Raw genomic sequence first — 215,855 nt, forward strand, 5'->3', positions numbered from 1 at the left:
CAGGACGCTCGGTCCGGCACCCGAGACGACGGCCGCGTAGCCGTGCGAGCGCAGCAGCGCGATCAGCGCTGAGGTCTCGGGCATGGCGGCCGCGCGGTAGTTCTGGTGCAGCTTGTCCTCGGTCGCCGCGAACAGCAGCTCCGGGCTCTGGATGAGAGCGGCGATCAGGAGCGAGGAGCGCGAGACGTTGAACACCGCGTCCTCGTGCGGCACGCTCTGCGGCTGCAGCGAGCGTGCCAGCCGCGTCGACATGGTGTGCTCGGGCACGAAGACGACCGGGGACACGCCGCGGTGGACCATGAGCTTCTTGGAGCGCGGGCGCAGCGGCGAGTCGTCGGCGCCGGAGGCGTGCGGCTCGACCCATGCGATGGTGAGGCCGCCGAACAGCGCGGGCGCCACGTTGTCGGGGTGCCCCTCCATCTCGGTGGCGATGCGGAGGAGGTCGTCCGAGTCGAGCTCGACGACGCCCTCGAGCAGGCCCTTCGCGGCCATGATGCCGGAGACGATCGCGGCGCCGGACGAGCCCATCCCGCGGCCGTGCGGGATGATGTTGCGCGCGATCACCTCGATGCCGGGCATCTCCTGCCGCTGGTCGGCGAACGTGTACGCGATGGCCTGCACGACGAGGTTCGTCTCGTCGGTCGCCACCTCTCCCTCGCCGACCCCGTGCACGGTGACCCGCGCACCCGTGGCCGCGACGGCCGTCACGTCGAGCTCGTCGTAGAACGAGAGCGCCAGGCCGAGCGTGTCGAAGCCGGGGCCCAGGTTCGCCGAGGTGGCGGGGACCTTGACGTGGACGGTGCGGCCGACGGGAACCGCCGAGGTCATGCGCCGGCCAGCCCCAGCACATCCGCGATCGCGGCGGTGTCGACCGGGACGACGGTCGGCGTGATGTCCGCGCCGTCGGCCGTGCGGAGCGCCCACTGCGGGTCCTTGAGCCCGTGGCCGGTGACCGTCAGGACGACGGTCGCGTCCCTCGGGATCGCTCCGGCCTCGGCGCGCTCGAGGAGCCCCGCGACGCTGATCGCCGACGCCGGCTCGACGAAGACGCCGACCTCGCCCGCGAGGATGCGGTACGCCTCGAGGATCTTCTCGTCGCTGATCGCGCCGAAGTAGCCGTCGCTGACGGTGCGCGCGTTCAGGGCGAGCTCCCACGAGGCCGGGTTGCCGATCCGGATCGCGCTGGCGATCGTCTCGGGGTGGCGGACCGGGGCGCCGTGCACGATCGGAGCGGAGCCCTCGGCCTGGAAGCCGAACATGCGCGGGAGGCGGGTCGACTCGCCGCGCTCCAGCTCCTCCGAGTAGCCGCGGAAGTAGGCGGTGTAGTTGCCCGCGTTGCCGACCGGGACGATGTGGAAGTCCGGCGCGTCGCCCAGCACCTCGACGACCTCGAAGGCCGCGGTCTTCTGGCCGGCGATGCGGTCCGGGTTCACCGAGTTGACCAGGTGGACCGGGTAGTTCTTCGCGAGGTCGCGGGCGATGTCGAGGCAGTCGTCGAAGTTGCCCTGCACCTGCAGCAGCTGCGCGTTGTGCGCGATCGCCTGGCTGAGCTTGCCCAGGGCGATCTTGCCCTCCGGCACCAGGACGGCCGCGGTGATGCCGGCGTGCGTCGCGTAGGCGGCGGCCGACGCGGAGGTGTTGCCGGTCGAAGCGCAGATGACGGCCTTCGCGCCGTGCTCGACGGCCTTCGAGATCGCCATGGTCATGCCGCGGTCCTTGAAGGAGCCGGTCGGGTTCATGCCCTCGTACTTGACCCACACCTTCGCGCCCGTGCGCGCCGAGAGGGCCGCCGCGGGGATGAGCGGCGTGCCGCCCTCGCCGAGAGTGATGACCGGGGTCGCCTCGGTGACATCGAGGCGGTCCGCGTACTCGTGCAGGACTCCGCGCCACTGCTTGGCCATCTCAGGCTCCTTCAACTCGTAGAACGGACGTCACGGCGCCGACGAAACCATGGGAATGGAGGGCGGTGACGGTGGCCGCCAGATCGGATTCCGCCGCGGCGTGCGTGCCGATGACCAGGGTAGCGGTCGGCTCGCGCCGCTCCGCACCGCCCTGCTCCTCCAGCGGGTCGGCGCCGGGCGGGGTCTGCACCAGGGTCTCGACCGAGACGCCGTGGTCGGCGAAGACGCCCGCGATCTGCGCGAGCACGCCGGGGCGGTCGAGCACCTCGAGGGTGACCTGGTACCGGGTGGTGACGTGGCCGATCGGGAGGACCGCGAGCCCGGAGCTCGCGCTGGTCACCAGGCCGGGGCCGCCGACCACGTGGCGGCGGGCGGCCGACACGACGTCGCCGAGGACGGCGGAGGCCGTCTCGATCCCGCCGGCGCCGGCGCCGTAGAACATCAGGTCGCCGGCCGCCTCCGCCTCGACGAAGACCGCGTTGTTGGCCCCGTGCACGGCCGCGAGCGGGTGGGAGCGGTGCACGAGCGCGGGGTAGACCCGCGCGGACACGCCCTCCACGCCGGTCTTGGCGTCGGTCAGCCGCTCGCAGATCGCGAGCAGCTTGATCACGTAGCCGGAGTCGCGGGCCTGGTCGACCTGCGCCTTCGTGATGCCGGTGATGCCCTCGCGGTGCACCAGGGTGACCGGGACGTCGGTGTGGAACGCGAGGCGGGCGAGGATCGCCGCCTTCTGCGCCGCGTCGTAGCCCTCGATGTCGGCGGTCGGGTCGGACTCGGCGTAGCCGAGCTCGGTCGCGCGGGCGAGCGCGTCCTCGAGGCTCGCGTGCTCGGTGTCCATCCGGTCGAGGATGTAGTTGGTCGTGCCGTTGACGATGCCGAGGATGCGGTGGACCCGGTCGCCGGCGAGGCTGTCGCGCAGCGGCCGGATGATCGGGATCGCGCCGGCGACGGCCGCCTCGTAGTTGAGCTGGGCGCCCACCTGGTCGGCGGCCTCGAAGAGCTCGTTGCCGTGGGCGGCGAGCAGCGCCTTGTTGGCCGTGATCACGTCCGCGCCCGACGAGATCGCCGTGAGGATGTGGCTGCGGGCGGGCTCGAGCCCGCCGATCAGCTCGACCACGATGTCGGCGCCCAGGATCAGCGACTCGGCGTCGGTGGTGAGCAGGTGCTTCGGGATGTCGGCGGTGCGGGGCGCGTCCACGTCCCTGACGGCCACGCCTACGAGCTCCAGCGGCGCCCCCACGCGCTGGGCGAGCTCGTCGCCGTGGTCGAGCAGGAGGCGCGCCACCTGGGCACCGACGGACCCGGCGCCCAGCAGGGCGACGCGGAGGCTGCGGTACTCGATCATCGGGAGGTGGCCTTTCGTTCGATGCCGGCGTCGCGGCGGAGGAGGTCCTCCTCGGTCTCGCCGCGCACGAGGACGCGCGAGCGCCCGTCGCGGACGGCGACCACCGGGGGGCGCCCGAGGTAGTTGTAGTTGCTGGCGAGCGACCAGCAGTAGGCGCCGGTCGCGGCGACGGCGAGCAGGTCGCCCGGCCGCACGTCCGCGGGCAGGAAGTCGTCGTGGACGACGATGTCGCCCGACTCGCAGTGCTTCCCGGCCACCCGCACGAGGGCGGGCTCGGCCGAGGAGGAGCGGTCGGCGATCCGCGCCGTGTAGTCGGCGCCGTAGAGCGCCGGACGGGCGTTGTCGCTCATGCCGCCGTCGACGCTGACGTAGCGGCGGACCGCGGTCGAGCCCTCGGAGCCGACCGTCACGTCCTTCACGGTGCCCACCTCGTAGAGGGTGACGCCGGCGGGCCCGATCAGCGAGCGGCCGGGCTCGATCGCGATGTGCGGCACCGGGACGCCGCGGGCGGAGCACTGCTCGGCGACCGCGTCGGCGACGGCGGCCGCGATCTCGGCGATCGGGGTCGGGTCGTCGGCACTGGTGTACGCGATGCCGAAGCCGCCGCCGAGGTTGAGCTCCGGCACGGGGCCGTCCGCGAGCAGTGCCGCGTGGACGTCGAGCAGGCGCGACGCCGACTCCGCGAACCCGGCGGAGCCGAAGATCTGGGATCCGATGTGGCAGTGCAGCCCGAGGAACCGCAGGGAGGAGAAGGAGCGGATGCGGGCGACCGCGGCCGGGCAGTCGGCGAGTGCGAGGCCGAACTTCTGGTCCTCGTGCGCCGTGGCGAGGAACTCGTGGGTGTGCGCGTGCACTCCGCTGTTGACCCGGAGGCGCACCGCCTGCACGCGGCCGTGCCGCTCGGCCGCGGCTGCGACGCGCTCGATCTCGACGAGGCTGTCGAGCACGATCGTGCCCGCGCCCACCTCGACGGCCCTGTCGATCTCGCGGAGCGACTTGTTGTTGCCGTGGAGGCCGAAGCGCTCGGGCTCGATCCCGGCGGCGAGGGCCACTGCCATCTCGCCGCCGCTGGAGAGGTCGAGGTTCAGGCCCTCGTCGCGCATCCAGCGGGCGACCTCGGTCGAGAGGAACGCCTTGCCCGCGTAGTAGACCGTGACGCCGGTGCCGATCCGGCCGAGCTCGCGGGCGAAGACCTCACGCATCTCGACGGCCCTGCGGCGGGCGTCGGCCTCGTCCACCACGTAGAGAGGAGTGCCGTGCTCGCGCACCAGCTCGGCGACGGGCACTCCGGCGATCCGGATCCCGCCGTCCTCGCCGCGCTCGGCGCTGTCCGGCCACACGCCGTCGGCCAGGGCGTTCGGGTCGGCGGGCGTGTGCAGCCACTCAGGCGCGAGCGGATGCCGGGGGGCGCGGGCGCGGGCGTCGACGGTGTCCACGGGTGAGACCTCACAGGAGAGAGTGGGAGCGTCACTGCGGGGCGAGCGGGTCCGGATTGACCCCTGAAGCCAGCGATGTCAGTGTTCGGCCCGCGGAAGACGCCGGCACAGGGCTCCGATCCTACCGGTCCGGGGCGGCGGCGCCGCGCGGGCTCAGGCGCACGTGCCCGGTTCCTGCTCCGCGGGGTCGCTGAGGAACGTCGGAGAGAGCGCGAAGCTCGCGTTCAGCGACTCGTCGGCGACCTCGACCCCGGTCAGCGTCAGTCCGCGCGGCACCGAGTCCGCGATGCACACGGAGGACGGAGCGAGCAGGTCGCCGGAGACGGCGCCGAAGCGGTCGCGGAAGTCGGTCGCCGAGAAGGTCGCACCGGCGGCGGAGACCTCGGCCGGGGTCAGCCGGATGGCGCCGTCCACGGCCGCGAGCTCCATCCCCACGCCCGCGCCGAGCCGGAGGCCCAGCACCTCGACGGAGGCGGTCACGCGCACGAGCGGAGCGTCCAGGGTCACCTCGTCGACGGGAACGGTGCTGCGCTCGGTGACGAGCCGCGAGACCGAGGCCGCGTCGATCGCGACCGTGGTGCTGCCGGACTCGACCGCTCCGACGCCGCTCACCGGCACCCCGATCAGGGTCGCAGCGACGTCGCCGTCGAGCTCGCCGAACGTCACGTCCGAGCTGCGCAGGTCGAGCCGGTCCAGCCGCCCCGAGACGAGCTGCGGGAGCACGGCCCAGCCGGCGACGTCGACGTCCACCGCCCGGTCCGCGGGCAGTGCGAGCGCCTCGCGGAGGCTCGCGGCGGCGCGGTCCGCGACGGCGCGGCGGGCGAGCGAGTCGCCCACCACCGCCGCGACCACGAGCAGCACCAGCACCACGACGACCACCACGGCCGCGCGTCCCCCGCGCCGGCGCCGCGGCGCAGCCCCCGACGCGCTCACATCCGGTCCGGGGCCGTGACGCCCAGCAGGGAGAGCCCGTTGCGGAGCACCTGCCCGGTCGCCTCGTTCAGGCGCAGCCGGGTCGAGTGCACGGCCTCGACCGGGTCCTCGCCCTGCGGCACGACCCGGCAGTTGTCGTACCAGCGGTGGTAGAGGCCGGCGACCTCCTCGAGGTACCGCGCGACGCGGTGCGGCTCGCGCAGCTCCGCGGCGTGCGCCACGATGCGCGGGAACTCCTGCAGGCCGCCGAGCAGCGCCGACTCGGTCGGATGCACCAGCGTCTCGGGCGCGAACGGCTCGACGGGGACGCCCGACGCTGCGGCCTTCGCCGCGACCTGGCGGGTGCGCGCGTGGGCGTACTGCACGTAGTAGACGGGGTTGTCGTTGCTCCGCTTGGTCAGCAGGTCGAGGTCGATGTCGAGGGTCGAGTCGGCCGAGGAGCGCACCAGCGAATAGCGCGCGGCGTCCACGCCGACGGCCTCCGTGAGGTCCTCCATCGTGACGACGGTCCCCGCCCGCTTGGACATCCGGACCGCCTCGCCGTCGCGGAGCAGGTTGACCAGCTGGCCGATCAGGATCTCGAGGTTCACGCCCGGGGTGTCGCCGAACGCCGCGCACATCGCCATCATCCGGCCGATGTAGCCGTGGTGGTCGGCGCCGAGCATGATGATCGCCCGATCGAAGCCGCGCTCGCGCTTGTCGAGGTAGTAGGCGAGGTCGCCCGCGATGTAGGCCGCCTCCCCGTCGCTCTTGATGATGACGCGGTCGCGGTCGTCGCCGAACGAGGTGGTCCGCAGCCAGGTGGCGCCGTCCGCCTCGAAGATGTGCCCGAGCTCGCGGAGGCGCTCGATCGCGCGGTCGACGGCGCGCGACTCGTGCAGGGAGTTCTCGTGGAAGTACACGTCGAAGTCGACGCCGAACTCGTGCAGGCTCTGCTTGATCTCGCCGAACATCAGCTCGACGCCGATCGAGCGGAAGGTCTCGGCGAGCTCCTCCTCGGGCAGGACGGCGAGGTCGCCCGGGTAGGCGGCCGCGACGCGCTCGGCGATGTCGCCGATGTAGGCGCCGCCGTAGCCGTCCTCCGGGGTCGGCTCGCCGCGGTGGGCGGCGAGGAGGCTCCGCGTGAAGCGGTCGATCTGCGCGCCGTGGTCGTTGAAGTAGTACTCGCGGGTCACCTCGGCGCCCTGCGAGAGGAGCATCCGGGCCAGGCTGTCGCCGACCGCCGCCCAGCGCGTCCCGCCGATGTGGATGGGGCCGGTGGGGTTGGCGGAGACGAACTCGAGGTTCATCCGGACGCCGGCGTAGGCGGACCCGGTGCCGTAGGCCTCGCCCGCCTCGACGATCGCGCCGGCCAGGGCACCCGCGGCCGCGGCCTCGAGCCGGACGTTGAGGAAGCCGGGACCGGCGACCTCGACCGTGGCGACGCCCTCGACCGCGCCCAGCCCCTCGGCCAGCTCGGCGGCGAGCTCGCGCGGGTTCGCGCCGACCCGCTTCGCGAGCTTCATCGCGATGTTCGAGGCCCAGTCGCCGTGGTCGCGGTTCTTCGGGCGCTCCAGCACGACGTCCGAGAGCTCGACGCCCGCATCGCTCCCCCGTCGCTGCACGGCGTCGAGGACGAGGGCGTGCAGGGAGGCGGCGAGCTGTTCGGGAGTCACGGGGAGCGATTCTACCGGCCGCCGCGCCCGCGCCCCCCGTCCCTCCTGCACCGCGGGGCCGCTCGGCAGGGCGGCGTTGCTAGGGTGCGACGCATGCGCCGTCCCGCCGCCCTCCTCCTCGTCGCCCTCGCCACGGCGGCCCTCTCCGGCTGCTCCCCCGCGGCCGACCCGGAGCCGAGCGCGAGCGGCGCCGTCAGCGGCACGCCGATCCCCCTCGCCTGCGAGCAGCTGGTCCCGGCCTCGGCGCTCGCGGGCCTGTGGGGCGGATTCTCCCCGGACGACGGCATCGGGACCACTGCCGTCTCCGAGGAGATCGCCCAGTACGACGGCCTGGTCTGCGGATGGTCCGACGATTCGGGCGCCGAGCTGCAGCTGGCCGTGGCCCACCTCGACCCCGCGGTGATCGAGGCGCTCAAGAACGAGTTCTTCACCACCAGCAAGGCCGTCCCCACTTACGGCAAGCCGCCGGAGATCGAGGGCTACTACCAGGTGGCCGAGGGGCGGGGCGTCGCGGACGCCTTCGTCGGCGAGTACTGGATCGAGGCGTCCAGCGCCTCCTTCGTCGAGCCGGGCGACCCCGAGCCGCTCGTGCGGTCGGCGATCGGCGTCCTCGCCGACTGAGCCCCGGCGTCAGCCCAGGCGCACCGGCGAGACGTGGTCGTCGACGAGCGCCGCGTCGCAGTCGGCCTCCACACTCATCCCGGTCAGGCGCAGGTCCGTCAGGTAGCTGCTGAGGAACGCGGTGTCGGCCGTGTCCCGGCCGGACGAGATGCGCAGCATCGACCCGCGCGGAGCCAGCCGGGTCGCGTCCACGACGTGCCAGGCGCCGCCGACCCAGGCCTCCGTGACCGCGTGGAAGTCGCGCGGCTCGAGGCCCGGCGCGTAGACCGCCGTCACCCGGGCGGGGATGTCGAGGGCGCGGAGCAGCCCGGCGACTGTGTGCGCGAAGTCCCGGCACACGCCCTGGCCGCTCTCGATGACCTGCGCCGCTCCCCCGGTGCCGACCGTCGACCCGTAGACGTACGACAGGTGGCCGTGCACCCATTCCTCGACGGCCGTCAGCGCCTCGAAGCCCCGGGCCCGCCCGAACTCGCGCCGGGCGATCCCGCCGAGCACGTCCGCCTCGGCGTACCGGCTCGGCCGCAGGTACTCGACGAGCTCGAGCTCGCTCGGCTCGTCCGGAGCGCCGTGCCCGGCGACCCGCGCCCGGTACTCGACCCGCAGGTCGCCCTCGTTCCCCGCGACGCGGTGCACGCGGGCGCCGTGCCGCGCCGGGAACTCCCGCACCGGCACGTCCTGCCCGTCGAGCCGGACGGTGAAGGAGTCCTCGAACGAGTCGCCCGTGGGCGTCGCCGCCACCAGGAAGATCAGGTCGGTCGGGCCGTTCAGACGCAGATCCAGCGAGGCGGAGACGGTGCGCAGCATGGCTCCATCGTGGCATGCGCGAGGACCGCTCCCGGCGTCGGGGCCCGCCCCGCCCGGGTGCTAATGTGGTCAGGCACTCCTGGCCCCCATAGCTCAGGGGATAGAGCACTGCCCTCCGGAGGCAGGGGCGTAGGTTCGAATCCTACTGGGGGCACACCCGCGGTCCTCCGCTCTCCTTCCTCGTACACGGGCGCTCAGCTCCGGTGCTCGACGCCCCTCGAGGCGCACCCCTCCATCACGGACCGAGCGGCGTCACCCGGTGGGCGACCGAGTCCGACCGTGGCGCTCCTCACCCGGCGCTCCGACACTGCCGAGACAGCACGAAGGCCCGCGATCGTCGATCACGGGCCTTCGAAACGTTCACCACCGGCACTCGGCCGGTCGGGCTCACTCGTAGAGGTGGAAGGTGCCGGCGCAGTCGGCCGAGCAGAAGCCGTCGCGGCGACGGGCCGAGGCCGCTCCGCAGGCTTCGCAGCGGCGGCGTCCGAGCATCCGCGAGATCAGGCTCTGAGGCGCCGACGCGACCACCGAGACCGGGGTGTCGGGGCGCACGGGGGATCCCGTGGTCGAATCGAGCTGGATCCCAGCGGTGTCGCGCGTGGCGCGAAGCATCCGTGTTCCTTCCGATCGGTGAACCATGTGCGAGCGCTGTATTGCCAGTCCCTGAGATTCTGCGAAGGGCTTGACGCGGCTCGCGATCGAGAGGAGCCGATATCGACATCTGTCGGTCAGTCGGGATCGACCCGGGGAACGACGAACAGCCGCGCCCCCTCCTGGCGGAGAGAGGCACGGCTGTTCGGGCGTCGGGGATCGGTGGGCGGACGACGCCGGAGCTCATGGGAGCGGGGCGTCGAGCCCGGAACGACCGGGAAGTGGGCCTAGTACGCGCCGCTGGTGCTCCGGGTGTCGATCGGAACCGTCGGTGCGGGAACCGGCACCGGTCGCAGGGCGGGGAGCGAGGCGCTCCTGCCCGTGCGGAACGGCAGCAGGACGAGCATGACGGGAAGAACGACGATCCACAGGAGGACCGACAGCGCGAGACGCGCCCAGATGGAAAGAATATTGAGCATTTTTGTGCCGCCTTCGGGTGACGGTAGAGGTGAACTTCGCGAACAGGATCATCGGGCCGACGGGGAGAGAAGAGTAGAAATGCGCCACTGATCGCGCCTCTCCCGCCACGCCCCCGAGCGGTCTGTTGCTCCTCATTCGTCGCCCAGCGCCGATCGGATGGGTCGATCCCGCATCCGATCGACACACGGCCCGCCCAGTGCGTCCTCCTGGGAGCCGGGCCGTAGGGTGAGCGCGTGAAGATCCTTGTCGTCGAAGACGATCCAGCCATGGGTGAGGCCCTCGTCGGCGGCCTCGAAGACGCCGGCTACGAGGCCGTGCTGACCACGAACGGCATCGACGCGCTCGTCGCGTTCAGCAACGCCGAGTTCTCGGCCGCCATCGTGGACGTCATGCTGCCGGCGATGTCGGGCTTCGAGATCTGCCGCCGGATCCGCGAGCTCGGCCGGCCCACGCCGATCATGCTGCTGACCGCGCGGGACGCGATCGAGGACCGCGTCTTCGGCCTCGACGCCGGAGCGGACGACTACCTGACCAAGCCGTTCGCGTTCACCGAGCTCAACGCGCGCCTCCGGGCCCTCCTGCGCCGCAGCCCGTCGCTGATGTCCACCTCGATCGACGTCGGACGCATCACCGTGGACGGATCGAGCATCCGGCGCACCGCCGACGGCTCGCGCATCCACGTCAGCCCGAAGGAGCTCGAGCTCCTCAAGCTCCTCATCACTCCCGTCGGCTCCGTCGTGACCCGCCAGCGGATCCTCTCCGAGATCTGGGGCGGCGGCGAGATCGTCGACAACAACATCGTCGACCAGTACGTCAGCTACCTGCGCAAGAAGCTCCCGACCGAGGACACGGGCGTCAGCATCGTTACCGTCCGCGGCAAGGGCTACTTCCTCCGCCCGGTCGAATAGCCCGTGTCGCGGATGAGCACGGCACGCCGCCGGGTCGGCGCGCTCTCGATCCGCGCGAGGATCACCGTGGGAACGGTCGCTGTGGCGACCGCCCTCTTCGCGCTCGCGGCGCTGCTCTTCTACCAGGTGGTCACCGGCATCGTCGACCGCAGCGAGCGGACGATCCTGATGTCGATCGAGGACGAGGTGCGCCGCGACATCTCGGCGGGCAACGTCCCGCGCACGCAGGGCTCGTCGACGGGCCAGCTGTTCCTCGCTCTCGCGCCCGACGGGAGCGTCAGCACCTCGACCATGCCCTCGCGCCTGAGCGGCGAGGTGCTCAGCGCTCTGGCGGAGGAGCCGGCCGACACCTCGCCCCGGTACGCCGACGTGACGACGGCGAACGGCAGCTACCTGGTCCGCTTCACGGCCATCGAGAGCGATCGCGGCGTCTGGCAGGTCGCCTCCGCCCGCGATCAGGCCGCGTCGCAGCTCGTCCTCGACGACTTCGCCCACGTGCTCGTCTACGCCGCGATCTTCCTCGTCGTCACGTTCGGGCTCGCCTCGTGGATCCTGACGGGCGCGGCCCTCGCCCCGGTGCGCCGGATGCGGGCGCGCGCGGATCAGATCGCCGCCGAGCCCGGGCAGGGCGACCAGCTCCCGGTCGTCGGCACGCGCGACGAGATCGACGAGCTCGCGGTGACGCTGAACGCGTTCCTGACCAAGCAGACCGCGTCGCTGGCCCGGGAGAAGCAGATGGTGTCGGATGCGAGCCACGAGCTCCGCACTCCCCTCGCCGCGCTCTCCGCCCAGCTCGAGATCGCCCACCACCGCGTCGACGACCCGGTCGCGGTCGACCGGGTCATCCTCGACGCGCAGAAGAGCGTCGACCGGCTCGTGCGCCTCGCATCCGCCCTCCTCGACATCTCGCGCATCGAGAGCCGCACCGTCCGCCCGACCGCTCCCTTCGCCGAGCTCGTCGACGAGCTGGTGGGCGCCGTCGACCGCACCCGCCTGCTCGCCTCGGAGTCGGGGGTGGAGATCGACTACGAGATCGACGAGCGCGAGCCGGTGCGGCTCTACGCGGTCGCGTCCCAGGACTTCGGCCGGGTGATCGACAACCTCGTGAGGAACGCGATCCAGGCGATGAACGGCGGCGGCATGATCGTCGCCTCCCTCTCGCAGTCGGACGGGCGCCTGATGCTCAGCGTCTCGGACGACGGACCGGGGATGCCCGACGCCTTCATCCCGGTCGCCTTCGACCGCTTCTCCCGCCCGGACGACTCCCGGACCCTCGCCTCCGGCGGCAGCGGTCTGGGGCTGGCCCTGGTGCACACCACCGTGCTCTCGGCCGGCGGGACGGTCGCCCTGGTCAACCGCTCCCCCCGGGGTCTCGCGGTCGACATCGTCCTCCCGCCCGTCGGCTCCGCCTGAGCCGCCCCGCCCCCGGAATGACGAAGGCCCCCGGCGGACCGGGGGCCTTCGTGGAGGATCGTCAGCGCGGGTCGTCCTCGGGGCGGACGGGCTGCGGCTGCGGGTCGCCGACCGCGGCGGGCGGCGGAGCCCAGGCCGTCTGCGGCGCCTCCGCCGGGGAGGTGCCGCCGTCGAGCAGGTTGCGCGCGCGGTTGACCACCTCGGGGTCCACGAGCACGGAGTAGCTTGTCGCGATCACCTGCATGGTCGAGGTGAAGTCGCGACGGCGGCGGTTCACGGCGTAGGAGGCGAGCCCGAAGAGCATCCCGAAGCCGGCGCCGAGGAGGACCGCCGCGATGAGGAAGGAGAACTCCGTCGTCGGCGAGAAGATGATGAGCAGGAGGCCCAGGAAGACACCGAGCCAGGCGCCGGAGGCCGCTCCGGCGAGGGCGACGCGGCCCCAGGTGAGCTTGCCGGTCACCCGCTCGACGCTCTTGAGCTCGTTGCCGATGATGGCGAGCTGGCGCACCGGGAAGTCGGCGCGGGCGAGCACGTCGACGGCGGCCTGCGCCTCCTGGTACGTGTCGAACGTGGCGAGGATCTCCCCGCGCGGGATACTGGGGAAGGCCGGCCCTCGGCCGCTGAACGGCGTCTGCTGAGTCACCCGGACAGAATCGCACAGGCCACTTGAAGGTCTCTGAACGGATTCGGAGAACCGGCCGAGGGCGAGCCGGGAACGCTCGGCGTCCGCCCGGCTGCACGGGACTAGGTTTGTAGCCGTGAGTTCCGCCAGAGTCTTCGTCGCGCGCTTGGCCGGATGCAGTGTCTTCGACCCGGCCGGCGATCGCGTCGGCAAGGTCCGCGACGTGCTCCTGGTCTACCGGCAGAACGACGCCCCGCGGGTGGTCGGCCTGGTGGTCGAGATCCCCGGGCGCCGTCGGGTCTTCGTGTCGATCGGCCGGGTCACCAGCATCGGCAGCGGCCAGATCATCACCACCGGGCTCATCAACGTGCGCCGCTTCGAGCAGCGGGGCGGCGAGGTCCGCGTCATCGCCGAGCTCCTCGGCCGCCGGGTGAGCTTCGTGGACGGCTCCGGTGACGCGGTCGTCGAGGACGTCGCGATCGAGGAGGCCGCTCCCGGCGAGTGGGAGCTCGCGCAGCTCTTCGTCCGCCGGCCCAAGACCAGCCCCTCCCCCTTCGCCAAGGGCGCGACCGCCTTCGCCGGCTGGCGCGAGGTCCGCGAGAGCGTCTCGACCGAGGCGCAGTCCGCCGAGCAGTACGTCGCCAGCCTCTCCGAGCTCAAGCCCGCCGACCTCGCCAGCACGCTCCTCGACCTGCCGCAGCAGCGGATGCTCGAGGTCGCCGGCGAGCTCTCGGACGACCGCCTCGCGGACGTGCTCGAGGAGATGCCCGAGAGCGAGCAGGTCGAGATCCTCGGCCGGCTCGACGACGACCGCGCCGCCGACGTCCTCGACCAGATGCAGCCGGACGACGCGGCCGACCTGATCGCCCAGCTCTCGGAGGAGCGCGGCGAGGCGCTCCTGGAGCTGATGGAGCCGGAGGAGGCGGACGACGTCCGCATGCTCCTCACCTACGCCCCGGAGTCCGCCGGCGGTCTGATGACCACGGAGCCGATCATCGTCTCCTCCGAGGCGACCGTCGCCGAGGGTCTCGCCCTCATCCGCCGCCACGAGCTCGCCCCGGCCCTCGGCGCCGCCGTCTGCGTCACGCTGCCGCCCTACGAGCCGCCGACCGGCCGCTTCCTCGGCATGGTGCACTTCCAGCGGATGCTCCGCTACCCGCCGCACGAGCGCCTCGGCACCCTGCTCGACCAGAGCATGGACCCGATCACGCCCGAGACCTCGGCGGCCGAGGTCGCCCGGATCCTGGCCAGCTACAACCTCGTCTCGGTGCCCGTCGTCGACGCGTCCCACCGCCTCGTCGGCGTCGTGACCATCGACGACGTCCTCGACTACCTCCTCCCCGACGACTGGCGCAGCCACGGCGACGACGACGAACCGAGGAAGCCGGTGACGACGGCGACGCAGGGCGTCCCGCTCGTGCCGCCGGCACCCGCGGCGACAGGCAGGACACGACGGGGACGGAGGGGCGCGCGTGGCTAGGGACACCAAGCAGGACCGGCGCCTGGACGCTCCCAAGGGCTTGCGCACCCGCGTCCTCTCGCGGCGGAACCGCCCGAGCAGCGACCGCTTCGGCCGCCTGACCGAGTCGTTCGCCCGCGGCATGGGCACGCCGTGGTTCCTGGTCGGCATGACGATCTTCTGCGTCTTCTGGCTGATGTTCAACACCTACGGGCCCGCGGACGCGCGCTTCGACTCGCAGGCCCTCGGCTTCACGGTGCTGACGCTGATCCTCTCGCTGCAGGCCTCCTACGCCGCGCCGCTGCTGCTGCTCGCGCAGAACCGCCAGGACGACCGCGACCGCGTCCAGATCGAGCAGGACCGGCAGCGGGCCGAGCGCAACCTCGCGGACACCGAGTACCTCGCGCGCGAGGTCGTGGCCCTGCGCCTGGCGATACGCGACATGGCGAGCAAGGACTTCATCCGCTCGGAGCTGCGCGGCCTCCTCGAGGAGCTCGAGAAGGATCGGGCGCAGGAGCCCGAGCGGCGCGATGCCTGACGTCGCCGCCATCGAGACCGCCGTCAGGACGGCGCTGGCCCGGGTCGTCGATCCGGAGATCCGGAAGCCCATCACCGAGCTCGACATGCTCGAGTCGGTCGAGGCGGCCGTCGACGGAGCGGTCCGCGTCGCGATCCGGCTGACCATCGTCGGCTGCCCGGCCGCCTCCGCGATCGAGCGCGACGTACGCGAGGCCGCGGCCTCGGCTCCCGGAGTCACGGCGGTCGACGTCGTGGTCGGAGTGATGACGCCGGCGCAGCGCACCGCCCTCACCGAGCGCCTCCAGGGCGGCCGCCGGAGCATGCCCTTCGGCCCGGACTCGCTCACCCGCGTGTACGCGGTCACCAGCGGCAAGGGCGGTGTCGGCAAGTCGACCGTCACCGCCAACCTCGCGGTCGCCCTCGCTCAGCGGGGGCTCGCGGTCGGCCTCGTAGACGCCGACGTGCACGGCTTCTCCATCCCCGGCCTGCTCGGCCTGATGCACGACGGGCGCGTCGCGGGGCCCACCCGCGTCGGCGAACTGATGCTGCCGCCGGTGGCGCACGGCGTGAAGGTCATCTCGATCGGGATGTTCCTCGAGGGCGACACCCGGGGGGCGGCCGTCTCCTGGCGCGGACCCATGCTGCACCGCACGATCTCCCAGTTCCTCACCGACGTGTACTTCGGCGACCTCGACGTGCTCCTGCTCGACCTGCCTCCCGGCACGGGGGATGTGGCGATCTCCATCGGGCAGCTGCTCCCGCATGCGGAGGTCCTCATCGTCACCACCCCGCAGCCGGCGGCCGCCGACGTGGCCGAGCGCAGCGGCGCGCTCGCCCGCCAATCGGGCCAGCGCATCGTCGGAGTGGTCGAGAACATGTCGGGGCTTCCGCAGCCCGACGGCTCGGTGCTGGAGCTCTTCGGCAGCGGAGGCGGGGCCGAGGTCGCGCGTCGGCTCACTGCGACGGGCGACGAGGTGCCGCTACTCGCGTCGCTGCCGATCTCCGTCGCGCTGCGGGCGGGGGGCGACGAGGGCGTGCCCGTCGTCGTCGGCGATCCGGAGGATCCTGCCGCCCGGGCGATCGACGCCCTGGCGGCGACGCTCGCCGCGCGGCCGCGGGGACTGACCGGCCGTCGTCTTCCGCTCGCCGTCGGCTGACGCCTCCGCGCGGCTTCGTGCGGGCGGCGTCGGTCGAGACGCCCGCCCGACGCTCCTCGCGGAGCAGGGCTCAGGTGGCCTCGGAGTCGATCGGCGGCGGCGCGACGCTCGAGAGCGTGCCGGACGAGACGGAGCGCTGCATCGTCGTGTAGTAGCTGTCCTGCGCGGAGCCGGTGCCGCCCGGCACGACCGGAGCGGCGACAGCGGTGGGCGGCTTCACGGTGGGGGCCGGATCGTCCTCGAGCAGGGCGTCGCGGATGATGCGGCGGGGATCGTACTGGCGCGGGTCGAGCTTCTTCCAGTCGACGTCGTTGAACTCGTCGCCCATCTCGTCCTTGACGCGCTCCCGGGCCTGCGTGGCGAATCCGCGCACCTTGCGCACGAGCTGCCCGAGCTGGGCGGCGTAGTGCGGGAGGCGGTCGGGACCCAGCACGAAGACAGCGATGACCCCGATGATGAGGAGCTTGTCGAACGTCAGACCGAACACGAGGACAACACTAACCCGCCGCGCCTCCCTCGCGGAGCCCGCGCGCCACCGTACCCTGACGATGCCCGGGCGCGATCCGCTCGGTGCACCGATCAGAGGAGCGCCCCCGTGTCCGACAAGGATGCCAACTGGAAGTACGCCGAGGACGCGGTCGTCGAGTCGGAGGCCATCGCCTCGGCCCGCCGGCTCTCGGTCGAGCTGGGCATCGACGCCGTCTCCCCCTCGATCGGAGCGCAGGCCGCGCTGGTCGCCGCCGCGGCGCGCGCGACCTCCATCATCGAGATCGGCACCGGCACCGGAGTGAGCGGCCTGTGGCTGCTCGACGGCGCCCCCGAGGCCATGCTCACCTCGATCGACTCCGAGGCGGTGCACCAGCAGCACGCGCGCGCCCAGTTCCACGAGGCGGGCATCTCGCCCAACCGGCTCCGGCTCATCCCGGGCCGCGCCCTCGAGGTGCTGCCCCGCATGAACGAGAACTCCTACGACATCGTCTTCGTCGACGGCGATCCGCTGCAGGTCATCGAGAACGTCGAGCACGCGCTGCGGCTCGTCCGTCCGGGCGGGACGGTCCTCGTCCCCCACGCGCTCTGGCGCGGACGCGTGGCCAATCCCGCGCAGCGCGATGAGATCGCGACGGCGTTCCGCACGCTGGTGGCCGAGGTCTGCGCCTCCCCCGCCGTGGTCAGCGTGCTCTCGCCGATCGGCGACGGCCTGCTGCAGGCCAACAAGCGCCGCGCCTGACGAGCGCGGCCGACCGAGGAAAGACGGAACGCCCGCCGCACGGTGTGCGACGGGCGTTCACGACGGTGCGGATCAGGCGGGAGACACCACCGACGCGAGCGCGTCGTGCAGCTCTTTCGCCTCTGCATCGTTGACCGAGACGACGAGGCGTCCGCCTCCTTCGAGCGGAACGCGCACGACGATGAGTCGGCCCTCCTTAACAGCCTCCATCGGTCCGTCTCCGGTCCTCGGCTTCATGGCCGCCATAGAGTTCCCCTTTCGTGACGTATCCCCCTATTATCGTGCATCCGCGGGGGTGTTCCGAACCGCGCCCGGAAGTCGGGCGTCAGCCGATCACGGCGGGGACCAGTCGCCCGGGGTGAACACCCAGCACAGCAGCACCCAGACGATCTGCCCGACGATCGATGCGGCCACCACGAACACCCTCAGGAGGGTCGACCGCGGCACCGCGAGCGCCCCGGCCAGCGGGAACATCGGCATCAGGATGCGGAACGTGCTCGACTGCGGGTAGAAGAACGCGAAGAGGTAGATCGCGTAGCCGCCGACCCAGAGCCGCGAGAAGACGTCGAGGCTGCGCGTGGCCCGCGAGAACAGGATCGCCAGGAATCCGAGCACCACCACGACGGTGATGCCCATGCCCGTGATCGGCGAGCCGAACCAGAGGCCTCCCCACCAGCCCCCGCCGGCGAACCAGGAGGTGAAGGGGATGAGCTCGCCCTCGCCGATGAAGACGCTGCGCCAGGCGAGCTCGGTGTCGGTGTAGGCGGTGAAGGAGCCGGTGACCGCCCAGGCGATAAGCAGCCAGGCGAAGCCCACCGCGAGGGACCAGACCGTGAGGGAGACCGTGAAGGCGAACTCCCGGCGGGCGAACGGCTCGGTGCCGCGCACGTGGCGCCAGACGCGGTAGAGGAAGTAGAGGCCCGTCATCGCCGCGATCGCGAGACCGCTCGGGCGCAGGAGCCCCACGACCAGCACGACGGGGAACGTCCAGACCCACTTGCGGCGCACCAGCAGGAGGAGGAGCACGGCCGTCAGGAGGATGCCGCCGGACTCCGCGTAGCCGATCTGCAGGATCGGGGACGTCGGAGCGACGCAGAAGAAGACGATCCCCATCAGCGCCTGACCCTCGCTGAGCGAGACGCGGAACAGCCGGTAGATCACCAGGCACGCCGCTGCACTGCAGACCAGGGCGACGAGCACCGCCGCGTTCGCCCAGTCGAGCCCGGTGATGTTCATCAGGCCGCGGACGGTGAACGGGTAGACGGGCATGAACGCCCAGGGGTTCTGCTCCACGGCTCCGGACGGCGAGAGCGGCAGCACCGACGGGTACCCCGTCATCCCGATCCGCTCGTACCAGCCGCCGTCCCACGTCGTCGCGAACCGGACGTAGGTGTCGCGGAGTCCCGTCCACTCGACGCCCTGACGCACGGCGCCGACACGGAGCATGATCACGGTCGTGACGACGCGGGACACGGCGAAGACCAGGAGCACCTGGATCCACCACGGGATCCTCCGGAGCAGACCCCAGCGGGAGCGGGACGGAGAAGCGTCCTCCGTCTCCGGCGCGATCGCGGTGGCGCTCACGCGAGAGGCCCGCGGTCCGTCGAGGAGGCGGAGGCGGTCGTCAGCGGGGAGCGGGCGGGTGTCGCCGCGGCTCGCCGGCGGGTCGGCCGGAGGAGGGGCGACGCGTGTCGCGGCTCACCGGCTGGCGTGAGGGGAGACATTCCGACGAGCATACCCGTGCGGGAGTCGGGAGTCCCCGGAGGAGCACCGCGCCGGGCGGGCGCGCGGCACGATCACGGCGGAGTCCAGTCCGATCCGGCGACGGCCCAGCAGATCGAGATCCAGACGATCTGGCCGCCGATCCCGAGCAGGACCAGCGCGACGCGGAAGACCGGCGAGCGCGGCACCGCCAGCGCTCCGACGAGCGGGAACATCGGGCCCAGCAGCCGGAAGGTGCTCGACTGCGGGAAGAAGAACGCCAGCAGGTAGACGCCGTACCCGGCGACCCAGGCCCGGCTGAAGAGATCGAGCCGCCGTGTCCACGGTGCGGCGAGGATCCCGACGAACGCCGCCAGCAGGAGCACCACCAGCACGACGCCGACGGCCGGAGCACCGAACCACCACGAGCCCCACCAGGCGCCGCCCTGGAACCACGGGGTCAGCGGGAGCAGCTCCTGGTAGCCGATGTAGACCGCACGCCACGCCAGCTCGGTGTCGGTGTACGCGGTCATCGACCCGGTGACGGCCCACGCCACGGCGGGCCAGAGGAAGCCGACCACGAGCCCCCACGCCGTCAGGCCCACGGCCGGCAGCCACTCCGACCGCGGGAACGACTCCGTGCGGCGCCGGACGAACCGGTAGACGACGTACAGGCCGAGCGCGGCGGCGAAGGCGAGCCCGCTCGGCCGCGTCAGGCCCAGCAGCAGCACGACGGGCACGACCGCGAGCCAGCGCCGCCGCACCAGGAGGAGGAGCGTGACCGCGGTCAGGAGCATCGCCATCGACTCCGCGTAGGCGAGCTGCATCAGCGGCGAGGTCGGCGCCACGCAGAACAGCAGCACCGCCGTCAGCGACTGCGACTCGCCGAGGGAGTGCCGGAAGAGGCGGTACAGGACGAGGCAGGCTCCGGCTCCGCACAGGACGGAGACGGTCACGGCGGCCGGAGCCCAGGTGAGACCGGTGACCGCCATCAGCGCCTTCACGACCCCCGGGTAGAGCGGCATGAAGGCCCAGGCGTTCTCCCCCACGTGGCCGTCCTGCGTGATCGGCAGGAAGCCGGGGTACCCGGTGGCCGCGATGATCTCGTACCAGCGGCCGTCCCACATCGACGCAAAGGCCGAGTAGGACGGGGAGGGTCCGGTCCACGGGTTCGCGAGCTGGTGCGCGGCGAACTGCAACAGGATCACCGTCGTGACCACGCGGGTCGCGATGTACACCAGGAGGACCCGCGCCCACCACGGGACCAGGCGCAGGCGGAGGCGGAGTCGGACGGGGACGGCCGTGGCGCTCGCGCTCACGAGGACGCGGTCAGCCAGCGGCGGAGGCCCTCGGCGCACTCGGTGATCTCGCGCACCGCCACGCGCTCGTCGTCGGCGTGGGCCCGGAGCGGGTCGCCCGGTCCGTAGTTGACAGCCGGGATGCCCATGGCGGAGAACCGCGCGACGTCGGTCCAGCCGTACTTGGGCTTCGCCTCGGCTCCGACGGCCGCGAGGAAGGCCTGGGCCAGAGGTGCGTCCAGCCCCGGGCGGGCGCCCTCGGCCAGATCGTCCACCGTCACCTCGAACCCCTCGAAGAGCTCCTCGAGGTGGGCGAGCGCCTCCTCCCCGGACCGGTCGGGGGCGAAGCGGTAGTTGACCTGCACCGTGCAGAGGTCCGGGATCACGTTGCCCGCGACCCCGCCGGTGACGCGCACGGCGTTGACGCCCTCGCGGTACACGAGGCCCTCGACCTCGACCTCGCGCGGTACGTAGGCGGCGAGGCGGTCGAGGATCGGCGCCGCCGCGTGGATCGCGTTCTCGCCGACCCAGCTGCGGGCGGAGTGGGCGCGGACGCCGCGGGTGACCACGTCGACCCGGAGCGTCCCGTTGCAGCCGCCCTCCACTGCTCCGCTGGTCGGCTCGCCGAGCACGGCGAAGTCGGCGGAGAAGAGGTCGGGGCGGTGCCGGGAGAGACGGCCGAGGCCGTTGAGGTCCGCTGCGACCTCCTCGTTGTCGTACCACATCCAGGTGATGTCGACGGCCGGATCGGAGAGCTCGGCGGCGAGGACGAGCTGCACCGCCACTCCGGCCTTCATGTCGACGGTCCCGCGGCCGACCAGGTGCTCGACGCCGTCGATCGTCTCGGCGACGACGGGCAGGTTGCCGTTGACCGGCACCGTGTCGAGGTGCCCGGCGATCACGACGCGCTGGGCGAGTCCGAGGTTCGTCCGCGCCACGACGGTGTGGCCGTCGCGGATGACCTCGAGGTGGTCGTACTGCTCGAGCGCCCACTGCACCGCGTCCGCGATCTCGAGCTCGTCGCCCGAGACGGACGGGATGTCGCAGAGGATCCGCGTCAGGGCGACCGGATCGGTGCGCAGATCGAGCGGAGGGGCGGTGGTCGGATCGGCCATGCGCCCCAGGGTAGCGGCCGGACGCTCCGCGCTACCCTGATCGGCATGACCCTCGAGCACTCCGCAGACTCCTCCGCGCCCGCCTCCGCCTGGGGATACGGGCTCGCCACCGTGGCCGCCGACGGCACCGTCCTCGACACCTGGTTCCCGGAGCCGCGCCTCGGCACCATCCCGGCCGGCCGCGACCCCTGGATCGTGCCGGCGGAGTTCGAGGAGCAGGCCGGCGAGGATCCGCGCCGCGAGGTCCGCATCGACGTGGTCACGCTGCAGATCGACGTGCAGGCGCCGCCCGCCTCCACGTCCGACGCCTACCTGCGGCTGCACCTGCTCTCGCACCTCCTGGTCCGCCCGAACGAGGTGAACCTCGACGGCGTCTTCGCCCACCTGCCGAACGTGGTGTGGACGAACGCCGGTCCGGTCTCGCCGGAGTCGTTCACCCGCCTGCGCCCCTCGCTCCGGCGCCACGGCATCCAGGCCACCGGCATCGACAAGTTCCCGCGGCTGACCGACTACGTCACCCCCGCGAAGGTGCGCATCGCAGACACCTCGCGCGTCCGCCTCGGCGCGCACCTGGCACCCGGCACGACGGTGATGCACGAGGGCTTCGTCAACTTCAACGCCGGGACCCTCGGCAGCTCGATGGTCGAGGGGCGCATCTCGCAGGGCGTCGTGGTCGGCGACGGCTCGGACATCGGCGGCGGCGCCTCCATCATGGGCACCCTCTCGGGCGGAGGAGTGCAGCGCGTCTCGATCGGCGCGCGGGCGCTGCTGGGTGCGAACTCGGGCATCGGCATCTCCCTCGGCGACGACACCGTCGTCGAGGCCGGCCTCTACGTGACCGCCGGCACCAAGGTCGTCGTGGTCGGCGGAGCGCCGCGCGCCGACGGCGCCCCGCAGACCGTGAAGGCCGTGCAGCTCTCGGGCGTGCCGAACCTGCTCTTCCGCCGCAACTCCCTCACCGGGGCCGTCGAGGTCCTCCCCCGCACCGGCGCCGGCATCGAGCTGAACGCCGCTCTGCACGCCTGAGGGCGAGCGTCCGGCGCCGCCGGGCCCCGCAGGCGGCACCCCGGGACGACCCGTGCTGATCGAGTCCGCGGCGACCACGCCGCTCTGCGTCCCGCCTCGAAGAAGCGGTTCGAGCCTCGGACGGCTGACGAGAGGCGGGTGCGCCGCACGGCGAGAGCCCGCCCCCGGCGGGGACGGGCTCTCGGGGACCGGTCAGCGGTCGGTCGGCCAGTGGCGCTCGGGTGACCCCATGTAGAGCTGCTGCGGGCGGCCGATCTTGGTCTGCTTGTCGGTGTTCATCTCGCGCCAGTGGGCGATCCAGCCGGGCAGGCGGCCGATCGCGAAGAGCACGGTGAACATCCGGGTCGGGAAGCCCATCGCCTTGTAGATGACGCCCGTGTAGAAGTCGACGTTCGGGTAGAGGCGCCGCTCCTTGAAGTAGTCGTCCTCGAGAGCGAGGGCCTCGAGCTCCATCGCGATGTCGAGCAGCGGGTCCTTCACGCCGAGGGCCTGCAGGACCTCGGAGGCGCTCTCCTTGACCAGCTTCGCGCGCGGGTCGTAGTTCTTGTACACCCGGTGGCCGAAGCCCATCAGGCGCACGCCCTCCTCCTTGCTCTTCACCCGCTCGACGAACGTCGACACGCTCTCGCCCGACTCGCGGATCCGGCCGAGCATGGTGAGCACCGCCTCGTTCGCTCCGCCGTGCAGAGGGCCGAACAGGGCGTTGATGCCGGCCGAGACGGAGGCGTAGAGGTTCGCCTCGGTGGAGCCGACGAGGCGGACGGTCGACGTCGACGCGTTCTGCTCGTGGTCCTCGTGGAGGATCAGGAGGCGGTCGAGCGCCTTCGAGAGCACCGGGTCGACCTGGTACTGCTCGGCCATCGTGCCGAAGTTGAGGCGGAGGAAGTTGTCGACGAAGCTCAGCGAGTTGTCCGGGTAGAGGAACGCCTGGCCGATCGCCTTCTTGTGGGCGTACGCCGCCATCACGGGCAGCTTCGCCAGGAGGCGGATCGTGGTGAGCTCCACAGCCTCCGGATCCTTCGGGTTGGAGCTGTCCTCGTAGTACGTCGACAGGGCCGACACTCCGGCCGAGAGCACCGACATGGGGTGCGCGCTGTGAGGGAGCGCGTCGAAGAAGCGCTTGAGGTCCTCGTGGAGGAGCGTGTGGCGGCGGATGCGCTCGTCGAAGCCCGCGAGCTCGTCGGCCGTCGGCAGCTCGCCGTAGATGAGGAGCCAGGCCACCTCGAGGTAGGTCGCGTTGGTGGCCACCTCCTCGATCGGGTAGCCGCGGTAGCGGAGGATCCCCTGGTCGCCGTCGATGTAGGTGATCTGCGACTTGGTCGCCGCCGTGTTCACGAAGCCGTAGTCGAGCGACATGAAGCCGGTCTGCTTCGACAGGGTCGAGAAGTCGATGCTCGAGGAGCCGTCGACGCTGCGCAGGACCGGGAAGTCCGCGGTGCGGTCGCCGAAGGTGAGCGTGACCTTCTCGGGGAGCTCCTGCTCCGCCGGCGCGGGAGGCGGCGTCGTGGCGCTCCCGGTCGCGGGCTCCGTGGAGCCCACCGTCGCGGTTCCGTCGCTCTGCGTGCCGGATTCGGTCACAACGCCTCCCAGGTCGTCGCGGTCGCACCCCGGAAGCGCTCGCGCGGAGCGGGCGGCGCCGGGTCTGGATCGTGGTGCAGCCGGGGCCTCGTGAGGCGCCGTCGACCGAACCACATACAGCCTATGGGCAAAGCGGGGGCACTGTGACATCGCCCAGCGCTGGGGCCGGGGCCTTGTCGGAACCCGCCAGGATCGGCCGGGTCGAACGCCTCAGAGGCCGCCGGACAGGCGCTCCACGGCCGCGTCGATCCGCTCGTCGGAGGCCGTCAGCGAGAGGCGCACGTGCTCGGGGAAGCCCTCCCCGTAGAAGACGCCGGGGCCCGCGAGGACGCCGAGGCGGGCGAGCCTGTCGATGGACTCCCAGGCCGGGCGGCCCTCGGTCGCCCACAGGTAGAGGCCGGCCTCGCTGCGGTCGATCCGGAAGCCCGCGGACTCGAGGGCGGGCCGGAGGCGGTCGCGGCGGGAGCGGTAGCGCTCCTTCTGCGCGGCGACGTGCTCGTCGTCGGCGAGGGCGACGATCATCGCCTCCTGCAGCGGACCGGGCACGATCATGCCCGCGTGCTTGCGGACGGTCACCAGGCGCGCGACCAGGGCCGCGTCCCCGGCGACGAAGGCGGCGCGGTAGCCGGCGAGGTTCGACTGCTTGCTCAGCGAGTAGACGCCGAGGACCCCGGTGCGGTCCTCCCCCACCACGCGCGGGTCGAGGACGCTCGGGATCGGCTCGTCGACCCAGCGGCCGTCCCAGCCGAGCTCGGCGTAGCACTCGTCCCCCGCGATCACAGCGCCCAGCTCACGGGCACGCGCGACGGCGCGCTGCAGGGCGGGCACGTCGAGCACGGCGCCGTCGGGGTTGCCGGGAGAGTTGAGCCAGACCAGGCGGGTCATCACAGGCCACTCGGCGGGGTCGTCGGAGGCGAGCGCCTCGGCCCCGGCGATCGCCGCGCCCATCGCGTACGTCGGGTACGCGGCGCGCGGATGCACGACCACGTCCCCCTCCCCGAGTCCGAGGAGGAAGGGCAGCCAGGCGACGAGCTCCTTGGAGCCGATCGTCGGCAGGACCTCGTCGATCCCGAGGCCCTCGACTCCGCGCCGCCGCGCGTACCAGGCGGCGATCGCCTCGCGGAGAGCGGGCGTGCCCACGGTCGTGGGGTACGCGTGCGAGTCCGTCGAGCGGGCGAGCGCGTCGCGGATCGGGGCGGGCGTCGGGTCCACCGGCGAGCCGATCGACAGGTCGACGATCCCGCCGGGGTGCTCCGCCGCCGTGCGGGCGAAGGGCGCCATCAGGTCCCAGGGGTAGTCGGGCAGCGCGCCGAGGGCCACGGGAGCGGCCTCAGTGGCTCTGCGGAGGCAGCGCCGCGATGACCGGGTGGTCCTTCGCGATCACGCCGACCTTGGCGGCTCCGCCCGGGGAGCCGATCTCGTCGAAGAACTCGACGTTGGCCTTGTAGTAGTCGGACCACTCCTCGGGGAGGTCGTCCTCGTAGTAGATCGCCTCGACGGGGCAGACCGGCTCGCAGGCACCGCAGTCGACGCACTCGTCCGGGTGGATGTAGAGCGAGCGCTCGCCTTCGTAGATGCAGTCGACCGGGCACTCGTCGATGCAGGCGCGGTCTTTGACATCGACGCACGGAAGTGCGATCACGTAGGTCACGGTGCTCCAGGTCCCTTCGAACAGTGTGTCTATCGTACGGGGGCCGACGGGGCGTCGGCGTCCGCCGGCCGCGGGGCGGCGGCGGGAGCGGCCGCCCGCAGCCGCGGCCAGGCGATCACGACGAGGGCGATGAGGGCGGGGAGGAAGGTCCAGGCCACGCCGAGGCCGTTCGCCGGGACGAGGACGGATCCGCCCGTGCTGCGCAGGGCGAGCAGCCCGATCATCCCGAGCAGGCCCATCGCGGTGCAGAACGCGACGAACCGGTCGATGAGCACGAGGCGCAGCCCGAGCAGGAGCAGCAGCACGCCGGCGAGGGAGGCGGCGAGGCCGACCGGGAGGACGACACCGCCGACCGACACGGTGCTCTGATGGGCGACGGTCGTTATCGCTCCGACCACCGCGCCGACCAGGACTCCGGCGACGCCCGACAGCACCCGCGATCCCAGCGTCGGACGCTCCTCCGGCAGCGGCGCCGGACGCCCCGCCTGCGCGACCGGGCGGAAGCGCTCGATGCGGCCGATGGGGAACGGCGGACCGCTCGAGAGGCGGGCCTCGTCGCCGTCGACCACCAGCTGCGTCGCGTGCGCCTCGAGGGCCGCGCGCTTGCGGGCGTGGTCCTCGGCGGACAGCTCGATCACGACGTCCCCGGGGAGGGGCGGGGCCGCGTCGGGGAGGACGGCGAGGAAGCGCAGGCCCAGCAGCTCGGCGGCGCGCTCGGCGACCCGGGCGGTGCGGACGTGGTCCGGGTGGCCGTAGCCGCCGCCCGCGTCGTAGGACAGCACGACGCCCGCGTCGACCTGCCGGAGGACGGCGACGAGATCCGCCACCTCCTCGTCCTCGGGCGCGGCGGTGAAGGACGCGGGATGCACCGGCTCGAGCGGCACCGGGACGCGGCCGGGCCCCCACTGCATGCCGGAGTCCCGGTAGACGCGCGGAGCGAGGCCGGGTGCGCGGGCACCCGCCTCGCCGAGGAAGCGGTGGTCGGCGACGCCGAGGGCCGTCAGGGCGACGACGAGCTCGGTCGTCCGGTGCGCGGCCAGCTCGGCCGAGCCCTCGAGCGGAGCGAGGTCCTCGGAGATGACCTCGCCGCACTCCCCCCGCGTGGCGGTGACGACGGTGACGGAGGCGCCCTGCGCCACCAGCCGCGCCAGGGTCCCGCCCATGGTGATCGTCTCGTCGTCGGGGTGGGCGTGCACCGCCACCACCCGCTCCGCTGCTGCGTCCCGGCCCGCGTCCACTCTCCGCCTCTCGTCCTGCGCGGCCTCCGCTGCGGGCGCTTCTGGACAGCGACCGGGCAGCGGACTACAGTCGAGCCGGGTTAGGCAAGGCTTACCGAACAACGGAGCCCCGCCGACCGGATCGACTCGGGGCGGGAGTCGCCCCCTCCTCGTCCACCATCGACCAAGAGAACACGCGTGCTCGCAAACTACCTCATCGGCCTCCGCGAAGGCCTCGAAGCCGGCCTCGTCGTCGGCATCCTCGTGGCCTACCTGACCAAGCTCGGCCGGCGCGACGTGCTGCCGCGGCTCTGGACCGGTATCGCCGCCGCGATCGCGATCTCGCTCGTCACCGGTGCGATCCTCACCTGGGGCCCCTCGACCCTGTCGTTCCAGGCCCAGGAGCTCATCGGCGGCGGCCTCTCGATCCTCGCGGTCGGGCTGGTCACCTGGATGATCTTCTGGATGGGCGCGAACGCCCGCAGCCTCAAGGGCGACCTCGAGTCCCGGCTCGACGGCGCCGTGGCGGGGTCGGCCCTCGGCATCGTGGTCCTCGGCTTCATCAGCGTCGGGCGCGAGGGCATCGAGACGGCCCTCTTCGTCTGGGCGAGCGTGTCCTCGAGCAGTGCGGGATCGGGATCCAGTGCGTGGGTCGGCACGGTCGGCGCGCTGCTGGGCATCCTCAGCTCGGTCGTCATCGCGTACCTGATCTTCCGGGGCTTCGTCCGGATCGACCTCGGGCGCTTCTTCACCTGGACGGGCGGCTTCCTCATCCTCGTCGCGGCCGGCGTACTCTCCTACGGCGTCGGCGACCTGCAGGAGGCGTCGCTCCTGCCCGGCTGGGGCACCCCGCTGTTCTCGCTCGGCCCGATCCTCCCGCCGCCCGTGACCGCCGTGGTCGGCGGCCTCTTCAACTACACGCCCGAGCCGACCGCTCTGCAGTTCGCCGCCTGGCTGCTCTACCTCGTCGTCGTCGGTGCCCTGTTCGTCCGCCAGGTCCGCCTGCGCGGTCCGCGACGGGGCAGCGCGGCCCCGGTCGCCGCTCCCGCTCCCACCTCCGTCTGACCCGCTCCGGCACCGCCGGCGCACTCGCCCCGATCCAGGAGAAGCATGTCCTCGCGCGCTCGTCCCACCCTCCCCCGCGTCACCCTCGGCCTCGCCGGCGCCGGCGCCCTGGCGCTGATCCTCACGGGCTGCGTGCCGAACACCCCAGCGTCCTCCTCCTCCGTCGCGCTCGACGTCGCGATGAGGGACGACGCCTGCGAGGTGTCGACGGCGACCGCCGAGGCGGGAGCGGTGACGTTCTCACTGACCAACGGCGGCTCGGACGTCAACGAGTTCGAGATCCTGGCCGAGGACAAGCTGCGGATCGTGGGCGAGAAGGAGAACGTGACCCCGGGCCAGAGCGTCTCCTACGTCGCTCAGCTCGAGCCGGGCACCTACTACACCGCCTGCAAGTTCCAGCAGGTCGGCGCCCCGGTCGGGCTGAGCGAGTTCACCGTGACCGGTGAGGCCACCGCTCAGTCGGCGGACGAGAAGGCGGCGACGGAGGCGGCGGTCACCAACTACGTGGCGTACGTGAAGTCGCAGGTGGGCGAGCTGCTCCCCGCGGTGGCCGAGTTCGCGCAGGCCTACGAAGCCGGCGACGACGAGAAGGCGCGCGGCCTCTTCGCGTCGACCCGCGTCTTCTACGAGCGGATCGAGCCGACCGCGGAGGCGTTCGGCGACCTCGACCCGCGCATCGACTACCGCGAGGTCGACGCCGTCGCCGAGGGCCTGGACTGGACCGGCTTCCACCGCATCGAGAAGGACCTGTGGGCCCCCGCGGAGGGTGCGCTCAACTCCGACGGCACGAGCGCGCTCCTCGACTGGGCGCCCTCCACCCCCGAGCAGCGCGCGCAGTTCGGCCAGGGCCTCGTCGACGACGTGCAGAGCCTGGCCGACCTCGTGAACGCGCCCGGCTTCACCGTGTCGGTGGGCGACATCTCGAACGGCGCCATCGGCCTGCTCGACGAGGTCGCGGCCGGCAAGATCACGGGCGAGGAGGACTGGTGGTCGAGCACCGACCTCACCGACTTCGCCGCTAACGTCCAGGGCGCGGAGGTGGCGTTCGGCAACGTCGAGCCGATCGCGACCGCCAGCGGCGACGAGGGCGCCGACCTCACCGGACGGATCACGCAGCGGTTCTCCGAGCTCGACGCTCTGCTCGCGCAGTACGGCTCGATCGACTCCGGCTTCGCCGCGTACTCCACTCTCACCGCGGAGCAGAAGAAGGAGCTCTCGGACGCGGTCAACGCTCTCTCCGAGCCGCTCTCGCAGCTGACCCACACGGTGCTGGGCGTCGAGGAGCCGACCGCATAGTGGACGCCGAGCAGCACGAGGGAGCCCGGCCGACGGAGTCCGAGCAGCCCGCCGACGAACCCCGCCGCCTCTCGCGGCGCGGGCTGCTCGGCCTCGTCTCGGCGGGGACGGCCGGGCTGGCCGCCGGAGTGGGCGGCACGGTGGCCGTCACATCGTCCGCGAGCGCGACGGCCTCCTCCGACCCGCGCACCGTGCCGTTCTTCGGCGCGAACCAGGCGGGCATCACCACCGCCGCGCAGGACCGGCTGCACTTCGCCGCGTTCGACCTCGCCGCGGGCACCACGCGCGAGGACCTCGTCGAGCTCCTGAAGGACTGGACGCTCGCCGCCTCCCGGATGACCCAGGGCCTCGAGGTCGGCGAGAACGGCGCGGTGGACGGGCCGGACACGGCTCCCCCGGAGGACACCGGAGAGGCGCTCGGGCTCGACGCCGCGTCCCTCACCGTCACGGTCGGCTTCGGACCCACCCTCTTCACGGACGAGTCCGGCGCCGACCGCTTCGGCCTCGCCGACCGCCGGCCTCCTGAGCTGCAGGCCCTGCCCCGCTTCCGCGGCGACGCGCTCGTCCCCTCGGCCGGCGGCGGCGACCTGTGCATCCAGGCCTGCGCCGACGATCCGCAGGTCGCCGTGCATGCCATCCGCAACCTGAGCCGGATCGCGTTCGGCCGGGCCTCGCTCCGCTGGTCTCAGCTCGGCTTCGGCCGCACCTCCTCGACGTCCACCGCCCAGGCGACTCCGCGCAACCTCTTCGGCTTCAAGGACGGCACGGCGAACGTGAAGTCCGAGGAGGCCGACGCCGTCCAGGAGCACGTCTGGGTCCCCTCCTCCGACGGCCCCGCGTGGATGGTCGGCGGCAGCTACCTGGTCGCGCGGAAGATCCGGATGATCATCGAGACGTGGGACCGCAGCCAGCTGGGCGAGCAGGAGCGGGTCATCGGCCGCAGCAAGGGGTCCGGAGCGCCGCTCTCGGGCGGCAAGGAGTCCACCGAGCCGGACTTCGCAGCGGCCGGCGCCACCGGTGCCCCGCTGATCGATCAGGAGTCGCACGTGCGCCTCGCGCATCCGAGCGTGAACAACGGAGTGCGGCTCCTGCGCCGCGGCTACAACTTCGTCGACGGCAACGACGAGCTCGGACGCCTGAACGCGGGGCTGTTCTTCCTCTCGTTCCAGCGCTCCCCGGAGCAGTTCGTCACCGTGCAGCGGAACCTCGCGACGGACGCACTGAACGAATACGTGAAGCACGTCGGCTCGGCCGTGTTCGCGGTGCCGCCCGGTGCTCGCGACGAGACCGACTTCCTCGGCTCCGGCCTCTTCGCCTGATCCCTGAGAGGACCCGCACTCCGTCCCAGGATCCGGCGGGCGCACTCCACGGCGCGCCGAAGCCTGCGCCCGTAGCGTCGTCGGCGATGTCCGGGAACAGTGCGAGAAGCGGCCTGACCAAGCGCGAGCGCCAGGAGCTCGCCCGAGCGCAGGCGCGGGAGCGCCGCGAAGCCGAGAGGCGCCGGCGGCGCCGGAACCGGCTGCTCGGGCAGGGCGGAGCGGTCGTCGGGCTCCTCGCGGTCGTGGCCCTGGTCTGCTGGAACGTCTGGTCGCAGCAGGAGGTCGCGAGCGCCGGCCCGGCGAACATGCTCAGCGACGGCATCGTCCTCGCGGGCGACGGCTCGGCCGTGACGGCGACGACGAGCGCGGCGATCGCTCCGGGAGCATCCCCCGTCCCGACCGACGAGAGCGCCACACGGGCGGGCGGAGTCGTCGCCGTCGACCTCTACGTCGACTACCTCTGCCCGTACTGCGGGCAGTTCGAGAAGGCGAACGCCGAGCAGCTGCAGTCGTGGCTGACGAAGGAGGCGATCACGCTCGAGATCCACCCGGTGGCGATCCTCGACTCCTCCTCGGCCGGCTCCGAGTACTCCAGCCGGGCCGCGAACGCCGCGGCGTGCGTCGCCGACGAGGATCCGGACCGCTTCCTCGCCGTGAACGCGGCGCTCTTCGCGCAGCAGCCGGCGGAGGGGACGACGGGCCTCGACGACGACGCTCTGCGGACGCTGGTGACCGGAGCGGGCGTCACCGACGACGACGTCCTCGCCTGCATGACCGCGGGCGAGTTCCGGCCCTGGGTGAAGGCCGCGACCGAGCGGGCCACCTCGCTCCCCCTCGCGAACTCCTCGCTGCCGAAGCTCGAGTCGACGCCCACCGTGCTGGTGAACGGCGAGCAGTACACGGGGAAGCCGGACGACGCGGCGGCGTTCGTCTCCTTCGTCACCTCGACGCTCGAGGCGGAGTCCGCGACCCCCTCTCCCTCTCCGAGTCCGGCGGGCTGATCCGGACCGCGAGGGACGGGATCGGCGCTGCACGCTGCAGCACCGGGCGGAGACGACGAGACCGGCCGGAGCATCGCTCCGGCCGGTCTCGTCGTGGGCGGGCGCCGAGGCGCCCGGGGCTCAGCCCTGCTTCTTGAGGCGGCTCGTCATGCGCGCGCGGGCGTTCGCATCGAGCTCCACCTTGCGGATGCGGACGACCTCGGGGGTGACCTCGACGCACTCGTCCTCGCGGGCGAACTCGAGGCACTCCTCGAGCGTCAGCTGACGCGACGGCGTCATCGACTCGAAGGTGTCGGAGGTGGACTGACGCATGTTGGTCAGCTTCTTCTCCTTGGTGATGTTCACGTCCATGTCGTCGTTGCGCGAGTTCTCGCCGATCACCATGCCCTCGTAGACCTCCTCGGTGGGGTTCACGAAGAAGGTCATCCGCTCCTGGAGCGCGATGATGGCGAACGGGGTGACGACGCCGTTGCGGTCCGCGACGATCGACCCGTTGTTGCGGGTGACGATCGCGCCGGCCCACGGCTCGTAGCCGTGCAGGATCGCGTTCGCGATGCCGGTGCCGCGCGTGGTGGTGAGGAACTCGGTGCGGAAGCCGATCAGGCCGCGCGACGGGACGATGAACTCCATGCGGACCCAGCCGGTGCCGTGGTTCGACATGCCGTCCATGCGGCCCTTGCGGGCGGCGAGGAGCTGCGTGATCGCGCCGAGGTACTCCTCCGGAGCGTCGATCGTCAGGTGCTCGAAGGGCTCGTGCGTCTTGCCGTCGACCTGGCGGGTGACCACCTGGGGCTTGCCGACGGTCAGCTCGTAGCCCTCGCGGCGCATCTGCTCGACGAGGATGGCCAGCGCGAGCTCGCCGCGGCCCTGGACCTCCCAGGAGTCGGGGCGTCCGATGTCGACGATCTTGAGCGACACGTTTCCGATGAGCTCGCGGTCGAGGCGGTCCTTGACCATCCGCGCCGTGAGCTTGTGGCCCTTCACCTTGCCGACGAGCGGCGAGGTGTTGGTGCCGATCGTCATCGAGATCGCCGGGTCGTCGACCGTGATGGCCGGCAGCGGGCGGATGTCCTCGGGGTCGGCGATGGTCTCGCCGATGGTGATCTCGGGGAAGCCCGCGATCGCGACGATGTCGCCGGGGCCCGCGGACTCGGCCGGGTAGCGGTCGAGCGCCCTGGTGATCAGCAGCTCGGTGATGCGCGCGTTGGTGTGGGTGCCGTCGTGGTGGACCCAGGCGACCGTCTGCCCCTTCTTGATCGTGCCGTTGAAGACGCGGAGGAGGGCGAGGCGGCCGAGGAACGGCGACGCGTCGAGGTTGGTGACGTGGGCCTGGAGGGGCGCGTCGTCGTCGTAGGTCGGCGCGGGGATGTGCTTGAGGATCGCCTCGAACAGCGGCTCCAGGTCCTCGGCGTCCGGCAGCGTGCCGTCCTCGGGCTTGTTCGCCGAGGCGCGGCCGGCCTTGCCGGAGGCGTAGACCACGGGGACGTCGAGGATCGCGTCGAGGTCGAGGTCCGGCACGTCGTCGGCCATGTCGGAGGCGAGGCCGAGGAGCAGGTCCTGGCTCTCGGCGACGACCTCGTCGATGCGCGCGTCGGGGCGGTCGGTCTTGTTGACCAGGAGGATGACGGGGAGCTTCGCCTCGAGCGCCTTGCGCAGCACGAAGCGGGTCTGGGGCAGCGGGCCCTCGGACGCGTCGACGAGGAGGCAGACGCCGTCGACCATCGACAGGCCGCGCTCGACCTCGCCGCCGAAGTCGGCGTGGCCCGGGGTGTCGATGACGTTGATGGTGATGGGACCGTCGCTCGCGTGCTTGCCGCTGTACGAGACAGCGGTGTTCTTCGCGAGGATCGTGATGCCCTTCTCGCGCTCGAGCTCGTTGGAGTCCATCGCGCGCTCGTCCACGTGGGCGTGCGCGTCGAAGGAGTTCGTCTGCTTGAGCATGGCGTCGACCAGCGTGGTCTTGCCATGGTCGACGTGGGCGACGATCGCGACGTTGCGCAGGTCGGAGCGGGTGGCACTTGCCATGGATACGGACTCGTCTCGTGTTCTCGTGCAAAAGGGGGACCATCCATCGTACCGCAGCGAGGCGTCCGCACGGCGAAGGGCCCCGGATCCCCGCTCCGGAGGGCTCCGAGGAGCGCTCCAGGCGGGGCCGGGGCCCAGGTGACGGTCGGTCAGACCGCGAACTCGATGCCGGCGCCGGGGATGGCGTCGAGCAGCTCGCGGGTGTACTCCTGCTGCGGCGAGTCGAACACGGTGTCCGTCGGGGCGTGCTCGACGATCCTGCCCTTCTGCATCACGCAGACGTCGTCGGCGATCACGCGGACCACCGCCAGGTCGTGCGTGATGAACAGGTAGGTCAGCCCGAGCTCGGCCTGCAGGTCGGCGAGGAGGCGGAGGATCTGCGCCTGGACGAGGACGTCCAGAGCCGACACGGCCTCGTCGAGCACCACGATCTCCGGCTTCAGCGCGAGCGCGCGGGCGATCGCCACGCGCTGGCGCTGGCCGCCGGAGAGCTCGTTCGGGTACCGGCTCGCGATCACGCGCGGGAGGGACACCTGGTCGAGCAGCTCGAGGACGCGCTCGCGCTGCGACGTCCGGTCGCCGACCTTGTGCACCCGCAGCGGCTCCGAGATGGTGTTGCCGATGTTGTGCAGCGGGTCGAGCGAGCCGTAAGGGTCCTGGAACACCGGCTGCATGGAGCGCCGGAGCGCCAGCATGTCGCGGCCCTTGAGCTTCTCGGTCCGTCGGCCGGCGATCGAGATCGCTCCGGACGTCGCCGTCTCGAGGCCCAGCACCAGGCGGGCGATCGTCGACTTGCCCGATCCGGACTCGCCCACGAGCGCCGTGGTGGTGCCCTTCGGGATCGAGAACGACACGTTGTCGACGGCGGTGAAGTCCTCGGCCTTCAGGCCGCCGCGGCGGATCTTGAAGACCTTCGTGAGGCCGTCGACCTCGATCATCGGGGCGCCCGAGGCGACCGCGCCGGCGTGGTGCGCGGCGCCCGCGCCGACCAGGTCGACCTCGCGCACGGCCTCCGACTCGCCGGGGACCGACTCCACGGCCCGGCCGGCCGTCGACTGGATGCGGCGCGACGCGAGGCTGGGCGCCGCCGCGATCAGGCGCTGCGTGTAGGGGTGCTGCGGGTTCTGCAGCACCTCCACCGAGGCGCCGGACTCGACGATGCGGCCCTTGTACATGACGATGAGCTTCTCGGCGCGCTCGGCGGCGAGGCCCAGGTCGTGCGTGATGAAGAGCAGCGCGGTGCCGTCGGTCTTCGTCAGAGTCTCGAGGTGGTCGAGGATCCGGCGCTGGACCGTGACGTCGAGCGCCGAGGTGGGCTCGTCGGCGATCAGCAGCTGGGGAGCCGCGGCCAGGCCGATGCCGATCAGCACGCGCTGGCGCATGCCGCCCGAGAACTGGTGCGGGAACTGCTTGAGGCGCTTCTCCGCGTCGGCGAGGCCCGCGTTCTGCAGGACCTCGATCGCCTTGGCGCGCACCTCCTTGCGACCGGTCGCGAGGCCGTTGGCCTTGATGGTCTCCTCGACCTGGAAGCCGACCGACCACACGGGGTTCAGGTTCGACATCGGGTCCTGCGGGACGTAGCCGATCCGGCGGCCGCGGATGTCCTCGAGCTCGGTCCTCGTCGCCTTCGCGAGGTCCTTGCCGTCGAACAGCACGGAGCCGGCGGTGACCTGGCCGGTGCCGGGGAGCAGGCCGATGATCGCGGCGGCGGTCGTCGACTTGCCGGAGCCCGACTCCCCCACGATCGCGACGGTCTGGCCGTGCTCGATCGTGAGGCTCACGCCGCGGAGGGCGGGGACCAGTCCGCTGCCGGTCTGGAAGCCGACCTCGAGGTCGGTGACCTCGAGCAGCGGCCCGTGCGGTGCGTTCGGTGTCGTGGCGGTCATCGGAGGGCCCTCGCCTTCGGGTCGAGCGCGTCGCGGAGCGATTCGCCGAGGAGGATGAAGCTCAGCACCGTGACCGTCAGGGCGATCGACGGGTAGATCAGCGTCTGCGGGTTGGTGCGCAGATCGCGCTGGGCCTGGCTGATGTCGTTGCCCCACGACATGACCGAGCCGGGAAGGCCGACGCCGAGGAACGACAGCGTCGCCTCCGCGGTGATGGCCGCGCCGAGCGAGATCGTCGTGACGACGATGACGGGAGCGATCGAGTTCGGCAGCACGTGCCGGAACAGGATCGCCATGCGGGAGAGGCCGGTCGCGGTGGCGGCGCCGACGAAGTCGGCCTGCTTCACGCGGAGGACCTCGGAGCGCAGGACGCGCGCCGTCGTCGGCCAGGCGAACGCGCCGATCGCCAGGGCGATGACGAACACGTTCCGGTAGGCCGAGAAGACGGACATGATGACGACCGCGGCGAGGATGTAGGGGATCGAGAAGAAGATGTCGCCGAGGCGCATGATCACGGTGTCGACCCAGCCGCCGAAGAAGCCGGCCAGAGCGCCGCCGATGACGCCGGAGACCGTCGTGATCACGATCACGATGAGGCCGACGGTCAGCGACGTGGACGTGCCGTGGATGATCCGCGAGAAGACGTCGCACCCCTGCTTGGTGTAGCCGAGCAGGCTGCCGTCGCCGGGGCCCTGGTTGCTGAACGAGAGCGCGCACTGGCGGGGGTCCACCGAGGTGAACAGGCCCGGGAACAGCGCGACGGCGATGATGACGAGGATCAGGACGCCCGAGATCCAGAACATGGGCCGCTTGCGCAGGTCGCGCCACGCGTCGGTCCAGAGGTTGCTGGGCTTCTCGTCGAGGCTGACGGCGTCGACCGACGCGATCGGCGTCTCCTCGAGCGGGGCCACGAAGTGGTCGATGCGGCGGGCCTTCTGCGCGCCGCCGGTGGACTCATTTGGCATAGCGGATCCTCGGGTCGAGTACGGCGTAGAGCAGGTCGACGAGGATGTTCACCACGAGGTAGAACAGCACCATGACCGTGACGAAGGAGACGACGGTCGGCCGCTCACCTCGGATGATCGCCTGATAGAGCGTGTTCCCGACTCCGGGAACGTTGAAGATGCCCTCGGTCACGGTCGCGCCGACGATCAGGAGGCCGAAGTCGGCTCCGAACTGCGTCGTGACCGGGATGAGCGAGTTGCGCAGGACGTGCACGGGGATGACGCGGCGTCGCGAGAGCCCCTTGCTGTACGCGGTGCGGACGAAGTCCGAGCCGGCCGTCTCGATGACCGAGCCGCGCGTGAGGCGGATGGCCGAGGCGACCACGAAGAGGGCGAGCACGATCGCGGGCAGCAGCAGCCTCTGGAACGACGCGTCGGCTCCGACGGTCGGAGGGAACCATCCCAGCTGGATCGCGAAGAAGGACTGCGCGATGAAGCAGAGCACGAAGATCGGCACCGACACGAGCAGGAGGCTGACGACCAGCGCGCTCGCGTCGAAGAAGCTGCCCTTGCGCAGACCGCTGATGAGACCGATGGTCAGCGCGACGACGATCTCGATGACGATCGCCATCATGGCGAGCGTCAGGGTGACCGGGAAGGTGCGGGCGAGGATCTCGTTGACGGACTGGCCGGAGAACGAGATGCCGAAGTCGCCGCGGACGACGCCTCCCAGGTAGTACAGGTACTGGACGAAGAAGGGCTCGTTCAGGTGGTACTGCTCCTCGAGGCGGGCGAGGAGTGCGGGGCTCGGCGTCTTGTCGCCGAAGAGCGACAGGAGCGGGTTCCCCGGCATGGAGAAGACCATGAAGTAGATGAGGAACGTGGTGCCGATGAGCACGGGGACGGCTTGCAGGATGCGTCGGACGATGTAGGCGAGCATGTCAGCCCAGCCGGTTCCGGAGTCGCATGGATGGGGACCTCATTCGATTGTGACCGAAACAGGGCGCTCCGCCCGTGCCGTGACCTGGTGGCCGACGGCACGGGCGAAGCGCCCCAGTGGTTCGAGCTTAGTTCTTGGTGATCTCGTAGTAGAGCGGCACCGAGTTCCAGCCGAACTCGACGTTCGACACGCCCTCGCCGTAGCCGCCGGTCACGTTCGCGTACCACAGGGGCAGCGACGGGAGGTCCTTCAGGAGGATCTCCTGGGCCTGCTGGAACGTCTTGTTCGCAGCGTCGGCGTCGGCGTCCGACAGGCCCTGCTGGAGCAGGGTGTCGAACTCGGGGTTCGAGTAGTCGCCGTCGTTGGACGAGGCGCCGGTCACGTAGAGCGGTCCGAGGAAGTTGTAGAGGCTCGGGTAGTCGGCCTGCCATCCGGTCCGGAACGCGGTCTCGATCGAGCGGTCGACGATCTTGGTGCGCGCCTCGGCGAAGGTCGGGTACGCGTCGCCCTCGGCGTCGATGCCCAGCGTGTTCTTGATCGAGTTGGTCACCGCGTCGACCCAGCCCTGGTGGCCGCCGTCGGCGTTGTAGGCGATCTTGAAGGTGCCGTCCCAGGGGCTGATCGCGTCGGCCTGAGCCCACAGCGCCTTGGCCTCGTCGGGGTTGTACTCGAGCACGTCGGCGCCGGAGAGGGCGTCGCTGTAGCCGTCGATCACCGGGGAGGTGAAGTCGGAGGCCGGGGTGCGGGTGCCCTCGAAGATCACGTCGGTGATCTCCTTGCGGTCGAAGGACATCGAGATCGCCTGGCGGCGGAGCTGGCCCTCCTCGCCGTCGAAGTGCGGAAGACGGCCCGGGATGGTGAAGGACTGGAACACGGCCGAAGGCTGGTTCACGGCGCGGTCGCCGAGGTCGCTCTCGAAGGTGCCGAAGGCGGAGTCCGGGATCTGGTCGATCACGTCGACGTTGCCGCCGAGGAGGTCGGCGTAGGAGGCGTCCTGGGTGGCGTAGAAGACGATCTTCAGGCCGCCGTTCTGGGCCTCGCGGGGGCCGGTGTACTCGTCGTTCTTGACGAGCTCGATCTGGACGTCGTGCTGCCACGCGTCGTCGCCGTCGAGCTTGTACGGGCCGTTGCCGATCGGGTTCTCACCGAAGGCGGCCATGTCGTCGAACGCGGCGGCGGGCAGCGGGTAGTACGCCGAGTAGCCGAGGCTGATCGGGAAGTCCGACTGCGGGGACTTGAGCGCGACGGTGAAGGTGGTGTCGTCCACGGCCTTGAGGCCGGTGAGCTCGCTGTCCTCGGTGTCGCTGAAGCCCTCGAAGTTCGAGAAGAACGACGCGCTGAGCTGGTTGTTCGACAGCTTGGCGCCGTAGTTCCAGGCGTCGATGAACGAGCTGGAGGTGACCGGGTCGCCGTTCGTGAAGGTCAGGCCCGACTTGATTTTGATCGTGTAGTTCTGCGCGTCGTCCGACTCGATGGACTCGGCGACGTCGTTCTCGGGGGCGCCCTTGGCGTCGTAGTAGACCAGGCCCGCGAAGATCTCGTCGAGGATCTTGCCGCCGCCCACCTCGTTGGTGTTCGTCGGGATCAGCGGGTTCTGCGGCTCGGAGCCGTTCGTGGAGATGATCGCGGCGGCGTCGCCTCCCGATGCACCTCCGCCCGAGTCGTTCGAGCTGCTGCAGCCGGCCAGGACCAGCGTGCTCGCGGCGACGAGCGCCAGAGCCCCGAATCCGTAACGTCTGATGTTCACTATTCCTCCAGTGATGTGGGGGCGCGCGAGAAGTGGTTTCCCTGACGCGTGGAGTGCCGTGCGCGTGGCGACGGCGGCGGCGCACGAGACTGGTGGCCGTCGCGCGGATGCCTTCAACGAGACTATGTATTCGCCCGCTATCTGCACAAAAGCATGTGGCAACCGTTACACAGCGGTAACCGGGAGGTGGAATCCTTGCGCTGTTCTGCACGAAACGTGCGTACCGGGCGGCCGTCGCGCAACACATCGACTTCAGAGGAGACGCACGGAGTGTCCACCGACCTGTCAGGATCCGCGCCCGGACGGCGCCGGATCCGCATCGAGATCCTGCTGGTCCTCGGGCTCTCGCTGGGCGCCTCCGCGGTCTACTCGGTGGTCTCCATCGCCAACCGGCTCACCCGCTCGACCGCACTGGCCGACCAGACCGCGACGATCAACGGCGCCCTCAGCGACCGCCCGGGCTTCGACCTCGTCTACCAGCTGCTCGCGCTCTTCTTCGACCTGGTGCCGGTGGCCCTCTGCGCGTTCCTGCTCTGGCAGAGCTCGGGCCGTCCGCTCGGGCGCCTGGGGCTCGACCTGCGCCGGCCGTTCGCGGACCTGGGGACCGGGACCGTCCTCGCGGTGGCGATCGGCGCGCCGGGCATCGCGCTGTACGCCGTCGGACGCGCGCTGGGCATCACCGTGGCGGTGGTGGCCTCGCCGCTGGACGCGTACTGGTGGACGGTGCCGGTGCTCGTGCTCTCCGCGATCCGGGCGGGAGTGCAGGAGGAGGTCGTCGTGATCGGGTACCTCTTCGCCCGCCTGGGCGATCTGGGCTGGGGGCGGTGGCGGATCCTGGTGACCAGTGCGCTGCTCCGGGGCAGCTACCACCTTTACCAGGGCATCGGGCCCTTCATCGGGAACGTGGTCATGGGCCTGGTGTTCGGACTGTTCTACCAGCGCTTCGGCCGCACCCTGCCTCTGGTGATCGCCCACTCGATCATCGACATCGTCTCGTTCGTCGGGTACCCGCTGGCCGTCGCCCTCTGGCCCGAGCTGTTCGCGCCGCCGGCTCCGCGGACGTGACGTCGGACCGATCGCATCCGAGGAGCCGCAGGACCGCGCCGCGGCTCTCCACTGCCGCGGCGTGACGCCCGCACGGTGGAGCTGCTCGCTCGTCGCGACTCCGTCGAGCCCTGCCGGCACCTCCACCACGCGTTCCACACGGTCGGGCTCCCTCGTGCATCGGAGTCGCCGTGCGCCGTTCCCCCCGGATCGGGAGAACTGCGCCCCACTCCGCGCCTGTGCGGGACCGACGGTGTCCGCAGCCGAGGGTGGGAGATGACAGGACGGGCTCGAGGCTCCGTTCCTGCTCTCTCACCCTCGGTTGCGGACGAGCGCGTGCGGGCGGATCAGGCGAAGGCCTCGATGGGCGGGCAGGCGCAGACGAGGTTGCGGTCGCCGTAGGCCTGATCGATCCGGCGGACCGGCGGCCAGTACTTGCCGCGCACCAGCGAGCGGACCGGGTAGACGGCCTGCTCGCGGCTGTAGGGGTGCGTCCACTCCTCGGCCGTCAGGCACTCGGCGGTGTGCGGGGCGCCGCGCAGCGGGTTGTCGTCCACCGGCCACTCCCCCGCGCCGACGCGGTCGGCCTCCGCCCGGATCCCGATCATCGCGTCGATGAAGCGGTCGATCTCGACGAGGTCCTCGCTCTCCGTCGGCTCGACCATCAGGGTCCCGGCGACGGGGAAGCTCATGGTCGGGGCGTGGAAGCCGTAGTCGACGAGGCGCTTGGCGACGTCGTCCACGGTCACTCCGGTCGCCGCCGTCAGCGGACGGATGTCGAGGATGCACTCGTGGGCGACGAGCCCGTTGTCCCCCGTGTAGAGCACCGGGTAGTGCTCGCGGAGGCGCGCGGCGACGTAGTTGGCCGAGAGGACGGCCGCCCCGGTCGCGGCCCGCAGGCCCTCCTCGCCCATCATCCGGGCGTACGCCCACGAGATCGGCAGGATGCCGGGGCTGCCGTAGGGCGCTGCCGACACCGGTGCGCCGCCGTGGACGATCCGCTCGCCCTGCGTGCCCACGCCGTGCTCGAGCCGCTGCGCGAGCGGGTGACCGGGCAGGAACGGCGCGAGGTGCGCCTTCGCGGCGACGGGACCGACGCCGGGACCGCCTCCGCCGTGCGGGATGCAGAACGTCTTGTGCAGGTTGAGGTGCGAGACGTCGCCGCCGAAGTCTCCGAAGCGGGCGAAGCCCAGAAGCGCGTTGAGGTTCGCGCCGTCCACGTACACCTGTCCGCCGGCCTCGTGGACGAGGCGGCAGATCTCGGCGACCTCGTGCTCGTAGACGCCGTGGGTCGACGGGTAGGTGATCATCAGCGCGGCGAGGGAGCCCGCGTGCTCGGCGATCTTCGCCCGGAGGTCGTCCAGGTCGACGTTGCCGAGCTCGTCGCAGGCCACGACGACGACGCGCATGCCGGCGAGGACCGCGCTCGCGGCGTTGGTGCCGTGGGCGCTCGAGGGGATCAGGCAGACCGTGCGGTCCTCGTCGCCGTTCGACCGGTGCCAGCCGCGGATCGCCAGCAGGCCCGCGAGCTCGCCCTGCGAGCCGGCGTTGGGCTGGAGCGACACGGAGTCGTAGCCGGTGAGGTGGGCGAGCCACCCCTCCAGCTGGTCGATCAGCGCCAGGGAGCCCTGCACGTCCGCCTCGGGGGCGAACGGGTGCAGGTCCGCGAACTGGGGCCAGCTGACCGCCTCCATCTCGGTGGCGGCGTTGAGCTTCATGGTGCAGGAGCCGAGCGGGATCATGCCACGGTCCAGCGCGTAGTCCGAGTCGGCGAGGCGCTTGAGGTAGCGCATCATCGAGGTCTCGCTGTGGTGGCTGCTGAAGACCGGGTGCACGAGGAACGGCGTGCGGCGGTCGAGCTCGGCGGGGATGCTCCGCGCGGAGCCGCTGAGGAAGCCGAACGACGAGTCCAGCTGCCCGACGGCGGTCGCGACGGCGATCACCTCGAGGTCGGTGACCGTCTCGTCGATCGACACCGAGACCGTGTCGGCGTCGACCAGGCGCACGTCGAAGCCTGCCTGGCGGGCGCGGGCGACCGCCGCCTCCGCGCCGCCGGGCACGACGACCGAGACGGTGTCGAAGAAGTCGGCGTGCCGGAGGGAGTGGCCCCGGTCGAGGAGGAGGCGCGCGAGGAGCGCGGCCCGGCCGTGCACGCGCTCGGCGATCGCGGCGAGCCCGTCCGGCCCGTGGTAGACCGCGTACATCGCCGCCATGACCGCCAGGAGGACCTGCGCGGTGCAGATGTTCGAGGTCGCCTTCTCGCGGCGGATGTGCTGCTCGCGGGCCTGGAGGGACAGGCGGTAGGCGGGGTGGCCGTCCGCGTACTGGCTGACGCCGACGAGGCGGCCGGGCAGCTGGCGCTCGAGTCCCTTGCGGACGGCGAGGTAGCCGGCGTGCGGTCCTCCGAAGCCCAGCGGGACGCCGAAGCGCTGCGTGGTGCCGACCGCGACGTCCGCGCCGAGCTCGCCCGGCGAGCGCACCAGGGTCAGCGCGAGCAGGTCGGCGGCGACGACGGCCAGGCCGCCGTGGGCCTTCACCGCGGCGAGCACCGCCGACGGGTCCCAGAGGTGCCCGGACGCGCCGGGGTACTGCACGAGGGCGCCGAAGCACTCCGGCACCTCCTCCGCGGCGGTGCGCGAGAGCGGGAGCTCGACGATGCGGATGCCGACGGCCTCCGCCCGGCCGCGCAGCAGCGCGAGGGTCTGCGGGAGAGCGTCGGAGTCGACGACGAAGACGTCGGTGCGCGCCTTCGAGGCGCGGCGCGCGAGCAGCATCGCCTCGACGACGGCCGTACCCTCGTCGAGCATCGACGCGCCGGCCGTGTCGAGGCCGGTGAGGTCGGAGACCATCGTCTGGAAGTTGATCAGCGCCTCCAGGCGCCCCTGCGAGATCTCGGGCTGGTACGGCGTGTAGGCCGTGTACCAGCTGGGGTTCTCGAGCACGTTGCGCTTGATCACGGCGGGGGTGTGCGTGCCGTAGTAGCCGAGGCCGATCATCGGCCGACGCACCGTGTTCCTCGCGGCGAGGGCGCGCAGCTCGGCGAGCGCCTCCGTCTCGGTGGCCGGAGCGGGCAGCACCTGCGGGAGGTCGCGGACGTGGATCGACTCGGGGACGGCGGCGGTGACGAGCTCCTCCACGGAGTCGTACCCGAGAGCCGCGAGCATGGTGCGCTGCGCGTCGGCGTCGGTCCCGATGTGGCGGGACTCGAAGGCGCCGGGGGTCCTGGTGGCCGCCATCTACTCGCCGACCAGCTCGGTGTAGGCGGCGGAGTCGAGGAGGCCGTCGGGCAGGGCGTCGAAGCGGACCCGGATCAGCCACCCCTCGCCGAACGGGTCGGAGTTGACGAGCTCGGGGCTGTCGACGACGGCCGTGTTGGCCTCGAGGACCTCGCCGTCGACGGGGGCGAACAGCTCGCCCACCGACTTGGTCGACTCGATCTCGCCGACGACGCTGCCGCCCTCGACGCGGGCTCCCGCCTCGGGGAGCTCGACGAAGACGACGTCGCCCAGCTTGTCCGCGGCGTAGGCGGTGATGCCGACGGTCGCGACCTCTCCGTCGACCCGGATCCACTCGTGGTCGGAGGTGTACTGCAGCTCGGTGGGCACGGCCATGTCAGTTCTTCTTTCTCGAGTAGAAGGGGAGCTCGGTGACGGTCATCGGGAGGCGCGTGCCGCGGATGTCGACGGCGAGCGCCGTCCCGGGCTGCGCGGAGGCGGGGGCGACGTAGGCCATCGCGATCGGGACGCCCAGGGTCGGCGAGAGGACGCCGCTGGTGACCACTCCGACCTCGTCGTCGCCGGAGAGGACGGTGTAGTCGGCACGGGCGGCGCGGCGGCCCTCGCCGACGAGCCCGACGAGCACGGGAGCGTCTCCGGAGGGACCCTCCTCGCTGGCCGCGCGGCCGACGAAGTCGATCGGCTTCCCGAAGGCGACGACGCGGCCGAGGCCGGCCTGTGCGGGGAAGACGTCGCGGGAGAGCTCGTGGCCGTAGAGCGGCATGCCCGCCTCGAGGCGGAGGGTGTCGCGGGCGGCGAGGCCGGCGGGGACGAGGCCCGCTCCGGCGCCGGTCTCGGCGAGAGCCTGCCAGAGCGTGGGAGCGGAGTCGGGCGAGACGTAGATCTCGAAGCCGTCCTCGCCTGTGTACCCGGTGCGCGCGATCAGGATCGGGTGCGCCTCGAAGGTCGCGGGCACGGCGCGGTAGTAGCGCAGCTCCGCGAGCAGGCGGGCGGCGTCGTCCGTGTCGAGCACCGACTCCGCTCCCCGCTCGGTCTCGACGGCGAGGCCCTGGACGTTCTGCACGATCTCGAGCGAGCGCGGGCCCTGCAGCGCGATGAGGGCGACGTCGTCGCTCTCGTCGAACAGCTCGCACTCGAACATCGCGGTGCGGTCGCGGAGCGTCTCGACGACGATGTGCCGGTTGGCCGCGTTCGCGACGACCATGAAGCGGTCCTCGCCCGTGCGGTAGACGACGAGGTCGTCGATCACGCCGCCCGTGCGCTCCAGGAGAAGGGTGTACTTCGCGCGGCCGGCGGCGACGGCCGAGATGTCGCTCGCCAGCGCGTAGTCGAGGGCGTCGACCGCCTCGGGGCCGACGACGAGGATCTCGGCCATGTGCGAGAGGTCGAAGAGGCCGGCGGCGGTGCGCACGGCGTGGTGCTCGGCGAGATCGCCGGAGTAGCGGACCGGCATCTGCCACCCGGCGAAGTCGGTGAAGGACGCGCCGGCGGCGACGTGCACCTCGTGCAGGGGCGAGTAGCGGGCTTCGGGGCTGGTCGTCGGGGTCTCGGACATGAGTTCTCCATTTCGTCGCAGTGCTGGACTCGCGCCGCGTTCGCGGCAGAGCACAGCAGTGCCGTGGGAACTCCCCCTCTGTCGTGGAGCCTGAGAGATTCGCGCCGCCCCGAGGGGTCGAGCGCTTTCACCATGGGCGGATCCGAGCGGATCGCTTTCCAGAGTGGCCAGTTCGACGCGGTACAAGACCTGAGAGATTGGCGGGGAGGCTTGCTCCTTCGGTGCCGACCGGAGTCGGCTCTCCCGCGTCGCGTATTGCGGCCCGGTATTCGGTTGTGCGGTCAGCCTAGCGGTGAGGGCGGACCCTGCGCGGCGTGTCGCCTCTTCCGCTAGGTGTTCAGGTGTTCGTGACACTAAGGTGATCTCAGCACTTACAGTCGGTGCGACTCTTAGTAGGGGGCACCGGATGCCGGACGTGCAGCTCGCCGTGTCGACGGTGATCTTCGCCCTGCGGCCGCACCCGGAGACCGGAGCGAGCACAGTCTGGATCCCCGTCGTCCGGCGCATCCGCGAGCCGTTCGAGGGACTCTGGGCACTGCCCGGCGGACCGCTGCATCCGGACGAGGACCTCGCCGAGTCGGCCCGCCGCACTCTCCGCGAGACCACGGGCCTGGCTCCGCGCTACCTCGAGCAGCTCTACGCCGTCGGCGGCACCGACCGCTCCCCCGGCGAGGACCGCGTCGTGTCGATCGTCTACTGGGCGCTCGTGCGCTCCGCCGAGGCCGACGAGGCCATCGTGGGAGAGAACGTCGCCTGGCTCTGCACCGATCTGCCGCTCGAGCTCGCCTTCGACCACGGACTGATCGTCGACTACGCCCTCTGGCGCCTGCGCAACAAGATGGAGTACTCCCGCATCGCGCAGGCCTTCCTCGGCGGCGCCTTCACCCTGTCCCAACTGCGGGAGGTCCACGAGGCCGTCCTGCAGAAGCCCCTCGACCCGGCCAACTTCCGCCGGACGATCGAGAGCTCCGGCACCGTGGTGCCCACCGGGGAGCGCCTGACGGGCACCCGCCACCGTCCCCCGCGCCTCTACCGCTACGACGAGTCGGCGGCGCTCGTCGACAACGGCCCGCTGCCCGTCTGAGCGCGCCGCCCGACTCCCCCACCCGCCTCACGAGGAGAACACCGTGACATCCGTCGACAGCACCATCCGGCTCATCGAGGGCGGCTCCGCGCCCGGCGCCACCTGCGCGCCCGAGCTCGCGGAGGCCCCCTGGTCGTTCGACCTCGGCCTGCCCGCCTACGGGCCCGGCGCCTCCCAGGCCGACCCGATCCCGGCCGACGCCCCGGTCCAGGGACGTCTGCCGGAGGAGTACACGACGGCGAGCGCCGACGAGCTGCACCACCGCATCCTCGCGGCGAAGGAGACGCTCGGCGAGCGGGTCGTCGTGCTCGGGCACTTCTACCAGCGGGACGAGGTGGTGCAGTACGCCGACTACGTGGGCGACTCGTTCCAGCTGGCGAAGGCGGCGACGAGCCGGCCCGACGCCGAGGCGATCGTCTTCTGCGGCGTGCACTTCATGGCGGAGACGGCCGACATCCTCTCCGGTCCGGAGCAGGCCGTGATCCTCCCGAACCTGGCGGCCGGCTGCTCGATGGCGGACATGGCCGACATCGACTCCGTCGAGGACGCCTGGGCCGAGCTCACCGAGCTCTACGGCACCGAGCCGGACGCCGACGGCCGCGTGCCGCTCGTCCCGGTCACGTACATGAACTCCTCCGCCGCGCTGAAGGCGTTCTGCGGCCGCAACGGAGGCGTGGTCTGCACCTCCTCGAACGCGGCGACCGTGCTCGAGGACGCGTTCGCGCGCGGGCAGCGGGTGCTGTTCTTCCCCGACCAGCACCTCGGCCGCAACACCGCCAAGGCGATGGGCGTGCCGCTGGAGCGGATGCCGATGTGGAACCCGCGGAAGCCGCAGGGCGGCTCCGACACCGCGACGCTCCTGGACGCGCAGGTGATCCTCTGGCACGGCTTCTGCTCGGTGCACAAGCGCTTCACGACGGCCCAGATCGCGAAGGCGCGCGCCGAGCACCCGGGCGTGCGCGTGATCGTGCACCCGGAGTGCCCGATGGCGGTCGTCGACGCGGCCGACGAGTACGGCTCGACCGACTACATCGTGAAGGCGATCCAGGCGGCACCCGCGGGATCGACCTTCGCGATCGGCACCGAGATCAACCTGGTGCAGCGCCTCGCCGTCCAGTACCCGCAGCACACGATCTTCTGCCTCGACGACGTGGTCTGCCCCTGCTCGACCATGTACCGCATCCACCCCGGCTACCTCGCCTGGGTGCTCGAGGGACTGGTCGCGGGGACGGTGCTCAACCGGATCGAGGTCGCGGAGTCGGTGCAGGCCGAGGCGCGCATCGCCCTCGAGCGGATGCTCGCGGCCGTTCCGCCCGCCGGGCCGGCGGCGGTCTGACATGGCGCGGGTCGTCGTCGTCGGCAGCGGCATCGCCGGGCTGGTCGCCGCGCTGACGGCGCAGCGCCGCCACGAGGTGCTGCTCGTCACCAAGGGCGCGCTGGCGGAGTCGTCGACGCGCGCCGCGCAGGGCGGGATCGCCGCGGTCACGGCGCCGGGCGACTCCGTGGCGCTGCACGTGGAGGACACGCTCACCGCCGGTGCGGGCCTCGCCGTGCGCTCGGCGGTCGAGGTGCTCTGCGCCGAGGGGCCGGAGGCGGTCGCGGTGCTGCAGGAGTGGGGCGTCGGCTTCGACCGCGAGGGCGGCGAGCTGGCGCGGGGACTCGAGGGCGCCCACTCGCGTCCGCGGATCCTGCACGCCGGCGGCGACGCGACGGGCGCCGCGATCGAGGCCGCTCTCGTGGCGGCGGTGCGGGCCTCGTCGGTCGAGGTGCGCGAGCACGCCGCCCTGGTCGACCTGGTGCGGGAGGGCGGCTCGGTCACGGGCGCCGACGTCCTGCACGACGGCGTGCTCGAGCGCCTGGCGGCCGACGCGGTCGTGCTGGCCACCGGAGGCGCCGGGCAGCTCTACCGGCACACCACCAATCCGTCCGTCGCGACCGGGGACGGGCTCGCCGCCGCCCTGCGGGCAGGAGCGGAGACGGCGGACCTGGAGTTCTACCAGTTCCACCCGACCACGCTCGCGCTGCCGGGCGGCTTCCTCGTCTCGGAGGCGGTGCGCGGCGAGGGCGCGGTGCTGCGCGACGCCGCCGGCGAGCGGTTCCTGGCCGGGGTGCACCCCGAGGCCGAGCTGGCGCCGCGCGACGTCGTGGCGCGCGCGATCGCGGAGCGGATGCGGCTGCAGGGCGGACTGCCCGTGCACCTGGACGCCCGGGCGATCGACTCCGAGGTGCTGGCGAAGAGGTTCCCGACGATCTCGGCGGCCTGCCGCGAGAACGGGCTCTCGCTCGCCGACGACCTGCTGCCCGTGACTCCGGCCGCGCACTACTGGATGGGCGGGATCGCGACCGACCTGGACGGGCGCACCAGCCTCCCCGGGCTGCTCGCGGTCGGCGAGGTCGCCCGCACCGGCGTCCACGGCGCGAACCGCCTCGCCTCCAACAGCCTGCTCGAGGGCGTCGTGTTCGCGCGTCGCGCGGCGCTCGCCCTCGACTCCCTCTCCTGGAGCGGGGGCCCGGTCGCCCCTCCCCGCGCCGTCGTCCCGATGACGCTCGACCGCACCGCTCTCCAGGACGCGATGTGGGCGGGAGCCGGCCTCTCCCGCGACGCGGCGGGGCTCACAGCGGCGCGCGGCACGCTCGTCGCCTCCGCCTCGCCCGCTCCGCTCGGACTGAGGACGCTCGAGGACGCGAACCTGCTGATCTGCGCCCTCGCTCTCATCGACGCCGCGCTCGCGCGCACGCACTCCGTCGGCGCCCACCACCGCACCGACTCCTCCGACCCCGCGACGGCGAGCGCCGCCGCCCCCAACAGAGAGGCGGCCCTTCCGTGCTGACCCGCCAGAGCATCGACCGCGTCGTCACCCTCGCCCTCGAGGAGGACGCGCCCTGGGGCGACCTGACCTCCGACACCCTCCTCCCCGCGGACGCCACCGCGAGCGCCGCCCTCGTGGCCCGCGAGCCCGGCGTCTTCAGCGGCGGCGCGGTCCTCGTCGGCACGATGCGGCAGGTCGACTCCCGGATCCGCTGCTCTGTGCTCGTGGAGGACGGCGCGGTCTTCGAGGCCGGGCAGACCCTCGCCCGGATCGAGGGGCCCGCGGGCGGCGTGCTCCGCGGCGAGCGGGTCGCGCTCAACCTCGTGCAGCGGATGAGCGGCATCGCCACCCTGACGGCGCAGTACGTCGCCGCGGTGGAGGGGACGCGCGCCCGCATCGTCGACACCCGCAAGACCACGCCGGGCCTGCGCGCGCTCGAGAGGCACGCCGTCCGCAGCGGCGGCGGCCGCAACCACCGCTTCTCGCTCTCGGACGCGGTGCTGGCGAAGGACAACCACCTCGCGGTGCTCGCCGCGCGCGGGATCGACCTGACCGCGGCCCTGCGGGCGGCGCGCGCCTCGATCCCGCACACGGCGCACCTCGAGGTCGAGGTCGACCGGCTCGACCAGATCGAGCCCGCGATGGCGGGAGGCGCGGACACGATCATGCTCGACAACTTCACCCCTGAGCTGCTCCGCCAGGGCGTCGCCCTCATCGGCGGGCGGGCCGTGGTCGAGGCGAGCGGCGGCGTCGACCTCACGACCGTGCGCGCGATCGCGGAGGCGGGGGTCGACGTGATCTCCGTCGGCGCGCTCACCCACAGCGTCCGCTCGCTCGACCTCGGCCTGGACATCGCGGTCGAGTGATCTACCTCGACCACGCCGCGACCTCGCCCGTGCGCCGCGAGGTGCTGGAGGCCATGTGGCCGTTCCTCACCGCGGAGTACGGCAACCCGTCGAGCAGCCACTCGCTCGGCGACGCCGCGGCGCGCGCGCTCGAGGCGGCGCGCGCTCACGTGGCCCGCTTCCTCGGCGGCCGCGCCTCCGAGACGCTCTTCACCTCCGGCGGCACGGAGTCGATCAACACGGCGGTCAAGGGCCTCGCGCTGGGATCGCCGCGCGGACGGCACCTGGTGATCTCGGCGCTCGAGCACGAGGCGACCGTCGAGTCGGCCGACCACCTCCGGCGCCTGCACGGCTTCGAGGTGTCGACGGCCCCCGTCGACGCGACCGGCCTGCTCGACCTCGACGCGCTCGCCGCGCTGGTCCGGCCGGACACCGCGCTGGTCTCGGTGCTCGCGGCGAGCAACGAGATCGGGACGGTGCAGGACGTGCCGGCGATCGCGGCGCTCTGCCGATCGCGGGGCGTGCCGCTGCACGTGGACGCCGTCCAGGCCGCCGGCTGGCTGGACGTCGCGGGCTGGGGCGCCGACGCGGTCTCGGTCTCGGGGCACAAGCTCGGGGCGCCGAAGGGCGTGGGGGCGCTGCTGCTGCGCAGCCGGCTCCCGTTCGAGCCCCTGCTGCACGGCGGCGGCCAGGAGCGGGAGCGGCGCTCGGGCACCGAGAACGTGGCCTTCGCGGTCGCGCTCGGCACCGCGGTGCGCCTGCTCGATCCGGACCGCGCGGCGCGGGTCGGAGCGGTCCGGGACGCGTTCGCCGAGCGGGTCACGGCCCTGGCGCCCCGGGCCGTGCCGCTGGGCTCCGCGGCGCACCGGCTCCCCTCGATCGCCGCGTACGCCGTCCCCGGGCGCAGCGGCGAGTCGACGCTCCTCGAGCTGGAGGAGCGCGGCGTCGTCGTCTCGAGCGGCTCGGCGTGCGCCGCCGGGCGCGACGAGCCCTCGCCCGCGCTGCTGGCCCTCGGCCTCGACCCCGACGTCGCCCGGACCGCCGTGCGGTTCAGCTTCGGCGAGGGCGCCACGCTCGAGGAGGCCGACGCCGCGTCCTCCGCGCTCTGCGCGGTCCTCGCCTGAGACCGCTCGCAGCGGATCCCCGTCGATCGGGAATGTCCGGGGCGTCCGCCGCTGTTCTCCCTCCGTACCCCGCATCCGCGCCCGCGAGTCGAGCCGTCGATGCGCCCCTCACACCGATCCCCCTCACGACCGGAGAACACCTGTGACCGAGCGCAGCACCCTTCCCGCCGCGCGGCCCGCCGCACCCGCCGCCGCCACGACCCTCGAACCGCGCAGCCGCCTGGTCATCAGCCTCCTGCTGGTGTCGGCGTTCGTCGTGATCCTCAACGAGACGATCATGAGCGTGGCTCTGCCCGACCTCATGCGCGACTTCGACGTCGAGGCGCACGTGGGCCAGTGGCTCTCGACCGCCTTCATGCTCACGATGGCCGTCGTCATCCCGATCACGGGCTACCTGATCCAGCGGCTGCACACCCGCACGCTCTTCGCCGCCGCGATGATCCTCTTCAGCCTCGGCACCCTCACCGCCGCGCTCGCCCCGACCTTCGCGGTCCTCCTGGCGGCCCGCGTGGTGCAGGCCGGCGGCACGGCCATCATGATGCCGCTGCTGATGACGACCGTGATGACGCTGGTACCCCCGGCGATCCGCGGCCGGATGATGGGCAACATCTCGATCGTCATCTCGGTGGCTCCGGCCGTCGGACCGACGATCTCGGGCGTCATCCTCAACTTCCTCGGCTGGCGCTGGATGTTCTGGATCGTGCTGCCGATCGCGATCGGCGCGCTGCTCCTGGGCCTGCGCAAGGTCGAGAACGTCACCGAGCCCCGCTCCATCCCGATCGACTCGCTCTCGGTCGTCCTCTCGGTCTTCGGCTTCGGCGGCCTCGTCTACGGCCTGTCGAGCCTCGGCGAGGGCGGAGCCGCGGTCGTCGCGCCGTGGATCCCGTTCGTCGTCGCGGGTCTCGGCCTCGCGGGCTTCATCGCGCGCCAGCTGCTGCTGCAGCGCACCGACCGGGCCCTGCTGGACCTCCGGACCTTCTCCTCCGCGAACTTCACCATCGTCATCGCGATGATGGCGGTCAGCATGTCGGCGCTCTTCGGCACGCTGATCCTGCTGCCCCTCTACACGCAGAACGTGCTGGGCCTCACTCCGCTGGAGACCGGGCTGCTCCTGCTCCCCGGCGGCCTGCTGATGGGCCTGCTCGCGCCGTTCGTCGGCCGCGGCTACGACCGCTTCGGCCCGCGCGTGCTGCTCGTGCCCGGCTCGATCGTCGTCGCCGGCGCACTGTGGGGGTACACCCTGCTCGCGGCGGACTCGTCGCCCTGGTTCGTCCTCTCGCTGCACGTCACCCTCAGCCTGGGGCTCGCCTTCGTCTTCACGCCGCTGTTCACCGCCGGCCTCGGCTCGGTGCGCCCCTCGCTCTACTCGCACGGCAGCGCGATCATCGGCACCGTGCAGCAGCTGGGTGGCGCGGCGGGCACGGCGCTGTTCGTCACCGTCCTCTCGATCCGGTCGGCGGAGCTCGCGCAGGGCGGCGCCGACGAGGTCGCCTCCTACGCCGGCGGCATCCACTCCGCGTTCCTGTGGGGCGCGTCGATCGCGACGGTCGCGATCGTGGCCGCGTTCTTCGTCCGCCGCCCGGCGGAGTCGGACGCGCCGCTCCCGATGGCGCACTGAGCCGGGGGGGGCCGACCCCGCCTGTTCACCTCCGCGTCACTCCGCCTCCCTACGGTGTCGCCCCGGCCGCCGCGCTCCCGATCGCGCGGCCGGGACGGAGACGAGACGTGACCGAGACGGCCGGCCCCCAGGACGTGCTCGACGCCGGAGCGGCCACCCCGCCTCCCCGCACGCTGGTCGACGTCCTCCGCGACACCGCGGAGCGCCACCCGGACGCCTCCGCCCTGGAGGACCCGGCCGGCGCGCTCAGCTACCGGGAGCTGCTGGCCCGCACGGTGCAGCTCGCGGGCGAGCTCACCGCCGCCGGGGTCCGACGCGGCGACCGCGTCGGGATCCGCATGCCCAGCGGCTCCCGCGAGCTCTACCTCGCGATCCTGGCCGTCCTCGCCGCGGGAGCCGCGTACGTCCCGGTGGACGCGGACGACCCCGAGGAGCGGGCGCGCCTCGTCTTCGGCGAGGCCGCCGTCCGCGGCGTGATCACCGGCTCCGGCCGCTTCGAGCGCACCGGCGCCGACGAGCCGGCCGCGCGCCTGTTCACCGCGAGCGCGCCGCACCCGAGCACGGCGTCGATCCCGCTGCTGCAGCCGCCCTCGCTCGAGGACGACGCCTGGATCATCTTCACCTCCGGCTCCACCGGAACCCCCAAGGGAGTGGCGGTCAGCCACCGCTCCGCCGCCGCCTTCGTCGACGCCGAGGCGCGCCTGTTCCTCCAGGCAGAGCCGCTCGGCCCCGGGGACCGGGTGCTGGCCGGTCTCTCGGTCGCGTTCGACGCGTCCTGCGAGGAGATGTGGCTCGCCTGGCGGCACGGCGCCTGCCTCGTCCCCGCTCCCCGCTCGCTGGTCCGCAGCGGCATGGACCTCGGCCCCTGGCTGACCACGCACGGCATCACCGTGGTCTCGACCGTGCCGACCCTCGCGGCGCTCTGGCCCGCGGAGTCGCTCGAGAACGTCCGCCTGCTGATCTTCGGCGGCGAGGCGTGCCCGCCGGAGCTCGGCGAGCGCCTGGCCGTCGAGGGCCGCGAGGTCTGGAACACCTACGGGCCGACCGAGGCCACCGTCGTCGCCTGCGCCGCGCCCCTCGGCGGGCCTCCCCCGGTGCGCATCGGGCTGCCGCTGGACGGCTGGCGGCTCGCCGTCGTGGACGCGGACGGGCAGCGGGTCGGCGAGGGCGAGGTCGGCGAGCTGGTCATCGGCGGGGCCGGGCTCGCGCGCTACCTCGACCCGGTCAAGGACGCCGAGAAGTACGCGCCGGCACCGCTCCTGGGCTGGGAGCGGGCCTACCGCTCCGGCGACCTGGTGCGCTTCGAGAGCGCCGGCCTGATCTTCCAGGGGCGCGCGGACGACCAGGTGAAGCTCGGCGGTCGGCGGATCGAGCTCGGCGAGGTCGAGGCGGCGCTGCAGGCGCTCCCCGGAGTCTCGGGGGCGGCGGCCGCGGTCCGCACCACGGCGGCCGGCAACCAGGTCCTCGTCGGCTACCTGGCCCTCGCCGGCGGCCGGGAGCTCGACCGCGACGCGGCGCTCGCCCGCCTGCGTGAGGAGCTGCCCGCATCCCTCGTGCCGCTGCTGGCCGTGGTCGAGGAGCTGCCGACCCGCGTCTCCGGCAAGGTCGACCGCGCCGCACTCCCCTGGCCGCTCGCCGTGGGCACGACCGAGGACGCCTCCCTCGACCCCGAGGAGGCGTGGCTCGCCGCCCTCTGGCGCGACGTGCTCGGCGTGCCGGTCGACGAGCGGGCGAACTTCTTCGACCTCGGCGGCGGCTCCCTCGCCGCCGCCCAGCTGGTCGCGCGGATCCGCGAGCGCGACCCCGAGTTCACGGTCGCCGACGTCTACGCCCACCCGCGTCTCGCGGCGATGGCCGCCGAGATCCAGAGCCGCTCGACCGGCACTGCGGAGGTGTCCGCTCACCGCATCGCGCCGGTCCCCCTCCGGATGCGCGTGCTGCAGACCCTCCTCGGCGCACCGCTGCTCGTGCTCGGCAGCGCCCGCTGGGTCACTGCGATCCTCACCGTCACCGCGGTGCTCGACCTGGTGCCGGGGTTCGGCTGGCTGCCCACCGCTCCGCTCGCCGCGCTGATCCCCGCGTTCGCGCTCTTCCTCACGCCGTTCGGGCGGATGGGGCTCACCGTCCTCGCCGCGCGCACCCTGCTGCGCGGGATCCGAGCCGGAGACCACCCGCGCGGCGGGAGCGTGCACCTCCGGCTCTGGCTGGCCGAGCAGATCGCGTTCCAGCTCAAGGCCGTGAGCCTCGCGGGCGCGCCCTGGGTCGCCTACTACGCCCGCGCGCTCGGCGCCCGCATCGCCGACGACGTCGACCTGCACTCCCTCCCTCCGCTGACCGGGATGCTCACGCTCGGGCGCGGCGCCGCGATCGAGCCGGAGGTCGACCTCTCCGGCTACTGGATCGACGGCGACGTCCTGCGCGTCGGTGCCGTCCGGGTCGGCGCCGGCAGCACGGTGGGCGCGCGCAGCACGCTCCTCCCCGGCGCCCGGATCGGCAAGCACGCGCAGATCGAGCCGGGATCGGCCGTCTTCGGGCGGGTGCCGGCCGGGCAGCGCTGGGGAGGATCCCCCGCCCAGCGGCTCGGCAGGGCGAACGCCGGGTTCCCCTCGGAGCGCCCGGCGCGCCGCCCGGGCTGGGTCTGGGCGTACGGAGCGTCCGCGGTCGGCCTCGCGGCGGTCCCGGTCCTCGCCCTCGCGGCCGGGCTCGCCGTCGTGGCCGCCGCCGTGCGCGGCTCGGCCGGCCTCGGCGCCGCGCTCGGGCCCGCTCTCGCCGCCCTCGTGCCCGCCGTCGCCGTCTCCGGAGTCGTCCTCGCCGCTCTCGTCGTCGTCCTGGTGCGCCTGCTCGGCCGGGGCGTCGAGCCGGGCACCCACCCCGTGCGCGGTCGGATCGGCTGGCAGGTCTGGTCGACGGAGCGGCTGCTCGACTCCGCGCGGGTCCTGCTCTTCCCTCTCTACTCGGGCCTGTTCACCCCGGTCTGGCTGCGGCTCCTCGGCGCGAAGGTCGGACGCGACGTCGAGGCCTCGACGGTGCTGCTCCTGCCCGCGATGACGACCATCCGCGACGGCGCGTTCCTCGCCGACGACACGCTCGTCGCCTCCTACGCGCTCGGCGGCGGCTGGATGCGGCTCGCCCGCGCCGAGATCGGCGAGCGCGCGTTCCTTGGCAACTCCGGCATGGCCGCGCCCGGCCACACCGTGCCCGCCGGCGGACTCGTCGCCGTCCTCTCCTCCGCGCCCCGGAAGTCGAAGGCGGGCTCGTCGTGGCTGGGCTCACCTCCCGTGCGGCTGCGGCGCACCGTCGTCGAGGCGGAGTCGGCGCGCACCTTCCGCCCGGCCCGCCGACTCCGCGCGGCCCGCATCGCGTGGGAGCTCGGCCGCTTCGTCCCGGTGGTCGTCTCGGTCGCGATCGGCCTCGGCGTGGTCGCCGGACTGCTCGCGCTGATCCAGACGCTCGGGGCGGTGCTCGCCGCGCTCGTGGGAGGCGTCGTGCTGCTGGCCGCCGGGGCGGTCGCCGCGGCCGTCTCCACCGCCGCGAAGTGGATCCTGATCCAGCGGGTCGAGCCGAGCGAGCAGCCGCTGTGGTCCTCGTTCGTCTGGCGGAGCGAGCTGGCCGACGCCTTCACCGAGATGGTCGCCGCGCCCTGGTTCGCCCACGCCGCCGCGGGTACTCCGGCGCTGGTCTGGTGGCTGCGGAGCCTCGGCGCCCGGATCGGACGCGGCGTCTGGTGCGAGAGCTACTGGCTCCCCGAGGCCGATCTGATCTCGCTCGGCGACGGAGCGACCGTGAACCGGGGCTGCGTCGTGCAGACGCACCTGTTCCATGATCGAATCATGAGCATGGATCTCGTGAGCCTCGACGCCGGCGCCACCCTGGGCCCGCACAGCGTGATCCTCCCCGCCGCGCGGATCGCCGAGCACGGCACGGTCGGCCCGGCCTCGCTCGTCATGCGGGGGGAGCTCGTGCCCGCGGGCAGCCGCTGGAGCGGCAACCCGATCGGCCCGTGGCGCGAGGTGCGCGTCGCCGACTACCACGCGCCCGTCGCGTGAGCCCCGCGCTGACCGGGCTCGAGACCGCCGGCGACCCCTACGTCCCCGGCATCGGGAACACCGGCTACCGCGTCGAGTCCTACGACCTCGACCTCGACTACCGCGTCGCCTCGAACCGCCTGGCCGGCCGGGCCGTGCTGCGGATCGTCGCGCTGCAGCCGCTCCGGCGGTTCTCCCTCGACCTCTCCCGGCTCCGCGTGGCCCGCGTCCGGATCGAAGGACGCCGCGCCCGCCACGAGCAGGCGCCGCACAAGCTGCGGGTGTCCCCCGCCGAGCCGCTGGCCGCCGGCGAGAGCGTCGACGTCGAGATCGAGTACAGCGGCCACCCCGCCCCCCGCGCCACCCACTGGGGCGAGCTCGGCTGGGAGGAGCTGGAGGACGGGGTGCTCGTCGCCTCGCAGCCCTCCGGCTCCTCCACCTGGTTCCCCTGCAACGACGACGTCGCCGAGAAGGCTCCGTACCGCCTGCGCGTCACCGCCGAGGAGGGCTACGCCGTGCTCGCGAACGGGGTGCTCGTCGACTCGAGCGCCCGCTCCGGCCGCCGCACCTGGCTCTACGAGCAGCGCGAGCCCAGCGCCGCGTACCTCGCCTCGGTGCAGATCGGCCGCTACGCGATCGAGGAGCGCGTGCTCGCCGGCGTCGCGGTGACCCTCGCCCGCCCCGCCGCCCTGGCCGCTCGGGTCGCGCACGACTTCGCTCCGCTCGAGCGCATGCTCGCCCTGTTCACGCGGCTGTTCGGGCCCTACCCCTTCGCCCGCTACTGCGTCGTCGTCACGGCGGACGAGCTGGAGATCCCGCTCGAGGCGCAGGCGATGGCGGTGTTCGGCGCCAACCACGCCGACGGCCGCGGCGGCTCGGAGCGCCTCATCGCGCACGAGCTCGCGCACCAGTGGTTCGGCAACAGCGTGGGCATCGCCCGGTGGCGCCACATCTGGCTCAACGAGGGGTTCGCCTGCTACGCGGAGTGGCTGTGGTCGGAGGAGTCGGGCCGCGCCACCGCCGACGCCTGCGCCCGCCGCCACCACGCGGTGCTGCGGGCTGCGGCGCAGGATCTCGTGCTCGCCGATCCGGGGCCGGTCGCACTCTTCGACGACCGCGTCTACAAGCGCGGCGCGCTCACCCTGCACGCGCTGCGGCTCACCGTCGGCGACGAGCCCTTCCTCCGGCTGCTGCGGGAGTGGACGTCCCGCTACTCCTCCGCCGCCGTCACCGACGAGGAGTTCCGCGAGCTCTGCACCGAGGTCCTCGGCGAGGGCGTGGACGACCTGCTCGACACCTGGCTCCTCGACGAGGAGCTGCCGCCGCTACCGTCCCGGCGCTGACACCAGCGAGTCCGCGAGCGCGTCGCCGTGCTCGCGCCGCCAGCCGATGATGGGCCCGGCGCCCGCGTCCCCCATCGGCCCGAGGGCGACGCTGACCCGCAGCGCGGGGTCCAGCTGCGGCTCGGCCAGCCGGAAGCGGACGCCGTCGATCCGCGCCTCCGCCGCGTGGTGCGACTCGTGCACGTGCACCCGGCGCGGGTCGAGCTCGAGCCCGCGGCCGTCCGCCTTCAGCGCGGCCTCGATCCGGGTCCAGTGCAGGACGGGGTCGGCGGGGCGCATCCCGCCCGTGGCGAAGGGCGCCCCGGCGATGCGCGTGATCCGCTCCCCGCGCTCGGGCGTGCCCAGCGTCGGCTCCACATCGACGCCGACCGCACCGGCGCTGCTCGCCGCGACCACGACGGCGCCCGCGCAGTGCGCGATGCTGACCGACAGCAGCTCGAGCGCGATCCCGCGTCCCTCCAGCCGCGGCCGGCCGTGCGCGCCCCCGCAGCGCGGGCAGCACGCGACGACCCGGACCTCCGACGCGCGCGTCCCCGTGAGCTCGGCCGCGAGCATCCGCAGGAGCACCCGCCCGAAGACGAAGCGCTCGGCCGCCGACGCGGCGACCGTGCCGGCGTAGCGCTCGCGCTCCTCGTCGCTCAGCAGCGGCAGCAGCCGCTCGGCGTCCAGCGTCTGCTCGTCGAGCGCCAGCCAGCGCAGGTGCACCCCCGGCAGCTCCGCGCCGATCCCCGACTCCCCCATGTCCGTCCCCCCGGTCAGCTCGTCGCGGCGTGCTCGCCGCGCTCGTACACGTCCGCGGCCGATCCGACGATCAGCGGGTCCGGACCCAGCGGGCCCACGACCTCCTCGTCGCGTCCGTCGTAGTCGTAGAGGCTCAGGACGTAGCGCATGGCCTCGAGCCGGGCGCGCTTCTTGTCGTTGCTCTTCACGATGGTCCAGGGAGCGTCGGCGGTGTCGGTCGCCGCCATCATCGCCTCCTTGGCCGCGGTGTAGTCGCCCCACTTGTCGAGCGAGGCGAGGTCCATCGGCGAGAGCTTCCACTGGCGCACGGGGTCGATCATGCGGATCGTGAACCTGGTGCGCTGCTCCTCCGCCGAGACCGAGAACCACAGCTTCACCAGGTCGATGCCGTCGCCGACGAGCATCCGCTCGAACAGCGGCGTCTGGCGGATGAACTCCTCGTACTGCGCCGGCGTGCAGAAGCCCATCACGCGCTCCACGCCGGCCCGGTTGTACCAGGAGCGGTCGAAGAGGACGATCTCGCCGGCGGCCGGCAGGTGCGAGACGTAGCGCTGGAAGTACCACTGACCGGCCTCGCGCTCGGTCGGCTTCTCGAGCGCGACCACGCGGGCTCCGCGCGGGTTGAGGTGCTCGGTGAAGCGCTTGATGGTGCCGCCCTTGCCCGCGGCGTCGCGCCCCTCGAAGACGACCACGAGCCGGCGCCCGTGCTTCTTGATCCAGTTCTGCAGCTTCAGCAGCTCGATCTGGAGGAGGCGCTTGCCCGCCTCGTACTCCTCGCGCGACATCCGCTCGTCGTAGGGGTAGCCCTCGCGCCAGGTGTCGATCTGCGTGCCGTCGCGGCGCAGGAGCACCGGATCGTCGTCGTCCTCGTCCAGCACGACGAGGTCCCGCGCGTCGGCGGGTGTGAGCGTGCGGAGCAGCTCGGGAGTGGGACGGAGGGCGTCATCGGCGGTGTCGGGCACGGAGGGACGCTAGTGCGCCCGTGCGACGCTCCGGTGAACGGCGGGTATCCCCGCGTCTGCGAGGAGGACGGTGGGACGGGCTGCCGCGCCGATCGCGGTCCCGGCCGCCGGATGCGCAGGCTGATCACGACGGCTGTGCGCAGCCGAGGCTGCAGTGCTCGATCCGGGGCGTTCCCGCGAGGATCGACCGGCTCCGCCTCGTCTCGGGACGGCGTCAGCCGGTGAACGCCGCAGGAGGCAGGTCGGTCTCGCCGTCCTCGACCGCGTCGAGCAGCCGGTCGACCACGTCCTGCGGCGCCAGACCCGCGCCGAAGCGGGGCGCGTCTCCCGCGAGCGGGTGCCGGGACAGCTCGGTCTCGGTGTGGCCGGGACGCGCGTCGAGCAGGAGGACGCCCGCCCGCTTGTACTCGCGGGCCGAGGCCTTCACGAAGGAGTGCAGTGCCGCCTTCGAGGCGGAGTACGCGGCGAGGCCCGCGGTCGGAGCCTCCGCCACCACGCCGCTGATGGTCAGCGCGAACGGCTCTCGCCCCTCGCCCGCCGACGCGACGAGCGACGGCAGCGCGGCGGTCAGCACCCGGATCGGCGCCAGCGCGTTCACCTCGACGAGCTCCTCCAGAACGGCCGGATCGAGCTCGGCGGAGGGCCCGAAGGCCACGACGCCCGCGGCCACGACGACGCCGTCGAGGCGCCCGTGCCGCTCGAGCACCTCGGCGACCACGCGCCGGGGCTCGTCCTCCCCGCGCAGGTCGGCGACCAGGGGTGCCTCGCCGAGCGCCGCGCAGTCGCGCCCCGACCGCACCGCGACGGCACCGCGCGCCTCCAGCGAATCGGCCAGGAGGCGGCCGAGGCCGCCCGAGGCTCCGAGGACGAGGACGACGGCACCGTCGAGACGAGTCATGTGGCGAGCCTAGACGGGTGCGCTGGCGCGGATCGGCACTACCGTCCGAGCGACCGGGCCCCTACCGTGAGGCCCATGACACGACTGCAGAGCCGTGCCGTGCTGCACCGCCTGCTCGAGGTCCTCGAGGATCCCGCCCCCGTCCCCATCGGCCACGCGCGTCACGTCCGGATGCTCGTCCGCGAGGCTCTGGAGTGGATCGCCGGCCCTCGGGCGCACGAGTCCGGTGCGTGGAGCGGCCCCGCTTCGGGAGAGCCCGCGGCCGCGCTCGCCCCCCAGGATCCCGCCGCCACGGACCCGGGTCTCTGACGCTCCCGCCCTCCTCGTAGACTCGTTCGCCGGAGGAACGGGGGGGGTCGATGGACGAGGGTGCGCCGGCGGGCTGGTACCGCGACGAGGCCGATGCGGCCGAGATGCGCTGGTGGGACGGCAGGCGGTTCACCGGGGCGCGCCGCTCCGCGCAGGACAGTGCCGCGGTGGTGCGGGACGCACCCGTCACCCCCGTCACGGAGCGCGTCGTCTACCGCCTCCCGAACGCCGACGGCGCCCCGAGCGTCGACGCCCTCGCCGAGGCCGAGCGGATCGAGGAGATCGCCGATCTGATCGGCCGCACGCTCGAGCAGGGCGAGATCGACGAGCGGACCCTCGAGGTCGACCTGATCCCCGAGCCCGACCACCCCACCGGCCTCGACGCCGTCTCGGTCCGGGCCGGCGGCCGCGTCCTCGGCTACCTGCCGAACGCCTCCGCCCACCGGGCCGCTCTCGACCGGGTCGTGGCGAGCGGAGCCGTCCCGGTCACGACCGCGCGCCTCCGGGTCGAGCGCGGCGAGGAGGGCCTGCGGGCCGTCCTCCGCGTCGCCCTCGTCGCCCCCGAGCTGCTCGTGCCGCTCAACGAGCCGCCCGTCGAGCGCCACTCGATCCTCCCCTGGTCGCGGGGCCTGCCGGTCCTGCGCGAGGACGAGCACTTCGCCCGCCTCTCGACGGTCGTTCCGGCGAGCGGCCGCGGCCTGCTGCTGGTGACCCTGCACCCGGCCGGCGACCTCGTCGAGCTCCGTCTCGACGGCGAGCGGGTGGGCGGGCTCTCCCCGACCCTCTCGGCGGATTTCGCCCCGACCCTCCGCCACCTCGCGAGCCTCGGCCTCACCGCCGCCGCCTACGCCTCCCTCCGCGGATCCCCGCTGAAGGTCGAGCTCACGCTGCAGGCCGCGAAGGCCGCGGAGCTGCCCGCCGAGTGGGTCGACGGCCGTCCGGTCACTCTCCCCCGACTCCTCCCGCCGGCCCGGACCTACACCGTCCCGCCCTCGTACACGGCGCCGCTGCGTCCCACTCCCCGCAGCTCGGAGGCGGTCTCCCGCTCGGTCCGCCGGACCGTCGCCTGGGTGGTCGTCGGCGTCTGCACCCTCGTCGGGCTGTCGAGCTGGCTGATCGGGGACGTGCTGAACTGACGGGGCGGGGCGGACGTCCGGGGATGTGACCGGCCTCGTGTCGGACTCCCGGGGTCGGCGATCCCGCACCTCCGTGCAGAAGCGCCCGGCTCGCGGATCCGGGGATCCGAGCGAACCGGGCGCCTCGAGCCGAGCGCGGCCGTCCTACACGTTGAAGCGGAACTCCACGACGTCGCCGTCCTGCATGACGTAGTCCTTGCCTTCGATGCGGGCCTTGCCCTTCGCGCGGGCCTCGGCGATCGAGCCGGTCTCGACGAGGTCGTCGAACGAGATGATCTCGGCCTTGATGAAGCCCTTCTGGAAGTCGGTGTGGATGACACCGGCGGCCTGGGGCGCGGTCCAGCCCTTCCCGATGGTCCAGGCGCGCGTCTCCTTCGGGCCGGCCGTGAGGTACGTCTGGAGGCCCAGGGTGTCGAAGCCGATGGTCGCGAGCTGGTTGAGGCCCGACTCCGTCTGGCCGGTCGACTCGAGCATCTCGGCGGCGTCGGCCTCGTCGAGGTCGATCAGCTCGGACTCGATCTTCGCGTCGAGGAAGATCGCCTTCGCCGGCGCGACCAGGGCCGCGAGCTCGGCCTTCCGGGCGTCATCGGTCAGCACGGCCTCGTCGACGTTGAAGACGTAGATGAAGGGCTTGGCGGTCAGCAGGCCCAGCTCGCGGATCGGCTCCAGGTCGATCGAGGAGGCCGACAGCGGCTTGCCCTGGTCGAGGAACTCGCGCGCCTTCTTCGCGGTCTCGACCACGATCGGCTCGATCTTCCTCCCCTTGAGCTCCTTCTCGTAGCGGGCCTCGGCCTTCTCGAGGGTCTGGAGATCGGCGAGGACCAGCTCGGTGTTGATCGTCTCCATGTCGCTGGCGGCGTCGACCTTGCCGTCGACGTGGACGACGTCGGAGTCCTCGAAGCCGCGGATGACCTGCGCGATGGCGTCGGCCTCGCGGATGTTCGCGAGGAACTTGTTGCCCAGGCCCTCGCCCTCGGACGCGCCGCGCACGATGCCGGCGATGTCGACGAAGGAGACGGGCGCCGGGAGGATGCGCTCGGAGCCGAAGATCCCGGCGAGCACCTCGAGGCGGGAGTCGGGCAGGTTCACCACACCCACGTTCGGCTCGATCGTCGCGAACGGGTAGTTCGCCGCGAGCACCGTGTTCTTGGTCAGTGCGTTGAAGAGCGTCGACTTGCCGACGTTGGGGAGACCGACGATTGCGATAGTGAGAGCCACGGGTGAACATCCTACGGCGTGGCGGCGGAAGGGCCGGGCGGGCGGGCGGAGAGGAACGGGAGGCGCCCGCCCGCGGCCGGCGGGTGCTCCCGCCCGCTCGTGGCGACGCGCGCGCGACGCTCCCTGCGGCGTCGGAGGTGCGTGAGAGGCTGGAGCGTGCCCATCGACTTCACCGCCATCGACTTCGAGACCGCCAACTCGCACGGGGCCTCCGCCTGCTCCGTCGGGCTCGTGAAGGTCCGCGGCGGCCGCGTCGTCGACCGCGCCGGCTGGCTCATCCGCCCGCCGCTGGGGTACGACGACTTCCTCGAGTGGAACACGCGGATCCACGGCATCCGCAAGCACGACGTGCACGCCGCCGCCTCCTGGGTCGACCAGTTCGCCGACCTGGCGGCCTTCGCCGGCGAGGACGTGTTCGTCGCGCACAACGCCGGCTTCGACATGGGCGTCATCCGCGCGGCCTGCGCGGCGACCTCCCTCGAGCACCCCGAGTACGACTACCTCTGCTCGCTGCAGCTCGCCCGCAAGACGTACGAGCTCGACTCCTACCGCCTCCCCGTCGTCGCCATGGCCGCGGGCTTCGAGGACTTCCGCCACCACGACGCGTCGGCCGACGCCGAGGCGTGCGCCGCGATCGTCGTGCACGCGGCCCGGCGGCACGGCGCCGCGAGCATGGCCGAGCTCGGCGAGCTGGCCGGCGTCTCCGTGAAGCGCCTGCGCCCGAAGGCCCCCGTCGCCGCCTGACGTCCGTCATGCCGAGCCGGCTCGAGACGATCGGCTCAGCCGCGGGGGTTGCCGAACCAGGTGCTGAAGATGCGCCAGAAGTTCCGGTTCCCGTAGGCCGAGCAGTCGTCGCCCTCGCCGTAGAGGTTCGCGAGCGCCGCCGCGTTCGGCTGGTACGGCGTGTAGTAGTAGAGACCCGCCGTGGCCGTGTTGGCGATCGTCACCGGGGCGGTGCCGCAGGACTCGTCCGGGGAGTAGCGGACGTCGCCGGCCGCGCCGACCGGGTACCAGTCGAAGCTCGAGTCCGGGTTCCGGTAGCGCTGGAACTGCCACGCCGCTCCGTACACCTGCGCGGCGAAGCCGTAGGAGTCCGTGTCGCAGTCCGCGGTGTCCGGGCAGCCGTAGCCCGTGGCACTGCGGAACTGCCGCTCGCTCGGCTCCGGATCGGTCACGAGCGACTGCTCCTTCTGCAGCAGCACCAGGAGGACGGCCGGATTCACGCCGCACGCGCCGGCGACCGAGGTGATGATCTCCGCGGCCGGGACGTCGCGTCCGGCGGGCAGCGCGTCGCACTGCTCGTCGGCCGTGATCGCCGCGGTGTCCTCGGCGTAGTCGCGCAGGCACGGCACCGGCCCGCCCGCGCAGTCGGGGACGCGGGCGTCGAGGAACGCCTGCACCGTGAGCGGTCCGAGCGCGTCGCCGTCGAAGAAGACCTCGTCGGAGATCAGGTCGCCCGGGTCGAAGTCGGCCGCGACGGGGCCCGGCTGGAGGAAGGTCCACAGCCGGACGGTCTGCGGCTCGGACGGAACCGCTGCGAGGCGCGTGCCGTCGACGGAGCCTCCCAGCAGGAGCGCCACCAGCGCCCCGACGACGACGACCGCACCGCCCCGCCGGCGTCGGACGCCGGTCGGGGACGGTGCGGTCGGGGTCATCCCTCCACGCTAGTGGCGGGGCCGCGGGCGATCAGCCGCAGGGGGTGAGCCGCGCGACGTCCTCCGAGAGGGTGGTGGGACCGCCGAGGAGGACGACCCGCTGAGCTCCCGACTTCGCGATGTCGGTCAGGACGGCGCGGGGCACGCAGTTCGTCGGCACGGCGAACAGCGGGCTGTTCGAGTAGCCCGCCGCCGTGGCTCCGGCGAGGGCGTCGGGGAAGTTCTCGCCCGTCGCCAGGAACACGGTCTCGGCCCTCGAGAAGGCTGCCCGGTTCAGCTGCTCCGAGGTGTCGTAGCGGTCGACTCCGCCGATGCGGGTGATCGTCGGCACCGGAAGCGAGTTCTTGATCCCCTCGCTCACCGACAGGGGGCTGCCCGCGATGGTGAGGTTCTGCACCTTGAGCTTCGAGAGGATGCCCTTCGTCACGGCGTCGGCCGTGCTGCCGGTGCCGTTCACGAGGACGACGGGTGCGTCGACGGAGCCGGCCGCGGCGCTCGCGCCGAGCGCGTCGGGGAACTTCTCGCCCGTGGCGAGCCAGGCCCGCGTCGAGCCGCCCGAGAACGCGCTCTGGATTATGAGCCTGGACGTGTCGTAGCGGTCCTTCCCTCCGATGCGGTCCACCGTCGGCGAGTAGGACCTCAGCTGGTTCAGCAGGCCGTCGCCGACGCTCAGTGCGGAGCCGACCACGACGATCCTCGCCGGCTTGAGCCGGCTGAGCTCGTCGCGAACGGGCTGCGACATCGAGTCGCGGTCGACCAGGAGCAGCGGACCCTTCTGCTTGGCCGCGGCCGGGGCGGCGCTCAGCGCGTCGGGGAAGTTCGCGCCGGTCGCGATGTAGACGACGGGGACGTTCGGGCCGAAGACGGCCTTCGAGATCGCGACGGCGGTGCCCTGGCGGTCGGTGCCGGCCAGACGCAAGACGTCGATCCCGGCCGACGTGCTCACGGACGAGCAGCCGAGATCCTTCCGGCCGGGGCCCCGGGAGTCGCCCGTGCCGACCCAGCGGTTCCAGTCGACGGAGTCGGCGGAGACGCAGACCTGGTAGGTGCCGGGTGCCGAGACGGGCGTGGTGGCGCCGAAGCCGTGGGCGCGGCCGGCGACGGAGTACTCGCCCGGGATGTCGCCGCGGTCGCCGTTCGCGGTCTGCGTGCGGACCGTGCGGGTGCCGTCGGGGCCGGTCACCGTGACCGTCGTGGTCAGCGCGGCCTGCTGCGTCGTCGGGTCGACGGCCCAGCCGGACACGCTCAGCGTGCTGCCCGAGATGCGCGGGGCGTCGACGCGTCCCGCGGGGGCGATCCCGGCGTTGGCCAGGGTGCCGTTCGGGTTCCAGTCGCTGAAGAGGTACCAGAAGTTGATGTTGCCGTAGGTCGCGCAGGCCGCGTTGCCGGAGCCGGTGAGCGCGTAGTCGTTGGGCTGGTACGGCGTGTAGTAGTAGAGGTCGGCCGTGGCCTGGTTGCGGATGGTGACCGGCGAGGAGCCGCACGCGGTGCTCGGGTAGTAGGCGACGTTCGGCGTCGTGCCCGGAGCGTAGGTGGTGAAGTTCGAGCCGGAGCCGGGCGGGTTGGCGTAGCGCTTGAACTGGCGCGCCGCGCTGTAGACCTGCGTGAAGAAGCCCGCCGAGCCGGGGTCGCACGCCGCGGTGTCCGGGCAGTTGTAGCCGGTCGCCTTGGCGTAGTCCTCGGGGCTCGGCGTCACGTCGGTGACGAGGCTCCGCTCCTTCTGCACGAGCACGACCAGGGCCAGCGGGTTGATGCCGCAGGCCAGGCCGACGCGCGTGAAGATCGAGGCCGACGACTCGCTGCCGGAGCCCTGGTAGGCGCCGCACATCGCGTCCGCCGCCTTCGACGGCGTCGCCTGCGAGAAGTTCTTGAGGCAGGGGGCGGTGCCGGCGGTGGAGCACCGGCTGCCCTTCTCGTTCAGGAGCGACTGCACCTGACCGGTGCTCAGCGCGTCGCCGTCGAAGAACTGGGCGTCGCTGACGATGAAGCCGGCGCGGAAGCTCTTCGTCTCCTCGGCGCTGTACTGCGTCGACTGGTCCGGGACGCCGAGGTCGGCGCGGTCGAGGGACGCGTCGAGAGCGCCGGTCTCGACCGAGACGGTCGACGGCGCGTCCTCGGCGGCCGAGGCGGAAGTGATCGGGACGAGGGCGGTGCCGAGCCCGACGGCGAGAGCGAGCGCGACCGTGAGCAGGCGCGATGAGCGGTGGTGATTCCCCATGATCGCGAAGTCTACGAGGCGGTCGCAGGGCGTCCTGGCCCTCGTTCGGTGGTCGTGGCGCGTCGATCGATCGATGTCGGAAGTGCGTGGTGTCATCGGCGGCATGGATCTCTCCTTCGCCCTCGGCCTGGTGGTCGGCGCGCTCCTCGCGGGAGTCGTGGCCGTCCTCCTCGCCCGCTCCCGCACGCCCGACGCCGCCCTCGCCCTCGACCTCGCGACAGCCCGCGCCCGCGCTGAGGGCCTGGAGGAGCGGCACGAGGCCGTCGTCGAGCAGCACCGCGAGCACCTCGGCTCCGCCCGCGATCAGATCCGCGAGCTCCAGGAGCAGCTGCGCGTCGTCGCCGAGCGCGAGCGGCACGACGCGCGCATCCTGCAGACCCTCTCCCCCGTCGCCGAGAGCCTGCGCGGCATGCAGGAGGCGGTCGGCCGGCTCGAACGCGAGCGCGCCGCCCAGTTCGGGGCGATCACCGAGCAGCTCGAGGGGCAGCGGGCGGCGGGCGAGCAGCTGCGCTCGACGACCGAGACCCTCGCGTCCGCGCTCCGCTCCACCACGAGCCGCGGCGCCTGGGGCGAGACGCAGCTGCGGAACGTCGTCGAGGCCGCCGGGCTCACCCAGCGGGTCGACTTCGACGTGCAGTTCGGCCTCGAGGGCGAGGCGGGCCGCGGCCGCGCCGACATGGTGGTCCGCCTGCCCGGCGGCAAGGCGATCGCGGTGGACGCCAAAGTGCCGTTCGACGCGTACCTGGAGGCGAGCGCGATCCCCGCGGGCGCCGGCGGAGAGGAGGAGGCGCGGCGTGCGGGGCTCCTGCGCGCGCACGTCCGCGCCCTCCGCGGCCACGTGGACGCGCTGGCCGCCCGCTCCTACTGGACCGGCCTCCCGGCGAGCCCCGAGTTCGTCATCGCGTTCGTGCCGAGCGAGCCGCTGCTCGCGAGCGCGCTCGACGCCGACCCGAGCCTGCTCGAGTACGCGTTCCGCAAGCGCGTCGCCCTCGCCTCGCCGGTGACCCTGTGGTCGGTGCTGAAGACCGTCGCCTACACCTGGCAGCAGGACGTGCTCACCGACGACGCCAAGCGCCTGCTCGACCTCGGCAAGACGCTCTACGCCCGTCTCGGCACCCTCGCCGACCACGCCGAGGGCCTGCGCCGCTCGCTCGAGAAGACGGTCGACTCCTACAACGCCTTCGCCGGCTCGCTCGAGAGCCGCGTGCTGGTCACCGCGCGCCAGTTCGACTCCCTCGACGAGTCGCGCGTCATCGCCCCGGTCGGAGGAGTCGCCTCCTCGCCGCGCCGCCTCACCGCCGTCGAGCTGCTCGCCGCGGACGACGAGTCCGAGCGGAGCGCGTAGGGTCCCGGGTCCCCGCTGAGCGAGCACCGGGCGTGCAGGCCGGGCGCGAGCGGCGCCGTCCATCCGGCTCGACACCCGGACGACCGCAGCTCGCGACGGCGCTCCACCTCCGCGGCTCGGAGGAGGAGCGCCCGCGAGGCGTCTCGAGACCCGCCGCGGCCCCGCCCGCTCGCCTCGGTGACCGAGGCCGGTGTCCTTCCGCGTCCTGCACGCCGAGACGCCGCCGCACTCGACGAGTGCGCCGTCAGCGGAGCGGCGCCTCGGCAGCAGTGCGGCGTCTCTGAGAGAGCGTGACGGCCTAGACCCACTTCTCCGCGAGGTGCTGGGCGGTCACGCGGCGGATGGTGCCCGAGCGGGAGCGCAGCACGATGGACTCCGTCGTGATGACGTGGCCCTCCTTGCGCACGCCCTTCACGAGCCCGCCGTTCGTCACTCCGGTCGCGACGAAGTAGGTGTTGTCGCTGCGGACGAGGTCGTTGGCGTGGAGGACGCGATCGAGGTCGTGGCCGGCGTCGATGGCGCGCTGGCGCTCGTCGTCGTCCTTCGGGCGGAGGATGCCCTGGATCACTCCGCCGAGCGCGCGGATGGCGCAGGCCGTGATGATGCCCTCGGGCGTGCCTCCGGTGCCGACGCACATGTCGAGTCGGGAGTCGTGGCGAGCAGCGTTGATGCCGCCCGCGACGTCGCCGTCGAGCAGGAGGCGCGTGCCGGCTCCGGCCGCGCGGATGTCCTCGATCAGCTGAGCGTGGCGCGGGCGGTCCAGCACCGCGATGCGCATCTCCTCGACGGGCTTGCGCTTGGCGCGGGCCAGGGCGCGGATGTTCTCGCCGATCGGGCGCTGGATGTCGATGATCCCGACGCCCTCGGGCCCGGTGACGATCTTCTCCATGTAGAACACGGCGGAGGGGTCGAACATCGCGCCGCGGTCGGCGACGGCGATCATCGAGAGCGCGTTCTGGCGCCCGGCCGCGGTCAGCGAGGTGCCGTCGATCGGGTCGACGGCGATGTCGGCGGCGGGCCCCGAGCCGTTGCCGACGTGCTCGCCGTTGAAGAGCATGGGCGCGTTGTCCTTCTCGCCCTCGCCGATCACGACGACTCCGTCGAAGTTCACGGTCCCGAGGAAGGTGCGCATGGCATCGACCGCTGCGCCGTCGGCGGCGTTCTTGTCGCCCTTGCCGATGAAGGGCACGGCGCGGATCGCGGCGGCCTCGGTGGCGCGGACGAGCTCCATGCCGAGGTTGCGGTCGGGGTGGAGGTAGAGCGAGTCGTTGTCGATCACAGAGCGGAGTCCTTCGTCGTCGAGTTCGTGCACGTCGTCGCAGGACCCGCGGAGCGGATCCCCATCCCTGCCCGAAGCCTAGTCCAGGGCCCTCCACGGGCGGAGGGACCGCGGAGGGGCGCCTCGCTAGACTCGTCCGCGACGCGGGCCTCGCCCGACCCCCCTTCGTTCATCCGTCAAAGGAGATGCCATGCCCGTCGCTACCCCGGACCAGTACGCAGAGATGCTCGACAAGGCGAAGGCGGGCGGCTTCGCCTACCCGGCGTTCAACGTCTCGTCGTCGCAGACGATCAACGCGGTCCTCCAGGGCCTCACCGAGGCGGGCTCGGACGGCATCATCCAGGTCACCACCGGAGGCGCGGACTACTTCGCCGGCCACACCGTGAAGAACCGCGCGGCCGGCGCGATCGCCTTCGCGAGGTTCGCGACCGAGGTCGCCAAGAACTACCCGGTCACGGTCGCGCTCCACACCGACCACTGCCCGCAGAACGCGCTCGAGGGCTTCGTCTACCCGCTGATCGCCGCCTCCGAGGAGGAGGTCAAGGCCGGTCGCGAGCCGCTGTTCCAGTCGCACATGTGGGACGGCTCCGCGATCCCGCTCGACGAGAACCTCGCCATCGCGAAGGAGATCCTCCCGCGCGTCAAGAACATCAACGCCATCCTCGAGGTCGAGATCGGCGTCGTCGGCGGCGAGGAGGACGGCGTCTCGCACGACATCAACGAGCACCTCTACACCACGCTCGACGACGCGATCGCGACCGTCGAGGCCCTCGGCTTCGGCGAGCAGGGCCGCTACATGGCCGCCTTGACCTTCGGCAACGTCCACGGCGTCTACAAGCCGGGCAACGTCCGCCTGCGCCCGGAGCTGCTCCGCGAGATCCAGGACGGCCTGCAGGCGAAGTACGGCACCGGCGCGCTCCCCCTCGACCTCGTCTTCCACGGCGGCTCGGGCTCGACCGACGAGGAGATCGCCGAGGCGGTCCGCAACGGCGTCGTCAAGATGAACATCGACACCGACACGCAGTACGCGTTCAGCCGCTCCGTCGCGGACACCGTGCTGAAGAACTACGACGGCTTCCTCAAGGTCGACGGCGAGGTCGGCAACAAGAAGGTCTACGACCCGCGCTCGTGGGGCAAGATCGCCGAGACCGCGATGGCCGCGCGCGTCGCCGAGGCGACCCGTCAGCTCGGCTCGGCCGGGAACTCCGGGAAGTAGGGCACCGCTCCGTGACGAACGCACACGATCAGCCGGGCGACAGGCGTCCGGAGCCGCAGTACGGCGAGTACGCGCCGCCCGGCTGGTCGTGGCAGCCGCCGGAGGACGCCGTGGTCGTCCCCGACCCGCGGGGGTCGGAGACCGATCCGAGGCCCGCGACCGCTCCGGCCGCGAAGCCGGTCGCGCATCCCGTCGACCGCCTGCTCACGATCGTGCTGCTCGCGCTCGGCGTGTTCTTCGCCGTGCCGACGCTGCTCGATCCCTCGAGCTTCGCGACGACCCTCCAGGAGCTCTACCGCTCCCAGGGCATCGGCACCTACGCGTCGCCGGAGCTCGCACGGATCCTCGGCGTCGTGGTGGCGCTCGCGCAGTCGCTGATCGTCGCCTTCGCGGTGTGGATCTCGATCCGGCGGCTCCGCGCCGGCAAGCGCGCCGTGCTCGTTCCGATCCTCGGGATCGCGGCGACCGTGCTGCTCTCCCTGATCGTCGCGGCGATCGCCATCCTGGGCGACCCGACGTTCGCGGAGTACGTCACGCGCATGTCGGGCTCGCAGGGCGGCGCCGGCACCGACGTCTAGCGTCGATCCCCGTTCCACCGCACACGGAAGAGGCCGCCGCTCCCGAGGGAGGGCGGCCTCTTCCGTGTCCGGGCCGGAACGCTCTAGGCGCCCGCTCCCGCGCTGATGCGTCCACCGACGCCGCGGGCGTCGCGCTTGCCGGCGACGTCCTTGCGCAGCTCCTTGGGGAGCGAGAACATCAGGTCCTCCTCCGCCGTCTTGACCTCCTCGACATCGCCGTACCCGGCGGCGGCGAGGTCGTCGAGGACCTCCTGGACGAGCACCTCGGGCACCGAGGCGCCGCTGGTGACGCCGACGGTGCGGATGCCCTCGAGCCACTCCTGCTTGATCTCGCTCGCGTAGTCGACCCGGTAGGCGGCCTTCGCGCCGTACTCGAGGGCGACCTCGACGAGGCGCACGGAGTTGGAGGAGTTCGCGGAGCCGACGACGATGACCAGCTCGGCGCCCGCGGCGACCTTCTTGATCGCGACCTGGCGGTTCTGCGTGGCGTAGCAGATGTCGTCGCTCGGCGGGTCCTGCAGGTTGGGGAAGCGCTCGCGGAGACGGCGCACCGTCTCCATCGTCTCGTCGACCGAGAGCGTCGTCTGCGAGAGCCAGACGACCTTGTCCGGGTCCTTCACGACGATGTTCGGCACGTCGTCGGGGCTGCCGACGAGGGTGACGTGATCGGGAGCCTCGCCCGCGGTGCCCTCGACCTCTTCGTGGCCCTCGTGGCCGATGAGGAGGATCTCGAAGTCGTCGCGCGCGAAGCGGACGGCCTCGCGGTGCACCTTCGTCACCAGGGGGCAGGTCGCGTCGATCGCCTGGAGACCGCGAGCGGCCGCGCCCTGGACGACGGCCGGTGAGACGCCGTGCGCGCTGAAGACGATGTGCGATCCCTCGGGCACCTCGTCGACCTCGTCGACGAAGATGGCGCCCTGGCTCTCGAGCGTGGAGACGACGTGCACGTTGTGCACGATCTGCTTGCGCACGTAGACCGGGGCACCGTAGTGCTCGATGGCCTTCTCGACGGCGACGACCGCGCGGTCGACTCCGGCGCAGTAGCCGCGGGGCGCGGCGAGGAGGACGCGCTTGCGGCCCTCGACGGGGACGTCGCGCAGACGCCCTGTGGCGCGGGGCATGCGCGGCATGGGCAGGCTGATCGGGACTTGGCTCACCCCCTGATTCTACGTGGTGCATCCTGTGCCCGGGCCGTCCCGGTGTCGGACCCGTCCCGTACCGTTGTCGTCGCGGGAGGGCACTCCCGCTCCCCCCGTCCCTCCGAGCAGAGGCAGCGATGACCGACGCCCCACCCACCGCCGACGCACCCTGGCCGGTCGGCCTGCTCGCCAGCAAGATCAAGGGCTGGATCGAGCGCCTCGGCACCGCGTGGGTCGAGGGCGAGATCACCCAGTGGGGCGCGTCCGGCGGCAACGTCTACGGGAAGCTGAAGGACCTGTCCGGAGACGCGACGGTCGGCTTCACCGTCTGGTCGTCGGTGCGGAGCCGCCTCCCGGCCGACCTCAAGCAGGGCGATCGGGTCATCGCGCTGGTGAAGCCCAACTATTGGGTCAAGGGCGGCACGCTCTCGATGCAGGTCTTCGAGATGCGCCACGTCGGCCTGGGCGATCTGCTGGAGAAGCTCGAGCGGCTCCGCCGGCAGCTCGCGTCGGAGGGGCTGTTCGACGCCTCCCGCAAGAAGCCGCTGCCGTTCCTCCCGCACGGCGTGGGCCTCATCACCGGCAAGGACTCGGACGCCGAGAAGGACGTGCTGCGGAACGCGCAGCTGCGCTGGCCGGCGGTGCGCTTCCGGGTGGTCCACTCGGCCGTGCAGGGCGACCGGACGGTCCCGGAGGTGCTCTCGGCCCTGCGGACCCTCGAGGCCGACGACAGCATCGACGTGATCGTGATCGCCCGCGGAGGCGGCGACTTCCAGAACCTGCTCGGCTTCAGCGACGAGGCGCTCGTGCGCGCCGTCGCCGCCTGCTCCACTCCGGTCGTCAGCGCGATCGGCCACGAGGCCGACCGCCCGCTGCTCGACGACGTCGCCGACCTGCGCGCCTCCACTCCCACCGACGCCGCGAAGAGGGTCGTGCCCGACGTCTCCGACGAGCTGCTGCGCGTGCAGCAGGCCCGGCTGCGGATGACCGGCCGCGTGAGCGGGCTCGTCTCGCACGAGATCGACCGGCTCTCGCAGCTGCGCTCGCGGCCGGTGCTCGCCCAGCCGCACGTGCTGGTCGACCGGCACGCCGAGGAGCTGACCCGCTGGGTCGCGCGCGGCGCCGAGCTGGTGGACCGCCGCCTCGAGCGCGCGCACCTCGAGGTCGAGCGCCTGCACGGCCACCTGCGCGCCCTCTCCCCCCAGCACACCCTCGACCGCGGCTACGCGATCGTCCAGAACGCGGCCGGGCACGTCGTCCGGGCGCCCGGTGACGCGCCGGCCGGCGGCGCACTCGTCCTCACGCTCGCGGAGGGGGCCGTCGGCGCCCGCTCCGAGGGGCCCACCGGCGATCCCGCCGGCCGGTCCTGAGCCCGCCGCGCCACCCGTCCCCCCTCAGCCCCGATCGATAGGATCAGACCCATGCCCGACTCCCCCGACGCCCCGGCGACCGACTCCGACGTCTCGGGATTCTCCTACGAGCAGGCGCGCGACGAGCTCGTCCGCGTCGTGTCCGAGCTCGAGCAGGGCAGCTCCACCCTCGAGCGCTCGCTCGCCCTGTGGGAGCGCGGCGAGGCCCTCGCCGCCCGCTGCGAGGAGTGGCTGATCGGAGCACGCGCCCGGCTGGACGCGGCCCGCTCCGGAGGGGCGGCCGCCGGATGAGCCGCGCGAAGCCCGCGCGGGTCGTCGCCGAGCTCGGGCGCCCGGAGACAGCGGCCGAGACGGCCGCACGCAAGGCCGAGAACTCCCGGCTCTACCGTCAGCGCAAGACGGTCAACAACCTCGTCTTCTCACTGCTCGCGACCGTCGGCGCGGTAGCGCTCATCGTCCTGCTCGTCCCCCGCGGCGATACCGTGGAGCTCTCCTCCGTCGACGTCCCCCGCGTCGCCGCGCAGGTCCAGCTGGGCGAGGAGCAGACGCTCGCCGTGCCCTCCCTGCCCGAGGGCTGGAAGGCCAACGCGGCCGAGCTCCGCCGCGAGAACGGCACCGACTACTGGTACGTCGGCCTGATCACCCCGAAGGCGGGCTACATCGGCCTGAGCCAGGGGCTCGACGCGGACGCGGCCTGGGTCGCGACGCAGCTCGACCGCCGGGCGGCGACCGGCGTCGAGACGATCGACGGCCGCGACTGGACCGTCTACGACCACCGCGACTCCGGCGACGACACCGGCAACACGCCCTACGCACTCGAGACGACGGAGGGCTCCAGCACCTACCTCGTCTACGGCACGGCCCCGACGGACGAGATCCGCCTGGTCGTCGACGCCATCACCCCGCAGATCGGCCAGGAGGAGTCCCGATGAGCCTCGGAACCAGCAGCACCGTCCCCCGCGAGTCCCGCCCGCCGGCGTGGGTCTGGAAGGAGATGCTCCGCGGCAACCAGCGCTTCGTCGCCGGCGAGCCCCGCCACCCCCGCCAGGACGTCGAGCGCCGCGCCGAGCTCGCCGCCGCTCAGGCCCCGCTCGCCGCGCTCTTCGGCTGCAGCGACTCCCGCCTCGCGGCCGAGATCATCTTCGACCTGGGGCTCGGCGACCTCTTCGTCGTCCGCAACGCCGGCCAGGTGATCGCCGACTCCATCATCGGCTCGCTGGAGTACGGCGTCGCCGTTCTCGGCGTGAAGGTGCTGCTCGTGCTCGGCCACGACGAGTGCGGAGCGGTCCGGGCGGCGATCCAGTCGCAGGCGCCCGGCGCCGAGCGGCTCCCCCCGCACATCGAGCACCTGATCGAGCCGATCATCCCCGCGGTGCGCCGCCTCGTGGGCGCCCAGCCGGACGGCCGCGTGCTCGTCGACCCGTCGGCGACCGACGCGCTGGCCGTCGGCCGCGAGCACCTGCGCGACACGGTCGCCGAGCTGCTCCAGCGCTCCCCGCTGATCGCCGACGCTGTCGCGACCGGGCGGCTCGCCCTCGTCGGCGCCAACTACCGGCTCTCGGACGGCACCGTGATGTCCGATGTCGTGCTCGGCATCGATCCGCCCGAGCTCAGCCCCTACGTCTCCGAGCTGGAGCGCGACTCCGGCTCGGCCTCCTCCGCCGCCGCTCCGAGCGCGGTGGGATCGGATCCCGCGTGAGCGGCTCCGGACAGCACAGCACCAACCGATCAGACAAGGACGAACACAGCGTGGTGGATCACTCCCCGACCGACGACTCCGGCGACTTCCGCATCGAGCACGACACGATGGGCGAGGTGCGGGTCCCCCGCGACGCCCTCTACGCCGCGCAGACCCAGCGGGCGGTCGAGAACTTCCCGATCTCCGGTGCGGGCCTCGAGCCTGCCCAGATCGCGGCCCTCGCCCGCATCAAGAAGGCGGCGGCGCTGGCCAACGCCGAGCTGGGCGTGCTCGACGCCGACATCGCCATGGCGATCGCCGACGCGGCCGACCTCGTCGTCGGGGGCGGCTACGACGCGCACTTCCCGATCGACGTCTACCAGACCGGCTCGGGCACGTCCTCGAACATGAACATGAACGAGGTGCTGGGCTCGCTGGCGACCACGGCCCTCGGACGCACCGTGCACCCGAACGACCACGTCAACGCCTCGCAGTCCTCCAACGACGTGTTCCCCACCTCGGTCCACGTCGCCGTCACCGGCGCGCTCATCGAGTCGCTGATCCCCTCGCTCGAGCAGCTCGCCGAGTCGCTCGAGGTCAAGGCGGAGCAGTGGGCCGAGGTCGTCAAGGCCGGCCGCACCCACCTGATGGACGCCACCCCCGTCACGCTCGGCCAGGAGTTCGGCGGCTACGCCGCGCAGATCCGCCTCGGCATCGAGCGCGTGCAGTCGGCGCTCCCCCGCGTCGCCGAGGTCCCGCTCGGCGGCACCGCGGTCGGCACCGGGATCAACACCCCCGCCGGCTTCCCGCAGAAGGTCATCGCGCGCCTCGCGGAGGAGACGGGCCTTCCCGTCACCGAGGCCCGCAACCACTTCGAGGCCCAGGGCGCGCGGGACTCGCTGGTCGAGGCCTCCGGAGCGCTGCGCGTGCTCGCGGTGAGCCTGACCAAGATCAACAACGACCTCCGCTGGATGGGCTCCGGCCCCAACACCGGCCTCGGAGAGCTGCGCATCCCCGACCTCCAGCCCGGATCCTCGATCATGCCCGGCAAGGTGAACCCGGTGATCCCGGAGGCCGTCCTCATGGTCTGCGCGCGCGTGATCGGCAACGACGCCACGATCGCCTGGGCAGGCGCCTCGGGTGCCTTCGAGCTCAACGTCGCGATCCCCGTCATGGGGACGGCGCTGCTGGAGTCGATCCGCCTGCTCGCGAACTCCGCCGTGCTGCTCGCCGACAAGACCGTCGACGGCCTCGAGGCCGACGTCGAGCACGCCCGCGCCCTCGCCGAGTCCTCCCCCTCGATCGTCACCCCGCTCAACAAGGTGATCGGCTACGAGGCCGCCGCCAAGGTCGCGAAGAACTCGGTCGCCAAGGGGATCACCGTCCGCGAGTCGGTCGTGGACCTCGGCTTCGTCGAGCGCGGCGAGGTGACGGAGGAGCAGCTCGACAGCGCCCTCGACGTCATGTCGATGACCCACCCCGGCTGAGCCCGGCCCTCCGACGGCCCGTCCCTGCGCTCGGCGCGGAGGCGGGCCGTCAGAGCACCAGCCAGAATCCCGTGAGCAGGAACGGTCCGAACGCGACCCGTCCGCGGACGCGCAGCACGAGCACCCACAGCCCTGCCACCGCGAAGCCGACAGCGGGCGCGGCGACGACCTGCTCGGGTCCGAGAGCCGCGAGCGGCGGTGCGAGGGCCGCCTGGAGCTTCACGTCGCCGAGACCCAGCCCGCCCGCCGCATGCAGCACGCCCAGGCACAGCACCGTCGCGAGGACGGCGACAAGCGTCCCCGCCGTGGGCGCGAGGACGGCTCCGACCACCAGCAGCGGGAGCGTGACCGCGTTCGGGAGCCGGTGCCCGCGCACGTCCGCCAGCACCAGCGGCACGCTCGCGAGCGCCACCGGGACGAGGCCGGGCGCCCGACCGAGGTGCGGGGCACCGATCAGGAGGAGCACGAGGGAGCCGAGGAGCAGGGCGGCCCGGTCGAGCAGTGATCCGCGGAGCATCCGCCGAGACTAGGGGGCGACGCCCGCGGGGCGTCGGAGTTCTCCACAGGGCGGCCCGCCGGCGTGCTCGGGCGGCGGCGGGTCCCAGCCCGGCCTCAGTCGCGCGGTGGCAGCGGTCCCAGCAGGAGCGACGCCCAGGCGCCGTGCGCCGACGCGTCGTCGGAGGGGTGGAACTGCCCGGCGAGCACGTCGCGGTAGAGGCGACCGAGCTCCGACCGGCGCTGGTACGCCGAGCCGCCCGCGATCCGGACGGCGCTCTCGACCACGCGGAGCGCTCCCTCCGTGGTGCGGATCTTCACCCCGACCAGCGAGGGGAACCAGCGCGCGCCGCGGTCGACGAGCGCGTCCACGTCGGCCGCCGCCGAGCGCAGGGGCGCCTCGAGCCCGTCGAGCAGCATCCCGGTCTCAGCCACCCGGTGCCGCACCTCGGGGTCCTCCGCCAGTGGCCGCCCTCCCGCCCGGAGGGAGGCCCGTCGGCGGACGGAGGCGACGGCGAGCTCGAGCGCGCGTTGCGCGACACCGAGGTAGACCGAGGAGATCAGCAGCTCGAAGGCCGCGAAGACGGCGAAGACGAAGGGGTCGGCGGTCGGTCCGACGGGCAGCGAGCGGATCATCCGCTCGGCCGGGACGACGACGCCGTCGAGCACCGTCGTGCGGCTCTGGGTCGCCCGCATGCCGAGCGTGTCCCAGTCGTCGCGGACCTCGAGCCCGGCAACCGGCGAGTCCGGGCGCTCACGGTGCACGAAGCCGTGCACGAGCCGCGGCTCCGACCCGCTGTCGTCGCGGCCGAACACGCCGAGCCGCGTCCAAGCGGGCGCGAGGGAGGTGAAGACCTTCGTGCCGGTGAAGCGGTAGCCGCCGTCCCCGAGCGGCTCCGCCCGCGTCAGCGAATCCGAGAGCACCAGGTCGTTGCCCGCCTCGCTGTTGCCGAAGGCGAAGACGTGACCCGTCGCGGCGTCGACGAGAACCGAGCGGAGGGAGTCGTCGCCCCGCTCGAGCAGGAGTCGCGCGATCCCGGTCCAGACCAGGTGCATGTTGACGGCGAGCGCGGTCGCGGGCGCGGCCGTCGCGAGGCGCGTCTGCTCGGCGGCCGCCTGCTCCAGGCCGAGGCCGGCACCGCCGAGCTCCTCGGGGACGAGCAGCGCCAGGTACCCGATCGAGCGCAGCTCCTCCAGGTCGTCCGCGCAGAACGCGTTGCGCTCGTCGTAGTCGGCCGCGCGGGTGCGGAAGCGCTCGAGGAGCGCGTCGTCGAGGATGCTCACCCGTCCACGCTACGCCCCGGTGCCCTGCAGGGACGCACCCGGCCCGGGGATCCTCGGATCCCACGGGCCGGACGCACGGCGAGCCCGTCAGGCGAGCTCGTTCGATTCCAGCATCTCGGTGACCAGAGCGGCGATCGCCGAGCGCTCGGAGCGGGTCAGCGTGACGTGCGCGAACAGCGGGTGGCCCTTCAGCGTCTCGATCACGGAGGCGACCCCGTCGTGCCGGCCGACCCGGAGGTTGTCGCGCTGCGCCACGTCGTGGGTCAGCACCACCCGGGAGTTCTGCCCGACGCGCGAGAGCACCGTGAGCAGGACGTTCCGCTCCAGCGACTGCGCCTCGTCGACGATCACGAACGCGTCGTGCAGCGAGCGCCCGCGGATGTGCGTGAGCGGCAGCACCTCGAGCATCCCGCGCTCGATCACCTCGTCGAGCACGTTCTGCGACACCAGCGCCCCGAGCGTGTCGAAGACCGCCTGCGCCCAGGGGTTCATCTTCTCGGCCGCGTCGCCGGGCAGGAAGCCGAGGTCCTGGCCGCCCACCGCGTAGAGCGGCCGGAAGACCATGATCTTCTTGTGCTGGCGCTTCTCCAGCACCGCCTCCAGGCCCGCGCAGAGCGCCAGCGCCGACTTGCCGGTGCCGGCCCGGCCGCCGAGCGAGACGATGCCGACCTCCGGGTCGAGCAGCAGGTCGATCGCGAGCCGTTGCTCCGCCGACCGCCCGTGCAGGCCGAACACGTCCTTGTCGCCGCGGACCAGCGTGATCTGCCGCTTGCCGGTGACCCTCGCGAGAGCGGAGCCGCGGTCGGAGTGGACGACGAGTCCGGTGTTGACCGGGATGTCGGCCACGACGTCCGTGAAGAGCCGCTCGCGGTCGTAGAGCTCGCTCATCGCGTCGCCGCCGAGCGTCACGTCGTCCATGCCGGTCCAGCCGGACTCGGGGGCCTGCTCGGCCAGGTACTCCTCGGCCGCGAGGCCGATGGAGGCGGCCTTCACGCGCATCGGCATGTCCTTGGACACGACGGTGACCGCGGCGCCCTCGCTCTGCAGGTTGAGCGCGACGGCGAGGATCCTCGCGTCGTTGTCGCCCATCTGGAGCCCGCTCGGCAGCACCGACATGTTCGAGTGGTTGAGCTCGACGCGGAGCGTGCCGCCGCGGCCGACGGCGATGGGGAAGTCGAGGCGCTCGTGCTGCACGCGCAGCTCGTCGAGGCGGCGCAGGGCCTGCCGGGCGAAGTAGCCGATCTCGGGATCGTTGCGCTTCCCCTCGAGCTCGCTGATGACGACGATCGGCAGCACGACGGCGTGCTCCGCGAACCGGAACATCGAGGACGGATCCGACAGCAGCACCGAGGTGTCCAGGACGTAGGTGCGGAGGAGCTGATCGGCCGTATCCGAGGAGCCGTGCTGGACACGGCGGTGGACGCCGCCCTGCGTCCCGGTCTGCGGATCCATGCCCTGGGGAACTGTCACGACGACTCTCCACACTCCGGGGGCCGGAGCCCCCGGCTCATGTCCTCGAGCCGGTCTCATCGGTGCGTGTCGTGCACCGCGCAGTGTCCCTTCGGCGTCTGCGCGATGTCGAGCCGTACTTCTGTGGCCGTCTCGACCAGGCGCTGTACCTGATGACTCGAACCTAACCCGGCGAATGACATCCGTGTGCTTCTCACCGCTACGAATGTGTAACCAGTGTGTGAACGCGCGGAATCCGGCCTAGTAGTCGATGCTCGTGGCCGACGAGATCAGGGCGGCGCGGAGCAGCGCGAGGGTCGCGTCGGTGGTGCCGGCGTGCGCGCTGAAGCGGACGGTGCTCGGACGCAGGCGCGCGGTGACGCCGTGCGCGGCGAGGGAGGCCGCCAGCGGGGCCAGTTCCTCCGGCTCCGGCTCGACGACCACGATGCCGGCGCGCTCGTGCTCGCCGCGGGAGCCCACGACCGCCAGTCCGAACTCGTCCGCGAGGTCGACGATCGCGCTGACCCGCTCCGCCACGAGCGCGGCGATCGTCGACTGCCCGACCGCGGCGACCTCCTCCAGCGCCGACGCGAGCCGGGCCTGGGCGATCGGGTCCGGGTTGCTGATGCTGAAGGCGCGGGCGTCGCCGCGCGGCGGAGCCACCTCGTCCCACGGCTCCGCCTGCTCCGATCCCGTCCAGCCGGAGAGCACCGGGGTCAGCCGCGACAGCGCCCGCTCGCTGAGCGCGAGGAAGCCCGTCCCCCAGCCGGCGCGGAGCCACTTCTGGCCGCCGGTGACGACCACGTCCGCCAGCTCGTAGGGCGCGTCGACGACGCCGAAGCCCTGGATCGCGTCGAGGACGAGCATCCGGTCGCCGATCACGTCCCGGATCGCCGCGACGTCCGCGAGGTAGCCCGTCCGGGAGTCGACCAGGCTCACCGCGACGGTCGTCACGTCGTCCGTGAGCTGCTCGCGGACCGCCTCCGGCGTCACCCGTCCCTGCTCGGTCCGCAGCCAGCGGGGCTCCACCGAGCCGAGAGCCTGCGCCGAGCGCACCGCCGCGAACGGCAGGCTCGGGAACTCCGCGGCCGACAGCAGCACCGCGCCCGAGGCGCCGAACAGCGCGTGCAGGAGGCCGGTCGAGGTGTTGGGCTGAAAGACCACTCTGTCGGCGGGGACGCGCACGAGCGCCGCCGCCGCCTCCCGGACGCGCTCGTCCTGCCGGAACAGCTCGTCGAGGGTGCCGCTGCGCGCGCGCACCAGCAGCTCGACGGCCGCCTCCTGCTCGGCGGCGACGGTCGCCGAGAGCGGGCCCACCCGGCCGAAGTCGAGGTACCCGGTCTCCTCGCCGAAGCCGGCGAGGTAGTCCTCGGTCGTGGTGGAGGTGGCCTCGTTCGAGCTCATGCCGGCCCTTCCGGTCGGTGGTGCGGCAGGAGCCGCGAGGTCAGCTGCCGAAGCGGCGGTGCCGTCCGGCGTAGTCGCGGAGCGCGCGGAGGAAGTCGACCTCGCGGATGTCGGGGCCGAGCGCCTCCATGAAGTAGAACTCGCTGTGCGCGCTCTGCCAGAGCATGAAGTCGGAGAGGCGCTGCTCCCCCGAGGTGCGGATGACCAGATCGGGGTCGGGCTGCCCGCTGGTGTACAGGTGCTCGCCGATGAGCTCCGGGGTCAGCAGGCCCGCGACGTCCTCGATGGAGGAGCCGCGCTTGCCGTGCTCCTCCAGGATGCTCCGCACGGCCTGGGCGATCTCGTGCCGCCCGCCGTAGCCGACCGCGAGGTTGACGTGCAGGCCCGTGTGGGAGGCGGTGCGCGCCTCCGCCGTGTCGAGCGCGGCCACGAGCGAGGGCGGGAGGCCCTCGTCGGAGCCGACGTGCTGCACGCGCCAGTCGGGCTGCTGCGAGACCTCCTCGGCGAGGTCGGCGATGATCGCGATCAGCTCGGTCAGCTCGCTGCTGTCGCGGCCGACGAGGTTGTCCTGCGAGAGCAGGTAGAGGGTGACGTGGCGCACGCCGAGCTCGTCGCACCACTGCAGGAACTCGTGCACCTTGGCGGCGCCGGCCCGGTGGCCGTGCGCGGCGGTCTCGAGGGCCCGCTGCCGCGCCCAGCGCCGGTTGCCGTCGATGATCATCGCGACGTGGTTCGGCAGGGAGTCGGGGGGAAGGCTCGAGCGGAGGCGCTTCTTGTAGACGCCGTAGAGGAGGTCCCTTCCCACAGGCAGTCTCGGCTTCGGCACAGTGACACGGTAGTCGACCCGGGGCGCTCCTCGAAGCCCGGCGGCGCTCGGCGTCGGCCCGGGACGGCGTCGTAGTCTGTCCGGCATGAGCCAGCGGCCGACGCCTCCCCCGTCCGATCCCCGCGCCCGCACTGTCCGCGGCAGAGACGCCGTCGGAGCGGACGGCCCGGACCTGCCCGCCCTCCCCCTCGTCGAGGACGCGATCGAGCACGACTCCTCGGCGGAGGCCCGGCCCACCTGGCGCGGCTGGATCCACGCCGGCCTCTTCCCGCTCGCGATCGTCGCCGGAGTGGTGCTGATCGTGGTCGCGGAGGGGACCGCGGCGAAGTGGGCGGCCGCGGTGTTCGCGACCACGTCGCTCCTGCTCTTCGGGAACTCCGCTCTGTACCACCGCTTCGACTGGAAGCCGCGGACGAAGATGATCCTCAAGCGGATCGACCACGCCAACATCTTCCTGCTGATCGCCGGCACCTACACGCCGCTGGCCGTGCTCGCCCTGCCGCCCGCGCAGGGCACGCTCCTGCTGGTCCTGGTCTGGGCGGGGGCGCTGCTCGGGATCGGCTTCCGCGTCTTCTGGATCGGGGCGCCGCGCTGGCTCTACGTGCCGCTCTACCTGCTGCTGGGCTGGGCGGCCGTGATGTACCTCGGTCCGCTCTTCGAGGCCAGCGCGACGATGATGGTGCTCGTCCTCGCCGGCGGGCTCTGCTACTCCGCGGGCGCCGTGATCTACGGGATCAAGAAGCCCAACCCGGTCCCGGGCGTCTTCGGCTTCCACGAGATCTTCCACGCGCTCACGGCCGTGGCGTTCCTCTGCCACTGGACGGCAGCGCTGATCGTCTCGCTCCACCCCGCCTACAACGCCTAGCAGGGCCCGGGCCCACCGGTGCAGCCCGGGCTCAGCCCTCGTTGCGCTCCGCCTCCTCGGCGTCGAGCCGCTCCTTCACCTGGGCGGTGTAGGTGGTGCGCCGCACGCGCCGGACCATGTCGAGCGCGAGGAGGACGGCGGCCAGAGCGATCACGAGCATCGTGATGAAGCCGAAGAGGCCCGGCGTGACCGTGTCCTCGTTGAACTCGGGACCCGGGGTCGGCACCGTCGTGGAGGCGAGGACGACGGCGCGCTGGGCGCCCTCGAGCAGCCCGGCGATCACGCGCGCACCTCGTCGGCGACGACGACGCCGGAGCCGTCGGGCTCCGGGGACACCGGGGCGTCCCCCGAGGGCTCGGGGTCGGGAGCGATCGGCGGGACGACCGCGGTCGGGCCCGGGGCGAGCTCGGCCAGGTCGAGACCGGCGAAGAGATCCGTCTCGGGCGTCGGCGCGTCGACCCGGCTCTCGACGAGCTGGAAGTCGTCGGTCGGCCAGGCGGCGTCGATCGCCTCGTGCGGGAGGAAGAAGAAGGCGTTGTCCGGAGCGACCTGGCTGGCGTGGGCCAGCAGGGCCGCATCGCGCCGATCGTGGAAGCCGGAGATCACGACCCGCGTGGTCGCGAGGTACGGGGTGTCCTCGTTCCAGCGCTTCATCTCCTCGAAGACCGACAGGCGCGGGTCCTCCGGGTCGATCGAGCGCAGGTGCTCGGCGATCGCCCGCAGCTTCTGGCCGCTGAAGACGCGGTCGTAGTACAGCTTCGAGATCGACCACGGAGCGCCCGTGCCCCGGTACTCCTCGGCGAGGCCCGCCGCGCGGTACGCCTCGACGGCGACCTGGTGGGCGCGGATGTGGTCGGGGTGCGGGTAGCCGCCGTTCTCGTCGTAGCTGATGATCACGTGCGGCCGGAACCGGCGGACCAGGCGCACGAGCGGAGCGGCGGCCGTGGCGAGCGGCAGGCCCGCGAACGACGCTGCGTCGACCTTCCCGTCCTCGGGCATGCCGGAGTCGACGAAGCCGAGCCAGGCGTGCTCGACGCCGAGCGCCTCGCGAGCGGCCGCCATCTCGTACCGGCGGAGGCCGCCGATGTCGCGCTCGGCGTGCGCGCGGGCCTCGAGGCCCTCGTTCAGCACGGAGCCGGCCTCGCCTCCGGTGCAGGAGACCACCATGACCTCGGCGCCCCGCGAGGCGTAGGCGGCCAGCGTCGCCGCGCCCTTGCTCGACTCGTCGTCAGGATGGGCGTGCACGGCGAGGAGGCGCGGAGTGTCCCGCACCTCCGAATCGACGGAGACCTCGACGGCCTGGGACACGATCGCTCGATTCCTCGGGGTTTAATGGGATCGGCGCTCCCGTCCGCGAAGGACGCGCGCCACCCGTCCAGAGTAGACGCATCACCCAGGGAGTTCCGTGGCCGCCCGCACGTCCGAGAGCGTCGAGGGAGCCGCCGCGCCCGCGCTCGATCCGGACGCCGTCCGCGCCGCCGGACCCCTCGCCACCCGCTACGGCCGCACGACGCGCACCCGCCGCGGCAACCGCTGGCTCTTCGGCGGCGTCGCGCTCGCCTTCGTCGCCGTCTTCGCCGCCTGGGTCGTCTGGGCCGGACTCGACGGAGCACGCGGCGGGGTGGACGTCCAGGACACCGCGCACCAGGTCGTGGACGACCGCACCGTCACCGTCTCCTTCGACCTCACCGCGCCCGTCGGCCGCGAGGTCGCCTGCGCGGTCCAGGCCCTCAACGAGCAGTCCGCCGTGGTCGGCTGGCTGGTCGTGGAGTACCCCGCCACGACGGAGCGCTTCCGCTCCTACACGGAGACCGTCCGCACCACCGAGCTCGCGAACACAGGTTTGATCTCCTCCTGCTGGCTCCCGTAGGCTTGCCCGAAGCCCTGACGGACTCGTCGGGGCCTCGCCATTCCCACCGCCGCCTGACGCCGACCGTCCCCACCGCCGGACGCGGACACCTCCGCACGGTGCTGCCGGGCGCCGCGAGCGCGGCCCGCAGAGCAGGAGCCCACCATGGCCGACCAGTCACAGGTGACCTGGATGACCCAGGAGTCGTACGACCGCCTCGAGGCGGAGCTCACCGAGCTGTCCACCAACGGACGCGAGGAGATCGCCAAGCGCATCGAGGTCGCCCGCGAGGAGGGCGACCTGAAGGAGAACGGCGGCTACCACGCCGCGAAGGACGAGCAGGGCAAGATCGAGGCCCGCATCCGCCAGCTGACCTCGCTCCTCCGCGAAGCCGAGATCGGCACGCCCCCCGAGAGCCACGGAGTCGTCGAGGCCGGCACCATCATCACCGCCGAGATCGCCGGCGACGAGTCCCGCTTCCTCCTCGGCAACCGCGAGATGGCGGGCGAGAGCGACCTCGACGTCTACAGCCCCCAGAGCCCCCTCGGATCGGCGATCATGGGCCTGAACGTCGGCGACACCGCCCGCTTCACGGCACCCAACGGGCGGGAGATCGAGGTCCGCGTCGCCAACGTCGAGACCTGGTCCGGCCACTGATCGCACGTCGCGGCGCTCTCCGCGGCGTTGTCGTCGGGCGCGATACCGCCGGTATCGCTTCCTCCTCCGCCTTGCGGAGAACGCCGCGACGCACGATCAGCCCTCTCCAGACGGGGGGCGCCGGCTTCGCGGCGACAGCGTCGGGCGCGATACCGCCGGTACCGGCTTCCTCCTCCGCCTTGCGGAGAACGCCGCGACACACGATCAGCCCTCTCCAGACGGGGGGCGCCGGCTTCGCGGCGACGGCGGAGGACGCGAGATCGCCGTGATCGCCGTGATCGGCTACTTCCCCGCTGTACCGGGAACGCCGCGACGGACGAACCGCCTTCCCCGGACCGTGGGCGCCGGAATCGCGACGGGATCGCGGACGCGGCGCCCTCGAGCGGTCAGTTGCGGGAGATGCGGGGGGCGTAGCCGGCGTCGGTGAGGACCTGGATGACGCGGTCGGCGTGCTCGGGGCCGCGGGTCTCGACGCTGATCTCGATCTCGACCTCGCTGATCTGCAGGCCCCGGCCGTGCCGGGTGTGCAGCACCTCGACCACGTTCGCATTCGCCTCCGAGATGAGCTCCGCGATGCGCGACAGCTGCCCCGGACGATCCGGCAGCCCGATGCTCATCTTGAGGTAGCGCTCCGACGCGGCCAGGCCCCGGCTGATCACCCGCTCCATCATCAGCGGATCGATGTTGCCGCCCGACAGGATGACCGCGGTCGCTCCGGCGTCGCGGATCTTCCCCGTCAGGATCGCCGCGATGCCCACCGCGCCCGCGGGCTCCACCACGAGCTTCGCCCGCTCCAGCAGCACCAGCAGAGCCCGGGCGATGTCGTCGTCCTCGACGGTGACGACCTCGTCCACCATCTCGCGGACGATCGCGAAGTTCAGCTGCCCCGGCTTCGCCACGGCGATGCCGTCGGCGATCGTCGGAGAGATCGTGATCGCGGTCGGCTCGCCGCTCGCGAGCGAGAGCGGGTACGGCGCCGCGTTGGCCGCCTGCACGCCGATGACGCGGAGCGTGCGCCCCTCCTCGGCCGCCTTCTGCTTGGCCGCCGATGCGACCCCGGCGATGAGGCCGCCCCCGCCGATGGGCACCACGATGGTCTCGACGGCGGGGGCCTGCTCGAGGATCTCGAGGCCGACCGTGCCCTGGCCGGTGATCACGTCGGGGTGGTCGTAGGGAGGAACGAAGACCGCGCCGGTGCGCTCGGCGAACTCCGCCGCCGCCGCGAGCGCCTCGTTGAAGATGTGCCCGCTCAGCACCACGTCAGCGCCGTAGTCACGGGTGGCCGCGAGCTTGGGCAGCGCGACGCCGATCGGCATGAAGATCGTGGCCTTGATCCCCAGCTCCCGCGCCGCGTAGGCGACGCCCTGCGCGTGGTTGCCGGCCGAGGCCGCCACGACTCCGCGGGCCCGCTCCTCCGGGGTGAGCCGCGACATCCGGAACACGGCACCGCGGATCTTGTAGGAGCCGGTGCGCTGGAGGTTCTCGCACTTGAGGAACACGGGCGAGCCGAGGACCTGCGCGAGGAAGGTGCTCGTCTCCATGGGGGTGGCGGCGATGACGGGGGCGAGGACGGCGCGGGCCGCCTCGAACTCGTGGAGGGCGGGTCCGACGACGCGGCTAGTCTGCATGCTCTGCGGCAACTCTCTCGGGGGTTCGGGTCGGCGAGCGCCAGGCTCCGCTCGCGACGTACTTGACCATGACGTTGAGCGTGGCCACGACGGGCACCGCGAAGAAGGCGCCGGCGATGCCGCCGATGATCGAGCCTCCGGCCACAGCGAGCACGACGGCCAGCGGGTGGACCTTGACCGCCGACCCCATGATCAGCGGCTGGAGGATGTGGCCCTCGAGCTGCTGCACCGCGAGGACGACGATCAGCAGGAAGAGCGCGATCAGCGGTCCGTTGTAGACCAGCGCGATGAAGACGGCCAGCGCCCCGGTCACCACGGCGCCGATGACCGGCACGAAGGAGCCGAGGAAGACGAGCACGCCGATCGGGATGGCCAGCGGGACGCCGAGGAGGAAGGAGCCGAGGCCGATGCCGACCGCGTCGACGAAGGCGACCAGGATCTGCACCTTCACGAAGTTGGTCAGCGTCACCCACCCTGCGCGACCGGCGCCGTCGACGGCTCCGCGGGCGCGGCGCGGGAAGAGGCGGACGACCCAGCTCCAGATGTTCGGCCCGTCGATGAGGATGAACAGCGTCGAGAAGAGGGTGAGCAGCACGCCCGTCAGCAGGTGGCCGACGGTCGAGCCGACGCTGAGCGCGCCGCTGACCAGCATCCCCGAGTCCTGCTGCAGGGCCGTGAGCGCCTGCTGCGCGTACTGGTTGATGTCGGTCTCGGTGAGGTGGAGCGGCGACTCGAGGAGGAAGGCCTTGAAGTCGTCGTAGGACTGCACCGTCTGCCGGCTGAGATCGTCGAAGCCGGAGTAGACCTGGGTGACGACGAGGAAGAGGAGCCCGCCGATCACCACGACGATCCCCAGCTCCGCCAGGACGACGGCGGCCCACTTGGGCCAGCGGTGGCGCTGGAGGAAGCTCGAGAACGGCACGAGCAGGGCGGCGATCACGATCGCGAGCAGGAGCGGGATGACGATCAGCCGCAGCTCGATGACGAGCAGCACCAGCACCGCGAGCGCCGCGACCACGACGAGGACGCGCCAGGCCCAGGCGCCGGCGATGCGCATCCCGTCGCTCACGAAGGCCGAATCGGCGACGGGAGCGGGCCGGGAGGGGGCGGCCGGGGCGGCGGGCGCGGCGGGCTGGACGGCGCGCGGGCCGGAGGTGCGGCGGGACCTGCCGAGTCTCATCTGCCCAGACTAGGCCCCGGCGCATACCCCGCGCGGTATCCCCGGGGAGTGCTCATGCGGCGGCGCCGACCGCCGCCTGCTCCGGTGCCGGACCGACGGCGACCGGGCGCCGCGCGGGCAGCACGCCGACCCGCTCCCCCGGCTCGAGGCGGTGCCCCGACGCGTGCTGGACGGTGACCTCCTCGCCCGTCGACAGCCGGACTGTCGAGCGCCGCACCGGCCCCAGGAAGCTCGAGGCGAGGACGACTCCGGGCAGGGAGTCGGGAGCGCCGTCGGCCACGACGGCGAGGTCCTCGGGGCGGAGGAACACCGACACGGGCCCGTCGGCCGCCGCCGCGTCGACGAGCGGCAGGCGCACACCGAGCGCGAGGACCGATCCCGACGAGACCGTCCCCGCGACCACCGTCGAGAGGCCGACGAAGCGGGCCGTGAAGGCGGTCGCCGGGCGCGCGTAGAGGTCCTCCGGTGCACCCAGCTGCTCGATCCGCCCGGCGTTCATCACCGCGACGCGGTCGGCGACGGCGAGCGCCTCCTCCTGATCGTGCGTGACGAAGAACGTGGTGATGCCGATCTCGGACTGCAGGCGCTTGATCTCGTCGCGCAGCTGGACGCGGACCTTCGCGTCCAGTGCCGACAGAGGCTCGTCCAGTAGCAGCACCCGCGGCCGCGTGACGAGGGCGCGCGCGAGCGCCACCCGCTGCTGCTGGCCGCCGGAGAGCTCGTGCGCGTAGCGGTCGCCGAGGGCGCCGAGGCCCACGACCTCCAGCGCCTCCCCCGCGGCCGCCCGGCGCTCGCGCGCCCCGACTCCCCGGGTGCGCAGCCCGAACTCGACGTTCTCGCGCGCCCGCAGGTGCGGGAAGAGCGAGTACGACTGGAAGACCATGCCCATGTCGCGCTTCGCGACGGGGACGTGGGCGACGTCCTCCTCGTCGACGAGGATCCGCCCCGCGTCGATCCGCTCGAGACCGCTGAGGGCGCGCAGGGCTGTGGTCTTGCCGCAGCCGGAGGGGCCGAGCAGCGCGATGAACTCACCCGGGGCCACGTCGAACGAGACGCCGTCGAGCGCTCGCGCGGAGCCGTAGTGCCGCTCCACGTCGACGAAGCGCACGCGGGCGCCGGGGAGGGTAAGAGCGGTCACGAGGAGCCTTTCGAGGAACGCGCCCGGCCCGTCGGCAGGCCGATCCGCGCGAGGCGGCCGATCCCGATCAGGAGGGCGAAGGCGAAGAGGAGGGAGAGCAGCGAGAAGATCACGGCGACGTAGGCGTCGGACTTCGACACCTGCACCAGGCCGGTCTGGAGGGTGGTGCGGCTGAGGAGCGAGGCGATCGTGTACTCGCCGAGAACGACTGCGACGGTGATCAGCGCGGCCGCGACCAGGCCCCGGCGCAGGTTCGGCAGGAGGACCCTCCCGAGCACCGCGAGCGGGCCCGCGCCGAGCGAGCGGGCCGCCTCCGAGAGCGTCACGGCGTCGAGACCGGCGAGGTCCGCCGCCACGGCGCGGTAGGCGTAGGGCAGGACCAGCACCCCGTAGGCGAGAGCGAGCGTCCACGGCGCGGAGCCGGCGAGCTCGGTGACCACGGAGTAGACCGGCGCGAGGCCGACGACGAGGACGATGGCGGGCACGGTCAGCGGGAGCAGGCAGACCAGCTCCAGAGCCCGGCGCAGGCGCGGGAGCCGGATCTCGACGAGCAGCATCGTCGGCACCAGCAGGACCAGGACGATGAGGGCGGTGACGACGGCGAGGACCAGTGAGTTTCCGATCCCCTGGAACAGCGAGCGGTAGGCGCGCTCGTTCTCCGGGTCGAGGATCGCCGTCCAGTGCGAGAGGTCGTGGCCGCCGGCGCCGCGGAGCGTGAACTCCGCCATCGCGACGATCGGAACGGCGAACACCAGCCCGGTGATCACGAGCACCGCCCCGGACAGGAGCCGCGCGGGCCTCATCGCTGCCACCGCCGGGCCCGGCGCTGCAGCAGCGCGTACCCGGACATCAGGACCACCATCACCGCGAGCATCCCGAGCGCGAGGGCGCCCGCGAAGTTCTCGCGGCCCAGCACCGTCTCGCTGACCAGCGCGGCGCGGATCTGCAGCGGGACGATCTGCGCGCCCTGGCTGATCAGCGCCGCCGCGGTGGCGAAGGAGGAGAACGCGTTCGCGAACAGCAGCAGCACGCAGCCGAGGAACGACGGCGCCAGCACCGGGAGGGCGACGTGCAGCCAGTAGCCGAGCCGGCCCCCGCCGAGCACCGCGTTCGCCTCGGCCCACTCCGGGCGCAGACCCTCGAGCGCGGGCAGGAACGTGAGCACCATCAGGGGCACCTGGAAGTAGAGGTAGGGCAGGACGAGCCCGGGCAGCTGGTAGAGCCACACGCCGTCGGCGTACAGGTCGACGCCCGCTCCCGCGAGGAGGGTGGTCACCAGCCCCTGCACGCCGATCGTCGCGATGAAGGCGAACGCGAGCATCACACCGCCGAACTGCGCGAGGACGCTCGCCGCCGCATCGACGACGGTTCGGAGCGCCCCGCGCGGATCGGAGCCGAGCAGGGCCAGGCACACGACCGCGCCCAGCACCGCGCCGACGACGGCGGTCACGGCCGAGAGCCCGAGCGACGCGCCGAAGGCGGACAGCACGACGGGATCCCCGAGCGCCAGCACGTTCGCCGTGGTGAAGCGGCCGTCTCCGTCCGTGAATCCGGTCGCCACTGCGAGGACCGTGGGGACGGCCAGGAACAGCAGGACGTAGAGCGCGAAGGGGGCGACGCCCAGCACGGCCGGGGTGCCGCGCCGTCCCCGGGGCGCAGACGCCCCGGAGACGGCCTCGGCGGGAGCGGTGGTCACTGGATCGCCGCGGCCCACTTCTCGGCGAGGAGCGACGAGGCCGCCTCGGTCTGCTCCTCCGTGAACTGGACGAGGTCGGAGAGAGCGGCGCCGACGGCGTCGAGCGCGTCCTGGTCGACCGTGCCGGCCTCGGTCATCGCGGCCAGGCGCACCGGGTAGGCGCCGGCGGCGAGGTAGAGGTTCTGCGCGGCGTCGGAGTAGAGGTACTCCTGCCAGAGCCGCGCGGCCGCGGGGTGCGGAGCGTCGGCGTTGACCGCCTGGTTGTAGTAGCTGCCGACGGCGGAGCCCGGGAGGACGGTCGTCGTCCACTCGCGGGTGCCCTCGTTCGCCTTCCCGGCGGCGAGGTTGTTGTAGCTCCAGTCGAAGACGACAGGGGTCTCGCCCGAGGCGATGGTGGCGTCGGTCGGGTCCAGCGGCAGGAAGTTGCCGGCGTCGTTCAGCTTCTCGAAGAAGTCGATCCCCGCCTGGACGTCGTCGGCGGAGCCGCCGGACTGGAGAGCCGCGAGCTGCACTGCGGCCGCGGCGGCTCCCGCCTGGGTCGGGTCGCCGTTGATCGCGACCGAGCCGCGGTAGTCGGCGCCGAGGAGGTCCTCGAGCGACGTGGGCGCAGGCACCGCGGCCGCGTCGAACCCGATCGACATCAGGCCGGTGTAGTCGTTCACCCAGAGGCCCGACTCCTCCTTGTTCCCCTCGGGGATGTCGTCCCAGGACTCGACCTTGTACGGCGCGAACATGTCCGTGTTCGCCAGAGCGACGGCCGGCCCCAGGTCGAACACGTCGGGAGCGGTGTCCTGCCCGGCGAGGTTCTCCGCCGTGCTGATCTCCTCCGCGGAGGAGACGTCGGGGTCGGCGGAGTTCACGGTGATGCCGTACTCGTCCTCGAAGCCGCTGATCAGCTCGCCGTAGTTCGCCCAGGTGTCGGGCAGGGCGATGACGTTGAGCTCGCCCTCGGCCTTCGCGGCCTCGACCAGGGCGTCCAGCCCGCCGAGGTCCGCGGCGGATGTGGCGGACGCCGCGTCCGCGCCGCCGCCGTCGGACGAGGCGGTGGCGCCGCCGGAGCAGGCCGAGAGCGTGAAGACGAGGGCGGTGCCGGCGGCGGCGACCGCGGCGGTGCGCGACAGGCGCTGAATGGTCAAGGGTCCTCCAGGAGTCGGGTGGGCCGCCCCGGTGGGACGGCCTCGGGCACGGTAGGAGCGCCGCGAGACGGCGAGGGAGCGCGGCGGTGAATGCCGGGCGAACGCCGGGGGCCGAATCGGAGACGGCGATGTCGGGGGCGTTCGCTAGCGTGGGCGGACCATGACCGAGCAGCTCTCCCCCGCGCTGGCGCGCCGCATCGCCCTGGCGGCGCAGGGGTTCGGCGTCCCCCGTCCCTCCCGGGTCGACGGGCGCCGGGTGCGCGCCGCCGTGGACGGGATCCGCCCGCTCCAGCTCGACTCGGTGAACGTCTTCGAGCGGAGCCACTACCTTCCGCTGCTCGCGCGGCTCGGCCCCTACGAGCGCTCCCTCCTCGACGCCGCGGCCTTCTCCCCCGACGGCTCCTACGTCGAGTACTGGGCCCACGAGGCCGCCCTCGTCCGCCGCGAGGACCTCCCGCTCTACCGCTGGCGGATGGAGCACTACCGCCGGGTCCGCCTGCCCGAGCACGAGGGCTGGGCCCACGAGAACCGCGCCACCCTCGACTGGCTCCGCGCCGCGCTCGCCGACGGTCCCCTCCGCGCCTCCGAGATCGAGCACGAGGCCAACGTCCGCACGGGCCCCTGGTGGGGCTGGTCCGACATCAAGCGCGGCCTCGAGGTCCTGTTCCGCTGGGGCGAGGTGGTGACGGCGGGGCGCACGCGCTTCGAGCGCTCCTACGGTCTCGCCGAGCGGCTCCTCCCGAGCGCGGTGCTCGATGCCGACGTGCCCCTCCCCGACGCCGTCCGCGAGCTCGTGCGCCGGGCGGCCCGGGCCCACGGGATCGGCACCCTCGGCGACCTGGCCGACTACCACCGGCTGCTCCAGTCCCCCACGCGCGTCGCGATCGACGAGCTGGTCGAGGCGGGCGAGCTCGAGCGCGTCGAGGTGCGCGGCTGGGAGCGGGGCGGGCGACCCGTGCCGCTCTGGCGGCACGTCGACGCCCGACGCCCCCGCACGCTCCGGGCGGACGCGCTCCTCTCGCCGTTCGACCCCGTGGTCTGGCACCGGCCGAGGGCCGAGCTGTTCTTCGGCTTCCACTACCGGATCGAGATCTACACCCCGGCCGAGCAGCGGGTCCACGGCTACTACGTCCTCCCCGTGCTCCTCGACGACGTGATCGCCGCACGGGTCGACCTCAAGAGCGAGCGCAAGCGCCGGGTCCTCCTCGTGCAGGCCGCCTGGCTCGAGCCGGTGGCCCCGGCCGACACGCCGGAGCGGCTCGCCGCGCTGCTGGTCGAGGCGGCGGCCTGGCAGGGCCTCGACGCCGTCGAGGTCGTCGGTCGCGGCGACCTCGCGGCCGCCCTCGCCGCAGCACTGCGGAGGATCGCGTGAGCGCGCCCGGCGGCGTCCTGGCGCTGGCGCTCTCGGAGCGCTGCGTCGCCCGTCTGCTCGAGCGCGGGAGCGTCGTCGGGGTCGGCACGGGCGAGCTCGCCCACGCAGCCGGCGTCTCCCTCCGGACCTTCCACCGGTACCTCGGCGGGAAGGAGGACTGCGTGCGCCCGGTGCTCGCCGCCGCGATCGCCGCGATGGGACGCGCCCTCCTCGAGCGCCCGGCCGCCGAGCCGCTGAACGCGGCGCTCGGTCACGCCTTCGCCGCGGCGGCCTCCGGTCCCCAGCTCGACCGCACCCTCCGGCTGATCCCCCTGCTGACCGAGACCTCGGCGATGCGCGCCGTCTGGGCGCAGTCGCTGCACGACGGTGAGGAGGCGCTGACGCCGTTCCTCGCGGAGCGGATGGGACTCGGCCGCACGTCCCCGCACCGGGCGGCCGTCCTGGCCACCGTCGTCCTCGCCCTGGTCCGGCGGGCGCTGGTTGACGCGGCCGCGAGCGGCATCGACCCGGCGCCGGTCTTCGCCGAGTACCTGACGACCGTCGACGGCGGTCCGCTCGCGGCTCCGACCGGGTGAGGTCCCGTCCGGCACGGTGACGGGCGCACCTCTGGCCGAAGCGGGAGGCGGTGCGGGGCGGCGATCGTCGACGGGGCGTCGGCCGGATCGGCCTGCTAGAAGCGCGAGCCCATCTCGGAGAGGCGGGCGACGCGATCCGCGATCGGCGGGTGGGTCGCGAAGAGGCGCGCGACCACTCCCGGCTTCGACGGGTCGGCGATCCAGAGGTGCGCCATCGAGCTGTTCTGCCGCTGCATCGGCCGGCCCGCGGACTCGAGCTTCAGCAGGGCGCGGGCGAGGCCGTCGGGGTGACGGGTCGTCAGTGCGCTGGTCGCATCGGCGAGGTACTCGCGCTGACGGGAGATCGAGAGCTGCACGACCGAGGCGACGATCGGCGCGAGGACCATCGACACCAGCCCGACCACCAGGAGTGCCGGGTTGCCCCCGCCGTTGCCGTTGCCGCCCCGCCCGAAGAAGGCCAGGCGGAGGAAGGCGTCCGAGAGGAAGCCCACCGCGACGACGAGACCGAAGACGATCATCGAGACGCGGATGTCGTAGTTGTGGACATGGCCCAGCTCGTGGGCCATCACGCCCTCCAGCTCGGCGTCGTCCATGATCGCGAGCAGGCCGGTCGTCGCGGCGACGACGGCGTGCTCGGGATCACGGCCGGTCGCGAACGCGTTCGGCGCCGGGTCGTCGATCAGGTACACCTTCGGCATCGGCGTGCCCGTCGCTATCGAGAGGTTCTCGACGATGCGGTAGAGCCTCGGCTCGTCCGCCTTCTCCACCGCCACGCCGCCGCTGAGCGCGACCGCCTGGCGAGCGGCGAAGAAGTACTGGAAGAACGCGTACCCGGCGGCGATCACGAGCACCACCACGACGATCGTCGTGCTGCGGTAGACCGCTGCCGCCAGGGCGCCCAGGCCGCCGATGATCGCCAGGAACAGGACGAGGATCAGGACCGTGTTGCGCTTGTTGCGGGCGATCGCGCTGTACACGGCGGCTGCCTAGAACTGGACGCGCGGGGGCTCCGAGATCGCGGCGAGATCGCCGACCTCGAAGAACTCGCGCTCCGAGAAGCCGAGCCGGCGCGAGAAGAGCGTGTTCGGGAAGACCTTCACCTTGGTGTTCATCTCGCGTACGCCGCCGTTGTAGAAGCGCCGGGCCGACTGGATCTTGTCCTCGGTGTCGACCAGCTCGCCCTGCAGCTGGAGGAAGTTCTGGCTCGCCTGCAGCTGGGGGTACGCCTCCGCGACCGCGAAGATCGACTTCAGAGCGCTCTGCATGTGGTCCTCGGCGACCGACGCCTCCGCCGGGCCCCGGGCCTGTAGCGTCTCGGCGCGAGCCTGCGTCACCGACTCGAAGACCTGGCGCTCGTGCGAGGCGTAGCCCTTCACGGAGTCGATCACGTTGGGGATCAGATCCGCGCGGCGCTTCAGCTGGACGGTGATGTCGCTCCACGCCTCGTCCACGCGGACGTTGAGGGTGACCAGCGAGTTGTACGTCGCCCAGAGGTAGACCCCGAGGATGACGACGAGCGCGACGACGACGATGAGCGGGACGAGCCATTCCATGCCGTCCAGTGTAGGGACGGCGCGCTCCCCGGCACCTGTCGATGAGGCGCATTCGCAGGGGCGGGTCGGCCCTACTTGAGGGTCTTCTGCAGCAGGACGGTGCTGAGCCAGCGCTCGAACTTGAAGCCGACGCGGCCCATCCGGCCGACCTCGACGAATCCGAACTGCGCGTGCATCGCCAGCGACGCCTCCGCGCCCTTGTCGGCGATGACGGCCATGATCTGACGGATCCCCACGGCCTTCGCGCGCTCGAGGAGCTCGGCCATCAGCGCCCGGCCGAGGCCCTTCCCGGTGGAGGCCGCCCGCAGGTAGATCGAGTTCTCCACGGTGAAGCGGTACGCCCGCTTGGAGGACCACGGCGACACCATCGCGTAGCCGAGGATCTGGCCCGACGGCGAGACGGCCACGATGAAGGGCAGCCCGAGCTTCTGGTTGCGGGTGAACTTCGTCCGCCACTCCTTCAGCGTCGAGTCGTCCTCGTCGAAGGTCACCACCGTGTTGCGCACGTAGTGGTTGTAGATCTCGCGGATGTCCGGGAGGTCGGCGTCGCGGGCGTCGCGGATCTCGAACGAGAAGCCGGGCTCGGGAGGCGGCGCCTTCCGCAGGTGCGGCGGCAGGACGCGCCGGCTCTCGTACTCTTCCTCAAGCATCCGGCTCCCCTTCGGCTCCGCCCATCGATCCGGGCCAGCGTAGCCGCCCCGCGGGCGAGCGCCCGGTCACGCGAGAGCACTCCAGTCGACCGGCTCCGCGCCGCGCTCCTCCAGGAGGGCGTTGGCGCGGCTGAACGGCCGGGAGCCGAAGAAGCCGCGCGAGGCCGACAGCGGGCTGGGGTGCGCGCTCTCGATCACTCCGGCCTCCCCCAGCATCGGGCGGAGCGACGCGGCGTCGCGGCCCCAGAGGATCGCGACGAGAGGCGCGTCCCGAGCGGCCAGCGTGCGGATCGCGTGCTCGGTGACCGCCTCCCAGCCCTTCCCGCGGTGCGAGGCGGGAGAGCCGGGGGCGACGGTGAGGACCCGGTTGAGCAGCATCACGCCGCTCGAGGTCCAGCCGCTGAGGTCGCCGTGCTCGGGCGGCTCGACGCCGAGGTCGTCCCGGAGCTCGCGGTGGATGTTCTGCAGGCTCCTCGGCAGCGGGCGCACGTGGCGCTCGACCGCGAAGGACAGCCCGATCGGGTGCCCGGGCGTCGGGTACGGGTCCTGTCCGACGATGAGGACGCGCACGTCCGCGAGCGGTGCGGCGAAGGCGCGGAGCACGTCGCGGCCCGCGGGGAGGTAGGGCCGGCCGGCCGCGACCTCCCCGCGGAGGAAGTCGCCCATCGCGGCGATGTCCCCGGCGACGGGGGTGAGCGCCTCCGCCCAGCCCCTGTCGATCAGTCCCGAGGCCGCGAGCTCAGCGAGGTCCACCGGGTCAGCCCGCCGCGAGCGTCGCGACGACGACTCCGGCGTCGCTGCCGCTGACGCGCCACACCGAGCCGGCGCCGCCGACGCGGAGCGCGCCGGTGCCGACGATCAGCACGGTGGACTCGTCGAGCGCGACGCCGCCGTCGACCAGGCCCGCCTCGACGGCCGCGACCAGGCGGCCGAGGGTCCCCCACTGCGCCGCGTGCACGTCGACCGTCACGTCGATGAGGCCGATGCCCTCGAGCACCGTGACCTCGTCGAGCTCCTCCGCCGCGCCCTCCGGGACGACGGCGACGCCGCCGATCCGGTGGCCGCCGACGAGGGCGCGGTCGGCCGCGACGGCGGCTCCCGCCGAGTAGCCGGCGTACGGCACTCCGGAGGAGACGAGATCGCGCAGCCGCGGGAAGCAGGCCTCGAGCGCGTCGCGGTAGGCCGGGGTCAGCCCCCCGCCGACGAAGATCCCGTCGACGTCGTCGAAGACCGCGGGATCGATCCGGCCGCCCTCCGGCTTCATCACGGCGAACGCGTCGAGCGGGCCGACCGTCGCGAGCAGTGCCGCGTAGCCGGCGTAGGCCTCCGGGCCGAGCCCGTCGTGGACGACGACGATCGCGATGCGCGGGCCCTCGATCCGGCCGGCGTCGACCGCGTGGGCGCGCGCCTCCGCGAGGAACGCCCCGTACAGCTGCTGGTCGTGCTCGACGCCGCCTCCGCCGCCGATGAGGTGGACGCTCACTCGTCGTCCTCGGCGAGGGCTCCGTCCACCGGGGGCAGAGCCGACCAGGGGAAGACGATCCAGCGCGGGGTGCGGCGCCAGAAGAAATCGGGCTCGAGCACCGTGCGCGGCTTCGTGTACAGGGTCACGGTGCGCACCTCGGCACCCATCGCGCGGATGAGCTTCACCGAGAGGGCGAGGGTGTGGCCGGAGTCGGAGACGTCGTCGACCAGGAGGATGCGCTTGCCGCGCACGGACGCCTCGTCGAGCAGCGGCGGCAGCACCACCGGCTCCGCCAGGCGCGCCTCGACGCCGGTGTAGAACTCGACGTTCAGCGCGCCGCAGCTCTTGATGCCGAGCGCGTAGGCCACGGCGCCCGCGAGGAGCAGACCGCCGCGCGCGATGGCGACGACCAGCTCCGGCCGGTAGCCCGACGCGACCACGTCGTCGGCCAGGTGCCGAGCGGCGTCGCCGAACTCGAGCCAGCCGAGCACCTCCTTCTCCGTGGCGGCGAGGAGGGCGGCGGAGTCGTCGGCGTCGGAAACCATGAGGGACAGGCTAGGCCGTCGCGGGCCTCCGCGTCACATCGGTCAGGCGCGCGGGGCCAGGGGTCCCTTCGCGACCTTGTGCGGGGCCGCCTGCGCGACCGGCTTGACGGTCACCAGGTCGAGGTTGACGTGGGCGGGGAGCTCCACCGAGGAGACGATCGCGGCGGCGACGTCCTCCGCGACCAGCGGGTCGGGGACCTCGGCGTAGACCGCGTCGGCGCGCTCCCGGTCGCCGCCGAAGCGGACCAGCGAGAACTCGTCCGTGTGCACCATCCCCGGCGCGATCTCGATCACTCGGATCGGCTCGCCCGCCAGCTCGAGCCGCAGCACGGCGACCAGCGCGTGCGCGGCGTGCTTGGCGGCGTTGTACCCGCCTCCGCCCTCGTAGGCGACGTCGCCTGCGATCGAGGTGACGGTCACGATGTCCGCGGAGGTCCCGCTCCCCCGGATCCCGGCCCGCAGCAGCGGGAGCAGCGCGCTGGTCACGAGCTTCACCGAGAGCACGTTGATCTCGAACATGCGGCGCCAGTCCTCGGGGTCGGACTTCTCGACCGAGTCGAGTCCGAGCGCACCGCCCGCGTTGTTCACGAGCGCGTGCACGGGCCCGGAGGAGGCGAGGTGGTCGCGCAGAGCGTCGACCTGGGCGGCGTCGGTGAGGTCGGCGGCGAAGTACCCGGCGCCGGTCTCGGCGGCGAGCGCCTCCAGCCGGTCGCGCCGGCGCGCGACGGCGACGACCTCCCAGCCGTGCTCGCGGAACAGGCGGACCGCGGCCGCCCCGATCCCTGAACTCGCTCCTGTCACGACAACGCGTCGATCCACGCCCGTCCCCTTCCGTCAAGCCTCGGACACCCTCGACTCCGTCGTCGCAGCCCAACGCTAGTCTGGCCGCGTGCCGCCCGCCGACCCGGTTCCCGCGACCGCCGGGACAGCCGTCACCCCGAAGCGCCGCGTTCCCCTCTGGGACAACGCGCGCTTCGTCTGCGTGACCCTCGTCGTGATCGGGCACGGCGTCCAGAGGCTGACGGCCAACTCCGACACCTCGCTCATCGTCTACCTGACGATCTACGCCTTCCACATGCCGGCGTTCGCGATCATCTCGGGCTACTTCTCCAAGAGCGGCGCCCCGAGCGGGCGCGCGATGCGGCGGGTGCTGACCGACATCCTCCTGCCCTACCTGATCATGGAGACGATCTGGACCCTGGTGCAGTTCCTGGTCGAGGGCAAGCAGGAGTTCAACCCGACGAAGCCGAGCTGGACGCTGTGGTTCCTGCTCGCGCTGGGCATCTTCCGCCTCGTCCTCCCCTACCTGGCGCTGCTGCGCTGGCCGCTGCTGATCAGCGTGGTGCTCGCGGTCGGGGTCAGCTACTACGACAACATCGACTCGACCTTCTCGCTCGCACGCGCGATCGGGATCCTGCCGTTCTTCGTGTTCGGCTGGCGCCTGCGCGGCTTCGCCCCCGGCGGCCGCTCCGCCGTCGAGCGCTGGCTCGATCAGCCGCCGTCGCGGGTCCTCCTCGCCCGGATCCTCGCCGTCGTCCTCTTCGCGGTCACGGCGGTCGTCATGACCGTCAACATCGAGGCGTTCCGAGCGGCGGACCTGCGCTACTGGTTCTTCTACGACCGCCCCTACGACGCCCTCGGCGAGACCCAGTGGTGGGCCGGGCTGGTGCGGCTGGCCCTGATGGCCGGAGCGGTCGTGCTCTCGCTCGCGCTCTTCGCGCTGGTTCCGCGCCGCCGCACCCCGCTCACAACCTGGGGGCAGTCGACGATGTACGTCTACCTCCTCCACAGCTTCGTCCTCTATCCGCTGCGGGAGTCCGGGATCCTCTCGCGGACGGAGAGCACGCTCGCCCTCGCGCTGATGATCGTGTTCTGCATCGCGGTCTCGGTCGCGCTCTCACTGGGCTGGACCCGCACCGTCTTCCACCGGCTGGTCGAGCCCCGCGCGGCCTGGCTCTTCGCCCCGGCGGCCGACGAGAGGCCCCGGCGCCCGGACCGCGCCGACCCCACGGGCGCCAAGCGCGACCGGCAGCCCGAGCGGCGCTGACGGCCGTTACCCCGTGTGTCGGCGGTCCTGGCCGCCCGGCGGGCCCCCGCGTACGCTCGTCGCGACGGAGAACGGCCCCGTCCCCGACCCCGACGATCCGATGGGAAGCACCATGACCGACTCCGAGAAGTGGCAGTTCGAGACCAAGCAGATCCACTCGGGCGCCGCGCCGGACCCGGTGACCAAGGCCCGCGCGACGCCGATCTACCAGACCACCTCCTACGTCTTCGACAACGCGGAGCACGCCCAGAACCTGTTCGCGCTGGCCGAATTCGGGAACATCTACACCCGCATCCAGAACCCGACCCAGGCGGTCGTGGAGGAGCGGCTCACCGCCCTCGAGGGCGGCTCCGGCGCCCTGCTGCTCGCCTCGGGCCAGGCCGCCGAGACCGCGGCCGTGCTGAACATCGCCCAGGCCGGCGACCACATCGTCTCGTCGTCCTCGATCTACGGCGGCACCTACAACCTCTTCAAGTACACCCTCGCCAAGCTCGGCATCGAGACGACCTTCGTCGAGAACCAGGACGACCGCGAGGAGTGGCGCCGCGCCGTCCGTCCGAACACGAAGCTGTTCTTCGCCGAGACCGTCGGCAACCCCAAGATCAACATCCTCGACATTCGCACCGTGGCCGATGTCGCGCACGACGCCGGCGTGCCCCTGATCGTGGACAACACCATCGCGACGCCCTACCTGATCCGCCCCTTCGAGCACGGCGCGGACATCATCGTGCACTCGGCGACGAAGTTCCTCGGCGGCCACGGCACGGTCATCGGCGGAGCGATCGTCGACGGCGGCCGTTTCTCGTGGACCGCGAACGCCGAGCGCTTCCCCGGCCTCACCACGCCGGACGAGTCGTACCACGGCGCCGTCTACACAGCCGCGGTCGGCGACTCCCTCGCCTACATCATCAAGGCCCGCGTGCAGCTGCTGCGCGACCTCGGCGCCTCGATCGCCCCGGCGAGCGCCTGGCAGCTCATCCAGGGCATCGAGACGCTCTCGCTCCGGATCGAGCGCCACGTGCAGAACGCGCAGGAGATCGCGGAGTACCTCGAGAACCACTCCGACATCGCCTCGGTGAACTACTCGGGCCTGCCGACCTCGCCCTGGTACGCCGCGGCCAACCGCTACGCGCCGAAGGGCGTGGGCGCGGTGCTCTCGTTCGAGCTCAAGGGCGGAGTGGACGCCGGCCGGGCCTTCGTCGACTCGCTGGAGCTGTTCTCGCACCTGGCCAACATCGGCGACGTCCGCTCGCTCGTCATCCACCCCGCGTCGACCACGCACTCGCAGCTCTCGCCCGAGCAGCAGCTGACCGCCGGCGTCACTCCGGGCCTGGTGCGCCTGTCGGTGGGACTCGAGAACGTCGACGACCTCCGCGCCGACCTCGACCAGGCCCTCCGCGCCGCGCGCGCCGTCGTCGAGGCCTCCCGCGCGAACGCCTGAGGCCCCTCGGCGCCCTGACGGGGTCCCCGTCCTCGGGGACCACGTCGGGGCGCTCCGCGCGCGGGCGGAGGAGCGGGGGAGCAGGGCGTAACAAACGGCTCCGCCCCGCGGCGCTCTGACACGATGGACAGCGCTATGGACTGGCAGCAGACACTCGAGGACACGGTCCCGTCGGCGTTCGTCACCGAGCGCCAGCTTCTCTCGGTCATCGGCAAGCCGCCCGCCACCGGAGCCTGGCGCGACGGCGACCACCCGGGCGGGCGCCGCTTCGTCGACCTCGGCCCGTTCGACTTCGAGGCGGGCGGCCGCCTCCCCCACGCCCGCATCGCCTACGAGAGCTGGGGCGCGCTGAACGAGCGCCGCGACAACGCCGTCCTCGTCCTGCACGCGCTGACCGGCGACTCCCACCTGCTCGGCCGCGGCGATCCCGGCCACGCGACGGACGGCTGGTGGTCGGGACTCGTCGGCCCCGGCCTCGTGATCGACACCGACCGCTTCTTCGTGGTCGCCCCGAACATGCTCGGCGGCTGCCAGGGCTCCAGCGGTCCCGCGTCCCTCGCCCCCGACGGCCACGAGTGGGGCGCACGGTTCCCGTACACGAGCATCCGCGACCAGGTACGGGCGCAGGTGCAGTTCAGCGACCTGCTCGGCGTCGAGCGCTGGTACACCGTCATCGGCGGCTCGATGGGCGGGATGCAAGCGCTGGAGTGGGGGATCGACCACGCGGAGCGGGTCGCGCGCCTCGCGGTCCTGGCCGCTCCCCCGCGGGCCACGGCCGACCAGATCGCCCTCAACTTCGTGCAGCTCGAGGCGATCCGCAACGACGCGGCCTTCGCGGGCGGCTCCTACTACGACGCCGGCGACGGCCAGGGCCCGTACCACGGCCTCGCGCTCGCCCGCCGGATGGCACTGCTCAACTACCGCAGCCCCTCCGAGCTCAACGACCGCTTCGAGCGCAGCTGGCAGTCGGGGCTCAGCCCGCTCGGCGGCGGCGGCCGCTTCGCAGTGGAGTCGTACCTCGACTTCCACGGCAACAAGTTCACGCGCCGCTTCGACGCGAACAGCTACATCACGCTCGTCGAGGCGATGAACTCGCACGACGTCGGCCGCGGCCGGGGCGGCGAGGCGGCCGCCCTCTCCCGGATCACCAGCCCGACCCTCGTCCTCGGCATCGACAGCGACCGGCTCTTCCCGGTCGAGGGCCAGCGGATCATCGCGGCGCACGCTCCCGGCGCTCTCGACGGCGGAGAGGTCGCGGTGATCACCTCGACGTTCGGCCACGACGGGTTCCTCATCGAGGACGACGCGGTCGGCGCGCACCTCGCCCGGCTGCTGGCGCATCCCGCGACGGCCTGACCCGCCCGACTCCGGCGCGGTTCGACGCCCCGAACCGCGCCGACCGGCCCGGCCAGTGGCTATCGTGAGACGGGGGCCAGCCCCGCGCCACGACCGGAGGGGGCCAGAGCGTGCCGATGATCCGCAGCGCCCGCGAGCGCGATCGGCTGCTGCGCCACTCCGCCTGCGGGATCGGCCTGCTCACGGAGGCGGGGGCGCTCGGCATGGCCCTCATCCCCGGGACGCTCCAGCCCGCCGCCGTGCCGTTCGCCGTCGCGCTGCTCCTGGGCATGATGGCCGCCCACGTCGAGCTCGCCCGGACGGGGCGCCGCAGCCGAGTGATCGCCGTCGCCGTCGGCGGCCTGCTGCTGGGCTGGGGCCTCGCGCTGGGGCTCGCTCCGGGCGCCGACTTCGCCGGGTTCGTCCTGGTCAACACCGCGAACGCCGTGACCGCGAGCATCGCCGTGGTCGTGACGACGTCCGCGCGCCGACTGCTCCTGCTGCTGCCAGTGGTCCTCCCGAGCCTGATCCCGTCGGTGCTCGTCTCGAGCGGCACCATGATCCCCACCGTGGTCGTCCAGAGCCTGCTGCCCTGGGGCACGCTCTGCGGATTCGCCCTCTGGATCGGCACAGCGGTCCCTCGGGTGGTGCGGCGGATCGACAGCATCGGCAACGCCCACCGTGTGGAGCGCCTCGCCAGCGAGACGGAGGCGCAGCGCCGGCAGGGTGCGCGGCTCCTGCACGACACGGTGCTGGCCACCCTCACGCTCCTCGCGCACTCGGGCCGCGGAGTGTCGGTCGACGCGCTCCGGCAGCAGGCGGCGCAGGACGCGCAGCTCCTGCGCCAGCTCCGGCTCGGCGGGACCCCCACCCCGAGCGCGTCCGGCTCCTACCAGCTGACCAGCGTCACCTCCGCCCCCGCGGCCAACACCCTCGAGACCGTCCGCAACCGCTTCGGCCGGATGGGGCTCGACGTGATCTGGCACGGCTCCGGCCAGGTGGCGCTCACCGGCGCGGCCCTCGACTCCTTCGTCCTCGCCCTGGCGGAGTGCCTCGAGAACGTGCGCCGCCACTCCGGCGTCGCCTCGGCCGACGTGACGATCACCGAGGACGAGACGACCGTCCGCGCGATGGTCACGGACGCGGGCGCGGGCTTCGACATCGCGACCGTCCCCGACACGAAGCTCGGCTTCAAGGAGTCGGTGATCGCCCGGCTCGGCGACGTCGGCGGCCGCACCAGACTGTTCAGCGCCCCCGGATCGGGGACGACCGTGGTGCTGGAGGTCCCCAAGTGAGCCCCGCGCCGGAGTCGCGGGCCCCGCTGCTGGGACGCGTGCCCGCGACGCACGGCCGCTCCTCCCGGTCCGCCCGCTCGGTCCGCCGACAGCAGGCGGGGCTCGGCACCAACTACCTCGGCAGCGGCCTCAACGGCATCGCCGCCGCGATCCTCGCCTACGAGCTGCTGATCTTCCTCTCGACCTCCGCCCGCTACAGCGACCTCGCGCCCGCGGCGATCGCCTGGGTCCTCGTCGTCCTGGCCTTCGGGTCCACCGTCCTCGCGATCCACCTCGGCGGACGCCGCCTGCCGCTCCCGGTCTACCTCTGCTTCCTCGTCGCCGTCGGAGCCGCCGTCGTGCTCGACCTGGTGGCCGTGACCGACTCCGGCGCGGCCCGCACCGTCCCCACCGCCGCGGTCGCGGGCGCCGTCGCGCACGCCGCGCTGATCGTCCACCGGCGCGGGATCGAGATCCTCGCGGTGAGCGCCCTCGTCGCGATCGCCGAGGTGATCGCGTTCCTCTCGATGGAGTCGGGCGGCGCGGGCGCGCTCTCGGTGCGCATCAGCGCCCTCGTGGTGACGATCGCGCCGGCCGTCGTCGTGGTCGTGATGATGCGCGGGTTCCGCCGGATGGTCCAGCTCGAGATCGACCGCGCCCTCGTGCAGAGCACCACGCTCGGCCCGCGCTACGCGGTCGGGATGCTCGCCTCGGAGGAGCTCGCACGGCTCGACCTCGCCGCCGAGCGCCTCCTCGCCGAGGTGGGCGACGGCTCGGTCCGCCTGCCCCTCGACGCCCAGCGCGCCGCGCACGCGACCTCGCTCGCCACCCAGCTCCGCCTCCACCTCATCGAGGGGCGGCGCGAGACCTGGCTGCACCACGCCGTGCTCGAGTCCGAGCTGCTCGCGCCGCTCGTCGAGCTCGACGACCCGGACGGCACCGCCGGGCTCCTCGGGCACCAGCAGCGCGACGGGCTCCTCTCGGCGATCTGGCTGATCGCCGACAGCGCGACCGGGCTCGCCGTGGTCCTCCACGTCGAGTCGGGCAGCCCCCGCGATCCCGGAGCCGGGACGGCCGCCCGAGGACTGCTCGTGCCGATCACGCTCCGCTCCTCAGGCGCGCCCTTGCGCGGCGTCGATCCTGCGACGTGGGAGGCTATCGCTCAGGTCGGCGTCTTCCGCGACACCTCACGCGACGGGGAGCTCCGGATCGAGATCGACTGCCTGGTCGAGAATCCCGCCGACCGGTGAGCAGCCGCCGAGAGACCGCCGACGACCGCCGACCGAAGGACACCGATGACACCCACCGCTGACGCGAAGATCACTCTCGCGGTCGTGGACGACCACAAGATGCTCCTCGGAGCGCTCACGGAGTGGATCCGCGGAGCCGCCTCCGACATCCAGCTGGTGGCCGCGGTCGCCTCCTGGCCCGAGCTGCTCACGCACCCCGAGTTCCCCGTCGACGTCGTGCTCCTCGACCTCGACCTCAAGGACAACATCCCGATCTCGGTGAAGCTCTCGACCCTCAAGACCACCGGGGTGAAGACCGTGCTGATGAGCACCTACTCCGAGCCCGCCGTGGTCCGCGAGGCGCTCGCCTCCGGAGCCCTCGGCTACCTCGTGAAGACCGAGGACGCGGACATGATCGTCGAGGCGATCCGCGCGGCCAAGGACGGCCACTCCTACATCTCGCACGAGCTCGACATGGCGCTCTCCACCGGCGACTCCGACGGAGCGCCGAAGCTCAGCGCGCAGGAGCGCCGCGTGATGGCCCTCTACGGCGGCGGCGAGCCGGTCAAGTCGGTCGCGTTCGAGCTGGGCATCTCGGAGGAGACGGCGAAGTCGTACCTCAAGCGGATCCGCGAGAAGTACCGCGTCGTCGGCATCGACGTCGGCACGAAGGTGGCGCTCCGCAAGCGCGCCATCCACGACGGGATCCTCATCGAGACGGACTGAGTCCTCTTCCGTGGCGGTCCCTGCCCGCCACGGCGCGGTCGGCTTCACGACGTGGTGCGTTCCGCAGAGCGGGGTGCGTCGCCCGGCATCGATCCGCTGGCACGCGCATCGCTGTCGGCGGGCTCCACGAGGGCGCGGCGGTCCCCGCCCGCCGCGGCGCGGTCGACTTCAGGACGCGGCGCGCTCCGCGGAGCGAGGTGCGTCGCCCGGCATCGATCCGCTGACACGCGGATCACTGTCGGCGGGCTCCACGAAGGCGCGGCGGTCCCCGCCCGCCGCGGCGCGGTCGACTTCACGACGTAGTGCGTTCCGCAGAGCGGGGCGCGTCGCCCGGCATCGATCCGCCGGCACGCGGATCACTGTCGGCGGACTCCACCTCGTCGAGCGGCGGCCACCTGCTCCTGCAGTCGAGCCGGGCGGGCGTGCCCGAGTCGCGCCGGTCGAGTCGCCGTGGGACGCGGCGCATCGAGGCCCACCAGGCACGGACAACGGGTCGCTGCTGGTCGAGAGGCCGCGGGACGCGGGGCATCGAGACCCACCGGACCGGGACTGCCCGTGCTGCTGCGGGCCCGCGTCAGGGGGCCAGGACGGCGACCGTCAGGCCGGGCGTGGCGGCGGGGGCGTCCATCGCGGCGAGGGCGGCGGGCAGGTCCTCGAAGGCGATGGTGCGGCCGACGGAGTCGGCGGGGCGCAGACGGCCGGCGACGATGTCGTCGAGGAGGGCCGTGTAGCCGCTCCGGGCGATGCCGTGGCTGCCCAGCAGCTCCAGCTCCTGGGCGATGACCCGGCCGAGCGGGATCGCCGGTGCCGCGTCGGGCCCGAGGAGCAGACCCACCTGCACGTGCCGGCCGCGCGGACGCAGGGCGGCGATCGACGCCTCCGCCGTGACGCTGCTTCCGACGGCGTCGACCGCCAGATGCGCACCCCCTCCGGTCGCCGCACGGATCGCCTCGGCGGCACCCTCGCCTCCGGGGACGGTCACCGCCCCGAGCGCGGCTGCGGCCTCCCGCGCCGGGGCGGAGACGTCCGACGCCACCACACGGGCCCCGGCCGCGAGCGCGACGATCACCGCGGAGAGGCCGACTCCGCCGCAGCCCAGCACCGCGACCCACTCCCCCGGGGCGACCCGGCCGCGCTCGTGCAGGGCGTGGTACGCGGTCCCGAAGCGGCAGCCGAGACCGGCCGCCTCGACGAAGCCGACGGAGTCGGGCAGGCGCACCAGGTTCAGGTCCGCACCCGGCACGGCCACCGCCTCGGCGAACGACCCGTCGAGGGTGAATCCCGGCTGCTGCTGCCGGAGGCACACCTGCGTCGCCCCCTCCCGGCACTGCTCGCAGTCGCCGCAGGCGAACACGAACGGCGCCGTGACCCGGTCACCGACCGCGAAGAGCGACACCTGGGCTCCCGTCGCGATCACCGTCCCGGCGAACTCGTGCCCGGGGATCTGCGGCAGGACGACCGAGTCGTCGTGCCCCTTCCACGCGTGCCAGTCGCTCCGGCACACCCCGGTCGCCGCGACGCGGACGACGACGCCGTCGACGGGGCAGACGGGCTCCGGGACCTCGACGATCGCGGGGAGGGCGGAGAAGGACGAGTAGCTCACGGCGCGCATGCCGAGAGTCTTCCAGAGGCCCTGGCCGCGCTCTGTTTACAGCGCGTCGACCGGGATGCCGCCGGTGCCCGGCTGGGCGGGCTCGCGGTGGACCGGGTAGACCGTGCCCCGGGCGCGGTCGATCGCGATGCTGCCGAAGGCGAGCACGATTCCGGCCGCGGTCAGGCCCACGCCGACCCAGATGGGCGACAGGTAGCCCAGTCCGGCGGCGATCGTCAGGCCGCCGAGCGCGGCACCCACCGAGTTGCCGATGTTGAGGGCGGAGTGGTTGAGCGCGGCCGCGATCGTCTGGCTGTCGCGCGCCACGTCCATCAGCCGGGTCTGGATCGCGGGCGACGCGGCCGCCGAGAAGCCCGCCGAGAGGAACGCGAACACCACCAGCCCGACGACCGACGAGGCCGACAGCGCGAGCCCGATCAGCGAGACGCCGACGCCGGCGAAGAACACCACCAGCGCCCGCCGCACGTCGCGGTCGGCGGCCCAGCCGCCGACGAGGTTGCCGACGGTCATCCCGAGGCCGATGACGACCAGGATCCACGGGACCGCGCCGAGCGGCAGGCCCGTCACCTCGGTCGCGAGCGGCGAGATGTAGCTGTACATCGCGAAGAGTCCGCCGAAGCCGATGGCGCCGACGAGCAGGGTCATCCAGACCTGCAGGCGCCCGAACGCCCGCAGCTCGTTGCGGACGGTCGCCGCCGGATTCCCGGGTTGCGCGGGCACCAGCAGCTGGACGGCCACGACGGTCAGCGCGAAGAGCACCGCGACCACGAGGTAGGCGCTGCGCCAGCCGGCCACCTGCCCGACCCAGGTGATCGCGGGCACGCCGATGACGTTCGCGATCGTGAGCCCGGAGAGGACGAACGCGACTCCCTTGCCGCGCTTGCCGGGACCCATCAGGTCGGCGGCGACCAGGGAGGCGATGCCGAAGTAGGCGCCGTGCGGAAGCGCGGCGACGAAGCGCGCGGCGAGGACGAGCGGGAAGCTCGGGAGCAGCGCCGAGCCGATCGTCCCGACGGTGAAGGCGACGAGGAGGGTCAGGAGGAGCCTCTTGCGCGGCCAGCGCGCCGCTGCGGCGGCGATGGTGGGGGCGCCGACCACGACGCCGAGTGCGTAGGCCGAGATCAGCATCCCGGCCTGCGAGACGGCCTGCTCCTGGCTCACGGCCCAGACCCCGGGGAGGAGGTCGGCGGCGAGCTGCGGGAGGAGCCCCATCGCGACGAACTCGGTCGAGCCGATGCCGAAGCCCCCCATCGCGAGGGCGAGCAGGGCGAGGCGGGTCCGAGCGGGCGAGAGCGTCACCGGTCAAGGCTACTCAGGATCGGGCGGATGTCGAATCGATTCGAGAAAGCCCGGACACGAGAGGTCTCGGCGCGGACCCGCTACTCCCCCAGCGCGTCGTTCAGCCGGGCGATCTTGCCGTCGATCTCGCCCGAGTAGCCGGGGCGGATGTCCGCCTTCAGGACGAGCGACACGCGCGTCCCGAACGCTCCGACGGCCTCCGTCGCGCGCTTGACGACGTCGAAGACCTCGTCCCACTCCCCCTCGATCTCGGTGAACATCGAGGTCGTCCGCGACGGCAGGCCGCTCTCGCGGACGATGCGGACGGCGGCGGCGACGGCGTCGTGGACGGACGCGTCGGGCGCCTCGCCCCCGGACGGTGCGACCGAGAATGCGACGAGCATGGGTGCCTCCTTGACTGCGCGCACCGCGTGCCGGCCCCGCGCCCTCCGAGCCTACGAGCCCTGGGGCGCCAGGCGGGTCTCGCCGGTCAGCGACGATGCGGAAGTCGTGGCGCCGGGTGCGACGACCCGCGCCGTCCCCATCCTCCACAGCTCGCGCAGCAGCCAGCCGAGCAGCACCACGAGGAGGATGTTCCGCACGGTCAGCACGAGCACCATCCACCAGTGCGACCAGAGGAGGAAGAGGTAGAGGTACGGGTAGACCACCTGGGTCAGAGCCGCAGTGACGAGCGTCAGCTTCGCGGGCCGGTCGAACGCGCCGTCGCGGCACGCGATCAGCCCGGCGATCACCGGCGGCGCGAGCCAGACGATGTACTGCGGCGAGAGCACCTTGTTGGTGTCGATGAACACGACCACGAAGGTCAGCGCGAGCAGCGGGAACAACCTGGCGGGGTCGGCCCGGCGGGCGAGAGCACGGGCACCCAGCAGGGCCACGCCGAGCATGGCCAGAGCGAGCAGCGGGGTCATCAGGCTCGCCGCGAACTCGGTGCCGGGCCCGTGCATCTCGAAGGTGTTGATGTCGGCGGCGTAGTAGACGTAGCTCCCCGATCCCGGGAGTACCGACAGCCACATCCAGGGAGTGCTCACGACGGCCTCGATCTGGAGGCCCCGATCGGTCTGGTCGGTGACGAAGCTGAAGACCTGGTCCCCGCCGCCGACGAGGACGACCGCGAGCACGATGATCACGGAGGCGACCGCGGGGACGAGGATCATCCGCAGCCGTCCGCGCAGGACCAGCACGGCAGCGGCGAGGATCGCGGCCGGCCACACCTTGATCCAGGTGGCCACGGTCAGCAGCAGCGCCGCGACGCCCGGACGGGTCGCCGCCCAGAGCATCCCGGCGATGGCCGGCGGCGCGGTGAAGGCGTCGATGCGGCCGATGGCGATCGGCCCGAGGAGGACGAGGAACAGCAGCCACCAGCGCGCCGCCGCGAGGCGCGGTGCCGACCGGCCGCGCAGCAGCAGGGCGAAGGCGGCGGCGTCGGCGAGCGCGACGAGGACGAGCCACATCAGGTCGTAGCCCGCCGAGCCGAAGAGCCAGGAGGCGGCGATCGGGCCCCAGGCGAGGATCGGGTAGACCCAGCCCGTGTCGATCCCGGCGATGCCGCCGCCCTCGACGGCGGTCCTCATCCACTCCTTGTAGACGATGCTGACGTCGCCCATCGGCAGACCCGGAGCGAACAGCGCCAGGAGGGAGAGCACCACGTGCACCAGCGCGAAGGCGCCCCAGAGCACGGCGACGGAGTCGCGGTTCTCGCGCAGCCGGGCGAGGGGGCGGGAGGACGCTCGAGGAGGGGAGGACGGCACCGCGTCATTGTAGAGGGGCCGCTGAACGGGACCCTGGCAGCACCTGAGCCCGCCTGAGAGCGCCGCTCCCGCCGGGCATCGGTCCCCCGGCGGCGTCGGTCGCCGCCGGGCGTCAGCAGACGGCGGGCGTCAGCAGCCCGCGGGTGTCAGCAGCCCGCAGGCGTCAGCAGCCCGCGGGCGTCACGACCCGGTGAACTCAGTAACCGGCGAACGCGTCGGTGCGGATCCGCTTCGCCCCGGCACCGCGCAGGGCGCCGCGGACCGAGTCGACGAACGACGGCGACCCGGAGACGTAGCCCACGCGGCGGCCGGCGTCCGGCACCGCGTCCGCGAGCAGCTCGGCGGTCAGTCGGCCTGTGACGTGCGACCACCGTGCGGGCAGGTCGGTCGGCGCCTCCTTCGAGCAGAGCACGACCCGGGCCCCCGACTCCTGCAGCAGGTCGCGGTACGCGACCTCGGCGAGGCTCGGCGCGGCGACCACGACGACGACGTCGCGCCGCGGACCGTCCGCGAGCGAGCGGAGCTGACTGGCGAACGGGGTGATCCCGATGCCGCCCGCAACCAGCAGCAGTGGCACGGTGGGATCGGCCGGCAGGACGAAGTCACCGCCGACGCTCGTCGCCCGGAGCGAGTCGCCGGGCTCCAGAGCGGCGAGGGCGCGCTTGAAGCTGCTCGCCTTCTCCGGCATCCGCAGGGCGATCGCGATCTCGCCGTCGGACGGAGCGGAGGAGACCGAGAAGGTGCGCCGGCTGCCCCGGCTGTCGGCGCGGTGCGGCAGGTCGAGCTCGAGCCACTGGCCCGGCTCGAAGGTCAGCGGCGAGCGGGAGCGGAAGCGGTACTCCGCGATGCCCGGCGCCAGCACGCGGGTCGAGGCGAGCTCGAGCGTGTGCCGCCGACGCTGGCGGAATGCGAAGGCGAACGCGAGGGCGTTGCCGACCACGAGGCCCAGCTCCGGAGTGGCGGAGACGACGCCGATGTGGAAGGGAACGCTCGCCACGAGCGCTGCGACGACCGCGATGATCAGCTGCTGCGAGCGGCGCGGCGCGAGCGTGAGCGGCTCCGTCAGCATGAAGGCGCCGGCGAAGACGAAGGGGTAGGCCGTGAGGACCAGGGCCGCCGCGGCGCCGAGGTCCTGGCCGTTCTGCACCGCCTGCTGCACGGACACCCCGCCGGCGACGACGACGAAGACGGCGAAGACGGCCCAGCGGCGGACCCGCGCGACGATCAGGAGGGAACCCACGACGACGAACGGCCAGATCGCGCCACTGGCGATCCACCAGGCTCCGGCGTTGAGCCCGGTGAAGCCGATGATCAGCACGGCGACCGCGGCCGGGTTGAAGAGGTGGCGGCCCCGCCAGGCGAGGACGTACTTGGACGCGGCGGCGATCGCGCCGACGAGCGCGATCACGGCGAGCCCGCGGGGATCGGCCGTCGGGAAGAGGAGGCAGGCGATCAGCAGACCGGTGACGAGCGAGGACTCCAGGTGCGCGCGGCTCCGGAACAGCCTCGCGAGGACCGCGCTGACCAGGGCCGTCGAGGCGACGGCGACGAGCGTCGTGCCGAGGATCTCGAGCGGCGTCGAGAAGATCAGGCCGGCTGCGGCGTAGCCGACGGCGACGAGCAGGAGCGCGGCGAGCGTCATCCAGACCAGCCGGTAGGTGGTGACGCGGCCGAGGGCGCGGTCGAAGGTGCCGATCATCGGAAGACCTCTCCGGGGAAGGAAGGCGAGTAGTGGAGGGTGCCGTCGCTGCGGACGCGGACGAACTCGAAGTCGAAGCGCTCGGCGAGGGTCTCGGGCGGGCAGACGAACAGCGCGGTCGCGAGCCCGTCGGCGACGAGGGCCGTGTCGGCCACCGCCCAGGTAGCGACGATGCTCTCGACCGGAGCTCCGGTCCGCCCGTCGAGGACGTGGTGGAGGCCGCTGCCCCAGGCGCGGCGGTTGCTCGCCGAGCCGCAGAGCGCGCGGTCGCCGGGCACCGCCACTCCCAGTGCCTTGCTCGGGTCCCACGGGTGCTCGAGGCCGACCCGGACGGGTCCGGCTCCGATGCCCCGGAGGTCGCCGCTCGCGTCGACGACGGCGGGCCCGGCGCTGTCGAGCTCCTCGAGGACGAGGTCGACGAGCTGGCCCTTGCCCGCGGCGCCGACGTCGACGACGGTCCCGGGCTCGATCCGCAGGCCCGCCGCCCCGCGTCGGGCGGCGGCCCAGGAGGGAGCGGGGACGGCGGGTCCGCGCGGGACGAGGGTGTACGCGGAGTCGTAGCCGTGCTGCTCGAGAGAGCCGCCGACGAAGGGGGTGACCGCCCCGCCGGTCAGCTCGTCGAGCACGTCGTACAGTGCGAAGAGGTCGACCGCCTCGTCGGGGAAGACGTGCTCGCCTCCGGCCCGCAGCTGCGAGACGGCGGAGTCGTCACGGAACCGCGACCAGGTGCGGTCGTACTCCGCGATGCGCGCCTCGACCCGCGCGCGGTGGGAGGGCCCGAGCGGCTCGGCGGTGTCGATCTGCCAGCCGGTGCCGATCGCGTCGAACCGCCACGCGTGGCCCAGGACCGTCGGGGCGTCAGGCCGTGGCATCGGCCTTGATGGTCTCGACGGCGTCGTTGAAGCCGCCGGAGGTGAGGGAGGACCCCGACACCTTGGAGACCTTCAGCTCGTCGAGCTGCTTGCCGACGACCTCGCCCGCGATGCCGCCCGCGAAGCGCGACTGGTACTGCTGGCCGGTGGGGTTCTCCGACTCCGGGGTCACGGTCACGTCGGTGACGACGCCGTCGGCGAGGGTCAGCGAGACGCCCACCTTCTCGTTCCCTCCGGGCGAGGTGTAGGCGCCCTCGGCCTCGTAGGTGCCGTCGGCGTAGCTGCTGCCGCTCGCGGCGGAGGACGCGGCGCCGGTGGCCTCGGGGGCGGAGCTGGTGGCGGTGCTCGGAGCGGTGGTGGTCGCCGCGTCGGCGGCGTCGCTCCCGGTCGTGGTGGTGCTGGAGCAGGCGGCGAGCGCGGCGAGGGTGCCGGCGCCGGCGAGGAGGGTCAGGGCGTAGCGGGCGGGAGTCGTGGTCTTCGCGGTCATGTCTGTTCTCCTGGTCAAGGCGGACGCGGCGGATCCGACGGTAGAGGTGCTCGCTTCGAGCACCCGATGAGGCGGCGGTGCGGAGCCGGTGAGCCGGGCCGCGGGCGTCGCTTCCTCCAGGACAACGGCGGCGGTCCCGGTTCGGTTCAGCGCTCGTCCGACGGGCGTGTCAGCGCAGGAGTGCGGCGACCACTCCGGGCAGGTGCTCCGCGATGTCGAGCGCGGCGATCGGGCCGCCGGCGGAGGCGCTCCGTCCGGCCTCCGCGTGCAGGACGGCGGCCGCGGCGGCCACGGGGGCGAGGTCCTCCGCGGTCAGAGTCGCCCCGGCCGCCTCGGCGTCCGCGGCCCGACCGGCGAGGAGTGCGCCGAGCACGCCGCCGAGGACGTCGCCGCTGCCCGCGGTCGCCAGCCAGGGCGTGGATCCGGAGACCTCGAGCTCGACGCCGCCCGCGACGACGTGGGTGGTGCCGCCTTTGAGGAGCACGCAGACTCCGAGGCGGTCCGCCGCCCGGCGCGCCCACTCCCCCGGGGCCTCGGCGATCGTCGCGGCGTCCGCGTCCAGACCCGCTCGGCCGAGCACTCCGGCGAGCTCGCGGTAGTGCGGCGTGATGACGACCGGGCCTGCGGCCTCGTCGATCAGGTCGAGCGCGCCCGCGTCGAGCACCACCGGGACTCCCGAGTGCAGCTGCTCGATCAGGGTGCGCCGCTCCTCGTCGCTGCGGTCCTCGGCGCTGGTGCCGGAGCCGACGAGCCAGGCCTGCACGCGTCCCACCGCGGTCACGACCTCCGGCCGCCGGGCGAGCACCAGTCCCGCGGGCCGCTCCGGTCCGAGGTACCGGACCATGCCGACTCCCGTCCGCACCGCCGCCTCGACGCCGAGCACCGCCGCTCCCGGGTACCGCTCCGACCCGGTCGCGATCCCCAGCACCCCGCGCGTGTACTTGTCGTCGTCCTCCCGCGGCACCCTGATGCTCCGCGCCGCCTCCGCCGTCCCGACCCGCTCACCCATCCCGCCACCCTACGTCGCCCTGCGGCGGAGCCGCCCGGTGCCGCCGCAGCCGCACTGGTGCCGGAGCAGCGCACTGGTGCCGGCGCAGCCGCACCCCTCTCCCCTTGCTCCAGAGGGGCGCGGGTGCTGGAGGGGGCAGTCGCAAGGCGGAGGAGGAAGCGGTACCGGCGGTATCGCGCCCGACGACAACGCCGCCTCCAGCACCCGCGGGCGCGGGCCGCGGAGGGGTCGGATGCAAGGCGGAGGAGGAAGCGATACCGGCGTTATCGCGCCCGACGACAACGCCGCAGACGGCCCCTCCGCGGCCCGCGCCTAGCGGCGGGTGGCGTCGTCGACTTCGCCGACGAGCTCCTCGATGATGTCCTCGAGGAACAGCACTCCGGTGGCGCGTCCCTGCTCGTCGAACGCCCGGGCGAGGTGGGCGCCGGTGCGCCGCATGATCGCGAGGGCGTCCTCGAGGTCGGTGGCCTCGAAGATCGAGGCGAGCTGGCGGATGCGCTTGGCGGGGACGGGGAGGCGGAACTTGGCGCCCTCCGTGTCGCCGTCGAGGTCGAGGACGTCCTTGAGGTGGATGTAGCCCTCGGGGGTGCCGTCCTCGCCGAGGATCACGTAGCGCGAGAAGCCGTGCTTGGCGACGGCGCGCTCGACGTCGGCGGGAGTCGCTCCGCTGGGGAGGCTGACGATCCCGTCGAGAGGCAGGGCGACGTCGTGGACCTTCTTCTCGGTGAACTCGAACGCGGCGAGGAGGGTCCCGGTCGAGTCGCGGAGCGTGCCCTCGCGGGTGGACTGGTCGACGATCGTCTGCACCTCCTCGAGCGTGAAGGTGCTGTTCGCCTCGTCCTTGGGCTCCACCTTGAAGAGGCGGAGCACTCCGTTCGAGACCGCGTTGAGGGCGACGATGATCGGGCGGAGGACCCGGGCGATGGCGACGAGCGGCGGCGCCAGGAGGAGCACGGCGCGGTCGGGCATCGAGAACGAGATGTTCTTGGGGACCATCTCGCCGAGCACCACGTGCAGGAACGACACGATCAGCAGCGTGATGACGAAGGCGACGGTGCCGGAGAGCTCGTCGGGAATGCCGACGGCGTGCAGCGGCACCTCGAGCAGGTGGTGGATCGCCGGCTCGCTCACGTTGAGGATCAGCAGCGAGCAGACGGTGATGCCCAGCTGCGTGGTCGCGAGCATCAGTGTGGCGTGCTCCATCGCGGCGAGCGCGGTGATCGCGCTGCGGCGTCCGCTCTCCGCGAGGGGCTCGATCTGGGAGCGGCGCGCGGAGATGACCGCGAACTCCGCTCCGACGAAGAAGGCGTTCGCGGCGAGGAGCACCACGAGCCAGGCGATTCCGGCCCAGTCACTCATCGTCGGACTCCTTCCGTCCGCGGTGTCCGCGGGCGACGTCGGCGAGCGGGTCGGGGATCCCGTCGGGATCCGCGTCGGGATCGGGCGTGAAGCGGAGGCGGTCGATGCGGCGGCCGTCCAGGCGCTCGACGCGCAGAGACCCGCCCTCGACGTCGACCCGGTCGCCGACGGCGGGGAGGCGGCCGAGCTCGCTCATCACGAATCCGGCGACCGTCTCGTAGGGCCCCTCCTCGGGGATGTGCACGCCGGCGCGGTCGAGGACCTCGTCGGGGCGGAGCATGCCGGGGAAGGTGGTGGAGCCGGGGAGCTTGACCACGTCGGCCCGGGAGCGGTCGTGCTCGTCGGCGACCTCGCCGACCAGCTCCTCGACCAGGTCCTCGAGCGTGGCGACGCCCGCCGTGCCGCCGTACTCGTCGACGACGACCGCGAGCTGGAAGCCGCGTCCGCGCAGCTCGGTGAGCAGCACGTCGAGCTTCATGGTCTCGGGGACGCGGAGCGGCTCGGAGCGCAGCGCCGTGACCGGGACGTCGGACCTCTTGCCGCGGGGCACGGCGACGGCCTGCTTGACGTGCACGACTCCGACGATGTCGTCGATGTCGTCGTCCGTGATCGGGAAGCGCGAGAACCCGGTGGTTCGGGCGAGGTCGAGCACGTCCTGCGCGGTGCTCGCGCGCTCGACCGTCGACAGGCGCAGGCGCGGCGTCATCACGTCGCCCGCGGTGAGGGCGGAGAAGCGGAGGGTGCGCCCGAGCAGGTCGGCCGTGTCCTCCTCGAGCAGTCCGGCGCTGGCGGAGTGGCGCACGAGGCTCGAGAGCTCCTCGGCGCTGCGGGCGCCCGAGAGCTCCTCCTTCGGCTCGATGCCGACCAGGCGCAGCAGGGCGTTCGCACTGCCGTTCAGCAGGGCGACGGCCGGGCGGAACACCGTCGTGAACGCGGTCTGCAGCGGCACGACGAGCTTCGCGGTCGCCCGCGGCAGAGCGAGGGCGAAGTTCTTGGGGACCAGCTCGCCGAGGATCATCGACAGCAGGGTCGCGATGACGATGGCGACCACCGTCATGACCGGCGCGAGCGCCTCCTCCGGGATGCCGAATCCGCTGAACGGCTCCTGGAGCAGCGTCGAGAGGGCGGGCTCCATCGTGTAGCCGGTGAGCAGCGTCGTGAGGGTGATGCCCAGCTGCGCGCTCGAGAGGTGCGTGGAGGTGACGCGCAGGGCCGCGATGGTCATGCCCAGGCGCGTCTCGCCGCGGTCGCGACGGGCTTCGAGATCGGCCCGGTCGAGGTTCACCAGCGCGAACTCGCTGGCGACGAAGACGCCGGTGCCCAGGGTCAGCAGCAGGCCGACGCCGAGGAGGAGCCACTCAGTTCCCACGGTGGTCGCCCCCGGTCACGAGAGGGAGGTGCGAGGAGGGCCGGACGGGGCGGGCCGGCGGAGCGGCGGACCGTGAGCGGCGAGCGGGAGTCCGAGGAGCACTGCAGTGAGCGGAACAGGCCGGATGCGCAGAGGGAGGGTCGTCCATTGTGGCGCCGAGTCTACCCGCCGCGGAGCGCCGCCGGGCGTGCTCCGATGCCGCGGCTCAGAGCCACTTCTTCCGCTTGAACACCGCGTAGAGCGCGAAGCCGAACAGCACCATCAGGCCCAGCGCCCAGGGGTAGCCGAGGCGCCAGTGCAGCTCCGGCATGTCGTCGAAGTTCATCCCGTAGATGCCGGCCACGAGCGTCGGGGCGAAGAGGATCGCCGCCCACGAGGAGATCTTGCGGACCACGTCGTTCTGGGCGAGCCCGGTCTCGGTCTGCCGGCGCGAGACGAGCGTCGAGTGCACCGTGAGCGCCTTGTCGAGGATCGCGCGCAGGGAGTCGACCGCCTCCGTCACGCGGATGGTGTGGTCGAGCACGTCGCGGAGTGACCGGCGCAGCTCGATCCGCTCCGGCGAGGGCGAGGGCTCCCCCTCCACGGGCGTCGACTCCTGCAGCAGCTCGTGCAGCAGGGCGGTCAGCGGCTGCACCGAGCGCTGGAAGTGGATGACCTCGCGCGAGAGCCGGTAGATGCGCTCCGAGAGCCCGTCGTCCGAGTCGTCGCCGAAGAGCTGGTCCTCGATCTCGTCCACGTCGCCCTGGACGCCGAACACCACCGGCGCGTACTCGTCGACGACCTGGTCGAGGATCGCGTAGAGCACCGCTTCGGGCCCGCGGGCGAGAAGGGCCGGATCCTCCTCCAGGCGGCGGCGCACGCGGGCGAGGTCCGGGGAGTCGGCGTGCCGGATGGTGACCACGAAGTCGGGGCCGACGAAGACGTGCAGCTCGCCGAAGACGACCGTCTCGGCGGCGTCCGCGTAGCGCGCCGGCCGCAGCACGACGAAGAGCCCGTCGTCGTAGCGCTCGAGCTTGGCCCGCTGGTGCCCGCTCAGCGCGTCCTCGACGGCGAGCGGGTGCAGCCCGAACTCCTCGGCGACCGCCTCGACCTCCTCGCGCGTCGGGCGGTAGAGGCCGATCCAGGCCATGCCGTGCTCGTCGCGCATCAGCTCGAAGGTGTCCTCGAGCGAGTCGGGGTTCCGGATGCGGCGGCCGTCGACGTACACGGCGTTGTCGACGATGGTCATGGGCTCGGTTCTAGCACGCGGCGCCCGCTCACCAGCTGACCGGCAGCGCCTTGCCCTCCTCGTAGCCCGCGGCCGACTGCAGGCCCACGTGCGCCCGCTCGTGGAAGTCGGCCACGCTCCGGGCTCCGGCGTAGGTGAAGGACGAGCGGACCCCCGACGTGATCATGTCGAGCAGGTCCTCGACCGAGGGCCGCAGCGGATCGAGGTAGATGGTGGAGGAGGAGATGCCCTCGGCGAAGAGGCGCTTGCGGGCGAGCTCGTACGCGTCGAGGCGGTCGAAGCGCTCCTGCACCGCCTTGGCCGAGGCCATGCCCCAGCTCTCCTTGTAGACCCGGCCGGCCGCGTCGCTGCGCAGCTCCCCCGGAGCCTCGATCGTGCCGGCGAACCAGGAGCCGATCATCACGGAGGCGGCGCCCGCGGCCAGCGCGAGGGCGACGTCGCGCGGGTAGCGCACCCCGCCGTCCGCCCAGACGTGGGCGCCCAGCTCGTGCGCGCGCTCGGCCGTCTCGAGGACGGCCGAGAACTGCGGGCGGCCGACCGCGGTCATCATCCGGGTGGTGCACATCGCGCCGGGGCCGACGCCGACCTTGAGGATGTCCGCTCCCGCGTCGACGAGGTCGTGCACCGCGTCGGCCGTGACGACGTTGCCCGCCGCGATCGGCACTCCGAGATCGAGCGCGGAGACCGTCCGGAGCGCCCGGAGCATCCCCTCCTGGTGGCCGTGCGCGGTGTCGAGGACGAGGACGTCGACGCCCGCGGAGACGAGCGCGCGCGCCTTCGCCTCGACGTCGCCGTTGATGCCGATCGCTGCCGCGACGCGCAGACGCCCGTCCGCGTCGAGCGCCGGGTCGTAGACGGTGGAGCGGAGGGCGCCGGTGCGCGACAGCGTGCCGACCAGGGCGCCGTGGTGCAGCACCGGGGCGAAGTCGAGGTCGGCGGCCACCATGAGGTCGAAGGCGGCCCGCGCGGTGGGCACGTCGTCGGCGTCGATCGAGGGGGTGGCGGAGTGCACCAGGTCGCCCAGGCGCGCGTCCGGCAGCGCGGTCGCCAGGCGCGCGGCCGGGACGCAGCCGAGGATCGCGCCGCCCTCCTCCTGCACCACGAAGCCGTGGCCGGCGACGGCCGGCAGGATGCGCAGCGCCTCCTCCACGGTCGTCGCCGGCGAGGCGGTGAGGGCGCCGGAGAAAGCGACCGGCTGGCGCTTCACCCAGCGGATCGCGGCGTCCAGCGCCTGCAGGGGCATGTCCTGCGGGAGGACGCCGAGCCCGCCCCGGCGCGCGAGCGTCGCTGCGAGGCGCTGACCGGTGACCGAGTTCATGTTGGAGGAGACGACGGGGATCGTCGCCCCGGTGCCGTCGCCCGGGGCGAGCGAGACGTCGAGGCGGCTCGTCACCGACGAGCGGCCGGGGACGAGGAAGACGTCCGAGTAGGTGAGGTCGCCTGAGGGTGTTCCGCCGGAGAAACGCATGGGGGAAACGCTACTCCGGCGCGGCCCCGGGTCGGCCGTGCAGGGAACGGGGCTAGGCTTGGCGACCGGGACGGGACCAGGCGACGGCACCGGTTCCCGCTGGTGCGAGGACGACCTCCTCCGCCGCGGTGGCAGGCGCCGAGGGATGCGACGGGCCCGTCCGGATGATCGAGGACGAATCAACGGAGAGAGTGGGCGATCGGCTGTGTCGAGCCAGTTGACCGGAGCAGGAACAGAGCAGGGCGCGGAGGACTTCGGAGCCAACGAGTGGCTCGTGGAGGAGCTGTACGAGCAGTACAGCGCCGACCGCGCCTCGGTGGACGAGTCCTGGTGGCCCATCCTGGAGCGCTACGGCGCCCAGCTCGCGAACTCCGGCAAGGACGCTCCGGCTCCGGCTCCCGCCGCGGCCCCCGCGCCCGCCGCCTCGAAGCCCGCCGCTGCCGCCGAGCGCGTCTCGTCGAGCGGCGGAGGCGCCGTGACCCATCCCGCCGCGGCCTCCTCCTCCGAGTCGACCCCCGCCTCCCGCACCACGTCGAAGCAGCCGAAGGCGCAGCCGATCCCGGCCGACGCTCCGGTGAGCAAGCCCTCCGCCGAGGACTCGACGCCGGACGAGGACGTCGTCACCCCGCTCCGCGGCATGGCGAAGAGCCTCGCGACCAACATGGACGCCAGCCTCAGCATCCCCACCGCGACGAGCGTCCGCACGATCCCGGCGAAGCTGATGATCGACAACCGCATCGTCATCAACAACCACCTGCGCCGCACCCGCGGCGGCAAGGTCTCGTTCACGCACCTGATCGGCTGGGCGCTCATCCGCGCGCTCAAGGACTTCCCGAGCCAGAACGTGTTCTACGACGAGGTCGACGGCAAGCCCGCGGTCGTCGCCCCGGCGCACGTCAACCTCGGCATCGCGATCGACATGCCGAAGCCCGACGGCACGCGCGCCCTGCTCGTGCCGAGCATCAAGCGCGCCGACACGCTGAGCTTCACCGCCTACCTCTCGGCCTACGAGGACCTGGTCAAGCGCGCCCGCGGCAACAAGCTCGTCGCCGGCGACTTCGCGGGCACCACGCTCTCGCTGACGAACCCCGGCGGCATCGGCACGGTCCACTCCGTCCCCCGCCTGATGAAGGGCCAGGGGTGCATCATCGGCGCCGGCGCCCTCGAGTACCCCGCGGAGTTCCAGGGCGCGTCCGAGAAGACGCTGGTCGAGCTGGGCATCGGCAAGACCATCACCCTGACCTCGACCTACGACCACCGCGTCATCCAGGGTGCCGGCTCGGGCGAGTTCCTCAAGATCGTGCACGAGCTCCTGCTCGGCGGCCGCGGGTTCTACGAGGACATCTTCGCCGCGCTGCGCATCCCCTACGACCCGATCCACTGGTCCACGGACATCGCCGTCGACCTCGCCGAGCGCGTCTCCAAGACCGCCCGCGTGCAGGAGCTCATCAACTCGTTCCGCGTCCGCGGGCACCTGATGGCCGACGTCGACCCGCTGGAGTACGTGCAGCGCTCGCACCCCGACCTCGCCATCGAGAGCCACGGCCTCACCTTCTGGGACCTCGACCGCGAGTTCGTCACGGACGGCTTCGGCGGCAAGCGCCAGCTCAAGCTGCGCGACATCCTCGGGATCCTCCGCGACTCGTACTGCCGCACCGTCGGCGTCGAGTACATGCACATCCAGGACCCGGAGCAGCGCGCCTGGATGCAGCAGAAGCTCGAGCGCGGCTACGAGAAGCCGGGCCACGACGAGCAGCTGCGCATCCTGGGCAAGCTCAACGAGGCCGAGGCCTTCGAGACCTTCCTGCAGACCAAGTACGTGGGCCAGAAGCGCTTCTCGCTCGAGGGCGGGGAGTCGCTCATCGCGCTGCTCGACGCCGTCCTGCAGGGCGCGGCCGACGAGCACCTCGACGAGGTCGCGATCGGCATGGCCCACCGCGGCCGCCTGAACGTGCTGACCAACATCGCCGGCAAGACCTACGGCCAGATCTTCCGCGAGTTCGAGGGCACCCAGGACCCGCGCACGGTCCAGGGCTCCGGAGACGTGAAGTACCACCTCGGCACCGAGGGCACCTTCCGCGGCGCGGCGGGCGAGGAGATCCCGGTCTACCTGGCGGCGAACCCCTCGCACCTCGAGGCCGTGAACGGCGTGCTCGAGGGCATCGTCCGCGCCAAGCAGGACCGCAAGCCCATCGGCACCTTCACCACGCTGCCGATCCTCGTGCACGGCGACGCCGCGATGGCGGGCCAGGGCGTGGTGGTCGAGACCCTGCAGATGTCGCAGCTGCGCGCGTACCGCACCGGCGGCACGATCCACATCAACATCAACAACCAGGTCGGGTTCACGACTCCCCCTCACGAGGCCCGCACCTCGATCTACTCGACCGACGGCGCGAAGACGATCCAGGCGCCGATCTTCCACGTGAACGGCGACGACCCCGAGGCTGTCGTCCACGTCGGGCAGCTCGCGTTCGAGTACCGCCAGCGGTTCCACCGCGACGTGGTCATCGACCTGATCTGCTATCGCCGGCGCGGGCACAACGAGGGCGACGACCCCTCGATGACCCAGCCGCTGATGTACAGCCTGATCGAGGCCAAGCGCTCGGTCCGCAAGCTGTACACCGAGGCGCTCGTCGGCCGCGGCGACATCACCGAGGAGGAGTACGACCGCGCCCACCAGGACTTCCAGGACCGTCTGGAGCGCGCCTTCGCCGAGACCCACGCCGCGCAGACCGGCGCGATCCCCGTGATCACCGCCGACGGCGACTCCGTGGCCGACCTCGAGCTGCCCGACGCGCAGCAGGGCGAGGACTACCCGGGCGAGCCCGAGGTCACCGGCGTGAAGACCGAGGTCGTCACGCGAATCGGCGACGCGTTCACGACGCCGCCCGAGGGCTTCACCGTGCACCCCAAGCTCCAGCAGCTGCTGGCGAAGCGCCGGGAGATGAGCCGCTCCGGCTCCATCGACTGGGCCTTCGGCGAGCTGCTCGCGCTCGGCTCCCTGCTGCTCGAGGACACCCCTGTGCGCCTCGTCGGCCAGGACACGCGCCGCGGGACCTTCGTCCAGCGCCACGCGGTCCTCCACGACCGCGAGAACGGCCAGGAGTGGCTGCCGCTCATGAACCTGTCCGAGCAGCAGGCCCGGCTCTGGATCTACGACTCGCTGCTCTCGGAGTACGCGGCGATGGCGTTCGAGTACGGCTACTCGGTGGAGCGGCCCGACTCGCTCGTGCTGTGGGAGGCGCAGTTCGGCGACTTCGCGAACGGCGCCCAGATCGTGATCGACGAGTTCATCTCCTCGGCCGAGCAGAAGTGGGGCCAGCGCTCGTCGCTCGTGCTCCTGCTCCCGCACGGCTACGAGGGCCAGGGCCCCGACCACTCGTCGGCGCGGATCGAGCGCTACCTGCAGATGTGCGCGGAGCGGAACATGACCGTCGCGCGCCCGTCGACGCCGGCGTCCTACTTCCACCTGCTGCGCCGCCAGGCCTACTCCCGGCCCCGCCGACCGCTGATCGTCTTCACCCCGAAGGCGATGCTGCGTCTCCGCGGAGCCTCGAGCCCGGTCGAGGACTTCACCTCGGGCCGCTTCCAGCCGGTGATCGACGACGCGCGGATCCAGGACGCCTCGGCCGTGAAGCGCGTCCTGCTCCACGCCGGCAAGGTCCACTACGACCTCAAGGCGGAGCTCGAGAAGAAGCCCGACGACGGCATCGCGCTGGTCCGGGTCGAGCAGTACTACCCGGCGCCGATCGAGGAGCTGCGCGGCATCGCCGAGCGCTACCCGGACGCGGAGCTCGTCTGGGTGCAGGACGAGCCCGAGAACCAGGGCGCCTGGCCGTTCATGGCCCTCGAGGTCGCTCCGAAGCTGGGCCGGTCCATGCGCGTGGTCTCGCGGCCGTCCGCGGCCTCCCCCGCGGCCGGCTCGGCCAAGCGGCACGCCTCCGAGCAGGCCGACCTGCTGTCGCGGGCGCTCACCCGCTGACCCGCGGTCCGCACGACGCGGTCGGGCCCGTCGGAACGTCGTGTTCCGGCGGGCCCGTCGCGTTGCAGGCGGACCGTGCCTGACCGCAGGCCCGCAGAGACCGGCAGGAGCGCGCGCGACGTGCGGGTGCCGCGGCACCCGGAGGCCGCCGGACACGACGGAGCCCCGGCCCTTCGAGGGCCCGCGGTGCGCGGGAGGTCTCGAACGGCCGGGGCTCCCCGGGTCGTGCGGCGCCTAGAGGCGGGCGGGCGCCTGGGAGTGCGCGGCGTGCTCGTCGCGGAGCATGCCGAGCACCTGGGCGCGGAGGTCCTCCGGCGCCGTCTCCTTGCACGCACGCTGCACGGCGACCGTCAGCACCACGCCGACCTTCGCCTCGTCGGCGCAGTCGACGCATCCCGCCATGTGCTCGCGGATGTCGGCGGCGTCCTCCTTGCACAGCTCGTTGTGGAGGTACTCCTCGAGCTCGGCCTTCGCCTTTGTGCAGCCGCTGTCGGTCATTTCGTGCTCCCGGAAGTGAATGCGGCGCGGAATCCGCGCTCGCGTGCGTAGTCGGTGAGTCGTTCGCGCAGCATGCGCCGGCCGCGGTGCAGCCGGCTCATGACGGTCCCGACGGGGGTCTTCATGATGTCCGCGATCTCCTGGTAGGAGAAGCCTTCGACATCGGCGAAGTAGACGGCGAGCCGGAAGTCCTCCGGGATCGCCTGGAGCGCCTCCTTCACCGCGGTGTCGGGGAGGTGGTCGATCGCCTCCGCCTCGGCCGAGCGGCTGGAAGTGGCCGTGGTCGACTCGGCGCCGCCCAGCTGCCAGTCCTCGAGCTCGTCGATCGCGCTCTGGTAGGGCTCGCGCTGCTTCTTGCGGTACGAGTTGATGAACGTGTTCGTGAGGATGCGGTAGAGCCAGGCCTTCAGGTTGGTGCCCTGCTCGAACTGGCGGAACGCGCCGAACGCCTTCGCGAACGTCTCCTGCACGAGGTCCTGCGCGTCGGAGGGGTTCTTCGTCATCCGCAGACCGGCCGCGTAGAGCTGGTCGATGAAGGGCAGCGCCTGCTGCTCGAAGAGGGAGCGGAGATCGACGGGAGCCTCGACCGGGGCGTCGTCCAGCGACTCCTCGACGGTCTCCACGATCGTCTGCTCCGCGTCGGCAGGCTCTGGAGCCTCGTCGGCGGGGGTGGTGCGGGGTTCGTCGTCGCGAGTCATCACGAGCGATTCTAGAGCGGCGGCGCGGCGGACGACCGGGGTTGCGGCACGAGGGCGCCTCCGGGCGACGGGCCTGCTGCTCCGGAGGACCGGGGGTGCTGCCGTCATGCTCCGCCTCCGTCACGCTCCTGACGACGCCCTGCGCGCCGACTATCCTGACAACCGATGGTCTTCTCGCGTTATTCCGCCCCCGAGTTCGATCCGTACGGCGACGCCCGTGCGCTCCCCGGCGACGACGCCTGGCCCGCACCCCTCGCGGCCGGCGCTCTCGACGCCGAGGTCGGCCTGCCCGGCTCCAAGTCGCTGACCAACCGGGAGCTGGTGCTCGCCGCTCTGGCGGACGGACCCTCCACGCTGCGGGCGCCGCTGCACTCCCGCGACAGCGCCCTGATGATCGAGGCGCTGCGCTCGCTCGGCACCACGATCCGGGAGTCCGGCTCGACCGGCGGCTTCGGCGCCGACCTGGTCGTGGAGCCCGCGGAGGAGCTGCTCGGCTCGACGACGATCGACTGCGGGCTCGCGGGCACCGTGATGCGCTTCGTCCCGCCGCTGGCCGGCCTCGCGCTCGGCCCCACCACCTTCGACGGCGACGCGTACGCGGCGAAGCGGCCGATGGGGGCGACGATCGCCTCCCTCCGCGCGCTCGGCGTCGACGTCGCCGACGACGGCCGCGGCGCGCTCCCCTTCACCGTCCACGGCTCCGGGGCCGTCCGAGGCGGCGACGTCGTCGTCGACGCCTCGCGGTCGAGCCAGTTCGTCTCGGCGCTCCTGCTGGCCGGCGCCCGCTTCGAGGAGGGACTGCACCTGCGCCATGAGGGCAGCGCCGTCCCCTCCCGGCCCCACATCGACATGACCGTCGCCGCACTGGCGGCACGGGGCGTCGAGGTCGGCACGCCCGCCGACGGCGAGTGGACCGTCGCGCCGCAGCCCATCGCCGGCGCCGACGTGCTGATCGAGCCCGACCTCTCGAACGCCGCGCCGTTCCTCGCTGCGGCCCTCGTCACGGGCGGCCGCGTCCGGCTTCGCCACTGGCCGGCCGTCACCACGCAGGTCGGGGCGCACCTCGAGCGGATCCTGCCGCTGTTCGGCGCCCGCGTCGAGCGCGACGGCGAGGACCTCGTGGTCACGGGCGGCGACGAGATCCTGGGCGTGGACCTCGACCTGTCGGAGGGAGGCGAGCTCGCCCCCGCCCTCGCCGCCCTCGCCGCGCTGGCCTCCACTCCCAGCACCCTGACCGGGATCGGCCACATCCGTCACCACGAGACGGACCGCCTCGCCGCCCTCGCCGCCGAGATCACCGGCCTCGGCGGCCGGGTCACGGAGCTCGAGGACGGTCTGCGCATCGAGCCCGCCGAGCTCCACGGCGGCCGCTGGCGCACCTACTCGGACCATCGCATGGCCCACGCCGGCGCCCTGATCGGCCTCGTGGTCCCCGGCGTGGTGATCGAGGACGTCGCGACGACAGCGAAGACCCTCCCCCAGTTCCCGGAACTGTGGACGACCCTCGCCGGATCGGTCTGACCCGTGTCGTGGTGGACGGACAGCGGCCTCGACGCCGACGGTGCTCTCGACGACTTCGACGGGTACGACGAGTCGGACGCGCGGGTGCGCCCGAACCCGAAGGGCACGAAGCCCCGGACCAAGAACCGGCCCGCCTACGAGGACGCAGAGATCGCGATGGTGCTCGGCGTCGACCGGGGTCGCTACACGGTGATGATCGGCGACGGGACGCCCGAGGAGCACGAGTTCACGGCGGCCCGGGCCCGCGAGCTGCGGCGCCAGGCGATCGTGGCCGGCGACCGCGTCGACGTGGTCGGGGACTCCAGCGGCGACGAGGGGACGCTCGCCCGCATCGTCCGCATCCGCGAGCGGTCGACCCTCCTCCGCCGCAGCGCCGACGACACCGACGCGATCGAGCGCGTGATCGTCGCCAACGCCGACCAGATGCTCTGCGTGGTGGCCGCCGCCGACCCCGAGCCCCGGACCCGGCTGGTCGACCGCTACCTGGTCGCCGCCTTCGACGCCGGGATCACTCCGATGCTCTGCATCACCAAGACCGACCTCGCGGACCCGGCCCCGTTCCTCCGCAACTTCGAGGGGCTCGACCTCCGCGTGTTCCTCTCGAGCCAGGACGAGCCGCCGGTCGACGAGATCGCCGACGCCCTCCTCGGCCACGAGACCGTGGTCGTCGGGCACTCCGGAGTCGGCAAGTCCACCCTCGTGAACAAGCTCGTCCCGGACGCGCACCGGGCCATCGGGCGCGTGAACACCGTGACGGGCCGCGGTCGGCACACCTCGTCCTCCACCGTCTCGCTCCGCGTGGAGCGCGGCGACCGGCACGGCTGGGTCATCGACACCCCCGGCGTCCGCTCGTTCGGACTCGGCCACGTGAACACCGACAACATCCTCGGCGCGTTCACGACCCTCGCCGTGATCGCCCGGGACTGCCCGCGCGGCTGCACGCACCTGCCCGACTCCCCCGACTGCGCCATCATCGAGGCTGTCGAGGGCGGACTGCTGGGCGCCAGCGGACCGGAGCGCCTCGACTCGCTCCAGCGCCTCCTGACCACCTTCGCCACGACCGACGGAAGCAGACGATGACCGACCCCTCCCCCCTCCCCGCCGAGGCGCGCCTCGCCGTCGGCGACTCCGCTCCGGAGTTCACGCTGCCGAACCAGGACGGCGAGCCCGTCTCGCTCACGGAATACCGCGGACGGCGCGTCATCCTGTTCTTCTACCCCGAGGCCGACACCCCCGGCTGCACCACGGAGGCCTGCGACTTCCGCGACAACGCGGCGTCCCTCCGCGACTCCGGCTACGAGGTCCTCGGGATCTCGCGGGACGCCCCGGAGGCGCTGCGCCGCTGGGCCGACGCCCAGGGCATCGCGTACCCGCTGCTGAGCGACCCCGACATGACCGTGCACCGCGCGTACGCGGTGTGGGGCGAGAAGAGCCTCTACGGCAAGACCGTCGTCGGCGTGCTGCGCTCGACGTTCGTCGTCGGAGCCGAGGGAGCGCTCGAGTTCGCGCAGTACGGCGTCCGGGCGACCGGGCACGTGCAGGCGCTCCGCAAGAAGCTGAAGCTCGTCTGACCCCGGGGCGCGCGGTGCAGGTCATCGCGCGCCACCTGCTCTCGGGGTTCCGCTCATCTGCGAGCATCTCTCATGTCGACGTGAGCGGCACCGCCCGGTGCCCCGTCGGGACGAGGGGTGGTCAGGGTGCGCTCGAATGCTCGCAGGACGAAGGCCGGAGCGGCGATCGCGGTCGTGGCCGCTGTACTGGCGGGCTGCACGCCACCGGAGCCGGCGCTCACCACCGCCAGGGTGCTGCAGGCGGTGTCCGTCGCCGTCTCGTCCGACGGGGGTGTCCGTGCGATCGAGGGGACGGCCCTCGCCGTCGGCGACGACCCGTCCGACACCTCGGCGACCACCACCGTCTACGATCCCCCCGAGGTCGCCGCCGACCTGCCGGTCCGTGTCCGGCCCTCGTGGCGCACCGCCGACGCCTCGGGCACCGATCCGGCCGACCTCGCCGGGCGCTCGGGTCGGATCGAGATCTCGCTCGCGGTGGAGAACCTGACGGTCCGGCCCGAGGAGGTCGCGTTCGACGCGGCCGGTCGTGCAGCCCGCCGCAGTGCACTCGTCGGCGCTCCGCTGACGATCGCAGCCTCCGCGGTCCTGCCGGGCGTCTCGCCGAGTCGCGTCGTCACCGAGAGCGAGTCGGGTGCCGTCACCAACGGCGTGCTCAGCCGTGACGAGCACGGAGACGCCGTCGTGCAGTGGGCCGCTCTCCTCGCTCCCCCGGGCGGTGGCGCGACGGCGACGCTTACCCTCGTCGCCGACGTCGCCGACTTCGCCGTCCCCGCCTTCGACCTGGCGGTCCAGCCCGGCCTGAGCACCGACCCGACCACCGAGGGGGCGCTGGGCGCCGCGTTCGACTCCTCCGACGCCTCGCCGCTCGCCCTCGAGCGCCGCACGATCGAGGTCGTCACCGCGGTGGACGACCTGCTGACGCAGGCCGGCACCACCGTCGCCGAGGTGCGGGCCTCGCTCGACGCGACCTCCGAGACTCTCGGTGTCCGCACGGCCGAGGAGCTGCGGGCCGGCGCCGCCTCGACGGCGGCCTCGATGCAGAGCCTCTCCGGGCAGCTCGGCGCGCTCCGGGCGCAGCTGTCGTCGACGGTCTCGGGCACCGAGTCCGGCCTGCTGGCGCAGCTGTCCGAGGCGATCGACGCGGTGGACGCCCTGCTGGGCGACACATCGGCCGCGGTGCCGCCGCCGACGGTCTCGGGCAGCGGATGCGGAGTCGCCGTCGACGGCGGCCGCTCCGGCTCGATCCACTCCGAGCTGCTGCGGCTCACGGCCGAGCTCGACGCGTACGGAGCGGCGGCCGAGTCCTGCCGCGACGAGGTCGTCGCGGCTGTCCGTGCTGCCGCGGGGCCGGCACATCCCTCCGCCGAGACCTGCACGGCACCCTCGACCACCTGCTCCCTCGCCGCCTCCGGAGCCGCCGTCGACACCGTGCTGCTCGGGATGCTCGATCGCGGGCAGGACCTCGTCGACTCCCTGCAGCCGGAGCTGATGGACGGCGTGCAGGCCGGGTTCGCCGCCCTCGCGAGCAGGGTGGACGCCGCGTCGGCCTCGGTGGACACCCTGGCCGACCCGGAGGGATCCGTCACCCGGGCACTCGCCGCCCTGTCGGCGACGCTGGACGAGCTCGACGCGGACACCGCGGGCCTGGAGACGACGGTCGCCTCGGTCGGCACCGCCGCCACGACCGCCCTGGACGAGCTCGGCACGCCGACCAGCACGGGGTCGCTGTCGGCGCAGAACCAGGAGCTGGCCGATCGGCTCTGCGAGCTGTCGCCGGCGACACAGTCCCCTGCTGCCGCACCCACGCCGACCAGGCGCCCGACGCGCGCACCCGTGGAGGTGACCCGGGGCTCCGTCGAGGAGCTCCGCGCCTACCTGACCGCGACGCCCTGCTCCGGCACGGGCCGCCTCGACGCTCCCGACGGCTATCCGGCCCCCCTGGCCGACCGGCTGAGCGACCAGGTCCACGCGTGGACCGCCGTCGCCTCCACCGTCGGCAGCACCGGCGCTAGCGCCGACCTCGCCGCCCTGCGCGCCGCGCTCGCCACGGTCCGCGGAGGCGTGGCCGAGGCCGGCGCGACGGCCGGCTCGGACGACACGCGCCTCACCGGCCTGCTCGCCTCCCTCCGCACCGGCGTCGACGCGCTGACCGCTCAGCGCGACGCACTCGGCACCCGCATCGACGCTCTCGGTGCCCAGCAGGACGCTCTCGCACCGGCGATCCAGAATGCGTTCGCCGAGGCGGACACGGCAGCCGCATCCGCGGTCACCGCACTCCTCGACGAGCAGGTGCGGCGGATCTCGACGCGCTCCGGCGCCGACGCCGACGCGGTCGTCGCGATGTTCGACCGGTCGGTCTCGAGCCTGCGCACGGCCTCCTCCGGCATCCACTCCGACGGTGCAGCGACGGTGGACGCCGGGCACCGGGCTCTCCGCACCGCGGAGGCCCGGATCGGCGGGGCCGTCTCTGAGCGGACGCGCGCCTCCCTGGCCGGCATCGCGACGACGATCGACGCCTCGACCCGCGACACCGACGCGGCCGCCGCGCTCCTCGCAGCCGATCTGCACAAGGTGCTCCTGGACCTCGGCGACCGGACGGTCGGCGGCTCCGGCCTGCTCGGATCGATGACCACGAGTGCCGCGAAGGTCGGCACCGCCGACGTGCAGCTCGCCCTCGCCTCGCAGAGCGCGCGGGGCTACGCCGCGGTGCGGTCCGAGGACGTCTCGGGCATCCTGCTGGTGCAGGCCCAGGAGCGGGCCTCCCTCCGGGCCGGGGATGCGCTTCCCGCGTTCCACCTCGACCTGCCCGAGGGCGCGCGGACCCGAACGGTCTACTCCTTCCGGATCGGGGACGAGCGATGACCCGCCTGGGCAGGCGCGCGGCGCAGCACCCCCGCACCGCTCGACGGACCACGATGCTGGTCGGCGGCGCGGTCGCCCTCCTCGGCGTCAGCGGTGCCCTCGTCTCCCTCCTGCCGCCGCAGTCGGCTCCGATGACGGAGGTCGCCGCTCTGCCTGTCGGCTTCTCGTGCGCCCGGGTGCCCGAGCGGATGACGCTCGGGGTGGTGGTCTCGCTCAGCTCGGCTCCGGGCGAGGGCGCGGAATGGAAGGACGCGGCGAACGGCGCCGTCGTCGCCGCGCACCGGTCAGCGATGGGCGGCTGCGAGATCGGTCTCGTCGCCGTCGACGACCACGGGACGCCCGAGGGTGCCCGCGCCGCCGTCGAGGAGCTGACGGGGCAGGGCGTGTCCGGCCTCGTCCTCGCGGCCCACGGCACCCACACCGCTGCAGCCGTGGACGCCGCTCGGGCCGCGGGGACAGCGGCCGTCCTCCCCTACGGAGGCGGCCCCGACCTGCCCGGCGACGGCGTCTGGTCCCTCGGACCCGACACCGCCTCGGCCGACGCGGCACTCGTGGAGGAGGCCGGCGGAGGCGCCCGGGTACTCCTCGTCGACACCGGTGGAGGCACCCCGACCGGTCTCTCGCCCGCCGCGACGGTGACCGCCGATCCCGGCGCCACCGCGGACGTGATCGTCAGCGCCGCCCGCCCGCACCTCGAGGGCGAGCTGGCGGTCGAGCGCGTCGTCGTGTCCGGCTCCGCCGCTGCGCAGGCGACGGCGGTCGCCGCTCTGCAGGCGGCGGGGGCGTCCGTCCCGATCCTGCTCACGCCCGACGCGCTGAGCCCCGCCTTCGCTCCCGCCCTGGCCGCGGCCGGAGGCACCCTCTCGGGAGATCTGACGACGATCGGCACGGATTCCGGCGACGCGGTCGCTCTCCGCGGCGACGAGCGCGGGCGCGCGGCCTCCGCGTTCCTGGGGGCCGTGCGGATGACCGCCGACGATGCCGTGCGGACGACCCTCCTCGGCGACCGCGCGTTCCGCGATCTCGCCGCGGTCGCGGACGCCCCCAGCCACGACGCCGTCGTGGCGCTGGTGCGAGCCGCGGCCGTCGCAGGCAGCAGGGAACCCGCGGCGGTCGCCGCCGCACTCCGGGGATCCACGATCGGACCGGCGGACGGGCTCGCCGGTCCGCCGCTCGACTTCGGCGCCGCGCACGCTCTGGACGCCCCGGCACTCCCCCTCCACTCCTCGCCGCAGCGCCTCGGCCTGCGGCCCGCCGACCCGCCGCTGCTCTGGTTCGCCGGACAGCCCCGACCGTGAGCCCCCGGTGCGACTCCTCCTCGACCTCGACGGCACCCGCTCCGACATCGACCTCGGCCGCCACCGCGACTCCGCGACACTCGGCGAGCTGATCGCCACCGCAACCGGGCACCGCCTCCCGCCCGGGACGGCCCTCGCCGTCGACACCGTCCTGCACCCTGTGGAGACCCGGCTGGCCGATCTGCTGCTGCTCGAGGGAACGCGGATCGCCCGCTCCCCCCTGCCCCGACCTGCCGCGGCCCGCGGGTGGACGGCCGTGCTGTCGGGCGGTCTCGGCGCGGGAGCCGTGGTCGAGATCCCGCGGGCCCGCGCGCTGATCGTGGGCCGCTCCCCGCACGCCGACGTCGTCCTCGACACGGCGAGCGCCTCCTGGGAGCACTTCTCGGTGACCCGCGAGGGCGACGGCCTGCGGGTGCACGACGCCGACAGCACCAACGGCACCCTGGTCGACGGCGTCTCCGCGACCGGGGACGGGGTCCTCGTCTCCGACGCCGTGGTCGTGATCGCCGGTGGGGCGGCTCTCCGACTCCGCCCCGCGCCTCCCGAGCTCCTCGCGCCCGAGCCGGGGAGCACGGACAACGTCACCACGACGGCGACCGTTCCCTTCAACCGGCCGCCGCGACCGGGACGTCCGGCGGCCGGCGAGGCGGTCGTCCCGCCGGCCCGCCTCGAGATCGCCTCCGCCACGACCTTCAGCGTGATCACCGTCGCCGCGCCGCTCGTCCTCGCCTTCGCGATGGTCCTCATCATGGGCGATGCGCGCTACGCCCTCTTCGCCGCGCTCAGCCCCGTGGCCGGGGTGGGCATGTGGTTCGAGCAGCGGCACCGGCACGCCCGAGCGACCCGGTCCGAGGAGCAGCGCTACGGCGAGGCGCTGCAGACGCTCCGCGACGACATCGCCCGTTCCGCGCGTGTCGAACGGGCCCGCCTCGAGGAGGACGCGCCCGACCCGGCGACGACGATCCGCCGGGCGGCGCTGCCCGCCACGTCGCTGTGGCAGCGGCGCGCGACCTCCGCCGATGTGCTCCGCCTGCACATCGGCGTCGGCGACGTCCCGTGGTCTCCCCCGCTCGATCAGCGCGGAGTGCCGCGGCTCGAGGAGGAGGTGCGCGCGATCCTCGCGGTGAGCGTCGTCCCGAGCGCGCCGGTGTCCATCGATCTCGCGGACTCGGGCGTCGTCGGGATCGTCGGCGACCGCGAGGGCGGCCTCGCTCTGGCGAGGAGCCTGCTCTGCCAGGCGGCGGTCCACTGCGGTCCGGCCGACCTGGCGATAGGGGTGTTCTGCGACCGGCGACGCGACTCCGACTGGAGCTGGGCCTCCTGGCTCCCCCACACGCGTCTGGCCGGGGGCGGACGCCGCCTCTCCGACCGGCGCGACCGCAGCTCCGAGCTCCTCCGCGCCCTCCGCGACGAGGACTCGCCGCGCGTGCTCCTGGTGCTCGACTCCGACGTGCTGACCGAGGGACGCGCCGCTCCGGCGCGCGAACTCCTCGGACTCGGCCGCGGCGAGCGCGAGGCGGCGACCCGGATCTCCGGCCTCGTCCTCGCGGCGTCGGAGGAGCAGCTCCCCGCCTCCTGCACGGTCGTCGTCCGAATCGGAGCGGACGCCTCGGCGCTCCTCTCCCGGCCCGACGAGCGGATCACCGTCGAGGACGTGGTGCTCGCCGGTCTCGCCTCCTCCACGGCCGAGCGCTGTGCGCGCGACCTGGCGCGCTTCGAGGACCCGGAGCTCGTCACCGCGGGGGCGGCCCTCTCCGCGCTCGTGCGGCTGCCGCCGCTCCTGGGCGCCGATCGTCCGACCGCCGCGGACGTCCGGGGGTGGTGGTCGAGCGCCCGGGGCGTGCGCGCGCCCGTCGGCTCGTCCGAGCACGGTCCGCTCGTGCTCGATCTCGTCGCCGACGGCCCGCACGGCCTGGTCGGCGGCACCACGGGCTCGGGCAAGAGCGAGTTCCTGCGCTCCTTCGTGGCCGGCCTCGCGGCCTGGAACGATCCGACGCGCCTCACCTTCGTGCTCATCGACTTCAAGGGGGTGCAGCGTTCGCGTCCTGCGAGCGGCTCCCGCACACGATCGGCACCATCAGCAACCTCGACGCCCAGCTCGCCGACCGCGCGCTGCGCTCGCTCCAGGCCGAGATGCGGCGTCGTCAGCGGCTCTTCGCCGCCGCCGGCGAGGGTGTCGACGACCTCGACGCGTACTGGGCCACCTCGCCGCCGGAGCCGATGCCGCGGCTCCTGCTCGTCGTCGACGAGTTCGCCGTTCTCGCGAAGGAGCATCCCGACGTCCTGACGTCCCTCGTGAGCGTCGCCGCGGTCGGCAGGACGCTCGGCGTGCACATGATCCTCGCCACCCAGCGTCCGGCCGGAGTGGTGAACGACGACATCCTCGCCAACACCAACCTCCGCGTCGCCCTCCGGGTGCAGAGCCGGGACGACTCCGCCGACGTGATCGGAGTCGCGAGCGCGGCCGGGATCTCCCGCTCCCAGACCGGCCGGGCGTACGTGAAGCGGGGCCAGAACGACATCTCGCCCGTCCAGACGGCGCTGGTCACCGGTCGCGCGGAGGCGGCGGCCGTCGAGGCGATCGAGGTCCGCCCGGTCGGACCCACGGGCGTCCCCGTCGAGGGCCCCTCCCCGGTCGCCGCCGACGAGACGGCCCCGACCGATCTCGACCTCCTGATCGACGCGGTGGTCGAGGCGGACGTCGCTTCGGGCTTCGGCCCTCCCCGCCCGATCTGGCCGGAGCCGCTCGAGGACACCGTGGCCCTCAGCGGGTTCGGTGCGGAGGAGTCCGACCTCGGTCGCGTCGTCGGCGACGTCCTGCACGTCGCACTCTCGGACGACCCCGACCGGCAGCGCCGGACGCCGACCGGCTGGGATCTGGGCGAGGGGAACCTGCTCCTCATCGGCATCCCCGGCAGCGGCACCAGCACGGCGCTCGCGTCGATCGCGCTGACGGCCGCCCGCCACTTCCCCCCGGACGAGCTCGACCTCTACGTCCTCGCTGCCGGTTCCCGCGACTCCGCCCCGCTTGCGCGACTCCCGCACACCGTCTCCTACGTCGGCGCAGGTGGCGGATCCCACGAGAAGCAGACCCGGTTCCTCCGTCACCTGCGCGACGAGGTGCGCCGGCGCCGAGCATCGCCCGGGGGCCACCGTCGTGCGCTGGTGCTCGTCGACGGTCTCGCCACTCTGAAGGACGAGTTCCAGGACTGGGAGGGCCTGGCTCTGATGGAGGCGTTCACCCGCGCCTACGCCGACGGACCGGAGCTCGGCCTGCACTTCGCGGTGACGAGCACCCGGGCGAGGGCGATCCCCTCGGTGATGGAGGAGGTCACGACGCAGAAGTGGCTGTTCCGCCTCGCCGACCCGCAGGACTACGCCGCCGCCGGGGTGAAGCCGGTGCAGGCGCCGGCAGCGGTGCCGGGGCGCTGCGTTCTCACCTCGTCGCTCCTGCAGACGCAGGTCGCGACTCCGAGGGCCGGTCTCGACGACGCGATCGCCGAGCTCGCGGCCGCCTGGCCGGATGCGCGCGGCAGGACGAGCACGGTCGGCACGCTTCCTGACAGGGTCGCCGTGAGCGCGCTCGGGATCGAGGCCCGCTTCGATCGCGAGCCGTGGCTGCTCCCGATCGGCCTCGGCGAGTCGGACCTCGCCCCGCTGGCGTTCCAGGTCTTCGAGGGCGAGCACGTCGTCATCGCCGGACCCGCCCGATCGGGCAAGTCGACCGTGCTGCTCGCCCTGGCCGAGGCGGCGCGGGCCGCCGGCTCGGTCGCCGTCTGGGGAGTGTGCGATCGACGCTCCCCGCTGAGGGGCGCCGACCTCGACCGACTCGCTGTGGGCGCGGAGGAGCTCCGCACCCTCCTCGCGTCGCTGTCGACGGAGGAGGGCCCCGTGCTGCTCCTCCTTGACGACGCCGAGCGCTGGGACGACACCGACCAGGCGCTGATGAGGCTGGTCTCGTCGGGTCGCCCGGGACTCTGCGTCGTGCTGGCCGGCCGGTCGAGCGAGCTCCGCAGCCATTTCGGGAACTGGACGAAGAAGGCGGCGGCCTCCCGCTCCGTGCTGCTGCTCCAGCCCGACGTCGACAACGACGGCACTCTCCTCGGCGCGCAGATCCCGCGGCGCTTCCCCGTCCCGCCCACGGTGGGCCGGGGCTTCGTCAGCCTCGACGGCGAGATCCACTTCGTGCAGTCGGTCTCGCCGACGCCGGCGGACGGCGGCTGATCAGCGCCCTCGGGCGGGTGATCGCGCCTCCGCCACCGAGTCGATCGGCGCGTCCTCCTCGAGAGCGCTCCGATCACTCCGAGACGCACCGATGGAGGTGCGCGGAGGAAGGAGCGCGGAGACGACGAGCACGTCCCGCCCCCGCTCGCCGGAGCACGCAGGGGCGGGACGGCCGGTCAGCTCCCTCCGCCGGCGGCGAAGATGTTCTGCGAGATCGTCGCCAGCTGGCTGCGCAGCTCCTCGAGCTCCTGCTTGGCCTTCTCGAGGGCCGACTTCGTCTCCGGCCAGGTCGACGAGCGGAACTGCGAGGCCAGCGGACCGTCCCAGACGTTCGGATCGGACAGTGTCCGCCCCTGTGCGTCGAGCCGGCTGATCTGATCGGCGAGGCCGCCGTTGACGATCGACTGGATCTGCTGGATCGCGGACTTCGCCTCGTCGGTCGAGAGAACACGTGACATGGATCACACCTTTCTACCCCTGCGGACGGGACCGTCCCGCCCGCTCCCCACTCCACCGTCGTTTCATGAGGATGTCTCGTCATGGTAGAAGGCAAGACAGCACAGACGGCTCGCGTGGCGTCGACGGCTCGACACTGGCGCGGGAGGTCGACTCACTCGCGAGTGGTGATCGCGAAGGGACTGCTCGAGAGGTCCGAGAACGCGCCCACTCGGGCGCGCAGCTCGCAGGACGGAGTCACCGTGAGGGCGGTCACCGTCAGCCCGTCGGACGACACGGCGACCGCGCCGCTGCAGCCGTCGCTGAACCGCACGCCCTCCACTCCGCCCGCGATCGCGTCGAGCATGCTGCTCGCCGGCGCGGACGACGGCGTCGCCAGCAGGGGATTCACGGGGTCCGCCCCGCTCGGCCAGACCGGCACCAGCGTCACCGGCAGCGGGGTCCGGCCGACCGTCCGCGCGGGAGTCTCGATCCGCACATCCCGCAGCCGCTGCACGGGATACGCCGTCCCGGTGACCGCAGGGTCGGCCACCGCCTGTGCCGTCGCTGATGCGGCCGCCGCGAGCCACCCGTCCAGGGCGCTCTGCTCGGCCACCGCGATCGGCACGGTCGCCGTGACGTCGACGATCCCCTGCGCCGGGACGTGCAGGTCCGTCAGGCTCCAACCGCAGCCGACCCCGACTCCGGTGACGCTCGGCCGGTTGCGCACCGCCGTCACTCCGGACCAGCTGGCCGCGGGGCACGCCGCCGCGGCGTCCGGGCCCGGCAGCACCTCGAGGAAGGACCCCGAGAGGGGCGCGCTCTGGGCGGAGTAGGAGATCTCGACGACCACGGCCCGTCGCTCCGCGTCCCAGGTGGCCGATCGCGTCACTCCGAGGCCCGTCGGCAGCGGCCGGTCCTGCTGCCGGGCCGACAGGTCGGCATCCGGTGCCGAGGCCCGTGCTCCGCCGCCGCGCGGCTGGACGGCGAGGAGCACCGCCCCGATGAGCAGGACGCCGGCGCCGAGGGCGGCGAGGATCATCCGCAGACGTCCGCCGCGCCCCCGCCGAGCTGGAGCCTCGAACGGCCGTTCCGCCAGGCGCAGCTCGCGGCGCGGCACCGGGCGGAGCACGGTCGCCTGCGACGACGGGCCGAGCTCGGGAGCGGGCCCCTCCTCCACCGGCTCCGACGACATCTCCACCGCCATCCCGCGGAGGGCCGTGCCCGGGCGCTCGGCCTCCTCGAACTCCGCCGCGCCCGCCGCGCGCGGCAGCGCCGGCAGCCCGGCCAGCGCCGGGGAGAGGCGTCGCAGGATCCCCGCCGCCTCCGCAGCCGTCGGCCGCGACGCCGGATCCTTCGCGAGCATCCGGTCCAGGAGCGACGCGAGCCGCGGCGGCAGATCCAGCGGCGGCGGGAGCATCGCGACGTGCCGGTAGGCGACCGCGACATCGGCGCCGGGGCCGGCGAACGGGGTCCGGCCGCACAGCAGCTCGTAGAGCAGGATCCCCGTCGAGTAGACGTCGCTCGGCGGGCCGGCCGCTCCGGTGGCGAGCATCTCGGGCGAGAGGTACTCCGGCGTCCCGATGATACCCGTCGTCGCGCGCGGCCCCTCGGCGACCACGTGAGCGATGCCGAAGTCGGAGACGCGGACGGCGGAGCCCGCATCGTCCGCACCCTCCGCGAGCAGGACGTTGTCGGGCTTCACGTCCCGGTGGACCGTGCCGATCGCATGCGCGGCGGCGAGAGCGTCGAGGATCGAGGCCGCCACGGGCAGCGCATCGACCGCCGGGAGGGTGCCCTCGTCCCGCAGCAGCTCCCGCAGCGGTCCACCGCCGACGAGCTCCATCACGATCCCGAGCGTCTCCCCCTCCACGACGAGGTCGAGCACCTCCACGACGTGCGGGTGCCGCAGACGGGTGAGCACCGACCTCTCACGGACGAACCGCTCGACCAGGCCCGCGTCGTGCACGTGCTCACCGCGGAGGAGCTTCGCCGCGCGGTCCGGCCCCTGCGCGTCGGCGACGCGCCACACCTCGCCCGCGGCACCCGAGCCGATCCGCTCGAGCAGGCGGTAGCGCGCCCCTAGCGGATCCCCAGCACTCCTCGCCATGCCGCCTCCCGATCCGAGCTTCCGTCATCTTCGAGAGGAAACATAGCGGAGACCGCTCGGGCGGATCAGCGGTGGCGCATCGGCCTGATCAGAACCCCTCGTTGGCGCGCGGTGCGTAGTCGGCGCCCAGCGCCTCCAGCTCGTCGGCGGTCAGCTCCACGTCCAGCGACGCGACCGCGTCGTCGAGGTGGTGGAGCTTCGTGGCTCCGACGATCGGAGCGGTGACCGCCTCCTGCTGCCGGACCCAGGCGAGCGCCACCTGCGCACGGGGCACGCCGCGCTGCTCGGCGATGCGTGCGACGGTCGCGACGGTCCGCCGGTCGGCCTCCTCCTGCTGGCGGTAGAGGGTGCCGCCGAAGACGTCGGTCTCGGTGCGCGCCGTGGTCTCGTCCCAGTCGCGGGTGAGCCGGCCCCGGGCGAGCGGCGACCACGGGATCACGCCGACTCCCTGGTCGACGCAGAAGGGGTGCAGCTCGCGCTCGTCCTCGCGCTGGATCAGGTTGTACTGGTCCTGCATCGAGACGAACCGCGTCCAGCCGCCCAGATCCGCGGTGTACTGCGCCTTCGCGAACTGCCACGCCCACATGCTCGAGGCGCCGATGTAGCGCGCCCTGCCCGAGCGGACGACGTCGTGGAGCGTCTCCATCGTCTCCTCGATCGGCGTCTCGGGGTCCCAGCGGTGGATCTGGTAGAGGTCGACGTAGTCCGTGCCGAGACGCCGGAGGCTGTCGTCGATCGCGCTGAGGATGTGCCGCCGCGAGAGGCCGCCGCCGTTGGGGCCGGAGCGCATCCGCCCGTGGACCTTCGTGGCGATCACGACCTCCTCGCGGACCGCGAAGTCCGCGAGCGCCCGGCCGACGAACTCCTCGCTCGTGCCGTCGGAGTAGACGTCCGCCGTGTCGAACGTGGTGACGCCGAGCTCCAGCGCCCGCCGGAGGAAGGTCCGCGACTCCTCCTCGCCCATGCTCCAGCCGTGGGCCCCGCGGTCGGGAGCGCCGAAGCTCATGCAGCCGAGGACGATCGAGGAGATCTGCAGGCCGCTGGAGCCGAGTCGGGTGGAGTCCATGCGCGTCGCTTCCGTGTCGAGGAGGGGGTCCCTCCAGCGTCGCACCCGCAAGCGGCGGCGCGCCAGCCGTCCGGCTACACGGCCGGATCGCGACGAGTGGCGGCGACCACGCTCGGGAGGAACAGCGCGACGACGGCCACCACGGCCGGCGCCAGCAGCGCCCAGCCGATGTCGGGCACGGCGTACTGGCCCTGGAAGGCGCCGAGCGCCACGGCCATCATCACCAGCTGGATCGTCAGCGCCGACGCGCGCATCCAGCCGCGCCGTCGCACGGCGCCGAGCGTCGTCGCGGCGGCCCAGCACACGGCGATCAGCGCGAGGACGACGATGGCGATCCCTCCGCCGACCGTGTCGGCCCGGGTCGTCAGCAGCTCGAGCACGAGCCACGCCGCGACCCCGGCGACGGCGAGCGTCTCGAGGGCGAGGACCGCGATCAGCACCACCAGACCGAGCGGCCGGGAGGCGGTCGGGCGGGGTCCGCGGGACCCGTTCGCGTCAGCGGTCACCGGCACATCCCATCCAGGACTCTTGATTCGGGCTCATCCCCGTGACAGGCTAGTCCAGTTCGTTTCACCGCTCACAGGGTCGTGGGTTTCCGCCGATGTGAACATCCGATCCCGCCGCGCCGTCAGGCACGGGGGCGAGCCGGATGACCAGCACTGGAGCCGGGTGGCCGACGCAGTGCTCGCGCATCGCGTCGAGTGCACCGGCAAGAACCGAGCGTTCTCCCGTCCACCACCCCGATCCACCCCGCGCTCCAGCACGGGGCCTCGTGGCGTGCGCCGGTGAGGGCGCGGAGGTCGAGTACTGGTCGGGATCGTCGGCGTGGATCGATCATCTCACCCGAACACTGCGTGGTTCCTCCACGCACGCCTTCACACAAGGAGCACCCGCATGGACTGGCGCGACAAGGCCGCTTGCCTCACCGCAGACCCCGAGCTTTTCTTCCCGGTCGGCAACACCGGCCCGGCCGTGGACCAGATCGAGAAGGCGAAGTCGGTGTGCGCACGCTGCACCGTCACCGAGGTCTGCCTCCAGTACGCCCTCGAGACCGGCCAGGACTCGGGCGTGTGGGGCGGCCTCAGCGAGGACGAGCGTCGCGCCCTGAAGCGCCGCGCCGCCCGCGCACGCCGCGCCTCCTAGGCGCACGAGCCGCTCGGCGGCACGAACGACCCCGACCCCCGTCGCCTCTCGGCAGCGGGGGTCGCGTCGTCTCCGGCTTCAGGAGCGGGCGCGCTCCAGCCATCGCAGCGGCACCTCGATGGTGACCTCGGTGCCGCGCCCGACCAGCGTGTGCCAGTCGATGGTGCCGCCGAGCTCGCCCTGGATGAGCGTGCGCACGATCTGCGTGCCCAGGCCCGATCCGACCTTGCCCTCCGGCAGCCCGACGCCCGTGTCGCGCACCTTCACCGTGAGCTCGTCGTCGCTGCGCGAGGCGACGATCTCCACGTCGCCCTCCCGTCCGGCCAGGCCGTGCTCGACGGCGTTGGTGACCAGCTCGGTCAGGGCGAGGGCGAGCGGAGTCGCGTACTCGCTGGGCAGGTTGCCGAAGCTCCCCGTCAGCTTCGGGTGCACCGTGGTGTTGTGGGTCGAGGCGACCTCGGCGATCAGCAGCAGCACCCGGTCGAAGACCGCGTCGAAGTCGACGTTCTGGTTCAGCCCCTCCGAGAGCGTGTCGTGCACGACCGCGATGGCGGCGACCCGGCGCATCGCCTGCGTGAGCGCCTCCCGGGCGAGGTCGGAGTGGGTGCGCCTGGCCTGGATCCGCAGCAGCGAGGCCACGGTCTGCAGGTTGTTCTTCACGCGGTGGTGGATCTCGCGGATCGTCGCGTCCTTGGTGATGAGCTCCCGCTCCTGGTGGCGCAGCTCCGTCACGTCGCGGCACAGGACGACGGCGCCGACCCGCTCGCCGCGGTCGCGGATCGGGATCGCGCGCAGCGACACCGTCACTCCGCGGGCCTCGATGTCGGTGCGCCACGGCGCCCGGCCGGTCACGACCAGCGGGAGCGACTCGTCGATGACGACCTTCCCCGCGATCAGCTTCGTCGTGACCTCGGCGAGCGACTCCCCCTCGAGCTCGTCGGCGAAGCCGATGCGGTTGAACGCCGAGAGGGCGTTGGGGCTCGCGAACGTGGTGACGCCGTCGACGTCCAGGCGGATCAGGCCGTCGGACGCGCGCGGCGCCCCGCGGCGAGGACCGGTCGGCGCGCCCAGATCGGGGAAGTCGCCCGAGGCGATCATCGAGAAGAGGTCGTTCGCGCAGTCGTTGAACGTCAGCTCCTGCCGGCTCGGCGTGCGTGTCTCGCTGAGGTTGGTGTGGCGCGTGACGACCGCGATGGGGCGGTCCGTCGTCCCGCCGTCGGAGGCCCCCAGGCGGCGCAGGACGGGCACCGCGCGCACGCGGGTGGGCGTCTCCTCGAACCAGTCCGGGGCGGAGGTGTCGACGATCCGCGCGGTCTCGAACGCCTCGACGACCTGGGCGCGCCACTCCGACTTGATCCTCTGCCCGACGAAGTCGCGGTAGAAGAGCGTCGCCGCGCTGCTGGGGCGCGCGTGGGCGACGGCGACGAAGCTGTCGTCGGCCGTGGGCACCCAGAGCACGATGTCGGCGAAGGCCAGGTCGGCGAGCAGCTGCAGGTCGCCGACGAGCAGGTGCAGCCATTCGACGTCCGCTTCGTCGGATCGGCCGTGGGAGAGGACGAGGTCACTGAGGGTCGACACCCGACAAGCCTAGGGCGCGGCCGGGCGGTGCACGCCGGGCTCGCTGTCCACAGCTCGGGACGGCCGACGATTATCCACAGTCTGCGCCTCTGCACTCCATGAGCATCCCTCGACTGCTTCGATGAGGTCGTCCTCGCGTGCCGACCCAGCGCGCCCCGCCCGTCGAGCAGAGAGGTGACCCGGACCCGTGAACAGCTCGTCCTGCCCCAGGAGATCGCCGCATGAGCCTTCCCCTCCACGCCTTCGACTACCGCACCCTCCCCCTCGACCCCGAGGCGGCCGTGGAGCGGCTCACCATCGCGGAGTTCTTCGCCCCGCAGCCTGCGACCCGCGCGGAGCTGCCCGACCCGGAGCCCCTGCTCGCCCGGCTCACGCACCTCGTGATCGAGATCCTGGAGGGCTCGCGCGAGATCGACCAGATCGCGCGGTGGCTGAGCGACGAGGTCTACCACCACCTGCAGAAGCGGGTCGTACTCGCGGCCCGCGCCCGCAGCCTGCGGAAGCGGACGGCGCAGCGCGTCCCGTTCACGGTCGGACGGGTGATCGTCACGGAGCCGCGGGACGGCGTCGTCGAGGGAGTGGTCCTGGTGCATCACCGCGCACGGAGCCGGGCCGTCGCGATCCGGCTCGAGGGCACGGACGCGCGCTGGCGTGCCACCGCGATCAACGTGCTGTGAGGAGCGGGTCAGCGCTCCCGGACGGCCGCACCGGCCGGGAGCACGATCTCCTCTCCCCTGTCGCGCAGGGCCTCCTCGAGCTCCGGGGGCGGCGGTGACGAGATGATCCGCGCGATCGAGCTCCGCGACCTCCTCAGGGACGGCTTCACCGCCGCCGACTACGACCACATCGGCGGACTCCCTCCCCAGCCCGGCTCGCAAGCGGTGTGCGCAGCGGTGGAGTCGGCGCTCGAGGCCTGCTGCGTCCCCGGGCTCGTCCTCGAGACGGACCGGCCGACGACGATCGGCCTCGGCGACACCTTCGCCGGCGGCTTCGTCTCGGCCCTCGCGCGCGGCGAGTCCTGACGGCGGGCGAGGCGGGCTCCGAGCCTCCGCAGGAACGCCGACGGCCCCGGACACCCGCTGCTGCGGGACCGGGGCCGTCGGCGTCGTCCGGGGAGGACTCAGCGGCGCTTGGACTGCGCGCGCCGCTCCTCGCGGTTGGCGGGGGCGTCCGAGCCGCCCGGCTTCTGGCCGAAGGCGCCGGTCGTCGGAGTCTCCTCCGCCTCGCCCTCGGGAAGCGCCTTGCGGGCCTCCTCGGCGCGGGCCTTCGCGGTGGCCGCCTGCTGCACCTGTCCGCGCTGGTCGCGGACCTCGACGCCGCCGGTGTCGCTCGGGGCCGAGTAGCTGAGCTTCTCGGCCGGAGCGACCGGCTGAGCGAGGCCCTTGGCCGCGACTCCGGCGACCTCGCCCTGCTTCTGGGTCACCTCGACCTCGAGGTTGAAGAGGAAGCCGACGGTCTCCTCGCGGATCTGCCCCATCATCTGCTGGAACAGGGCGAAGCCCTCGCGCTGGTACTCGACCAGCGGATCGCGCTGGGCCATCGCGCGCAGGCCGATGCCGTCCTTGAGGTAGTCCATCTCGTAGAGGTGGTCGCGCCAGCGGCGGTCGATCACCGAGAGCACGACACGGCGCTCGAGCTCGCGCATGGCGGGAGAGCCCAGCTGCTCCTCGCGGCGCTGGTAGGCGAGCTGCGCGTCCGAGAGGATCTCGCGGCGCATGAACTCCTTGTTGATGCGGCCGCGGCTGCCCGCCTCCTGCACCACCTCGTCGATGGTGAGGCTGATCGGGTACAGCGTCTTCAGCTCGGTCCAGAGGGCGTCGAAGTCCCAGTCGTCGCCGTTGCCGTCGCCGGTGTGCACCTCGAGGATCTCGTCGATCACGTCGACGAGGAACTTCTGGGTGCGCTCGTGCAGGTCGTCGCCCTCGAGGATGTGGCGGCGGTCCGAGTAGATCGCCTCGCGCTGGCGGTTGAGGACGTCGTCGTACTTGAGGACGTTCTTGCGGATCTCGGCGTTGCGGGCCTCGACCTGCGACTGGGCGCTGCGGATGGCGCGCGAGACGACCTTCGACTCGATGGCGATGTCGTCCGGGACGTTGCCCCGGCCCATGAGCGCCTCGGCTGCGCCGGAGTTGAACAGGCGCATGAGGTCGTCGGTGAGCGAGAGGTAGAAGCGGCTCTCCCCCGGGTCGCCCTGGCGGCCCGAGCGTCCGCGGAGCTGGTTGTCGATGCGGCGCGACTCGTGGCGCTCGGTGCCGAGCACGTAGAGGCCGCCGGCGGCCTGGACCTTCTCGGCCTCCTCGCCCACCTTCTCCTTGACGGCGGCGAAGACCTCGTCCCACGCGGCCTCGTACTCCTCCGGAGTCTCGGAGGGGTTCAGGCCCTTGGCCGTCATCTCGGAGACCGCGAGGAACTCGGCGTTGCCGCCGAGCATGATGTCGGTGCCTCGACCGGCCATGTTGGTCGCGACGGTGACGGCGCCGAGGCGGCCGGCCTGGGCGACGATGGCCGCCTCCCGCGCGTGGTTCTTGGCGTTCAGGACCTCGTGGCGCACGCCCTTCTTGGCGAGCAGGCGCGAGAGGTACTCGCTCTTCTCGACGCTGGTCGTGCCGACGAGGACCGGCTGCCCGGCCGCGTGGCGCTCCGCGATGTCCTCGACGACCTGGGCGAACTTGACCTGCTCGTTCTTGTAGACGAGGTCGGCGTTGTCGATCCGCTGCATCTTGCGGTTCGTCGGGATCGGGACGACGCCGAGCTTGTAGGTCGACATGAACTCGGCGGCCTCGGTCTCGGCCGTTCCGGTCATGCCGGAGAGCTTCGCGTAGAGGCGGAAGTAGTTCTGGAGCGTGACGGTGGCCAGGGTCTGGTTCTCGGCCTTGACCTGCACGCCCTCCTTCGCCTCGATGGCCTGGTGGATGCCCTCGTTGTAGCGGCGTCCGGCCAGGATGCGGCCGGTGTGCTCGTCGACGATCAGGACCTCGCCGTTCAGCACGACGTAGTCCTTGTCCTTCTTGAACAGCGCGCGCGCCTTGATGGCGTTGTTGAGGAACGAGATCAGCGGGGTGTTCGCCGACTCGTAGAGGTTGTCGATGCCGAGGTAGTCCTCGACCTTCTCGATGCCGGGCTCGAGGACGCCGACGGTGCGCTTCTTCTCGTCGACCTCGAAGTCCTCGCCCTCGTCGAGGCGCTTGGCGAGGTTGGCGAACTCCGCGAACCAGCGGTTCGCCTCGCCCGAGGCCGGTCCGGAGATGATCAGCGGGGTGCGGGCCTCGTCGATGAGGATCGAGTCGACCTCGTCGACGATGGCGTAGAAGTGGCCGCGCTGGACCATGTCCTGCGCCTGCCACGCCATGTTGTCGCGGAGGTAGTCGAAGCCGAACTCGTTGTTCGTGCCGTAGGTGATGTCGGCCGAGTACTGCTCGCGGCGCTGCTCCGGGGTCTGGCCCGAGAGAATCACTCCGGTCGTCATGCCGAGGGCGCGGAACACGCGCCCCATCAGCTCGGACTGGTACGACGCGAGGAAGTCGTTGACCGTGACGATGTGCACGCCGCGGCTGGCGATCGCGTTGAGGTAGGCCGGAAGGGTCGCGACGAGCGTCTTGCCCTCTCCGGTCTTCATCTCGGCGATGTTGCCCAGGTGCAGGGCGGCGCCGCCCATGAGCTGCACGTCGAAGTGGCGGAGGCCGAGCGTCCGGCGCGAGGCCTCGCGGACGGCGGCGAACGCCTCCGGCAGCAGGTCGTCGAGGGACTCGCCGTTCGAGTAGCGCTCGCGCAGCTCGACGGTCTCGTTCTTCAGCTCCTCGTCGCTGAGGTGCGTGAAGTCCTCTTCGAGGGCGTTGACGGCCTTCGCGTAGTTCTCGAGGCGACGGATGACCCGCCCCTCCCCGACGCGAAGGACCTTTTCGAGGACAGAGGCCACGGGGTACTCCAAAAAAGTAGAAGACAGGAGTCGCGCGCCGGAGCGCGGACCGCGACCAGCCTAGCCGGGGCGGGCGGCGAGCGGTCGGGGCGACGCGTCCGCCCTGGGCGGACTCCCTGCCTGGGCACGGGGAGGGCCCCGGAGCGGATGCTCCGGGGCCCGGGGTCGGATCTCAGCCGGCGGCCTGCTCGGCGAGCTCGTCGGCCTCGTCGCCGAGGCCGATGACGCCGTAGTCCCAGCCCTTGCGGCGGTAGACCACGCTCGGGCGGTTCGTGTCGGAGTCGATGAAGAGGTAGAAGTCGTGTCCGACCAGCTCCATGTAGTCGACGGCGTCGTCGACGGTCATCGAGACGGAGGCGAAGACCTTCTTGCGGATGACGACGGGGCAGTACGGCTCCTCGACCTCGTCCTCCACCGGCTCCGGCGCCTCCTGCACGGGGATGACGCCCGTGCTCAGCTGCTCCAGCACCGCCGCGTCGGCCGGCTGGATGGCGACGACGCTGAAGTCGTCGGCGGCCGCGTCGCGGAGCGAGGTCGGCCGATGCTGGCCCCGATGGACCTTCTTCCGGTCCTTGGCGCGTCTCACCCGTTCGAGCAGCCGGCCGATGGCGACGTCGAACGCCGCGTACTTGTCGGCTCCGCTCGCCTCGGCCCGGACCACGGGCCCCTTGCCGATCAGCGTCAGCTCGACGCGGTCGCCGCCGGCCGAGCCCTTGCCCTCGGCGTGCCTGCTCGCCTTGATCTCGAGTGCGAGAGCACGATCGGCGAGGTGCGCCACCTTGTCCGACTTCTCCGTCGCGTACGCGCGGAAGCGATCGGTGATGTCGATGTTGCGTCCTGTGATGTCGATGTCCATGACAACCTCCCAGTCGAGTACGGCGTGCCGCCTTTCTCCGGGGCGGACCGTTCACGCCGTGCCCCCACCGTAGACCCCGGCCACCGGATCGTCACCGGGAGTTCGTCCGGATTCTGCTGCTACGTTCCCTCCTCGTTGCGCGGTGCCGGCCAGGGCCGCCGCGGCCCGGACCGTCCCGCCGACCGCACGCACGGCGCGCCGGAGCTCGAGCAGGGTCGCGCCGGAGGTGACCACGTCGTCGACGAGGACCACCGGCGGCCACGACGAGAGCGGACGGCGGGCGCGGAACGCCCCGTCGAGGTTGCCGCGCCGCTCGACGCGGCCGAGCCCGACCTGGTCGCGGACCATCCGCGACCGCCGGAGAGGACGCACCGCCCGCCCTCCCGCCGCGGCGACCAGCTGCGCGACGGGATCGGCGCCCCGCCGCACGCGGCCGAGCCAGGAGCCGGGCGGGACGACCAGGATCGCGGGGCTGCCGGCGAGCGCCGCGCCGAGAGCGGGACGCAGCAGCGCGCCGAGCGGGGCGAGGCAGGCCGTGCGGCCCTCCTCCTTCAGCGCGACGACGAGGCGGCGCACCGTGCCCTCGTACGGGGCACCGGTGACGACGAGGAGCGGATCGTCCTGCGGTCCGACGACGCGGGTCAGCAGGCAGGCCGAGGCGGCCGCGTCGGCCGAGCAGTCCGGACAGGGCGCCCGGCTCGTCGGCTCTCCGCAGGCGGGGCACTCGAGCGGGAGGAGGACGGCGAGGGCGTCGAGCAGGTGATCGGAGAGCATGCCTCCACGTTCGCTGTCCGGGCCGCGGCGCGGGGGGTGGATCCGTCGGATCGGGACGATCCGCCTGCCCGACGCGCCTGGGGAGGAGCATCCGGAGCGCTCCGTCGTCGACAGGGCTCGTCGCCGCCGACAGGACCGGTCAGGACCCCATGCCGGTCTGCGCCGCGAGCAGCCGGATGTCCGTCGCGGTCGTCTGCCAGGCCGAGCCCCGCTGCTGCCGGAGCTCCCCGCCCTCGGCGAGGATCCGGACCTGGGTCGAGGTGTTGCCCGCGGCGATCTGGACCGTGCCCGTCGTCGTGCCGAGCGCCGTGGCGCCTCCGCCGAGCAGGTTCATCGTGACGGCGTCCTCTCCCGTCGAGCCGCGGACGACCGACACCACATCGAGCTCGTCCGTCCAGGCCGCGGCGACTGCGGTCCCCAGAGTCGAGCGGAGGACGACCGGCTCGCCGACCGCCACCGGGTCGCCGTCCCGTGAGCGGGTGATGCCGGCCACCAGCACCGTGGCCTGCTGCCCGTCCTGGGCGAGCGCCAGCATCCGGGTGCCGTCGCGCGACACGGCGATCGAGGCGAGCGACTCGACCTCGCTCCAGGCCGTCGCGACCTGCATCGAGCGCGAGCCGTCCGCGGAGTACGCCACCAGCTGCCCGGGCGATGCCGACGGCACCGACCAGACGTACCCGAGCGGATCGATGGACGGCGCGACGAGGCCCGACCGCGCGTCGAGGAGGACGTCGGCACCGTCGGGCTCCACGAGGCTCACGCCCGCGGCGGTGAGCACGGCGGCCGACGCGTCCGAGTCGGCCCCGCGCTGCTCGCCGAGGACCGCGGCCCGCGGCTGCAGCGCCTCGATCCGATCCGAGATCCCGAGGCCGGCCAGCCCGGAGGAGCCGAGGAATCCGAAAGCGTCGTCGGTCAGCACGAGCGGCCGGGTGTCGACGCGGGGCGAGGTCGGCAGCCCGGTGACCTCGGAGGGGACGTCGATCGGGTTCTGCTCGACGGAGAGCGCGACTCCGGTGACGTTCGAGACGTTCGCGAGGCTCCGGTTCAGCTGCAGCGCCATCAGCCGCCACTGCGCCGGATCGGCCTCGAGAGCGGCCGGGTTCAGGTCCACCACGGCGCGCTGCGACTCGACCGGCACGGTCTCGGCCGCCAGCGTCGTGCCGGTCGGGAAGGCCGACACGACGGCGGCGGAGTCCCGCAGCCACGGCGTGGGGCCGCGCAGCAGCTCCGTGACGATCGTGGTGCTGGTGGAGCTGTCGGCGCGCGAGGCGAACCAGCGCAGGTCCGGCACGAGGTACTGGTATCCGGGGTCGAAGAAGTAGAGCGCGTGCGTCGAGAAGACCTGCTCGAAGGTGGTGCGGTCGATCACCACGCCGCTCGGCGGCGCGCTGATGCGCCACTCGCCGTTCTCCTGGACGAAGCCGTAGTCGAGGGTCAGGCCGGCCGTGGTGGCGACGTCGGTGTAGACGCCGGTCGCGTCGACCTCGGCGACGGGCGTGATCGTCAGCGAGAGCGTGGATCCCGACTGCGGCGAGGCGGAGCGCTGGCCCTCGTCGACCGTGACGTGCTCGCCCGGCGTCCAGTCGGCTCCGGTGGAGAGGAACTCGCGGGCGATCTTGTAGTTGTTCTGCGGGCTCGACGCGGCGTCGATGAAGCCGGTCAGGATGTCGCGCTGCGACGCACCGACGGCGGGTCCCGACGGGAGGAAGTCGTACTGGAGGTCCTGCGGCGCGGTGTCGGGCCGTCCGACTCCGACGTCGCCGTCCCGCGGGATGCCGGCGCATCCGGCCAGCCCGAGCGCGAGCAGCGCGGCGGCCGCGGCGGCGCGGAGGATGCCGCGCCTCACGGGAGCACCCCCGCGGCCCCGACCGGAGGAGCCTGCAGCGGAGGGAGGACGATCGGGCCGCTGTAGGCCTGCTCGCCCGCGTCGACCGGGGGCAGCGGGAGCGGCGAGGCCTCGATCCGCTCGCCGCGGTGCCGGGGCACGGTCAGGCGGAAGCAGGCGCCGCGATCGGGCACGGACCAGACCTGCAGCCAGCCGTGGTGCAGGGCGGTGTCCTCCTGCACGATGGAGAGGCCGAGGCCGGTGCCGCCGAGCGTGCGGCGGCGGGACGGATCGGCGCGCCAGAAGCGGTCGAAGACGCGCACCACCTCCTCGCTGCTCATGCCGTGCCCGTAGTCGCGCACGGCGAGGGCGACCGCGCTGGCGTTGCTGTCGACGGTGACGACGACCTCGCGGCCGTCGCCGTGCTCGATCGCGTTGCCCAGCAGGTTGCGGACGATCCTGCGGATGCGGCGCGGATCGAGGTCGGCGTCGAAGTAGCCGCCCGGGGCGGAGAGAGTGAGCCGGGAGCCGTTCGCCTCCGCGATCCCGCGCATCGCCTCGATCTCGTCGCCGGCCAGCTTCACCAGGTTGACCGGCTCGAGCTCGAGCTCGGCCGATCCCGCGTCGTGGCGGGAGATCTCGAGCAGGTCGGCGAGGAGGCTCTCGAAGCGGTCGATCTGGCTGTGCAGCAGCTCGACCGTGCGCTCGGCGACCGGGGCGAAGTCCTCGCGCTGGTCGTACAGCACGTCCCCGGCCAGCTTCATCGTCGTCAGCGGCGTCCGGAGCTCGTGCGAGACGTCCGAGACGAAGCGCTGCTGGACCTGGCTGAGCGTCGCGAGCTCGCTGATCCGGTCCTGCAGGCTGTCGGCCATGCCGTTGAAGGACCGGGCGAGGGTCGCGATCACGTCCTGGCCCCGCTCGGGGATCCGCACGTCGAAGTCGCCGGCGGCGAGGCGCTGGCTCGTCTCGGCCGCGACCCGGACCGGGGCGACGACGATCCGCACGACGACCCAGCTGACCGCTCCGATCAGCAGGATGAGCAGGATCCCCGCCACGTTGAGCACCTGCTGCACGAACTGGAGCGTGCGCTCCGCGTCCGCGAGGGAGTAGCCGATGTACAGCTCGTAGCGCCCGGCCGAGCTCGGCAGCTCGAGGGTCGAGCCGACGAGGATGCCGGGCTGCTGCTGACCGGAGGCGTCGAGCGTCACCGACTGCCAGTACTGCCCGTCGGAGCCCGCCTGCACCCGCTCGCGCAGCGCGTCGCTGATCACGCCGTTCTGCAGCTCGCGGTTGTAGATGTCCTGGGGCGCCAGCGAGGACGCCTCCTGGTCGGGCGAGCGCACGACGGCGATCAGCGCGGAGGAGGAGGCGTCCCGGACGGCGGTGCGCACCGAGCTCATCACCTCCTCCATGTCCTGGCGGGTGGAGACGGTGGCGGCGTCGAGGTATCCCTGCGCGGCCCGGGTCGCGCGCGACGTGTCGCCCGTGACCTGCGTCAGCCGTGACTGGAACAGGTTGTCGCTGATGCTGTACGAGAGGTAGACGCCGGTCGAGCCGATGGCGATGCCGCTGAGCAGGACCGTGATCGCGACCGCGCGGAACTGCAGCGACGTGCGCCACACCCCGAGCACGCGGCGGGGCCACCGGCGCACGTCGGGAGCGGCGAGGCGGGGCACGGTCAGCCCGGGAGGACGGCGCCGGCGCGGTAGCCGACGCCGCGCACGGTCATCACGATGCGGGGGTCGTCCGGGTCCTTCTCGACCTTGGCGCGCAGGCGCTGGACGTGCACGTTCACGAGGCGGGTGTCGGCCTTGTAGTGGTAGCCCCAGACCTGCTCGAGCAGCATCTCGCGGGTGAAGACCTGCTGGGGCTTGGAGGCGAGGGCGAGGAGGAGGTCGAACTCGAGCGGGGTCAGGCCGATGCGCGTCTCGCCGCGGCGGACCTCGTGGCCGGCGACGTCGAGGCTCAGGTCCCCGACCTGCAGCACCGCGTTCGCGGCGGCGGTGGCGGGACGCAGGCGCGTCCTGATCCGCGCGACGAGCTCCTTGGGGTCGAACGGCTTGACCATGTAGTCGTCGGCGCCGGACTCGAGGCCCTGCACGACGTCGGAGGTGTCGGACTTGGCCGTCAGCATGATGACGGGGACGCCGGACTCGGCGCGGATCGCGCGGCACACCTCGATCCCGTCGATCCCGGGCAGCATCAGGTCGAGCAGGACCAGGTCCGGCCGGGCCCGCCGGAAGGCCTCGAGGGCGCCTGAGCCGTCCGCGCAGAAGGAGACGTCGTACCCGTCGGCGCGCAGGACGATGCCGATCATCTCGGCCAGGGCGGCGTCGTCGTCGACCACCAGAATGCGCGCGCTCATCGGTCTGCTCTTCCTCGTCTCGGGTCGCGCCCGCCCACGGCGCGCACGGTGACCCGACTCAGGCTAACCGACGCACCTCCCCGCCGGCGGGGAGCGGGCTCTGCGGGCGAAGGGGGTCCGCTCGGGGGAGGACCCCGCCCGCACGCCTGTGACAGCATGGAGGGGATGACCGACGCAGCTCAGTGGCCCCCGCCCGCAGGGCGTCCGGACGACGCGGCCGTCCCGGCGCAGGACGGCGACCGGCGCAGGCCGCTGCCCGCTCCCGTCCCCCCGGCCTGGTCGCCCGCGCCGCCGAGCGCAGGTCCCGTACCACCCGGTCCCGCCGGGGGCTCCTGGTCGCCCGGTCGCCCCGCGCCCGGCTGGACTCCCCCGCCCAAGCCCGGTCTCGTGCCGCTGCGCCCGCTCGGCTTCGGCACCCTGCTCGGCGCCCCGTTCCAGGTCCTCCGCCGCAGCCCCCGCACGACCCTGGGCGTCGCCCTGCTGGTGCAGGGCCTCGGGTCGGTGCTCGCCCTGGCGGTCTACGGCCTGATCGCGGTGCTCGCCGTCGGGCGCATCGCACAGGCGGAGTCCGCCGACCGCGACGCCGTCGGCGCGGGCTCCCTCGCGGTCGTGGTCCTGGCCGCCCTCATCCCCCTCGCCGTCTCGCTCGCCAGCGGCGCTCTCGTGCAGGGCGTGGTCGTGCTCGAGGTCACCCGCGGCGTCCTCGGCGAGCGGGCGACCTTCCGACAGCTGCTCGCCCGGCTGCGGGGCCGCTTCTGGGCGCTGATCGGCTGGACGGTCCTGCAGGGCGTCGGCTACCTCCTCCTGGTGCTCCTCGCCGTGGCGCTCGCCGTGCCGCTGTTCGTCATCGGAGCGATGGACGGGACGTCGAGCGCGATCGTCGGCGGGATCCTGGTGCTCGTCGGCTCCGGCCTGGTCGCCCTCGCGCTGGGGGTCTGGCTGTCGACGAAGCTCGCCCTGGTTCCGAGCCTGATCGTCGTCGAGCGGCTGCCGCTGCGCCGTGCGGTGGCGCGCTCCTGGCGGCTGGTGGCGGGCGGCTTCTGGCGCACCTTCGGCGCGCTCGCGCTGATGACCGTGATCATCCAGGTCGCCGGCCAGATCGTGGCCACGCCGTTCAGCCTGCTCATCCCGATCGCCGGCGCCCTGATCGCCCCGACCGACCCGGACGCGCAGCTCGTCACCTCGCTCGTGGTGACGATCGCCTCCGTCGCCGTGGGCTTCGTGATCGGCGCCGTCGGCACCGTGCTCCAGTCGGCCGTGACGGGCCTGGTCTACCTCGACCGACGGATGCGCCGCGAGGGCTTCGACCTGGTGCTGATGCGCCACGTCGAGGAGCGCGCGGCGGGCCGCCCCTCCCCCGATCCCTTCCCCGTGCCGGAGCGCCCGTGATCCTCGCCGCGGCCCCTCTCGAGCCCGACGCGGAGCAGGCGCGCCGACTCCTCCTCGAGGAGCTCGCCGACCCGCGCTACCGGGCGGCCGAGCCGACCCTCTTCGACCGGGTGGTGCAGGCGGTGCGCGACTGGTTCGCCTCCCTCACGCTGCAGGGCGACGGCCCGCCGGTGCCGATCGCCGCCGTGATCGGCGTGCTGGTGCTGGTGGCGCTCGTGGTCGCCGCGCTCGTCATCGCGGGACGGCCCCGCGCCGGTCGCCGCAGCACCGTCACGGGAGCGGTGCTCGCCGACGACGACACCCGCTCGGCCGCGACCCTCCGCTCGCTCGCCGAGGCCGCGGCCGCCCGCGGGGACTGGGACGAGGCGCTCGTCGAGCGCTTCCGCGCCCTGGTGCGCTCCCTCGACGAGCGGACCGTCCTGCGGGTCTCGCCCGGCACGACCGCGCTCGGCCTGGCGTCGCGCGCCTCTGCGGCCTTCCCCTCCTCCGCCGCCGCGCTGCGCCGCACGGCCGACGACTTCGACCGCGTGCGCTACCTCGGGCAGCCCTGCGGCCCGGCCGAGTACGAGCGGGTCGCGGCTCTGGACCGCGAGCTCGCCGCGGCCTCGCCGGTCCTGGACGCCCTGGCGGCGCCCCGGTGAGCGCCGACACGGTCTCCAGCCCGACCCTCGGCGCGCTGCTGCGCCGCGGACGGGTCTGGGTGCTCCTGCTCGTGATCGTCGCGGTCGGCACTCTGCTGCTCACCGTCGCGACCGGGACCCGGGTGGCCGCCCCGGACCTCGACGTCGACAGCGCGACCCCGGACGGCGCCCGCGCGCTCGCCCAGGTGCTGCGCGATCAGGGCGTCGAGGTCGTCCGCGCCGACGACCTGGACTCCGCTCTCGCCGCCTCCTCCCCCGACGCGACACTGCTCGTCGACGACCCGGACGTGGCCCTCGACGAGGCCCAGTACCGCCGGCTCGCCCGCGCCTCGGCCTCGCTCGTCCTGGTGACCCCGGGAGGAGCCGCGCTCGACGCCCTGCTGCCGGACGTCCGCTTCGCCGGCTCCCCGGCCGGCGACGGCCCCTTCCGCGCCGAGTGCCCGCTCCCGGCGGCCGAGCGCGCCGGGACGCTCCCCGCGGGAGGGAGCACGTACCGGATCCTCGACGACGGCGACGCGGTCGGCTGCTTCCCCTCAGGCGACGACGGCTTCCTGCTCGTGAGCACCGGGTTCCCGCAGGGCGCCGACGTCACCGCGATCGGCGACGCCGACCTCCTCCGCAACGGCACCATCGGCCAGGACGGCCGCGCCGCTCTCGCACTCGGACTGCTCGGCGGTGAGGACCGGCTGGTCTGGTACCGCGCCGGAGCCGCCGACTCGGCGAGCACCACCCCTGCACCCGCCGATCTCGCCCCCGGCTGGGTGACTCCGGCTCTCCTGCTGCTGGTGGCCGTGTTCGTCGCCTCCGCCGTCTGGCGCGGCCGCCGGCTCGGCCCGCTCGCGGTCGAGCCGCTGCCGGTCGTCGTGCATGCGAGCGAGACGGCCCGCGGCCGCGCGCGGCTCTACGCGCGCGGAGCCCTCCGGCCCCGCGCCCTCGACGCACTGCGCATCGGCACCCTCCGGCGGACGGCCGCGCTCCTGGGACTCGCTCCGGCGACCGGGGTCGACGAGATCGTCGCCGTCGCCGCCGAGCGCCTCGGCCGCGATCAGGCCGCGCTGCGCCGTCTGCTCGTCGACGACCTGCCGGGCGACGACGCCGCCCTCGTCGCCGCCTCCGACGAGCTCCTCCGCTTCGAGAGCGCGCTCCGCGCCGCCCTCTCCCCGACGACCGCCCGACGACCGGAAGGCCCCTCCCGATGAGCGACACCACCCCCTCCGCCCGCGACGGAGCGCCGGTCTCCGACGACGACCTGCGCGCCGAGCTCGACCGGGTCCGCTCCGAGGTCGGCCGCGCGGTCGTCGGCCAGGACGGCGCCGTCTCCGGGCTCCTGATCGCCCTCCTCGCGGGCGGCCACGTCCTGCTCGAGGGCGTCCCCGGAGTCGCGAAGACGCTGCTCGTGCGCGCCCTGTCCGTCTCGCTCGGCCTCGACACCCGCCGGGTGCAGTTCACGCCGGACCTGATGCCCGGCGACATCACCGGCTCCCTCGTCTACGACGCCTCCAACTCCGGCTTCGCCTTCCGCGAGGGCCCGGTCTTCACGAACCTCCTGCTGGCGGACGAGATCAACCGCACGCCGCCGAAGACCCAGGCCGCGCTCCTCGAGGCGATGGAGGAGCGCCAGGTCAGCGTCGACGGGCGCACCCTGCCTCTGCCGGACCCGTTCCTCGTCGCCGCCACCCAGAACCCGGTCGAGTACGAGGGGACCTACGTGCTCCCGGAGGCCCAGCTGGACCGGTTCCTGCTCAAGCTCGTGCTCGACATCCCGCCGCGCGACGTCGAGGTGGAGGTGCTCTCGCGCCACGCCGCGGGCTTCGACCCGCGCGACCTCGACGCCGCGGGCGTGCGACCCGTGCTCGACGCCGCCCGTCTGCGCGCCGCCCAGGCCTCGGCCCGGCGAGTCGGAGCCGGTCCCGACGTCCTCGGCTACATCGTCGACCTCGCCCGCGCCACCCGCGAGAGCCCGAGCGTCAAGCTCGGCACCAGCCCCCGCGGCTCGACCGCCCTGCTCGCGGCGTCCCGCGCCTGGGCCTGGCTCAACGGCTACGGCTCGATCACCCCCGACCACGTGCAGGCGATGGTCCTGCCCGTGCTGCGCCACCGCATCCAGCTGGAGCCGGAGGCGGAGCTCGAGGGCGTCCGCACCGAGGCCGTCCTGGGCGGGATCCTGCAGCAGGTCCGCGTCCCGGTCTGAGCCGTGCACCTCACCGGACGCAGCGTCCTCGTCCTCCTCGTCGGCCTGGTGCCGGTCGTCCTCCTGGGCGGCCGCCCCGAGGTCGCCTTCGCCGTGCTCGGCCTCTGGCTCCTGGCCTGGGCGGTCCTCGTCGGGATCGACGTCGCGGTCGCGGGCTCGCCCCGGGCCGTGGTGCTCGAGCGGCGGGTGCCGGACCGGGTGCGGCTCGGCGAGCGGGCCGAGGCGACCCTCCTGGTCACGAGCACCGGCCGCAGGAGGATCACGGGGGTCCTCCGCGACGCCTGGGAGCCCTCGGCCGGCGCCCTCGAGACCCGGTCGCCCCTGAGTCTGCCGCCGGGCGAGCGCCGCGCGGTGACCACGGTCCTGGAGCCGCTGCGCCGCGGCGAGCGCCGGGCACTCCACGTCACCATCCGCTCCCGCGGGCCGCTCGGGATGGCCGGCCGCCAGGCGACGCGGGCCGCGCCGGCCGTCGTGCGGGTGCTGCCCGCCTTCCGCTCCCGCCGCCACCTGCCCTCGCGCCTGGCGCGACTGCGCGAGCTGGAGGGGCGGACCAGCGTGATGATCCGCGGCCAGGGGACCGAGTTCGACAGCCTGCGCGAGTACGTCCGCGGCGACGACGTCCGCTCGCTCGACTGGCGGGCGACCGCGCGGCGCCGGGAGCCGGTCGTCCGCACCTGGCGCCCGGAGCGCGACCGGCGCGTGATCGTCGTGCTCGACACGGGCCGCACGTCCGCCGCACGGATCGAGGACGAGCCGCGCCTGGACACGGCGATCGAGGCGTCGCTCCTCCTGGCGGCCCTCGCGGCCTCGGCCGGCGACCGGGTCGACGTGCTCGCGTTCGACCGCACCCGGCGAGCCCGCGTGCACGGCGCCACCGGCACGGAGGTGCTGACCCGCGTCGTGGACGCCCTCGCCCCCGTGCAGCCCCAGCTCATCGAGACCGACTGGGCGGCGGTGCCCGCGCAGGTGCGCACCCTGGCCTCCCAGCGCTCGCTGGTGGTGCTCCTCACCGCGCTCGACTCGGTCGGCTCGGCGGAGGGGCTCCTCGCGGTGCTCCCGCAGCTCACCCGCGTGCACACGGTCGTGGTCGCCTGCGCGCTCGACCCCGAGCTGCAGCGGATGGCGGAGGACCGGAGCGACCGGGCCGCGGTCTACTCCGCCGCCGCCGCGGAGCGCTCGCTCGCGGACGTCGACCGGCTCTCGGCCGCCGTCCGCCGTCTCGGCGGGGACGTCGTGCTCGGCAGCCCCTCCGCGCTCCCGCCGGCGCTCGCGGACCGCTACCTCGCGCTCAAGGCGGCCGGACGGCTCTGACCTGCGAGAGGGGCCGTCGTCTGTCCCGGGAGCGCTGATCGACGGCCCCGCTCCGACGGCCGTGCTCGTCCGGCTCGGCTCAGCCGGCCGCGATGCTCCGCGACCCCGCCTCGAACCGGTCGAGGTCGCCCGTCTCCCCCGCCCGCACCGCGCGCCCGCCGACGACGATCATGTAGAAGAGGAACGCGCCGAGGGCGAGCGCACCGATCCCGATCTTGAGCCACCAGGGCCAGGGCGCCGGAGTGACGAACCCCTCGATCACGCCCGAGACGAGCAGCACGAAGACCAGGCCGATCGCCACCGTGAACAGGCTCCGCGCGTCCTCGGCGAGCGCCTGGCCGCGGGTGCGCGCGCCGGGAGCGATCCAGGCCCAGAAGATCCGCAGGCCCGCGGCCGCGGCGACGAACACGGCCGTCAGCTCGAGCTGTCCGTGCGGCGCGATGTAGAGGAAGAACGTGTCGCCCTCCCCCACATGGAACATCACCGCGATCGACGTGCCGAGGTTCTGCGCGTTCTGCAGCAGGATGTACGGCACGTAGACGCCGACGATCCCGAAGGCCACGCACTGCGCCGCGATCCAGGCGTTGTTCGTCCAGACCTGCCCGGCGAACGAGGCGGCGGGGTTCTCGGAGTAGTAGTCGATGAAGTCGCCCCGGGCGAAGCGCCGCAGCTCCTCGTCGTCGCCCAGCGCGGCGAGCAGGCGCGGGTCGCCGAGGATCCAGAGCGCGTAGAGCGTCGCCACCACCGCGGTCGCGAGGGCGACGGCGAGCGTCAGCCAGCGCAGCCGGTGCAGAGCGGCCGGGAGCGAGAGGACGACGAAGCGGGAGACCGCGGCGAGCGGCTCGTCTCGCGTGCCGGTCAGGCGTCCCCGAGCCCGCGAGAGCGAGACGGCGAGCCGAGTGCCGACGGCCGTCGATCCGGCGGTGGAGGAGATCGTGGCGAGGTCCGCGGATGCCGCCTGGTAGCGCTCGATCAGCTCGTCCGCCTCGGCTCCGGTCAGGCGGCGCCTGCGCGAGAGCTCGTCGAGGCGGGTCCACTGCGCAGTGCGGGCGGCCGAGAGAGCGTCGATGTCCATCTCCTGACAGGATAGCCAGGCACGCCGCCGAGGCCGAGCATCCGGGAGGAGCACCGTGGAGGAGCAGCGCACCGAGTTCGACGACGCCGACCTGGTCACCGGCGAGGCGATCGCGCTCGAGGTGCCCGTCACCTCGTTCGTGCTCCGCGCGGTCGGCGCGATCATCGACCTGATCGCGGAGCTCCTGCTCGCGCTGGGCCTGTTCCTGCTGGTCTCCTCCCTCTCCGGGGACGGCGGCCTGGACCCCGCCGCCTCGGCCGCCGTGGCGATCGCGGCCCTCGTCATCGCCGTGGTGATCGTGCCGGTCACCGTCGAGACGGCCAGTCGCGGCCGCTCGCTCGGGAAGCTCACCGTCGGCGCTCGCGTCGTCCGCGACGACGGCGGTTCCATCGGCTTCCGGCACGCCCTCGTGCGCGGCCTCACCGGCGTCCTCGAGATCCTGATGACCTTCGGCGGGCTCGCCGCGGTCGTCGGCCTCCTCTCGCGCCGATCGCGCCGTCTCGGCGACGTCCTCGCGGGCACGCACAGCCAGCTCGAGCGGGTTCCCTGCGCGGAGCCGCTGGTCGTCGAGATCCCGGAGCCGCTGCGGGGCTGGGCCGTCACGGCGGACACCGCGCGCCTCCCCGACGCCCTGGCGCGCCGACTGGCGCAGTTCCTCCGCCAGCGCCACGGCATGACGGAGCCGTCGCGCTCGCAGCTCGCCGCCGCGCTGGCCGACGAGACCGCGGTCCACGTCTCCCCGCTGCCCGCCGCGCCCGCGGAGGACTTCCTCCTCGCCGTGGCCGCACTCCGCCGGGCGCGGGAGGAGCGCGCCCTGCTCCTGTCCGACCAGCGCCTCGAGCGGCTGGCCCCCGTGCTCTCGAGCACGCCGCGCGGCTTCCCCGAGCGGCCCTGACGCGCGCGGCAGCGGCCTAGGCGGGCCCCGCGCCGTAGCGGACGGTCTCCCAGCCGCGCGGGACGAGGAGCCGCCGGTCGTGCTCGGCGCAGAGGTCGTAGCCGTGCGGATCCGGCGCAGGACTCAGCGGCCCGACCGCCACCAGCGAGTCGCGGTAGTCGTAGGTCAGCGTGACGACGGCCTGCGCGCGGCAGCCCGTCCGCGAGCAGTGCCGTCCGGTCATCGCCGCCCACAGTAGCAATAGGCTGGAGCCATGCCCCGTGCTCGTCGTTCCGCCGCTCGCCCGACGAGCGGGTCGCGCGGAGGCTCCCGCGACCGGCACGGCCGCGGCGCACGAGGGCCGATCACCGGTCCGCACCTCCCCCTGCTGCAGACCCGCTCCGACTTCTTCGAGGCGACGATCGGCTCGGCCTTCGACTACCTCCGCGGCACCTGGCCGGAGGAGCTCGCCGGCATCCGCGTCGACGTCGCGGCGACTCCCGACGTCGACCCCGACCGGCTGCAGGGCACGGGCATCGCGCGGTGGCGCGTCGACCACGCCGCGCGCCGCATCACGCTCTACCGCGTGCCGATCGAGCGCCTGGCGAAGCTGCACCGCCGCGACGAGTGGCACCAGCGCATGCTGATCGAGAGCTACGTGTTCCGCGCCGTCGCGGAGCTGCTCGGCCGCGACCCGTGGGACATCTCCCCGGACCGCTACCGGCACCCCTGATGCGCCGGCAGCTCTGAGGCGCCTGCACCGCCGAGGCGCCGCCGCCCCGCGTCTCAGTGCGAGTAGACCGTGATCGGCGAGGAGAGCGGTCCCGGCGGGACGATCGTGTACGAGGCGATCCGCCCGTCGCGCGCGATCGAGACCGAGGCCTGCACCGGCTGGGTGCTGCTGACGACCGCGCCGTCGCCGTCCAGCGGGGTCGCGAGAGCCGCGAACGGGCCGAGCTCGAGCGTGCGGGTGCCGCCCGGGGCCTCGATCTCGACCGAGGCGGTCGAGTCGCTGCCGTTGACCAGGTGCAGTCGCGCGTCGCCCTCGCCCGTGCCGGCGACGCCGAAGGGCGTCGTGGTCGCGGTGCCGGAGGCGAACCAGGCGAAGTCCGTGCCGGCCGAGCCGGTCGAGGTCGTCCGCCCCGCCGCGACGATCGGCTGATCGGCCCGCAGGACGATGCGGTAGGAGCCGTCCGCCAGGCCCGTGAGCGGGACCTCGCCGACGAGGCCGGCGGGGACGACGACCTGGGTGGAGGCGCCCGACCCGCTCGGGTCCTCGTTGGTGACCTCGACCGAGACCGTGCTGTCGGCGTCGCCGGGGGTGAGGATGCGCAGCACGGGGCTGCCCGCGCCGCCGCTGCCGTCGTCGCTCGCGGTCTCGGCCGGAGGCGACGTGACGGTGAAGCCGGCGATCACGGCGAGTGTGTCCGGGCCGGCGGAGGGGCCGGTGGTCTCGACACCCTCCGGGATGAGGCCGGAGATGGCGCTGCTCTGCATGCTCGCGGCGACCTCGCCGCCACGGGCGGTCACGTGCACGACGGGCTGGACGACCCCGGGGGCGAGCCCCGCGAGCGGGAGCGCGCGGACCGCTCCGGCCGGAACGACGATGCCCGTGGCGCCGGTGGCCTGGACGGTGCCGGTCTCGGAGAAGAGCGTGAGGTCGACGGTGGAGGCGACCTCGCTCGGGTTCGCCAGGATCAGCACGGAGGTGCGCCCGACGTCGGTCGAGCCGGCCACGAGCCAGCTGTCGGCCGAGGGCTCGGCGCAGGCGCGGGCGGACAGTCCGGAGAGGGTGTCCGTGCCGATGGCCTGGACGGTGGCTCCACCGGGAGCGGGGTCGGAGCCCGCGGGCACGCTCAGACCGGTGATGCCGGTGCCCGGTGCGGCGACGTCGTCCTCGTCGAGGACCGTGGGGTCCGAGGTGGAGCCCTCGGGCCGGACCGCGGTCGCCGCGCCGTCGAGGGCGCGCAGCTGCTCCGGCTCTCCGGCGTCGATCAGATCGCCGCCGCAGACCAGCGAGCTGTCGGCCGCGACGGGCGTCACGACGACGCCCTCCGCGGCGCTCGAGACCAGGGGGGACGGGAGGAGCTGGGGCACGACCACGGCGGCCGCGGCGATCACGACTCCGGCCGCGCCCACCGCACCGCGCAGGGCCGTCCGGCGCCGACGGGCGGCCGAGGGTGCGCGATCGGGCGTCGAGGCCGCGGCGCGATCGGCGCGGCGCTCCGCGCGGGAGCGGCGGGCGGAGGACTCGGGCATCTGCTTCTCCTGGTCGGCGGGGTCAGACATCGTCGTTCCCGTCGTCGAACTGGCCGGTGGCCTCGCCCGGCTCGTCGTCGATCCCGGCGACCGCGCCGCTGGAGCGGCCCCGCTCGAGCGAGAGCCCGGTGGGCACCGCCAGCAGGAGGGCGACGACGAAGACGAGGAGGAGGGCGATCGTGTAGGCGATCCCGAAGGGCCCGACCACGCCGGACGGAGCGGCCTCGGTGCGGGTCCCCTCGGTGTCGACGGCCGTCCAGAGGAGCCCGTAGCGGGTGTCGCCGACGGCCGAGAACGCCGCGTTGCCGTCGAGGGAGACGGCCGCCCGCGCGCGCACGGCGGCGGCCGCGTCGCCGACCTGGGTGCCGGCCGGCTCGGTCAGCACGACGAAGCGCACGCCGAGGCTCTCGAGCGCGGAGGGGACGTCGTAGCCCGTCCGCGAGACGAGGTTGCCCGCCAGCTCGTCGATCGCGTCCGTGCTCTCGGCGCCGGTGTTCGCGAGGGTCGACTGCTGGTCGAGGGTCGCGCCCGCTCCGCGCTCCAGCCGGGCGAGGACGCCGCCGTCCGCCTGCGGGACGAGCACGATCGTGCCCACCCGCGGGTCGTTCCGGGCCTCGGCCGCCACGTAGGCGGGGAGCGAGCGGTCCGACGTGGTCGACACCGACGTGCCGGCGCCGGTCGGGAAGGCCACCGCGAGCGGACCGACCAGTGCTGCCGCCGCGGCCGTGACGACGAGCGCCGGCACCACGCGCACGGAGCGCACGGCGGCGAGCGAGAGCGACGCGCCGATCACCAGGCCGAGCCAGTAGAGGCTGAGACCGGTGCCGCTCCAGACGGAGACCGCCTCGGAGCCGGTGGTCGCGACCTGCACGCCCTGGGCGAGCGAGGCGGTCACGAGACCCGCCGCCGCCACGCCGACTCCGCCGAGGGCCGAGAGGTTGTTCGGGAGGAGGAGGGCGGCCAGCGCCGCGACGATCAGCGGCACGACGAGCACGGCCGTGACCAGCGGGGCGGCGGAGGCGCCGATCCCCAGACCGCCGAGGAACGCGAGCCATCCGTCGGGCAGACCGGCCGGGAAGCCGGCGAGCAGCGCGACGAGGTCCGACTGCGCGGAGGGCAGCGGGACGCCCGGATCCGCGAGGACGCCGAGCCAGTCGCCCCGCGGTGCGCGGGCGACCACCAGCGGGAAGAGCAGGACGGCCGCGGGGATCGGCAGGCCGAGGAAGCGGCCGATCCGCCGCCCCGAGGTGGCGACGACGACGAGCCAGATCACCAGGAGCGGCACGGCCAGCACCGGCGCGCACGCCACGACGGCCGCGGCCAGGATCGAGGCGCTCGCGGAGGCGGACCAGGAGCGGTACGCGCCGAACCCGGCGAAGAAGAGCCAGGGCAGCAGCACGTGCACCAGCAGCGGGGCGGGGCGCCCGTCGGCCTGCGCGGCGAAGAAGGCGGGAGCGAGGATGTAGACGAGGGCTCCGGCGGCGCGGGCGGTCGCGCGCGGGGTGAGCCGGGCGATCATCAGCCAGGCGCCGAGGGCGGCAGCGGGGAGCGCGACGAGGTAGAGCAGCACCATCGAGTAGCTGGGCGACCAGAAGGTCAGCGAGCCGAGCACGGCGAGGACGGCGGCGAACGGGTCCGCCGCGCCGATGAACCCCGAGCCGAGGTCGCGCCAGCCGTAGGCCGCGTTGCGCCACAGCTCGCCGACGGTCGGCGAGAGCGTCAGCAGACCGCCGCCGCTGAGCGCGGGAGCAGCGAGGAGCGGCGTGTAGACCACCAGGCCGGCGAGCGCGGCGATGAGGACGACCCACACTCCCCCGCCCTGGAAGAAGTGCAGCGGATGGCGGTCCCGCCCGGCCTGCACGCGCACGGCGTCGTGGCGCACCGAGCGCAGCTGCCGCACCACGTCCAGCGGGATGCGCAGCGGCGCGACGGCCTTCCAGCCCACGTTCTTCGACGAGCGGAGAACGGTACGGGCCCGCAGCACCTTCGTCCCCCCGAAGGCGACGACGAGGGCCGCCAGCAGCTCCCCTCCGACCAGCCCGGGCTGCTTGCGCAGCAGGCGCACGACTGCGCGGCCGATAGCCAGGGGGACGAGCGAGAGCCAGTGCAGGAGGAGGAGCGCGACGGGCGCGTAGGCGAGCCGGCGGTGCAGCTGCGCGGTGCGGTGCTGGCGCGCGCGGCGCCGCTCCCCGCTGTCGATGCGGCGGCCGTCGGGGCGCTGCAGCCCGATGCGGGCGGTGGTGACGCGGGCGTCCGGCACGCGGCTGACCCGGTGCCCGGCGAGCCGGGTGCGGATCGAGAAGTCGAGCGCGTCGTCGACGACCGGCAGGCCGGGGTCGAAGCCGCCGAGCTCCTCCCAGAGGGAGTGGCGCACGAGCATGCCGCCGGCGGCGACGGCCAGGACGTCGGGCGTGGAGTCGTGCTGGCCCTGGTCGAGCTCGTCCTCGACGAGGTGGACGGTCGTGCCGTGCTTGGTGATCGACTCGCCGTAGCTGCGGATGTAGCCGGAGCGCGTCCAGTCCATGATCTTGGGACCGGCGACGGCGACGGAGGGGGCGACCTCGACGGCTCCCAGCAGCGCCGCGAGGGCGCCGGGCTCGGGGGCGGAGTCCTGCGCGAGCAGCCACAGCCACTCGTCCTCTCCGGCCGGCGGCTGCATCACGCGGACAGCGCGGGCCACGGCCTGGCCGAAGGGGAGGTGCTCGGCGACCTGCACGAGCTGCGTCGGACCCCAGGACGCGAGGAGCTCGTCGGTCGTGTCCTTCGAGCCTCCGTCGACGAACACCGTCGCGTCGGGCTGACGGGTCTGCGCCCGCAGGGCCGCGAGGGTTCGTTCCAGATAGGCCGCGCCGTTGCGCGCGACGAGGACGGCGGTGACTCGTGGATACATCGCGGACAACCCTAAGCGATGCCGCCGCGCCGCCCGCCTGCGGCTCGCCGCCCCGTCGGTCGGGTCGCGGCGAGGAGGGGACTAGGCCCGGAGGCGCAGCTTCCGGCGCTCGCGCTCGGAGAGGCCGCCCCAGATGCCGAAGCGCTCGTCGTTCTCGAGCGCGTACTCGAGGCACTGCGCCCGGACCTCGCACGAGGTGCAGATCTTCTTGGCGTCGCGGGTCGAGCCGCCCTTCTCGGGGAAGAAGGCCTCGGGATCGGTCTGCGCGCACAGCGAGTCGACCTGCCAGGAGAGCGCGCCCCCCGGCGCCTCGGTCGCGGTGTCGATCCCGGGTCGGACCCCGGGCACGCCCAGACGGACCGGATCGACGAACCAGTCCTCGGGGACTCCGGAGTGCTGTTCCGGAAGCGTCATGCCGTCTCCTACCCCGCCTGCGAACCGATGATCGGCGGCCGCTCCTCCCGGAGCCGCTGCCTAGGTAATTACAGCGGTGTCATTCGCTCAGGTCAAGTCGCGGACCATAAACCCTCAACCCGCCGTGGAGGGTTCATGACACACCGGCGTGTCGCGAACGTGAGATCCGATCAGGCGGTCGCGGCGCTCCGTGCGCGCCAGGCGCTCTCCACCATCTCGGCGACCGTGTGCCGCATCTCCCAGCCCAGGTCGCGGGCCGCTGTCGCGCCGGAGGCGACGATGCGGGGCGGGTCGCCCGGCCGCCGCGGGGCGACCTCGGGCGTGAAGGCGATGCCGGTGCTGTCGGCGATCGCGCGCATGATCTCCCCGACGGAGGCCCCGGATCCGCTGCCCAGGTTGTAGACCGGGTCGATCGGCTCGCCGGCGGCCAGGCGGCGCGCCGCGGCGACGTGCGCGAGCGCCAGGTCGGCGACGTGGATGTAGTCGCGGACGCAGGTGCCGTCCGGCGTCGGGTAGTCGTCGCCGTTGATCCGGGGCGTGCGGCCGTCCAGCAGAGCCTCGAAGACGAGGGGGAAGAGGTTGTGGGGGCTGGTGTCGTAGACGTCCGGGTAGCCGGACCCGACGACGTTGAAGTAGCGCAGGGAGGCGTGCCGGACGCCGTGCGCCCGCCCCGCGTCCGCGAGCAGCCACTCGCCGATAAGCTTCGACTCGCCGTAGGGCGACTCCGGGCTCTTGGGGGTGTCCTCGGTGACGATCTCGACGTCGACCGCGCCGTAGACGGCAGCGCTCGAGGAGAAGACGATCGAGGAGACCCCGGCGCGCTCCATCGCCGCCAGCACGCGCATGGTGCCGGTGACGTTCTGCTCGTAGGTGTGCAGGGGGCGCTGCACCGAGACTCCGGCGTACTTGAACCCGGCGACGTGGACGACGCCCTCGATGTCGTGCTCGGCGAGCACGCGGTCGAGCAGGGCCTCGTCGAGGATCGAGCCCTGGTGGAACGGGACGCCCTCGGGCACGAACGACGCGTGCCCCGAGGAGAGGTCGTCGAGGACGACGGGGTCGATGCCCTGCTCAGAGAACGCGCGCACCACGTGCGCCCCGATGTATCCGGCTCCCCCGGTGACCAGCCATGCCATGTGGATCCTCCTCGGTGCGGGCCCGCGACTCCGCGCGCCGGAAGACACCCTAGCGGCGGGGATCGACGGCGCGGATCGGCCGGATGACGACGGGGCGCGATATCCTGCCGCCGTGCTCCGCTCCGTCGCCCTCCTCGCCCTGCCCGGCCTCGCGCCGTTCGAGTTCGGGGTCGTCTGCGAGGTGTTCGGGATCGACCGCGGCGCTGACGGAGGGCCCGCCCTCGACTTCCGGATCGCCACTCCCGATCCGGGCCGCGTCCGGACGAGCCTCGGATTCGACCTGCTGATCGCCGATGGTCTCGACGCGGCCCGGGACGCGGACCTGATCGCCGTCCCCGCCCACGGCCGCGGGCCCGCCGACGAGCGGGTCCTCGACCTCCTCCGCGACGCTCACGAGCGCGGCGCGTGGATCCTCAGCGTCTGCAGCGGGGCCTTCACCCTGGCGCAGGCGGGCCTGCTCGACGGCCGGCGCGCGACCACCCACTGGATGCACGCCGCGGAGCTCGCCCGGCGCTTCCCCTCCGTCACGGTGGACCCGGAGGTCATCTACGTGCAGGAGGGGCGCATCGTGACGAGCGCGGGCACCGCGGCCGGCATCGACGCGGCGCTGCACGTGGTGCGCGAGGAGCTGGGCGCGACGGCGGCGAGCGTCGTCGCCCGGCGGATGGTCGTGCCCCCGCAGCGCCACGGCGGTCAGGCGCAGTACCTGCGGACCCCCGTTCCCGAGGCGCGCGCGGACTCGCTGGCCGAGGTCACCGAGTGGATGCTGGAGCACCTCGACGAGGACCTCTCGATCGAGGCGCTGGCCCGTCGCGCCCTGATGGCCCCCCGCACCTTCGCGCGCCGCTTCCGGGCCGACCTCGGCACGACTCCGCTCGCCTGGCTCACCCGCCAGCGCCTCCTCCGGGCGCAGGTGCTGCTGGAGGAGACGGAGCTGACCCTCGAGGCGGTCGCCGCGCGAATCGGCTTCGGCACGGCCGCGGTGATGCGCCACCACTTCACGCGCGTCCTGCGGACCACGCCGGCGGCCTACCGCCGCACCTTCGCCGCCTGAGCGGCCGGGTCGTTGGAGGGGTCAGACCGTCGCGACGAAGAGCGTGCCCCGTCCGGTGACGGCGAGGGCGCCCTCCGACGGGGTCACGAACACGCTGCCGCCGCGCTCGACGCGGACCGAGCCCTCGGCGCCCTCGAGCGAGAACGAGCCCTCGGTCGCGATCGCGATGGCGGGTCCGTGCAGGGCGACGCGGGCCGGCTCCTCCGACGCCGGCTGCACGACGGCGAGCACGAAGTCGGGGACGGCCGGACGGTAGACGCGCACGCCCGGTCCGGCCTGCTCGGCCGGGAGGTAGGGCACGGGCAGCGGCGAGAACTCGAGCACGCTCACCAGCTCGGGCACGTCGATGTGCTTGGGCGTGAGGCCCCCGCGCAGCACGTTGTCGGAGGCGGCCATCAGCTCCACGCCCGTGCCCGCGAGGTAGGCGTGGATGTTGCCTGCGGGCAGGTAGAGCACCTCGCCGCGGGCGAGGCGGACGCGGTTGAGCAGGAGCGAGAGCACGATGCCGGGGTCGCCCGGGTAGCTCTCGGCCAGGTCCCGGACCGTGGTCGTCTCGAGGCGATCGTCGCCCGCGGACGCCGCGACGACCGCGGACACCAGCGCGGCGACCTCGGCGCGGTCGCCGTCGGCGAGCAGCCACGACACGGCGCCGCGGAGGACCGCCGAGGGCTCGCCCTCGAGCGTCCGGGCGAACCGCGCGATCGCGGCCGCCTCCGCCGCCGGGGCGCGCCGGGCCAGCTCGGCGAGCAGCGCCCGGGCGTCCGCCGGCTCGCGGAAGCCGCAGAGCGCGTCGAAGCTCTCGCTGAGCGCGTAGATCAGCTCGGGCTTGTGGAACGGGTCCTTGTAGTTGCGATCGGCGGCGTCGCGGGGGATGCCGGCCTCCTCCTCCTCGACGAACCGGCGCCGGGCCCGCTCGGACGAGGGGTGGGCCTGGAGCGACAGCGGCCCGCCCGCGGCGAGGATCTTGAGCAGGAACGGCAGACGGGGAGCGCCCGAGACCGGATCGACCGACCCCTCCACTCCGGCGAGCGCCGCCTCGGGGTGCTCGCCGATCCACTCGGCGAGCGTGCCGGCGCCGACCGAGGCGGGGTCGAGGATGCGCGCGGGCGAGCCCGGGTGCGCGCCGAGCCAGAGCTCGGCCTCGGGGGCGCCGGAGGGCGCGGTGCCGAGGGCCTCCGAGATGCCGGTGAGCGAGCCCCAGGCGTAGTCGCGGGGGGTGTTGCCGATCGGGATGAACACGGGAGCGCTGGCCTTCCGTCCGAGGGGTGGGTCCGAGCCGCTCAGCCGGACGCGCCGGGGCCGCTCCGCTGCGACGCTAGCAGGATCCACAACGCGGGCCCGGGAGGAGGGCCCGCCTGTTGGTGCTCTCCGCCAGAGGACGCGGCACTCGCAGGCGCGCTTCGTACGCTGGGAGTCGCAGCACTGTCGCCGTCGGAGCGGTCGCCGTGCCGCATCCGACGAGCGAGGGAGCACAGAGCATGGACAGCACGACCTTCGAGACCCTGGGGGCCGACTTCTACGGGTTCGAGGCGGCGCTCACGCCCGCCGAGAAGGAGCTGCTGGTCGGCGTCCGCGCGTTCCTCGAGGAGCAGGTGCGGCCGATCGCCGACGAGTACTGGGAGCGCGCGGAGTTCCCGCGGCAGCTGATCCCCGCGATCCACGCCACCGGCGTCATCGGCCTCTCCTGGCCCGAGACCCGCGCGATCGATAACTCCGCCGTGTTCCGCGGCTGGGTGGCGCTCGAGCTGGGCCGGGTGGACGCGGGCATCGCGACCTACGTGGGCGTGCAGAACGGCCTGGTGATGGGAACGGTCGGCGTCGCCGGCTCCGAGGAGCAGCGCGCCGAGTGGCTGCCGAAGCTCGCCTCGGGCGAGGTCGTCGGCGCCTTCGGGCTCACCGAGCCGCACTCCGGCTCCGACTCCGCCCAGGGCCTGCGCACCACCGCCCGCCGGGACGGCGACGACTGGATCCTCGACGGCGAGAAGCGCTGGATCGGCAACGCGACCTTCAGCGACGTGACCGTGATCTGGGCGAAGGACGCGGAGGACGGCCAGGTGAAGGGCTTCCTCGTCCCCACCTCGACACCGGGCTACCGCGCCACCGCCATCGCGCGCAAGCAGAGCCTGCGCACGGTGCAGAACGCCGACATCGTGCTCGAGGGCGTCCGCGTCCCGGAGTCGCTGCGCCTGCAGGGCGCGAACTCGTTCCGCGACACCGCGAAGGTGCTCCGGCTCACCCGCGCCGAGGTCGCCTGGCAGGCCATCGGCGTCTCGATCGGCGCTTACGACGCGGCGCTGCGCTACGCGAAGGAGCGCGTGCAGTTCGGCAAGCCGCTCGTCGGGCACCAGCTGGTGCAGGACCTCCTGGTCAAGAGCATCGGCAACATCACGGCCAGCATCGCCCTGACGACCCGCGTGTCCGAGATGCTCGACGCCGGCGAGCAGCGCGACGAGCACTCCGCCCTCGCGAAGGCCTACGCGACGGCCCGGATGCGCGAGACCGTCGCCTGGTGCCGCGAGGTGATGGGCGGCAACGGCATCGTCCTCGACTACGGCGTCGCCCGCTTCTTCGCCGACGCGGAGGCCCTCTACTCCTACGAGGGCACCCGCGAGATGAACACGCTGATCGTCGGCCGCTCGATCACCGGCACCGCCGCGTTCGTCTGAGCCGCCCCGGCCGGGGAGCGAGCGGCGGCGCGCCCGGCACGCCGCCGCGCCGCCCCCGCTCCCTAGACTGGTCGCCATGATCCGACGCGCCGCCCCCGCCGCTCCCCGAGCGCTCGCGGTGGCGGTGCTGGCCGTGCTGCTGGCCGGCCAGTCCCTGCGGAACCTCGCCGGATGGTGGGGCTGGGGCGTCGTCGTCGCGGTGCTCCTGGGCGCCTCGATCGCCGTGCTCGTCCGCGCCCGCCCCCGCCTGCGCTGGGCCCGCACGCCGAAGTCGCTGGTCCTCTTCCTCGGGCTCGCGGTGCTCTCGCTGCTGTGGTCCGCCTATCCGGGAGCGAGCGCGATCGGAGTCACGGCGCAGCTCGCGACGACGCTCGGCGGCGTCGTCCTCGCCGTCACGCTGAGCAGCCGGGAGCTGCTCACGGCTCTCGGACGGGCCCTGCGCCTCTCCGTCGGCCTGTCGCTCCTCTTCGAGCTCGTGATCGCGGTCGTCGTGCGGCAGCCCGTCCTGCCGTTCGGCGTCGAGCCTCCCGCCGACGGACCGACGCCCGACGCCTTCTACTGGTCGCAGGCCGCCCTCTTCACCGGCGAGCCCGTCCAGGGGATCGTCGGCAACCGCAACCTCCTCGGCTTCCTCGCCCTGCTCGGCCTGATCGTGATCGCGATCGAGCTGGCGGCCCACTCGATCCGGCGCCGGTGGGGAGCGGTCTGGGTCGCCCTGTTCGTCGCGACCCTCCTGCTCACCCGCTCGGCGACCGTCCTGCTCTGCCTCGTCGCCGTCGTCCTCGCGGCCGCGTTCGCGCTCTGGGCTCGCCGGAGGGGCGAGTCCCGCCGGCGTCCCGTCTACCTGACCGCCGCGGGGCTGGCGGTGGCGGCCGTCGCCGGAGGCGCCGCGGGCTGGGGCGCCCTCCTCGGCCTGCTCGGCAAGAGCGAGGACGCCACGGGCCGCCTCGACATCTGGGACTCGGTGATCGCGCTCACGCTGCAGCGTCCGGTCCTCGGCTGGGGCTGGGTCAGCTACTGGGCTCCCTGGGCCGCCCCGTTCGACACCCTCGCCGAGCGCAAGGGCGTGCTCTACCTGCAGGCCCACGACGCCTGGCTCGACGTCGCCCTCCAGCTGGGAGCGGTCGGCCTCGTCCTCTTCGCGGCGCTCGCCGTCTCGACGCTGTGGCGCTCCTGGTTCCGCGCGGTCGACCGCCCGCGGCGCGACGCGACCTCGACCCTCCCCTACACGGCCGTCAGCCTCGCTCCGCTGCTGATCGTGGTCGCCCTCCTGGCGCAGTCGCTCTTCGAGAGCCGGATCCTCATCGAGGGAGCCTGGCTGCTCCTCGTCCTCTTCGCGGTGCAGACCAAGCGGCCGGCGACCGAGACGCCCGAGGTCCTCGCCGCGACCCCGCTCCCCCTCGCCGACGCCTCCCCGAGGCGATGAGGCCCCGCCGCCCCTCGCTCCCCGCCTCCGTCGCCGACGCGACGGCGTCCCCGCAGTTCGCGGCGGCCCTCGCGCAGACCACTCTCGTCACCGTCCTCTGCGCCCCGGCGGTCCGCGGGCTCCTCGGCTGGCCCGGCTACATCGCCGCTGTCGCCACGCTCACCGCCCTCGCGGCGGTCATGCTCGTCCTGCGGCGCGGGCGGCTCGACTGGGAGGGCCTGCTGCCCACGAGCATCCTGGTGTTCCTCGGCTGGATCGCGCTCAGCGTGCTGTGGAGCGACTACACCTGGGCCACGGTCTCGAGCGTCGTCTACCAGTTCGCCCTGGCGTTCCTGGCGATCGCGATCGGCCTCACGCGCGACATCATCCAGATCATCCGCTCGGTCGGCGACGTGCTGCGGGTCGTGCTGATCGCCTCGCTGGCCGTGGAGGTGCTCTCGGGGGTGCTGATCGACCAGCCGCTGCGCTTCCTCGGCGTGGAGGGCCTGCTCGCGGTCGGCGGGCCGATCCAGGGACTCGTCGGCACGCGCAACCAGCTCGGGCTGGTCTGTCTGCTGGCGATCGTGACGTTCTCGGTGGAGCTGATGACCCGCTCCGTCGCCCGCGGGCCGGCCGTCGCCTCGATCGCCCTCGCCGCGGTCACCCTCCTCTTCACGCGCTCCGCGGTGAGCGCGGGCGTGCTCGCCGTGGCCGTCGTCGTCGCCCTCGCTCTGCGCTGGGTGCGCCACGGCGACGGCACCCACCGCCGTCGGCGGCAGGTCGCGGTGCTCGGCGTCGCCGCCGCGGCCGCCCTCACCGTGTGGCTCCTGCGCTACCGGGTGATCGAGCTGCTGAACGCGGGCAGCGAGTTCGAGTTCCGGCTGCGGCTCTGGCAGCAGGTCTGGCGCTTCACGGACCTCGCTCCGATCGTCGGCTGGGGCTGGGTGGGCTACTGGCGGCCCGACCTCTACCCCTTCACCGCCATCGACTACCTCTCGGGCCGCCCGCACTCGTCGAGCCTCAACGCGCTCTTCGACGTGGCCCTGCAGGTCGGCGCGGTCGGGGTGGTCCTCTTCGTCGTGCTGATCGGCCTCGCGCTCTGGCGCTCCTGGCTGATCGCCTCCGAGCGCAAGGCGGTCGTGCACGTCTGGCCGGTGCTGGTGCTGACCGTGCTGATGGTCACCGCGCTGGCCGAGAGCTCGATCCTGCTCGACGCCGGCTGGCTGCTCGTGGTGCTCTGCGCGATGCGCGCGGCCCAGGGACTGAGCTGGCGCCGGCTCCTGCACCCGCGGGACTGACCGGACTCCTCAGCGCCCGCGCCGCCGCGCCACCTGGCGGAGCACGGTGAGGTGCTCCTCCCGGCAGCGCTCCCAGCTGAAGGACCGGGCGCGCTCGACGCCGAGCGGGCCGAGCTCGCCGGTCCGCTCGATCGCCTCGAGGATCCCGTCCGCGATCGAGCGCGGCTCGAGCGGATCGACGTAGACCGCGGCGTCCCCGCAGATCTCCGGGAGCGAGCCCGCGTCGGAGGCGGCGACCGGGCATCCCGACGCCATCGCCTCGATGGGCGGGAGGCCGAAGCCCTCGTAGAGGCTCGGGAACGCCAGCACCGCGGCTCGGCGGTAGAGGTCGGCGAGCTCCTCCGGAGTGACGTGGCCGCGCCACTCGACGAAGTCCGGCAGCGGGCCGAGGCGGTCCAGATCCCCTCCTGTCAGCACGAGGCGGAGGGCGTGCCCCTCCTCCCGAAGCAGGCGCACCGCCTCGAACAGGCGGGCGTGGTTCTTGTGCGGCCAGGCGCGCGCCGGGTAGAAGACGAAGTCCTCGCGTGTGCCCAGATTCGCGACGAAGCGCCGGGTGTCCACGCCGAGATGCGACACGTGGATCCGCTCCTCCGGGATGCCCAGCAGCTCGACGATCCGCCCCTTGGTGAAGGCGCTGATGGTGATGACCGCGTCGGCGCGGCGAGCGGTCGCCTCGTAGGCGAGCCGGCGGAAGACGCGCTCGACGCGGGGGAAGAGGTGCGGGAGGTCGCGGTGCTGCAGATCGAACAGCATCTGCACGTGCCCCTGCCGCCGCGACGGCCACGGGAGCGGGACCGTGAACGGGAAGTAGAGCACTGCGTCCCGGCCGAGGCGCCGGCGCAGGCGCGGCGTGCGCAGGAGCGCCTGGAGCATCCCCACGGCCCGGCGGCGGTGGCCCGCCCCGCTGACGACCCCCTCGGCCACGACCTCGGGCACGCCCTCGCTGAAGCCGCGCGCGTTCTCGGGGACGAGCACCTGCACGGCGGGCCCCTCCTCCCCCGGCCGCGGCGCCAGGAGGCGCGTGAGCGCGCGCGCGTAGGTCTCGCCGCCGCCCATCCCGCCCGGGTCGACGGTAAGCACGGCGAGCGTGACGGGGCGGAGTTCCGGCATGGCGTCCAATCGGTCCGAAGCCCGGCCAGGATACCGGCGGGCCGCACCGCTCCCGGCGCCCGGCCGTGCCCGTGGGTAGTATGTGTCCCGCTGTCATCGACCCCGACGAATTGGACCACCACGTGCCCCGCGCTTTGATCACCGGAATCACCGGCCAGGACGGCCTCTACCTCGCCGAGCTCCTCCTCTCGAAGGGCTACGAGGTCTTCGGGCTCGTCCGCGGGCAGAACAACCCCAAGTACGAGCTGGTCCGCCGCACCGTGCCCGAGGTGACCCTGCTCACCGGCGACCTGACCGACGTGTCGAGCCTCGTGCGCGTGCTCGCCGCCGCCCAGCCCGACGAGGTCTACAACCTCGGTGCGATCTCGTTCGTCGCCTACTCGTGGGAGAACGCGTCGCTCACCACCGATGTGACCGGCAAGGGCGTGCTCAACATCCTCGAGGCGACCCGCCTCTACGCCGGCTCCGACATGTCGCGCGTGAAGTTCTACCAGGCCTCCTCCTCCGAGATGTTCGGCAAGGTCCAGCAGGTCCCGCAGAGCGAGGAGACGCTGCTCTGGCCGCGCTCGCCCTACGGCGTGGCCAAGGTCTTCGGCCACTACATGACGATCAACTACCGCGAGTCGTACGGCATGCACGCCTCCTCTGGCATCCTCTTCAACCACGAGTCGCCCCGCCGCGGCCCGGAGTTCGTCACCCGCAAGATCAGCCTCGCGGTCGCCCGCATCAAGCTCGGCCTCCAGGAGACGCTGGAGCTCGGGAACCTCGACGCGAAGCGCGACTGGGGCTTCGCCGGCGACTACGTCGACGCGATGTGGCGCATGCTGCAGCAGCCCGAGGGCGACGACTACGTGGTCGCGACCGGCGAGACCCACGAGATCCGCGAGTACCTCGACATCGCCTTCAACCACGTCGGCATCGAGGACTGGACCCCGTACGTGACCCAGAACCCCGCGTTCATGCGTCCCGCCGAGGTGGACCTGCTGATCGGCGACCCGGCGAAGGCGCGCGACGTCCTCGGCTGGGAGCCGAAGGTCTCGTTCCCCGAGCTCGTGGCGATGATGGTCGAGAACGACCTCGCCGAGCAGTCCGCGCTGATCAAGTAGTCATGCCTGCCGCTCTCGTCACCGGAGCGAGCGGTCAGGACGGGGGCTACCTCGTCGAGCGCCTGCTCGCCGACGGCTGGGAGGTCTCCGCGCTCGTGCGCGGGACCGACGACGCCGCTCTTCCCGCCTCCGTCCGCGCCTTCGAGGGCGATCTCCGCGACGCCTCCGGCCTCGGCCGCATCGTCGCGGAGGCGCAGCCGGACACGGTCTTCCACCTCGCCGGCCTCTCCTCCGTCGCGCTCTCGTGGAAGGAGCCCGTGCTCACGGCGGAGGTGACCGGCACCGCGGTCGCCGCGCTCCTGGAGGCCTCGCTGGCGCTCCAGGAGTCGGCGGGCCGCGAGGTCCGCTTCGTCCAGGCCTCCTCCTCCGAGATCTTCGGGGCCGCGACCGAGAACCCGCAGACCGAGCGGACCCCGATCCGCCCCGTCTCCCCTTACGGAGCCGCGAAGGCGTTCGCGCACCACCTCGTCGCGGTCTACCGCGGCCGAGGGCTCCACGCCTCGTCCGGCATCCTGTACAACCACGAGTCGCCGCGTCGGCCGCTCGGCTTCGTCACCCGCAAGATCACCGCCGGTGTCGCGGCGATCGCGACGGGCGCCGAGTCGGAGCTCTCGCTCGGCAATCTCGACGCGCGCCGCGACTGGGGCTGGGCCCCCGACTACGTGGACGCCCTCGTGCGCGCCTCGCGCGCCGAGGAGGCGGGCGACTACGTCGTGGCGACCGGAGTCGCGCACTCGGTCCGCGACTTCGTCCGTGCCGCCTTCACCGCGGCCGGCATCGACGACTGGGAGCAGCAGGTCACGATCGACCCGCGGTTCGCGCGCCCCGTGGACGCACCCGAGATGCGCGGCGACTCCTCCCGGGCCCGCGAGGTGCTCGGCTGGGCGCCCACCGTCGGCTTCGAGGAGATCGTCGCCCGCATGGTCGAGAACGACCTCGAGCTGGCGCGCCGCTCCCGCTGAGCCGCGCGCACCGCGTGCAGAAGGCCCCCGCTCCTGGAGCGGGGGCCTTCTGCACGCGGTGGATCGAGGACGCCTAGGCGGTCGCGTCCGACTGCTCGGCCCGGGCCCGCTCGTCGACGCCGTCTCCCTCTACGAGGTACGACCAGACGCGGGCGGCGTACTCGTCCCAGGTGCCGCCGTCGATCGCGAGCGCCTCCGCCGAGAGCCGCGCGTGCAGCTCGTCGTCGGTCAGCAGCCGCTCGAGGGCCGCGGCGATGTCGTGGTCGTCGTGCGGATCGACGAACAGCGCGCCGCCCGAGGCGGAGACCTCGTGCATGCTCCCGAAGCCGGAGGTCACGACCGGGGTGCCGACCGAGATCGACTCCACGATCGGGAGACCGTAGCCCTCGTTGATCGAGGGGAACACCGTGCACCGGGCCAGGCGGTAGGCGCTCCAGAGCAGCGCGTCGGTGATCTTGGAGAGCGAGCGGACCGGACGGCCCTGGCCCTCGAGGACCTCGAGTCGGTACTCGAACTCGGCGCTGCTCCAGGCGTTGCCGCCGATGAAGACCAGGCTGAAGCGCACGCCGCGGCGCCAGAGCAGCTCGGCCGCCTGGAGCACAGCCAGGTGGTTCTTCCGCGGCTCGTGGCTGCCGACGCAGACGACGAGCGGGAGGTCGCCGGTCACCAGCGAGCGCGCGGCGGTGGCCAGCTCCTCGTCCGAGACGCTCTCCGGCTGCGAGGGCAGCAGGATCGGGCGGATGTCCGGCCCCTGCATCCCGACGCTGCCGAGCATGTGGCGCCAGCCGGAGTACTCGGTCGCGGCCGCCTCGGAGATGGTCGCGATGCGGTCCATGTGCGACACGGCGACGAGCGTGCGCGAGAAGGCGGCGCTGATGCCGGTGCTCGCCGTCTCGGCGGTGGTGACCGGCACGCAGTCGAAGCCGATGGTGCCCGTGCGGTTGCCGCTGAACTCGGCCAGAGCGGAGACGCGCGACGTCCGCTCGTCCTCCACGGCGAGCTCGGGCAGGAGGTAGGTGCCCTGCCACGGGACGATCACGCGGGAGCGGTCCTCGGCGGCGTCGGGCACGTCGCCCGAGACGGCGTTCCGGCTCTGCTCCGGGGTGAGCATGACGAGCGACTCGTGGGTCGAGTCCCAGCCGGCGAGCAGGATCTCGTGGTCGCGCGTCCATCGGACGAGGCTCTGGCGCACCACGCGCTGGATGCCCGTGGCCAGCCCCGTGCGCGCGGTGTGGTGCACGTCGACGACGACCGCGCCGACGACCACCTCGACCTCGGGGTGGTGGAAGCGGGCGAAGACCCGGTTCGAGGCGATGGTGGACGCGGCGTGGGTGAGCAGACCGGCGGTGCCGTCCAGCCGGGCCCGGCGGCGGCCGTCGACGACGTCCTCCCGGCGCGGGAGCGTGCCGCGGAGGACGGCGAGCACCAGCCAGACCTCGCGGTCGGTGGGAGCGGGCAGCAGAACGCTCAGCTGTCCGGTGAGGGCGTCGACGCTGCCCAGCGGCTCCACGGAGGGGGCCAGGGTGCGCACCAGGGTGGCGAGACGGTCGACCAGGTACTGCTTAGAGCGCACGGGGCGCCTCCTCGTGCTCGATGAGGGCCGAGGGGCCGATCAGGGCGGCCCACAGCTCCCGGGCGTAGTCGTCCCAGGTGCGCTCGGGCCGCTCGGCCGCCTCGAGGCGGAGCTCGTCGACGAGCTCCGGCGACGTCAGCAGGCGGCGCATGCCGTCGGTGATCTCCTCGTCGGACTCCGGGTCGATCAGGACGCATCCGCCGTGCTCGGCGATCTGCGCCGTGCTGCCGTAGCGCGAGGTCAGCACGGGGAGCCCGATCGACAGCGCCTCGGCGACCGGCAGGCCGTACCCCTCGTGCAGCGACGGGAACGCCAGGAACAGCGCCTCCCGGTAGCTCGCGATCAGGACGTCGTCGTCGGCTCCGCGGAGCACCTCGACCGGGCGTCCGGCGGCGACCAGCTCGCGCACGCGGGGATCGAAGACCTGGTGCGCCCACGGGTTGGCCCCGCCGATGAAGCGGACGCGGAAGCGCAGGCCCTCGCGCCAGAGGACCTCGGCGGCGTGCAGCACCGCGAGGTGGTTCTTGCGGGGCTCCTGGCTGCCGACGCAGAGCACGAGCGGCAGGCCGGACGCGCTCCGGCCCTCGGAGCGCAGGCCGTCCGGGAGCTCCACGGGCAGCGGGACCGGGACGACGGTCGGGCCGGTGAGGCCCTGAGCGGGGAGCGCTCGCACGAAGCCCTCGAACTCCAGCGCGGCCGCGGCGCTCACCGTGGCGACGCGCTCGGCGTGCTTGACCACGGAGAGGAAGTTGACGAAGCGCACCGTCTCCTCCGGCGGCACCGTGTCGGCGCTGACGACGGGGATGGCGTCGTGGCCGAGGACGACGACCTCGTTGCCGGAGTACTCGGCGAGGGCCGCGAGCGGCCCGCACTGGTTGTAGTCCGGCACCGAGGGGATGACGACGACGCTGCGGTAGGGCACGACGAACTCGATGCGCTCCGGATCGCCGTGCTCCCAGTCGCGCCGCCCGGCGGAGGACCAGTCGACGACGCGCTCGTGCTCGATCGCGCTCAGCCGCCGGAAGGACATCGATCCGTGGACCCAGGCGACCGGGACGATCTCGTGCTCGGCGTCCCAGCGGGACACGGTCTGGCGCACGACCCGCTGGACGCCGGTGTTGTGCCCGTGGCGGGCGGGGAAGTCGACGTCGATCAGGACGGCCCCGGTGACGACCTCGACGCGGGCGTCCAGATCGGCGAACCCGGTTGCGGTGCGGGAGCCGGCCTCGAGGAAGATGCGCAGCGCCGCCTCCTCGGAGGCGAGCTCGAGGGCGCGGCGGAACCAGTCGAACAGCTCGCTCGTCGGGTACGCGGCCGTGAACGACACCAGCGCGACCCAGGTCAGCTCGTCGTCCTGGCGCGAGCGGATCTCTCGGGCCACCTCGTCGAGGTACGGGCCGGGCCCGCGGGTGCGCAGCGAGGCGCGGCGCTCCGCGTCGAAGAGGAGCGCGCCGATCTGCTCCAGGCGCTGCAGCATCGCCTCCGTGCGGTGGGCGCGCGCGGCGGCCGAGCCGGCGGCCGAGACCTGCGACCGGTCGCTCATCGCGCCCGACCGGACAGGCGGCGCTTCACGAAGCGCGCGCTGTGGCCGACGGCGCCCGACAGCCCGAGCTGCTCGACGCGGATCTGGAAGGTGCGCACCAGGCGGAGCGGCTTCGTCACCCGCCAGGAGAGGGTGCGCTCGAAGCCGGAGGCGGTCACTCCGCCCACCTGGATCCGCTCGACCCACTCGTCGAAGGGGTCGTTGAGGAGGGAGTCGACCTGCGCGCGCAGGCGGGCGAGCTCCTCGTCCGGGGACTCGGGCTCGGCGAGACGGGGCTCCACCGGAACCCCGGATGTGCGCGCGGGCTCCGCCGGGACGGCTGCGGGAGCGGCGTCGCCGACGGCCGACTCGAGGCTCGGGTCGGGAGCGGGAGGAGCGTCCTCGCCCGTGCCGCCGAGGACGGGGGCGGGGTCCCCAGCGCTCTGCGGCGCCGGGTCCAGGGGGACGTCGGATGGCTGCGTGGGCATGGCGAACACCTCGTTCGTGTCGTTCAGTCGGCGAGCGGGAGCAAGACTACCCGCCATGCGCCGCGCACCGGCACGCCAGCCAGGGGGCTCCAGGGTGGGCCGCACGTATAATGATGCGGTCCGTCGCCCGGCGGAGGCCGAGAGCTTGGAGTTCCATGCCCAGCAAAGCTGTGGATCGCGCGCGCGCGATCGCCGACGAGCCGTTCCAGATCGCCGGCACCACGTCGGCCGTCGGCGGCGGCTCGGGCGGCTTCGTCGCCTCCCTCGCCGAGATCCTGCGGCACCGCGAGCTTCTCCGCCTGCTCGTCGGGCGCGAGCTGAAGTCGCGCTATAAGGACAGCAGCCTGGGCTTCGTCTGGAGCCTCGTCCGGCCGCTGATCATGCTCCTCATCTACTACGTGGCGATCGGCCAGATCCTCGGGGCCTCGCGCGGCGTCCCGAACTTCGCGATCTTCGTCTTCTCGGGGCTCACCCTCTGGGGCCTGTTCAGCGAGATCGTGACCGCGGGCACCACGTCGATCCTCGGCAACGGCGGACTGATCAAGAAGGTGTACCTGCCGCGGGAGATCTTCCCGGTGGCGGCCATCGGCTCGGCCCTCTTCAACTTCGGTGTGCAGTTCGTCGTCCTGATCGCGGGAGCCGTCCTCACGGGCTCGCTGATCTTCGGCGTCCAGCTCCTCTACATCGTGCCCGCGCTGGCGATCGTGCTCGTGTACGGCCTCGCGCTGGCCCTGGCCCTCTCGGCCCTCAACGTCTACCTCCGCGACGTCCAGTTCCTCGTCGAGGTCGGGCTGCAGATCTTCTTCTGGCTCTCCCCCATCGTCTACGCGTGGAACTTCGTCGTCGCCGCCTCCACCGGAGCGGGCCACGGCTGGGCCGAGCAGCTCTACCTCATCAACCCGATCTCGAACGCGATCCTCGCCTTCCAGCGCGCGATCTGGGGAGACGGCTCGCGCGTCAGCATCATCGACGGCAACGAGATCGCCCCCCAGGTGTGGCCGCCGGACATGGAGCTGCGCCTTCTCATCGTCCTCGTCGTCGGGCTGGTGTTCGTGTGGATCGGCCACCGGATCTTCCGCCGCCTCGAGGGCAACTTCGCCCAGGAGATCTGATCGTGACCCTCACCAGCAAGCAGGAGTCCGTGCCCGCCTCCTCCGGCACCCCGACCGTCGTCCGGGTGCGCAACGCCTCCAAGCGCTTCGTCATCCGCAAGGACAAGTCGTTCAAGGAGCGGATCGTCAACTTCGGCCGCGGGCGCAAGCACCGCGACGAGTTCTGGGCGCTCCGCGACGTCGACCTCGAGATCCCCCTGGGCTCGACCGTCGGCCTCATCGGCGCGAACGGCTCGGGCAAGAGCACGCTCCTCAAGCTCATCGGCGGCATCGTGCAGCCGACGACCGGCACCGTGGAGCGCCGCGGGCGCCTCGCCGCGCTCCTCGAGCTCGGAGCGGGCTTCCACCCCGACCTCACCGGGCGCGAGAACGTCTACCTCAACGGCGCGATCCTCGGACTCTCGCGCAGCGAGCTGGACAGCAAGTTCGACTCGATCGTCGACTTCTCCGAGATCGCCGAGTTCATCGACACCCAGGTCAAGTTCTACTCGTCGGGCATGTACGTGCGGCTCGCCTTCGCGATCGCGATCCACACCGATCCCGACCTGCTGCTCGTCGACGAGGTGCTCGCCGTCGGCGACGAGCCGTTCCAGCGCAAGTGCATGGACCGCATCCGCGCCTTCCAGCGCGCGGGCAAGACCATCGTGCTGGTCACCCACTCGCTCGAGCAGGTCGGCGAGCTCTGCGACCGCACCATCGTCCTCGAGAAGGGAACCGTCGTCTTCGACGGCGAGACCTCCGAGGGGCTCCAGGTCCTCCGCGAGAGCTTCGAGGACCGTCGGGCCGCCCGCCAGGAGCGCGAGGCCGAGGCCGCCGAGGCCGCGGACGAGCCCGCCCCCCAGCTCATCGAGATCCTGGGCTGCCGACTGCGCGGCGGATCGATCGAGCACGGCGGCACGGTCGTCCGCAGCGGCGAGACCCTCGAGTTCGACGTCACGGTGCGCACCAGCCGCCCGGTCGACGACTGGAACATCGGCATGGGCATCGACACCCCCCTCGGCCAGCGCGTCTTCGGGACGAACACCGAGCGCATCGGCACGCCGCTGAGCGCGGTCGACGGAGAGATGACGGTCACGTTCACCCTCCCCGACCTGCACCTCGGCGCCGGCAACTACGCCGTGCACGCCTCCTCGGCCACCTTCTCGCAGGGCGAGACCATGCGGATCCCGGTCGCCGCGACCTTCACGGTCGAGCGGGCCTCCGTGCACGACGGCGTCGTCGACATCGACTCCACCGTCCGCCTCAGCAGGCCGTGACCGCGCGGCGCCGCCGCCTCCTGGTCGACGCGACCGCCCTCGCGGCGCCGCGCCTGACCGGGGTCGGCCGCGTCCTGCTCGGCCTGCTGCACGCGCTGGACACCGATGCGACCGCCGCAGACGTCGAGGTGCTCCTCGTCGTGCCGGCGAGCGAGGCGGGCTCGATCGAGCGCTTCGGCTTCCGTACGCTGCGCGTCCGACCGGTGCCGCTGCCCCGGCCGGTGTGGAGCGCACTGACCCGACTGCCCGCGCCCGGGATCGACCTCCTGCTCGGCCGCGGCGCCTACTTCTTCCCGAACTTCCGGAGCTGGCCGCTCGCCCGCTCCCGCTCGCTCACCTTCGTGCACGACGTCTGCTTCGCTGTGATGCCCGAGCTCGTTCCTCGCGAGCGCCGAGAGCTGCTGTCGCGGTCGGTGCCCCGGTGGATCCGGCGGAGCGATCTGGTCCTGACCGGCACCGCGTCCTCCGCAGCCGAGGTCGAGAGCGCTCTGGACGTCGCTCCCGAGCGCGTCCGCGTGCTGCCGACCACGATCGACGCCGACCTCTTCCATGCCCGCGGGGAGGAGGAGGTGGCGCGGGTCCGCGCGCAGCACGGGCTCGGGTCCTACCTGCTCTTCGTCGGATCGATCGAGCGCCGCAAGAACCTCGTCACCCTGGTGAACGCGTACCGGCAGGCCGAGCGGCCGGAGAACCACACCCTGCTCCTGGTCGGCGGGGACGGCTGGGACAACGAGGACGTCCACTCCGCCGTCGCCCGCGCGGTCGCCGCAGGAGCCGACGTGCGCTTCGCCTCCTCCTACGTCGCCGACGAGGATCTGCCGGCCCTGCTCACGGGCGCCGACGCCGTCGCCATGCCCTCCTGGCACGAGGGCTTCGGCCTGCCCGCCCTCGAGGCCGTCGCCTGCGGCACTCCGGTGCTCGCGGCAGACATCCCCGGCCTCCGCGACGCGCTCGCCGGGCGGGAGTCCGCCGCCGTCTTCATCGACCCGGCGGACCGCACCGGGTGGTCGGCCGCGATCGGAGAGGCGCTGCGCCGTCCCCGGCGACTCGCACCGGAGCCCATCCCGGGGTGGGACCGCACCGCCCGGCGCCTGCTCGAGCTGGCCTTCGACGACCGCTGATCAGCGCCGGGTCGTGAACAGCAGCCAGCGCCCGGAGGCGGAGGCGACCTCGGGCTCAACGTCCCCCGTCGCCGCCTCGACGTAGGCCCGCCAGCCGTCGGGGTCGTCGGTGTAGCCGGCTGTGTCCACGTAGACGGCGCAGGCGCCGCTGCCCGCCACCGCGTCGGCGAACTCCGCGGGGTCGTCGACGTCGCCCCAGACGTCCCAGCCGTAGGTGCCCTCCACAGCCCCGTAGCTCCAGCGGAGGCGTCCCTCCTCGGTCGCGAGGTAGGGCAGTGCCTCGTCGTAGTCGGAGAGCGCTCCGATCCGCCCGCTGTCGGGGAAGCTCTTCAGGGGGAGCTCCACCACTCCGCAGCCGTCGTCCAGCTGCGCGTCGGCCTCCGACACGAACGAGCGCATCTCGGAGTCGTCGGTCGGAGCGATCGGCACCGCCGCCGATACTCCGGCCAGCTGATCGACCACGGCGACGGCGGCGAGCAGCGCCGCCACGAGGATCCGGACACCGCCACGGGCCGTGATCCGATCGAACAGGAGCGCGAGCACGCCGAGGACGAGGACCGCGATGACGATCGACATCCGCGCCCACGCACGGATCGTCGGCCCCGCCACCAGCGAGACCACGACGCCCAGGCCCGTCACCGTGTAGAAGAGGAGCGCGGCCAGCGTCGCCACGGCGAGGACGCGCACGCGGGCGTCCGAGAAGAACCGGCCGACCGCGGTCGCACGGAGCGCCCGTCCGCCGCCGAGCGCGGTGATCGGGAGCGCCACGAGCGTGATCAGGAGCGCGACGCTGGCGAGGATCGAGAACCCGGGCGGCTCCGTCGTCGGCGCCACGCCGGACTGGCCCGCGTAGGTGTTCAGCAGGCCGTACCCCTGCGGCAGCCCGGTCCCCGACCAGGGCAGGCCCAGCAGCACGAGCTTGCCGGCGTAGGCCTCCGACTCCCCCACGGTCCGCGACGTGAAGTACGGGCTGTAGCGCTCCCCGAAGTCGAGCGAGAGCAGCAGCAGCGAGAGCCCGACGAACACGCCGAGCGCGAGGATCGGCACCGATGAGACCGCGAGCACGCGCAGCCGCTCGCGGGAGAGGAGCCCGGCGGCCGTGCTCACCGCCCAGGTCGCTCCAAGGACCAGGACCGCGAAGACGTAGTAGTAGCCGCCCGTGCTCGCCACCAGGAGCCCGAGCACGACTCCCGGGACGACGGAGCGCAGTACGCGGCTCCTCCGCGTCGCGCCCCGCTCGGCCCAGGCTCGGAGAGGATCGGTGCGCGGTCCGGCGACCATCAGCACCATCACGCCCAGGAGCGGGATCGCCCAGTAGTTGGCGAGGAACGCGTGGCCGAATCCGATCCGGAGGAAGTGGTACGGCAGCAGCGACAGCAGGACCGCGGAGAACGCCGCGACCCAGGGCCGCGTGCGGAGGGCGCGGAAGAACACGTAGCCGGTGACGGCGACCGTCGCGAACGTACCCAGGTAGAAGACGTTCAGGAGCGTCGTCCCGTCGCGCACCACGAGGGCCAGGACCGACACGGCGAGGGCGGAGGCGACGTCGAACTGCGCGCTGAAGAAGGCGTTGAACCCGTCGGGGAAGCCGAGCGCTGCGTTGCCGTCGAACGGGAACGCCTGCGTGGCGCTGGTGAAGAGCGTGTAGTGCAGGATCTGGTCGTCGCCGCCCACGGTCCAGCGGGCCGTCAGGTCCTGCGGCCCGATCCCGAGCGCGAGCACGGCGGCGACGACCGAGACGAGGGCGGCGACGAGGGCCCATCCGAGCTCGACGAGCGTCCGGCGCCGCCGACTCGCCGTCCGCGGGCCGCGCACGTCAGTAGCCGCGCTCACGGCGCTGCTCCTCCACGCTGGTCTGGACGATCCGGTTCAGCTCGGTCTCGCCGTCGGTGCCCGCGTAGTCGTAGATGTCGAACCCCCCGCAGGCGACGATATCGGAGGGAGCGCCGAGCGTCCCGCGCGCGAGCCCCGCCCAGTCGGGCGAGCGGTCGGCCAGGACGAAGCTGTACTGCCGGTCGCGGTAGTCGCTCAGGTTGTTCATCCACAGCTGCACCGTGAAGTCGAAGTTGACCTGCTGGACGTGCAGCGAGGCCGGCCCGTAGAGGTCCAGCGGCCGCGTGGACCAGAACGAGCCGACGCCCGCGAGCTCGCGGCCGTCGATCCAGCGCTCCAGGCAGTCGGCGTCCGGGTCCGATCGCGCCTCGGCCGCCGCGGAGGCGACCGCCGTTGTGGCCGGCACGGCGGCGACGACGAGGCCTGCGGCGGCCAGCGGAGCGACGACGCGGACGACCGGTGCCAGCCGCGCGCCCGCAGCACGCCGGTGCGCCGCCGCGGGGCCGATCAGGGCGATCACGACCACGGTCGCGGTCACCGGGATCGGCATCAGGTAGCGGCTGACCGAGCTGCCGGTGAAGACCTGCACCACCAGGAGCACCGCCGTCTGCGCCGGCAGGAACGCGCATACCGCGAAGCGCGCACGGGCCGCCTCGTCGAGGGCGGCTCCCCGCGCCAGTCGGGCGACACCGGCCACGACGACGGCGAGGGCCGCCAGCAGCAGCAGACCCAGCAGCGCCACCTCGAGCTTGCCGATCAGCGGCGCCTTCAGCACCAGGAACTGCACGATCAGGTCGTCCAGGGCCGTCCCGGCGAGCGGCAGCCGGAGGTACCCGCCGGCGTCGGTCCCGATCAGGAAGCCGAGCGGGACCCGCAGCGCGGCTCCGAGCGCGGCGGCCCCGAGGACCGTTCCCGCGACGATCAGCACCGCTCGGGGAGCAGCGAGAGCGAGCACCAGCAGCACGACGAGGACCACCAGCAGGGGGCCGACGAACTGCACCAGGAGGAGCGGATCGGAGAGGGTCGTCGCGGCGACGGCCGCTCCGACCAGGAGCAGCGGACGCGCCGCCGGACGGCGCTCGCGCAGCGCGCCCAGGGCGACGGCGAGCCCGGCGAGGCCTGTGAGCACCGCGCCGTAGTAGTAGGTCGTGAGGAGGAAGGTGGTCGCCAGGGCCCCCTCGTTGTTGATCGCGCGGCCCTCCGTCAGGCAGAGAACCAGCAGCACGGCGATGCCGGCGAGCGCGGCGGCGGGCCGCAGCCGGCGGTGCCGGTCCGCGACGAGCCGTCGCGCGAGCATCCGGAGCACGCCGTAGAGGAGGACGACGTTGAGCACGGCGTTGACCGCGAGCGCCGCCGCGGGATCGCCACCGGTCAGCAGCCACGCGACGCCGAAGACGGGGAGCTCGGGGAAGAGGAAGAGCTGGCTCGTCATCACCCACGCCGCGGGGCGGCCCTCGGCGAAGGACTGCAGGATCAGCGGCAGCGCCAGCGAGTCGCCGTCGCGGAAGAGCAGCGGCCGCCACGGCGTGCCGACCATGAATCCGAGCACGAGCAGGGTCCCGCTGACGACGACGGCGAGGGCGGCGAGCTCGAGGAGGGCCCTCCGGGTCCGAGGGGATCCCGTCGGACCCGCCGTCACCGGTGCTTCCCGCCGAACCGGATGGCCAGGACGAGCAGGAGGTTCTTCAGGAGGGTGTCGCTCGGGATCTTGGAGTTGCCGACCGTGCGGTCGAGGAAGACGATCGGGATCTCCTTCACTCCGCGGGCCCGGCGCAGCGCCCGGTACTTGAGCACGATCTGGAAGCCGTAGCCGGCTGCGCGGATCGTCTCGAGGTGGAGGGTGCGCAGGAGGTCCGCGCTGAAGAGGTTGAAGCCGCCGGTCCAGTCGGTGATCTTCGAGCCGAGGAAGAGGCGCGTGTAGAGGTTGCCGCCACCGCTCAGCAGCTTGCGGTCGAGCGTCCAGTCGGGAGTGCCCCCGCCGGCGATGTAGCGGGAGGCGACCACGAAGTCGGCGCCCGCGCGCACCTCGCGGAGGAAGGCGTCGATGTAGTCCGGGTCGTGCGAGAGGTCGGCGTCCATCTGCAGCAGGTAGTCGTAGCGGCGCTCGGCCGCGAGGAGATGCTGGAAGGCCCAGATGTACGCCGCGCCGAGCCCCTCCTTCTTCTCGCGCGAGAGCACGAGGACCTCGAAGGTGTCGGACCCGAGCTCGGCCGCGAGCTCGCGCGCGCGGTCCGCGGTGCCGTCGGGGGAGCTGTCGTCGATGACGGCGACGGTCACGTGGAAGTCGGGGTTGCGGGACGCCGCGAGCGCGACCCGCGGCAGCGCCGTCGCGATGTTCGCGACTTCGTTGTAGGTGGGGACGACGACGGCGAGGGAGCGCATGAGGCGGGGAGGATCCGTTCTTCCGGTGCACCGGCTGACCGGTGAGAGCCCTGCGAGTATAACGAGGCGGTGCTCGCGAGCCTCCGAGCGCGCCCCGCGGCCCGCCGCCCCGTCCGCGCACTCTCTCAGGAACATGGCACCGGCTGTTCGACCGCCCGGCAGGGGTCCACGGTTACGATGGACGACAGTGCACGGCGGTTCACCCCTTGTTCGCCTGCCCCGATGGACGCCCGTCGGAGCCCGACGGTCGGGCATCGACGCCAGAGGGGGACGGGAAAGAGCACCGCAGATGAAGAGACTCCTCGAATCGCAGAAGGTCCGCTTCCTCATCGCAGGCTGCACCAACACGGCGATCGACTTCCTCATCCTCAACACGCTCGTGCTCCTGCTCGGTCTGCCGACCCTCGTCGCCAACGTCTTCTCCGTCCTGGTCGGCATCACGATCTCGTACGCGCTGAACCACTTCTTCGTCTTCCGCCACCCGGGCAGGGTCTCGGTCGCCACGTTCGCGAAGTTCTTCCTCGTCACCGGGTTCAGCTCGCTGGTCCTGCAGTCGGCGATCATCTACGGCTTCGAGGTCTTCTTCGACACCCGCTTCGGCAACTCGCTGCTCTTCCTCCCCAGCTCCGGCGAGAACGCCTTCCTCGCGATCAACATCGCCAAGGCCGTCGCGGTCCTCGTGGGACTGGTGTGGAACTTCTGCATGTACAAGTTCGTCGTCTTCCGCCGTCCGGCGCACGATGCGCTGCCCGCGATCGAGACGGTCTCCCCCGCCGCCGTGGCCGTCAGCACCGAGCCCGTCGACATCGTCCGCTGAGGGCCGCAGGCTCCCGGGCACCGCTCGAGCCGCGTGCTAGCCTCGTCGAGTTCTTCCGACGGGGCACTCCTCCCGTCGACGCCGCACCACCCGGAGGCTCCCATCGCCCGCTCGACGTTGCCCATCGCGGTCGTCGTCGTCACCCACTTCTCGGGTGAGGTCCTCCGCGCGTGCCTCGAGTCCGTGCCGGAGGCGACGGAGCACGACGTGCGCATCGTGGTGGTCGACAACCTGACCACGGACGACTCCGTCCGCAGCGTCGTCGAGCGCCTGCCGCAGGTCGAGTTCCACGAGACCGGGCAGAACCTCGGCTACGGCCGGGCCGTCAACTACGCGGTCGACCGCCTCGGGCCCGAGGTCGAGTGGATCCTGGTCACCAACCCGGACACGGTCTTCCTCCCCGGCTCGATCGACGCCCTCTACGCCGCGGCGACGGCGGACGACCGGATCGGCTCGATCGGGCCCCGGATCCTCGACTCCGACGGCACGATCTACCCCTCGGCCCGCGCTCTGCCCTCGCTCGGCACGGGCGTCGGGCACGCCGTCTTCGCCCACGTCTGGCCCGGTAACCCGTGGTCGGCGACCTACCGGCGCTCGCGCGCGGTCGAGACCCTCCGCCACGGCCGGATGGAGGCGGGCTGGCTCTCCGGCGCCTGCGTGATGGTGCGCCGCACGGCCTTCGAGGAGATCGGCGGGTTCGACGACCGCTACTTCATGTACTTCGAGGACGTCCAGCTGGGCGACTCGCTCGGACAGCGCGGGTGGACCAACGTCTACCTCGCCGACGCGGTCGTCTCCCACCTCGGCGGGCACTCCACCCGCCTGGCCTCGGCGCGGATGCTCGCGGTCCACCACCGCAGCGCCTACCTCTACCTCGCGCAGAAGTACGGCGCCTGGTATCAGGCGCCGATCCGCGCGGCGGTCCGCGCCGGGCTGGGCGCCCGGGTCGCGCTGATGCGCCTGCGCTCGAAGAGCTGATCCGCTCCGATCGGGCGGGCCGCCTGGCCGGCGCCGGGCGGCCCGCCCACCGGATCGGCGGTCAGGACGCGGAGTCGAGCTCCGTGTAGAAGGCCCGCGCCTCGTCCCAGGTCGGCAGCAGGCCCTGCGCCTCGGCCTCGGCCAGCGTCGGTGCGTCGGTGTCCTTCGGCGAGAGGAGCAGCTCGCCGGCCTCCTCCGGGAAGCGCAGGCCGATCTGCTCGTCGAGCGGGTCGATCCCCTTCTCCCGCACCGGGTCGAAGGTGGCGTTCACGAGGTACGAGACCACGGCGCCCTCGGTCAGCGCCACGAAGGCGTGCGCGACCCCCTCGGCGATGTAGACGGAGCGGCGGTCGACGTCGTCGAGCAGGATCGACTCCCAGCGCCCGAAGGTCGGCGACCCGACGCGCACGTCGATCACGTAGTCGAGGACCGCGCCGGAGAAGCACGAGACGTACTTCGCCTGCGACGGCGGGATCTGCGCGAAGTGGATGCCGCGGACGGTGCCGCGCCGCGAGACGGAGGTGTTGCCCTGCCGGAGCGAGAGCGGGTGCCCGACCTTCTCGGCCAGGCGGTCGAAGCGGTAGAACTCGTAGAAGACCCCGCGATCGTCGGGGAACTGGCGCGGACTCACTTCGTAGACGTCGGGGATGTCGAGCTCTCGGATCTGCACGGTCGCCAGTGTAACGACGGCGTGTCACGGGCCCGCGACGCCTCTCTGCGCCACCCGGCGGCGTGCCGGAGCGCCGACCGTCGGCCGACGGACCGCTCGGGCATGATGAGGAGGTGACCTTCCTCATCACGGGCGCCTCCGGCATGCTCGGCACCGACCTGCGCGCGGCGCTCGGCTCCCGCCCCAGCACCGCCCTCGGCCGCTCCGACCTCGACGTGACCGACCTCGACGCCGTGCGCGCCGCCGTCGCGGGACACGACGCCGTGGTGAACTGCGCCGCGTACACCCGCGTCGACGACGCCGAGACCGACGAGGAGGAGGCGCACCGCGTCAACGCCGTCGGAGCGCGCAACCTCGCCCTCGCCACCGCCGAGACGGGAGCCGCACTCGTGCAGGTCTCCACCGACTACGTCTTCGACGGCTCCGCGACGACCCCCTACTCCGAGGACCACCCCCGGAACCCGATCTCGGCCTACGGCCGCACGAAGGCCGAGGGCGAGCGCCTGGTGCTCGAGGCCAACCCGGAGCGCGGGTACGTCGTCCGCACGGCCTGGCTCTACGGCGAGCACGGCGGCAACTTCGCTAAGACGATGGTGCGACTGGCGGGCGCGCACGAGACGCTGACCGTGGTCGACGACCAGCACGGCCAGCCCACCTGGACCGCCGACCTCGCCGCGCGCCTGATCGAGCTGGTCGACGCGGAGGCCCCGGCCGGCGTCTACCACGGCACCAGCTCCGGCGAGACGACCTGGCTCGGCTTCGCCCGTGCCGTCTTCGCCAAGGCGGGCCTGGATCCCGAGCGCCTGCGCCCGACCGACAGCGGCTCGTTCGTCCGCCCCGCTCCGCGTCCGGCCTACTCGGTCCTCGGACACGACGGCTGGAGCCGGGCGGGCCTGCCGCCGCTGCGCTCCTGGCAGGACGCGCTCGCCGCCGCACCCCTCGAGGCGGTGACCCCGTGACCACCACTCTCCGCGTCGTCGTCGACCAGATGCTCGCCCGCGTGCCCGGCGGCATCGGCCGCTACACCGAGGAGCTCACCCGCGAGCTGATCGCGACGGCTCCCCGCGACTGCGAGGTGGAGGCCGTCGTCTCCGCCCACCCGCCCGAGAAGGAGGAGGAGCTGCGCCTGCGCCTGCCCGGCCTCGCGCGCATCCACCGGCTGCCGCTCGGGCGCCGCGAGCTCTCGCGCGCCTGGCAGTACGGGATCGCCATCCCGGCCGGCGGCGGCATGATCCACGCCCCGAGCCTCTTCGCCCCGTTGCGCAGCCACGACGGGAGCGAGGGCGAGCAGATCGCCGTCACGATCCACGACACGGTGCCGTGGACGCATCCCGAGACCCTCACCCCGCACGGCGCGAAGTGGCACCGGGCGATGGCGAAGCGCGCCCGCAAGCACGCGGACGCCGTCGTCGTCCCCACCCACGCCGTCGCCCACCAGCTCTCCCAGCTGATGGACTTCGGCGATCGACTGCGCGTGATCGGCGGAGCCGTCGGCTCCGGCCTGGTCGTCCCGGAGGACGCCGACGAGCGCGCCACGGCGCTGGGCCTCCCCCCGGAGTACGTGCTGAGCGTCGGCACGCTGGAGCCGCGCAAGGGCCTGGTCTCGCTGATCGCGGCCTTCGGAGGAGCGTCCGCCCCGGCGATCCCGCTGCTCCTGGTCGGCCCGACCGGCTGGGGCGACCTGGACGTGGCCTCCGTCGCCGACGAGCAGGGCCTCGACGAGACGCGCGTGCGCGCCCTGGGAGTCCTCAGCGACGCCGACCTCGCCGTCGTCCTCTCCCGGGCCACCCTCTTCGTCTACCCGAGCATCGCCGAGGGCTTCGGCCTGCCCGTGCTCGAGGCGATGCACTTCGGAGTGCCGGTGGTGCACTCCGACGACCCCGCGCTGATGGAGGTCGCCGCGGACGCCGGCGTCGCCGTCGAGCGCGGCGACGCGAAGGACTACCCGGACCGCCTCGCCCTCGCCATGAGCAGCGTGCTCGCCGACACCGGGCTGCGCGAGCGGATGTCGGTGGCCGGCCGCGACCGCTCCCGCGCCTTCAGCTGGCGCGACTCCGCCGAGCGCGTCTGGGCGCTGCACGCCGACCTCTGAGGCGTGCGGCACCCGGCCGTCTACGGCGCGGAGTCGCCCGACAGTCCGGCGCTCACCAGCGAGTGCACGACGTCGTAGTCCGGGTCCTCCGGGTCGACGGCCGGCGGGACCAGCTCGATCGGATCCACCGGCTGCGACTTCGTCTTGAGCCCCAGCTGCACGAAGTAGCCGAGCATCCCCTGCGGGACGTCCGTCTTGATGACCTGGGACCCGGCGGACGCGACGTCCTGGAACTTGGCGAGGACGTTGCCCGGCTCGAACTGGGCGAGCAGCGCCTCCTGCACCTGCCGCTGGCGCGCCATCCGGTCGTAGTCGCTCGTGGTGTAGCGAGACCGGGCGTAGGCGAGGGCCTGCTCGCCGTTGAAGTGCCAGTGCCCGGGATCGATCCACTGGTTGACGCCCTGCATCACGCCGTCGGAGTCGGGCAGCCCGCCCAGGGGCAGCGGCTCGTCGGCGACGTAGTCGATGTCGATGCCGCCGAGCGCGTCGATCAGCTGGGCGAAGCCCTCCATGTCGATCAGCGCGTAGTACTGGATCCTCAGATCGAGGATGCCCTCGACCGCGTCGCGCATCGCCTCGATGCCGGGCTCGCTGCCGTGGTCGACGGCGTCGGGGTAGAGCTCCGGGTGCTTCAGCTCGACCTCGGTGTAGACCGAATTGAGCTTGCAGACGTCGACGGCGCAGTTGTCGGTGTCGTAGCCGTCGGGGTAGAGCTCGTGCATCGGGCTGGTCTCGGGGAACGGGAAGTCGACGAACTCGCGCGAGACGCCGATGATCGAGGCCTTGCCGCTCGACGCGTCGATGCTGACAACCGAGATGCTGTCGGGGCGCAGACCGTCGCGGTCCTCTCCCGCGTCGCCGCCGAGGAGCATCACGTTGTAGCGGCCGTCGATCGGCTGCTCGATCGCTCCGCCGCCGAAGATCGACGACAGCGTCCCCCGTGTCACGCCGAGCAGGTAGGTGCCGTAGGCGGTGGTGCCGACCGAGATCGCCATCAGCGCGATCGTCGCGAACGCGAGCACGCCGCGCATCCGCGGGCGCACCCGGACGACGCGGATCAGGCGGAGGGTGTCGAGCGTCAGCACGGCCCAGACCACCCCGTAGACGACGAGCGCGGCCTGGAGCGCGAGCATCGAGACGTCGAAGGTCGCGAGCGTGTAGAGGCCGGTCGGGAAGACGAAGTAGAGGAGCACCGCGACCAGGAGGGCGACCCAGAGCCCGAGGGTGAAGCCGAGCCCCAGGCGCCCGAGCCGGCGGTTGCCCGCGAGGACCTGAGCGGACCCGGGCACCAGCAGGTTGACGATCAGCAGCCACCACGCCCGCCGCGTCATGAAGGCGCGGGAGGCGACGTCCGGGTGCCGCAGCGGCAGGGCGACGGCCGTCACAGGCCCGCCACCAGGGCGTCGTTCTTCGCGGCGACCTGCACCTCGAGGTCGGCGGCGAAGTCGTCGAGCGCTGCGGAGAGGGCGTCGTCCGCCGTCGCGAGGATCTTCACCGCGAGCAGTCCGGCGTTCCGCGCTCCGCCGATGGAGACGGTGGCGACGGGGACGCCCGCGGGCATCTGCACGATCGAGAGGAGGGAGTCGAGCCCGTCGAGGCGGGCGAGCGGGACCGGCACTCCGACGACGGGGAGCGAGGTCACGGCGGCGAGCATGCCGGGGAGGTGGGCGGCTCCGCCCGCTCCGGCGATGACGACCTTCAGGCCGCGGCCGCGGGCCTCGCGGCCGTACGCGATCATCGCCTCCGGGGTGCGGTGCGCGGAGACGACCCGGACCTCGTGCGCCACGCCGAACTCGGCGAGGACGGTGGACGCCGCCTGCATGACGGACCAGTCCGAGTCCGAGCCCATCACGACGCCGACGAGCGGCGCGGGCCCGTTCACGAGCGCGTCCGCGCTCACGAGAGGGCTCCGGCAGGGGTCGGGGAGGTCGGCAGGCTCGTCACGGCGACCATCGTACGGGTCAGTCCGTGAGAACGGCCGCCGCCGCGCGAGCCTCGTAGACCACGAGGTCGAGGTCGTCGCCGGTGGCGTTCACGTGCCCGACCTTGCGGCCCGGTCGCGGCTCCTTGCCGTAGTTGTGCACCTTCACGCCCGGGTGATCGGCGAGCACCCGCGGATAGCGGTCGGTCAGCGACTCCCCCACCGGGCCGCCGAGCACGTTGACCATCACGGTCCACGGATCGCGGCAGCCCGTCGCGCCGAGCGGCAGGTCGAGGACCGCGCGCAGGTGCTGCTCGAACTGCGACGTGGTCGATCCGTCCATCGTCCAGTGGCCGCTGTTGTGCGGGCGCATGGCCAGCTCGTTGACCAGGATCCGGTCGTCCGTCGTCTCGAACAGCTCGACGGCCAGGACGCCGGTGACCCCGAGGCTGTCGGCGATCGTCTGCGCGATCTCGGCCGCGGCTGATGCGAGCCGGCCGGCGGACGCGGGGGCCGGAGCGATCACCTCGGCGCAGACGCCGTCGCGCTGCACCGACTCCACCACCGGCCAGAGGATGCTCTCGCCGGAGGGACGCCGGGCGACGAGCTGCGCGAGCTCGCGGCGGAAGCCCACCAGCTCCTCGACCAGGAGCGAGCCGCCCCGGCCGTCCTCGGCGAGGGCGGTGAACCAGTCGTCCGCCTCGTGGGCGCCGCGCACCACGCGCACGCCCTTGCCGTCGTAGCCGCCGCGCGCGGTCTTCACCACGGCGCTGCCGCCGTGCTCGGCCAGGAACTCCCCCAGCTCCTCGGCGGAGGAGACCTCGGCCCACTCGGGCACGGGCACGCCGAGCTCGGTCAGGCGGCGTCGCATCATCAGCTTGTCCTGGGCGAACAGCAGGGCGTCGGGGCCGGGGTGCACGGCGACGCCGCGGGCGACGAGCTCGCGGAGGATCGGCTGGGGAACGTGCTCGTGGTCGAACGTCACCACGTCCACGGTCTCGGCGAAGGCGAGCACGGTCGCCTCGTCGCGGTAGTCGCCGACCCGTGTCGCGGCGAGCCCCGCCGGGGCGCCCTCGCTCTCGGCGAGCACGGCGATCTCGATGCCGAGCTCCACCGCCGCGGGGATCATCATCCGGGCGAGCTGGCCGCCCCCGATCACGCCGACGCGCATGGCGCTCCTCCGTCTCCGCCCGCTGGCGCGGGGCGGCTCCATGCTACCGAGGCCCCGACGCGCTCACGCGGGCGGCGGCCACTCCGGCTCGAGAGCGGGAGCCGCGCCGATCGCCTCCCGCAGCAGGTCGGCCGTGAGCTCCGGATCCGGCAGGTCCCGCAGCACGAACACCTCGGCTCCCGCCTGCAGGATCCGGACGTCCCCGCACCGGGCGAGGCGCTGGCCGAGGGAGCGCTCGACCACGACCTCCATCCTCCGATCGAAGACCACCTCGGCCCGCCGGATCGACGCCACGCCCCGGCGCGCGCTGAGGCCGGAGGCGGTGACGCGGTAGCGCACGCTCGCCCAGCCCGCGATCCCGGGAGCGCAGAGGAGCAGCACCAGAAGTGCGGTGCCGAGCCCGATGATCCAGCGCTGCAGGGCGAGCTCGAACTGCGCGGCGAAGTAGAAGCCCGTCCAGGTGAGCAGGAGGAGGCCGACGACCGGTGCGACCGCCCGGCGGGCGCGCGGGGTCAGCCGCGCCAGCTCGCGGTCGGCGGGGTCGGTCCTGGCCATCAGGAGCGCAGGTGCGTGACGTCGCCGGCCGTGAACGAGCGCAGCGCGCCGCCCTGCTCGAGCAGGAGCGAGCCGTCCGGGGCGAGTGCGGCGGCGGTCCCCTCCTCCTGCGTGCCGTCGGGCAGCTCGAGCCGGACGCGCGTTCCGAGGGTGCCGCAGGAGGCGCGGACGGCGGCGGCCGCTCCGGAGGCCTCGGCGTCGCCCTGGGCGAGCAGCGGAGCCAGCAGCCCCTGGAATTCGGTCAGGAACGCGGCGAGCACCTCGTCGGCGCTCGTCGTCCGTGCTCCGGCGAGGGCGAGCGAGGTGGCGGTCGGGACCGGCAGCTCCGCCTCCGTCAGCAGCAGGTTCACACCGGTGCCGACGACGACCCGTCCGTCCGGCAGGCGCTCGGCGAGGATCCCCGCGACCTTCCGGCCGTCGATCAGGACGTCGTTGGGCCACTTGACGGCGACGTCCCCGTCGACGAGGGGTGCGAGGGCCCGGGCGAGAGCGGCGCCGGCCACGAGCGGCAGCCAGCCGGAGGCCTCGGCGCCGAGGGCGGAGGCGTCGACCAGAGTCGAGGCCGCGAGCGTGCGGCCCGCGGGCGCCTGCCAGACGCGCCCCAGCCGGCCGCGCCCGGCGCGCTGGTCGCCGGTGGCGACGACGGAGAGGTGCGGCCACACGGCGGGGTCGGCGGCCGCCCGCTCGCGGAGCTCGTCGTTCGTCGACCCCGCCGACTCGAGCGCGAGGACGCGGGGGGAGACGGCGGAGGAGAGCGGGAGGAGCATGCCGCCACGGTAGCGGCGGCTCCCGCGAGGCCGCTCCGAGCGCCGCTCGCGACGTCCCGCCCTTGTCCGGATCCTCCCGTTCGGAGCGGCCCTCCCTGTGCGAGTGCGACAAGAGGAGGCGTCCGCCCCGCCGGTAGGGTGAGCGGGTGACCGCGAACACCGAACGTCCCGCGCCCGATCTGTACACGACCGCGGGGAAGATCGCGGACCTCAGGAACCGCTACCACGAGGCCGTCACGGCCAGTGGCGAGGCGGCGATCGAGAAGCAGCACGCCAAGGGCAAGATGACCGCACGGAAGCGGATCGACACCCTCCTCGACCCGGGCTCGTTCGTCGAGCTGGACGAGTTCGTCCGCCACCGCACCCACGCCTTCGGCATGGAGAAGAAGCGACCCTACGGCGACGCCGTCGTCACCGGCACCGGCACCATCCACGGCCGCCAGGTCGCCGTGTACTCGCAGGACTTCACGATCTTCGGCGGCTCGCTCGGCGAGGTGGCCGGCGAGAAGATCATCAAGGTGATGGACCTCGCCCTGAAGACCGGCGTCCCGATCATCGGCATCCTCGACTCCGGCGGAGCACGGATCCAGGAGGGCGTGGTCGCCCTCGGCAAGTACGGCGAGATCTTCCGCCGCAACACCGCGGCGAGCGGCGTGATCCCCCAGATCTCGATCATCTGCGGCCCTGCCGCGGGAGGCGCGGTCTACTCCCCCGCCCTGACCGACTTCGTGATCATGGTCGACAAGACCAGCCAGATGTTCGTCACCGGGCCCGACGTGATCAAGACCGTCACCGGCGAGGACGTCGGCATGGAGGAGCTCGGCGGCGCGCTGACCCACAACAAGATCTCGGGCGTCTCGCACTACCTCGCGAGCGACGAGAACGACGCGCTCGACTACGCGCGGACGCTCCTCTCCTTCCTCCCGGACAACAACCTGTCGCCGGTACCCGTCTTCGAGACCGAGGTCGATCTCGAGACGACCGACGCGGACCGCTTCCTCGACACGGTCATCCCGGACAGCCCGAACCAGCCGTACGACATGCGCGCCGTCATCGAGCACATCGTCGACGAGGGCGACTTCCTCGAGGTGCAGCCGCTGTTCGCGCCGAACATCGTGATCGGCTTCGGCCGCGTCGAGGGCCGCTCCGTCGGCATCATCGCGAACCAGCCGAGCGCCATGGCGGGCACGCTGAACATCGAGGCAGGCGAGAAGGCGTCCCGCTTCGTCCGCTTCTGCGACGCGTTCTCGCTGCCGATCCTGACCCTGGTCGACGTCCCGGGCTACCTGCCCGGCACCGACCAGGAGTGGACCGGCGTCATCCGCCGCGGCGCGAAGCTGCTCTACGCCTACGCCGAGGCGACCGTGCCGCTGGTCACGGTCATCCTGCGCAAGGCCTACGGCGGCGCGTACATCGTGATGGGGTCCAAGCAGCTGGGAGCCGACATCAACCTCGCGTGGCCGACCGCCGAGATCGCCGTCATGGGCGGCCAGGGCGCGGTGAACATCCTCTACCGCAACGAGATCCGCAAGGCGGAGGAGGCCGGCGAGGACGTCGCAGCCGTCCGGACGCGCCTGGCGAACGAGTACACCTACAATGTCGCGAGCCCGTTCCTCGCGGCCGAGCGCGGCGAGCTCGACGGCGTGATCGAGCCCTCGGCGACGCGTGTCTCCGTCATCAAGGCGCTGCGGGCGCTGCGCACCAAGCGCGCCAACCTGCCCGCGAAGAAGCACGGCAACATCCCGCTCTGACCCGGCTCGCTCGGACGCCGCGGCAGGAGACGGGAGACCGTCCGTGCCGCGGCGTTCCGCTGCGACCGCCTCCTCACGGGGCGGAGGGGCGGAACGATCAGTCGGAGGAGCCGGGCCCGGTCCGTCGGGCAGCGGACTCCGCGGGAGCATCGGTCCGCACGACGGGAGCGTCCGGCTCCGCGGCCGGAGCATCCGGCTTCCCTGTCGCGGAATCGGGCTCCGCTTCCCGGGCATCCGCCCTCGCAGCCGGAGCACCCGCCTTCGCCGCCGGAGCACCCGCCTTCACCGCAGGACCGTCCGGCTCGGCTGCCGGAGCACCCGCCTTCACCGCCGGAGCGCCTGCCTTCGCGGCCGGAGCATCCGGCTTCGCCGCGGGCGGCTCGGACGGCTTCTCCTCCGGCTTCGCCCCGACCACCCGCGCGAACGCCAGCGCCTGCGCGGCGGAGAGGTCCGGCAGGTAGGCGCGACCCAGCGCGGCTCCGATCCGAGGCAGCTGCAGCGCGTCGGGGTAGGTCATCCAGAGGCCCGCGTAGCGCGGGTGGAACTTGGCCTTGAAGCGGAACAGCGACGTGAAGCCGTAGGCCGGCTCGAGCGTCCGCGAGAGGAACTCGAGCAGGCGCGAGAGGACCGTCGGCTCCGGAGGCTCCTCCCCCTCCTCGACCGGTGCGGTGGCGAGCGGTGCGCCCGAGAGCGAGAGGAACTCGGCACCCTCCTCCTTGACGCGCAGCGCCGCGGAGGCGATGAGGAACTCCATGATGCCGGGCATCGAGTCGTCGGAGCGGCGCATGAAGTCGAGGGTCCAGCCGACCACGCGACCCTCCCTGTGCACGGGCAGCCAGCTCGTCACTCCCTGCAGCACGCCGTCCGGTCCGACCGCGAGCAGGAGGGCGACGTCGGGATCGCGGACCTCGTCGATGCCGCCTAGGGTGAAGCCCATCTCGGGCAGCGCCTTCTCGGCGACCCAGCGCTCCGACAGGTCGACGATCTGGTTGGCCATGCCGAGGGAGAGCTCGGGCCAGCTGGTCCACTGCGCCTCGATGCCCAGCTTGATGCCGCGCGTGAGCGGGTAGCGCACCTTCTGCCACCGCTTGCCGGTGAGCTCGAAGGAGGAGAGCTCGATGATCGTCTCCTCGCCGACCGAGAGGCGCGACCAGCCGAGCCGGTCGAAGACGGGGAGCAGCTCGTCGTGGATGCTGTAGAACACGGGCGTCCAGCTGCGCTCGTCGCAGAACCGCACGAACTCGGCCACGACGTCCTCCCGCCGCTCGGGAGCGCAGGCGGGGTCGGAGAGGGTGATCGCCACGCCGCCGATCACCCGGTAGGCGACTCCGCCGGTCCCGTCGGCCGAGATCCAGTGCGCGTTGCCCTCCCAGGTCCCCTGGTGGCCGAGGCTGCCGGCGCCGTGCAGGGACAGGAGCGCGCGGTACCGCGCCTCGTCGCCGCGGTTCCGCTGCACGTCGGTGGCCCGGAGCAGAGCGACCACCGCCACGACGACCACGAGCCAGAACACCGGGCCGACCCACTCGAAGACGATCCGCGCAACGGGCTCCCGCGGCACGGCGAGCAGTCCGGCGCCGCCGAGGAAGCTCACCGGGACGAAGCGCAGCAGCCCGTCCAGGAGGAGCCTCCCGAGGCCCAGGAGCGGCTCGAAGCTCGTGCGCACGCCGGCCGAGAGCGCCAGGTAGCCGCCGAGGGACACGACGAAGGCGATGGCGACGACCCGCGTCCAGAGCCTCGCGGCGGCACGGGGCGCGCGGATGCGGAAGTGCCTCCTCCCGATCACGAGCATCGCCACGACGGCCAGCGGCACCAGCACCGTCGTCGCCAACCAGAGCAGGTACTCGGCGTAGTACAGGAACTCGGGGTGACGGGCGGCGCGCTGGAGGGAGAAGACCTCCAGGATCGCGATCGCGATGTTCACCCCGACCGCCAGCAGCAGGCCCAGGCGGCGCCCGGAGCGCAGGCCGTAGGCGGCGACGAGCAGGAGGACGAGCGGGACGAACGTCAGCAGGATCGGCCCGGGGGCGACCAGGCTCAGCTTCACGTGGTGCGCGCAGTGCCGGAGTGCGCGGCTGCACGGGTCCTCGAGGTCCGTCGTCCCCGTGAAGGCGCTCTGCAGCAGTCGGCCGAGGAACGAGAACGGACCGTAGCCCGAGTCGGAGAGGACGGCGACGAGCGGACCGATCGCGGTGACGACGACGACCGCCGCCAGCAGCCCCCGGGACTCGCGGTGCGAGCTCGGCGCCGGACGCTGCGGACGCAGCCCCGCCGCTCCCCGCGCGAGCACCGCGCCGAGCACGAGCCCCGCGCCGCCCGCGAGGAGCCGGTACGCGTCGGCGGAGTCGCCCGCGTAGAGAACGAACATCAGCACGACGGCGAAGACGGTCACCCGGAGCCGGCGACGCCACAGAGCGCCCATGAAGGCGGTCGAGGCGATGAGGGCGCCGACCGCGCCGATCAGCGGGTCGAAGGTGTGGTCGCCGACGGTGTCGCCCGCCCACCACTCCCCGACGAGAGCGCCGATCGACTGCACGGAGGACCCGACGACGATCCCGACGGCGCCGGTCACGAGGAAGGCGAGGAGGGTGCGGGCCGAGCCGAGGCGGCGCTCCGCGGCGAGGAGCATCGGGAGCACCAGCACGACGTCCAGGAGCAGCTGCAGCGGGTCCGCCGCGATCAGGAGGGCGGTCACCGCCGTCCACGGACGGCCGTCGAGGGTCGTCATCGGGCCCGCCGCCCACCAGGCCGTCGTCTCGGCTCCCGCGGGGGCGACGAGCGTCCCCGTGATCGCGCTCGCGGCCAGGAGGACCAGGACGACCGAGACGGCCGCCGGCGACCTCCGGACCAGCAGACGCAGGGGGCGCAGCGCCGCGGCACCGCTCCTCGGGAACCACGTCGGCATGCGGGGACGCTCCTGTTCGCAACGGACGGACGACGCTCCGGCGGCATCCGGCGTCAGCATAGCCATGCCCCGCCGACCGGCGCCGTGAACGGCATGCGATAGCGTCGCGGGATGACCGCCTCCGACTCCGCACCCGCCGTCGTCATCTCCACCCCCGGCCTCGACGCCGCCGAGATCGCCGCCGTCACGGCCGTCGTCACCGCACTGACCTCTCGCACCGAGGCCGAGCCGGAGACCCCGCAGGAGCTCAGCGGGGGCTGGAACGACCGCGCCGCGGCGGTCCGCGGGCCGCTGCGGCCGGCACCGGGAGCGTGGCGCTCCTTCTCCGGCTGAGCGGACTCGCAGACGCAGCCCGTCGGGGAACGAGCGATCCGCGACGCGGAACGTGAAATTTGTCCCCCGATTAGTCCCCTAAAGTGCTGACTATGCGCCTCCTGGCGGAGCGAGCACACTAGTGGACGTACGGTGCTCCTCCTTCGGAAGGGGCACCGCCAATCACTCGCCGACCAGGGTAAGCAGGCGGGTGTGTTGGGGGCGAGTGAGGGTAATATTCGGGTTGTTACCCTCACTCGGGGTTTGACGGCGGGCCGGGCCCCCTCTTCGGAGGAGTGGACGGCCCGCCGCACTCCGTTAACGGGCTTTCGTCCTGACGCGCTCTGCGCTCAACGGGCTCTGCCCATGACGGCTCTGCTCACGCTCGTGCCGCGCCGTGCCGCGCCGCGCCGACGATCGGTCCGCTCCGAGAGACCGGGCGCGCCGAGACCTGAGCTGTGCTGAGAGCCGGAGCGTACCGCCCGCGGCACCGATCCGAGATCCGCACGCCCTCCGGGGCGGGTCGCCGCCGGTCGCTGCGCATGCGGACGGCCGCGCCGTCCCGCGCGCGCTCCGCCGCTCATACGTCCCGTCCGCCGACGCCGTCGCGCCGGATCTCGACCCAGGCGTCGACCTCGTCCCCCGCGTCGTCGGAGCCGAGGGCGCCCGCGCTGCCGTCGCCGGCCGTCCGCAGGCCCACCACTGTGACCGCCGAGGCCGAGTCGGCCGACGCGGTGCGCACCACCACGCGGTCGACCTCCTCGCGGATCCCGCTCAGAGCCTGGGCGAGCTCCCCCAGCACCCGTCGGCTCTCGCCCTCGGAGGTGCGGTCGAGGCCGCCGTCGTCGAGCACCGACACGGTCACGCCCCGCCGCCGCGCGTCGAGCACGAGACGCCGCACCTCGTCGTCCAGCAGCCGCCGGCCGCGGATCTCGTCGCGCACGGCCGCCTCGAGCAGCCGGCACTCGCGCCGCTCCTCGTCGGTGAGGCCCGGTCCCGGCTCGGCGATGCGCAGCAGCATGTCGGCGGCGAGGGCGCGCGTCTGCTCCAGCCGGACCTCGCGCTCCGTGAGGTGCGCCTCCTCCGCGGCCCGCCACGACGCGGCCGCGCGCTCGGCCGCCTCGAGCACGCGCGCCTCGGAGCCCGCGCGCCCGAGCTCGACGATGAGCAGCTGCGCGATCGCGACCCAGGCGATCCCCCCGACGACGCCGAGAGTGGCCAGCGCGGCCGGGCCGGCCCAGAACACGGTGTGCACGATCAGGAAGCCGACGCCGACCCAGGCGCAGGCCGGGCGCCGGCGGGCGCACACGATCGTCATGAGGGTGCCGACCGCGGCGATGTACCAGGTGGAGTAGCCGTTGGAGGCGCCCGGATCGAGCGACGGCGCGACCAGCAGCGGCAGCGCGACGGCGACCGCGGTCATCCCGACCGCGACGGGCAGGGCGAGCCGGGTCGTCGCTCCGGGCCAGAGGGCGACGACGGTCGCCGCGACGTACAGCGCGACCGCGACGAGGTCGGCCGGCGTGGCCGGGGAGATGCGGAAGGAGAAGAAGGCGAGCACCACGTGGTAGAGCGAGAAGCCGGCGCCGAGCGCCTGGAGCAGGGGGCGCGGGTAGGCGATCACGGCCCTCCTCCCGCGTCCGCCCGCCAGGAGAGGACGACTCGGGTGCCCTCGCCCGGAGTCGAGTCGACCCGCGCCGAACCCCGCGCGTTGTGCACCCGCTCGAGGATGGAGAGCCGGATGCCCAGCCGCTCGCGCGGGACGTCGGCGAGCCGGAAGCCGCGGCCGTCGTCCTCCACCACGACCTCCACCGCGCCGTCGCCCAGCAGCCCGTGCACGGCGCGGTGGACGCTGCCGCTCGGACCCGCGTGCTGAACGCTGTTGGCGAGCGCCTGCCAGACCGCGCCGAGCAGGGCCTCGGCCACCGGGCGCGGCAGCGTCGTCGCGCGCGGATCCACTCCGTCGGCCGTCGCGACTGCGATCTCGGTCCCGAAGGTGGACGCCGCGTGGGCGAGCTGGCGCTGCAGGAGCTCGAGCGGGACCAGCCCCTCGGGCGGCTCCGGCTCGTGGTCGGGCAGCAGCACGGCGAGGGTGCGCTGCGCCATCGAGGAGACCAGCGCACGCTCGGCCGGCGACTCGGCGGAGGCGGCGGAGAGCAGCGTCGCAAGCACGTTGTCGTGCACCAGGGCGTCGACCTCGACCCGCTCCACCTCGCCGGCGTGCTGGCGCATCGCCGCCTCGTACTGCTCCATGGCCGTCGTCTGCGCGCGATCGATCTGGTCGGCCGACTGCCGGAGCACGGTGATCAGCACCAGCATCACGAAGCCGACGATGCCCACGTAGGCGGCGTCGAGGATCGCGCGGGTCGGCTCCGCCCCGCCGCCGGAGGGGAGGACGCGCAGCAGCCCGAACAGCACGGTCGTCACCGACACGTACGCGATCGCGATCCGGAGGGGAGCCGCGATCGTGCAGAAGGCGGTGCCGATGGTCAGCAGGTACCAGATCCACGGGGTCTCGCGGTCCGCGCCCCCGGTGGCGACGGCGGCCGGCCAGGTCAGGAGGGCCACGAGGACACCGACCGCGACCAGGACCGCCGTGATCCGCGTGCCCCGCCGCAGCACGGCGGTGACCACGGCGGCGGTGAGCGATCCGAAGACCAGCACCAGCACCGGCCAGGCCACCTCGGGGCGCAGCAGGGGCAGCTGGGCGAGGATCGGCGGGACGGTCTGCACACCGAAGCCGAAGCCGAAGAACGACACGACCGTGCTGATGATCCGGTCGATCCGCTCGCGCCCGGCGTTGCGGCGGGCGATCGGCGCCTCAGCGCCCGCCATCGCCGTCGTCCGGGTCGATGCCCGGCAGGATGCCGTCCTCCACCGCGCGCCGCAGCAGATCGACCTTCGTCGGGGCGGGACGGCCGATCTCGACGTACTTGTCACGGATCCGGTCGAGGTACTCCTTCGCCGTCGACACCGAGATCTGCAGCCGCTCGGCCACCAGCTTCAACGGCAGCCCCGAGGCGTAGAGGTGCAGGACGTCGCGCTCGCGACGACCGAGCACGGCCCGCGCGAAGTCGTCGTCGGCGTCGATGGCCGAGGCCCACTCCAGATTGTTGAGGACCTCGCCGCGGGCGACCGTGCGGATCGCGGCGACGACCGTCGACATGGGCGAGGACTTCGGGATGACGCCGGCCGCTCCCGCGGCGAGCGCCTCCCGCACGGCCACGACGCGGTCGGCGATGCTGTGGACGAGGACGGCGGAGCCGCGCACCTGCCCCCACTTGACGTTGCTGGTGATGCTCGAGCCGTCGTTCAGGGACAGGTCGAGGACGAGCACCTCGATCTCGGCGCCGCCGATCGTGCTCTCGAGGGCCTGGACGGTCTCGGCGGCGGCGACCACCTGCATCCCCGCGCTCTCGACGGCGGCGGCCACGCCCAGGCGCACCGACTCGTGGTCGTCCACGATCGCCACGCCCACGCGCGGGGCCTCGGCTGCGTCGACGTGGGGCTCCATCCCGCCCATGGTACGCAGGCGCGGGCCCGCGGTCAGTCCTCTCGGCGGACCAGTCGCGCAACGGCCTCCACGTGGGAGGTGTGCGGGAAGAGGTCGAAGCCCTCGAGGCGCTCGAGCTCGTAGCCGGCCCCGGTCAGGGCGCCCACGTCGCGGGCGAGCGCGACCGGGTCGCAGGCGACGTAGACGAGCTGCGCCGGCCGCAGCTCCGCCAGAGCGTCGGTGACCGCTCGGCCGGCGCCCGAGCGCGGCGGGTCGAGGACCACGGTCGCCGCGCGCCACCGCGCCCGCTCGCGCGTATCGGCCTGGGCGACGACGTCGCGGAGGTAGCGGTCGACGCGGGCGGTCACCGCGCGGGCGCCGACCTGGTCGGCCAGGTTCTCGAGCGCGTGCTCGGTGGCGCGGGAGTCGCTCTCGACGCTGGTCACGCGCACTCCGGCGCCGAGGCGGTCGGCCAGCGCCGCGGCGAGCAGGCCCACCCCGCCGTAGAGGTCGTGGTTGGCGGCCGACGGGTCCGCCGCGTCCGCGTCGACGGCGGCCTGCACGGCCTCGAAGAGCGCGGCGGCGGCTCCGCGGTGCACCTGCCAGAAGCCGGTGCGGTCGACCCGGAAGGTGCGGTCGGCGACGAATTCGCTCACCACCGTGCGGTCGCGGCGGGCGCGCTTGTCGGAGGGGTCGTGCACGAGCACCGCGGCTCCCTCGGACCCGGCCGCGTCGACGAGGTCGACCACCGAGCCGGGAGCGAGGCGCTCGCCGAGCGGTGCGGCCAGGGAGGAATCGGCGGTCGCGAGGGGCAGCGACTCCACGGTGACGACGTGGTGGCTGCGTGCCGCGTAGGGGCCGACCCGTCCGTCGTCGTCGACGTGGAGGCGGTTCCGCGTGCGCCAGCCGAGGCCGCCGGACGCGTCGTCCCCGCCGATCGGCGCGACCTCCACCTCGATCTCGCGACGGGCGAAGCGGGAGAAGGAGTCGACGAGCACGAGGCGCTTCAGCTCGCGCTGGTAGGCCAGGTCGGCGTGGCCGAGCTCGGCGCCGCCGACGCGCTCCTCCGGGCGGCGGTCGAGGGCGGCCTCGGGCCAGACGTGCTCCACCCGGTGCTCGGACGCCTCGAGCACCTCGAGCGCCTCGGCACGCCAGAAGCTGTCGTGCCGGACCTCGCTGATCCGCGCCCGCACGCGCTCGCCGGGGAGGACGTCCGGGACGAAGACGACGCGGCCCTCGTGCCGGGCGACGAACACGCCGCCGTGGGCGACGTTGCTAATGTCGAGCTCGATCTCGGTCCCGAGTGCGTCGTCGGCCCCGTCGGGGCGGGCGGATGCTCGGGACGGGGTCTGTGCCATCCGTCGAGCATCCCACAGCGTGGGCCCGGCCGCAGGGAGCCCTCGTGCGCCTCTACCTCGCCTCCACCTCCCCCGCGCGCCTCGCGCTGCTGCGGGCCTCCGGGATCGAGCCCGTCGTCGTCCCCTCCGAGGTGGACGAGCCCGCGGCCGTCGCCCGGGCCGAGCAGGAGCGGGGCGCGGCGCTGGACGCGGACGCCACCGTCTCGCTGCTCGCCCGCGCCAAGGCGCACGCCGTCCTGCGCCCGGACATCGACGGTCTGGTGCTCGGCGGCGACTCCGCGTTCGTCCTCGACGGGGTCGTCCACGGCAAGCCGCACGAGCCGGAGCGGGCGCGGGAGCGCTGGCGCGCCCAGCGCGGTCGCACCGGCCGCCTCCACTCCGGCCACTGGCTCGTCGACCACCGCGGCGGGAGGATCGTCGCCGAGGCCGGAGCGGTCACCTCCGCCGCCGTCACGTTCGCCGACGACATCGACGACGCCGAGATCGACGCCTACGTCGCCACCGGCGAGCCCCTCGAGGTGGCCGGCGCCTTCACCATCGACGGCCGCGGCGCCGGCTTCATCACCGCGATCGAGGGCGACCCCTCGACGGTGATCGGGATGTCGGTGCCGACCCTCCGCACTCTGGTGCGGAGCCTCGGCGTCGACTGGACCGCGCTCTGGAACCGCTGAGGCCCGTCCCGCCCTTGTGAGGAACCGACGAAGGCCCTCCGCTTCTTTGTGGTGAGCCGCGCCGGGCCGGGCGGAGCCGCCCCCTAGGGTTGGGGACCATGCCGAAGATTACGAAGGTGCTCGTCGCCAACCGGGGCGAGATCGCCGTCCGAGTCATCCGCGCCGCCCGCGACAGCGGGATCGCCTCCGTGGCCGTCTACGCCGACCAGGACCGCGACGCCGTGCACAGCCGCCTCGCCGACGAGGCCTACGCCCTCGGCGGGACGACCAGCGCCGAGACCTACCTCGTCATCGACAAGCTGCTCTCGGTGGCCCGCCGCTCCGGTGCCGACGCCGTGCACCCCGGCTACGGCTTCCTCGCCGAGAACGCCGACTTCGCCCGCGCCGTCATCGACGCCGGCCTGATCTGGATCGGCCCCGGCCCCGAGGCCATCGAGCGCCTCGGCGACAAGGTCTCGGCCCGCCACGTCGCCGAGAAGGTCGGCGCGCCGCTGGCCCCGGGAACCCTCAACCCCGTCTCCGGCGCCGCCGAGGTGCTCGAGTTCGTGGACCAGTACGGCCTCCCCGTCGCGATCAAGGCGGCCTTCGGCGGCGGCGGTCGCGGCCTCAAGGTCGCCCGCGAGCGCGACGAGGTCGAGGAGCTGTTCGCCTCCGCCACGCGCGAGGCCGTCGCCGCCTTCGGCCGCGGCGAGTGCTTCGTCGAGAAGTACCTCGACCAGCCGCGCCACGTCGAGACCCAGTGCCTGGCTGACGCGCACGGCAACGTCGTCGTGGTCTCCACCCGCGACTGCTCCCTCCAGCGCCGCCACCAGAAGCTCGTCGAGGAGGCGCCCGCGCCGTTCCTGACGGATGCGCAGAACACCGAGCTCTACCGCGCCTCGAAGGCGATCCTGCAGGAGGTCGGCTACCTCGGCGCCGGGACCTGCGAGTTCCTGATCGGCAAGGACGGCACGGTGTCCTTCCTCGAGGTGAACACCCGCCTCCAGGTCGAGCACCCCGTGTCGGAGGAGATCACCGGCATCGACCTCGTGCGCGAGCAGTTCCGCCTCGCCGAGGGCGGCGTGCTCGACTACGACGACCCGGAGCCCCGCGGCCACTCCTTCGAGTTCCGCATCAACGGCGAGGACGCGGGCCGCGGCTTCCTCCCCGCTCCGGGCCCGGTGCACGTCTTCAAGGCCCCCGGCGGACCCGGCGTCCGCCTCGACTCCGGCGTCGTCGCCGGCGACGTGATCTCCGGCTCCTTCGACTCGCTCCTCGCGAAGCTGATCGTCACCGGCGACAGCCGCGAGCAGGCGCTGGAGCGCTCGCGCCGCGCCCTCGCCGAGTTCGAGGTCACCGGACTGCCGACCGTCCTCCCCTTCCACCGCGCGATCGTCGAGGACCCGGCCTTCGCCCCCGAGGGCGGCGCGCCCTTCACGATCTACACCCGCTGGATCGAGACCGAGTTCGAGAACACGATCCCGGCCTGGAGCGGCGAGCCCGGAGCGACCGACGAGCCGGCGGCCCGCCGGAACGTGGTCGTCGAGGTCGACGGGCGCCGCGTCGAGGTCACTCTCCCCGGCGACCTGGTCGGCTCGGGACCCGCCCGCGGGGCCGCTGCCGCCTCCCCGAAGCGCCGCGGCTCCTCCTCCGTCAGCACCGTCACGGGCGACTCCGTCGCCTCGCCCATGCAGGCCACCATCGTCAAGGTCGCCGTCGCCGAGGGCGACACGGTCGTCACCGGCGACCTGGTCGTCGTCCTCGAGGCGATGAAGATGGAGCAGCCGCTCACCGCCCACAAGGACGGCGTCGTGAAGGGCCTCGACGCGACGGCCGGAGCGACCGTCCCCGCGGGACACGTGCTCCTCCAGATCGTCTGAGCCCGTTCCGGGCCGCTCCCCGCGCGGCCCGGCGCGGTCGGCTCCTCGACGTGAGGGGTACCGCCGAGCGGGTCGCGTCGCGCTGCCGTCAATCGCTTCGCACGCGATTCCCGGTCGTGCGCTCTGCCGATGAAGGGCCGCACCCCGCGCGGCCCGGCGGAGTGGCGCGTCAGGTGACGATGTGCATGGCGCGCGCGGCGTCCGAGATCGAGCCGGTGAGGCTCGGGTAGACGGTGAAGGCCCGCGCGACCTGGTCGACGGTCAGGCGGTGCTCCACGGCGAGGGCGAGCGGGAAGATCAGCTCGCTCGCCTTCGGAGCGACGATGACGCCTCCGATGACGGTGCCGGAGCCGGTGCGCGCGAACAGCTTCACGAAGCCGTCGCGGATGCCCATCATCTTCGCCCGCGGGTTCGCGGCGAGCGGGAGCTTGTAGATCTCGCCCTGCGCGATGCCCTCCTCGATCTCGCGCTGGCTCCACCCGACGGTCGCGATCTCGGGCTGCGTGAAGATGTTCGCCGCGACGTTGCGCACCTCGGTCGGGTTCACGGCGTCGCCCATCGCGTGGAACACGCCGGTGCGGCCCTGCATGGCGGCGACGGAGGCGAGCGGGAGGAACGTGGTGCAGTCCCCGGCCGCGTAGATCGAGGGGACGCTGGTGCGGGCGACGCGGTTGACGCGGATGTGCCCCGACTCCGTCAGCTGCACCCCCGCGTCCTCGAGGCCGATGCCCGCCGTGTTCGGCACGGAGCCGACGGCCATCAGGCAGTGCGAGCCCTCGACGACACGTCCGTCCGAGAGCACGGCCTGCACGCCCTTCTCGGTCCGCTCGACGCGGTCGGCGCGCGACTTCGAGAGCACGACCATGCCGTTGCGCTTGAAGACGTTCTCGATCACGGCGGCCGCGTCGGCGTCCTCGCCGGGCAGCACCTGGTCGCGGGAGGAGATGAGGGTCACGCGGGCGCCGAGCGCACGGTAGGCGGAGGCGAACTCCGCGCCGGTCACGCCGGAGCCCACCACGATCAGGTGCTCGGGGACGGACTTGAGGTTGTAGAGCTGGGTCCAGCTGAGGATGCGCTCGCCGTCGGGAGCCGCGGTCGGGAGCACACGGGGGCTGGCGCCCACCGAGACCACGATCGTGTCCGCCTCGATGCGGTCGAAGTCCATGCCCTCGCCGCCGGCCGCCGTGGAGACGATCAAGGCGTTCGAGCCGTCCAGGCGCCCGTCCCCCTGGACGATGCGCACGCCGTGGTGCACCAGGTTCGCGCGCATGTCCTCGGACTGCTGGCGCGCGAGCCCGAGCAGGCGCTTGTTCACCGTCGTCAGGTTGACCGCCACGTCCGGGCGCACCGGCTTGTTCTGCTCCGAGCGGGTGAAGAACTGCACGCCCAGGTCGGCGGCCTCGCCGATGGCGTTGGTGGCCTCCGCCGTCGCGATGAGCGACTTCGACGGGACGACGTCGGTGATGACGGCCGAGCCGCCCACTCCGACCCGCTCGACCAGGGTGACCTCGGCGCCGAGCTGCGCTCCCGCGATGGCGGCTTCGTAGCCGCCCGGCCCCCCTCCGAGTACAGCGATCCTCTGCGCGCGCTCGAACTCGTAAGCCATGCTTCCCATTGTCCTCTCTCACTGAGTGTTCGCCCAATCGCGGGGTGTCGGATCGGCCGCGGGAGTCGCCCTCCGCCGCCGCGCAGCCCGTCGGTAGGGTGGGAGGATGTCCGACCAGACCCTGCACCCGCTCGACGCCCCCGACGCCGATCCCTTCGAGATCGCGGCCCGCGCGGCCGCTCAGATCGCCGAGGCGACAGGGGTCGAGAAGCACGACATCGCCCTCACCCTCGGCAGCGGCTGGGGCAAGGCCGCCGACGCGATCGGCGAGACGACCGCGACGGTGGAGGCCACCGAGATCCTCGGCTTCTCCAAGCCGGCCGTGCACGGGCACGGCGGCACCCTGCGCTCCGTCCTGCTCCCCACCGGCAGGCGCGCGCTGATCATCGGCGCCCGCACCCACTACTACGAGGGCTACGGCGTGCGCCGCGTCGCGCACAGCGTCCGCACCGCCGCCGCGACGGGCGCGACGGTGATGATCCTCACCAACGGCGCGGGCGGCATCAAGGAGCACTGGACGCCCGGGACCCCCGTGCTGATCAGCGACCACATCAACCTCACCGCCGACTCGCCGCTCGAGGGCGCGACCTTCGTCGACCTCACCGACCTCTACTCCTCGCGCCTGCGCGACCTCGCCCGCGGGACGCGTCCTGAGCTGGACGAGGGCGTGTACGTGCAGTTCCGCGGGCCGCACTACGAGAGCCCGGCCGAGGTGCAGATGGCGAAGATCATCGGCGGCCACATCGTCGGCATGTCGACCGCCCTCGAGGCCATCGCCGCGCGCGAGGCGGGCATGGAGGTGCTGGGCATGTCGCTCATCACGAACCTCGCCGCCGGCATCCAGAAGACCCCCCTCAGCCACGAGGAGGTGCTCGAGGCCGGCCGCGACGCCGAGGACGACCTCGCCCGCCTGCTCGCCGGGATCACGGGCGCCCTGTGAGCGCCGACGTCCGGGAGCTCGCCGAGGCCTGGCTCGCCCAGGACCCCGACCCGGAGACGCGGGAGGAGCTGGTCGGCCTGCTGACCGCCTCCGACTCGGGCGACGCCTCCGCCCGCGCCGAGCTCGAGGACCGCTTCGGCGCCCGCCTGGCGTTCGGCACCGCGGGCCTGCGCGGCGCCATCGCGGCGGGATCCAACCGGATGAACCGCGTGCTGGTCTCGCAGGCCGCCGTCGGCCTGGCCGACTTCCTGCTGGCGCAGGGCGTCCAGCGGCCCGTGGTCGTGATCGGCTACGACGGCCGGAAGAACTCGCGCGTCTTCGCGGAGGACTCCGCCGCGCTGATGGCGGGCGCCGGCGTGGACGCGGTGCTGCTGCCCCGGCTCCTGCCCACCCCCGTGCTGGCCTTCGCCGTGCGCCACCTCGGCGCCGACGCCGGAGTGATGGTCACGGCGAGCCACAACCCGCCGCAGGACAACGGCTACAAGGTGTACCTCGGCGGCGCCGACGAGGGCTCGCAGATCGTGCCGCCGGTCGACTCCGAGATCGCCGAGCGGATCCTCGCGGTCGCGCGGGACCGGCGCGTTCCGGAGCTGCCGCGCGGCGAGTACCGGCTCGCGGACGAGTCCGTGGTCGCCGCCTACATCGAGGCGACGGCCGCCGTCGGCCGCCAGTCCGCTCCGCTGCGCATCGTCTACACGGCGATGCACGGGGTCGGCTGGGAGACGGCGCACCGGGTGCTCTCCGCGGCGGGATTCGACGAGCCGGCCGTCGTGGTCGAGCAGATCGAGCCCGACGCGGCGTTCCCCACGGTCGCGTTCCCCAACCCGGAGGAGGCGGGCGCCCTCGACCTCGCTTTCTCGACCGCGCGCTCCGGTCGCGCGCAGCTGATCGTGGCCAACGACCCGGACGCCGACCGCTTCGCCGCCGCCGTGCCCGACGCCTCCGCCCCGGAGGGCTTCCGGCGCCTCACCGGCAACGAGGTCGGAGCGCTGCTCGGCTGGCGCGCCGCCGAGCAGGCCCGCCGCGAGGGCCGCACCGGAGGAGCGCTCGCCTGCTCGATCGTGTCCTCCCCCGCCCTCGGTGCCGTGGCGGCCGACTACGGCCTCGACTTCGCCGAGACGCTCACGGGCTTCAAGTGGATCTCGCGCGTCCCCGACCTCGTCTTCGGCTACGAGGAGGCGCTCGGCTACCTGGTGAACCCCGGGACGGTCCGCGACAAGGACGGCGTCTCGGCCGCGCTCGCCTTCCTCTCCCTCGCGAGCGCGCTCGCCGCCGAGGAGCGCACGATCGACGACGAGCTGGAGTCGTTCGCCGAGCGGTTCGGGCTCTTCGGATCGGAGCAGATCTCGCTCCGCGTCACCGACCTCTCCGAGATCGGCCGGATCATGGCCGGACTGCGCGCGACGCCTCCGACCGCGATCGGCGGGCTCGCCGTCGAGCGGAGCGAGGACCTGCTCGCCGAGGGCGGCGCGCTGCCCCCGACCGACGCGCTCCGCTTCTCCCTGGACGGTGCCCGTCTCATCGCGCGCCCGAGCGGCACGGAGCCGAAGGTCAAGCTCTACCTCGACGCCTGGTCGCACGACTCCGACGCCGACGCCCGCCGGTCGGCCGTCTCGTCCCGCCTCGCCGCCCTGCGCACCGGCGCCGCGGAGCTCCTCGCGTAGGTCCCCCTCCGGTCAGCGGGGCGCGCGGACACCGATCCGCTCGCCCCGCTTCCAGAGCCACTCCACCGGACCGAGCTCGAACCGGCGCAGCCACAGGTGCGCCGCGAGCACGACGACCGCCGCGATGAGCAGGAACGCTCCGACGGTCGCCGGGACGCGCCACTGCGCGGCGGTCACCGCCAGCCCGAGTCCCCAGCCGTAGAAGAGGGCGCCGCCGAGCAGGTTCTGCAGGAGGTAGGCGCTCAGGGCGACCCGGCCGACCTCCCGCGCCCGGCGTGCCGCCCAGCCCTCGGCGCCCCGGCGGAGGCAGGCCTCGGCGAGGGCCGCGAGCAGGCCGAGCCCGACCAGGGGCGCGACGAGGTAGCGCTCGGCGAGCAGACCGGCGGCGCTCCCCCCGACGCCCAGCGCGAGGTCGACGGGGAGGGCGAGGGCGCCGAGGACCATCATGCGACGGCGGAGTGACGCGCCCTCGGCGGCGAGGACCCCCGCCCGATGGAGGCGCGCGCCGAGGAGGAACATCGCGAGGCTGAGGAGCCCGATGAGCACCGGCTCCGCACGGAAGACGCCCGCGTTCTGCAGCCGGAAGAGGGCGAGGCCGAGGAACGACGCGTCCGCGGAGGGGCTCCGGCCGGTCGGCCCCTGTCCGGCACCGTCCGGACTCACCGCCACGAGCGCCACGAGCGCCGAGATCAGGACGACGTGCAGAGCGCCGCAGACGAGGATCACGCGGCGCTGCGTCGTCGGCCGGGTGAGCAGCAGCCAGGCGACGACCGCTCCGGTGACGGCGTATCCCATGAGGACGTCGAACTCCGCGATCAGCACGTAGTTGACCGCGCCGTCCAGGAGGAGGAGCGTCGCGCGCCAGAGGTAGCGGCCCGGCCAGCGCGTCCCGCGCCGGACCGCGGAGGCGTGCTGGATCGCGAGGCCCACCCCGAAGGCGAGGGAGAGGAGGGCGAGGAACTTGCCCTGCGCCAGCGCCATCAGCAGGAGCTGCGCAGTCCCGGCGGAGGAGGAGGTCTCCGGCGTCACCGGGACGGAGAGCAGTCCGAGCATCCCCCAGGGGTGGGAGAAGATCCAGATGTTCGTGCCGAGGGTCCCGATGATCGCGACACCGCGGACGACGTCCAGGGTCGCGATGCGGCGGCCGGCTCCGGCACGGGGTGGCAATACGGTCGTATTGGTCATGTCCGAGAGCGTAGCCTGCTCGAGCAGTCGAACGAGAGGGACGCCATGCCGGATCGGCGCGAGAGCAGGAGCGACATCCTCTCGGCGGTCGTCGCCGTCCTCTCGACCCGCGGGGCGGAGCACCTCAGCATCCGCACCGTCGCGGCCGAGGCCGGCGTCTCGGTGGGGGCCGTCCAGCACCACTTCCCGACGAAGCAGGCGCTGCTGGCCGGCGCGATGGCCCGGGTCGAGGAGCGCTTCCGCGAGCGGATGCGGAGCCGCCTGGAGGCCGAACCCTCGGCCGAGGTGCGGCTGCGCGTCTTCTGCGACGAGATCGCGTGCGTCGCGGACGAGGACGTGCCCGACGCGATCGTGTGGACCGCCTTCGCCTCCCGCGCCGGCACCGATCCGGAGATCCGCGCGATCCACACCGCCGGCTGGTCGCGAACGGAGGACGTCGTCCTGGAGCTGCTGCGCGCCGCGCATCCCGCGGCGTCGCTCGGCGCCGACGACGCGGCGCTTCTCCTCGCAGTCCTCGACGGCATCGCGGTCTCCCGCGCGGCCGAGCGGCCCGCCCGCCTCTCCCCCGCCTTCGGGGTGGGCCTCGCGAT

The 215,855-nt window shown here is 73.0% G+C and carries 187 protein-coding genes, 1 tRNA gene, 1 pseudogene and 1 riboswitch (1 of these 190 running past the window's edge); of the genes and pseudogenes, 82 read left to right on the plus strand and 107 right to left on the minus strand.

Annotation, left to right across the window (positions count from 1 at the left end; genetic code table 11):
* The 6 genes from thrB to argS all read right to left on the minus strand — a co-directional run.
* Positions 1-828, minus strand: partial view of a homoserine kinase gene (gene thrB / locus C5C54_RS00770; RefSeq protein ID WP_104223004.1) — the 5' portion only. It extends 141 nt beyond the left edge of the window; the window shows 828 of its 969 coding nt (coding positions 1-828); its start codon is at positions 826-828; the stop codon falls past the left edge of the window.
* Positions 825-1,901 (minus strand): threonine synthase, encoded by a 1,077-nt coding sequence (gene thrC, locus C5C54_RS00775; RefSeq protein ID WP_104260117.1) that lies wholly within the window; start codon positions 1,899-1,901, stop codon positions 825-827. The genes thrB and thrC overlap by 4 nt, the downstream gene beginning before the upstream one ends.
* A gap of 1 nt (position 1,902) precedes the next feature.
* The gene (locus C5C54_RS00780) at positions 1,903-3,246 is read right to left on the minus strand and encodes a homoserine dehydrogenase (protein WP_104223002.1); all 1,344 of its coding nucleotides are present in this window, start codon (positions 3,244-3,246) and stop codon (positions 1,903-1,905) included.
* A complete protein-coding gene (gene lysA / locus C5C54_RS00785) occupies positions 3,243-4,682 on the minus strand; it encodes a diaminopimelate decarboxylase (protein WP_104225560.1) in 1,440 nt (479 codons plus the stop codon). Before lysA ends, C5C54_RS00780 begins: the two co-directional genes overlap by 4 nt.
* A 153-nt stretch (positions 4,683-4,835) precedes the next feature.
* Positions 4,836-5,564, minus strand: a complete 729-nt coding sequence (locus C5C54_RS00790; RefSeq protein ID WP_104262485.1) for an LmeA family phospholipid-binding protein — start codon at positions 5,562-5,564, stop codon at positions 4,836-4,838.
* Between the two features lie 47 nt (positions 5,565-5,611).
* On the minus strand, positions 5,612-7,270 hold the full coding sequence (gene argS / locus C5C54_RS00795; RefSeq protein WP_104222999.1) for an arginine--tRNA ligase: 1,659 nt from the start codon (positions 7,268-7,270) through the stop codon (positions 5,612-5,614).
* 93 nt (positions 7,271-7,363) lie between these two features.
* On the opposite strand from argS, the gene C5C54_RS00800 reads away from it, so the two are divergent.
* Complete coding sequence (locus C5C54_RS00800; RefSeq protein WP_104260120.1) at positions 7,364-7,891, plus strand: hypothetical protein; 528 nt, start codon at positions 7,364-7,366, stop codon at positions 7,889-7,891.
* A 9-nt stretch (positions 7,892-7,900) separates the two neighbouring features.
* Here the strand turns inward: C5C54_RS00800 and C5C54_RS00805 are convergent, their stop codons facing one another.
* The gene (locus tag C5C54_RS00805; protein ID WP_104232730.1) at positions 7,901-8,695 is read right to left on the minus strand and encodes a transglutaminase family protein; all 795 of its coding nucleotides are present in this window, start codon (positions 8,693-8,695) and stop codon (positions 7,901-7,903) included.
* Positions 8,696-8,777: 82 nt separating this feature from the next.
* Here C5C54_RS00805 and C5C54_RS00810 point away from each other — a divergent pair.
* Positions 8,778-8,849 (plus strand) — tRNA-Arg (locus C5C54_RS00810).
* 233 nt (positions 8,850-9,082) lie between these two features.
* Here the strand turns inward: C5C54_RS00810 and C5C54_RS00815 are convergent.
* Together C5C54_RS00815 and C5C54_RS00820 are read right to left on the minus strand one after the other, a co-directional pair.
* Complete coding sequence (locus C5C54_RS00815; RefSeq protein WP_104246599.1) at positions 9,083-9,307, minus strand: hypothetical protein; 225 nt, start codon at positions 9,305-9,307, stop codon at positions 9,083-9,085.
* Positions 9,308-9,573: 266 nt separating this feature from the next.
* A complete protein-coding gene (locus C5C54_RS00820) occupies positions 9,574-9,765 on the minus strand; it encodes a hypothetical protein (protein WP_104260121.1) in 192 nt (63 codons plus the stop codon).
* A gap of 234 nt (positions 9,766-9,999) precedes the next feature.
* On the opposite strand from C5C54_RS00820, the gene C5C54_RS00825 reads away from it, so the two are divergent.
* Both C5C54_RS00825 and C5C54_RS00830 read left to right on the plus strand, forming a co-directional pair.
* On the plus strand, positions 10,000-10,674 hold the full coding sequence (locus C5C54_RS00825) for a response regulator transcription factor (RefSeq protein ID WP_258059273.1): 675 nt from the start codon (positions 10,000-10,002) through the stop codon (positions 10,672-10,674).
* Between the two features lie 12 nt (positions 10,675-10,686).
* A complete protein-coding gene (locus C5C54_RS00830) occupies positions 10,687-12,087 on the plus strand; it encodes a cell wall metabolism sensor histidine kinase WalK (protein WP_146078762.1) in 1,401 nt (466 codons plus the stop codon).
* 61 nt (positions 12,088-12,148) lie between these two features.
* Here C5C54_RS00830 and C5C54_RS00835 read toward each other — a convergent pair whose 3' ends face one another.
* Entirely contained in the window at positions 12,149-12,730 is a 582-nt protein-coding gene (locus C5C54_RS00835) for a general stress protein (RefSeq protein WP_258063158.1), read from the minus strand.
* Between the two features lie 115 nt (positions 12,731-12,845).
* On the opposite strand from C5C54_RS00835, the gene C5C54_RS00840 reads away from it, so the two are divergent.
* The 3 genes from C5C54_RS00840 to C5C54_RS00850 are packed head-to-tail and all read left to right on the plus strand — an operon-like array spanning position 12,846 to position 15,844.
* Positions 12,846-14,189 carry a magnesium transporter MgtE N-terminal domain-containing protein gene (locus C5C54_RS00840; protein WP_104225554.1) on the plus strand — a complete coding sequence of 448 codons (1,344 nt, stop codon included), beginning with the start codon at positions 12,846-12,848 and terminating at the stop codon, positions 14,187-14,189.
* Positions 14,182-14,706, plus strand: coding sequence for a DUF1003 domain-containing protein (locus C5C54_RS00845; RefSeq protein ID WP_104222991.1), 525 nt, complete (start codon positions 14,182-14,184; stop codon positions 14,704-14,706). Before C5C54_RS00840 ends, C5C54_RS00845 begins: the two co-directional genes overlap by 8 nt.
* A complete protein-coding gene (locus C5C54_RS00850) occupies positions 14,699-15,844 on the plus strand; it encodes an Mrp/NBP35 family ATP-binding protein (RefSeq protein ID WP_104232735.1) in 1,146 nt (381 codons plus the stop codon). The genes C5C54_RS00845 and C5C54_RS00850 overlap by 8 nt, the downstream gene beginning before the upstream one ends.
* Before the next feature lie 70 nt (positions 15,845-15,914).
* Here C5C54_RS00850 and C5C54_RS00855 read toward each other — a convergent pair whose 3' ends face one another.
* Entirely contained in the window at positions 15,915-16,331 is a 417-nt protein-coding gene (locus C5C54_RS00855; protein WP_146076468.1) for a twin-arginine translocase TatA/TatE family subunit, read from the minus strand.
* Positions 16,332-16,439: 108 nt separating this feature from the next.
* Between C5C54_RS00855 and C5C54_RS00860 the strand changes: the two genes are divergently transcribed.
* Positions 16,440-17,072 (plus strand): O-methyltransferase, encoded by a 633-nt coding sequence (locus C5C54_RS00860; RefSeq protein WP_104222989.1) that lies wholly within the window; start codon positions 16,440-16,442, stop codon positions 17,070-17,072.
* A gap of 72 nt (positions 17,073-17,144) precedes the next feature.
* Here the strand turns inward: C5C54_RS00860 and C5C54_RS00865 are convergent, their stop codons facing one another.
* The 4 genes from C5C54_RS00865 to dapE all read right to left on the minus strand — a co-directional run bounded on the left by C5C54_RS00865 (position 17,145) and on the right by dapE (position 21,186).
* Positions 17,145-17,318, minus strand: a complete 174-nt coding sequence (locus C5C54_RS00865) for a DUF3117 domain-containing protein (protein WP_068208299.1) — start codon at positions 17,316-17,318, stop codon at positions 17,145-17,147.
* A gap of 87 nt (positions 17,319-17,405) precedes the next feature.
* Positions 17,406-18,656, minus strand: a complete 1,251-nt coding sequence (locus C5C54_RS00870) for a hypothetical protein (RefSeq protein ID WP_104287595.1) — start codon at positions 18,654-18,656, stop codon at positions 17,406-17,408.
* A 212-nt stretch (positions 18,657-18,868) separates the two neighbouring features.
* Positions 18,869-20,092, minus strand: coding sequence for a hypothetical protein (locus C5C54_RS00875; protein ID WP_258063159.1), 1,224 nt, complete (start codon positions 20,090-20,092; stop codon positions 18,869-18,871).
* The gene (dapE, locus tag C5C54_RS00880) at positions 20,089-21,186 is read right to left on the minus strand and encodes a succinyl-diaminopimelate desuccinylase (RefSeq protein ID WP_104225552.1); all 1,098 of its coding nucleotides are present in this window, start codon (positions 21,184-21,186) and stop codon (positions 20,089-20,091) included. Before dapE ends, C5C54_RS00875 begins: the two co-directional genes overlap by 4 nt.
* 45 nt (positions 21,187-21,231) lie before the next feature.
* Between dapE and dapD the strand changes: the two genes are divergently transcribed.
* Entirely contained in the window at positions 21,232-22,212 is a 981-nt protein-coding gene (gene dapD / locus C5C54_RS00885; protein WP_104232738.1) for a 2,3,4,5-tetrahydropyridine-2,6-dicarboxylate N-succinyltransferase, read from the plus strand.
* A 192-nt stretch (positions 22,213-22,404) separates the two neighbouring features.
* Here the strand turns inward: dapD and C5C54_RS00890 are convergent, their stop codons facing one another.
* From C5C54_RS00890 to C5C54_RS00905, 4 genes are all read right to left on the minus strand, one after another.
* Positions 22,405-23,790: a citrate synthase gene (locus C5C54_RS00890; protein ID WP_258063160.1), complete on the minus strand. Its 1,386-nt coding sequence runs from the start codon at positions 23,788-23,790 to the stop codon at positions 22,405-22,407.
* Between the two features lie 210 nt (positions 23,791-24,000).
* Positions 24,001-25,110, minus strand: a complete 1,110-nt coding sequence (dapC, locus tag C5C54_RS00895) for a succinyldiaminopimelate transaminase (protein ID WP_104287596.1) — start codon at positions 25,108-25,110, stop codon at positions 24,001-24,003.
* Positions 25,111-25,120: 10 nt separating this feature from the next.
* Positions 25,121-25,441 (minus strand): ferredoxin, encoded by a 321-nt coding sequence (gene fdxA / locus C5C54_RS00900; protein WP_104222984.1) that lies wholly within the window; start codon positions 25,439-25,441, stop codon positions 25,121-25,123.
* Between the two features lie 29 nt (positions 25,442-25,470).
* Positions 25,471-26,679, minus strand: coding sequence for a PIG-L family deacetylase (locus C5C54_RS00905; RefSeq protein WP_146078763.1), 1,209 nt, complete (start codon positions 26,677-26,679; stop codon positions 25,471-25,473).
* A gap of 177 nt (positions 26,680-26,856) precedes the next feature.
* Between C5C54_RS00905 and efeU the strand changes: the two genes are divergently transcribed.
* The 4 genes from efeU to C5C54_RS00925 all read left to right on the plus strand — a co-directional run bounded on the left by efeU (position 26,857) and on the right by C5C54_RS00925 (position 31,339).
* Complete coding sequence (gene efeU, locus C5C54_RS00910) at positions 26,857-27,723, plus strand: iron uptake transporter permease EfeU (RefSeq protein ID WP_104232741.1); 867 nt, start codon at positions 26,857-26,859, stop codon at positions 27,721-27,723.
* Positions 27,724-27,768: 45 nt separating this feature from the next.
* Positions 27,769-29,019, plus strand: a complete 1,251-nt coding sequence (efeO, locus tag C5C54_RS00915) for an iron uptake system protein EfeO (RefSeq protein ID WP_104268464.1) — start codon at positions 27,769-27,771, stop codon at positions 29,017-29,019.
* Positions 29,019-30,338 (plus strand): iron uptake transporter deferrochelatase/peroxidase subunit, encoded by a 1,320-nt coding sequence (efeB, locus tag C5C54_RS00920; protein ID WP_104287598.1) that lies wholly within the window; start codon positions 29,019-29,021, stop codon positions 30,336-30,338. The genes efeO and efeB overlap by 1 nt, the downstream gene beginning before the upstream one ends.
* Before the next feature lie 86 nt (positions 30,339-30,424).
* Positions 30,425-31,339, plus strand: a complete 915-nt coding sequence (locus C5C54_RS00925; RefSeq protein ID WP_104287599.1) for a thioredoxin domain-containing protein — start codon at positions 30,425-30,427, stop codon at positions 31,337-31,339.
* Positions 31,340-31,459: 120 nt separating this feature from the next.
* On the opposite strand, the gene typA is transcribed toward C5C54_RS00925, so the two are convergent.
* From typA to C5C54_RS00950, 5 genes are all read right to left on the minus strand, one after another.
* Positions 31,460-33,364 (minus strand): translational GTPase TypA, encoded by a 1,905-nt coding sequence (typA, locus tag C5C54_RS00930; RefSeq protein WP_104225544.1) that lies wholly within the window; start codon positions 33,362-33,364, stop codon positions 31,460-31,462.
* Between the two features lie 149 nt (positions 33,365-33,513).
* Complete coding sequence (locus C5C54_RS00935) at positions 33,514-35,250, minus strand: ABC transporter ATP-binding protein (RefSeq protein ID WP_104225543.1); 1,737 nt, start codon at positions 35,248-35,250, stop codon at positions 33,514-33,516.
* Positions 35,247-36,215 (minus strand): ABC transporter permease, encoded by a 969-nt coding sequence (locus C5C54_RS00940; protein ID WP_104222976.1) that lies wholly within the window; start codon positions 36,213-36,215, stop codon positions 35,247-35,249. Before C5C54_RS00940 ends, C5C54_RS00935 begins: the two co-directional genes overlap by 4 nt.
* A complete protein-coding gene (locus tag C5C54_RS00945; protein ID WP_104222975.1) occupies positions 36,205-37,134 on the minus strand; it encodes an ABC transporter permease in 930 nt (309 codons plus the stop codon). The genes C5C54_RS00940 and C5C54_RS00945 overlap by 11 nt, the downstream gene beginning before the upstream one ends.
* Positions 37,135-37,261: 127 nt before the next feature.
* Positions 37,262-38,881 carry an ABC transporter substrate-binding protein gene (locus C5C54_RS00950; RefSeq protein WP_104232745.1) on the minus strand — a complete coding sequence of 540 codons (1,620 nt, stop codon included), beginning with the start codon at positions 38,879-38,881 and terminating at the stop codon, positions 37,262-37,264.
* 270 nt (positions 38,882-39,151) lie between these two features.
* Here C5C54_RS00950 and C5C54_RS00955 point away from each other — a divergent pair, with 270 nt between their 5' ends.
* Complete coding sequence (locus C5C54_RS00955; protein WP_258059269.1) at positions 39,152-39,946, plus strand: CPBP family intramembrane glutamic endopeptidase; 795 nt, start codon at positions 39,152-39,154, stop codon at positions 39,944-39,946.
* Positions 39,947-40,272: 326 nt separating this feature from the next.
* Here C5C54_RS00955 and gcvP read toward each other — a convergent pair whose 3' ends face one another.
* The 3 genes from gcvP to gcvT are packed head-to-tail and all read right to left on the minus strand — an operon-like array spanning position 40,273 to position 44,716.
* Positions 40,273-43,161, minus strand: a complete 2,889-nt coding sequence (gene gcvP, locus C5C54_RS00960; protein ID WP_104287600.1) for an aminomethyl-transferring glycine dehydrogenase — start codon at positions 43,159-43,161, stop codon at positions 40,273-40,275.
* A complete protein-coding gene (gcvH, locus tag C5C54_RS00965) occupies positions 43,162-43,536 on the minus strand; it encodes a glycine cleavage system protein GcvH (RefSeq protein ID WP_104237541.1) in 375 nt (124 codons plus the stop codon).
* A gap of 1 nt (position 43,537) precedes the next feature.
* A complete protein-coding gene (gcvT, locus tag C5C54_RS00970) occupies positions 43,538-44,716 on the minus strand; it encodes a glycine cleavage system aminomethyltransferase GcvT (protein WP_104287601.1) in 1,179 nt (392 codons plus the stop codon).
* A 168-nt stretch (positions 44,717-44,884) separates the two neighbouring features.
* A riboswitch (glycine riboswitch) is annotated at positions 44,885-44,972 on the minus strand.
* A 150-nt stretch (positions 44,973-45,122) separates the two neighbouring features.
* On the opposite strand from gcvT, the gene C5C54_RS00975 reads away from it, so the two are divergent.
* The 8 genes from C5C54_RS00975 (at position 45,123) to C5C54_RS01010 (ending at position 57,565) form a co-directional block, all read left to right on the plus strand.
* The gene (locus C5C54_RS00975) at positions 45,123-45,800 is read left to right on the plus strand and encodes an NUDIX domain-containing protein (RefSeq protein WP_104222969.1); all 678 of its coding nucleotides are present in this window, start codon (positions 45,123-45,125) and stop codon (positions 45,798-45,800) included.
* Positions 45,801-45,843: 43 nt separating this feature from the next.
* Positions 45,844-47,136: a quinolinate synthase NadA gene (gene nadA / locus C5C54_RS00980; RefSeq protein ID WP_104222968.1), complete on the plus strand. Its 1,293-nt coding sequence runs from the start codon at positions 45,844-45,846 to the stop codon at positions 47,134-47,136.
* 1 nt (position 47,137) lies between these two features.
* Positions 47,138-48,631 (plus strand): L-aspartate oxidase, encoded by a 1,494-nt coding sequence (gene nadB, locus C5C54_RS00985; RefSeq protein WP_104287602.1) that lies wholly within the window; start codon positions 47,138-47,140, stop codon positions 48,629-48,631.
* Positions 48,625-49,476, plus strand: coding sequence for a carboxylating nicotinate-nucleotide diphosphorylase (nadC, locus tag C5C54_RS00990; RefSeq protein WP_104287603.1), 852 nt, complete (start codon positions 48,625-48,627; stop codon positions 49,474-49,476). The genes nadB and nadC overlap by 7 nt, the downstream gene beginning before the upstream one ends.
* Positions 49,473-50,579 (plus strand): cysteine desulfurase family protein, encoded by a 1,107-nt coding sequence (locus C5C54_RS00995; protein WP_104287604.1) that lies wholly within the window; start codon positions 49,473-49,475, stop codon positions 50,577-50,579. Before nadC ends, C5C54_RS00995 begins: the two co-directional genes overlap by 4 nt.
* A 142-nt stretch (positions 50,580-50,721) precedes the next feature.
* Positions 50,722-52,197 carry a DHA2 family efflux MFS transporter permease subunit gene (locus C5C54_RS01000; RefSeq protein ID WP_104222964.1) on the plus strand — a complete coding sequence of 492 codons (1,476 nt, stop codon included), beginning with the start codon at positions 50,722-50,724 and terminating at the stop codon, positions 52,195-52,197.
* Positions 52,198-52,304: 107 nt separating this feature from the next.
* Positions 52,305-56,243 carry a Pls/PosA family non-ribosomal peptide synthetase gene (locus tag C5C54_RS01005; RefSeq protein ID WP_258063162.1) on the plus strand — a complete coding sequence of 1,313 codons (3,939 nt, stop codon included), beginning with the start codon at positions 52,305-52,307 and terminating at the stop codon, positions 56,241-56,243.
* Entirely contained in the window at positions 56,240-57,565 is a 1,326-nt protein-coding gene (locus C5C54_RS01010; RefSeq protein WP_258063163.1) for a M1 family metallopeptidase, read from the plus strand. The genes C5C54_RS01005 and C5C54_RS01010 overlap by 4 nt, the downstream gene beginning before the upstream one ends.
* Here C5C54_RS01010 and C5C54_RS01015 read toward each other — a convergent pair.
* The 3 genes from C5C54_RS01015 to C5C54_RS01025 all read right to left on the minus strand — a co-directional run bounded on the left by C5C54_RS01015 (position 57,548) and on the right by C5C54_RS01025 (position 60,166).
* Positions 57,548-58,306 (minus strand): 4'-phosphopantetheinyl transferase superfamily protein, encoded by a 759-nt coding sequence (locus tag C5C54_RS01015; RefSeq protein WP_104222962.1) that lies wholly within the window; start codon positions 58,304-58,306, stop codon positions 57,548-57,550. The genes C5C54_RS01010 and C5C54_RS01015 overlap by 18 nt on opposite strands.
* Positions 58,307-58,320: 14 nt before the next feature.
* The gene (gene ppk2 / locus C5C54_RS01020; RefSeq protein ID WP_258063176.1) at positions 58,321-59,181 is read right to left on the minus strand and encodes a polyphosphate kinase 2; all 861 of its coding nucleotides are present in this window, start codon (positions 59,179-59,181) and stop codon (positions 58,321-58,323) included.
* Between the two features lie 301 nt (positions 59,182-59,482).
* A complete protein-coding gene (locus tag C5C54_RS01025; RefSeq protein ID WP_104287605.1) occupies positions 59,483-60,166 on the minus strand; it encodes an SDR family oxidoreductase in 684 nt (227 codons plus the stop codon).
* 75 nt (positions 60,167-60,241) lie between these two features.
* On the opposite strand from C5C54_RS01025, the gene C5C54_RS01030 reads away from it, so the two are divergent.
* Both C5C54_RS01030 and C5C54_RS01035 read left to right on the plus strand, forming a co-directional pair.
* The gene (locus C5C54_RS01030) at positions 60,242-60,475 is read left to right on the plus strand and encodes a hypothetical protein (RefSeq protein ID WP_104287606.1); all 234 of its coding nucleotides are present in this window, start codon (positions 60,242-60,244) and stop codon (positions 60,473-60,475) included.
* 50 nt (positions 60,476-60,525) lie between these two features.
* Positions 60,526-61,611: a DUF2510 domain-containing protein gene (locus C5C54_RS01035; RefSeq protein WP_104287607.1), complete on the plus strand. Its 1,086-nt coding sequence runs from the start codon at positions 60,526-60,528 to the stop codon at positions 61,609-61,611.
* Positions 61,612-61,755: 144 nt separating this feature from the next.
* Here the strand turns inward: C5C54_RS01035 and ychF are convergent, their stop codons facing one another.
* Positions 61,756-62,829, minus strand: a complete 1,074-nt coding sequence (gene ychF / locus C5C54_RS01040; protein WP_104222958.1) for a redox-regulated ATPase YchF — start codon at positions 62,827-62,829, stop codon at positions 61,756-61,758.
* Between the two features lie 156 nt (positions 62,830-62,985).
* Between ychF and C5C54_RS01045 the strand changes: the two genes are divergently transcribed.
* Complete coding sequence (locus tag C5C54_RS01045) at positions 62,986-63,573, plus strand: exonuclease domain-containing protein (protein ID WP_104287608.1); 588 nt, start codon at positions 62,986-62,988, stop codon at positions 63,571-63,573.
* Positions 63,574-63,608: 35 nt separating this feature from the next.
* On the opposite strand, the gene C5C54_RS01050 is transcribed toward C5C54_RS01045, so the two are convergent.
* Together C5C54_RS01050 and C5C54_RS01055 are read right to left on the minus strand one after the other, a co-directional pair.
* Positions 63,609-64,484 (minus strand): hemagglutinin, encoded by an 876-nt coding sequence (locus tag C5C54_RS01050; RefSeq protein ID WP_104287609.1) that lies wholly within the window; start codon positions 64,482-64,484, stop codon positions 63,609-63,611.
* A 31-nt stretch (positions 64,485-64,515) separates the two neighbouring features.
* On the minus strand, positions 64,516-66,702 hold the full coding sequence (locus tag C5C54_RS01055) for a cell wall-binding repeat-containing protein (RefSeq protein WP_104287610.1): 2,187 nt from the start codon (positions 66,700-66,702) through the stop codon (positions 64,516-64,518).
* Between the two features lie 73 nt (positions 66,703-66,775).
* On the opposite strand from C5C54_RS01055, the gene C5C54_RS01060 reads away from it, so the two are divergent.
* The gene (locus C5C54_RS01060; protein ID WP_104262472.1) at positions 66,776-68,047 is read left to right on the plus strand and encodes a DNA recombination protein RmuC; all 1,272 of its coding nucleotides are present in this window, start codon (positions 66,776-66,778) and stop codon (positions 68,045-68,047) included.
* A 298-nt stretch (positions 68,048-68,345) separates the two neighbouring features.
* Here C5C54_RS01060 and glpX read toward each other — a convergent pair whose 3' ends face one another.
* Positions 68,346-69,278 (minus strand): class II fructose-bisphosphatase, encoded by a 933-nt coding sequence (gene glpX, locus C5C54_RS01065; RefSeq protein ID WP_097165697.1) that lies wholly within the window; start codon positions 69,276-69,278, stop codon positions 68,346-68,348.
* 238 nt (positions 69,279-69,516) lie between these two features.
* Between glpX and fbaA the strand changes: the two genes are divergently transcribed.
* The gene (gene fbaA, locus C5C54_RS01070) at positions 69,517-70,542 is read left to right on the plus strand and encodes a class II fructose-bisphosphate aldolase (RefSeq protein WP_104224414.1); all 1,026 of its coding nucleotides are present in this window, start codon (positions 69,517-69,519) and stop codon (positions 70,540-70,542) included.
* 11 nt (positions 70,543-70,553) lie between these two features.
* A complete protein-coding gene (locus C5C54_RS01075) occupies positions 70,554-71,120 on the plus strand; it encodes a DUF6264 family protein (RefSeq protein ID WP_104224415.1) in 567 nt (188 codons plus the stop codon).
* Positions 71,121-71,203: 83 nt separating this feature from the next.
* On the opposite strand, the gene C5C54_RS01080 is transcribed toward C5C54_RS01075, so the two are convergent.
* Entirely contained in the window at positions 71,204-72,250 is a 1,047-nt protein-coding gene (locus C5C54_RS01080; RefSeq protein WP_104287611.1) for a 4-hydroxy-3-methylbut-2-enyl diphosphate reductase, read from the minus strand.
* 146 nt (positions 72,251-72,396) lie between these two features.
* Here C5C54_RS01080 and xseA point away from each other — a divergent pair, with 146 nt between their 5' ends.
* Genes xseA through C5C54_RS01105 form a run of 5 tightly spaced genes read left to right on the plus strand, consistent with a single transcriptional unit; the run spans position 72,397 to position 76,794 of the window.
* Complete coding sequence (gene xseA / locus C5C54_RS01085; protein WP_104260146.1) at positions 72,397-73,629, plus strand: exodeoxyribonuclease VII large subunit; 1,233 nt, start codon at positions 72,397-72,399, stop codon at positions 73,627-73,629.
* A gap of 51 nt (positions 73,630-73,680) precedes the next feature.
* On the plus strand, positions 73,681-73,920 hold the full coding sequence (locus tag C5C54_RS01090; RefSeq protein ID WP_104224418.1) for an exodeoxyribonuclease VII small subunit: 240 nt from the start codon (positions 73,681-73,683) through the stop codon (positions 73,918-73,920).
* Entirely contained in the window at positions 73,917-74,561 is a 645-nt protein-coding gene (locus tag C5C54_RS01095) for a DUF4245 domain-containing protein (protein ID WP_104225525.1), read from the plus strand. The genes C5C54_RS01090 and C5C54_RS01095 overlap by 4 nt, the downstream gene beginning before the upstream one ends.
* Positions 74,558-75,328, plus strand: coding sequence for a carbonic anhydrase (locus tag C5C54_RS01100; protein WP_208543312.1), 771 nt, complete (start codon positions 74,558-74,560; stop codon positions 75,326-75,328). Before C5C54_RS01095 ends, C5C54_RS01100 begins: the two co-directional genes overlap by 4 nt.
* Positions 75,329-75,378: 50 nt before the next feature.
* Positions 75,379-76,794 carry an aspartate ammonia-lyase gene (locus tag C5C54_RS01105; protein WP_104287612.1) on the plus strand — a complete coding sequence of 472 codons (1,416 nt, stop codon included), beginning with the start codon at positions 75,379-75,381 and terminating at the stop codon, positions 76,792-76,794.
* Between the two features lie 49 nt (positions 76,795-76,843).
* On the opposite strand, the gene C5C54_RS01110 is transcribed toward C5C54_RS01105, so the two are convergent.
* From C5C54_RS01110 to C5C54_RS01130, 5 genes are all read right to left on the minus strand, one after another.
* Positions 76,844-77,311 carry a prepilin peptidase gene (locus tag C5C54_RS01110; RefSeq protein ID WP_104287613.1) on the minus strand — a complete coding sequence of 156 codons (468 nt, stop codon included), beginning with the start codon at positions 77,309-77,311 and terminating at the stop codon, positions 76,844-76,846.
* A gap of 95 nt (positions 77,312-77,406) precedes the next feature.
* The gene (locus C5C54_RS01115; protein ID WP_104287614.1) at positions 77,407-78,573 is read right to left on the minus strand and encodes an acyl-CoA dehydrogenase family protein; all 1,167 of its coding nucleotides are present in this window, start codon (positions 78,571-78,573) and stop codon (positions 77,407-77,409) included.
* Between the two features lie 87 nt (positions 78,574-78,660).
* Positions 78,661-80,025 carry a PhoH family protein gene (locus tag C5C54_RS01120; protein WP_104287615.1) on the minus strand — a complete coding sequence of 455 codons (1,365 nt, stop codon included), beginning with the start codon at positions 80,023-80,025 and terminating at the stop codon, positions 78,661-78,663.
* 258 nt (positions 80,026-80,283) lie between these two features.
* Positions 80,284-81,426, minus strand: a complete 1,143-nt coding sequence (locus tag C5C54_RS01125; RefSeq protein WP_104224424.1) for an aminotransferase class V-fold PLP-dependent enzyme — start codon at positions 81,424-81,426, stop codon at positions 80,284-80,286.
* Between the two features lie 40 nt (positions 81,427-81,466).
* Positions 81,467-82,231, minus strand: a complete 765-nt coding sequence (locus C5C54_RS01130; protein ID WP_279630826.1) for an isoprenyl transferase — start codon at positions 82,229-82,231, stop codon at positions 81,467-81,469.
* 106 nt (positions 82,232-82,337) lie between these two features.
* Here C5C54_RS01130 and C5C54_RS01135 point away from each other — a divergent pair, with 106 nt between their 5' ends.
* The gene (locus C5C54_RS01135; protein ID WP_104287616.1) at positions 82,338-83,117 is read left to right on the plus strand and encodes a hemolysin III family protein; all 780 of its coding nucleotides are present in this window, start codon (positions 82,338-82,340) and stop codon (positions 83,115-83,117) included.
* Between the two features lie 31 nt (positions 83,118-83,148).
* Here C5C54_RS01135 and C5C54_RS01140 read toward each other — a convergent pair whose 3' ends face one another.
* Both C5C54_RS01140 and mca read right to left on the minus strand, forming a co-directional pair.
* The gene (locus C5C54_RS01140; protein ID WP_258063166.1) at positions 83,149-83,400 is read right to left on the minus strand and encodes a hypothetical protein; all 252 of its coding nucleotides are present in this window, start codon (positions 83,398-83,400) and stop codon (positions 83,149-83,151) included.
* Positions 83,397-84,425: a mycothiol conjugate amidase Mca gene (mca, locus tag C5C54_RS01145; RefSeq protein ID WP_244229458.1), complete on the minus strand. Its 1,029-nt coding sequence runs from the start codon at positions 84,423-84,425 to the stop codon at positions 83,397-83,399. Before mca ends, C5C54_RS01140 begins: the two co-directional genes overlap by 4 nt.
* Positions 84,426-84,522: 97 nt before the next feature.
* Between mca and C5C54_RS01150 the strand changes: the two genes are divergently transcribed.
* Positions 84,523-84,987, plus strand: coding sequence for a DUF4307 domain-containing protein (locus tag C5C54_RS01150; RefSeq protein ID WP_104232767.1), 465 nt, complete (start codon positions 84,523-84,525; stop codon positions 84,985-84,987).
* Positions 84,988-85,131: 144 nt separating this feature from the next.
* On the plus strand, positions 85,132-85,623 hold the full coding sequence (gene greA, locus C5C54_RS01155) for a transcription elongation factor GreA (RefSeq protein ID WP_104225519.1): 492 nt from the start codon (positions 85,132-85,134) through the stop codon (positions 85,621-85,623).
* 386 nt (positions 85,624-86,009) lie between these two features.
* Here the strand turns inward: greA and ilvA are convergent, their stop codons facing one another.
* From ilvA to C5C54_RS01185, 6 genes are read right to left on the minus strand one after another with little or no spacing between them, the layout of a single operon-like run.
* A complete protein-coding gene (ilvA, locus tag C5C54_RS01160; protein WP_104224429.1) occupies positions 86,010-87,251 on the minus strand; it encodes a threonine ammonia-lyase in 1,242 nt (413 codons plus the stop codon).
* Positions 87,241-88,431: an AI-2E family transporter gene (locus tag C5C54_RS01165; RefSeq protein WP_104246634.1), complete on the minus strand. Its 1,191-nt coding sequence runs from the start codon at positions 88,429-88,431 to the stop codon at positions 87,241-87,243. The genes ilvA and C5C54_RS01165 overlap by 11 nt, the downstream gene beginning before the upstream one ends.
* 52 nt (positions 88,432-88,483) lie before the next feature.
* The gene (locus C5C54_RS01170; protein WP_104287617.1) at positions 88,484-89,569 is read right to left on the minus strand and encodes an ABC transporter ATP-binding protein; all 1,086 of its coding nucleotides are present in this window, start codon (positions 89,567-89,569) and stop codon (positions 88,484-88,486) included.
* Positions 89,566-90,372, minus strand: a complete 807-nt coding sequence (locus tag C5C54_RS01175) for an ABC transporter permease (protein WP_104287618.1) — start codon at positions 90,370-90,372, stop codon at positions 89,566-89,568. Before C5C54_RS01175 ends, C5C54_RS01170 begins: the two co-directional genes overlap by 4 nt.
* The gene (locus C5C54_RS01180; RefSeq protein WP_104287673.1) at positions 90,369-91,265 is read right to left on the minus strand and encodes an ABC transporter permease subunit; all 897 of its coding nucleotides are present in this window, start codon (positions 91,263-91,265) and stop codon (positions 90,369-90,371) included. The genes C5C54_RS01175 and C5C54_RS01180 overlap by 4 nt, the downstream gene beginning before the upstream one ends.
* Positions 91,262-92,401, minus strand: coding sequence for an ABC transporter substrate-binding protein (locus C5C54_RS01185; protein ID WP_104287619.1), 1,140 nt, complete (start codon positions 92,399-92,401; stop codon positions 91,262-91,264). Before C5C54_RS01185 ends, C5C54_RS01180 begins: the two co-directional genes overlap by 4 nt.
* Before the next feature lie 160 nt (positions 92,402-92,561).
* Between C5C54_RS01185 and C5C54_RS01190 the strand changes: the two genes are divergently transcribed.
* Complete coding sequence (locus C5C54_RS01190) at positions 92,562-93,773, plus strand: winged helix-turn-helix domain-containing protein (RefSeq protein ID WP_104287620.1); 1,212 nt, start codon at positions 92,562-92,564, stop codon at positions 93,771-93,773.
* Entirely contained in the window at positions 93,770-94,348 is a 579-nt protein-coding gene (locus tag C5C54_RS01195; RefSeq protein WP_104224435.1) for a TetR/AcrR family transcriptional regulator, read from the plus strand. The genes C5C54_RS01190 and C5C54_RS01195 overlap by 4 nt, the downstream gene beginning before the upstream one ends.
* 95 nt (positions 94,349-94,443) lie before the next feature.
* Here the strand turns inward: C5C54_RS01195 and C5C54_RS01200 are convergent, their stop codons facing one another.
* The 7 genes from C5C54_RS01200 to C5C54_RS01230 form a co-directional block, all read right to left on the minus strand.
* A complete protein-coding gene (locus C5C54_RS01200) occupies positions 94,444-95,325 on the minus strand; it encodes a M48 family metalloprotease (protein ID WP_104287621.1) in 882 nt (293 codons plus the stop codon).
* A 9-nt stretch (positions 95,326-95,334) separates the two neighbouring features.
* Positions 95,335-95,901, minus strand: a complete 567-nt coding sequence (locus C5C54_RS01205) for a LemA family protein (RefSeq protein ID WP_104287622.1) — start codon at positions 95,899-95,901, stop codon at positions 95,335-95,337.
* Positions 95,902-95,972: 71 nt separating this feature from the next.
* Positions 95,973-96,551: a GNAT family N-acetyltransferase gene (locus C5C54_RS01210; protein WP_104262462.1), complete on the minus strand. Its 579-nt coding sequence runs from the start codon at positions 96,549-96,551 to the stop codon at positions 95,973-95,975.
* Positions 96,552-96,617: 66 nt separating this feature from the next.
* Positions 96,618-97,304, minus strand: a complete 687-nt coding sequence (locus C5C54_RS01215; protein WP_104225510.1) for a uracil-DNA glycosylase — start codon at positions 97,302-97,304, stop codon at positions 96,618-96,620.
* A gap of 4 nt (positions 97,305-97,308) precedes the next feature.
* Positions 97,309-98,034, minus strand: coding sequence for a peptidase S51 (locus C5C54_RS01220; protein WP_104224440.1), 726 nt, complete (start codon positions 98,032-98,034; stop codon positions 97,309-97,311).
* Complete coding sequence (locus tag C5C54_RS01225) at positions 98,031-98,561, minus strand: phosphoribosyltransferase (RefSeq protein WP_104224441.1); 531 nt, start codon at positions 98,559-98,561, stop codon at positions 98,031-98,033. The genes C5C54_RS01220 and C5C54_RS01225 overlap by 4 nt, the downstream gene beginning before the upstream one ends.
* Positions 98,562-98,603: 42 nt before the next feature.
* Positions 98,604-99,380, minus strand: coding sequence for an SDR family NAD(P)-dependent oxidoreductase (locus tag C5C54_RS01230; RefSeq protein ID WP_258063168.1), 777 nt, complete (start codon positions 99,378-99,380; stop codon positions 98,604-98,606).
* 70 nt (positions 99,381-99,450) lie between these two features.
* On the opposite strand from C5C54_RS01230, the gene C5C54_RS01235 reads away from it, so the two are divergent.
* The 6 genes from C5C54_RS01235 (at position 99,451) to C5C54_RS01260 (ending at position 106,613) form a co-directional block, all read left to right on the plus strand.
* On the plus strand, positions 99,451-100,608 hold the full coding sequence (locus C5C54_RS01235) for an acyltransferase family protein (RefSeq protein ID WP_104287624.1): 1,158 nt from the start codon (positions 99,451-99,453) through the stop codon (positions 100,606-100,608).
* Between the two features lie 112 nt (positions 100,609-100,720).
* A complete protein-coding gene (locus tag C5C54_RS01240) occupies positions 100,721-102,049 on the plus strand; it encodes a bifunctional o-acetylhomoserine/o-acetylserine sulfhydrylase (protein WP_104225507.1) in 1,329 nt (442 codons plus the stop codon).
* A gap of 135 nt (positions 102,050-102,184) precedes the next feature.
* Positions 102,185-103,405, plus strand: coding sequence for a homoserine O-acetyltransferase (locus C5C54_RS01245; RefSeq protein WP_104287625.1), 1,221 nt, complete (start codon positions 102,185-102,187; stop codon positions 103,403-103,405).
* A 116-nt stretch (positions 103,406-103,521) separates the two neighbouring features.
* Positions 103,522-104,679, plus strand: a complete 1,158-nt coding sequence (locus C5C54_RS01250) for a sensor histidine kinase (RefSeq protein ID WP_104257082.1) — start codon at positions 103,522-103,524, stop codon at positions 104,677-104,679.
* Positions 104,680-104,717: 38 nt separating this feature from the next.
* A complete protein-coding gene (locus C5C54_RS01255) occupies positions 104,718-105,908 on the plus strand; it encodes a hypothetical protein (protein ID WP_146078764.1) in 1,191 nt (396 codons plus the stop codon).
* Between the two features lie 45 nt (positions 105,909-105,953).
* Positions 105,954-106,613 carry a response regulator gene (locus tag C5C54_RS01260; RefSeq protein WP_104224447.1) on the plus strand — a complete coding sequence of 220 codons (660 nt, stop codon included), beginning with the start codon at positions 105,954-105,956 and terminating at the stop codon, positions 106,611-106,613.
* Positions 106,614-107,187: 574 nt separating this feature from the next.
* Here C5C54_RS01260 and C5C54_RS01265 read toward each other — a convergent pair.
* From C5C54_RS01265 to C5C54_RS01320, 12 genes are all read right to left on the minus strand, one after another.
* Positions 107,188-108,225, minus strand: coding sequence for an alcohol dehydrogenase catalytic domain-containing protein (locus tag C5C54_RS01265; RefSeq protein ID WP_104224448.1), 1,038 nt, complete (start codon positions 108,223-108,225; stop codon positions 107,188-107,190).
* Positions 108,226-108,261: 36 nt separating this feature from the next.
* A complete protein-coding gene (locus tag C5C54_RS01270; RefSeq protein ID WP_104287674.1) occupies positions 108,262-109,476 on the minus strand; it encodes an MFS transporter in 1,215 nt (404 codons plus the stop codon).
* A gap of 128 nt (positions 109,477-109,604) precedes the next feature.
* Positions 109,605-109,907 (minus strand): thiamine-binding protein, encoded by a 303-nt coding sequence (locus C5C54_RS01275; RefSeq protein ID WP_104224449.1) that lies wholly within the window; start codon positions 109,905-109,907, stop codon positions 109,605-109,607.
* Positions 109,908-109,958: 51 nt separating this feature from the next.
* Positions 109,959-111,272, minus strand: a complete 1,314-nt coding sequence (locus C5C54_RS01280) for a glycosyltransferase 87 family protein (RefSeq protein ID WP_104225503.1) — start codon at positions 111,270-111,272, stop codon at positions 109,959-109,961.
* Positions 111,273-111,468: 196 nt separating this feature from the next.
* A complete protein-coding gene (locus C5C54_RS01285) occupies positions 111,469-112,971 on the minus strand; it encodes an oxidoreductase (RefSeq protein WP_104287627.1) in 1,503 nt (500 codons plus the stop codon).
* Entirely contained in the window at positions 112,968-113,843 is an 876-nt protein-coding gene (locus C5C54_RS01290) for an FAD:protein FMN transferase (RefSeq protein ID WP_104287628.1), read from the minus strand. The genes C5C54_RS01285 and C5C54_RS01290 overlap by 4 nt, the downstream gene beginning before the upstream one ends.
* On the minus strand, positions 113,830-114,330 hold the full coding sequence (locus C5C54_RS01295) for an FMN-binding protein (RefSeq protein ID WP_104224453.1): 501 nt from the start codon (positions 114,328-114,330) through the stop codon (positions 113,830-113,832). Before C5C54_RS01295 ends, C5C54_RS01290 begins: the two co-directional genes overlap by 14 nt.
* Positions 114,331-114,499: 169 nt before the next feature.
* Complete coding sequence (locus C5C54_RS01300; RefSeq protein ID WP_104287629.1) at positions 114,500-115,339, minus strand: ADP/ATP-dependent (S)-NAD(P)H-hydrate dehydratase; 840 nt, start codon at positions 115,337-115,339, stop codon at positions 114,500-114,502.
* 312 nt (positions 115,340-115,651) lie between these two features.
* Positions 115,652-116,698: a hemolysin family protein gene (locus C5C54_RS01305; RefSeq protein WP_104224111.1), complete on the minus strand. Its 1,047-nt coding sequence runs from the start codon at positions 116,696-116,698 to the stop codon at positions 115,652-115,654.
* Positions 116,691-118,067: a hemolysin family protein gene (locus C5C54_RS01310; protein ID WP_104224112.1), complete on the minus strand. Its 1,377-nt coding sequence runs from the start codon at positions 118,065-118,067 to the stop codon at positions 116,691-116,693. The genes C5C54_RS01305 and C5C54_RS01310 overlap by 8 nt, the downstream gene beginning before the upstream one ends.
* A gap of 205 nt (positions 118,068-118,272) precedes the next feature.
* Positions 118,273-119,295 carry a magnesium/cobalt transporter CorA gene (corA, locus tag C5C54_RS01315; protein WP_104224113.1) on the minus strand — a complete coding sequence of 341 codons (1,023 nt, stop codon included), beginning with the start codon at positions 119,293-119,295 and terminating at the stop codon, positions 118,273-118,275.
* Between the two features lie 28 nt (positions 119,296-119,323).
* Positions 119,324-120,763 carry a GuaB1 family IMP dehydrogenase-related protein gene (locus C5C54_RS01320; protein WP_104246650.1) on the minus strand — a complete coding sequence of 480 codons (1,440 nt, stop codon included), beginning with the start codon at positions 120,761-120,763 and terminating at the stop codon, positions 119,324-119,326.
* A 205-nt stretch (positions 120,764-120,968) separates the two neighbouring features.
* Between C5C54_RS01320 and C5C54_RS01325 the strand changes: the two genes are divergently transcribed.
* On the plus strand, positions 120,969-124,745 hold the full coding sequence (locus tag C5C54_RS01325) for a multifunctional oxoglutarate decarboxylase/oxoglutarate dehydrogenase thiamine pyrophosphate-binding subunit/dihydrolipoyllysine-residue succinyltransferase subunit (protein WP_181027091.1): 3,777 nt from the start codon (positions 120,969-120,971) through the stop codon (positions 124,743-124,745).
* A gap of 234 nt (positions 124,746-124,979) precedes the next feature.
* Here the strand turns inward: C5C54_RS01325 and C5C54_RS01330 are convergent, their stop codons facing one another.
* On the minus strand, positions 124,980-125,243 hold the full coding sequence (locus tag C5C54_RS01330; RefSeq protein ID WP_104224116.1) for a zf-HC2 domain-containing protein: 264 nt from the start codon (positions 125,241-125,243) through the stop codon (positions 124,980-124,982).
* A complete protein-coding gene (locus C5C54_RS01335) occupies positions 125,240-125,941 on the minus strand; it encodes a sigma-70 family RNA polymerase sigma factor (protein ID WP_104224117.1) in 702 nt (233 codons plus the stop codon). Before C5C54_RS01335 ends, C5C54_RS01330 begins: the two co-directional genes overlap by 4 nt.
* Before the next feature lie 165 nt (positions 125,942-126,106).
* Between C5C54_RS01335 and aroA the strand changes: the two genes are divergently transcribed.
* The 7 genes and pseudogenes from aroA to C5C54_RS18505 all read left to right on the plus strand — a co-directional run bounded on the left by aroA (position 126,107) and on the right by C5C54_RS18505 (position 137,417).
* Positions 126,107-127,462 carry a 3-phosphoshikimate 1-carboxyvinyltransferase gene (gene aroA, locus C5C54_RS01340; protein WP_104225496.1) on the plus strand — a complete coding sequence of 452 codons (1,356 nt, stop codon included), beginning with the start codon at positions 126,107-126,109 and terminating at the stop codon, positions 127,460-127,462.
* A 3-nt stretch (positions 127,463-127,465) separates the two neighbouring features.
* On the plus strand, positions 127,466-128,542 hold the full coding sequence (gene rsgA / locus C5C54_RS01345; protein ID WP_104224119.1) for a ribosome small subunit-dependent GTPase A: 1,077 nt from the start codon (positions 127,466-127,468) through the stop codon (positions 128,540-128,542).
* Positions 128,539-129,033, plus strand: a complete 495-nt coding sequence (gene bcp, locus C5C54_RS01350) for a thioredoxin-dependent thiol peroxidase (protein ID WP_104287630.1) — start codon at positions 128,539-128,541, stop codon at positions 129,031-129,033. Before rsgA ends, bcp begins: the two co-directional genes overlap by 4 nt.
* Positions 129,034-129,159: 126 nt before the next feature.
* The gene (locus C5C54_RS01355) at positions 129,160-131,895 is read left to right on the plus strand and encodes a hypothetical protein (RefSeq protein WP_146078765.1); all 2,736 of its coding nucleotides are present in this window, start codon (positions 129,160-129,162) and stop codon (positions 131,893-131,895) included.
* Entirely contained in the window at positions 131,892-133,193 is a 1,302-nt protein-coding gene (locus C5C54_RS01360; RefSeq protein WP_104287632.1) for an ABC transporter substrate-binding protein, read from the plus strand. The genes C5C54_RS01355 and C5C54_RS01360 overlap by 4 nt, the downstream gene beginning before the upstream one ends.
* A 319-nt stretch (positions 133,194-133,512) precedes the next feature.
* Positions 133,513-135,162: pseudogene (locus C5C54_RS18500) on the plus strand (FHA domain-containing protein); the annotation flags it as partial.
* 107 nt (positions 135,163-135,269) lie between these two features.
* The gene (locus C5C54_RS18505; RefSeq protein WP_374953274.1) at positions 135,270-137,417 is read left to right on the plus strand and encodes an FtsK/SpoIIIE domain-containing protein; all 2,148 of its coding nucleotides are present in this window, start codon (positions 135,270-135,272) and stop codon (positions 137,415-137,417) included.
* A 176-nt stretch (positions 137,418-137,593) separates the two neighbouring features.
* On the opposite strand, the gene C5C54_RS01370 is transcribed toward C5C54_RS18505, so the two are convergent.
* From C5C54_RS01370 to C5C54_RS01385, 4 genes are all read right to left on the minus strand, one after another.
* A complete protein-coding gene (locus C5C54_RS01370; protein WP_104224124.1) occupies positions 137,594-137,875 on the minus strand; it encodes a pyrophosphorylase in 282 nt (93 codons plus the stop codon).
* Between the two features lie 152 nt (positions 137,876-138,027).
* Complete coding sequence (locus C5C54_RS01375; protein ID WP_104287633.1) at positions 138,028-139,962, minus strand: serine/threonine-protein kinase; 1,935 nt, start codon at positions 139,960-139,962, stop codon at positions 138,028-138,030.
* A gap of 88 nt (positions 139,963-140,050) precedes the next feature.
* Positions 140,051-141,028, minus strand: coding sequence for an aldo/keto reductase (locus C5C54_RS01380; protein ID WP_104287634.1), 978 nt, complete (start codon positions 141,026-141,028; stop codon positions 140,051-140,053).
* A gap of 74 nt (positions 141,029-141,102) precedes the next feature.
* Positions 141,103-141,534, minus strand: a complete 432-nt coding sequence (locus tag C5C54_RS01385; protein WP_104255262.1) for a hypothetical protein — start codon at positions 141,532-141,534, stop codon at positions 141,103-141,105.
* 388 nt (positions 141,535-141,922) lie between these two features.
* Here C5C54_RS01385 and C5C54_RS01390 point away from each other — a divergent pair, with 388 nt between their 5' ends.
* Positions 141,923-142,171, plus strand: coding sequence for a WhiB family transcriptional regulator (locus C5C54_RS01390; RefSeq protein ID WP_055788231.1), 249 nt, complete (start codon positions 141,923-141,925; stop codon positions 142,169-142,171).
* A 78-nt stretch (positions 142,172-142,249) separates the two neighbouring features.
* Here the strand turns inward: C5C54_RS01390 and C5C54_RS01395 are convergent, their stop codons facing one another.
* Complete coding sequence (locus tag C5C54_RS01395) at positions 142,250-143,749, minus strand: sensor histidine kinase (RefSeq protein WP_104224128.1); 1,500 nt, start codon at positions 143,747-143,749, stop codon at positions 142,250-142,252.
* A 221-nt stretch (positions 143,750-143,970) separates the two neighbouring features.
* Between C5C54_RS01395 and C5C54_RS01400 the strand changes: the two genes are divergently transcribed.
* A complete protein-coding gene (locus C5C54_RS01400) occupies positions 143,971-144,426 on the plus strand; it encodes an Rv3235 family protein (RefSeq protein ID WP_219812134.1) in 456 nt (151 codons plus the stop codon).
* A 102-nt stretch (positions 144,427-144,528) separates the two neighbouring features.
* The gene (locus tag C5C54_RS01405; RefSeq protein WP_104246660.1) at positions 144,529-144,771 is read left to right on the plus strand and encodes a hypothetical protein; all 243 of its coding nucleotides are present in this window, start codon (positions 144,529-144,531) and stop codon (positions 144,769-144,771) included.
* A gap of 98 nt (positions 144,772-144,869) precedes the next feature.
* Here the strand turns inward: C5C54_RS01405 and secA are convergent, their stop codons facing one another.
* The 6 genes from secA to mtrA all read right to left on the minus strand — a co-directional run bounded on the left by secA (position 144,870) and on the right by mtrA (position 153,485).
* The gene (secA, locus tag C5C54_RS01410; protein WP_104225488.1) at positions 144,870-147,665 is read right to left on the minus strand and encodes a preprotein translocase subunit SecA; all 2,796 of its coding nucleotides are present in this window, start codon (positions 147,663-147,665) and stop codon (positions 144,870-144,872) included.
* Between the two features lie 172 nt (positions 147,666-147,837).
* Positions 147,838-148,521, minus strand: coding sequence for a ribosome hibernation-promoting factor, HPF/YfiA family (hpf, locus tag C5C54_RS01415; protein WP_104224131.1), 684 nt, complete (start codon positions 148,519-148,521; stop codon positions 147,838-147,840).
* A gap of 51 nt (positions 148,522-148,572) precedes the next feature.
* Positions 148,573-149,295, minus strand: a complete 723-nt coding sequence (locus C5C54_RS01420) for a ComF family protein (RefSeq protein ID WP_104287635.1) — start codon at positions 149,293-149,295, stop codon at positions 148,573-148,575.
* Between the two features lie 139 nt (positions 149,296-149,434).
* Positions 149,435-151,141: an LpqB family beta-propeller domain-containing protein gene (locus C5C54_RS17800; protein ID WP_104287636.1), complete on the minus strand. Its 1,707-nt coding sequence runs from the start codon at positions 151,139-151,141 to the stop codon at positions 149,435-149,437.
* Entirely contained in the window at positions 151,138-152,796 is a 1,659-nt protein-coding gene (mtrB, locus tag C5C54_RS01430) for an MtrAB system histidine kinase MtrB (protein WP_258063171.1), read from the minus strand. Before mtrB ends, C5C54_RS17800 begins: the two co-directional genes overlap by 4 nt.
* 2 nt (positions 152,797-152,798) lie before the next feature.
* Positions 152,799-153,485: an MtrAB system response regulator MtrA gene (gene mtrA, locus C5C54_RS01435; protein WP_104224133.1), complete on the minus strand. Its 687-nt coding sequence runs from the start codon at positions 153,483-153,485 to the stop codon at positions 152,799-152,801.
* A gap of 165 nt (positions 153,486-153,650) precedes the next feature.
* On the opposite strand from mtrA, the gene C5C54_RS01440 reads away from it, so the two are divergent.
* From C5C54_RS01440 to C5C54_RS01460, 5 genes are read left to right on the plus strand one after another with little or no spacing between them, the layout of a single operon-like run.
* Positions 153,651-154,874, plus strand: a complete 1,224-nt coding sequence (locus C5C54_RS01440; protein ID WP_146078766.1) for a hypothetical protein — start codon at positions 153,651-153,653, stop codon at positions 154,872-154,874.
* The gene (locus C5C54_RS01445; protein WP_104255252.1) at positions 154,871-155,515 is read left to right on the plus strand and encodes a DUF4129 domain-containing protein; all 645 of its coding nucleotides are present in this window, start codon (positions 154,871-154,873) and stop codon (positions 155,513-155,515) included. Before C5C54_RS01440 ends, C5C54_RS01445 begins: the two co-directional genes overlap by 4 nt.
* Positions 155,512-156,714, plus strand: coding sequence for a DUF4350 domain-containing protein (locus C5C54_RS01450; protein ID WP_104225485.1), 1,203 nt, complete (start codon positions 155,512-155,514; stop codon positions 156,712-156,714). The genes C5C54_RS01445 and C5C54_RS01450 overlap by 4 nt, the downstream gene beginning before the upstream one ends.
* On the plus strand, positions 156,711-157,706 hold the full coding sequence (locus C5C54_RS01455) for a MoxR family ATPase (protein ID WP_104287637.1): 996 nt from the start codon (positions 156,711-156,713) through the stop codon (positions 157,704-157,706). The genes C5C54_RS01450 and C5C54_RS01455 overlap by 4 nt, the downstream gene beginning before the upstream one ends.
* Positions 157,707-157,709: 3 nt before the next feature.
* Positions 157,710-159,017 carry a DUF58 domain-containing protein gene (locus tag C5C54_RS01460; protein ID WP_104287638.1) on the plus strand — a complete coding sequence of 436 codons (1,308 nt, stop codon included), beginning with the start codon at positions 157,710-157,712 and terminating at the stop codon, positions 159,015-159,017.
* Positions 159,018-159,096: 79 nt separating this feature from the next.
* Here C5C54_RS01460 and C5C54_RS01465 read toward each other — a convergent pair whose 3' ends face one another.
* Positions 159,097-160,092, minus strand: a complete 996-nt coding sequence (locus C5C54_RS01465; RefSeq protein WP_104224139.1) for a stage II sporulation protein M — start codon at positions 160,090-160,092, stop codon at positions 159,097-159,099.
* 55 nt (positions 160,093-160,147) lie between these two features.
* On the opposite strand from C5C54_RS01465, the gene C5C54_RS01470 reads away from it, so the two are divergent.
* Positions 160,148-160,987 (plus strand): RDD family protein, encoded by an 840-nt coding sequence (locus tag C5C54_RS01470; RefSeq protein WP_104287639.1) that lies wholly within the window; start codon positions 160,148-160,150, stop codon positions 160,985-160,987.
* Between the two features lie 16 nt (positions 160,988-161,003).
* Here the strand turns inward: C5C54_RS01470 and C5C54_RS01475 are convergent, their stop codons facing one another.
* Positions 161,004-161,210: a DUF3499 family protein gene (locus tag C5C54_RS01475; protein WP_104224141.1), complete on the minus strand. Its 207-nt coding sequence runs from the start codon at positions 161,208-161,210 to the stop codon at positions 161,004-161,006.
* Positions 161,211-161,240: 30 nt separating this feature from the next.
* On the opposite strand from C5C54_RS01475, the gene C5C54_RS01480 reads away from it, so the two are divergent.
* Positions 161,241-161,699, plus strand: a complete 459-nt coding sequence (locus tag C5C54_RS01480) for a metallopeptidase family protein (RefSeq protein WP_104224142.1) — start codon at positions 161,241-161,243, stop codon at positions 161,697-161,699.
* A gap of 53 nt (positions 161,700-161,752) precedes the next feature.
* On the opposite strand, the gene C5C54_RS01485 is transcribed toward C5C54_RS01480, so the two are convergent.
* From C5C54_RS01485 to galE, 4 genes are all read right to left on the minus strand, one after another.
* Positions 161,753-163,255, minus strand: coding sequence for a DUF5719 family protein (locus tag C5C54_RS01485; protein ID WP_146078767.1), 1,503 nt, complete (start codon positions 163,253-163,255; stop codon positions 161,753-161,755).
* A complete protein-coding gene (locus tag C5C54_RS01490; protein ID WP_104287641.1) occupies positions 163,248-166,115 on the minus strand; it encodes a glycosyltransferase family 2 protein in 2,868 nt (955 codons plus the stop codon). The genes C5C54_RS01485 and C5C54_RS01490 overlap by 8 nt, the downstream gene beginning before the upstream one ends.
* An 81-nt stretch (positions 166,116-166,196) precedes the next feature.
* On the minus strand, positions 166,197-166,529 hold the full coding sequence (locus C5C54_RS01495) for a WhiB family transcriptional regulator (RefSeq protein ID WP_104287642.1): 333 nt from the start codon (positions 166,527-166,529) through the stop codon (positions 166,197-166,199).
* Positions 166,530-166,699: 170 nt separating this feature from the next.
* Entirely contained in the window at positions 166,700-167,665 is a 966-nt protein-coding gene (gene galE, locus C5C54_RS01500) for a UDP-glucose 4-epimerase GalE (RefSeq protein ID WP_104232806.1), read from the minus strand.
* Positions 167,666-167,777: 112 nt separating this feature from the next.
* Here galE and C5C54_RS01505 point away from each other — a divergent pair, with 112 nt between their 5' ends.
* Positions 167,778-168,719: a GlxA family transcriptional regulator gene (locus C5C54_RS01505; protein ID WP_104287643.1), complete on the plus strand. Its 942-nt coding sequence runs from the start codon at positions 167,778-167,780 to the stop codon at positions 168,717-168,719.
* Between the two features lie 21 nt (positions 168,720-168,740).
* Here C5C54_RS01505 and manA read toward each other — a convergent pair whose 3' ends face one another.
* Positions 168,741-169,958 carry a mannose-6-phosphate isomerase, class I gene (gene manA / locus C5C54_RS01510; protein WP_104287644.1) on the minus strand — a complete coding sequence of 406 codons (1,218 nt, stop codon included), beginning with the start codon at positions 169,956-169,958 and terminating at the stop codon, positions 168,741-168,743.
* 239 nt (positions 169,959-170,197) lie between these two features.
* Here manA and C5C54_RS01515 point away from each other — a divergent pair, with 239 nt between their 5' ends.
* The 3 genes from C5C54_RS01515 (at position 170,198) to C5C54_RS01525 (ending at position 174,088) form a co-directional block, all read left to right on the plus strand.
* A complete protein-coding gene (locus C5C54_RS01515; protein ID WP_104287645.1) occupies positions 170,198-171,385 on the plus strand; it encodes an acyl-CoA dehydrogenase family protein in 1,188 nt (395 codons plus the stop codon).
* Between the two features lie 76 nt (positions 171,386-171,461).
* Positions 171,462-172,811 (plus strand): O-antigen ligase, encoded by a 1,350-nt coding sequence (locus C5C54_RS01520; protein ID WP_104287646.1) that lies wholly within the window; start codon positions 171,462-171,464, stop codon positions 172,809-172,811.
* Positions 172,808-174,088: an O-antigen ligase gene (locus C5C54_RS01525; protein ID WP_104225478.1), complete on the plus strand. Its 1,281-nt coding sequence runs from the start codon at positions 172,808-172,810 to the stop codon at positions 174,086-174,088. Before C5C54_RS01520 ends, C5C54_RS01525 begins: the two co-directional genes overlap by 4 nt.
* Before the next feature lie 9 nt (positions 174,089-174,097).
* On the opposite strand, the gene C5C54_RS01530 is transcribed toward C5C54_RS01525, so the two are convergent.
* On the minus strand, positions 174,098-175,198 hold the full coding sequence (locus C5C54_RS01530) for a glycosyltransferase family 1 protein (protein ID WP_104287647.1): 1,101 nt from the start codon (positions 175,196-175,198) through the stop codon (positions 174,098-174,100).
* A gap of 122 nt (positions 175,199-175,320) precedes the next feature.
* On the opposite strand from C5C54_RS01530, the gene C5C54_RS01535 reads away from it, so the two are divergent.
* Positions 175,321-176,304: a GDP-mannose 4,6-dehydratase gene (locus C5C54_RS01535; RefSeq protein WP_104275317.1), complete on the plus strand. Its 984-nt coding sequence runs from the start codon at positions 175,321-175,323 to the stop codon at positions 176,302-176,304.
* A 2-nt stretch (positions 176,305-176,306) separates the two neighbouring features.
* Entirely contained in the window at positions 176,307-177,266 is a 960-nt protein-coding gene (locus C5C54_RS01540) for a GDP-mannose 4,6-dehydratase (RefSeq protein WP_104287648.1), read from the plus strand.
* 73 nt (positions 177,267-177,339) lie between these two features.
* Here C5C54_RS01540 and C5C54_RS01545 read toward each other — a convergent pair whose 3' ends face one another.
* Genes C5C54_RS01545 through C5C54_RS01555 form a run of 3 tightly spaced genes read right to left on the minus strand, consistent with a single transcriptional unit; the run spans position 177,340 to position 180,849 of the window.
* On the minus strand, positions 177,340-178,839 hold the full coding sequence (locus C5C54_RS01545; protein WP_104287649.1) for a glycosyltransferase family 1 protein: 1,500 nt from the start codon (positions 178,837-178,839) through the stop codon (positions 177,340-177,342).
* On the minus strand, positions 178,829-180,382 hold the full coding sequence (locus C5C54_RS01550) for a glycosyltransferase (RefSeq protein ID WP_104272577.1): 1,554 nt from the start codon (positions 180,380-180,382) through the stop codon (positions 178,829-178,831). The genes C5C54_RS01545 and C5C54_RS01550 overlap by 11 nt, the downstream gene beginning before the upstream one ends.
* Positions 180,379-180,849 (minus strand): hypothetical protein, encoded by a 471-nt coding sequence (locus C5C54_RS01555; RefSeq protein WP_104283350.1) that lies wholly within the window; start codon positions 180,847-180,849, stop codon positions 180,379-180,381. The genes C5C54_RS01550 and C5C54_RS01555 overlap by 4 nt, the downstream gene beginning before the upstream one ends.
* A gap of 155 nt (positions 180,850-181,004) precedes the next feature.
* Here C5C54_RS01555 and C5C54_RS01560 point away from each other — a divergent pair, with 155 nt between their 5' ends.
* Genes C5C54_RS01560 through C5C54_RS01570 form a run of 3 tightly spaced genes read left to right on the plus strand, consistent with a single transcriptional unit; the run spans position 181,005 to position 184,338 of the window.
* Entirely contained in the window at positions 181,005-181,961 is a 957-nt protein-coding gene (locus C5C54_RS01560) for an ABC transporter permease (RefSeq protein ID WP_104223153.1), read from the plus strand.
* Positions 181,962-181,963: 2 nt separating this feature from the next.
* Positions 181,964-183,217 (plus strand): ABC transporter ATP-binding protein, encoded by a 1,254-nt coding sequence (locus C5C54_RS01565; protein ID WP_244229465.1) that lies wholly within the window; start codon positions 181,964-181,966, stop codon positions 183,215-183,217.
* The gene (locus C5C54_RS01570) at positions 183,214-184,338 is read left to right on the plus strand and encodes a glycosyltransferase family 1 protein (protein WP_104287650.1); all 1,125 of its coding nucleotides are present in this window, start codon (positions 183,214-183,216) and stop codon (positions 184,336-184,338) included. The genes C5C54_RS01565 and C5C54_RS01570 overlap by 4 nt, the downstream gene beginning before the upstream one ends.
* On the opposite strand, the gene C5C54_RS01575 is transcribed toward C5C54_RS01570, so the two are convergent.
* From C5C54_RS01575 to C5C54_RS01585, 3 genes are read right to left on the minus strand one after another with little or no spacing between them, the layout of a single operon-like run.
* A complete protein-coding gene (locus C5C54_RS01575; RefSeq protein WP_146078768.1) occupies positions 184,339-186,171 on the minus strand; it encodes a hypothetical protein in 1,833 nt (610 codons plus the stop codon). It lies immediately after the preceding gene.
* Positions 186,155-187,810 carry a hypothetical protein gene (locus C5C54_RS01580; RefSeq protein ID WP_104287652.1) on the minus strand — a complete coding sequence of 552 codons (1,656 nt, stop codon included), beginning with the start codon at positions 187,808-187,810 and terminating at the stop codon, positions 186,155-186,157. Before C5C54_RS01580 ends, C5C54_RS01575 begins: the two co-directional genes overlap by 17 nt.
* Positions 187,807-188,553: a polyprenol monophosphomannose synthase gene (locus C5C54_RS01585; RefSeq protein WP_104223157.1), complete on the minus strand. Its 747-nt coding sequence runs from the start codon at positions 188,551-188,553 to the stop codon at positions 187,807-187,809. Before C5C54_RS01585 ends, C5C54_RS01580 begins: the two co-directional genes overlap by 4 nt.
* 289 nt (positions 188,554-188,842) lie before the next feature.
* Between C5C54_RS01585 and C5C54_RS01590 the strand changes: the two genes are divergently transcribed.
* Together C5C54_RS01590 and C5C54_RS01595 are read left to right on the plus strand one after the other, a co-directional pair.
* Positions 188,843-189,370 carry a GtrA family protein gene (locus C5C54_RS01590; RefSeq protein ID WP_104223158.1) on the plus strand — a complete coding sequence of 176 codons (528 nt, stop codon included), beginning with the start codon at positions 188,843-188,845 and terminating at the stop codon, positions 189,368-189,370.
* Between the two features lie 117 nt (positions 189,371-189,487).
* Positions 189,488-190,348: a glycosyltransferase family 2 protein gene (locus tag C5C54_RS01595; protein WP_244229466.1), complete on the plus strand. Its 861-nt coding sequence runs from the start codon at positions 189,488-189,490 to the stop codon at positions 190,346-190,348.
* A gap of 61 nt (positions 190,349-190,409) precedes the next feature.
* Here C5C54_RS01595 and C5C54_RS01600 read toward each other — a convergent pair whose 3' ends face one another.
* Complete coding sequence (locus C5C54_RS01600) at positions 190,410-191,018, minus strand: dTDP-4-dehydrorhamnose 3,5-epimerase family protein (RefSeq protein ID WP_104287653.1); 609 nt, start codon at positions 191,016-191,018, stop codon at positions 190,410-190,412.
* A gap of 113 nt (positions 191,019-191,131) precedes the next feature.
* Here C5C54_RS01600 and rfbD point away from each other — a divergent pair, with 113 nt between their 5' ends.
* Both rfbD and C5C54_RS01610 read left to right on the plus strand, forming a co-directional pair.
* Positions 191,132-191,977, plus strand: a complete 846-nt coding sequence (gene rfbD, locus C5C54_RS01605) for a dTDP-4-dehydrorhamnose reductase (RefSeq protein WP_104283345.1) — start codon at positions 191,132-191,134, stop codon at positions 191,975-191,977.
* Positions 191,974-193,110: a glycosyltransferase family 1 protein gene (locus tag C5C54_RS01610; RefSeq protein ID WP_244229467.1), complete on the plus strand. Its 1,137-nt coding sequence runs from the start codon at positions 191,974-191,976 to the stop codon at positions 193,108-193,110. Before rfbD ends, C5C54_RS01610 begins: the two co-directional genes overlap by 4 nt.
* Positions 193,111-193,130: 20 nt before the next feature.
* Here C5C54_RS01610 and C5C54_RS01615 read toward each other — a convergent pair whose 3' ends face one another.
* The 5 genes from C5C54_RS01615 to C5C54_RS01635 all read right to left on the minus strand — a co-directional run bounded on the left by C5C54_RS01615 (position 193,131) and on the right by C5C54_RS01635 (position 197,524).
* Positions 193,131-194,495, minus strand: a complete 1,365-nt coding sequence (locus tag C5C54_RS01615) for an LCP family protein (protein WP_258062231.1) — start codon at positions 194,493-194,495, stop codon at positions 193,131-193,133.
* Positions 194,492-194,959 (minus strand): 5-(carboxyamino)imidazole ribonucleotide mutase, encoded by a 468-nt coding sequence (purE, locus tag C5C54_RS01620; protein WP_104246749.1) that lies wholly within the window; start codon positions 194,957-194,959, stop codon positions 194,492-194,494. The genes C5C54_RS01615 and purE overlap by 4 nt, the downstream gene beginning before the upstream one ends.
* 112 nt (positions 194,960-195,071) lie before the next feature.
* On the minus strand, positions 195,072-196,202 hold the full coding sequence (locus C5C54_RS01625) for a 5-(carboxyamino)imidazole ribonucleotide synthase (protein ID WP_104260500.1): 1,131 nt from the start codon (positions 196,200-196,202) through the stop codon (positions 195,072-195,074).
* A 63-nt stretch (positions 196,203-196,265) separates the two neighbouring features.
* On the minus strand, positions 196,266-196,757 hold the full coding sequence (locus tag C5C54_RS01630; RefSeq protein WP_104246680.1) for a PH domain-containing protein: 492 nt from the start codon (positions 196,755-196,757) through the stop codon (positions 196,266-196,268).
* Entirely contained in the window at positions 196,757-197,524 is a 768-nt protein-coding gene (locus C5C54_RS01635) for a biotin--[acetyl-CoA-carboxylase] ligase (protein WP_104287654.1), read from the minus strand. Before C5C54_RS01635 ends, C5C54_RS01630 begins: the two co-directional genes overlap by 1 nt.
* Positions 197,525-197,670: 146 nt before the next feature.
* Between C5C54_RS01635 and C5C54_RS01640 the strand changes: the two genes are divergently transcribed.
* Positions 197,671-199,275, plus strand: a complete 1,605-nt coding sequence (locus tag C5C54_RS01640) for an acyl-CoA carboxylase subunit beta (protein ID WP_104287655.1) — start codon at positions 197,671-197,673, stop codon at positions 199,273-199,275.
* A gap of 97 nt (positions 199,276-199,372) precedes the next feature.
* On the opposite strand, the gene C5C54_RS01645 is transcribed toward C5C54_RS01640, so the two are convergent.
* The gene (locus C5C54_RS01645) at positions 199,373-202,177 is read right to left on the minus strand and encodes a DUF2156 domain-containing protein (RefSeq protein WP_181127830.1); all 2,805 of its coding nucleotides are present in this window, start codon (positions 202,175-202,177) and stop codon (positions 199,373-199,375) included.
* A 111-nt stretch (positions 202,178-202,288) separates the two neighbouring features.
* Between C5C54_RS01645 and C5C54_RS01650 the strand changes: the two genes are divergently transcribed.
* Entirely contained in the window at positions 202,289-202,510 is a 222-nt protein-coding gene (locus C5C54_RS01650; protein WP_104223166.1) for an acyl-CoA carboxylase subunit epsilon, read from the plus strand.
* Positions 202,511-203,069: 559 nt separating this feature from the next.
* Here the strand turns inward: C5C54_RS01650 and C5C54_RS01655 are convergent.
* Genes C5C54_RS01655 through C5C54_RS01670 form a run of 4 tightly spaced genes read right to left on the minus strand, consistent with a single transcriptional unit; the run spans position 203,070 to position 207,340 of the window.
* On the minus strand, positions 203,070-204,113 hold the full coding sequence (locus tag C5C54_RS01655; RefSeq protein WP_104249487.1) for a hypothetical protein: 1,044 nt from the start codon (positions 204,111-204,113) through the stop codon (positions 203,070-203,072).
* Positions 204,110-205,324 carry a sensor histidine kinase gene (locus C5C54_RS01660; RefSeq protein WP_104256321.1) on the minus strand — a complete coding sequence of 405 codons (1,215 nt, stop codon included), beginning with the start codon at positions 205,322-205,324 and terminating at the stop codon, positions 204,110-204,112. Before C5C54_RS01660 ends, C5C54_RS01655 begins: the two co-directional genes overlap by 4 nt.
* Positions 205,311-206,012: a response regulator transcription factor gene (locus C5C54_RS01665; protein WP_104287657.1), complete on the minus strand. Its 702-nt coding sequence runs from the start codon at positions 206,010-206,012 to the stop codon at positions 205,311-205,313. Before C5C54_RS01665 ends, C5C54_RS01660 begins: the two co-directional genes overlap by 14 nt.
* Before the next feature lie 23 nt (positions 206,013-206,035).
* Entirely contained in the window at positions 206,036-207,340 is a 1,305-nt protein-coding gene (locus tag C5C54_RS01670) for a class I SAM-dependent RNA methyltransferase (RefSeq protein ID WP_146078769.1), read from the minus strand.
* Between the two features lie 44 nt (positions 207,341-207,384).
* Here C5C54_RS01670 and C5C54_RS01675 point away from each other — a divergent pair, with 44 nt between their 5' ends.
* Entirely contained in the window at positions 207,385-208,011 is a 627-nt protein-coding gene (locus C5C54_RS01675; protein WP_181027094.1) for a nucleoside triphosphate pyrophosphatase, read from the plus strand.
* Positions 208,012-208,109: 98 nt separating this feature from the next.
* Positions 208,110-209,870, plus strand: a complete 1,761-nt coding sequence (locus C5C54_RS01680) for a biotin carboxylase N-terminal domain-containing protein (RefSeq protein ID WP_104287658.1) — start codon at positions 208,110-208,112, stop codon at positions 209,868-209,870.
* Between the two features lie 169 nt (positions 209,871-210,039).
* Here C5C54_RS01680 and C5C54_RS01685 read toward each other — a convergent pair whose 3' ends face one another.
* Positions 210,040-211,476 carry an NAD(P)H-quinone dehydrogenase gene (locus C5C54_RS01685; RefSeq protein WP_104287659.1) on the minus strand — a complete coding sequence of 479 codons (1,437 nt, stop codon included), beginning with the start codon at positions 211,474-211,476 and terminating at the stop codon, positions 210,040-210,042.
* 106 nt (positions 211,477-211,582) lie between these two features.
* Between C5C54_RS01685 and C5C54_RS01690 the strand changes: the two genes are divergently transcribed.
* Both C5C54_RS01690 and C5C54_RS01695 read left to right on the plus strand, forming a co-directional pair.
* Positions 211,583-212,416: a purine-nucleoside phosphorylase gene (locus C5C54_RS01690; RefSeq protein WP_104238027.1), complete on the plus strand. Its 834-nt coding sequence runs from the start codon at positions 211,583-211,585 to the stop codon at positions 212,414-212,416.
* Positions 212,413-214,080 carry a phospho-sugar mutase gene (locus C5C54_RS01695; RefSeq protein WP_104262419.1) on the plus strand — a complete coding sequence of 556 codons (1,668 nt, stop codon included), beginning with the start codon at positions 212,413-212,415 and terminating at the stop codon, positions 214,078-214,080. The genes C5C54_RS01690 and C5C54_RS01695 overlap by 4 nt, the downstream gene beginning before the upstream one ends.
* Before the next feature lie 12 nt (positions 214,081-214,092).
* On the opposite strand, the gene C5C54_RS01700 is transcribed toward C5C54_RS01695, so the two are convergent.
* Entirely contained in the window at positions 214,093-215,265 is a 1,173-nt protein-coding gene (locus tag C5C54_RS01700) for a DUF418 domain-containing protein (protein WP_104287660.1), read from the minus strand.
* 45 nt (positions 215,266-215,310) lie between these two features.
* On the opposite strand from C5C54_RS01700, the gene C5C54_RS01705 reads away from it, so the two are divergent.
* Positions 215,311-215,855 (plus strand): TetR/AcrR family transcriptional regulator (locus C5C54_RS01705; RefSeq protein ID WP_104287661.1); only part of this gene is annotated, 545 nt, incomplete at its 3' end.

Source organism: Rathayibacter sp. AY1F2, assembly GCF_002930885.1.
In the GTDB taxonomy this organism is placed as follows: domain Bacteria; phylum Actinomycetota; class Actinomycetes; order Actinomycetales; family Microbacteriaceae; genus Rathayibacter.

Coding starts and splice junctions, on each gene's coding strand:
- thrC (WP_104260117.1), bottom strand. CDS start 1,901: ATGGCCAAGCAGTGGCGCGGAGTCCTGCACGAGTACGCGGACCGCCTC.
- C5C54_RS00780 (WP_104223002.1), bottom strand. CDS start 3,246: ATGATCGAGTACCGCAGCCTCCGCGTCGCCCTGCTGGGCGCCGGGTCC.
- C5C54_RS00800 (WP_104260120.1), top strand. CDS start 7,364: ATGCGCCGTCCCGCCGCCCTCCTCCTCGTCGCCCTCGCCACGGCGGCC.
- C5C54_RS00805 (WP_104232730.1), bottom strand. CDS start 8,695: ATGCTGCGCACCGTCTCCGCCTCGCTGGATCTGCGTCTGAACGGCCCG.
- C5C54_RS00815 (WP_104246599.1), bottom strand. CDS start 9,307: ATGCTTCGCGCCACGCGCGACACCGCTGGGATCCAGCTCGATTCGACC.
- C5C54_RS00820 (WP_104260121.1), bottom strand. CDS start 9,765: ATGCTCAATATTCTTTCCATCTGGGCGCGTCTCGCGCTGTCGGTCCTC.
- C5C54_RS00830 (WP_146078762.1), top strand. CDS start 10,687: ATGAGCACGGCACGCCGCCGGGTCGGCGCGCTCTCGATCCGCGCGAGG.
- C5C54_RS00850 (WP_104232735.1), top strand. CDS start 14,699: ATGCCTGACGTCGCCGCCATCGAGACCGCCGTCAGGACGGCGCTGGCC.
- C5C54_RS00865 (WP_068208299.1), bottom strand. CDS start 17,318: ATGGCGGCCATGAAGCCGAGGACCGGAGACGGACCGATGGAGGCTGTT.
- dapE (WP_104225552.1), bottom strand. CDS start 21,186: ATGGCCGATCCGACCACCGCCCCTCCGCTCGATCTGCGCACCGATCCG.
- dapD (WP_104232738.1), top strand. CDS start 21,232: ATGACCCTCGAGCACTCCGCAGACTCCTCCGCGCCCGCCTCCGCCTGG.
- efeO (WP_104268464.1), top strand. CDS start 27,769: ATGTCCTCGCGCGCTCGTCCCACCCTCCCCCGCGTCACCCTCGGCCTC.
- C5C54_RS00925 (WP_104287599.1), top strand. CDS start 30,425: ATGTCCGGGAACAGTGCGAGAAGCGGCCTGACCAAGCGCGAGCGCCAG.
- typA (WP_104225544.1), bottom strand. CDS start 33,364: ATGGCAAGTGCCACCCGCTCCGACCTGCGCAACGTCGCGATCGTCGCC.
- C5C54_RS00935 (WP_104225543.1), bottom strand. CDS start 35,250: ATGACCGCCACGACACCGAACGCACCGCACGGGCCGCTGCTCGAGGTC.
- C5C54_RS00940 (WP_104222976.1), bottom strand. CDS start 36,215: ATGCCAAATGAGTCCACCGGCGGCGCGCAGAAGGCCCGCCGCATCGAC.
- C5C54_RS00945 (WP_104222975.1), bottom strand. CDS start 37,134: ATGCTCGCCTACATCGTCCGACGCATCCTGCAAGCCGTCCCCGTGCTC.
- gcvP (WP_104287600.1), bottom strand. CDS start 43,161: ATGGCGGCCACCAGGACCCCCGGCGCCTTCGAGTCCCGCCACATCGGG.
- gcvH (WP_104237541.1), bottom strand. CDS start 43,536: ATGGCCGTGCCCACCGAGCTGCAGTACACCTCCGACCACGAGTGGATC.
- gcvT (WP_104287601.1), bottom strand. CDS start 44,716: ATGTCCGAGACCCCGACGACCAGCCCCGAAGCCCGCTACTCGCCCCTG.
- C5C54_RS00975 (WP_104222969.1), top strand. CDS start 45,123: ATGCCGGACGTGCAGCTCGCCGTGTCGACGGTGATCTTCGCCCTGCGG.
- nadB (WP_104287602.1), top strand. CDS start 47,138: ATGGCGCGGGTCGTCGTCGTCGGCAGCGGCATCGCCGGGCTGGTCGCC.
- C5C54_RS01015 (WP_104222962.1), bottom strand. CDS start 58,306: ATGGGGGAGTCGGGGATCGGCGCGGAGCTGCCGGGGGTGCACCTGCGC.
- C5C54_RS01025 (WP_104287605.1), bottom strand. CDS start 60,166: ATGACTCGTCTCGACGGTGCCGTCGTCCTCGTCCTCGGAGCCTCGGGC.
- C5C54_RS01030 (WP_104287606.1), top strand. CDS start 60,242: ATGACACGACTGCAGAGCCGTGCCGTGCTGCACCGCCTGCTCGAGGTC.
- C5C54_RS01035 (WP_104287607.1), top strand. CDS start 60,526: ATGGACGAGGGTGCGCCGGCGGGCTGGTACCGCGACGAGGCCGATGCG.
- C5C54_RS01050 (WP_104287609.1), bottom strand. CDS start 64,484: ATGACCCCGACCGCACCGTCCCCGACCGGCGTCCGACGCCGGCGGGGC.
- C5C54_RS01055 (WP_104287610.1), bottom strand. CDS start 66,702: ATGGGGAATCACCACCGCTCATCGCGCCTGCTCACGGTCGCGCTCGCT.
- C5C54_RS01060 (WP_104262472.1), top strand. CDS start 66,776: ATGTCGGAAGTGCGTGGTGTCATCGGCGGCATGGATCTCTCCTTCGCC.
- glpX (WP_097165697.1), bottom strand. CDS start 69,278: ATGGAGCTCGTCCGCGCCACCGAGGCCGCCGCGATCCGCGCCGTGCCC.
- fbaA (WP_104224414.1), top strand. CDS start 69,517: ATGCCCGTCGCTACCCCGGACCAGTACGCAGAGATGCTCGACAAGGCG.
- C5C54_RS01080 (WP_104287611.1), bottom strand. CDS start 72,250: ATGCCGCGCATGCCCCGCGCCACAGGGCGTCTGCGCGACGTCCCCGTC.
- xseA (WP_104260146.1), top strand. CDS start 72,397: ATGACCGACGCCCCACCCACCGCCGACGCACCCTGGCCGGTCGGCCTG.
- C5C54_RS01090 (WP_104224418.1), top strand. CDS start 73,681: ATGCCCGACTCCCCCGACGCCCCGGCGACCGACTCCGACGTCTCGGGA.
- C5C54_RS01095 (WP_104225525.1), top strand. CDS start 73,917: ATGAGCCGCGCGAAGCCCGCGCGGGTCGTCGCCGAGCTCGGGCGCCCG.
- C5C54_RS01100 (WP_208543312.1), top strand. CDS start 74,558: ATGAGCCTCGGAACCAGCAGCACCGTCCCCCGCGAGTCCCGCCCGCCG.
- C5C54_RS01110 (WP_104287613.1), bottom strand. CDS start 77,311: ATGCTCCGCGGATCACTGCTCGACCGGGCCGCCCTGCTCCTCGGCTCC.
- C5C54_RS01120 (WP_104287615.1), bottom strand. CDS start 80,025: ATGGATCCGCAGACCGGGACGCAGGGCGGCGTCCACCGCCGTGTCCAG.
- C5C54_RS01125 (WP_104224424.1), bottom strand. CDS start 81,426: ATGAGCTCGAACGAGGCCACCTCCACCACGACCGAGGACTACCTCGCC.
- C5C54_RS01135 (WP_104287616.1), top strand. CDS start 82,338: ATGAGCCAGCGGCCGACGCCTCCCCCGTCCGATCCCCGCGCCCGCACT.
- greA (WP_104225519.1), top strand. CDS start 85,132: ATGGCCGACCAGTCACAGGTGACCTGGATGACCCAGGAGTCGTACGAC.
- ilvA (WP_104224429.1), bottom strand. CDS start 87,251: ATGCAGACTAGCCGCGTCGTCGGACCCGCCCTCCACGAGTTCGAGGCG.
- C5C54_RS01165 (WP_104246634.1), bottom strand. CDS start 88,431: ATGAGACTCGGCAGGTCCCGCCGCACCTCCGGCCCGCGCGCCGTCCAG.
- C5C54_RS01175 (WP_104287618.1), bottom strand. CDS start 90,372: ATGAGGCCCGCGCGGCTCCTGTCCGGGGCGGTGCTCGTGATCACCGGG.
- C5C54_RS01190 (WP_104287620.1), top strand. CDS start 92,562: ATGACCGAGCAGCTCTCCCCCGCGCTGGCGCGCCGCATCGCCCTGGCG.
- C5C54_RS01205 (WP_104287622.1), bottom strand. CDS start 95,901: ATGGAATGGCTCGTCCCGCTCATCGTCGTCGTCGCGCTCGTCGTCATC.
- C5C54_RS01210 (WP_104262462.1), bottom strand. CDS start 96,551: ATGCTTGAGGAAGAGTACGAGAGCCGGCGCGTCCTGCCGCCGCACCTG.
- C5C54_RS01225 (WP_104224441.1), bottom strand. CDS start 98,561: ATGGTTTCCGACGCCGACGACTCCGCCGCCCTCCTCGCCGCCACGGAG.
- C5C54_RS01240 (WP_104225507.1), top strand. CDS start 100,721: ATGACCGACTCCGAGAAGTGGCAGTTCGAGACCAAGCAGATCCACTCG.
- C5C54_RS01245 (WP_104287625.1), top strand. CDS start 102,185: ATGGACTGGCAGCAGACACTCGAGGACACGGTCCCGTCGGCGTTCGTC.
- C5C54_RS01250 (WP_104257082.1), top strand. CDS start 103,522: ATGATCCGCAGCGCCCGCGAGCGCGATCGGCTGCTGCGCCACTCCGCC.
- C5C54_RS01260 (WP_104224447.1), top strand. CDS start 105,954: ATGACACCCACCGCTGACGCGAAGATCACTCTCGCGGTCGTGGACGAC.
- C5C54_RS01265 (WP_104224448.1), bottom strand. CDS start 108,225: ATGCGCGCCGTGAGCTACTCGTCCTTCTCCGCCCTCCCCGCGATCGTC.
- C5C54_RS01270 (WP_104287674.1), bottom strand. CDS start 109,476: ATGGGGGGCTTCGGCATCGGCTCGACCGAGTTCGTCGCGATGGGGCTC.
- C5C54_RS01275 (WP_104224449.1), bottom strand. CDS start 109,907: ATGCTCGTCGCATTCTCGGTCGCACCGTCCGGGGGCGAGGCGCCCGAC.
- C5C54_RS01285 (WP_104287627.1), bottom strand. CDS start 112,971: ATGATCGGCACCTTCGACCGCGCCCTCGGCCGCGTCACCACCTACCGG.
- C5C54_RS01290 (WP_104287628.1), bottom strand. CDS start 113,843: ATGCCACGGCCTGACGCCCCGACGGTCCTGGGCCACGCGTGGCGGTTC.
- C5C54_RS01295 (WP_104224453.1), bottom strand. CDS start 114,330: ATGACCGCGAAGACCACGACTCCCGCCCGCTACGCCCTGACCCTCCTC.
- C5C54_RS01300 (WP_104287629.1), bottom strand. CDS start 115,339: ATGGGTGAGCGGGTCGGGACGGCGGAGGCGGCGCGGAGCATCAGGGTG.
- C5C54_RS01305 (WP_104224111.1), bottom strand. CDS start 116,698: ATGAGTGACTGGGCCGGAATCGCCTGGCTCGTGGTGCTCCTCGCCGCG.
- corA (WP_104224113.1), bottom strand. CDS start 119,295: ATGACCATCGTCGACAACGCCGTGTACGTCGACGGCCGCCGCATCCGG.
- C5C54_RS01320 (WP_104246650.1), bottom strand. CDS start 120,763: ATGCGTTTCTCCGGCGGAACACCCTCAGGCGACCTCACCTACTCGGAC.
- C5C54_RS01330 (WP_104224116.1), bottom strand. CDS start 125,243: ATGACCGACAGCGGCTGCACAAAGGCGAAGGCCGAGCTCGAGGAGTAC.
- C5C54_RS01335 (WP_104224117.1), bottom strand. CDS start 125,941: ATGACTCGCGACGACGAACCCCGCACCACCCCCGCCGACGAGGCTCCA.
- aroA (WP_104225496.1), top strand. CDS start 126,107: ATGGTCTTCTCGCGTTATTCCGCCCCCGAGTTCGATCCGTACGGCGAC.
- bcp (WP_104287630.1), top strand. CDS start 128,539: ATGACCGACCCCTCCCCCCTCCCCGCCGAGGCGCGCCTCGCCGTCGGC.
- C5C54_RS01360 (WP_104287632.1), top strand. CDS start 131,892: ATGACCCGCCTGGGCAGGCGCGCGGCGCAGCACCCCCGCACCGCTCGA.
- C5C54_RS01370 (WP_104224124.1), bottom strand. CDS start 137,875: ATGTCACGTGTTCTCTCGACCGACGAGGCGAAGTCCGCGATCCAGCAG.
- C5C54_RS01375 (WP_104287633.1), bottom strand. CDS start 139,962: ATGGCGAGGAGTGCTGGGGATCCGCTAGGGGCGCGCTACCGCCTGCTC.
- C5C54_RS01380 (WP_104287634.1), bottom strand. CDS start 141,028: ATGGACTCCACCCGACTCGGCTCCAGCGGCCTGCAGATCTCCTCGATC.
- C5C54_RS01390 (WP_055788231.1), top strand. CDS start 141,923: ATGGACTGGCGCGACAAGGCCGCTTGCCTCACCGCAGACCCCGAGCTT.
- C5C54_RS01400 (WP_219812134.1), top strand. CDS start 143,971: ATGAGCCTTCCCCTCCACGCCTTCGACTACCGCACCCTCCCCCTCGAC.
- C5C54_RS01405 (WP_104246660.1), top strand. CDS start 144,529: ATGATCCGCGCGATCGAGCTCCGCGACCTCCTCAGGGACGGCTTCACC.
- hpf (WP_104224131.1), bottom strand. CDS start 148,521: ATGGACATCGACATCACAGGACGCAACATCGACATCACCGATCGCTTC.
- C5C54_RS01420 (WP_104287635.1), bottom strand. CDS start 149,295: ATGCTCTCCGATCACCTGCTCGACGCCCTCGCCGTCCTCCTCCCGCTC.
- mtrA (WP_104224133.1), bottom strand. CDS start 153,485: ATGAGCGCGCGCATTCTGGTGGTCGACGACGACGCCGCCCTGGCCGAG.
- C5C54_RS01440 (WP_146078766.1), top strand. CDS start 153,651: ATGACCGACGCAGCTCAGTGGCCCCCGCCCGCAGGGCGTCCGGACGAC.
- C5C54_RS01455 (WP_104287637.1), top strand. CDS start 156,711: ATGAGCGACACCACCCCCTCCGCCCGCGACGGAGCGCCGGTCTCCGAC.
- C5C54_RS01465 (WP_104224139.1), bottom strand. CDS start 160,092: ATGGACATCGACGCTCTCTCGGCCGCCCGCACTGCGCAGTGGACCCGC.
- C5C54_RS01475 (WP_104224141.1), bottom strand. CDS start 161,210: ATGACCGGACGGCACTGCTCGCGGACGGGCTGCCGCGCGCAGGCCGTC.
- C5C54_RS01480 (WP_104224142.1), top strand. CDS start 161,241: ATGCCCCGTGCTCGTCGTTCCGCCGCTCGCCCGACGAGCGGGTCGCGC.
- C5C54_RS01485 (WP_146078767.1), bottom strand. CDS start 163,255: ATGTCTGACCCCGCCGACCAGGAGAAGCAGATGCCCGAGTCCTCCGCC.
- C5C54_RS01490 (WP_104287641.1), bottom strand. CDS start 166,115: ATGTATCCACGAGTCACCGCCGTCCTCGTCGCGCGCAACGGCGCGGCC.
- C5C54_RS01495 (WP_104287642.1), bottom strand. CDS start 166,529: ATGACGCTTCCGGAACAGCACTCCGGAGTCCCCGAGGACTGGTTCGTC.
- galE (WP_104232806.1), bottom strand. CDS start 167,665: ATGGCATGGCTGGTCACCGGGGGAGCCGGATACATCGGGGCGCACGTG.
- C5C54_RS01515 (WP_104287645.1), top strand. CDS start 170,198: ATGGACAGCACGACCTTCGAGACCCTGGGGGCCGACTTCTACGGGTTC.
- C5C54_RS01520 (WP_104287646.1), top strand. CDS start 171,462: ATGATCCGACGCGCCGCCCCCGCCGCTCCCCGAGCGCTCGCGGTGGCG.
- C5C54_RS01525 (WP_104225478.1), top strand. CDS start 172,808: ATGAGGCCCCGCCGCCCCTCGCTCCCCGCCTCCGTCGCCGACGCGACG.
- C5C54_RS01530 (WP_104287647.1), bottom strand. CDS start 175,198: ATGCCGGAACTCCGCCCCGTCACGCTCGCCGTGCTTACCGTCGACCCG.
- C5C54_RS01540 (WP_104287648.1), top strand. CDS start 176,307: ATGCCTGCCGCTCTCGTCACCGGAGCGAGCGGTCAGGACGGGGGCTAC.
- C5C54_RS01550 (WP_104272577.1), bottom strand. CDS start 180,382: ATGAGCGACCGGTCGCAGGTCTCGGCCGCCGGCTCGGCCGCCGCGCGC.
- C5C54_RS01555 (WP_104283350.1), bottom strand. CDS start 180,849: ATGCCCACGCAGCCATCCGACGTCCCCCTGGACCCGGCGCCGCAGAGC.
- C5C54_RS01560 (WP_104223153.1), top strand. CDS start 181,005: ATGCCCAGCAAAGCTGTGGATCGCGCGCGCGCGATCGCCGACGAGCCG.
- C5C54_RS01585 (WP_104223157.1), bottom strand. CDS start 188,553: ATGCGCTCCCTCGCCGTCGTCGTCCCCACCTACAACGAAGTCGCGAAC.
- C5C54_RS01590 (WP_104223158.1), top strand. CDS start 188,843: ATGAAGAGACTCCTCGAATCGCAGAAGGTCCGCTTCCTCATCGCAGGC.
- purE (WP_104246749.1), bottom strand. CDS start 194,959: ATGGGCTCGGACTCGGACTGGTCCGTCATGCAGGCGGCGTCCACCGTC.
- C5C54_RS01625 (WP_104260500.1), bottom strand. CDS start 196,202: ATGCGCGTCGGCGTGATCGGGGGCGGCCAGCTCGCCCGGATGATGATC.
- C5C54_RS01630 (WP_104246680.1), bottom strand. CDS start 196,757: ATGGCCAGGACCGACCCCGCCGACCGCGAGCTGGCGCGGCTGACCCCG.
- C5C54_RS01635 (WP_104287654.1), bottom strand. CDS start 197,524: ATGCTCCTCCCGCTCTCCTCCGCCGTCTCCCCCCGCGTCCTCGCGCTC.
- C5C54_RS01645 (WP_181127830.1), bottom strand. CDS start 202,177: ATGCCGACGTGGTTCCCGAGGAGCGGTGCCGCGGCGCTGCGCCCCCTG.
- C5C54_RS01650 (WP_104223166.1), top strand. CDS start 202,289: ATGACCGCCTCCGACTCCGCACCCGCCGTCGTCATCTCCACCCCCGGC.
- C5C54_RS01660 (WP_104256321.1), bottom strand. CDS start 205,324: ATGGCGGGCGCTGAGGCGCCGATCGCCCGCCGCAACGCCGGGCGCGAG.
- C5C54_RS01665 (WP_104287657.1), bottom strand. CDS start 206,012: ATGGGCGGGATGGAGCCCCACGTCGACGCAGCCGAGGCCCCGCGCGTG.
- C5C54_RS01670 (WP_146078769.1), bottom strand. CDS start 207,340: ATGGCACAGACCCCGTCCCGAGCATCCGCCCGCCCCGACGGGGCCGAC.
- C5C54_RS01680 (WP_104287658.1), top strand. CDS start 208,110: ATGCCGAAGATTACGAAGGTGCTCGTCGCCAACCGGGGCGAGATCGCC.
- C5C54_RS01685 (WP_104287659.1), bottom strand. CDS start 211,476: ATGGCTTACGAGTTCGAGCGCGCGCAGAGGATCGCTGTACTCGGAGGG.
- C5C54_RS01690 (WP_104238027.1), top strand. CDS start 211,583: ATGTCCGACCAGACCCTGCACCCGCTCGACGCCCCCGACGCCGATCCC.
- C5C54_RS01700 (WP_104287660.1), bottom strand. CDS start 215,265: ATGACCAATACGACCGTATTGCCACCCCGTGCCGGAGCCGGCCGCCGC.